The following is a 230,686-nucleotide window of genomic DNA, read 5'->3' as shown; positions in this document are numbered from 1 at the left end:
AAATGCCTGCAAATGCCATACGTGTACCTTTTATATAGGCTTTTGGATTTTTTAAAAAAGTAAATAATTCTTCATATCCCCATTTTCCACCTTTTTCAAGCAGTGCTTTTGAGTAATTGAACGAACTGCCAAGATGGGCCTTTTTATTCCCAACTACGTTCCACAAATTTGGTCCTACTTTATTCATTCCACCTTTCTCAAAACTGTGGCAAGCTATACATTTTTTTGCTGCTGACTTCCCCTTTTCAAAGCTAGCATTTTGCATGAGCTCCCCAATATCAAGTGCCACTTGTTCAATCTTTTGCTGAGGCTCATTGCTGGCTGCTACTATTGTTTGGTGTTCAATTTTATAATCCTCTGGGTTATAGAACGTATCAACTACATTACTAACTATCATAATTATTAATCCAGAAAGTAAAATCGATGCTGCAATCTTATTAAGCTCCATAGTTAATTCTTATCAAGTAGTGTTACTTAAATTATGCAAATATTTTTGCAAACAGCAAACAATTACCTTAATGTCGCCAAAGATGGAAATTTCTACTACTTATACCAATTCCCGTTACACGGGAAACAGATAGACAATAATGGAAGAAAAGCCATAATGAAATAAGTGAAATAGTTTAGGTATAAATGGCACTCAGATCAAAATTATTGGATGAAGAAGTAGTAAAATCAGCAAAAGAGATGCTGAAGAAAGTAAGGAATAATGCATATGTTTCAAAAAAACTAAACGCTGTAATTGCAGCAAAAAAGTACAGTATAACGTCTGTAGCAAAAATATATTGCATTTCAAGAAAGGCACTAACTTCGTGGATAAAACTCTTGAAATTTGGCAGAGAAGAAAAACTGTTTGCTCCTCGATCACGCCGAAGAAAAACTAAATTAAATCAGGCTCAACTACAGCAAATTGAAGCATGGATAGAAGAAAACCCTAATATTACCATTAAAGAAATGAGAATAAGAATACAGGAAAAGTTCGACTTAAATATTAGCAAATCTACAGTACACCGCCATATGCAAAAGATGAAATTTTCATATATTACACCAAGACCAGTACACAACGTACAAGATAAAAGTAAACAAGAGGAATTCAAAAAAAAATCTCAATGAAGTTATTGGAAAGTATCCTGAAAAAGAGCTATTTTTCTTTGATGAATCAAGGTTTGGCACACATTCGAAAGTTGGGCATGGATGGTTTAAAAAAGGTACTAGAACTCGGGTTAAAATAAAGTTAGGTAGGCATAATTTTTATCTCTACAGTGCAGTTAATCCTAAAAATGGAGAGAGTTTTAGCTTATTTGCACCAAATGTTAACACTGATTGCATGAATATATTTCTTGAGCAAATGTTGCAATATCTAGGGACAAGAGAAGCTGTTCTTGTTATGGACTGTGCTAGTTGGCATAAGTCAAAAAATTTAAAGGTACCTAAAAACATTGAGATTATATACCTACCTCCATATTCACCTGAACTTAATCCTGTTGAGAGGCTTTGGTTATATATAAAACAGAACATTTTGCGCAATAAAATATACAGTACTATTGCTTTGCTTGAGAGCACTTTATGCAAATTTCTTACCTCTCTTGCTACTTCTACAATTAAACAACTCTGCTCTGTTTCCTATTTGACTCCACAACAATGAGAATTGGTATTAGCTAAGTTAGGAGACTGCAATTCTACTTCTATCGGAGTAACTTGTGGTTCAATTACATAATGATCTGGAATAACATATTCAAATAGATTTCCTGCAAACTTGTCTGCAATGATTGAAACTGAAACCACTGCTATAATGTTCGTTTGCTTGACCTAAGATTCAGGAGCATTTAAACTGAACTTTATACAGTACTAAAAATGATAGGAAATCTAAGCGGAATAGTTGATGAAGTGTGCAGCGATCACATAATCCTGAATGTGAATGATGTTGGCTATATAGTGTATCTTTCAGCCAAAATTTTAAGTGCTTGTTCAATCGGAAGTAGAGTAAAATTACTTATCGACACTTATGCAAATAGCAGAGAAAACGTTGCTCAGCTATATGGCTTTATAAGTAAAGAAGAACAGCAGTGTCTGCGTTTATTAGTTAAAGTGAGCGGTGTCAGCTATAGAACCGCAATGTCAATTTTGAGCAAATTAACTCCAGAGCAACTATTTTTGGCAATTATAAATGAGGATAAACTAGCACTTAAGGTGAGTGGACTTGGCCTAAAACTCATAAATCGAATTATTACTGAGCTGAATGGCAAAGTAAGTAAATTAGAGATAAATAACAATCATTTTCACTCAATTAGTGAAGATGCTCTTTCAGCCTTGATCAATCTTGGATATGAAAGAACAAAAGCTTATGATACAATAAAAAAAATAGAAGATGAATCACCAAACTTGGACACTAAAGATATTATTCGTATGGCGCTTAAAACAATATGAAGTCAATATCATGTAGTAAGGAATACTCTGAAGATGTACGTAATTTAAATATCAGGCCTGAGCAACTTGATGATTTTGTCGGGCAAAAAGATTTAATACAAAATTTAAAAGTGTTTATAAATGCTGCACAGACGAGAGCTGAAGCTTTGGATCACGTATTACTCTATGGTCCTCCAGGGCTTGGTAAAACAACTTTAGCACAAATTGTCTCTAAGGAGTTAAGGGTTAGCTTTCGTGCAACTTCTGGTCCATTGCTTAGTAAAGCTGGGGACTTAGCTGCAGTGCTCACTACTTTAAATGCAAAAGATGTTCTATTTATCGATGAGATCCATAGATTAAATCGTAGCATTGAGGAAGTTTTATATACTGCTATGGAAGATTTTTGCCTAGATATACTAGTAGGTGAGGGCCCATCTACCAGAACTTTAAGAATAGATTTACCACCATTTACACTGATTGGGGCAACAACACGGCTTGGACTGCTTTCTGCACCGCTGAGGGATCGTTTTGGTATTCCCCTGCATCTTGAGTTTTATTCTTTTGAGGAACTGATTGATATTATCAAAAGAGGTGCAAGAGTTCTTTGTGCTGAAATCGAAAAGGATGCTGTGCAGGAAATTGCCTGCCGAGCCCGTGGTACTCCAAGAATTGCTTTGAGATTACTCAGAAGAATAAGAGATTTTGTTGAAGTAAAAGATGATAAAAAAATTACCTGTAAAATTGCCAGTTCTGCACTATCAAAATTGGGTATAGATAAAATGGGACTAAATAAATTAGATATGGATTATCTGAGATTTTTGTTTAACACCTCAGGACCTATTGGAATTGACACCATATCTATTGCACTATCTGAAGATGTTGGCAATATTGAAGAAACAGTAGAACCTTATTTAATCAAGGTCAGTTTCGTAAAACGCACACCAAGAGGACGTGTTTTAACTGATCAAGCAAAGGAATATCTCAGCATCAATTCAGTGGTATGCTAGCATTATAACATATTTTAGTACATTGTATAATATTACACTAACACTATAATATTCTCTTAGTTATATGCTTTGCGAGTGTTTTAGAGGCAAATAAGAAAGTCTTCTATTATAGTGAATATGTTCTTGAAAGATTATGTAATATATGATAGGCTGTATGTAGTATAAATGTAAAAATATCAATAAATTATTGATATTTTTTAAGATTAATACTTATTAAATACTTCATATTGTAAGATTGAGTTATTGTGTTTTATAGACTTAAGATAAAATGGTAAAAAGCTTTCTAAACAATTATAGAAACAGTAATTCAATTAATGGAGAAAAACCAATGGAAAATTTTTTAATCAATAACAACGAAGAGGACGGTAGCTCAATCTTCATTAGTCGAATTAGGGAGCAAGATCTCTCTGCAGAGCAGAAGCTTAATGAATTAAAAGGATTCATGGAGGAGCTTGCTAGGAAAGCTGAGCTCAAGAGAATAGAGCTTGAGCGTCAGGCTGCGAGTTGCATTGATGAAACATTATCTCAAGTAGAGCTACAGATAAAAGACGATGAGGATTATTTTGCTGGTGATAATCAAGGGGTATTCGCAAATTTCTTTGAATCCCTCTTTAATCTTTTTGAAGTAAATGTAGATCCGAAAGTCTACAAAATGCTCAAGGAGAAGAAAGAGAAAAATCTGCTTCTTTCGATAATTAAGTTTTTGCGTGATAAGCTTAAGGAATTAGTTAAAAAGATCTTCAAAAAAGATTTAAGTTGGGATAAAAGGCTAGACAAAGAGATAAAAGAATTGCAGGAGAAATTACTCAGTGGTGGGTTATCTCCGGAAGAGGAAATAGCAATACTCGAACGTTTGCAAGCGTTGCAAAATTTAAAATTGAAGCTGCAAACTTTTCTAGTGGGTTCAGTCATTGCAATGTTTGCAGAAATTTTTGCAGTTGATTTAGCAGCAGTAGTAGAGCAAGATGTCACTGAAGAAAAAAGAGATAAAAAAGCAGAAAAAACAGAATTAAAAGAAGTTCGTCAAGAAATAGAAACAAAAGTGAATGAAGTTGCGCCAGTTCACCTCTTTAATTTTTCATCTCAAGTTCCAATGCCAATCACTCTGAATAAGCAAGAACGTGCTATTTTACCAAAGCCTATAGAAAAATTAGTAGACACTCTACCTAAACCTGTTATAAGTGACAAAGATAGTGAAGTACAAAAACTGGAGAAAATGAATAAAGAAAAGAAAGAAGCAAAAGAAGAGAAAACTGAAAAACCAAAATTAGCTGTCTGTCCACCTGCTCCACAGCAAAAGCAATACAGGAGAGTTAGAAGATACACATCGAATGATGCTCATGGGATGAGATTTAAAAGAAAAGGATCTTCTAATGGTAGTAAGCAAAAGTCTAATGCTTCTGTGGAATTGCCAGAAGGATTAACTGATGATGTGAGAGTTGAAAACCATGCTTCTTCAGTCAAAGAGAGAGGTGTGTAAAGGTTCTCTCTCTTTTTGTCATTCCAGACTGGTTTTTATCTGGATTCCAGCATCAAGTGCTGGAATGACATCGTCTTGGATGATTAAGCACTGATCGTTTATTATGTGCCATATTGCAATGTTCGTAAAGTTGTGTACTCAGACACTGTCATCCAGATACAATTTCATCATATAAATCTTTCCATTCTTGATTTGTTTTTTCAATTAAGTTTATTTTCCATTTTCTCTGCCAACTTTTCAGGAGTTTTTCTCTACTAATTGCTAAATTTATGTCTTGAAATTCTTCAAAATAGACTAGTTTACAAACATTGTACTTTGACGTGAAACCAGAGATGGCTTTGCTTTTGTGTTCCCAAATTCGTTTAGTCAAATTTGATGTTATACCTGTATATAGGGTTCCATTGCGTTCACTTGCAAGTATATAAATATAATAATTTTTCATATATAGTAAATAAGTTTACTGGATCCCAGTGTCAGCTACTTTCATGACACCATTTGCTACGGAAATTGTCACAATGTTCGTATAGTTGTATACTTGACACTGGGATCCAGGAGTATAAAAATGGTGAACAAAATTTATGTTAAAAAACTGCTTGTGCTGATAATTGATTCTTAATATACTGATTACATAATAATTTAATTTAGAGGTTGATATGCATGGTAATAATGATCCAAATAAAAAAGTACCTGATTCAGGGAGAGTAAAGGTTGATCTGAGTAAAATAGATCCAAAGAAAATAGATGATTTTAGAGACATGATTAGACGTGAAGAGGAAAGAAAGAAAAATCAATCTAGTGGTCAGGGCAGCAGTAGGAGTGGTAAGTAATTATGTTGATTAATTAGAGAGGTGGCGTTATGCCTAATAAAAGTAAAATAAATCAAGAATTAGTAAAAGCATTTAATAGTGTTCTTCTTTCTGATAATACTGCTATTACTAATCTCACTATAGAAAAAGATCATGTTGTTCTTTCATTTGATGAAAATATGAATATTGATCAGCGCAGAAAGTACTTGCGCGAGATGAGAGAGAGTATAGTAGAAAAGTTTTGTGGAGATGAACAAGGTGCCAATGATCTTTTTTACACAGGCTCTTTTCCTTTTAACTTTAATCAAGGAAAATGGATTACAGATAGTAGCAGAAATAGGTTTTCAGTGCCAATGAAAGAAAAGGTAGTTTGTAATCTAAAATATTTGCTAGCTAATGAACTTATACGATTCACAATAGAGACTATTGTAGACAGTCATCCTGATAAAGATGTGGAAGGCAATGTATCCGATAAGAACTTTGACAGAGAATCTTATTTATACTGTATATGCTTTAATGATCAAGAATTAAAAGACTCTTTTGTTAGTTTATTCTCATCAACGATGGAAAGTTATGAAAATGCTCCTAAAAATTTTAAGGATTTTTTAGAACAGCAGTATTTTCCAAAAGAGGAGAAGACTTATGTATATTTAAAGAAAGGCGTTTTTGATGATCTTAAGTTCGTCAAAGACATAGTAAAACATAGAGCATCCTTGATGTGTCGTTGTTTTGATGCTCCAAAAGGCGAGGTTGGAGTTACTGACATGCTGAAATTTGCAGCGGTTAATTTGCTTCGTAAAGCAGACATACCAGTTGATCGTATTGTGCGTGACTCTTACTTGAACAGTGACGAAGATTCAATTTTAATTCCTATTGTAAGTTATAATAATGAGGAGGGATATTTAACAAGAGAAGAAGTGAAGCGCGTTAATAATATGTTTGATATGAATATATTAAATAGCTTTGAAGGTCATACTTCACAGAAATCGCTATTGGGCAGTAAAGGAGTGTATGGAATAGATTTTGCTAACCCAGACATTGCTTATTGTGTGATGGATAAGATCATAGAGAGCTCTGTAATCAATGAGGATTATAAACTGTCCATTGATCCTGCGCGTGTGCCAGCTATGAAACCACAAACTCTTGAAGAAAAAGTAGGGACGGATGGGCCAACTTTAGATAGTGGTTTTGGTGGTTCAGCTAAGAATTCAGTTATACGTGCTGGAAACTCAAGAAAGTTTCTTAGACCCGACTACTATGGTGAAGATAAAGGTGGGGATGATGCTTCGAATAAAGATAGTGGCCTTGGCGCTTCTTCAGCACGATCTTCTTTTAATGATAAGCCCAAACCAATACTTGACCAACCGTCTGTATTACAATCTGAACAGTGTTCTACAAAAAAGCGTACATCAGTTGGTAAAAACACAAGTTGCTGTATTTCATAGCTAAAGAAAATTAGACTATTTGAGAACTAATTGTGAATGAAAGTTTATGTATCCGTTTAGATGTATGTGAGACCAGTGCTTTCTTTCTTGTCATTAAAGTAGCTTCGTCATTCCAGTGCGTGACACTGGGATGACAACATCATAAAGTAAACCAGTACTTGGATGAACTGGCAAAAATTGCTCTTAAATCACAAGTTCGTACAGTCATGGTGCTTCTTTAAGAAGCACCATTTGCTAATGTTTTGAAGCTTTAATGCTTATTATACGCATGTATTTTTTGTTGCATCCCATCTTTTACCATCAGGGCAAGCAGTTGCACCATCTTTACAAATCACACCACCTGGTACTATTTTTGAAACAACTACAGGTGCACCAAAAAACACAGCAGTAAATGCACCAAGTGCAAAAAGCGCTGGCCATGGCATTCTGCCAAATATTGCAAGCAAAGCTGCACCTATTATCACTATTGTAATCATAGGCCCGCCTATACCGTGAGTATAGCCTACTATTCTGCATATTGTATTGGTTGTTGCATCATCAGTAACAGCAGCAGCAAAAGCATTATCAAATGCAAAGGAAAGAATTAAAGCTACAAGTAGAAGAAAATTTTTCATTATGCCTCCGTATTTAATGCTGGATTATCTATCATTTTGATTAAATTTAAGTAAACGGTGAGGATTTTTTGCTTAAAAGTATGCTTTATTTCATTTAGAATACTTTTCTTAGTTTATTTATATTACAAGTGCTACAGAAATTTTATAGTATCGTTTATTGCCTTTATCGTGCTTTAATTGACACAATTTATAATGATGGAGTGGAGCACGCAGGATATCTATCATTTTTAATTCTGTTATCAATATTTCCTTTTCTTATTGTTTTAATGGCTGTGGCGTCAACATTCGCAAATTTCTTAGATCAATACAATGTCGGCTGGACATTTATTATTGATAACATGCCACAGGATATTTTATCATCTTTGATGCCACGTATTAGGGAGATAATATCAGGACCGCCGCAAAGCTTATTAACCTTGGCAATTGTAGGTGCTGTTTGGACTGCCTCATCGACAATTGAAGGATTTAGAACAATACTCAATAAGGCCTATAAAGTTCCGGTTTCATCGCCTTATATATGGAGAAGGGTGCTCAGTATATTACAATTTTTAGCAATTACGCTTGTTACAACTCTGACTATAGTATTTTTTACATTAGTGCCAATGTTAATTGATTTTTCTTACCAAGGGCTAAGTTATACTAGATATTTACTTATTGAGTTTGTGCTTTTTACTATAGTATCTTGGCTATATTTTACATTGCCAAACATAAAACAAAACTTATCAGACGTATTTCCCGGATCTTGTGTAGCTGTTATTCTTTGGACGATCTCTGCTTCAGCTTTCAAGCAATACTTAAAAGCTTCCTTTGACCAACTGAATTTGATATATGGAAGTTTAGGTGGTGTGATAGTATCGTTACTATTTTTTTATGTGCTAAGTTTGATTTTTATATATGGAGCAAAATTTAATTTTCAGCTAAAATATTTCAATGGATCTTGCTAAGGAGAAAGAAATGGGTGACTTAGAAGGTAAAATAGCTTTAATTACCGGAGCTTCAGGTGGAATAGGCTCTTCTGTTGCAAAAAGATTTGTAAAAGAAGGTGCATGTGTAATTCTGATTTCCAGATCTCTTGATAATCTCAAGCCATTGTATAACGAAATTGAAGAGCTGAAAGAAGGCTCTGTGAAACTAATTCAGCTTGATCTTTTGGATTTTGAGAGCGTAAAAGTACTGCCAAACATGATAGAAAGCCTGAAATTATCAGAATCTGGAACACTTGATATACTGATTGCATGCACTGAAATTTTAGGTAAGTTGAGCTCTGTTCATGATTGTGAGCTTGAAGATCTACAGAACGTAATGAATACAAATTTTACTGCCAGTTGGTACTTGCTAAAAAATTTGGGTCCAATACTAAAAAAGTCTAATGCTGGAAGAGCGATATTCATGACCTCAGAGATAACACTTTCTCCTTCCTCTTATCCATATTGGGTACCATATGCTGCAAGTAAGGCTGCACTAGAAGCAATGGTGAAGATATATGCATCTGAGACAAAACATACGAACTTATGCATAAATGCCGTGTATTCGGAAGGGCCTATCGATAGTGAAATGTATAAGCAAGCATTTTCGGGAAAAGATATATCTGAATTGGTGCCACCTGATAAACTGACAGACAAATTTGTAGAACTTGCTTCTGAAGATTGTAGCATATCAGGACAAATCTTACCACTTAGCAAATCTCCCGAGTAAATTACCATAGTATCTGCAAAGATACCGTTAAGCCTAAAGGTAGTTAGGTTTAATAAAAATTCACATATACAGGAAAGATTGGTAACATTATTTGAGTCGAGACTATTATTGTAATTATGCCAAAACGCACAGATATAGAATCTATATTAGTAATAGGAGCAGGCCCAATAGTTATAGGTCAGGCATGCGAGTTTGATTATTCTGGAACGCAAAGCTGTAAAGTATTAAAAAGTGAAGGTTATAAAGTCATTTTAGTTAACTCCAACCCCGCAACTATAATGACAGATTCTGAATTCTCTGATGCAACTTATATTGAGCCGGTGCTACCTGAAATCATAGAGAAAATTATAATTAAGGAGAGGCCAGACGCAATATTACCAACAATGGGAGGGCAAACAGCACTTAATTGTGCAATAAAACTTGCAGATGATGGAGTGTTAGACAAATACAACGTAGAATTAATAGGAGTAAATAGAGAAGCAATAAAAAAAGCGGAAGATAGAGAATTATTTCGCCAATCCATGGATAAAATAGGTCTAAAATACCCCAAAAGTATCATTATAAAAAATCAAGAACAAATAAAAAAGGCTTTGGATTACATTGGATTACCAGCAATCATCCGTTCATCATTCACTCTTGGTGGCGCAGGTAGCGGCATAGCATACAATAAAGAGGAGTTTTTCAATATTGCAGAAAGTGCTCTCAAAATTTCACCAATAAATGAAGTTCAGATAGATGAATCAATTATGGGCTGGAAGGAATATGAAATGGAAGTTATCCGTGACTGCAAGGATAACTGTATAATAGTGTGTTCAATAGAAAATGTTGATCCAATGGGAGTGCACACCGGAGATAGTATCACAGTTGCTCCTGCTTTGACTCTGCGTGATGCTGAATATCAACAAATGAGAAATGCATCTATAGCAGTGCTGAGGGAAATTGATGTTAGCGCCGGTGGTGCAAATGTGCAGTTTGCAGTGAATCCTAAAGAAGATGGAAGCCTCGTTGTGATTGAAATGAATCCAAGGGTTTCTCGCTCTTCTGCACTTGCTTCAAAAGCAACAGGTTATCCTATTGCAAAAGTTGTAACTAAACTTGCTATCGGCTATTCACTCGATGAGATACGTAATGATTGCGCTCCAGTTATACCTGCTGCATTTGAACCAGCGATTGATTACATCGTCACTAAAATTCCTCGATTTGAGTTTGAGAAATTTAAGGGGACGAATTGTGAACTATCAACTTCCATGAAATCAGTGGGGGAAGTAATGTCGATCGGCCGCACTTTTAATGAGTCACTGCAGAAAGCTTTTCGTTCACTTGAAACTGATCTTACAGGACTTGATGAAGTATTTCCTGAAAATACTGATATTGATCACATCAGATCTCAATTAGCAAAATTGCTGCCAAACAGATTACTGATTGCTGCTGACGCAATGCGCCACGGAATTAGCATAGAAGAAATAAATTCGATTACAGGATATGACTTATGGTTTTTGCAGAATATACAGCAAATTATATTAGCTGAACAAAAAATCAAGGAAAATGGCCTTCCTGGAACTGCATATGAAATGTTAGAGCTGAAAAAAATGGGATTTTCAGATGCAAGGTTGGCAAAGTTAAGCAATAAGAAAGTAGAGCAAATTGAAGCAATAAGGAAAAGGTTTGGTACTAAACAAGTTTATAAACGTGTAGACACCTGTGCAGCTGAATTTGAATCGAGCACTGCTTATATGTATGGCTGCTATGAGGGTGATGTTGAAAATAAAACGGAATGTGAGGCGAATATTTCGGATCGAAAAAAAGTTGTCATTTTAGGAAGTGGTCCAAACCGCATTGGTCAGGGTATTGAGTTTGATTATGCATGCGTACATGCAGCTTCTGCCGCCAAAGAAATGGGATATGAAACAATAATGATTAACTGTAATCCAGAAACCGTCTCAACTGACTACGATACCGCTGATCGTTTATATTTCGCCCCACTGATTGCAGAGGATGTGCTTGAAATACTAAGCAAAGAGCAAGAAAATGGCACACTGGTTGGTGTAATAGTTCAAATCGGCGGGCAAACGCCTTTAAAGTTAGCCAAAGTGCTTAACGAGAGAGGTTTCAAAATTCTGGGAACTTCGTTTGATTCTATTGACCTTGCAGAAGATCGCATGAGATTTAAAAATCTTGCTTTGCAACTTAATTTAAAACAACCTGAAAATTCTATCTGCCATTCAGTAGAAGAAGCGTTAACCAACGCAGAAAAGGTGGGGTTTCCACTAGTAGTCAGGCCATCATATGTCCTCGGCGGTCAGTCTATGTCGATTAGACACGATACTCAGAGCTTTAAAGAGTATGTCTTGAATCAAACCAAAATTTTTGAACACGGATCGCTGCTTCTTGATAAATTTTTAGTCAATGCAGTTGAGGTTGACGTTGATGCTGTATGTGATGGGAAAAAAGTTTTCATTGCAGCGGTCATGGAGCACATTGAAGAAGCTGGTATCCACTCTGGCGATTCAACATGCTCAATACCGACAAATACATTGAGTGACGAAGTAATAAAAGAGATCGAGCTCCAAACTGAAAGAATAGCATTAGCATTAAAAGTGAAAGGTCTGATAAACATTCAGTTTGCTGTTCAAGAGAGTGATGTATACATACTTGAAGTGAATTTAAGGGCTAGCCGTACAGTTCCTTTCATTTCCAAGGTAATCAACATTCCTGTTGCAAAGCTTGCCACTCAGGTTATTTTGGGTAAAAATTTGAATCAGGAAAACAAGCCTTTCAATCATTTTGCAGTTAAAGCTGCTGTTTTTCCATTTACCCGCTTTGCAGGAGTTGATACTTTACTTGGTCCTGAAATGAAATCAACAGGAGAAGTGATGGGAATTGACTTATCTTTCGAAGCTGCACTTGCAAAAGTGCACATGGCTGCAGGATACAAGTTACCAACAGAAGGAGCAGCTCTGGTTTCAGTAAAAGATGATGATAAAGAGTGTATATTGCCTGTTGTACGAATGTTGAAAGAACTGAGTTTTGAAATATATGCCACCAAAGGCACAGCTTCGTATCTGAACAATAACGGCATTGCTGCAAAAGCTGTAAATAAAGTGAGAGAAGGCAGACCCCACATAGTTGATATGCTCAAAGATGGAAAAATAAATCTAGTGATCAATACCTCAAAAGGTGTAAAGTCAGTCTCAGACAGCAAAGATATTCGCAGAACTGCTATTTTGCAAAATATAGCTTATAGCACCACAGCTTCTGGAAGTAAAGCGTTAGCGCTTGCAATTCAATATGTAAAGAATAGCAAATTGGAAGTGAAATCATTACAGCAGATACAAAACGTTTAAATATCAAGACTATAATAAATTATTACTTATTTCAAAATGAGGATCTTGTAAGCTAAGGGATAATGTTCAAAAAACTGCGTCAAAGCGAATTTTTAGTTCAACTCAATTTTCAATCTGTGGAGAAAGAAAATGTTGAGCTGAGATATAGTTAATATGTACAGCACTTTTCCTCCACCTTCCTTATAGCACAATATACCAACTTGTACAAGCTGGTAAATGAACCTTTGGTTATAATGCACCCATTTGTCTAGACCATTTTTTTCAAAGTGATCCGATTTTTAAAATGAATATATTGATAAATACTTTAAATGTGTGTCGACGTATTTATCAATATATTCATTTTAAAAATCGGATCACTTTGAAAAAAATGGTCTAGACAAATGGGTGCATTATAGTTTGATCCTTTATTTTATTATAAACCTCATCGATACTATGGAATTTTTCTATAAAAGCTTTTATATATTCTTGACCACCAACAAGTAAAGGTAAAAGACTTAAGTTTCCTTCAGCAAAAAGTATGTCTTGATATTTTTCTGCCAATTTATCGTTAGCTGCAATTGCAAGTAACACCAATTCTTTTACTAAATAATCGTACTTAAGCTCTACTTGATTAAATTTATACTGTGATAGTATATTTGAATATATATGTTGATTATTTCGTAAATCTAAGTTAAGTTGTTGCTCACAAAAATTCTTTAAATTTGTACTCTCTAGCGTAATAGACCTGCCTTCATAATCCTCAATATTTTGTATAACTTCGTCTAATTTTTCATAATTATCTTCTTTTACAGCTTGATTTAAGATACTTATTACTTCAGCAAAAGTTAAATTTTTAGGAATAATGTCATACGAGTCTTCATCTTTTGATTCTACAATAAATGATCTATCACAACCATCAGGAAAGTTTGCAAGTATTACATTCTCTAAGCTTAGATCCTTAGCATATGAAACATCTTGATTTTCATTATTTAAAACTTCAAATTCTTCTTCAGCACCTGAATCTCTGGAATGGCGACGCTCCCTTTCTTCTGCAGTATCTACTGCTGGCGGCATGAGCCCACCAAGTAAATTCCACCCCATGTTTTACCCCCTAATTATTAGCTAAACTAAGTATAGCATTAAATAGAAATTTTGCCAAGCAAGTTATTGAGCCTTTTAGCAAATAGACTTACGTCTTCCATCTCTTCACCTTCCACTATACAAGCTTGATAGAACAATAAGTAAATCATATCTCCAAGTGTTGGATTTTCACCATTTTCAGCGTAAGATTCCATTATGTTTCTTATCAAAGGATGCTTAATGTTAATTTCAAGTACTTTTGGCGTGCGGTAATTTAGCTGCTTCTGTTCACGTAAAAAACGCTCCATACGGAGATCCATAGTTCCTTCATCAACTGCTAGACACACAGGACTATCGGTTAATTTCTTAGAGATCTTTACACTTTTTACTAAGCTTCCAAGAACCTTGGTGAAGTATTCGAGTATAGAATCCGCGTTTTCTTCGCTTTTGTTTTCATCTGATTTATTTTCTTCATCTTTCTTACCTTCTTCTGAAGAGAATTTTTCTAAATCAACATCAGCGCGGGTCACAGACTTAAATTTTTGATCTTTATATTCATGAATTACGCTAGTCCAGAAATCATCAACTGGATCAACAAATAGAAGCACCTCCAATCCCTTACTGACAAATCCTTCAAGTTGTGGACTGTTTTTCACTGAATCGAGACTATTACCTGTGAGATAGTAGATATGTTCCTGTTCAGGCTTCATTCTGCTTATATAATCATCAATGCTAACTAGCTTACCATCACTGGTGCTATGAAATCTGCAAATGGAAAGCAATGCTTCTCTTTCATCAGTTGGCATAGCTTCGCAAAGACCTTCTTTTAACACCGCACCAAAATTGCCCCAGAATTTTGTGTATTCCTCTAAATTCTCTTTTGCTTTTTTGCCGAGCTCTGATATTATGCGCTTAGTTAAAGATTTCCTAATCTGCTCAACTACACGATTATTTTGCAGTGTTTCTCTGCTGATATTGAGAGGCAAATCCGGTGAATCAACCACACCTTTCAAAAAACGCAAGTACTGCGGTATAATCTGCACATTATCTTCAGTGATAAACACTTTATTTACATACAATTTTACAGAGCAGCGTCTATCTGGATGAAATAAATCAAAAGGCCTGATAGAAGGAACATAAAGCAAGTTCGTATACTCTATTGCACCTTCATTTTTATTATGAAATATCATCCAAGGCTCACCGCCCACATGTGCAACACCACGGAAGAAGTCGTTGTGCTCTTCTGGAGTAACGTCATTTTTTGGCTTAGTCCAAATTGCAGCTTTGCTATTTAATTTTTCACTTTTTCCTTCTTCATTTACAAACTCAACGGGAAAATTTATGTGGTCAGAGTAAGTAGTAACGATGTTTTCAATACGGAATTTGTCTAAAAATTCGCTTTCTTCAGGACGCATGATGAGCGTAATTTTTGTGCCACGAGAGATTTGACCATCTAACTTGCTGATTGAATATTCTCCATCTCCTTTAGATTTCCATACCCAAGACTCTTCTTCTCCTGCTTTTCTTGATTCTACTATAACTTCTGAGGCAACCATGAAGCTTGAATAAAAACCAACACCAAATTTTCCAATCAGTTCTACAGCTTGGTTTGAATCTTTATTATTCTTAATTGCATCCAAGAATTTTTGCGTACCAGAACTTGCAATCGTACCAAGATTATCTATTAAATCCTGTCTGTTCATTCCAATTCCATTATCGGTTATATACAGCTCATTCTTATCTTTATTGGAGCTAATAGTAATCTTTAATTCATCACTTGAATCTAATAAATTAGGATTTAATTGTGATTCATAGCGCAATTTATCACATGCATCTGATGCGTTTGATATTAACTCACGCAAGAAAATATCCTTATTAGTATAGAGTGAGTGGATTACTATATTCAGTACTTTCCCTACTTCAGCATCAAATTTTAAATTTTCAGTTTCTTGTACATTGTGCATTTTGAGCTCCATTATTAGCCTACTATTCTAATAATTTAAGTATTGCACCGCGATCTTTCAAGGTCATGTATGCTAAAATTTATGTGAGCCAGCTTATGGTTCCAATGCTAAACTGGAATAAGTACAATCATTGTGTCATGCAAATTAAAAAGAAAGTGCTAGAATATAATATCTCTTATTTGCTTCAAAGATTTATGATTCTTTGATTCTTTTTCTTTAAAAGTAGTTTCAAGAGAAGTTTTAAGCTTTTCCCATTCTTTCGAACTGTTTAGAATCAAAGCGCTCTTAATCTTCTCCAGTGCTTTCTGAGGTAATGAATATAATTCCTCATACAAATCAGTGTTTACTGACTGTAGTATTACTAAAAATGTAAATAAATTTGGATCAACTTTCACATAACATAGCTTTATTTTCTTTACGCAGTACTGTATTGCTTTTAATGATAATGAGAAGCTTTCTGCGTAAAATATAAAGCTATCTATTATTAAACTCTTTGATTTTTTCGGTAATTCAACACTTTCAAATAGCTTTCTTATAAACCTCTCTGTTGGCTCTTTTGGTAAATGCAAAGAGAGATCAGTAAAAGATTTTAGGCTGAAATTTGGTCCAAGTATTGTGCTGATTGCTCTTTGCACGTTACTTTTATCTTGACTAACAGAGATAATGAAAACCAGTCCTTCCACATCGAGCATATACTTTATGGATTCTAAAAAATCAACAATGAATTTAGGGCGGCATATATCAAGATCATCCACCATTATATAAATGTTTTTGTCTTTCCTGATTTTATTAACCACATCTGCTAGTTGTATTTTAAAATCTCTAATGTTCTCTTTTCTCCTTTGGAGAAGATTTAACTCACCCAAGACAAAACCAATGTCTTTCTTATCAGCCTCTTTTGCAGCATCGAGAAATACTGAAAGCATAGCAAGTGGAGATTTACTGATTAGCTTTCCTAATGTATTGAGAGAAAATAGTTCTTGGTTTATGTTTTTGAACTGCTGTATAACACTCCTTTTTACTTTGTATGATGCGAATAGATCCTCAAACAGGAAATGCAAAAAAGAAGGCAATGGTTGATCTAGCGCACTAATATCCCATGCGCTGTAATAAGCTGCAATTTCATTTTGCTGCCCTAGATCCTTTACCCATTCTTTCAAAAAAAATGTTTTACCCCACTTATCATATCCTTCTAAGGAGACAATTGAAAAAAACTGATCGATTGTCTTAATTACAGTACTAAATCTACTTGCAGCTTGTTTATAGTTTAAGCAATCATTCTCCCAAGTTATTACCTTAGGTAATTGCTCGTCTTCTTTTTTTCTGAACCTTACTAATGATATAAATTTTTTAAAGCACATAAGACTCTTACACTATATTTTACTATAGTATTTTATAAGTTAAGAGTCTATTTACTTAAATAACCCATAATTTTCTATTACTGCAGAAATGGAAAGGTTCTTCAAGCTGCTTTCAGGACTATGTACAAAATATCTATGCCAGTTAATTCTTTTACCCTTCTTTCCATATCCTCTGTTAACCTTTTTTCTAAACCATGTATATTGCCAGAACTTACCATTCCCATAACAGAAAATTTCTCATTTGAAATATACTGCTCTATAAGTGGGGATATTTTAATTATCCAATCTAGGCTCTTACGACTGGTTATTGATAATTTACCTTCTTCTTGAAGTGAATATAATTTTTCTATCATCTCAGCTCTATTACCGGAGTGGTTCTTTACAAGATCCTCTAATAGTTTTTCATGTTCACCTATAGGTACATGAACATACATGAGCCACAAAAGAAGAACTAAGTCCGTATTACCTTTTGTTATTCCATTTATTTCACGTGCCTGACCGAATGCACAATAAATTTGATCATCAAGTCTTACTCGAATCACATTTTCCAGATTTTTAATAGATCTAAGCTCTTGTTCTTGTTTTTGTTGAAATACTTCAAACATTTTTAGAAAATCTACTTTAGGCTCAATCTTCAGCTCTTTTTCCAATTGTTCCATCTGCTCAGTTTTAAGCTCAATCCCCAGATGATCTTCTATTATATATCCAATTCGTTTACTATCTGCGTATTTTTTGTTAAATAACGCGATGAAATCAAGAGTAGTTGATCTTGACTTTTTGATTAACCAATTATAAGTATAACGTACTCCATCTAGTACAAAAGTTAACATAACCCCTCATTTTAAAACACTATATTTAAATGTATAATATTTTCAATTAGTAAGCAAGTTTCTAGGCTGAAGCATGTCACAGTATTTTTAAAGTATGTTGCTCAGAAGAAATGGAATATTATTTAATATCCTGTCTTGAAGTAAGTGCTATTCTTAGCGTTCCTTCATCTAAGTAGTCAATTTCTCCACCTATCGGTATGCCACAAGCAAGGCGCGATATTTTCACATTTAAGTTTTTTAGCAATTCAATTATATATTGTGCAGTAACTTGGCCCTCCAATGTCGAATTGATTGCAATAATGACCTCTTCAACTTTAGATTCTATAACTCTTTTAGGAATATTATCAAGATTGAGTTCTTTTGGACCGATGCCATTTATTGCTGATAATCTGCCACCTAAAACATGATACATACCTGAATATATATTTCCTTTTTCAAATGCCCATAAATCGCCCAATTCTTCTACTACACACATTAACTTGGTGTCACGCTTTGGGTTAATACAAATGGAACATGGCGATTTAGTATCTAGGTTTCCACAAATCTTACACTCTATTATAAGATCCGCTAATTCTCTAATCAAAGATGCAAGTGGTAGCATGACCCTCTCTTTGTTCTGGAGCAAATGTATAACTAGCCTTCTTGATGATGATGGACCTAAACTTGGCAATTTAGAAAAAGCATGAACTAAACTCTTTATATTAATGTTCATTCAGTAAATTCAAGATAGTTCAAAAATGATAACATCAAACCTTTCGTAAAGAAAGTAGTAAGTCTTTATCTTGATTAGCTATAGAAAAATTTTTCCACTTTTCTCAGAAATTGTCTTGAAAAAAGTAATGTAATCACAATCTACTGTAACTTAAGTCTGACTCAGGTATAACTGAAATTATCTCATACATTTGCGTAGTTACTCCAGCACCTCTTTTTTGAAAGTGACGCAATTTATTTTTCAACATGTTTCTTTCTTCTACATAATTGTCTGATTCTTTATTCAAACTAGAATTTTTTTCTTCATACTTGGAAAGTATTGTATCGATCAAATAATTAAAAAATAATATTAGACCTGTAGTGTTGGCAAGCAATGCAAGAGAATAATATAACATATCTTCACTCACTTCTTCATTTATTATGTCATGGGAATTTCTATACATTCTAAAACAAGAGCCAAAGGCTGCTAAGCATACACAAGTAAGTTTTGTTTTGCTTAGGACGCACTTAATTCGCGCTAATTTTTTATTATTATCTTCTAATTTTATACGTAACTCACTAATTTTACTGCTATAGTACTTAATAAACAATTCTATTGCCTCTTTGTTATTAGCATAATTATATGCTTTGTAAGATTCCTTATCTATGAGTTCAGTATCTATATCTCTTGATTTCAGAAGCTCTTTGATTGCTTCATTTTTGTTAAGAAGCACAGCTTCGTGTAGAGGTGTGTACTCATTTTCAGCATCTTTTCTTCTGTTAATATTTTCACGAATTAAGTAGTTAAAAAGAGCTGAAATGCATTCTGAATTATTACCTTCAATAGCCAGAGTAATTACGTCTTTTCCGCTTTCGTTCTTAGTATTAATAACTTTGAAAAGCGGCTTTTCATTCTCTTGCTTATGTTCAAAATATTTGTGCTTGTAAAACTCATTCGCACGGTATAGCTCCTTAAGGATACACAAAAGCTTTTTTACAAAATCAGCACGATTTTTTTTAATAGCCGCATGTAAAGGTGTGTCCTGATTTTTCTCATCTTGCAACAATAAGGCATCATACAAACAACATACTGTAATTGCGATTGAATGATGGAGAGACATACTCCATTATTTTAGCACGAAGTAACAAGTTCAATGAATCTGTTCTTCAAAAATAATTTAAACCTTTACAGTAGGAGTAGTCTTATGAAATATTATAGCGGATTAGATGTCTCACTCAAAGAAACTTTTGTAAGTATCATTGATGAGAAAGGAAAAATTGTAAAAGAAGAAGTTGTTGTGAGCGAAAGCAAGGCAATAGCTGAGTATTTGCTCAGTCAAAGTAAAGAGTATGAAGCAATAGGAATAGAAAGTGGGCAATTGTCAATATCGATGTGCAAAGAGTTAAGGAGCTTTGGATTACCAGTAATTTGTGTAGATGCGAGGCATATGGCAGCAGCATTGTCTGCGAGAATCAATAAAAACGATAAAAATGATGCAAGGGGTATAGCACAAATGATGAGAGCTGGGCTGTATAAAGAGGTATTAGTAAAATCAGATGAGTCTTGTCAAGTTAAGGTAGCGCTCGGAAGTAGAAGGCAGTTAATGTATTGCAGAGAGCAAATTATGGGAACAATAAGAGGGCTATTGAAGATATACGGAATAAAGCTTGGCAAGAAGTCAAAGATTGTAATCTTTTCTTTAAAAGTGCAAGAAGCAATAAAAGATCTAGATAAAGTCAGTAAGGATTCAATTGAAGCATTAGTTTGTAGTTTGGAAATAATAGAAGAATCAATAAAAAAGCTTGATAAAATATTATCAGAGAAAGGCAAGAAAGACGAAGATTGCAAATTATTAACTACTGTACCAGGAGTTGGTATTATAGTAGCAATGACGTATAAGGCTACAATTGATAATCCACATAGGTTTGAAACATCTGATACAGTCGGAGCCTATATGGGATTGACGCCAAGACAGTACGCTTCTGGAGAAGTTAATCGTCATGGTAGCATATCAAAGATGGGACCGGTAGAATGTAGAAATATGTTGTATGAAGCTGCGCATACAATACTGACAGTTAGCAAGAAAAAATTCAAATTAAAAAGCTGGGGAATAAAGCTTGCAAAAAAGAAGGGTGTAAAGAAAGCAGTAGTTGCATTAGCAAGAAAACTAGCTGTAATTATGCATAGAATGTTGGTTGATAAAACAGAATTTTATTATCAATAAACACTAAAGGAGTATAGGACAATAATTTTATTGAAAGTAAAGATAGTAATGCCGATGGAAGGGATAAGCAAGAGCTATGGTTGAAGCGTAGACTTCGTAAACAACATGTTGCCATCCACTTCCGCCCTAACAAGTATAGTGCGGCTTGGCTAAAATTAAACTAGCCATATCAGACCGCGGAGAGAACCATGGAAGCATGCTATTTTTAATTTATATCAAGGATTATGGAGGAAATATGCTATTTTGATCTATGTGAAAATTATTGTTGACTTGTACGCAATTAGAGAACCATCTTTATATAGGGAGTTAATCTCTTGATCAAAAGAGATATCTATAATGCACCCATTTGTCTAGACCATTTTTTTCAAAGTGATCCGATTTTTAAAATGAATATGTTGATAAATACGTCGACACACATTTAAAGTATTTATCAATATATTCATTTACTGTTTATGATAATAAAGATCAGCAGGAACTTTATAATGTAGAGTCTGATGTCGCCTTCTATAGTTATACCAAGCAACAAAATCATTTATTATAAGATTTAAATCTCTGATACTATTTGGTCTATAATAATATATAGCTTCTTGCTTTAAAGTTCTCCATAAGCGCTCAACAAATATATTGTCGAAGCAACGTCCTTTATGGTCCATACTGATTTTAATATTAGCACGCTCTAATTCCATAATAAAGTTGTAGCTAGTAAACTGCACCCCCTGATCACTATTAAAAATCTCAGGTTTACCTTGTTTTAGAGCTTCTTTGAGAGTATAAAGGCAAAATCCAGCATCGAGATATGGTGATAATGAATGAGCAATAATATAGCGACTATACAAGTCCATTATTGCCACAAAATAGATAAACTTACCTTCTACCATAATATATGTTATATCAGTAGCCCATACCTGATTAACTCTACAAATAATCAAATCTTTGAGTAAATAAGGATATATTTTATGCTTTTTTTCTTTAATACTTGTATTACATCTTTTTCTACAATACAGCCCACTAATCTTCATTTTTTTCATAATTCTTAAGATTTTTTTGTGATTGACTACTACTCCACTCGCTATGATTTCAGCAGTAATTTTACGATATCCATAACGGCAATCAGAAGCCAAATATACTTCTTGAATCAAATTTGCTACTTCACTTTCGTTATTAATTATAGGCCTATAATATAGGCTAGATCTGCAAATCCCCAATAAATCAGCCTGTTTCCTAATTGACAGATCAGAATCTTTTTCTATAAACCTTACTCTATCTTTTTTGCTTATTTCAGTAATTTTTTTTTCAAATAGCTATTTTCCACTGTCAATTCTCCTATTACTTTATGTAAACTTTCTATTTCTTGCGCTAAGATTCTTTGTTTTCTCGCACTTTCACTTTCTTCAACAAATAGGTCTTTTAACCTTGCCAATACTCTATCACGCCAATCATATAGATTTGTTGATGGTATTTTATATTCACTACATATCTCAGCTGTGCTTTTTTGATTTTTTATTGCTTCCAAAGCTATCTTTGCTTTTAACTCTGGTTCATATTTTTTTGTTGCCATACTTTTACCCCTTTACCTTCCTACTCGGATCAACCATTTTTTTTTGGTCTAGTTTATGGGGTGCATTATACTATTCTCTAGCTTTTCATTCGAAGCACTTATAGGGTTAGCTAAACAATCAAAATCCTTATTTTTAGATACAAAGTCTTCTGATTGAAAATTTGCTGCAGCTTTTATTTCACCTTTCATATTTCTTTTTTTACAGAAGTTGCATTTCAGGTAGGGTATCTCATCTTTAAAATTTTTCAACTCTATTTAAATTTTTTTAAAATAGTTTTTGATAAAAATACTTATGAAACTAACTTCTGTGTTAATTTTTTAGAAGATTTTATAGCTAAAAAATTACTTCCGCATATTTTAAATCTGATTACAATTACAGTTAGAGATATTTATTGAGCTCAAAAATCTATCTCCGTCTGCAGACTTTTTTATTAAACTCATTAAAAAATGTAGCGTATCCTCTTCAGAGCATATCTGTCGTATGTTCACTGCATTTTTTCTAATCTTTTTTATACAGGGGGATCTTATGTTCAGAATTCCAGATACTTGACCTTTAATTTAGCTAATAAAAACCAACTGGTACCTGCGGTTTTTATAGCTACGTTTTCTCAAATAAGTTTTAAATGAATAGATTTCTTGCATAATAAGATGTCATCCCAGTGCTTGACACTGGAATCCAATAAGAAAAATGCGCTGGAACTTTCGAATTCCAGTTATGCAAGAAATCTAATGTTAAAAAACTCACAGTTATCCTAGTACTGCTTTATTATCTGCAGTCTTTTCATGCTCGACAGAAGAGAGTTGAGGATTAACAGCTTCTTCTATTGATTTAGCCTGTTTATAGTCTTGACTTAGGAAATATATAGCCACTCCAACTGCTATTCCAGCAACAAGAGCAGATACTGCGAGTGCGCATAATATAATAGTCATTGAAGGGACTAAAGCACCACCAACACCGAGTCCAATGCCAAGAAAAACGCCAGGTATAATGCCAATCAAACTATTACATCTAGCACTTTCTTTTTTCGATTGAGCTTGGTCTTTCATACATTCGATGAGTACTTTTTTTGTATCTCCATGAGCTAAATCTAATGGAATTTTGTCTTCTTCATTCTTTATCAAAGGATTTGCACCATATTTTAAAAGGGCTTTTATTGCGTCAGTGTTATTACTTATAACAGCTTGATGTAGTAACGTATTTCGACTACTTTGATCTTGAAGATTTATCAATTTATAGAGACCCTCAAGAGTAATATAGTCATGCACTGCTTCATCTAAAATCTTCATCACGTTTTGAAACTGTAATATAGTTCCTTCTTGAGACCTTGCGCTATCGTATTTAATACAGTGATGCAAAATAAGGTATATTTGCACTGCTTTTTCATTGATAAACTCTTCTTTTTCAGAGATTACATCTACAATAGCTGCTGAGAATAACTCCTTGTTAATCACAATTTCGTTATTATCATTAAGATATTCTTGTAACTCTTTAATTTTTTTTTCAAGACTCTCGTGTCGATTACAAATAATCGTCATTAAATCATTCATACCATCTCCTTATTCTAATTATATCAATAATACAATAAATTCTAATAAAAGTCAAATTTTTAATTAAAAATTTAATAGAACTTATTAGCAATTCCTACAAATGTCAAATAAATTCAAAAGAAACTCACAGGGTCAACATCTATTGTTATTGCAATGTTTGAACTCAAGTTACAGCAATGTTTCAGCTTTTTCTTTATAGACAGACTGTATTTATTGTGTATTTTGAGTAACACTCTATACCGATATTTATTATTTAAGAAATTTATTGCTGCTGGTGATGGGCCAAAAATTTCAAATTCTTTCAATGTCAAGTGCTGAGAGGTAGTTGAAAATTGATTATGCAAAAAGTTTGTTATCTCATTTGCTGCTTTCTGCGTTGCAAATTGATCCTTACCACAAACTATAAGCGCTATTAGTCTACTAAATGGGGGCATTTTAGCTTTGCTTCTTGACTCAAGTTCAATTTCATAAAACAAATCCCTTTTTTGCTGCTGCAATGCTTTTATTATCAAACTTTCAGGATTATTAGTTTGCACTATTACCGTTCCTTTTTCGTTGAACCTCCCAGATCTACCCGCAACTTGATGCAATAATTGATACGTCTTTTCTGCTGCCCTGAGGTCAGAATTTTCAAGTCCTAAATCTGCATTTATCACTCCAACCAAAGTTAATTTAGGGAAATTATGCCCTTTAGCAATCACTTGTGTACCGATTATAATATTCACTTCTTCCTTGAACACTGAGTCAATTACGCTACCAAGCGACTTCTGGTCGCTGCTAATAATCGCAGTTTTTGCATTTGGTAATAGTTTTACTATCTCTTCAAGTAACCTCTCAATTCCTATACCACAAAGGGATAATGACTGCTCACTTTGACAATTCGAGCATTTTTCTGGAAGTTTTGATTGGTAAGAACAATGGTGACACAAAAGGACGTTCTTTTTCTTGTGGTACGTAAGCCATACAGTGCAATTTGAGCAGGAAATTTTATATCCACATTTTTTACAAACTGCAAGTTGCGCATACCCCCTGCGGTTTAGAAAGAGCATAACTTGCTGTTTTTTCTCTATGGTTTGTTTTATCCCTTCGAAAAGCTCATTTGAAATCCATTGTTTATTATTCACTACTTTTATGTGCGGCAACTCTGCACCACCGAATCGTTCGGTTAGCTTTACATGGTTGTAATTCCCTTTTTTAACATGATAAATTGTTTCAAGCAGCGGAGTAGCGGATGATAAAATAATCGGAATATTTTCGAATTTGGCTAAGATAATTGCCATATCTCGAGCATTATATATAATTCCCTGTTCTTGTTTAAAGGATGAGTCATGCTCTTCATCGACGATGATTAATTTTAGGTTTTTATAAGGTAAAAAAAGTGATGACCTTGCCCCAATAATTATCTGCGCACTTCCATTTGCGATACTGAGCCAATTATTTCGGCGAGCTTTGGGAGTAAGTCCTGAATGCCACTCAGCTATATTTCCAGATATCTGACTGTGAACACGATTTACTAATTGTGAAGTTAGGACAATTTCTGGCAGAAGGATCAGGACTTGTGCATCGTTTACGATTTCAATTAACCTTGCAATCACAGAGAGATAAACTTCCGTTTTTCCAGACCCGGTTTCACCGTCAAGCAAAGTCACTGAATACTCATTCAAATTACTTATTATCTTATCGCGAGCTGCTTGCTGCTCAGGGCTTAATTGGTAATCTATTTCACTTATTTCTTGCTTTTGCTTAGTGCAAACTAACTTATCTATTTGATTTACCTTTAATACTCCTCCCATTATCACTTTGGCAAGCATACCGATAGGTATTACATTATACTGTGCAACCCACTCTGCAAATTCGATCAGTTTTGGTCTGATGCTCGGCAAATCGATCTTTTGCTCAATAAATTTTAATTCTCGATCGCTTTTGCTACTTTCTCTCCAAACTATTCCAATCAAACGCTTTCTGCCAAACGGCACCACTACGTAATCTCCAATTGAAACTTCAGTATCTTCCTCAACTGCATATGAAAATAGCTGATCAATTGGAAGTGGCAGTAATACGTCAACTGTTTTTGTCATAAGTTAGCGCTGTTTTTAGATACATAGAGAAGCCTTAATGCTTTTTTCATAGTACACAATTTATAATCATAAATATTAGAAATGTGAGGAAATTCTGTATGTTTAGCGATAAAATAGTCCTAGACTTTGAAATAGAAAAAGGTGACCGAATAGATCGGTGTTACTTCTCTACACGCATCAAACTTACAGATAAGAGCAAGAGTTTTCTATGTGAAAAGCTCGGTAAACCTAACAATTTAGATGATTACTTTAATCTTAATCCTGAGAATTTTTATATTTATTACAACAAATATAGTGGGCACTATGGTATAAATGAGCTGTATGTCAGAGATAATAATGGTAGATATTTAGCTACTAAACTTCCACTTGATCAGAGCGGATTTTCGATAGAGTTATCATTCGACGAGGTGAATTATGGCTTTTATCCTATGTATGCAATCTATAACCCCACTCAATATGACAAAAAGCAGGAAAAGAGCTTTGAAGATAATGGTGAATTGCAGCCGTTTGTGTCAATTGTATTGGATTACTTTCTAAATGGCTTAACCATTCAAGATATGTTTTTGCAAATACAAAATGAGCTTGTTGAAAAAGAAATAAAATTAGAAGAAGACAGAAGAAAAGCAGAGAAAGAATTAAATCAAAAGGATGAAAAGTTAAGAGAACTCATAGAAAATGATGAGATTAAAGTACTTAAAGTAATAAAAGGCCATAGTATTGGGAATGGACGTTCAGCGGCAATTTTGCAGCTTGATGGTGATCTTGATGCAAGTAATACCAATTCTCATTGTTGTGGAGTCAAATAGGAAACAGAGCAGAGTTGTTTAATTGTAGAAGTAGCAAGAGAGGTAAGAAATTTGCATAAAGTGCTCTCAAGCAAAGCAATAGTACTGTATATTTTATTGCGCAAAATGTTCTGTTTTATATATAACCAAAGCCTCTCAACAGGATTAAGTTCAGGTGAATATGGAGGTAGGTATATAATCTCAATGTTTTTAGGTACCTTTAAATTTTTTGACTTATGCCAACTAGCACAGTCCATAACAAGAACAGCTTCTCTTGTCCCTAGATATTGCAACATTTGCTCAAGAAATATATTCATGCAATCAGTGTTAACATTTGGTGCAAATAAGCTAAAACTCTCTCCATTTTTAGGATTAACTGCACTGTAGAGATAAAAATTATGCCTACCTAACTTTATTTTAACCCGAGTTCTAGTACCTTTTTTAAACCATCCATGCCCAACTTTCGAATGTGTGCCAAACCTTGATTCATCAAAGAAAAATAGCTCTTTTTCAGGATACTTTCCAATAACTTCATTGAGATTTTTTTTTGAATTCCTCTTGTTTACTTTTATCTTGTACGTTGTGTACTGGTCTTGGTGTAATATATGAAAATTTCATCTTTTGCATATGGCGGTGTACTGTAGATTTGCTAATATTTAAGTCGAACTTTTCCTGTATTCTTATTCTCATTTCTTTAATGGTAATATTAGGGTTTTCTTCTATCCATGCTTCAATTTGCTGTAGTTGAGCCTGATTTAATTTAGTTTTTCTTCGGCGTGATCGAGGAGCAAACAGTTTTTCTTCTCTGCCAAATTTCAAGAGTTTTATCCACGAAGTTAGTGCCTTTCTTGAAATGCAATATATTTTTGCTACAGACGTTATACTGTACTTTTTTGCTGCAATTACAGCGTTTAGTTTTTTTGAAACATATGCATTATTCCTTACTTTCTTCAGCATCTCTTTTGCTGATTTTACTACTTCTTCATCCAATAATTTTGATCTGAGTGCCATTTATACCTAAACTATTTCACTTATTTCATTATGGCTTTTCTTCCATTATTGTCTATCTGTTTCCCGTGTAACGGGAATTGGTATAACCAAGAACAAATCAAACGTGTCTTAAATGATGTGGAGATAGGATGCTACTTAGAATTTAATTATTTTTGTTATGCTCATAATAGAGGAGGTTTCATCGAGGATGAGGGGCATTCTATGTTGGTGTATAAAGCAGAGAATGATAAATACATATTTTTTGACCCTAATAAAGGAGCGGTTGGCTTTTGTCCTGATACAGGAATTGCCAATTTTACATTAGAGGAAGTTTGTAGGGCAATGGAACTTGCTGTAAACTATTATTCATATGATATGTATATTGAAAATTGTGCAGATTATTGCAAAGTTGATATTATACTTAGAAATGCAACACTGATTTCAAAGAGAGCTGAAAAGCTTTACGAAACAACAGAAAGAACAAATTCAAAAATAATTGATATATCGATTGATAAAGGCATGAATCAATTGTTGTTCACACCTGCAAATCTGTAAGTGGACATAACTTGATCTTAAGGACTAGATTCCAGTATCAAGTACTGACCATCTACTATGTAATTTACTTTCAAAAATAAATGTTCCAGTGGTTTCATCTGCTGTCATGCCAGTGTTTCCTTCTCCTGTCATGCCAGCGTTTTCCTCTCCTGTCATCCCAGTGCCCTGACACTGGGATCCAGTGTTCATATAATCTCATCAAAAACGTGTATTTTAATTTAAGACCAATACCCAATTTAGAATCAAAATTCCTGGATTCCAGTGTCAAGCACTGGAATGACATCGTTTACTATGCAAATTGCCACAATGTTCGTACAGCTATGACTGGTTTGGGTTTTGTACAGCTATCCTGCAAACGCTATGTAAATAACAACTATACATTTATCTTCAAGATTATTTACCAAGTATAGACATCAGCTCATCCCATTCTCTTTTACCAATGCCACTTTCTTCTCTAGTAATATTTTCTCCTTTAATTAGCTTGCGAATTATTTCAAGACCAGTTTTTGAAATGCAGGCTGATTTTAGCGAGTATTCAACAAAAGCATTATAGGCCAGCGGAACCCATTTCTTCACTATGTCCAACATAACTTCTGCATAGACTCTAATTTCATATTGGGCGTGCTTATCAGCTCTAAGCCTTAAAAAATGAAGAAGGTTGTGTAAATCTATTTTCCAATAAAACTGAGTATAGTAATTAAGTGTTAGATTAGTTCGGGCAATTTCCCTTGCAAGGCCCTGTTTAATAAATTTCTCATAATGAGAATATACTAAATTAGAATCATTTATTAGAGAATCTATTATTTCTTTTGAAGTACTTGAGTCAAAAGCTTCACCGCTGCCTTGTTTATTATTATCAGATTGTTTTGCAACCTGTTCTGGTATATAAAATTCATTATCAAGTATCGAATACCTTCCAGAATATTCATTCACATTTGCAGTTCTATGTCTTATCCATTGTCTTGCAACAAAAATTGGAAGTTTCACGTGAAACTTAATTTCACACATTTCAAATGGAGTTGTATGATGATTTCTCATCAAATACTTTATAAGCGCTTCATCTTGATTTATCTGTTTCGTTCCTTTTCCATAAGAAACGCGAGCAGCTTGAACTATGGCGCTATCAGAGCCCATATAATCAATTACTCGAACAAATCCATGATCTAACACCTTATGTTCTTCGTATAGAATTTCATCTATTTCTTTTACTGTAGTTCGCTTAGTTGTCTCATTCATAATATATTCTCAAGATGAAACAGAGATATCAGCCCCACATGAATTGAGTTTTTCATCCATGGCCTCATATCCTCTCCATAAATGATGTGAGTTATTTATTGTAGTTTCTCCTTTAGCCAACAAAGAAGCAAGCACCAAAGCTGCCGTTGATCTTAAGTCATTAGCATATAGATTAGCTCCAGATAAGCTCTTTATTCCACTTATAGTAGCTTTATTTTTTTCGATGCTGATATTAGCACCTAATTTTCTTAGCTCATTTGCATGTGCAAATCTACTTTCAAAAACGTTCTCTTCAATGATTGATATTCCACCTGCAATTGACATAGCAGACATTAGTTGTGGTTGCATATCACTGGGAAAGTTGGGATATGGATTTGTTGCAACGTGAGCAGATTTAATAGAGCCATTTTTTCTAGAAATAATAATACCATCATCATGTAACTCAACTCTGGCTCCTATAGTCTTCAATTCATTTGCAATACATTCTATATCAGACAAACTTACTCCTTCTAACTTTAGCTCGCCGTCGGTAATGACAGCAGCCAAAGCATAAGTACCGGCCTCTATCCGATCTGGTATGATTGTGTGGACACATCCGTTTAATTCATCAACGCCTTCTATTGTGATTTTTGTGTTGTTAACTTCAATATTGGCACCCATTTTTTTTAGAAACTCTATTAAATCAAGAACTTCCGGCTCCGTTGCGGCATTGTTTATTGTTGTTACTCCTTCTGCAAGTGTTGCTGCCATGATTATGTTTTCTGTTGCGCCAACACTTACTTTTTCAAATGTTATTTCTTTGCCTTGCAATTTTCCCTTTGTTGTTGCAGTTATATTACAGCTATCAATTTCAATTTTAGCTCCCATTGCTTCAAGTGCCTTGATATGAATGTCAACAGGACGTTTTCCAATATTACATCCACCAGGAAATACTGTTGAAACTCTACCAAATCTGCTGAGCATTGGACCTAGCATTAAAAAAGATGCTCGCAGTCTGCTTGCAATTTCATGTGATATTAAATGGTTATTGATATTGCTACAGTCAATTTCCAAAGTATGATTTGCTTTATAGTCTTTATTGCATATAAAATTTACTTCTGCACCAAGACTCTTAAGCAGCTCAGACATCAAATGCACGTCAATTAAATCAGGTACGTTATGCAAAGTTATTGAAGAATTACTAAACAAGCTTGCCGCCATTATTGGCAAGACGGCATTCTTTGAACCATTAATCTTGATTTTTCCAATCAAGGGCTTATGGTTACTTCTTACTAATATTTTATGCATTTAATCAAGCGATAGAACTTATCAAGTAAGTATAATAGGTTAGCGGTAAAAGGCAAAATTTTGCTTTTTCTTCTTCTGTCATTCAAGTAGCTGACACTGGGATCCATTTCTTCATCATCAAAATGTTATATTTCAACATTACTTTTATGCTGACCAATTTAACTGGATTCCAGTTTCAGCTACTCGAATAACATTTTCGTAGTCGATTCAAAATAGCATAATTAACTACACCTTTCCAAAGATGAGAGACGCGTTGGTACCACCAAAACCAAATGAATTAGAAAGCGCATATTGAATTTTATGCTCTTGAGCTTTAAGTGGTACAAAATTTAAATCACACCCTTCTGAAGGTTTGTGTAGGTTTAAAGTTGGTGGAACAATTCCATTGTTTAATGCAAGGATACTAAATATTGCTTCAACACTTCCTGCGGCACCAAGTAAATGTCCTATAGAAGATTTAGTCGAGGAAACAGGTATTTTATAGGCATAGTCACCGAATAACTGCTTCATTGCTATTACTTCAACTTTATCCCCAAGTGTTGTTGAAGTCCCATGTGCATTGATATACCCAATTTGACTTGGGCTTACTTGTGCACTCCTTAAAGCAAGTTCCATTGCCTTCAGTGCGCCTCTTCCTTCTGGATGTGGTGCTGTGATGTGGTGCGCATCTCCTGTGAGTCCATATCCAGTGAGTTCTGCATATATTTTTGCTTCCCTTTTTTTTGCATGTTCATATTCTTCCAGAACTAATATACCTGCCCCTTCGCCCATGACAAATCCATCGCGTTCTTCGTCCCATGGCCTTGAGGCCTCTTCAGGCTTATCATTGAATTTAGTTGATAGCGCCTTCATCGATGCAAAACCTGCAATTCCAACTCTGCATAACGCACTTTCTGCTCCGCCTGCAATCATAATGTCAGCTTCACCGAGTTTTATAGCTCTTGCTGAGTTTATAATCGCATGCGCACCTGTTGCACATGCAGTAACCGCTGAGTCATTTGGACCTATAAATTCGTATTTAATAGAAATATGACCAGATATCAAATTTATTAGACTTGCAGGAACAAAAAATGGGCTAACACGTCTAGGCCCCTTCTCCTGCATGGTAATTACATTTTCCTGAATTGATGGAAGACCACCTATACCAGAACCAATAGCTACACCTATTCGCTCTTTATTAATATTTTTATTTTCCAAAATTAGTGAATCTTCTACTGCCTGAACAGCTGCTGCAATTCCGTAGTGAATAAAACGATCTGTTCTTTTTAGGTCTTTTTCAGAAATATAATCTAGCGGATTAAAACAGCTTTCAGCGTTGTAGGATACCTGTCCTGCAACCCTGCAAGCAAGATCAGAAGAGTTGAACCTATCTGTACTGATTGCTTTTATGCCAGATTTACCTTCTTTCAGCTTTAACCAGGTGTTATTAACATCTGCTGCTAGTGGAGTAATTAAGCCAACACCGGTAACTACTACTCTTTTGCTCATTCAACATCAATTGTTTGCTTTGTTTACTACATATTCAACTATCTGTTCCATAGTTTCCATTTTTTGCGCATCTTCATCAGGAATCTCTATACCAAATTCTTCTTCAGCTGCCATGATTATTTCAACTGCATCTAAACTATCTGTGCCATGGTCTGAAAGCTTTGAAGAACTACTAAATCCCTCTACATCCTTACTGATGTGCTCTAGTATAATCTTCTTTACTTTTTCTTCTATATCTTCTCTAGTGCTTTTTGCCAATTCGTTCATTTCTTACTAAAAAATAACCTATTCTCTGATGTTATAAGAAATTTTGATGTTTGCAATAGCTTTTATGATTATATAAACTATTAAAAACTTCCTATCTCTTAGCACTCGATAGTTAATAAATTTAAAAATGCTAGACGAAACAACAAAAAATTTGCTTGTTGTAGAAGTGAATAAGCTCTTACCTGAAAATAGCGAGAATAAACTTATATCAGCTATGCGTTATGTGCTTCTTGCTCCTGCAAAACATATACGTTCTTTTTTAGTTATAGCATCTTCGTCGATATTCAACATAAAGGTTGAAAAAGCAATAACAGCAGCAGCAGCAATTGAATTTATTCATGCTTACTCCCTCATTCACGATGATCTGCCATGTATGGATAACAGTGACACCCGCAGAGGCCAGCCAAGCTGCCACAAAAAATTTGGTGAAGCAACAGCAGTACTGGCCGGAGATGCATTACTTACCCTGGCTTTTGAGGTATTATCTTTGTTAAATTGTGAGATCATAAAAGTGCTCTCTCAAGCAATAGGAATGAAGGGAATGGTGGGAGGGCAGATTTTAGATATAGGTGCAGATTTTGACAAAATAAAAGAAATTCATTTGATGAAAACTGCAAAACTATTTGCAGCTTCATGTGAAATAGGGGCTATAATAGGAGGCGCTACAGACAAGGAGCGGGAAGCATTATATAACTATGGAATAAATCTAGGGCTTATTTTTCAAGCCAAGGATGATATCGAAGATTATGAGCAAGATAAAACAAACAATTTAATGTCCGTGCTTGGAAAAAATGAAATGGAAAACTATATAGATAGTCTCTTTAAACAGGCCTCAGATAATTTAAGTACGCTTTCAGGGAATACTAGTGACTTATATGATTTATTGAATCAAGTAAAAAAAGATGGTTAGAAAAATTATATTACAAATGTTTATCTCTGTAGTAATGATTCTCACTTTAGCTTCTGCTTTTATAATTACGATTGTTTATATAAACAAAGATAAACCAGAGAAAAGGGAAAAGCTTTACGAAATAAATGCTACACATGGTGGTTTGACACAGATGATAGCAAGTTATTTGGTCAGGCCGATACTTGAATCAGCTGTTGATCGTTATATTGAAAAGCATGGGTTAGCAGAATATTTAGAAGAAATAACACAGCAAAAAGAAGAAGAGATGATAAACTTTTATGAAATTACTGAAGGTAGTGGCAGTAAAGTTTTCTGTGGCCAAGAAGTTCTGCTACAAATGTACAAAGTCTCCAACAACCTAGCAACGCTACTTCCGACTGATGTCAATTTGAAAATAGGTCAGGATTACTTAAAAGAAGTGAGTTTAGGGGTAATAGGTATGAAAGAAGGCGGAGAGCGTGTAGTTACTATTGCTGCTGATGACAACAAAATGAGTTTTAACTCTTATTACATCAAACTGATTGAAGTAAAAGATAAATATCCCGATTCAGTAAATAACCTGATGATTTTTAATGACTTAATTAACAAAACTGGAAAGCGAGTAAAATGTGGCGATGAGATATCAGTTCAATATAGCATAAAGAGACATAATGGTGAGTATATAATCAAAGATCAAATAGTGCAGTTTAAGGTTGGTGACAAAAAAATACCACTTGCTATAGAACTTGGAGTTGTGGGAATGAGAGCTGGTAATAAAAGAACAGTTCTTTCTCCACCTGATCTTTTAACTGGTATATTAATAAAAGAAATAGATTTTGATGAAGAAAATATCTCAATAATTGATTTAAGCTTGAATTCTACTATTGAAAAATAGCTTAAAGAATTACGAAGTAAGAAAAAATAAAACCTCTTGAATGCTCTATATTACTTAAAGTAGGCTTCCTCTAAAGTATAAATTTAGATAAATCAAGCTGCTTTGAAATTGACTCTAGTTTATCTCTTACATATTTGCTATCTATAACAAATTTTTCACTATTTTTTTCAGAAGCGATAAAACTTATTTCATCCAAAAGCTTCTCCATGACAGTATGAAGTCTTCTTGCACCTATATTTTCCACTTCTCTATTAACTGTAAATGCTATTTCAGCTATAGTCTCTATACCATCATCAGTAAACTCAAGTGTTACATTTTCCGTTTTCATTAACGCTATATACTGTTTTAACAAACTAGATTCTGGTTCCTTTAATATTTTTATTAGATCCTCTTGAGTAAGCGCCTTAAGTTCCACTCTAATTGGCAATCTACCCTGTAATTCTGGTAAAAGATCAGATGGCTTAGATAAATGAAAGGCACCAGATGCAATAAATAATATATAGTCTGTTTTTACGGGGCCATACTTAGTTGAAACAGTTGTTCCCTCAAGTAATGGTAACAGATCGCGCTGCACTCCTTCTCTGTTGACTTCACCTTTTATTTCTGTACGTGCTGCAATTTTATCTATTTCATCTAAAAACACTATGCCTTCATTGCTAACAAGATCAATCGCTTCTTTGATTATCTTGTCTTCATCCATTAACCTTTCGCTTTCTTCATTAATCAATATTTCACGTGCTTCTTTCACTTTAACTGTAATAGTTTTTGTTTTTTTGCTCCCATTAAACATCTTGCCCACGATTTCCGTTACGTTCATCACACCAATTTGCCCACCTGGCATGCCAGGTATATCAAAAGTGGGTAGCATACCCTTGCTCTCCCTGACGTTAATAGAAACTTCTCCATCTTCAAATTCCTTATTTCTCAGTCTTTCTCTGAAAACTTTTTTGCTTTCCTCGGTTGCATCTTCACCAACCATGGAGTTGACTATTATCTTTTCAGCCAAACCTAAAGCTTTTTTAGTTAAGGCTTTACGTGCTTTTTCCTTAACTAAAACTATTGCTGCATCAACTAAATCACGTATTATCGAGTCAACATCACGTCCAACATATCCTATTTCAGTAAATTTCGTTGCTTCAACTTTTATAAAAGGTGCACCAGCAAGCTTTGCTAAACGGCGAGCTATTTCAGTTTTACCAACTCCCGTATGGCCTATCATGAGTATATTCTTAGGTATAATCTCTTCACGTAGTGGAAGTGGGACTTTATTTCGACGCCAACGATTTCTGAGTGCAATAGCAACAGCGCGCTTTGCGTCATTCTGTCCGATTATAAATCTATCCAACTCTTTAACTATCTTCTGTGGTGGTAGATCATCTAATAAAGCTTGTGAGCTTTGGATGCTGCTACTTTCTGTACCTTCATTTTCATAGAGGCCGTTTTTTTTATTGCAGTCATCATTATTATCAGATTGACCTACTACAGGTTGACCAGAAGAATTGGTACACAAAGTTCTTGACATATTACTCCTTTATTTTTTCAATAATTAGATTATGGTTTGTATAAACACATATATCGGCAGCTATCTTCATAGCCTTTTTTGCAATCTCCTCTATTGATATTCCTTCAACGTCAATCAAAGCTTTTGCTGCAGATAAAGCAAAATTTCCTCCAGAGCCAATGGCTGCAATGCCATCTTCAGGTTCAAGAACATCACCCGTTCCTGTAATGACCAATGAAATGGACTTGTCTGCCACGATCATCATAGCTTCTAATTTTCTTAGATATTTATCCATTCTCCAGTCTTTTGCAAGTTCAACACATGCCCTCATTAACTGTCCTGGGTGCTTATCAAGTTTAGATTCTAGCCTTTCGAAGAGAGTAAATGCATCAGCTGTTGCTCCAGCAAAACCGGCAATTACGGAATCACCAGAAAGACGCCTAACTTTTTTTGCTCCAGATTTTATAACGGTATGGCCTAGCGAGACTTGCCCATCACCTATTACTACTACATTTTTGTCTCTTCTAATTGATAGTATAGTAGTACCATACATTTTACTGCTGTCATGATGAATCATTTTTTTGTTATTTTAATTCGTTATATTATATTAAGATTATAACTTATAATATAGTACTTTTCTTATAACATTTAAAGTGTAGATGCAAAACATAATTCGCCCAGATTTGGAAAAAAGTATAAATAATTGGTTTGAGGCAAAATTTAACGGCCTTACATTGCCATTTTATAGCTCTATAGATCTTAGAAACTCTAGCTACAAAATTGCCCCAGTGGACGCTAATTTATTTCCTGCAGGGTTCAACAATCTAAGTGAGACATCAAGAGCAACAGCAGCAAAACTAATAAAAAGTTATTTTGAAACAAAACAATATAAAAAGACTCTTATAATACCGGAGAATTACACACGAAATAAAATGTATATAGAAAACGTATTTGTTATAGAGAAAGTACTGCAACTCGCAGGTTTTGAAACTAGAATTGGCCTCTTTCATAATGAAACGTACAATTTAATAGAACAGTATGAAACTGTTGTGAAAGAAAACTCTTTGCTGAAGACAACTTCAGGATTTGTGCCTGATGTTATTATACTGAACCGTGATATGACTAGCCACATTCCAGACACACTAGAAAACGTAAAACAAGAGATAGTGCCAAGTCCATTATATGGCTGGCACAGTAGGCAGAAATTTCAATATTTTGAAATCTATCAAAAATTAGTGTCCGAATTTTGTGGCGAATTTAAAATGGATCCATGGCTTATTTCTGTGCTTACAGAAAGCTGTAATGGAGTTGACTTTAATGATGATTCATCACTAGGAGCAGTAGCGACTAAAGTTGACCAAATATTATCTCTAGTGCAAAAAAAATATGAGGAATATGAAATAAAAACACAACCTTACGTTTTTATCAAAGCAAGCAATGGCACATATGGAATGGGCATTATAACAGCAACAAGTGGAAAGGAAATATTAAATCTCAATAAAAAAAAGCGTCATAAAATGAAAAAGATAAAAGAAGGAATAGCAATCAATAGTGTTATTATACAAGAAGGTGTACCAACTATTGACATATTTAAAAGTAGTTCTGCAGAACCGCTAATATACTATATAGGAGATACTCCAACATGTTACTTATACCGATGTAATAGCAGGAAAGATGTATATTCTAGCTTGAATTCCACTGACTGTGAATTTTATGACATCAGCCAAGAAAATAAAACTTTGCCACTTTGGAATATTGTTAGCAAATTAGCAGTGCTAGCATTGGCAGTAGAAATTAAGTCTTTTCATCTCTAATAATTAATTTCTACAATGCTGCCATTATGCTGAATATGGTGAGCGTCATCAAGTCCAGTAGAAGGATCAGTACCATTATTAGGTTGATTGACAAACTTATCGATGTTTGATACTAGATATGCTATGCTTAGTATCAAACTGACCGTAACAGTTAAGTTGAAATTATAGATTATGCCACCACCCAAGTCTATTGGTATGGTTGGAAGTTCCATTCTTTTTAATATGAAGCTTAACAAGCCCAATGACAAAGTGAATGTGCTAAACATAACATTCTTCTTGCATTTAGCAAGCTCAGCTTCACATTTCGTAAGTTCGTCATCACCCTTTTTGTATTTTTTACATGCTTCTTGATATTTTTTATGCACTTCCTTATATTCTTCGCACTTATAATAACAGCTTACGAATTCTGAAAATAGAAATAGAACTGCTGATGTTAAGCTAATATAACTTATTACATCCTTGTTGTTTCTAGCTAAGAAATGAATGATTTTTGCCTGCATCAATATTCCTATGATACAGCTTGCCAAGTACGCTGAGTTACCTACAACCTGTATTGGTTTTTCAGGTTCATTTCCCCCTTTACCATTCTGAAGTTTTTTAGATTTATATCCAGCTAAATTGAGACCAAAGTGAAGAGCAAATATTATTGATGTTGGTAGTTTTATGAACTTAGAAATATCTAATATAGTACAAATATTGGATCTGTTGTTATCAATAAACTCGCAACAGAATTGCAATGAAATTTTACACAATATGCCTGTTAAACCTACTGCAATACAATACATCTTTCTAATATCATGATTGTGAACATCATGTATACTTTCTATAAATGTATTTGGCTTACCTTTTGGCATAAGTAGATAATAAAATAATAACTTTTTAATATTATACTATAAAAATCTAAAAAGAAAAGTGCTATAAATCAGTACTTTGAGAGTGATCTAAACATAAATCGGCCAAGCACTTGATAAATAAGAGATCAGTACTGAGAGTTGGTACGCGAAAGTAATATCCGTCTTTGATAATTGCTTTATACTCTATATCAAGTTCAACCAGTGTTTCAGAATGCTCAGAAACAAAAGATATAGGTGATAAAACTACAGGTATATTATCGTCTTTCGCGCGTGATAGCTCACTTTCAGTGCTAGGCTCCAACCATTTTACAGGGCCAACCTTACTCTGATAACATATTCCCCAATCAAGATCTTCAATATTCAATTTTTTTACTATTAATTTTACTGTTTTTTCTATCTGTGAAGCGTAAGGGTCGCCTTTTTTAATGATACTAAGAGGTAAGCTATGAGCCGAGAATAGGACTCTTGGCTTACCGATTTTGCTAGCTAATTTATAATATTTAGACGTCAGATTAACATGAGCTTCAATAAAGTCTTCATTGTCATAATAATGGTGAATTGTTTTTGTGTTACATTCCAGTTTGGCATTTTTTTGCCAATTCTCTATGGATGATAGAGTTGTGGTGGTTGAATATTGCGGATATAGTGGTAACAGAATGATTTCGTCAGGGTTGAATTGCTTTACGCTTTTAACAACTTCATCAGCAAATGGATGCCAATAACGCATGCAGATGAATATCTTATACACATGGTTTCCATCTTCATTTAATTTTAGTTCTAAAGCATCAGCTTGTGCTTTTGTATTCTCCAAGATTGGCGATTTACCTCCAATGTGCTCGTATATTTCTTGTGCAGTACTTTCTCGCCTTTTGGAGATAAACTTTGCTAAAAGGAAGCGAAAAGGATTTGGTAGATTTATTATTCTTTTATCGTAAAAAAGATTAAATAAGAAAGGACGGACCGCACTTAGTGAATCAGGTCCGCCTAGGTTAAATAAGATTACTGCCTTCTTCACTGACAGCACCTTTCTTCAGGTTTGCCTATAAAATCAGCTACACACTCATCAAGTTTAGTTACAGGCACTAAATTTCTTACACTGGCATACAATAGATGAGCAGATCTCTTCATGTTACTCTGTGTAGATGCAAAGCCTCTATCGAAAACCACATCAACACAAAAACTTGGCACTGCTTCAAGAAGTTCAACAGCAGCCAAAGATATCATTATGCAGCTTTGTAGAGCCTTCAGAAAAATCGTAAGGGGGAAAAGTAAAACCTTAACAAAAAGAGAGGGAGGACTTTCATTCATTAGTTGTCCTGGATTAGGAGAATTATATTCAATATGCTGTCTGTTTTTATCAAAGATAGGAAATTTTATAGTGTCTTTCTTAAATTCCTGCTCTATTTGTTCCTCGGTATAATTTTCATTATTAGTCATTTTTTTCAATAACTTTTCACGCAAGTAAAAGGTTCTCACAACAAAACATGTTGCAACCATCAGTGCAGCACATATAAGCGCACAATGCATGAGGTTCATCCCACCTATCATAGATGGTAATGCAAGACAAACAAATGGCACTATGATAGCCATTTCGAAAAATGGAATAGTATTCCTTTTTATTGCAAAAACAGCGCCTTCTTTTAATTTTGTATTATTGTGTAAGCTATACTCTAAATAACTCAAAAATGCCAAATTAAAAGTTAAAAATCCTTTTGTCCCACAAAAAATTGATGACTTGAATTGATTAACCCATTCTTTAGCAGTAAGTGTAGTTTCAATTGATTGTTTAACATTAGGATCGACTGGTTTGTTGTTTTTTTTATTACAACACCCCATAAAACACCTCCTTGATGGTTTATTCTTAACTATAAGTGAAAAATTGCTTTTATCAAATCAAAGTTTATAATAAAATAAATCTATAAATATACGATCTTAATATAAGGGAATGATATGGCAATTGAGAGAACACTTTCGATATTAAAACCTGATGCAGTAAAAAATAATATTACAGGCAGTATAAATTCTTACATTGAAAAATCTGGACTAAAAATTATAGCACAAAGAATGATGCTGCTGACAAAAAAACAAGCAGAGCTGTTTTATGAAATTCATAAGGATAGGCCTTTTTTTGAAGAGTTGGTGGAATTTATGACTTCTGGGTCTGTGATAGTTCAAGTTTTAATTGGTGAAAATGCAGTCAGTAAATACAGACAAATCATGGGTGCTACAGATCCAAAACAGGCAGATAAAGGTACAATTAGGGGTGATTTTGCTAATGATATTAGTGAAAATAGAGTGCATGGTTCTGATAGTCTAGAGAATGCTCGTAGGGAAATAGCTTTCTTTTTTGCTGAGTGTGAATTGGTGTAGTTTTACTTTTCTATACATAATTAAACTTTCTGAATTTTATGTTGAGCTGTGAAATATTAGCTCGATTTTTAGTTATGAAGGAAAAGCTTTCTAATACATAGTATAGATAATATTTAAATGGGTCATGTTGTTAATGCTTATAATAGATCTGAAGCTTCTATAGTTAGAGGAGAAGGAGTATATCTCTTCGATAAGGATGGTAAAAAATATTTAGATTTTGCTGCAGGAATTTCTACAACCTCTCTAGGGCATTGTCATCCATACATTACAGATAAACTGAAGGAACAACTGGATTCATTGTGGCACTGCTCTAATATTTTTACTATTCCCCAGCAGGAAAGGCTTGCTCAGCGTTTAACAGAACTTACCTTTGCCGATAAAGTTTTTTTCTGCTCAAGTGGACTTGAAGCAACAGAAGCTGCAATTAAATTTATTCGCCGTTATTTTTACTTAAATGGACAAGAAAAGCGCAATCGAATTATTACAATTGAAGGAGGTTTTCATGGCCGCAGTATTGCTGCAATTTCTGCTGGAGGAAATGAAAAATCACGCGAAGGCTTTGCTCCGCTCCTTTCTGGTTTTGATAAAGTTCCAAGAAATAACATTGAAGCATTAGAAAAGAAAATCAATAGCGAAACAGCTGCCATATTTTTAGAGCCCATACAAAGTGAAGGCGGAGTACATCCATTGGACGTAGAGTATCTTCAAAAAGTAAGAGAGATAACAAAAGCTCAAGGAATAATTTTATGCTTTGATGAAGTGCAATGCGGATATGGACGGATTGGCTCTCTATTTTACTATCAAAATATAGGAGTTGAACCTGATATGCTCACTTGTGCGAAGGCTATGGGTAATGGATTTCCTCTGGCTGCATGTTTAGTAAAAGATTATATAGCAGAAGCAATCACTCCAGGAACTCATGGGTCAACTTATGGAGGTAATCCACTTGCTATGACTGTTAGTAATGCAGTACTCGATGTAATGCTAAAGGAAGGCTTTTTTGACCATGTTAAGAAGGTCAGTAAATATCTAAAAGAAAAGTTGTTGCCTTTGACTGAAGAATTTCCGAAGATCGTTTCAGAAGTTCGTGGGGAGGGTTTATTGATAGGGATAGAGCTTAGAGTACCTTTGGCTGATAAAATTGTTAAACAATCTCTTGACAAAGGCTTAATAATGACTAAAATTTTAAATAATAGGGTAATAAGAATAACTCCTCCACTTGTTGTTGAGAATATGCATGTGAATGCAGTGTGTGATATATTTCATGATTTATTTTTTTATATTAAAGATATATAGACTTGCAAATGCTTCTTACAACATATAAAATCAACTCTGTTTCTATATCGCAATAACATCATACTTTAATGGATTGGTTATTGATTTCAGTATTGTCAGCAATTTTCTTCTTGTTGATTTTATCGTTTTTGTTTTCAGGAGCAGAAATAGGGTTAACTTCAATTAGCCGCTCCCGAGTTAATAAACTAAAGCTAGATGGAAATAAAAGAGCTAAGATAATAGACCGCTTATTGAATACAAAAGAATTAACAATAGGAACAATACTACTGTGCAATACAATTATTAACATTACTTGTTCCGCTTTATTTACAGCAATATTTATAAATTTCTTTGAAAGTGAGGGCATCTTTTTCTCAACAGCTATGATGACGTTTTGTATTTTGCTGTTTTGCGAGGTGTTACCAAAAACTTACGCCATGCAAAATCCTGAAAAATTTACATTACTTTCTACTTATTTTATGCTGTTTTTTGTCAAGATTCTTTCTCCATTGACATTAGGCATTCAGTTTATTGTCAATCTCATTCTGAAGTTATGTGGGCTTCATAAGAATAGGGAGGTAATATCTGCAGCAGATGCAATGCGTAATATGATTACTCTTCATCGCAGTGAAGGAACTATGTTACAACAGGATTTAGATATGCTAAGTAGTATACTTGATTTGGCTGAGACGGAGATATCGCAAATTATTACCCACAGGAGAAACTTATTTTCTCTTGATATAGATCGAAACAAAGAAGAGTTAATAAAAGAGATTTTGACTAGTAGTCATAGTAGGGTACCTTTATGGCAAAAAGAACCAGATAACGTTGTCGGAGTGGTTCACGTAAAAAATCTAATAAATGCCTTACGTGAAAAGGGTGATAAAATAGATATTACCCAAGTTATGTCAAAGCCTTGGTTTATACCAGAAAGTACACCGCTTAGTGTGCAACTTCACAACTTTCGTAAAAATAGGAAACACCTTGCATTTGTTATTGATGAGTACGGAGCCCTTCAGGGAATTGTTACTCTTGAGGACATACTGGAAGAAATAGTTGGAGAAATTTCAGATGAACATGATTTGATCACAGAGAATTTTATAAAAAAGATATCCGATAATATGTATCACATAGAAGGAAAATCTACTATTAGGGATATTAATAGACAGTTACATTGGGATCTTCCTGATGAAGAAGCTACAACTCTAGCAGGTATGATTGTAAACGAGATAGAGCGCATTCCTGAAGAAAATGAAGAGTTTTCCATGTACGGTTTTTACTTTAAGATTTTAAAAAAAGATAAAAATATTATTACTATGATTGAAGTACAAGTAAAAACTGATAATACTGTAGTAGCAATTAATTAGTTGGGTTCTATGGAAGATACAGTAAAAATAACGGCTGAAGATTTGAAGAGCTATATAGAGAGAATCGAAAAACTTGAACAAGAAAAGAGGGATGTGCAAGATCACATTCGTGATGTATATGCAAAAGCTGCAGATGAAGGTTGGGATATAAAAGTGATGAAACAGATTATTAGGCTAAGAAAGATGGATGATGATGACAGGGAGGAACAGGAAATATTACTTGATACCTACAAACGTGCATTGGGAATGAATTACGAAGGTGAATAGTAGGATTGTAATTGGAATAAGTGGAGCATCTGGTTCTATTTACGGTGTACGGATTCTAGAGGCACTAAAAAATACCAATCATGAAACTCATTTAGTGATCAGCAGTGCTGGAAAAATAACTATAGCTCATGAGATTAAAGAAAAACTTGAAGATATTATATCGCTTGCAGATTTTTACTATTCTGAAGAAAAAATAGGAGAAAAAATAGCAAGCGGCTCATTTAAAACCTCAGGTATGGTTATTGCTCCATGTTCTATGAAAACAATGTCTGAAATAGCATCGGGGGTGACTTCCAATCTATTAACAAGGGCTGCAGATGTAACTCTAAAAGAAAGAAGAAAATTAGTTCTTATGGTGAGAGAATCTCCACTACATCTTGGACATCTCCGAAATATGTTAAAACTAACGGAGATGGGAGCAATTGTTGCTCCGCCGATGCCTGCTTTTTATATTAAACCAAAATCTTTGGATGATATTGTAAATCATGCTGTTGGTAAAGTATTGAATTTATTTGATATTGCATTACCTGACTTCAAGGAGTGGCAAGGAAATGTCAATTATTATTAACGGTAAAAAAATAGCAAATGATCTCTGTGAGGAGCTATCAAAAAAAATTGATATTTTAAAGAAAGAGTATAATGTTTTTCCTTGTCTTAAAGTAATTCTTGTGGGTAGCAATCCAGCAAGTCAGGTCTACGTTCGTAATAAACAAAGAAAAGCAGAATTAATAGGCATAAGTTCTGAAACTATTGTTTTGCCTGATAGTATCTCAGAAGACGAATTGATTGAAAAAGTTAATACATTAAATGAAGATTCATCTGTGCATGGAATTTTAGTGCAGTTACCTTTACCAAAGCACATCAGTGCAAGCAGAATAATTAATACAGTAAGTGTTGAAAAAGATGTAGATGGCTTTCATGATGAAAATGTTGGCAGGTTAGTTAAAGGTGAAAAAAATTGTCTGATACCTTGTACTCCCAAAGGTTCTTTGCATTTAATTAAGTCAGTTGAAAATAATCTGTCCGGTAAAAATGCGGTAATCATTGGCAGATCAAATATTGTGGGTAAGCCAATGTTTCACCTATTGTTGCAAGAAAATTGCACTGTTACCATCTTGCATTCACAAAGTAGGGATTTAGCTGATTATTGCTCTAAGGCGGATATAGTAGTTGCAGCAGTTGGAAAGCCAAATTTTGTTCAATCAGATTGGATAAAAAAAGGTGCAATAGTGATTGATGTTGGCATAAATAGCATTAACATAGGAAGTCAAAGTAAGCTTGTGGGTGATGTTGACTTTGAGGGAGTAAAAGAAAAAGTCAAAGCTATTACTCCAGTGCCTGGTGGAGTTGGCCCGATGACAATAGCATTTCTTATGATAAACACTGTAGTTGCTGCTTGCTTACAGCGGGAAGTTGATCCTTCTGATTTTATTGCTTAAGGTTTAGCTTAATGTTAGCATAAACAGAATACCTTTACAAATAGCACATATATAGCACCGAGCATATAACTGTGTATAAGGATTCAAAGTGTTCATAGCTTAAAAATTATAACGTATACCTACTTCTATGATTGCATCTGGTTTTTTCATCGGTGGTTTAAAGCCACTTAATTGACCGCTTGCAGCAATAGCAACTGTGCCAATTATCTGCGGAATAATTTCACAATCAACACCTAACTTTACTTTATAGGCAATAGTACCCAGTATTTTATCTAGTGTTTCATTTTGACCTGCGGCTGCGGCTACAGTTGCAGCTGAATTTGGAGTGTTAACTGCATTTGTATCCTCACCAAGACCAAAAGATGGCAATATTCGAATATATCCACCCAGTCCTATACTAGCATATAATTTAATGGGATCAATTTCAAGATCAGGATAGTAAAGGTAATTTGCCAATAAACTAGCTCCTACTTTTCTTTTTGCTTTATCAGTTATATCACTTATGTCAGCAAGAACCTCAAGTTCAAACTTAGAATTTTGGTTATGATGATAACCAAAAACAACGCTAGGTTTCAATTGAAAGCTTTCACCCCATCGAGTTCCAAAGTTTAAACCTACATAACCTACATAGTACTGATCTTCGTACTGATCTTCATATCGATCTTCGTATTGATCTTCACAATGATCTTTGTGTTGATCTTCATACTGATCTTTGTACTGGTCTTCATACCGATCTTTGTACTGATCTTCTAACTCACTTGTACCATTACTAGCTGTACTTGCTAAAGCAATCAACACAGCGAACACTTTCATCGTTCTCATATAATTCATACACATTACTTCCTTAAAACAGACTGGAATAAGTGTTCAAACATGCTAGCAGCAAGTTTTGAGCATTGCTTATGGTTACACCTAAACATGTACACAATGCCATCCAGCATTAAAAACTATAACGTACTCCTACTTCCAGCATAATATCCGGTACTGTCATTGCTTTTAAACCACTCAGTTGCCCGCCTACGGTTAAAGCAGCTGTACCAACTATCTGTGGAGCAACTTCATAATCAACACCAACCTTCAGTTTGTAGGAAATAGCACCCAGTATTTTATCTAGTGTTTCACTTTTAGTACCAGCTGAACTTATAACTTCAGTTTTAGGGTTAGATTCTGCACTTTCAGCTTTAGGTGGTTTATTTTCAGCTGTACCAGAGCCAAAAGGTATTACTTGGAGATACCCACCTAAACCTCCACTGACATATAGTTTCACAGGATCAATGTCAACGTCAGGATAATAACGGTAATTAGCTAATAAACTAGCTCCCATTTTCTTATCTTCTGCACCAAACATATCACTTACGTCAGTGAGAATCTCAAGTTCAAACTTAGAGCTTTTATCATAATTATAACCAAAAACTAAGCCAGGTTTTATTTTTAAGCCAGCACCCCATCCACCACCAAAGTTTAAACCTGCGTAGTACTGCTCTTTTGCACTATTACTAGCTGCTTTATTACTAGCTGCACCTGCTAGAGATGAAGTGAGCAACACAGCTAAAACACACAATCCTTTTATTTTCATATAACTACCCATACAAAAAAATATATAATGCACAAGTATATATCCTTTATATTAAAAAAGATATAACCTCATATCAAAAAAAGTATACCTACGAAATTAGCGACATGCTACTCAAAATTTTTATATAACTATGTTTACTATCTTATTTGGTACAGCATATATAGTGCGAATTTTGCTTTGATCGATTTTGTTAGATACAGAATCTGTTGCTATTTTCTTCAATTTTTCTTGAGGTAAATCAGTTGCCACTTCAATGGTCGCACGTAACTTTCCATTGATCTGCACTGCTACAGTCACCATATTATCAATTAGTAGTGATTCATCAGCTTGTGGCCAAGGCTTTAGATATAGCATGCCTTCACCTCCTATTTCTTGCCATAAATTTTCAGCCAGGTGTGGCATGAATGGCTCAATTACTCTGATTAGTATGCATATACCTTCATCAATAAGAGATTTTCCAGTTTTTACGTCTATTTCAGCTATTAAATTTGTCATTTCACGAAACTTTGCTACCACACAGTTTAATCTGCAGTTTTCCAAGTCATCTGTAAGTCCTTGCAATAGTTTATGGATTTTTTTTCTGTACTCTAGGAGTTTACCTACAATGTTTTCATTATCATAGTGTATGTTTACGGGCCTAAGTTGCACTACCATACGCCACAATTTATTTATGTAGCGAAAACAACCTTCCACTCCATCATCAGACCATTCCATATCTTTTTCCGGAGGAGTGTCAGATAATACAAACAAACGAGCAGTATCAGCACCGTATTTTTCTATGATAAAGTTTGGGTCAACTGTGTTCTTTTTCGACTTGCTCATCTTTTCGACTTTTCCAACTTGGATCTTAGTACCCTTCGCAATCAACTCTTTTGCTTCTTCGGGAAAGAGCCATTTGCCATTCTCATCTTTATAAGTTACATGACAGACCATTCCTTGAGTGATTAAAGTAGAGAAAGGCTCTTTAATGTCAAAATAGCCACATTTAGTTAAAGCACGGCAGAAAAACCTTGAGTAAAGCAAATGTAGAATTGCATGTTCTATTCCACCTATGTAATAATCAACAGGCATAAAACGATTACAAGTATCTTTATTAATCGATTTATTTTCACTGCAAAATGCAGCAAAATACCAAGAAGATTCAAAAAAAGTGTCAAATGTATCAGTTTCACGTTCTGCTTGCTTTCCGCACTTTGGACAATCAACAAATTTCCAGGTTGGGTGCTTGTCCAGGGGATTACCACCACTTGTAAATTCTACATCCGTTGGTAGAACAACAGGGAGGTCTTTTTCTGGAACTGGAACAATTCCACAATCTTTACAATATATAACAGGTATAGGACATCCCCAATAACGTTGCCTTGAAATTCCCCAATCATGCAAACGGTAGTTTACTGTTTTTTTGCTTATTCCTTTTTCTTCAAGCTTTTTAATGATTACTTCCTTTGCCTCATTAATCATTAGTCCGTTTAAGAATTCAGAATTGAACATCACTCCATCACCGAAGTACGGTTCTTTTAAGATCTCTTTGGTCTCTTCACAAACTACAGGAATAATCGGTAAACCATACTTCTGTGCAAATTCAAAATCACGCTGATCATGTGCAGGGCAACCAAAAATCGCACCTTCTCCATACTCCATCAACACAAAATTCGCTATATAAATTGGTAATTCCTTGTCGAGAAATGGGTGCCTGACGTTCAGTCCAGTGTAAATTCCAATTTTTTCATCATTCTCCCCCTTTGCCTTCACACTGTCGATAAAGCCTTGTATGTCTTCGTCCTTAAGGTCTTGTACAATAGGGTGCTCTGCTGCTACTGCAAGAAAAGAAGCTCCAAATAAAGTATGAGGAGAAGTTGTAAAAATCTTTAATTTCTTATTCAGGCCAACTATTTCAAAATCTATAGTTGCCCCTTCAGATTTTCCTATCCAGCGCTCTTGCATAGTTTTGACTTTTTCTGGCCAATTTTTTAAACTTTGCAAACAATGAAGCAAATCTTCAGCAAAATCAGTAATCTTTAAAAACCACTGAGATAACTTACGTTTTTCAACAACTGCACCTGATCGCCATCCTTTTCCATCAACCACTTGCTCATTTGCAAGCACTGTTTGGTCCACTGGATCCCAATTAACCCACGACTCTTTTCGATAGGTAAGACCATGCTTTAAAAAATCCAGAAAAAATTTCTGTTCGTGTTTGTAATAATCAGGCTCACATGTGGAGAGCTCACGATCCCAATTGTATGAAAGACCTATAGATTTTAGCTGCGCGCGCATATTATCTATATTATCTTGTGTCCATGCTGCAGGGTTAATGTTATTGTCCCTTGCTGCATTTTCAGCTGGTAATCCAAACGCATCCCAGCCAATTGGGTGCAAAACCTCAAATCCACGAGCTCTCTTGTAACGTGCTATAACATCTCCTATTGCATAGTTACGCAGGTGCCCCATATGAATCTTACCAGATGGATATGGAAACATTTCCAACACGTAACATTTCTTCTTTTTACTATCTTTGCTTACAGAAAAATCCCACTTATTTTGGTAGAATTTTTCAACGTTTTTAAAATCATATTTCATAAATTCAATCACAGTTTATATGTACTAAAGGATCGACTGCTTGACCATTATGCCTTATTGTGAAACACATCTGCGGATCTTTATCTTGTGTGCTTGATTTACCTGCAGATCCAATTACTTGACCTTGTTTTACTTTATCACCAATTTCAACTTGTATGTTTTTTAAGTAGGAGTACATAGTCATGTAATTATCTTTATGTTCCACTATAATTAAATTTCCGTACCACCTCAGGCCTTTGCCTACGTATATTACTTTGCCAGGTGCAGAAGCAATAACCTTTGTTCCACTTTGAGCAGTAATTTTTATGCCATCTTGACATATTTTATCAGAAGAGATAACTGCACCTTTAACCGGTATTACAAATTTACACATGCTTTGTGCATTATTGTTATATACCTTATCTACGAAGGCTTTTCTACTTTCTTTTTGCAGCGAAGAATCAACATTTTCTTTAATCAAATGATACTCCCTTGTGTACTCTAGGTCTCTTTTTCCATAAAATTCTTCGCCTTTAAGTAGTACAGGTGCAGGTTTTTGCAGGCCACAGCTTATCAGTATTGCTGATAATATAAAGAACAAGGCTATACGACACATAAACTTATCTCTAGATAGATCAACTTTCACAAAACTTTATAGTATTTTTCGTCTATTTATTACTTTCTTCATTTATTTTATCAGTCAAATAGTCTCTTAAATCGGTAAGTTCTTGCAACAAATTTCTTGAATAATGATCAATTCTTACATCGTTACCAAATTCCTTTTGTACTCCTTTTATTGTATATCCTTTGTCATATAGCATATATTTTATTTTCTTTATTGCCTCTATACACTTATGATCATATAGTCTTCTTCCCTTCCGTTTTATGGGTTTAATTTGATGGAATTTACTTTCCCAGAATCTTAAAACATGCTGCTCCAAATGTAGTTCTTCAGCTACTTCTCCAATTGTGTAAAATAATTTTTCCTTATTCATCGGTTGTTTATTAATTTCTTCATCATTTTTGAAGGTCTAAAAGAAATTGATTTTCTCGCTTTAATTACTACCCTTTCCAATGTCTTTGGTATATTTCCTGGTCTTTCTTTCTTGTTTTTAACCAAAAATGTTCCAAATGAAGATATTTTTACTATCCCATCCTTTGCTAAGCTCGTTTTTATCTCATCCAATATATCATCTATTATTGCAATAGAGTCTTCTTTCGATAATCCAATTTTCTGGTTTATACATTCAGCTATTGTTGCCTTAGTTACTGTTGTGTCTTTTGTTGTCATAATTTATTATAGTATGTTAATATAATATAACAGTCGACTCAAGATTCAGCTACTTTATTTTTATAGTATGTTTCTTTTGTAGCATAATTAAAAATACTAGCAAATGTTAACATTGCAAATATTGTGAAAAGCGCCATTTGATGATCTGAAAAAAGTGCTAAAATTGACACTAAAATTCCACTCATAACAAACATAAATCCATTGATAATGGATGATGATGTGCTAATATACTTCTGCTCAACAATCTCACTGCCAACAGTAAAATTAAGCATATATCCGCCTGCAAAAAAACCAAACATTAACATACAAAAGTATATAATATGAACTGTTAAATTGCCGTATAGTAAAATAATAACTGAAATACCTTGCAATATGGCAAAAGCAGAGATTACGTGCCTTCTATTTTTAAATAGATTTGAGATTAAATCTGCAATTGGAGCACCAACTGCAAGACCAAGCCACAATATTGCAGTTGCCACACCTAACTCCATTGTATTTAGTTCTAAGTTGCTTAGTAACCTTGGTGCCCACAGCATATTAAGCGCTAAAAATGTTCCAAAAGTAATAGCACCTACTACTGAAGTTATCCAGATATCTCTTAATTTTAGCACCGTTAGTATAGAACATATTACTGTTTTTATAGAGCTTTTTATTGTGCATTTTTCCAAACTTTTTTTTGAAAGTCCTTTCGGATAAAAAAACATAAGTACAAATATCGATACGCCAAATAATATTACGTATACAATCAAATTCTTCCAATCCATACCTTCAGCAAGGAAGCTAGAGAACAACATTTGAATCATCAAAGCGGAAAGACTTGAAATTGTCTGCACTAGTGAGAACATCAGTCCAAATTGGGTAATGGGAAAATATGTGCTACTTATATGAGCAGCTCCAACAAAACCAAATGATGCTCCAATTGCAATCAAGAATTGAGATAAAATTAGATGGACAAAACTGTCACTACTAATAAGGATAAAAAACCCAAAGATCATAATCGATAATGAGAGAAAATAAATTTTTTTGCTGGAAAAAACATTAAACATTGCCCCACTAAAAAATTGTGAGATAGCAAAAGTCCAAGTATATGCTGAATTAGCCAGTGCAACTTGCGCAATCGTGATCCCAAGTTCTTTTTCAAGATCCACACTTATAAAGGTGTAGATTATTTGCATATTGCTGAATATAACAATTAAGTTGCTAATCAGCCAAATGAACCAAGCTCTACTTTCCATAAGATTTTATAAGTAATCCATTAATAACAAGCCTCTTTTAGGTTCTGATTAATGTTAAAACAGTTGCAATTATAGATTATATAAAAGCTATGAAACAACAAATTTGTTGTGAGATTTTAATTGTTAGAATCTGTATATGATCTCAAAAAAAGAATAGATTTTTGCTTTTTATCCCCTGTTATAAAGGAGTATACAGCGTACGGTGAAAGGCCTGGGTAAAGATGATATAATTCCAACAAGAGAGATACCCTTCAGATCATCTTCCATTGAATGTAATGGTTGATGTCATAGTTGAACAGCACAAGCAAAGACAATTAGAGTTATAAAATCTTGTTTAATACACATTAAAGTGGACCTATGTTTTGCCACTCAGAACCTGTCTTGAAAGGGAAAAAAAAGAATAAAGCAAGAAATAGGAGGGTAACAAGTGATATAAGTGACAAGGCCAAATGTTGCACAAGGAGCAATAGAATAGGGAGAGCAAAAACATAACAATTATTAATGCGATAAAATATGTAATGAGGAGTAGTTGCTGGTGCTAACCTTTAATATAGTTATGCAAGAGGCCTAATTTAAAATATTAAATAGCTAACGTAAAAAATTGCTTCCATATATTTTAAATCTGATTATAATCACAGTTAGAGATATTTTAAGAGCTCAAAATCTATCTTTGTCTGCAGACTGTTCAGTCAAATTTTTAATCAAAAAGCGTAGCGTATCTTCTTTAGTGCGTATCTGTTGTATGTGCGCTGCACTTTTTTCTAATCTTTTTTACATAGGGGGATTTTATGTCCAGAATTCCAGATACTTGATCTTTACTTTAGCTAAAAAACAATAGGCGCCTATGGCTAATTAAAATAAAAATTTTTCTAATATATAGAAGAATTACAAAATCACTGTTTACTGAAAACGGGCCAAGAAAGCTGCTAATGTCACAGAATTTTAGGTAAACGTTGTTTGCTTGACGTATGAGTGTGCTCTCCTTACTTCAAGAACTCTTTAATATTTAACCACTTAAGTCCTTTCAAGATATGTTCTTAGATAATAGTTTTTCAAATCTTTGGTAAATCAAAGTCAGCTTAACTATTAATTATTTATCTTTTTTCTAGTTATGTAACGGGTCTGTTATTAAATTTTTCAATAATACCTTTTATTTTTGCCGCCTCTTCAAACTCTAAATTTTCAGCATGCTTCAACATTTGCTTTTTCAAACTATTTAGATCATTCTTACTAAAATTCTCAACTACCACTTTTTCCTGTAAAGTATTTGATATAGGCTTTATTATAGTTTTTGGTACAATATTATTCAGTGTATTATGCTCTGTCTGTTTCTTTCTTCTCCTTTCAGTTTCTTTCAGTGCACGATCCATAGAATTAGTAATTTTGTCTGCATATAAAATTACTCTGCCTTCAACATTGCGTGCAGCACGACCTATCGTTTGAATGAGCGAAGTCTCTGATCGTAAAAACCCTTTTTTGTCAGCATCTAAAATTGCAACCAGCCCACACTCGGGAATATCAAGACCTTCCCGCAACAAGTTAACGCCAACAAGAACATCTATTTCTTTAGATCTTAATTTGCATATAATTTCAATTCTTTCCAGTGCACCAATATCTGAATGTAGGTAAGTTACTTTCATACTGAGCTCACTCATATGCTCAGCTAGCTTTTCAGCCATTTTTTTTGTCAATGTGGTAATTAGAATACAAAATCCTTTTTTTATTGTTACTTGCGCCTCGTGAATCACATCATCAACCTGACTCTCTGTTGGTTTTATGGTGCAGATGGGATCTGTCAGTCCTGTTGGGCGGATAACTTGCTCTATGAATGCGTGGTTAGTCTTTTCTAACTCATATTTTCCTGGAGTAGCCGAAACGTAAATAGTCTGGGGCCGTATTGCCTCCCACTCTTCCAATTTTAATGGACGGTTATCAAAAGCAGAAGGTAGCCTAAAACCATAATCTATCAATTTCTTTTTACGTGCTTCATTACCGCTATACATTGCACCTATCTGGGGAACGGTTACATGGCTTTCATCAACAAATAAAATTACATCTTTAGGTAAATACTCAAACAATGTAGGCGGTGGATCTCCGGCTTTCATTCCATAAAGATAACGCGAATAATTTTCAATACCTTTACACACTCCCGTTGCCATCATCATTTCAATATCAAAATTAGTACGCTGCTCAAGGCGTTTTGCTTCAACAATTTTGTTCTGTGAATAGTAATAATCCAGGCGTTCATGTAGTTCTTTTTTAATCAGTTGAACTGCTTGCAAAAGAGTCTCACGTGATGTAGTGTAATAGCTATTTGGAAAAATGGTGACTTTATCTATGCGTCTGATAATATTGCCGTTCATGGCATCAATCTCAGAAATTTCTTCTATTTCATCACCAAACAATGATAAACGCCAAGCTTTATTTTCATAATAAGCAGGAAATATATCAATAATATCGCCGCGCACTCTGAAATATCCTCGCTCAAATCTGACATCAGAACGTTTATATTGGAGATTAGCTAAATTATTCAGAAAGTCATTAACATGAATCTTATCTCCAGCACTTAAAGTCAAGGTCATGCTGAGATAGCTCTCAGGCGAACCAAGACCATATATACAAGAAACACTCGCAACTACAATCGTGTCCCTACGCTCCAAAAGAGAGCATATAGCAGAATAGCGTAGCATATCAATTCTTTCATTTATTAAAGAGTCTTTTTCAATATAAGTGTCTGTTTGTGGCGAATAAGCCTCAGGCTGATAATAATCATAATAAGAAATGAAGTATCCAACAGCATTGTGGGGGAAAAATCCTCTCATCTCCTCGTAAAGCTGTGCCGCTAAAGTTTTATTATGCGCCATAATTAACGCAGGCCTGTTTGTTCTTGCAATAACATTTGCCATAGTAAAAGTTTTTCCAGAGCCAGTTACTCCAAGTAAAACCTGATCTCTTTTTTTGTTATTTAGTCCTTCAACTAAACTATCTATTGCTTGTGGTTGATCCCCAGCTGGCTGAAAATTTGTAACTATTTGAAATGCCATAATCCCTATACTTTCATAATATATTTATCATTACATAATACACATGATATTATGAGTAAGGTATAAAAACGAGCGTAAATGAAGTTCTATTTTCCTTTTTTATAGAGTTGGCTCCAAACTCTATTGTTAGTAAGAACAAAAAACACCGTCAAAATTATAAAATATGTCACTATTTTTAGCCCAAGTTTATGTCGGCGCTCCAGTTCTGGCTCTGCTGCCCATTGTAAGAAATTTACCACATCATATGCCATATTTTCAACTGTGGCTTGCCTTGTACCATCATATTCTACCATTCCTTCAGAGAGTGGTGGTGCCATAGCTAACCTGCCTGTTGAAAAATATGGATTAAAATATAAACCGTTCTCATCATGTTCACCGTTTTGATAACCAATTAGTAGTGAATAGATATAATTTGCACCATCATGTCTTGCTTTGACAATTAATGATAAGTCCGGTGGAATTGCTCCATTGTTGCTTGCTGCAGCTGCTTCTTTTGTATCAAAAGGTGCAATAAAATAATCCGAAGACACTCCCGGCCTATCAAACATTTCACCCAAATCATTCGGACCATCTTTAACTTGGTAAGAGGCTGCAATTTGTTTTACATCCTCTTCAGAAAAACCAACATCTTGCAAATTACGAAACGCTATTCTATTCATTGAATGGCAAGCAGCACAGACTTCCTTGTATACTTTATAGCCACGCTGAATTGACTCTCTATCGAAAGATCCAGTAATTCCATCAAAACTCCAGTCGATTTTCTTATTTGGTAAAGGTTTAAACTCCTCTGCAGAAAGAGAATTAGTGAGAAATAATACACAAAACAGAGCAACTTTAACCAACAGCATCACTTCATCTCCGGAACGGAATCGCTTATTGTTCTTGGTAATTTTTTTGGTTTCTCATACTTACTAAGTAAAGGTAAAACTATCACAAAATATGAAAAATAATAAAGAGTTGAGAGTCTACTTAAAGTAATGTAAGGCTCTTTAACTTCCTGCCCCCCAAGCCAAGCAAGAAATGCAAAATTTATTGCAAAAACCCAAAAAAATTTCTTAAATAATGGGCGATAAGCACCACTTTTAACTTTTGATTTATCAAGCCAAGGCAAAAGAAACCAAACTAAAATAGATCCAAACATGGTAAGTACACCAATAAGCTTATTTGGAATTGAGCGCAACATCGCATAAAAAGGTAGGAAATACCACTCTGGTACTATGTGTACTGGAGTTACCATAGGATCAGCTTCTATATAATTATCAGGATGACCAAGATAATTAGGGGCATAAAAAACAAATCCAAACAAAATTATAAAAAATAAACCAAAAGTTATGCAGTCCTTTGCTATATAATAAGGATAAAAAGGAATAGTGTCCTTACCTGACCTTACTTCTATTCCACTTGGGTTATTAGAGCCAAATCTATGCAGAGCAACAACATGCAACATAGCTAAAGCAATAATAATGAAAGGAAGAAGATAATGAAGTGCAAAAAAACGATTGAGCGTTGGGTTATCAACGGAAAAACCACCCCACAACCATATAACTATTTTATTGCCAATTAAAGGTATGGCTGAAAATAAGTTAGTTATAACTGTTGCACCCCAAAAGCTCATTTGTCCCCATGGAAGAACATATCCCATAAAGGCAGTTGCCATCATTGCAAAAAATATAAATATGCCAATAAACCACACCATTTCTCGCGGTCTTTTATAGGATCCATAATATAATCCACGCATGATATGAACATAGACCACCATAAAGAAGAGTGACGCCCCAACAGCATGAGTATAACGTATCAGCCATCCATAACTTACGTCACGCATTATACGCTCCACACTATTAAATGCATGATCAACATGCGGAGTGTAGTGCATGGCAAGAAATATACCTGTTATTATCTGCAAAATTAGTGCTATACCAGCCAAAGAACCAAAATTCCAAGCATAATTTAAATTTTTTGGTACTTGATAAGAAGCAGTATGTTTTAGAAAAGAAAATATAGGCAGTCTATACTCTATCCAACCTAATATACCTTTTTCTTCTGTTATTTCTTTCTTGCTGTCATCTTCCATAACTTAAAGTTTTTTCATCTTAACTCATTTTATTGTAACAACTTACCTACAACGCACAATAAAAAGTTTAATTTAAATAATAGATTTCACGAAAACAAGCACTCAGACTTGAGTGCTTGTTTTAACTGATTTAGAGGTGCTTTTGATGACGTACACCCTTGGATATTGTTAAGTTGCTTAATGAACTTTCAGGACATTGATAAAGTTTTTCATACTTACTGAGTGCCATCTCAACATTTTTTGCCATAGCGTTAAGCTCTCTTTCTGTAATTCCTTCTTTTATAAAAAGCGGATTATTCAATGGTTCTAAACATTCTTCCCCTGTAAACTTCTTGAACATTAAATAACCTAACATGGCTGTTCCATTAAAATCAACTTGTGAAGAGTAGATGGGACTTCCAGCCGAATGAGCAACAGATTGCTGTGCAGAAGGTAAAGCAGGAGTATTTCGACCCAATGTAGAAGCAGTTGTCCAACTAAATATACTATTAATAAAAGAGGAAGGTTTTACTGCACTGCTTGCTGCGTTACTTGCCACGCTGCTAGCTTCCAATTCTTCTTTAAGACTTACTCTAGTAGAAGTTAATATCGCTTTGCAATCAATTGAAACGGCACCACTTAATATAGATACTATTCTTTGCATTGCACTACTGTTATTACACATATCTCTTCTGTAACCTCCAACAACGTCCGATGCTGTTCTGCCATTTACATCTTTAATACTAATATCAGCATTGTTGCAAAACAAGAGTTTTACCATATCTGATTGACAATGAAACGACGCTAAGTATAAGGGTGTAAAACCTTTATAATTTGTAGCATTGATATTAGCACCACTATCAATTAGAAATTGTGCTATTTCCAGTTTACCATTAATAGCAGCAATGTGCAGAGAAGTATTAAAATATTCAGTATTAGTAGCATTAATATCAGCACCTTCATTAAGCAAAAGCTGCAATATTTTTAAATCGCACTTGTCAGTAGTAAAATGTATAGGTTTTATACCATGCCTTTCACTACTCAAGATTTCGCTTTTTATACCTATACTCTCCGCCTCTTTAATGCACTTTTCAACTTTCTGAAAATTACCTATGTTTATAGCAGCAAATAATTCATCTATGAATAGTTCAGCTTTTTTGCTTGTTACATCTGTGGTACTATAATTATTACCCATTTCTAACACTGTCTGTATAGTTCCTATAGAGCTAACTTTAGCAGTATGTTCTAGCATAGATGCTATTTTTCGTCTTGCATCGCTATCACACATATTTCTTCTATAACCTCCAACAACATCCGATGCTGTTTTGCCATTTACATCTTTAATACTAGTATCGGCACTATTAAAAAGCAAAAGTTTTACCATATCTAGGTGACAATAGAAAGATGCTAAGTACAAAGGTGTAAAACCTTTATAATTTGTAGCATTGATATTAGCACCATTATCAAGTAGAAATTGTACTACTTCTGCTTCGTTGGCAGCAGCAGCAATATGTAAGGGAGTACTCAAATATACAGTACTAATAGTAACATTAATATCGCCACCTTTGGCAATTAAAAAGCGTAATATCCTTAAGTTACGTTTTTGAGTAGCAAGACGCAGAGGATTTGTAACGTGCTCTCTACTATTCAAAATCTCATTCTTTACATGCTCACTCTCTGCCTCTTCAACACATTTTTCAACTTTCTGAAAATTACCTATGCTTATAGCAGCAAGTAATTTTTTTCTTAATTTCTCAACACTTATTGGCATAAAAACACCTTTAAAAAAATAACATTCCCGGCTTTATATCATGTAATTGAGTATGCACAAGTGAAATTTATAGAGAAAAAATTTCAATAGTGAAGAATTAGGTCTTTCAACAACCTATCACGCAACTTTTTTGCAAAATATTTTAAGCCCCTAATTCAAAATTTTTATTACTTGATAATAAGCAATCTGCTTTAGAAGAGGAGATAAGGGATAGAAAAACAAGCACTCAGACTTGAGTGCTTGTTTTAACTGATTTAGAGGTGCTTTTGATGACTTACGCCTTTAGATATTGTTGAATTGCTTAATAAACTTCGAGGACATTGATCAAGTTTTTCAAACTCACTAATTACCATCTTGATATCCCTTTCTATAGCACTAACCTTTCTTTCTCTAATTTGCTCCAATGTCAAAAGTGAATCATCCAATGGTCTTGAATATTTTCTCCCGATAAACTTTCTGATTACCACGTCAGCTAGCAGAGCTGTTCCATTAAAATCGACTTGCGAAAAATCAATTGGGCTTCCAGTCAAATGTGCAACAGATTGCTTTGCAGGAGGTAAAGCAGGGGCACTCTGAAATAGGCTACTGAGTGCAGCAGTTGTTGAAGTTCCCATCCAACTAAATACACTATTAATAAAAGAAGAAGGTCTTACTGCACTACTTGGTGCAGGAGTAATATCTTCTGAGTTTACATTGGCACTCTCTGCTTCTGCAGCAATTTCTTTTATCGTTTTGCCGGAATAAAATAACTTAACATAATCTGATGGTGTCTCGTTCCTTATATTCTTAACATTATCAATGTCGGCACCATTATCATATAACAGCTTAATTATTTTTGGACGTTTTGAACTAATAGCCAAATATATAGGTGTTTCCCCCCGTTCGTTTTGAACATTGACATCAGCTTTATATTTAACGAGAAGTTCAACTATTTTTTTGTAATCTCTTCGGATAGCAGCATGTAGACACGAATCTTGTGAATCATCGTAAAAGTCAAATTTGCTATTTGGACTAGCACCATGCTTAAGCAGGACCTCAACTTTTTCCGGACTATTTTCATCTATAGCCCAGCCTACAAGAGTGCGTTTTTCACCAGCATATGAAAAATAACCACTAATGCTAGCCTTTTTATCGATTAGAAGCTCTATCATTTCTGTGGTGCCCTTTGTAACAGCATAGTATATAGGAGGCACACGAAAAAAGTCCTCAATATTAACATCTGCGCCATTCTCAATTAAAAAACCCATCATTTCTAAATCTTGTTTACTAACAGCAATCGATAAGGGTGAGTTACCATTTCTATCTTTAGAGTTAATAACGTTAGTAGTATGTGTCTTTCCTTCTCTAATATACTCCTCAGCTTTTTGAAAATCACGTTCCTTTACTGCAGAACGTAGCCCATCTCTCCATTTTTCAACTTCTGTTTTTGTAACCATAACCCCCCCTAAAGGATAAAATTTTTACCTTTATACCACATAATTTGGGCATATGCTAGTAAAATTTATATGTAAAATTAAAAAAAATTTACAACGTAAGAGATTGTTATTTCATCACGTGCTACATTTAGTTTTTGTACAAAATACCATAAGCCTCCTTAATTTACTTAAATTTCGTAGCAGCTTATTCCCAACATATAAGAGCTTTAACTTAAAGAGGATTATACGAAAATAAGCACTCAAGCTTGAGTGCTTATTTTAACTGATTGAAAGGGATTTTTGGTGGCACGCCTTTAGATATTGTGAAGTTGCTCAGTGAGCTTTCAGGATACTGATAAAGTTTGTCACACTTGCTAAGTGCCATCTTGACATCTCTTTCTAGAGAATTAAGTTTTCTTTCTTTAACCTGTCTTATCGTTAAAAGTGAATCATCCAGTGGCATTGAATATCTTTCCCCTGTGAATTTACTTATTGCTATAGCAGTTAGGAGAACTGTTCCATTACAGTCAATTTGTGAAGAACCAATAGGGCTAACAGCCAAGTGATCAACAGATTGCTGTGCAGGAGGTAAGGCAGGAGCACTGCTGAACAAGCTACTGATGGTAGTAGTTATCCCACTAAATATACTATTAATAAAAGAGGAAGGTTTTACAGCATTGCTTGCAGTGCTGCTAACTTCTTCAAAATTTTCTCTGATAAGAGTGGAGGAAGAGTTCACTGTGCTACTTGCCAAGTTTTTGGTATTACTAACTTCCAATTCTATCTTAATTGCTTTGGTAGGGGATAATGAAAGACTCGCTGCACTACTTACAAAATCTGTGCTGTCGTTAGCGTCTTTAATACCTGCTTTTATAGAAGTTAATTTTGCTTCACAGTCAGCTTCAGTAGCACTGCTCAATACAGATTCTATTTTTTGAATTTCACTACTACTACATTCATCTTTTCTAGCATTTCCAACAACATCTAATGATGTTTTGCCGTAACGACTTTGAATACTAGCATCAGCACCTCTACAGAGTAGGAGTTTTACCATATCTAAATGACAATCGTTAGATGCTAAGTACAAAGGTGTAAAACCTTTATAATTTGTAGCATTGATGTTAGCATCACGATCAAGTAAAAACTTTGCTATTTCTAGTTTGTCATGTCTAGCAGCAATGTGCAAGGGAGTACTCAAATATCGATTACTAATAGTAGTATTAACATCAGCACCGCTGTTACATAAAAACTCTAATATCTTTAAATTACCCAAGAGAGTAGCATGATGTATAGGTTTCATATAGTATCTTTCATAATTCAAAACTTCATTTTTTATTTGTTTATACTCTATCTCTTTAATACATTCTTTAACTTTCTGAAAATCACCTCTGCTTATAGCAGAAACTAATTTTCTTCCTAAAATCTCAATTATTTTTTGTTTTTCCATCAAATACCTCCTAAAAGAGAATGCTCCCGGCTTTATATCATGCAACTTAATATGTGCAAGCAAAATTTACAGAGAAAAATTTCAATAGTTAAAAATTAGGTCTTCAGCAATCTATCACTTTAACTTTCGTACAAGACATGCTGAGCTTCCTTATTCACATTTTTTTGCTCTTAATAAGAAGCAATCTGCTTTAGAAAAGGAAATAAGGGATAATAAGCACTCTAATTAGAGTGCTTATTTTAACTGATTTAGAGGGACTTTTGATGCATACCTTTAGATATCGTTAAATTACTTAATGAACTTTCAGGACATTGATAAAGTTTTTCACACTTACTCAGTGCTGTCTCGAAGTTTTTTTCTATAGTGTTAAGCTTTCTTTCTCTAATTTCTTCTATTGTGAGAAGTGAATCTTCTAGTGGGCTTGAGTATTTTTTCCCTGTGAACTTTCTGATCATTACATCAGTTAGTAGAGCTGTTCCATTAAAATCAACTTGTGAAGAACCAATTGGGCTACCATCTAAGTGGTCAACAGATTGCTGTGCAGAAGGTAAAGCAGGAGCACTGCTGAATAAGCCACTGATGGTGGTAGTTATCCCACTAAATATACTGTTAATAAAAGAGGAAGGTTTTACTGCATTGCTTGCAGTGCTGATAACTTCTTCAAAGTTTTCTCTGATAAGAGTGAAGGAAGAGTTCACTGTGCTACTTGCCAAGTCTTTGGTATTACTAACTTCCAATTCCGTCTTAATTGCTTTGGTAGGGGATAATGAAAGACTCGCTGTACTACTTGCTGCATCTGTGGTATCACCAGCTTCTAATTCTAACTTAGTATTTATTCTAGCAGAAAGTAATAGTTCTGTACAATTATTTTTATGAAATCTTAATACAGCTAAGAATATTTTTTTTATGTCACAGCCATCACTGCAAAGACTTTCATAACCTGGAATAACCTCAAATGCTATTTTGCCATTTGCACTGCTAATATTAAGATCAATAGCTTTATTATTGAGCAGAAAATTAGCGATATCTAATCGACAATAAAAAAAGGCTAAGTGTAAAGCCGTAAAACCTTGCATTACTTGGGAATTGGTACTACTAGTACAATGATATATCATTTCTTTTATTTTTTTTTTGCTATTCATGGCAGTAACGTGCGAGTAAGGAACAAGACATCCATCACTAACAATATTAATATTAGCATTATTTTTAAGCAAAAACTTCACTATCTCTAAGCTACCTCTATAAACAGCAAGATGTATAGGTGCCATACCATCTTTTTTACCATTAATAATCTCTTTTTCTTTATTTATATATCTTGCCTTTTTAACATATCTTTTAACTTTCTTAATATTAAGCTCATCTATAGCCGCAAATAAATTCTTTCTCAATCTCTCAAGTTTTTTCATCAAATACCTCCTAAAGAATAATGTTTCCGGCTTTATATCATGCAACTTAATATGTGCAAGCAAAATTTACAGAGAAAAATTTCAATAGTTAAAAATTAGGTCTTCAGCAATCTATCACGTGCTGCGTTTAACTTTTGTGCAAAATATTCCGATCCTCCCTTGTCTGGATGGACCAGTTTCATTAAATTTTGGTATGCCTTATTGATTTCATTTTGGCTTGCCTCGGAATTCAGCCCCAGTATTTTTAATGCTTCATCTTTGGACATATTATCACCAGTGTAATTTTTGGTGTAACTTTTACTACTGTTAAATTCGTTCAAAAACTTACTTAATATAGAGTTCATCATAAAACTTATGTTATTTCTCTTTGCCAAAAAGAGAAAAAATACAACAACGCTAGGTAAAACAAACGTGATTATTGTGAATATCAAAAAAAGGAAGAAGATGAATGACATGTATATTTTTTTATCATTTTATGATTAAATAGTAACAATTATAATTGTCATGGTAAATAACATGTTTATCCAGATTGAAGAAACACCAAACCCAAACACGCTGAAATTTCTTCCTGGTTTTGAAATTCTGAGCGAAGGAGAAACAGCTGATTTTTCAAATGCAGATGAAATAAAGAACTCTAAACTAGCAGTAAATCTTTTTCAAATAGAACATGTTGTAAGAGTATTTTTTGGTCATGATTTTATTTCAGTAACAAAATCAGATAGAATGAATTGGGATATAGTAAAGGTGGAAATTTTAACTACAATTATGGATCACTTTACTTCTGGTGGAAAAGCATTTGATAAAGAAGGAGTAAGTGATAATAAAATGCTAGAGGAAGAATTCTTTAATGAAAATGATATAGAAATTGTAAATAGAATAAAAGAATTGATGGAAAGTTATATTAAACCTGCAGTTGCTCAAGATGGTGGTGATATCAAGTTCCGTGGCTATAAAGACGGAATAGTTTACGTTGAACTGCAAGGAGCTTGCTCTGGGTGCCCAAGTGCTGCAATTACCTTAAAACAAGGAGTGCAGAATATGCTAAGCTATCACATACCAGAAGTTTCAGGTATAGAGACTATGCTATGACTAATCAAACAGTTAAAGGAACGAAAGATCTTCTGTTTGATGAATGGTATAAATTTAAATACATAGAGCAAACAGCAAATAGAATCTCAAGTTTATACGGCTTTTTACCTGTTCAAACTCCGATATTTGAATACACAGAAGTCTTTACAAAGACTTTAGGTGATAGTTCAGATATCATAAATAAAGAGATGTATACTTTTATTGATAAAGGAGGAAAGAGCATAACTCTGCGTCCTGAATTCACTGCAGCTATTGTTAGGTTACTCATTGAAAAAAAACTGCAAACACCGATAAAATTATTCTCAACAGGACCTGCATTCCGCTATGAAAGACCACAAAAGGGACGACAAAGGCAATTTCATCAGATAAATTTTGAGATTTTTGGCATAGAAGATCCGAAAGCTGATATTGAATTGATATCACTTGCTCAGCATTTACTCACTGAATTTGGCATCAATGAGAATGTAAGACTGGAAATCAACTCTTTGGGTGAGAGTGAAACAACAAGTAAGTATAGAGAGGCTTTGATATCGTATTTAAAAAAGTTTCAAAATGACCTATCAGAAGATAGTCAAAATAGATTGATTAAAAACCCACTCAGAATATTAGACTCTAAGGATAAGATAGATAAAGAAATAATCTCTGACGCACCAAAAATCAGTGATTATTATACAAAAGAATCTTCATATTTCTTTGACCAGGTGTTAAATGGACTGCAAGCTCTTGGCATACCTTACACTGTAAATAGCAAATTAGTTCGAGGTCTAGACTATTATTGTCACACAGTATTTGAATTTGTCACAGAAGATTTAGGTGCACAAGGAGCAGTTTTTGCCGGTGGAAGATACGATAATCTAGTATCTTCAGTAGGTGGAAAACACACTCCAGCAATAGGATTTGCAGGGGGGATTGAGCGTATAATGGAATTAATCAACTATGCTGAAAAAAAAGAGAGGCCTATTTATATAATTCCAATCGGTGGAGAAGCTGAAGAACATGCTCTAACACTTGCAAGTGAATTACGCAGAAATGGTTTATATGTGATTTACGAATATAGTGGAACTCTAAAAACCCGAATGAAAAAAGCAAATCAAGCAAATGCAAAAGTTGTATTAATCTTTGGTGATGAAGAGCTAAGCAGTAAAACTTTAAAAATTAAAAACATGGACACGGGTGAAGAAAAAATGATTACTCGCGATAAAATCGTAGAAAATATCTAATCAGAAGCAATAGGAGTGTTAGCTATAGAAGAAAATTCCTCTGCACAAGAATTTTTCATAGCATTTAATATATCATAATCTGTAAAATCTAATTTTATCGGTGTAATAGTAATAAAACCTCCTTTTATTTTATTTATACTACCACTGCCTGAGTGCTCTCGAGACCAATTTAAGCTCAAAGAACCATTCGAATTTTCAGTAAAAGTTAAATCCCCATCAATGTTGTATTCACCTTGCTCAGCAAATTCTACTCCTTTCACTTTTTCTGTAGCAGGAAAATTTACACTCATCACTATATTTTTAGGCCAACCAACTTTCATTAGCTTGCTGATAACCTTTGGTGCAAAAACTTTTGTATTGTTCCAGTCTATTTTATCATGATAAACTTGGCTTAGTGCAATAGAGGGTATAGACCTTGCAGCACCCTCCATTGCAGCACCGATTGTGCCTGAATAACAAATGTCATCTCCGACATTTGATCCAATATTTACTCCAGATAATATTAAGTCTGGTTTTTTATTCATAATCTTATTTAGTGCAATAATGACACAATCTGCGGGAGTACCAGACACACTAAACTCCCTTTCACTATGTTGACTTATTTTAATAAATTGCTTTACTGGATAGTCAAGAGATCTTGCAGATCCACTCCTGTCAGTATCTGGTGCCACTATCCATATTTCTGATGCAAAATTATGTGCAATCTTTTTAAGTAATTTTATTCCTTCACTTTCAAAACCATCATCGTTTGTTATCAATATTATCATATATAATACTAACCTATCAAAGTATACTAATGAGGTTTGAAGTTTCTTTTCATAACCATAACAAAGAACCTGCTACAAATCAATAAGGAAAAATTAGAAGTGTTTCTAGGTTGCAATTGTTTAGTTTGCTGTGAGTTAATTGTAAATACCAATTTTAGCTTCACGCCTAACTCACAATCAAAGCTTAGGCAAGTCTCAGAGCTCTAAGCAGCAGAGAATCTTGTATGCCCTGCAAAAAATGCTTTCATCTTTTCAAGATAAGTAGATGGTTTTTCAGGGATTTCTATATTATCTATTACAGCACTTACTGCTTCCTTGATATCCTCATCTGTAATTAGTTCTTTCAATTTCTGCTTTATAGGGCCCCTTCCAACTTCTTGACCATATCTATTATAGTAATCAATATACAATTTATTAAAGACAAATTGCTTTGCCTCTTCCATCAACTTACCCATACTATCTTTTACTTCAAGATCCATATCATTCTCAGAGTAGAAATTATCAAAATTATCCTTTAAAATCTTCATCTTTTTACTTTTACAATGCTTAAGAAACTCTTCCGTAATGCTCGGCATTCTTTCGTATACTTGAGCATTTACCTCGACTGTAAAGTTGTTTTTTGCTTCAAGACAACTAAGTGAATAAATAATACGATTAAACATTCCAAGATGACATGCACCACTTCCTTCTTGTAAACGCATGAGTAACATGCATTTTAGTAAGTCTACATCTAACTTCTGATTCTTAGCTGCAGCTAAAACTAAGTTTGCAGCTTGCGTTAGCGTTAATCCAGTTCTTGATTCTCTATAAGTTGCTCTATTGGAGCAATTAAAGTTAAGATAAAGGTTTAATTGCTCTTTTTGTGGAGGTGTAAGCTCATCTGAATTATTTATGTAGTCTGCAAACTCTTTATTGAGCATATTTGGTTGATTTCCGAATTTCTGCTTTAAGTCTTGAGCGCATTGGAGAATGCTGTATTCAAAACTACTCGTATGAACACTCTGACTGCCGGTGCCTACATCACTTACATTAAACAAAAAGCTCATTTGCTTTACACTTAAACCCAGAGGCGAGAAGAGCTTTATTAATGGATACTTTATTAACTCAAGAAGTGCTACTGGGATCAATAATATAGTATTAATAAGCACTAAACATATTCTAAGACCCAACGCTCTACTATTTGATAATGTTCTGCTAAGCTCTGATATCTTCGATGAACAATACAAAAATGGTAATTGGATACAATATATTGAGTATATAGAAAAAAATAAAATCTTATCTTTCAACCCTATTGTCGGGTCATTATATACTTCAGAAAAAATGTTATCATCACTATTTTCATTTTTGAAAGATTGATAGCTACTTGTAATCTTTTCTGTAAAAATAGAACAGAGCTTATGCAGTCCGTAGCACAAAACACAAGTGGCAAGTAAAACTGCAAGTGTTCCAAAAACAGCTAACACCTCACTTGAAGTTTTTGCAAGAAGGAATGCATAAAGCGCATCAATAAAGATCTCAAGTAAGTAGTCAAATAAAAAAATTGCTCCAATAGCAGCACCAACTAATAGAACATACCCACAAACAACCAAAAATGTTTTTAACCTCGGATTCATAAACCACTTCTTAATAACCTATTAATATACTTCTCATTATATGCTTAAATTAAAAAAATGCAAATTAAAAAGATCAATTGAAATTTTCGAGCTTCAGCTATATTGTTAATATATTCAGATAAAAATTAAACATTGTCGTGTCAAATAAAATAGGCTTTTTGGCTATTTTCGCCTTGGTGATCAGTAGCCAAATCGGCTCTGGAATTTTTATGCTCCCAATTAGCCTTGCACCATACGGCGCTTATAGCCTCATAAGCTGGGTTATATCAGGATTTGGTGCTATATCTCTTGCTTTAGTTTTTGCTTCACTCTGCGCAAAATTTCCAGAAACGGGTGGTCCTCATATTTATGTGAAACATGCCTTTGGCTCTACAGCAGCTTTTTTTGTTGGCTGGACATATTGGGTAAGCTCGTGGGTAAGCTCAACAGCTGTGACAATTGCAAGTATCGGTTATTTAGCCCCGCTTTTTCATAATGATATACAAGATATACGTTTGCTTTTAGAAATAACATTAATTTTAGCTATCATGCTAATAAACTTAAGAGGGGTAACTACTGCTGGGCATGTTGAGCTTCTTCTGACCATTGTTAAAATTATCGCACTTCTTGCAATACCCATAGCAGGATTATTTTTCTTTGATAGAAATAATTTTGTTGTAAGTGAGGAAGTATCAAACTTTACGATGTCTCAAGTCCTTGCGCGCTCTACACTCCTTACTCTATGGTGTTTTATTGGACTTGAATCAGCAACGGCACCTGCAGGATCTGTCAATAATCCCTCTAAAACAATACCAAGGGCTATAGTGCTTGGAACAGTCTGTGTTGCTGTGATATATTTCATCAATAGTCTTTCAATTATGGGATTGATAAGTGGTAATGAACTAGCTAGTTCAAAAGCACCATATGTTGATGCGATAAAAATTATGCTTCCAGGTAATTGGCATTTAATTGTTTCTGTTGTTGCCTTTATCGTTTCTGTAAGTAATTTAAATGCTTGGTTTTTAGCTGATGGACAGGTCACCTTAGGCCTTGCAAAAGACAAGTTAATGCCGCAATTTTTTGGCAAAAAAAATAAGCATGATGCTCCATTATGGGGAATAATACTCAGTACTTTGGGGGTGTTAGTTTTACTTATCCTAACGTCAAACAAAAGTTTTGCTGAGCAAGTAACTTCAATAATTGATATCTCTGTGGTGTCATTTTTGTTTATCTACTTAGCATGTAGTCTTGCTTTTCTCAAAGTTAATATAGAAGAGAAAAGCTACTGCAAATTTTTAATTGGAGGTTTGGCTATATCTTTTTGCTGTTGGATAATATACGAGACTTCTATAAAAACATTGTTAATATCAAGTCTATTCCCTTTGAGCGGAACACTTATTTATCTACTTTGGTATCATAAACTAAAAACTTAACTTAAATTTTTTATTTGCTAAAATTCTTAGCTGGCTTACATTAATAGAATTAAGAGGTATTGTGTCAAATAAAATAGGTTTTTTGGCTGTTTTTGCTTTAGTCATTAGTAGCCAAATCGGCTCTGGGGTTTTTATGCTTCCAATTAGCCTTGCGCCATATGGCGCTTATAGCCTTATAAGCTGGATGATATCAGGAGCTGGTGCTGTGTCTCTTGCGCTAGTTTTTGCTACACTATGTGCAAAATTTCCAGAAACAGGAGGTCCTCACGTTTATGTAAAACATGCTTTTGGTTCTACAGCAGCTTTCTTTGTTGGTTGGACATATTGGGTAATCTCATGGGTTAGTACAACAGCTTTAATAGTTGTGGGTGTTGGCTATCTTACACCATTTTTCCATGAAGATATCAAAAGTATGCGTTTATTTTTAGAGCTGTTGTTATTTACAATCATTACATTAATAAATTTAAGGGGAATAGCTACTGCAGGGCGCGTTGAGTTTCTGCTCACGATTGTGAAGGTTGCTGTATTGCTTGCAATACCTGTAGCAGCACTGTTTTTTTTCGATAGAAACAACTTTATTATAAGTGAAGAAATACTAAGTCTTACAAAATCGCAAATTCTTGCCCGCTCTACACTCCTTACTTTATGGTGTTTTATTGGACTTGAATTGGCAACAGCACCTGCAGGTTCAGTTGATAATCCAGCTAAAACTATACCAAAAGCTGTGGTGCTTGGCACAGTTTGTGTTGCTGTTATATATTTTATCAACAATTTTGCAATTATGGGATTGATCAATGGCAACAATTTAGCAAGTTCAAGAGCACCATATGTTGATGCGATAAAAATTATGTTTTCTGGTAATTGGCATTTAATTGTTTCTATAGTTGCATTCATTTTTTGTGTTGGCAGTCTAAACGCTTGGGTTTTATCTAGTGGACAAGTTGCTTTTGGTCTTGCAGAAGATAGACTAATGCCAAAATTCTTTGCTAAAAGGAACAAGCATGGCTCTCCTTTTTGGGGAATAACAGTTAGTTCAATTGGAACTGCAGTTTTACTAATTCTCACTTCAAACAACAATTTTGCCCAGCAGATTACGTCGATTATTGACTTTTCTGTAATTTCATTTTTGTTCGTTTATCTTACATGCTGTTTTGCCTTTCTAAAGGTTATTATAAAGGAGAGGAGTTGTTATAAGTTTTTAATTGGTAGCATAGCAACAACCTTTTGTTGTTGGGTGATATTAGAAACCCCTGTAAGTACTCTGCTGATTTCGAGCCTGTTTACTGCAAGTGGCATACCCATTTATTTATTGTGGTACTGCAAGACTTCTGTGCAACAAATTCAGTAGTGAGAGATGCACTTTAAATGGTTAATATTTATGGGCCAAGGTTTTTTTTCTCTTTATCTACTTGTTCAATATTACCATTCTCAAGTTTGCTACCTACTTCTTCTGTTCGTTTATTATCTATGTAGATCTCATTTTTTGCTTTATTAGAAAGACCTATTTGCGATTGAAGTTTTTTATACTCTTCTTTTTCAGGCGTGAAAATTTTCACTAAAAATCTTCCTATTATTGGTATTGAACTTAAAAAATCCTTTAGTCTGAAAGGTTCTTGCTTTTTATTTGATAGATACTGATCTGTCTTAGGAATTTTTACACCATACTTTTTATCATCAAAATTTATCGCTGGCTTGCTTTTTTTCGAAAGAACATCTTGAATCTCTAATCTATTGACTTTTTCAGGCTTTTGAAATGCAGGTACTGCAGATTTGACCTTAGTGTCATCATGTTTTTTACTCATTTCATTCTACCATGCAATATTACTAGTATCTTATAATTATAACTAAATTATGGTTAATTGCAAGGTAAAAATATTAAAGTAATTGTAAATTTTATCAGTAAAAATATAATATAGCTTTAAAATCAAAGGTTTATTTATATGGGATGTAAGATTGCAGTTATTGGAGCAACAGGAAGAGTAGGGCGTGAGGTATTAAGCGCGCTTGCCGAGTTTCAAGACGAAGGAAAAATTTCAATAGATTCTGTTGTTGCTTTTGCATCAAAAAAATCAGAGGGAAAAAAGGTAAGTTTCGGCGATGAAGAATTAACTGTCTTAGACCTTGAGAACTACGATTTTGCTGGAATTAATATAGCAATTTTCTGTGCTGGGTCTCATGTTTCCGAGAGATACGTACCGATTGCAACTGAAGCTGGATGTATTGTCGTAGATAATACCTCTCATTTTAGGATGAAAGAAGGCGTGCCACTAGTTATTCCAGAGATCAACAAAGATAAAATTACGGAGTATAAAAACCATAACATAATATCTAATCCAAATTGTACTACAATACAAATGTTGCTGGCATTACATTTATTACACCAAAAAGCAAAAATAAAGAGAATCGTTGCTTCAACTTATCAATCAACTTCTGGTGTAGGTAAAGCAGCAATGGATGAGCTTTACAATCAGACAAAAAAAATCTTTATGAATGAAGCTAAAAAACCTGAAATATTTCCTAAGCAAATAGCATTTAATTGCATTCCTCATATAGGAGAGTTCATGGAAGATGGTTCTACAAAAGAGGAGTGGAAAATGCAAGAGGAGGCAAAAAAAATTTTAGAAGAGGATATAAAAGTAACTGCAACTTGTGTCCGAGTACCTGTTCTTGTTGGTCATGCTATAGCAGTAAATGTAGAATTTGATCAGCATATAACTGAAGAAGAAGCTCGTGAAATGCTCAGTGAAGACGATGGAGTTTTAGTGCAAGATAAGCGCGAAGATGGTGGATATATGACTCAGGTTGATGTTGTGCAAGAGGATGCCGTATACATATCGCGTATTAGACAAGACGATACCGTTAAACACGGATTAAATATGTGGATAGTAGCTGATAATCTACGCAAAGGTGCAGCACTAAATATAGTGCAGATCTTGGAGATCTTGATCAAAGAGCATTTATAGCTCAATAACTTAAATCTATATTGACATGTCCCATTTTACGCTTGTCCCTAACCTCTTTTTTCCCATATATGGTTAAACTAGCTTTTTCGTTGCTCAAATATTTGTGAGAATTATATATATCATTACCTATTATATTTTTTGTCATGCAAGGAAAGCGTAATACTACTTCCTGCATAGATAGACCGCATATTATCCTAACTAGCTGCTCGAATTGACTAACGTTGCATGCATCCAAGCTCCAGTGGCAAGAATTGTGGGGTCTTGGGGCCAGTTCATTAACTAGTAATTCATGATTTTGAGTGATGAAAAATTCAATAGCTAGAATTCCTACTACATCAAGTGCAGTTGCTATTTTCTCTGCAGTTTTTTGTACCTCTTGGGCTAATTTATTATCTATTTTAGCTGGTGCTATTGAAGTATTAAGTATTCCGTCAACGTGGTGATTCTCTGCTATAGGAAAAAAAGCTACTTTACCGTTTTTATCTCTTGCAACGACTATTGAAACCTCTTTCAGTAAATCAACACTTGCTTCAAGAATGTACTCTTTATTCCAATCGAAGGAAGCAAATTGCTTCAGTTCAGAATCATTTTCAATCACATATTGTCCTTTTCCATCATAACCCATTTCTGTTGTTTTTAGCCTCACTGGATAGCTAAAAGTTTCACTACTTTCTAGTAGCTGATTATAATTTTGTATACTTTTGTAATCAGCAGTTTTTATGCTTAAATCTCTAATAAAATCTTTCTCTCTCAGCCTATTTTGCGAAATGTGTAACGCCTTTTTACCTGGATAAAAATCTGTATGCTGCGACACAATATCAATTGCACTACATGGAATATTTTCAGACTCAATAGTGACTAAATCCACACTCTGTGCAAAAGATTCAAGTGCCCTCTTATCACAGAAGTCTGCTATTGTTAAATCATCAGCAACAGAACAAGCTGGATCGTTTTTAGTACTGGCAAAAATATGCGTTTTGTGCCCAAGTTTTATTGCAGCGATAGCAGTCATTTTACCTAATTGCCCACTTCCTATTATTCCTATCACTTTTTTATCCAGTGGATCTGTTTTGTTCATCATGTAGATTAATATTTCCTAGTTAGAGTACGATAATATGCTTGGAAAATCTATGAAAAAAGTGTATAATTGAAGTGTGTTAAACTTTTATCATGAACACTTTACGATGACCATGAAATACACACTTATTACTAATTCTGTTGAAGTTACAGTTTTGCCAATTTACATTGAAGAGCAATCCATTCCTTATGAAAATTGTTACGTATGGATGTATAATGTTAAGATAAAAAACAAAAGCTCATCAACCATTCAATTATTAAGTCGCTATTGGCAAATAATAGATCATAAGGGCAAAATAAATGAAATTGCCGGAGTTGGTGTTATTGGAGAACAACCTGTAATAAAATCTGGAGAGGTATTCAAATATACAAGTGGAACATACTTAAATACACCATCAGGAATAATGCAGGGTAAATATGAATTTCTGAACGAAGAGAGCATAAAAACCTTTGATGTTATGATACCACCCTTTTCCTTAGACAGTCCATACGTTAACACTAGACCTCATTGATTATCAAGATAGTGTATTTGTTCAAGTGCATCTGAAACCAATGCTTCTTGTTTTGTCATTTGAGCTTCCATAATGTCATCCGAGTAGCTGATACTGAGATCCAACTAAGTTGATAAACACGAAAGCACTGACCATTTGCTTCTATAGTTGTCTTTTTTCGTCTATCTTATTTTGTTACTCTGCTGAACAGATGCAAAATAGTTTATTTTTGATTCTTATCATCAAGTGTGAATAAGATTATTGTAGAGGTTAAACCTATAATAACTATCATTAACGAAAATGGGGCAGCTTCTCTGTAACGCTCATCGCTGACAAGTTCATATACTCTAGTTGATATAGTTTCAAAATTAAATGGTCTGATAATTAGTGTTGCCGTGAGTTCTTTTACCGTATCCATAAACACGAGCAGAAATCCCGATAGTATGCTTTTCTTGATAAGGGGAATATGAATATTCAGGCACGTGGAAATAGGCCCATGACCCATAGTATATGCAGTCCATTCAATTTCATTTGGTGTTTTTTTGAGTCCCGACTCTATCGCCTTGAAAGATATAGCAAAAAAACGAAATAAATATGAGTAAACTAATGCGCCAATAGTTCCTACCAAGCTAATTTCTACAATATATTGAGTAATGAAAGAAGATATTCTGCTTAAAAACATTATTATGCTAATTGCAATAATTGCATTTGGAATTGCATATCCAAGAGAAATGAGACGTGCTATATTGCTTATTACCTTATTTTTACGTGCTGTATATCCAATAATTATTGCAATGCTGATCGAGATTAGCGCGGTAATAAATGATAAACTAATACTGTTTGTTATTATATTATAAAATCTTGCTTCGTATATGAAAAAGCCTTTCTCTATGCTCCAATATATAAGTGGAATCATTGGTAAAATAAAGCCTATTAATATCGGCAATAAACACATAAGATAAGAAAAGATCAACGATATAGAACCGTTTATACTACGTTTATTGTGATAATCTGCATTAGTATTGATTGAAGAGTAAGATATTTCTCTTTTTTGTAGTTTTTTCTCGATAACTATTAGTGTTGCAACGAAAATCAGTTCTGCAACTGCCAAAACAGTAGTTGAATATTTGTCATGCAATAAAAACCAAGTACGGTATATTCCTGTCGTGAAAGTATCGATAGCAAGAAACTGTGGTGTGCCGAAATCTGTAATTACTTCCATTAGTACCAAGGATAACCCAGCTATAATTGATGGACGTATGGAGGGTATGATGACAGAAAACAGACTCTGTAATGAGGAGAACCCAAGTGTTGATGCAATAGTGACTGAGTTACTAACGCTCTTTAGACTTGAGCGGACCAACATATAAACGTATGGATATAGACTAAATCCCATTACTAGTATTCCACCACCTAGGGATTTGATCTCGGGAAACCAATAGTTACCTTTGCTCAATTGAAAAGTATCTCTTAACAAGCTCTGAATTGGACCTGAAAACTCTAACGTGTTTACATAAACAAACGATACTATATATCCAGGAATTGATATCGGAAAGAATAAGGCAATCTCAAAAATTCTACTTCCGGGAAACGAAAAAAATGTAGTAAGCCAAGCTGGAATTACTCCAAATATAAAGGATATTAACCCCACTCCTACCATCAAAATCAACGTATTGAGTATATATTCAGGAAAAAGTCTACTAATTACCCATCCAGAGTTTGCTGATTCTGTAAATAGAATCGATATTAACGATAGTATAGGGCAGACAAATAATACACTTACTAAAAACAAGAATATATTTTTAAATACTCTCAGAAACATTAACTTGAATCTATATTTGATATTGAAATGTTATATGCAAAAACTAAAGATATCCAGTAATTAACAGCCGTCCTATTGAATATCTTCATAATTTTATATATTATGTTTTAAATCGATAAACTAATTAATTATGAGTTTTGTCATTGCAACTTTCTATCATTTTGTAAAACTCTCTAATTATTATGACATGAAAGACGAAATAAAAGTTGCATGCGACAACGTTGAATTAAAAGGCACTATACTCCTTGCAGAAGAGGGTATTAATGCAACTGTATCTGGAGAAAGAAACGCAATTGATAAAATACTTGATTTTCTACTTTCTGATGACAGGCTAAAAGGTCTTACTTGGAAAGAGAGCTCGGCAGAATATCAACCATTTAGTAAGATGAAAGTGAGATTAAAAAGAGAAATTGTGAATCTTGGTGTAAGTAATCTCGGTACTTCCGTTAGAGGCCAGTACGTTGATCCAGAACATTGGGATGATTTTATCTCTCAACCTGATGTTTTAGTAATAGACACACGAAACGAGTACGAAGTAAAACTAGGCAAGTTTAAAAATGCAATTAACCCACATACTCAACGTTTTCGCGATTTTCCTCAGTGGGCAGAGTCATTTTCTGAGAGTAAAGACCTGAAAGTAGCTATGTACTGTACTGGTGGAATCAGATGTGAGAAATCTACAGCATATATGAAAAGCCTTGGATTTAAAGATGTTTACCATCTTAAAGGCGGTATTCTTTCCTATCTTGAAAAAACTGGTAATAAAAGTGGTAATTGGGAAGGCGAGTGTTTTGTTTTTGATGATAGAATTGCTGTTGATCACTCACTCGCCCCAAGTGATAAAATAAAATGCATATTCTGCTCAAGTAAAGTTTCAACTGATGAGCTGAAATCAGTTCCACGTGGCCAGGTAGTTTGCTCTGATTGTAAATCTTTAAGTATTGAAAGAAATTCAGAATACAACACGAACCTTTAACAATTTATTTCTCTTTGCATATTTGTAACCTTAATTTTATCAAGGCATTTACCTACAACATAACCCGCTCCAGCTCCAAGTAACGCACCAACTATAGCAAATGCAATCAACACTACACCAGAAACACCGATAAGAGTTAAAGTTTCTTGCCCTAAATAACATGCTGCAACTAGACCAGCAACTAAACCAATTGCTGCACCTATACACCTAAGTTTCATATTATTACTAATATTTCTACCTTTCCTATATTGTATACTATGATCAGTATCATCATCTTGAAAAGCAAATTCTTTGATATCGTCTCTTGTTTTTAAACAATCGATAAGCTCACCTATTGTTTTGCTACGCAAATTATGTAAATTTATAACGCCATTTTTTATAGATTGTTCAAATGTCATTTTATTTTTCCATACTATTAGAATATGTTTTTATACCAATTCTCATTGTTGTGGAGTCAAATAGGAAACAGAGCAGAGTTGTTTAATTGTAGAAGTAGCAAGAGAGGTAAGAAATTTGCATAAAGTGCTCTCAAGCAAAGCAATAGTACTGTATATTTTATTGCGCAAAATGTTCTGTTTTATATATAACCAAAGCCTCTCAACAGGATTAAGTTCAGGTGAATATGGAGGTAGGTATATAATCTCAATGTTTTTAGGTACCTTTAAATTTTTTGACTTATGCCAACTAGCACAGTCCATAACAAGAACAGCTTCTCTTGTCCCTAGATATTGCAACATTTGCTCAAGAAATATATTCATGCAATCAGTGTTAACATTTGGTGCAAATAAGCTAAAACTCTCTCCATTTTTAGGATTAACTGCACTGTAGAGATAAAAATTATGCCTACCTAACTTTATTTTAACCCGAGTTCTAGTACCTTTTTTAAACCATCCATGCCCAACTTTCGAATGTGTGCCAAACCTTGATTCATCAAAGAAAAATAGCTCTTTTTCAGGATACTTTCCAATAACTTCATTGAGATTTTTTTTTGAATTCCTCTTGTTTACTTTTATCTTGTACGTTGTGTACTGGTCTTGGTGTAATATATGAAAATTTCATCTTTTGCATATGGCGGTGTACTGTAGATTTGCTAATATTTAAGTCGAACTTTTCCTGTATTCTTATTCTCATTTCTTTAATGGTAATATTAGGGTTTTCTTCTATCCATGCTTCAATTTGCTGTAGTTGAGCCTGATTTAATTTAGTTTTTCTTCGGCGTGATCGAGGAGCAAACAGTTTTTCTTCTCTGCCAAATTTCAAGAGTTTTATCCACGAAGTTAGTGCCTTTCTTGAAATGCAATATATTTTTGCTACAGACGTTATACTGTACTTTTTTGCTGCAATTACAGCGTTTAGTTTTTTTGAAACATATGCATTATTCCTTACTTTCTTCAGCATCTCTTTTGCTGATTTTACTACTTCTTCATCCAATAATTTTGATCTGAGTGCCATTTATACCTAAACTATTTCACTTATTTCATTATGGCTTTTCTTCCATTATTGTCTATCTGTTTCCCGTGTAACGGGAATTGGTATTACTACACTGATTATCTTAATAATTGGTAAATTCCCATACAATAATAAGTAGATAATCTTACTACTATAGGTGGGACTAAAGCGCTATAAGAACCTGTTTAAAATCTTCGTAATTAGGAGAGAAACGAAGGAGAGAACAATCATCTGTAGGCTAGTATTAAGTTTACGCTCACAATTTTTCCACAATCGTCTACATTTTTCTAACCAAGCGAAAGAGCGTTCGACAACCCATCTCTTTGGAAGCACAACAAAAGAATATAACTCATTGCGCTTTATAACCTCAACAGTTGCACCGATAATATCTTTTATTTGAGTTGCAAATTTTTCTCCGGTGTAACCTGCATCAACAAGTACATTTTTGACCTCAGAGAGATTTTCTTGCGCACTTTCAACCATTTTCATAGCACTGCTGCGATCAGTTGTGTCTGCTGTTGTTACATAAATTGCATGTGGTAAACCCTGCGTATCAACTGCAATATGGCGTTTTATGCCTGAAATCTTTTTACCAGCATCATAGCCTTTACTTTCAGCGGTATCTGTATTTTTAACACTTTGGGCATCAATTATACAGAAACTGGTTTTCTCTTTTCGACCATTGTTGCTCTCCAACTAATTTTTTTTAACTAGTAAACTTGATTCCTCTCCTTTCTTTTTATTCCAAGCTTGAAAATAGTAATATATACCTTGGAAAGTTCTTTGGTCTACTGGCAGCCACTTTTTAGGACGTATAGCACTCCATAAAACACATGATATAAGTCAAGTTTTCTTGGTTTTGTTCTTTTTCTACTATTTTCTAAAATTGCTCTGATTTTTTCAAATTGCTTTCGACTTATATCACTTGTTTTGCATAGATATACCTCTTTCTTAAATCTATGCCTATTTTACCTCATCTCTCCAAGATTCTTAACAGGTTCTTAGGCAAAGCTACTATCCAATAACTTGACGCTTTTAAATTGCTGCAAGATTCTACAATCAATTTGCAGGGTATTTTAAAATAAAGCCATTGTACATTCTTTTCATAAATTCTACTGCTTCTTTAGTAAACCTGAAATCTAAACCCTGTTTCGTTATTATCACAGATTCTTCATTTAATAATCGACACATTGTATCTATGCTGCAGTTTGTAACCCCTATATTACCCAAAATTATAGCTTTTATGAATCATCAATTACTCAATTTTCTCTTCCTTTTCTGTTTCAATTATTTGCCATTTCATTGAAAAATTTGTTGAGGTAATTTGATAAGCAAGTTATTTTATTCATCATTAGTTCTCTCACTGAAATATATCCGAGAGAATTTTATATCTTCTTATCCTATCTTCTTCATACCTTTATTTCCTTAACTTGATGCCTATCCTTTTTTAAACGTTCCCGAATAGATCCCTACTTTTCCATTTTCAATCTAACACACATCTCAGTAATTATAATATCCAATTTTTGATCGTGTTTTTCCACAGGTAAATTTTTACAATATTGCTTCTCATAGGCTACACCTATAAATATTTTTCCAAGTGGCCGTAATTTTTTTATCATTTCATCATACCAACCACCGCCAAAACCTAACCTATTAAAATGATCATCAAAAGCAATAACAGGAGTAATGATTGTATCGGGTATTATATCTTCATCTGCTTTATTCCATTCCTCAAATTTTAATAACTTATTTTTATTAGGAATTGCTATTTTATAATCTAAATCAAGCAAACGATGCATCAAAGGCACAACATTAATTTCTCCGTCTGTTGGAATGTACGCTGCTATTGTTTTACCTTTAACGCAACTTAAGTTTTGACTAAAAAGATTAATAAGAGAATTTGCTGCATAATTAGAATAACTTTCATCAATATCTTTTCTTATGGTTCTATATTGCTTCCTTAGTTCCTCTTTGTGCTGTTTAGTGTCTTTGAACATGTTCTATCCATTTTGCAGTGAGCTTTTCTTGTAAACTATTTTGCTTCAAGCGCTCACTTAAAAAATCAAAGTCAACAAGCTCCATATCCTGGTCTTGATTACTGCAACTATAAACAAAACTTATTTCTCCTGTTTCCTTATTTATGTGTTGCTGAATACATTGAGCGCAGATTTCTTTCATCATGCACTGCATAGGAGAGTTAACAGATGATATTGCTACGTGATTTGGTTTTAGGTATGGTTTTAAAATTGTTTTTCTAGCTTCATTTATAGCTTTCATCATTTTATCAGAACCAATAGTGATGATTTTATCTATAGTGTTTAAACTAATAGTAATTTTACCTAACTTTCCTTGCTGATATGAGATTATTGCATCAACTATATTACCATGAAAGGATTTATCCTGTTCTCTGCTTGTTTCTATCAATCTTTCTTCACATGCCCAAACTGTCACGTTTGATGCACGTTCTATCAGTGCTCGTTTAAATACATCACTTAATTTCTTATAGCCAGCGAAATATAAAACCTTATGATTGTTTTCAAGACAAGCTTTGCCTATCGAAAATAACACTGCATTTCCAACTCCACCGCCAATGAGCATTATATTCTTCATAAACTTTTTATGGAGTAGAAAACCTCTCTAACTTCAATTAAACTGATAACTAACAGCTGCATTTTTACGCATATTATCCAATAACAGGTTGCTTTGTATCATAATCTTTTGTTGATACATTTCCTGTTTGATTGCTTCTATATCCATTGCATTATTTTTGATATCACATAACATCATCAACTTTGCAGTGCTATTTTCTCTTAATTCTACTATTTCATTCATATTTGTTTTACTAAATAAAATCTGTAAATCAGGATTTAAATTTCGCATTTTTATTTCAAACTCTTTTACGCTTGGCAACTTGAAATCATCTGCTAACTTTTCAAAATTTAAACAACTGACCTTTTGCTCCTTAAAATTAGAGAGTAAACTTTCTGAACCTTCAACTACAACCTGTTTCAGTTTTAAAGTACTTTTCAGCAGTGTATGATCGAGCTGTACCTTATCTATGACTTTTATAACAGAGTAACCTTCGCTTAAACTAACCGGACCTGCTACATCACTGATTTCTAATCTTTCCAAAACGTCCTTGAGAGTACCTTTTAGCTGACTTAAATTAACTGTTGCTTTGCGCATCTTTATTGAAGATTCTGGATTATTACTGGTACGTAATTTTTTTACTAAGTCTTCAGCTATCTTCTGATCGGGAATTATGAACTCCTGAAACGTAATAAGGTAATCAGACTTCTCTTTTTGCTTTCTTGCATCATCCACTTCTTGATCGCTGATATTAATAAGCGGTACAACTCCTACTTCAATAATCTTGTTCCACAGTAGCTGACACTTTACTTGTTTTTTTAGGGTATTGAGATCTATATTATGCTTTTTTACGTATTGATCAACTTCATCAGCCTTAAGTTTTAAACTTTGAGTTAAGAATAACGTGACAGCATTATTTAACTCCTCGTTACTCAATTCTATATTCATCTTCTGTGCTTCGCTGACAATGATAATTTCGTCTATTAACTGTCTTAGAATTTGAGATTTTACCTCTTTTTGATTAATCTTCTGAGTGCCAAGCAATGAATTTATGAAGTTTATACGTCTTTCGATATCTAAATTTGAAATTGGCTCACCATTTACATCTGCAACAATTTCAATCTCAGTTGCAAGTAACCTAAGCGGCAGCATTATTAATATCAAAATTAGTATTTTATGCATATAAAATTATTTAGCTAATAACTAATTCTATAATAAATACTGAATAAACGCTAGCTAACTTTTTAATAATTAAAAAAGAGGGTAAAATTACTGTAATGAATACCTAAACAATAATATACGGAAGGAGAGGGATTCGAACCCTCGATACGACTTTTCAATCGTATAACGGTTTAGCAAACCGCCGCCTTCAGCCGCTCGGCCACCCTTCCAAATTATTACTATAATATCAAGACCTTTACTGCCTGTCTAATGCTTTTAATTGCAATATTTGTATCTGTTCAGATGCATGCAAATATTGAAACCTGTACTCCCTTTCTTGTCATCAGAGTAGCTGACACTGGGATCCAACTAAGTTACTTTACAACGTTTTTTGTGCGAAAGGACTGGATCCCAGTGTCAAGCACTGGGATGACACCATTTGTTGTAAACTCACTTTTACTCTATGGTTATACTACCTTACCGCTATCCTGAACGGATACCAATATTTACCCATTAAAAACAACAACATTTTTCCGAATAACTGTAATTTAAGGCTAAATCAACGCAAACTAATTTCTACTTTTTTCAATGATTTCTTTTGCTTTTTCCACATTAGCCCATTCTCCAACTGTCACCGTTTTTCCCTTTTCTAAATCTTTATAATGAGAAAAGAAATGAGCTATTTTATCTAGTAAGTTTTTAGATAAATCAGAATAGTTTTTTATATTGTCATAATAGCTATCAACACTGGAGATAGGTACAGCTAATATTTTTTCATCCTCTCCTTTCTCGTCTTTGGTAAGTAATGCACCTACTGGACGCACCGATATCAAAACTCCAGGCGCTAAAGGAAATTGAGTTAGCACCAAAACATCCGCAGGGTCACCATCACCTGCGCAGGTATTTGGTATAAACCCATAATTGCAAGGATAAGTCATTGAGGTAGACAAAAATCTGTCAACTTGTAACAACCCAAGCTCTTTATTAAATTCATACTTTACAGGCTCAGCATTTGCACTTATTTCAATTACTACACTTATTGCATCTGGTTTTGTTGTTATTTTACTTAAATCCATGGATTACCTCTTAACTTAAGAATAAGCATTATACAATATGTGCTTTTAAGTTGCCACATTTATGTAGTTCTGAGCTTATTTGCATGGAGCGGTTCTAATTTTTTCTTCCGCACATCATCGACTGTTGAAAGTGGTGGTTCCTGTGGTGGTTTCAATAATTGAGATAAGGCATATACTATTACGATAGTAAGCATTGCAGCAATTACTAGATTAGCAAAATTATCCTGTGGTAGGACACCTTTTATTGGATTAAATAATTTTTGCTCCATAAGGAAATAATCAGCAACATATAACCCAACAGACAATACAAACATACCTAAAATAAGTTTACAGAATGTATTTTTGTGATTTTGCTTGCTGAGGATGAAATTTGGCCTACATTCATTCTCTTCTTGCGGTGCTGAATAATGTGTGTTGTTTATTATCCTCTCTTCAAACTTATTGCTATTTTGCTCCTTTAACAGCTGTTTCAAAATTGGTCCAACTCTTTTCAAGAATAAAAAACCTTGATTATTATAACCTGCAGACGCCGATATATTGAATGTTCTGTTTAGAGTACCTATCTTTTCACAATCCAGGGTATATTTAATGGCTCTATTTTGATCTTTCAAATTAATACTTTGCAGTAATCCAGCTAAATTCGCTATATATGTGAGAACAACCATGTTATCTATTATTGGTAAATTTTCCTTTTTTATAGACTCTTTGTGATATTCAGAAAGTTTATGATAGTTACCAAGTATAGAAAATAACAATACTACACCACTGTCTACTTTTATGTCTTGATGAATAGAATAATAGAAGTCAATAATGCATTGATTTAAGGTAAATTCTCTATCATATTCGTTTAATGCATTTTCTTCACTTAACAACCTTCTAACATCAATAAGCACCTTATTTTCAAAATCTTCTACTGCTTTAAATATTGATTCTCTTTTTGGATTTGCCAAAACGTTAAGTAAATCTAATTTTCTTCCATCTACTACTTCGTGTATGTCTTTACCTAACTCAGACTCCTTAATAACTTTATATATTTCATCTATGATATCTTGAGTGCTCAGATTATTACTTCCGCTTAAAATTTTATAAGCTTGAGTATAAATTAAGAACAACCCTTGTAGACTAAATTGTAAGTTAAAATATTTATCTAATGATTCCTCTTTTTTTCTAACGAATGAAGACAAACCAATATGGTTTCTATGGTCTATTTTACCAGTTAAGTTAGCATGTTGAAAACCGCCTAAAAAAATAAACAAGGCCTCTAATAAATTACCCTTACCAACAATTTTTATTAGTTCTTCAACTTCCTTAACCATTGCTAAAACCTATAATGTTCTACTTTATAGTATAAGGGATACATGGCAAAATAGCAATAAATATTATTGTACGTTTACACTCTGTATCAAAGAATTAAGCCCTTTAGTTAGGAGCATATCCAACCTCCACCTATAACTTGTTCGCCCTTATATGCTACACAGGCTTGACCTGGACTGATGCCAAAGTAATCGTCGTTTAAAATTACACAGGCTTTGTTCTTTTCGTCAGTTGAATATATTGTCGCTAAGCTTCCTGCATGTGATGACCTAAGCTTCACAGTTACTTCCATGCCTTCTTTTGGTTGTTCTAACCAATTTAACTCTTTGACCAATATCTTTTTTTGCATTAGAGCATTGATCGGGCCTACTACAACTTCATTATTTTCTGTATTAATTTTTATCACGTAAAGAGGCTCATTGTGTGCGATGCAGAGGCCTCTTCTCTGTCCCACTGTAAAATTTACTATGCCGCTGTGCTCACCTAGCACTTTTCCATGAATATCTACTATTTTACCTTTCTGTACAGATTGTGGAGCTAATTTAGCTATTGTTTTACTATAGCTTTCGGAAACAAAGCATATATCTTGACTATCCGGCTTTTCAGAAATTTGTAAGCCAAAATACTTTGCTAATTTTCTTATATCACTTTTATAGAATCCACCTAATGGAAATCGCAAAAGCTTTAACTGCTCCTCAGTAGTTGCAAACAAAAAATAACTTTGATCTTTACTTTTATCGATGCTTCTACACAATTTTACCTCACCATTTTCTTCTAATCTTCTTACGTAATGTCCTGTTACGAGCACATCCGCACCAAGATTTTTTGTAACTTGCAATAGATCGCGAAATTTTACTGTTTGGTTACACCTTACGCACGGTATGGGAGTTTCTCCACGCATATAGGTATTTGCAAAATCCTCTATTACTTCCTTTTTGAATATTTCCTCGTAGTTTAAAATATAGTGGGGAAAGCCAACACTTTCAGCCACGTATTTGGCATCATAAATATCCTGTCCAGCGCAGCATGCACCCTTTCTCGCATTAGCATTACCATCACTGCCATAGAGCTGAAGAGTCACACCTATCACTTCGTACCCAAGGTTATACAGCAGTGCTGCAGCAACGGAGCTATCAACTCCCCCGGACATTGCAACAATAGCCTTAGTTTGATGCGGAGCTTTATCTTTTAATAAAGGTTCAATTTCAAATTCTTTTAGCATATAATTTATAAACACAAACCTGTGTCAAGCACTGGAATCCAGTTTCTATTACACAATTTCATCGAAACAGCATACTTATTTGTAGTCAAGTTCCAGTGTCAAGCGCTGGGATGACACCCCTTCCTGCTGGAAGTTGCCTTTAAATTACTTGGTTCGTGACACTGAGATCTCATTTATATTACATAATTCCATCAAAACAATTCGATCTTCAAAAACAATTTAATCTTGCTTGAATAAAACATGGCCAAAATGATCCATATTTTCAAGCACTTTTCCACTACCCAAGGCAACACAACAAAGTGGATCATCTGCAACACGAACTGGTAGTTTTGTTGTTTCACTAATAACTTTGCCCAAGTTACGCAATAATCCACCACCACCGGATAAAATTATTCCTCTATCTACTATATCAGAAGAAAGTTCAGGTGGAGTGCTCTCTAGTGCGGTTCTAATAGCAGAAATTATCTGATGTACAGGCTCTATTAAACTCTCTGCAACTTGGTATTCTGATAAGAGCATTTCTTTTGGCATACCACTCACTAAATCCCTGCCTTTAATTATCATTCCCTCTTTGTTGTTTTCAACTGGCAGACTGGCTGAACCTATGCTTTTTTTTATTTTCTCAGCAGTGGTATCACCGATTAATAATTTATGATTTTCACGAACATATGACGTTATTGCCCCATCCATAACATCACCACCCACTCTGGCAGAACGTGAATAAACAATTCCACCTAAAGAAATAATTGCAACTTCAGTTGTACCACCTCCTATGTCAACAATCATAGAACCTTCAGGTTCGGTAACTGGAAGTCCAGCCCCAATTGCTGCAGCCATTGGTTCTTCAATTAAGAATACTTCATTTGCGCCAGCACTTTCTGCTGCATCTTGTATAGCACGCCTTTCAACTGGGGTAGATCCAGATGGAACACATATGATAATACTAGGCTTATTAACAGTGAATCTTGTGTTTGCGCTGCGTATGAAATGTTTTAACATTTCTCCCGCGCTTTTAAAATCAGCAATAACTCCGTCTTTCAAGGGCCTTATCGCTTCTATTTCTCCAGGTGTTTTTCCGAGCATCATCTTAGCTTTTTTGCCAAAAGCATAAGGAACGTAACTTCCTTTTTCTTTTACTCTTGCTACAACAGAAGGCTCATCAAGCACTATCCCCTGATTTTTCTGATAAACTAAAGTATTTGCAGTACCAAGATCTATAGCAATATCGCTAGCAAATAAACCTTTGAAAGTAAAAAAATTTCTGATTAAATTCTGAACAAAACTCATATACAACTCAAGAAAACCATTTATTGAGACAAATTATACTTTTCAGATAAGTAACTAGTGTAGCACTCAATATCTAAATCCCTACCTGTTACCTTTTTTAGCTGTTCCAAAAAGCCATACTTTGCACTATATACATTTTTAGAGAACCAATCGATAAGTAAACTGAAATCTCCTTTTACTATAGAATCTAAAAATTCGTAATGATTTTTCTTAATGAAAGAAAAAAACTGCACAGCAGCGATTAACGCTATGACTTTTATAGGAAAGTAGCCTATAACACCACTTATCCAATACTCATCTTGAAAATAAGTGTCTAGCTCATTTTTAGCTTTTACTGAAATCTTGTAATGCTTCATACCTTCCAACCATTTATCGTGTAGATCTTTAACTTCTAACGTACCATTTATTAAATCTTGTTCTAATTTAGTTCTTAGCATAATGTGAGCCAATAAACTAAATTCATCTGCATTCTTCAAAAAAGATGAAAGATTTACTTTATTGAAAATCAAATACAAATTTTCAACGCTACTATTAATTTTGCCTTTTGTAGAAAGTTTCTCCTTTATGTGTGGTTGAATGAACTCAATAAATTCTCTGGATGTTCCAATGATCCTTTCCATGAATAATCCTTGAGTTTCATACATAATATGTTTAGTAATTGAGCTCTTTATAGAATTTTGCGCTAAACATTTTTGATGAATTGCATGACCAGTATGCCGTAAAAGTAAAAATAAACCATAACAAAGGTCAGATTCATCATAATCGATAGGATCGTAATAAGAAATGGAAATCTCATTTGGTGTAACACTCATTTGCTGTAAGAATAAGGAACTAAGTTCAATCTGTCTCTGAACCGTAACTTTTTGTATATTAGTAACCTTATCCTTCTTCTGCTTTTGAATTACTTTCTCTACATTTTCACTAAAAAATTTGCCTAATTTAGGAAATATTTCCTTTATATTCTTTTCTGTGATGTTAGAGTCATAATCAGCAAGCAGTGAGTCATATTTTGAGCACTTTAATTGCTGCGATTTTATAGAAGCTACTTCACGAGCGAGTTTGATTAGATCAGCAAAGCGTTCTTTCAGCTTTTCTAAATTACTGATTTCAGAATTAGCTAGCTTCCGTAAGTTTTGGCATTCAATCTTAGCTTTGAGCAAAGATTTTACTAAATCAACAGGAATAGCACTATTGCTTTTATGTATTTTCTCTATTAACTTTAGCTGCTGAGTGTTCGCACTCTTCTTGTTGCTAAGAGCATTTGCTAATGATTCTTTTATTGCATTATGAGAGATAATTTCATGTTTGATTTCCCCTAGAAGACACATTTGTTCAACTTTGTCCTCTACATTCAATTGGCTTTTACTTACTAGTTCTAGTATGTTTTCGATATTCCTTACCTTATCTAATACTTCCTCTAAAAACTTATAAGATTCCATTTTTATCATTGCTTTGAAACATCTGCTTAATATCGTAATAGATTAATAATAAAGTTAAAAGTATATTTGCTTAAAGTACAATAAAAAATTGTATTTTATTCTTTTATTGTACCTCATTGCTAAGAACTGAGCATCTTATCAGAAAGTTAATTGTAAGATTGTAAAAAAACATTTAGTATTTTATTTTCCTTGACTCTATTCTAGTTATAGAGGAATTATTAGTACTAGAATTAAAATTACACACTGTATTTTAAATTTATGGAGGTTTAGTAATGTGGAGTAGACTGATTATAATGTGTTGTTTTTGTTTGCTTCTTACTGGTGTAAGTTCTTGCCCTAAAAAAGGAGTAAATACGACAAATAAAATGAATGCTGTTGTTAAGCAGATAGGTGATAAAAGAGTTTTCTTTGGTTATGATGAATCTAGTATCAGTGAAGTGAGTGCAGATGTATTACTTGACGTGATGGAAGTGTTACAAAATAATCCTGACGCAAAGGTCACTTTAACTGGTCATACTGACAATCGTGGTTCTCACGAATATAATCTTGCACTAGGAGCTAGAAGAGCAGATGCAGTTAAAAAATTTATGGTCAGCTGTACACCTTATCTAGAAAATAGAATAAAAACTGCTTCTAAAGGTGAAACTGAGCCTTTGGTTAATGTAAAAGATGATTCTAGAAATTCTAAATATGAAAAAGAGCATGCTAAAAATCGTAGAGTGGAATTTTCATTTTTTGGGATAAAGAAGTAGTTTCTTGCATTAAAACCTGGGTCCCAGTGTCAAGCACTGGGATGACAAAAGAGAGCAATTCTGGCTTGTTAGCGGCGATATACCACAAATAAGTCGCTGTATGACGTAGAGACTATCTGGCGATCAAGAAACATAATGAAATTAGAGTTATTATTTCAAAATATAGCTAATAGCTTTGCTTTCCATAATCAAATCGCAGTTGCAGTATCAGGTGGTGTAGATAGTATAGTCTTACTGCACTTAATGACTAACTGGGCAAAAAAAAACAAGCTTTCACTTCCTATAGCATTAACAGTAAATCATGGGTTACGTTCAGAGTCTCAAAAAGAAGCTGATTTTGCTGTAAGCTATGCAAAAGAACTTGGGGCAAAGGAATCGTTCATGTTAAATTGGGAGAAGAAAAATATTAAAGGCAATATTCAGTTGCAGGCACGAAAAGCACGGTATAACTTATTAACAAAATGGTGTAAAAATAATAATGTTAAATATTTATTTGTTGCTCACCACAAAAATGATCAAGCAGAAACGTTCTTGTTGAGATTAGAGCGGGGTAGTGGAGTAGATGGATTATCATCAATGGATTACAAATCTTTCTTAAATGGTGTTTATATATTTAGGCCGTTGTTAAATTTTAGTCGTAGTGAAATAGAAAGGTATGCTAAGCTTCATCAGTTAAGATGGATCGAAGATAGAAGCAATTATGACTTAAAATACAGGCGAACTCTATACCGTAACTTGCTTAAAGCAAGTGATAATCAAGATGTTCTAACAGAGCGAATATGCCTTACAGCACTTCATATGAAAAGAGCCGCAAAAGCGTTGATTCATTACACACGCCTTGCATTTGATGATTGTGTTAATGTTCATGATTTTGGTTATATTGAAATTAAACTAAGTGAATTTTATCAATTGCCAGAGGAAATAGCCTTGAGGCTTCTTCTTTACTCTATAATGGCAATTGCCAGCAAACATTATAAACCAAGGTACAACAGCCTTATCGTAATATTTAATAAAATATTGCAAAAGGGTAGTAATGTTAACTGTACACTTTCTGGGTGCAAAATAAGAAAATATGGAGAAAATATCTTAATAATTAGAGAATCGTCAAAGATACAAGAAATTACTGTAAATTTGCCTATGTGCGAACCCATTACATGGGACAATAGATTTGGCTGTACAATACTTAGCAATCAGAAGTGTTCAGTAACTATTGCTCCGCTAAAGAAAACACAAAAAATTCCTGAATTTCTAAAAGATTACAACTGCTGCCCTGAAGTTTTTTACTCTTTACCTGTAGTCCTAAAAGATGGAAAGATGTTTGCTTATCCATGTATGAAACATAATAGTAAGAGCACTAGTGATGGCGAGATTAAATATTTTATCGCTAGTATAATAAAGGAAAATTTGCTAAAGTTAACTAATATTTAATTAAGGGTTAGAATGAGTGGGACAAGATTTTTTAAATTTGTTTTATTATGTCTAACAATCGCTGCTTTTATTTATCTTATGTATGTTCTTTTTTTAAAAATTAAAGCTGCTGCGGCCACTATATCCTTCATGCCTATTATTATAACATCTGCTGTAGTGACATGTTCAGTAATATGCACTGCGGTTGTATTAGGTCTTGCTATTTGTTTTGCTATTTATTTAATGAAACCATCTAAAGTAATAGAAGGTGAGCAAGGTGAGCAAAAAGTAACACTTAATAATGTCATCTTATCAGATGAAATAAAAGAAGAGCTACGTATGATTTGTAATGATATATCACAAGAGAAGAAGGTAATGTTTGAAAAAGTTGGTTTTAAACCACCACAGGGTTACCTTTTATATGGTCCACCAGGAAATGGTAAAACACTTCTTGCTCGCGCTGTTGCAGGTGAAGCTAATATCTCATTTGAAAGTATTTCGGCCTCTGAGCTTGTTGGAGAGTATGTTGGTCAAGGTGTATATCATGTACGCAACTTTTTTAAAAGAGCAAAAAAGAATGCTCCTTGTATAATTTTTATAGATGAAATAGATTCCATAGGTGCAAAGCGCAATTCTATTGGTCATCACGTAAGTGAAAATTGCGCTAAAACTTTAAACCAACTATTGACCGAAATGGATGGTTTTAATTTTAACAAAGGTGTAATAGTAATTGCTGCAACTAATCGTCGTGAAGTTTTAGATGAAGCGCTTCTTAGGCCTGGCCGTTTTTCTAAGCATATCTATATTTCCCTACCAGAATTGGGCTCACGAGAAAAGATATTAGATCTTTATATGAAGAATGTGCAAGTTGGATCAGATCTAAACCTTAAAGAAATTGCAGAAAAAACTGAAGGCTATTCAGGCGCTGAGTTATCTAATTTAGTAAATGAGGCCAAGCATAATGCCGTAAGGCGTACTCAAGAGCAAAAAATAGAAGAACCTGTTGTTAGCATGGGTGATTTTACAAAAGCACTTGAAGAGTTTAATAGTACACATAAAAAATTCAAGAATGAAAAAGCAAGCAATACAGGTAATAATGTAATAAATGCATTACTACAACCTGTTGTAGAAAATTATATGCAGCAGTTTTTACCAGTACATAACACAGATAGTTATTGTAGTGAAAAACAATTTTTTAAATTTGTAATTATTTCTCTAAAGTTTACTACTCTTTGCCAACAGTGAAAAAAATGGAAAGGTGATTGCTTATCCTGATGTAAATTATAACGGAAAAATACTGTGATGATAAGGTTCGATGATTATTAATAGCACGATAAAACAAAATTTGGTAAGCTTGATTAGTGTTTAGTTAGAAATGTAAATGAAAAAATTTTTAGAAGGCTTATTGATCTGGTTAGTGATTATTGTTCTTATTTCAGTTGCTTATATTCAATTTAGCGGAAGTATAGGTAAGAGTAAAACAACCATACCTTTTTCAGAATTTTTAACTAGACTAGAAGATAATGATATAGAAAATGTTACAATAAGAAACCAAAGCATCGAAGGAAAGTTTAGGGATGGGTCAGCCTTTAACTCAAGTGGTGTTATATATAGTGACTTAATAAAAAGTTTGCATGATAGGAAAGTGAAGTTCTCCTTTTCAATTGGAGACTCTGCAATAGGTATAATTGGTGGATTACTTATTCAATGGGTTCCGACGCTTATCTTTATCGGTTTATTGCTTTTCCTTTTTAAACAAACGCAAGCAGGAGGTAATAGAACTATAAGCTTTGGCAAATCAAAAGCTAGGCTTATGACTACTGGAAAAAAAGTGACATTTGATGATGTTGCTGGGATTGATGAAGCAAAAGAAGAGTTGGTTGAAATTGTTGATTTTCTTAAACAAAGGCAAAAATTTCAAGTGTTAGGTGGGAAGATACCAAAAGGATGTCTTTTAATTGGTTCCCCTGGAACTGGTAAAACTCTACTTGCTCGTGCAATTGCAGGTGAAGCTAATGTACCGTTTTTTAGTATTTCTGGATCTGATTTCGTTGAAATGTTTGTCGGTGTTGGTGCAAGCCGTGTCCGGGATATGTTTGATCAAGGCAAGAAAAATGCTCCTTGTATAATTTTCATAGACGAAATAGATGCGGTGGGTAGGCATCGCGGCATCGGTCTTGGTGGCGGTAACGACGAAAGGGAACAAACATTAAACCAGTTACTGGTTGAGATGGATGGTTTCGAGTCTAATGAAGGTGTGATAATAGTTGCTGCAACTAACCGTCCAGACGTCCTAGATCCAGCACTACTTAGACCTGGTCGTTTTGACCGACAGATTACTATTTCTTTACCTGATATAAATGGGCGTGAGAGAATATTAAATACGCATATAAAGAAAATATCGATAGCACCAGATGTAAACGTAAAAACAGTTGCGAGGGGAACGCCAGGTTTTTCAGGGGCTGATCTAGCAAATTTAGTGAATGAGTCTGCGCTTATTGCTGCAAGAAGAAATAAGAAAATTGTTACCATGGATGATTTTGAGTATGCACGTGATAAAGTGATGATGGGCATGGAAAGAAGGTCCTTAGTCATTACAGAAGAAGAAAAAAAGCTTACTGCTTACCATGAAGCTGGTCATGCAGTAGTTGCAGTTAATATGCCTCCTTCTGATCCTATACACAAAGCAACAATTATTCCACGTGGTAGAGCACTTGGTTTAGTTATGAGACTACCAGAAACAGATAGAGTGTCCCTCACAAGAGAAAAGATGCTAGCAGATATAACTGTTGCAATGGGTGGACGTGTGGCAGAAGAGCTAATTTTTGGCTATGATAAAGTCACAAGCGGCGCATCTTCAGATATAAAACTAGCATCAGATTTATCACGTGCTATGGTGACAAAATGGGGAATGAGCGACAAAATAGGGCCAATATATCACAATCGTGAACAAATCACACATGATTCTGAGACAATTTCTGAAGATACGTTAAGACTTATAGATGAGGAAATAAAGAAAGTTGTATTTTCTTGCTATGAAAAAGCAAAAGACATTTTAACCAAGCGTAGGAAAGACTTGGAGCTCATTGCTGAAAATCTACTGGAGTTTGAAACTTTAACAGGAGATGAAATAAAAGACATATTAAGTGGAAAAAAAATTGTTAGAAATGAAAATGAAGGTAAAGAAGAGATAAGAAGATCCTCTCTCTAATTAGATCTGACTTTGATTTAACTGCTAAAATAAAAATCTTCAACCAGAATCTAAACTACAAAGCTATAATTAAACCTCTGCATTTTACCAATGAACTTCCTTGAACATTTCTCCAATTTTTTTCTAAATAACTCTTTGCCTATTTAAATAAGTATGTTCAGTATTAGAGCTTTCCAGACCGCTACTAGGAGAAAGCTTGACCTTTAAACATCTCTATTAGCTTTAATAAAGGAGCAGTTCTTGCTACAATGGCTCCTATAACAGCAGTAGCACCCATGATGAGAAGAAGCGGTTCTGAAGTGGTGATTATACAAAGCTCAATACATAAACCAGCAATGACCATACCAACCATTATACCAATGAAAGCACCTACAATTATGGACGAAACTACAACAATTAATTGTCCTATTTTTGAACTAAGTGGTACTTCTCTTTTACCTCCAACACAACCTTTGAATTTCGCTTTGATCTTCCTCCAACATCCTTAATTGTCTTTTCAAATTTTAATAGCGACTTGTTGTTTAGTCTATAGCTAACCGAAGTAAGATTTTCTCAAAGGGTGGGGTAAAAAGGTATAATACTGCTTTAATGAAGGTAGAATGATGCCAAAGCCATATAGTGAGGACCTGAGGGAACGAGTTTTAAAAGTGGTAGACGAGAAAAAATGACAATAGAAGAATTCGAAAAGGTTGTAGAAAAAATGTATAATGCACCCATTTGTCTAGACCATTTTTTTCAAAGTGATCCGATTTTTAAAATGAATATGTTGATAAATACGTCGACACACATTTAAAGTATTTATCAATATATTCATTTACTGTTTATGATAATAAAGATCAGCAGGAACTTTATAATGTAGAGTCTGATGTCGCCTTCTATAGTTATACCAAGCAACAAAATCATTTATTATAAGATTTAAATCTCTGATACTATTTGGTCTATAATAATATATAGCTTCTTGCTTTAAAGTTCTCCATAAGCGCTCAACAAATATATTGTCGAAGCAACGTCCTTTATGGTCCATACTGATTTTAATATTAGCACGCTCTAATTCCATAATAAAGTTGTAGCTAGTAAACTGCACCCCCTGATCACTATTAAAAATCTCAGGTTTACCTTGTTTTAGAGCTTCTTTGAGAGTATAAAGGCAAAATCCAGCATCGAGATATGGTGATAATGAATGAGCAATAATATAGCGACTATACAAGTCCATTATTGCCACAAAATAGATAAACTTACCTTCTACCATAATATATGTTATATCAGTAGCCCATACCTGATTAACTCTACAAATAATCAAATCTTTGAGTAAATAAGGATATATTTTATGCTTTTTTTCTTTAATACTTGTATTACATCTTTTTCTACAATACAGCCCACTAATCTTCATTTTTTTCATAATTCTTAAGATTTTTTTGTGATTGACTACTACTCCACTCGCTATGATTTCAGCAGTAATTTTACGATATCCATAACGGCAATCAGAAGCCAAATATACTTCTTGAATCAAATTTGCTACTTCACTTTCGTTATTAATTATAGGCCTATAATATAGGCTAGATCTGCAAATCCCCAATAAATCAGCCTGTTTCCTAATTGACAGATCAGAATCTTTTTCTATAAACCTTACTCTATCTTTTTTGCTTATTTCAGTAATTTTTTTTTCAAATAGCTATTTTCCACTGTCAATTCTCCTATTACTTTATGTAAACTTTCTATTTCTTGCGCTAAGATTCTTTGTTTTCTCGCACTTTCACTTTCTTCAACAAATAGGTCTTTTAACCTTGCCAATACTCTATCACGCCAATCATATAGATTTGTTGATGGTATTTTATATTCACTACATATCTCAGCTGTGCTTTTTTGATTTTTTATTGCTTCCAAAGCTATCTTTGCTTTTAACTCTGGTTCATATTTTTTTGTTGCCATACTTTTACCCCTTTACCTTCCTACTCGGATCAACCATTTTTTTTTGGTCTAGTTTATGGGGTGCATTATACTCGCTTCAGCGTTTATTAATCTTTCAGCTTCTTCTATATTATTACTAAGAACAGCACTGAAAAGCTGCTCATTATTCCATTCATAATTTACCTCACAACCTATTTTAACATATATGAAAATAATGTTTAAAGAATTTTTTCCTGCAGTAATGAATTATTATGAAGCTTGCATTTTCTATCGCTTACTACTGGGATAGCTTAACAGTTGCAGTACATGTCTATCAATGATAAAATAAAGATCAGTTTATTTTGATACTATGGTTAGGTTACTGTTTGTTGCGCTATTATTTTTTTGTGGTGGTGATGCACTTGCAAAACAGGAACCACGACCAATAGCTGGTGATAACCACATAAAGGTAATGAATTATAATCCACAGGCTATACATAAGTACACGGGCTTTTATGGTTATCAATCCAGCATATTGTTTGAGCCAGGGGAGGTAATAGAGAGTCTTTCAATGGGTGATGCAACCGGTTGGCAACTCCTTCCTCAAGGTAATAGATTATTTATTAAGCCTATAGATGATATTGCCGATACTAATGCAACTATAATTACCAATAAAAGAGTTTATTATTTCGAGTTTCATGCTGAAGAAGCAAACGGGCTAGATGATCCAAGGTTAGCATATGAAGTAAGGTTTCTTTATCCACTGTTCAACAGTGATGAAATTTATTCAACGAGTAACGGTGATATTCTAGAGCAAGCTAGTCACACCACTATCCCTGATATAAGTGATATTGAGGTTATAAAGAAAGGCTTGAATTTTAACTATTCCATCTCGCACGTTAAAGGCAGTCAATCAATAATACCAATTAAGGTTTTTGATGACGGAAAATTTACATATCTACAATTTAATAAAATAAACTCTGATTTCCCGGCAGTTTTTATGGTTGATTCTGCAGGATATGAGTCCTTGATAAATTTTCGTACAGTTGATGACTACCTGATAATTGAAAGAGTAAGCTCGGTATTTACCTTAAGAAACGGATCAAGTACAGTCTGCCTGTTTAATGAAAACATACCTTTCAAAAAAGGTAAGTGATTAAAGGCTATAGTATTCTTATAGGTGCAAAATTCTTTCTATGGTGCTTCGTAATTCCATGAAGGCCAATAGCGCTGAGGTGTTCTTTTGTTCCATATCCTTTATTTTTATACCAATTATATTGAGGATGTTTATTATGCAATTCTTCCATAAGCCGATCTCTTGTAACTTTTGCAACGATTGAAGCGGCTGCGATTGATATACTTAAGCTATCACCATTCACTATAGATTTTACTTGCCATTTTACTTCAGGTGGTTGATTACCATCAACTAACACATAATCTAGTTCTAAATCTAAATTTACCAGCGCACGTTTCATTGAAAGCTTTGTTGCTTGCAAGATATTGTATGAGTCTATCTCCTCTACACTTGCCATTCCTATACCAAATTTTGCAACAGACGTTATTTTTTCGTATAGAACTTGCCTACACTTAGGGGTTAGCTTTTTTGAGTCGTTTATTCCATCAATAACCGTATCTCTATCAGTAAATATTACAGCTGCAGATATCACTGGACCGGCAAGCGGACCTCTTCCAACTTCATCTACTCCTGCTATAATTCCTGATAATGTATTTTCTAATGTGAAATCTGGATATTTCATAGTTCCTATAATAAGAAAGTTAAAGCAAAAATCGAACAAACGATAGAAATTATCCAAAATTTTATAACTATTGTATTTTCTGACCACCCTTTCTTTTCAAAGTGATGATGTATTGGTGTCATAAGGAAAATTCTTCTTCCTACTCCATATCTAAATTTTGTATATTTAAAATATGATACCTGAATAATCACAGATAAAGTCTCTATTACAAAGATTATTCCAATAACGGCAAAAAGCATTTCTTTTTTAATTAGAACACTAGTGAGTCCTAAAGCTGCACCGATTGATAGGCTTCCAATATCACCCATAAATATTTTTGCTGGATGTGTGTTAAACCACAAGAAACTTAAAATAGCTCCTATAAATGCAATGCAGAAGAAAGTAATGTTTACATCTGTCCGAGTGATGTATGCAACTAGTCCCAAAAAAGCAAAGGAAGTAATGGCTTGAGTTGCAGCAAGGCCATCCAAACCATCTGTGAGATTCACAGCATTGGCAGAGCCAACAATAACAAATGCAGCAAACGGAAGATATAGATAGCCAAGGTCGATTGCTACTTCTCTAAATAGAGAAATTTTTGTAAAACCTTCAGCAGATTGTAGCTTAAGTATAAACATACAGACCAGAGTAACGGCAAACTGAATGAGTATTTTGGTTTTTGCACTTAAACCTTGGTGATGATTTGCCTTTAATTTTAAACAGTCATCAATAAATCCAAGCAGAGCAAAAAATAAAGTTATAAATATCAGCAATGAAATTTCTGGTGTTAATTGACTCCAAAACAGAATTGGTAGTAGAGCAGAAGTGAGTATTATTATTCCACCCATAGGTGGTATATTCTTTTTTGTTATTAAATGACTTTCTGGTCCATACGATCTGATTGGTTGTCCATCTTTGCTTATCCTTTTTAGAAGCTTTATAAAATAGGGAAAAAGAATGAGCCCAAAAATAAATGAGATAAAAAACGTCTTTGTAACTAAGATCACCTGCCTATTCAAAATTAACTAGATATTATACCAAAAGCTTTACCTAATCTCAATTTATACCTTTTTATCAGCTCATTTTAATTTAGGGTAAATTAGTTATTGATTAATTATGACAAAGTTTGCATACTGATATTTAGTTAATGGTAAGAGGTGGTGTATGTTAGGTTTAGGTTATGTTAAAAAGCTTTTTGGAACCATTTCAGCATTCTATAGTACTCATAATAAGTCTAAATCAGCATTAGACAAAAACAAGCGTGGATATATAAAATTAGACAGTGATGAAGAATGGGATAAATTCTTTGAGTTACAGAATGATTCTGACACTAATACTACGAACAAAGAGCCTTTTTCTCCGAAGAAAGGAGAATCTCACTATCATGGTAAAGAGATTGTAGGCAAGGTTGCTGACCAAATTAAGGCAGAGATATCGAAGGTATATACCATAGAGTCCATAATGATAAAAGAAGGCAAAAGGGAAGGTAATATTGTTTACCCCACCGTGAGAGTTGTGCTACATTCCAGTAAAGAAGGAGTAGATATAGCTAAACTTCTAGGCGGTAGTGTATGTAAAGAGTATGGTGTAAGAACAATTACATTTTGTCATCCTAATCACGAAAAAAAAGAGAGGGGCATGTTGCTATATTAATAATGATAGTGATGATGAGGAAAGAGTTTATGAAATAATTAGTGGGTTATATGAAATGACTTTAAAGTGGTATGTTGATGGAAGAGAATGCAAAATTAAAGTTAACATTGATGGTAAGAAAGGTGTAACTCTCCTTGAAGGCAACGGTGTTACTGCAGAGCAGTTGCGTGCAAATAAAGAAGTCAAAATAGGTAAGAGACGTGAGCCAAAATCTTTATATGAAGCGTTAGCACCGCAATTGCAACAGAAAAGCTCTGAATCAGTCAAGGTCTTACAGCAGCCTTCAACAGATGTAACAAATGTAACAACAACACCAACTTCTACTTCTCAGAGATGCTCTTGACTAAATAAATAAGAAAAAGCAAAAATAGTATAACTTGCTTACAAATGTAAGTAACTTGTACTTCTATGATGAATAACACAATATTACCAAGAAATTTCTATGAACGGCCAACTTTAACCGTAGCTGGGGAGCTGCTAGGGAAGATTCTGAAATTTTCTAATTTTAGTGGAATAATAACTGAAGTTGAAGCGTATATAGGAATGGATGACCCAGCTTGTCATGCAGCAAGAGGCTATACTAATCGAACCTCAGTAATGTTTGGTACGCCAGGGTTTTCGTACGTATATTTTATATATGGAATGTACTATTGTCTAAATATTGTAACAGAAGCAGAAGGATTCCCAGCAGCAGTGTTAATACGAGGATTAAAGCTCACTGAACCGCTTGAAGCAAATTTAGGCGGGCCAGGCATACTGTGCAAAAAATTAAACATTACAAAAGAACATAATAAACAAGACCTTACTATAAGTCATGAATTTTGTCTCTATGAATATCACCTCAAACCAGATTATGTGTGCACTCCAAGAATCGGAATTAGTAAAGGCAAGGAGAAATTTTGGCGATTTAAAAGTTGCGTTTTAGCAGAAATGCCTAAAATCACACTCAACAATAAATATAGACCTCCTGCATAAACTAGATAAAAAGGCAAATAGCCTTTTATGTTTACCAACAATAGACTTCTTGGATAACCTAAGGATATTTTTTGATCTTCTATGGGGGAGTTGAACATTCCCTTTTTATAAAACTTTTGCATACTCCTATTTAACTTTAATAGCTCTTTATCTTCCTGAAATCTGGATGTTTTATCAATGCATCTTCTATTCAGCTGTTAGCAAGAACTTTCACTTATTCCATAGCTTTGCGCTATATGGAAATATGTACGGTATTTACACAAATATTCGAGTGCTATTAATAAATATGCATTGTTTATTTGGTTTTCCTCCTCTTGCCTTTTTCTTGGCCTCTTCCTCTATTAAAATTTCTATTATTTTTCCAATGTTTTTCTTTTGACTCCTCTTAGTCTTCGAAGCTTCTCTTCATCAAGTTTACTTACCTGCTCAAAATTTATACCTTCCCTAATATTGCTTCTACTACTTGTTTCTTAAGTTATCCAAGAAGTCTATTGTCTGTTCAGATACGAGGTAGCTGCTGCCATTTGAAATATTTTATTCACCTAAAATTACATTCTACCTATTTTAAAAGTAGTTAAACAAACTTTATAGACTGCATACAAAAGACCTAACATCTTTAGCAATGCCTTCATAAATCCTTACTAAATCCTCACTTAGCATTGAAGGGTCTCCACAATCAGAAGCACTACATATTTGCGGATCTAGAGGAACTCTGCCCAAGAGTTTGACTCCCAGCTCTTCAGACATTTTTTTTGCACCACCTTTTCCAAATATGTGTATTTTTAAATTATCTTGAACAAAATAGCTCATATTTTCCACAATGCCGATAATTGGCACGCTGAGCTTTGTGAACATATCATAAATTTTTTGTGCATCGACTAAAGCAAGCTCCTGTGGAGTTGAAACTATTATTGCTCCAGTTAAACTAAAATTCTCCATCAGACTTAAATGTACATCGCCAGTGCCAGGAGGTGTATCAATGATTAAATATTCTATATCAGACCACCTTGTTCCCATTAGCAAATTGTAAAGTGCTTTTGTGATCATAGGTCCACGCCATATTGCTGCGCGATCCTTATCAATAAAATAGCCAATTGAAATAGTATAGAGACTATGTTTCTTTATAGGCATTGCTTTACCACTCTGTATTTCTGGTTTTAATTTCTCAGTGCCCAACATTTTAGGAATCGAAGGACCATATATATCTGCATCAACTAGCGCAACTTTATGTTTTAATTCTGCTAACGAAAGAGCTAGATTTAGTGCAACTGTCGACTTACCCACACCTCCTTTACCAGAAGCAACTACAATTATATTTTTCACTCCTTCGATATGAAGTTTAGCTTTTTGTTGCCTAGTTTGTTTTTGACCAGTAGCAACTACAGTAACCTTTCCTACTCCCGGTATCGCCTTAACAGCTTGCTCACAATTTTTTCTTAATTCTTCATTTGGCTCAGTAACTTCAAGAGCAAAAGCAACATCTTTACCCTTAATAACAATTGAGGATACTACACCAACATTCTTACCACTTTTCTTCTCTATAACCTTTTTTAGGCTCTCTCTTACGATTTCCTCATTAACCTGTGTAAATTTTTTCCAGAACATATGATGAAATTTTTTCTATTGGTGTATACTAACATAGAATAATTAAACTGCACTGACTTTAAAGCGAGGTTACAAGAATATGCTAAATGATAACAACTTAACACCAGCACAACGAAATTTGCATTTTAAGTTGAAAAAGTTAATATCAAATGGTGGGGGAATTAGTAATATCTTGAAAGTAGCCTCAGAGAATGATTTACTAAAAGTTCTTACAATAGGATATAATACACGATTTCCAAGAGGTGGGGAACGCACTTTAACACTACTTAGCCTCGCCATATTCAAATGTAATGACGAATGCGTTAATTCTATTTTAATACATTCTCAAAATAACGGTACACTGCAAGAGATTATTAATACTAAAAATATTATAAACTATCAAAATTGTCTGATGTACAACTTAACATCGCTTGGCTTTGCTATACATCACAATAAGCCAAGATATATTAATGATATTTTAACAAAAGCCCAGGACAGTGGAATACTACAAGATATTCTTGCTGCTAGAAATATTGTACAGTATTTCAATACTAAGGAGTATGCTTTAACACCACTCAGTTTCTCTATATATAAAGGTAATAAAGAATGTATCAGTTCTATTTTAGAAAAAGCTCAAAATAATGATATGCTGCAAGGCGTTTTTATTGCTGAAGATATTGTAACACGGTCTTTAAGTTGTCTTACATACATTTTTACACCGCTTAGCTTTGCTGTAGATCAGAATAATGAAGAATGTTTTAATGCAATTTTAACAATCGCTAAAAATAATGGTATATTGCAAGATATTCTCAACAATCAGACATACATTTTAACATTGCTTGGTCTTGCTATATATAGAAACAGCAGTGAAAATGAATATGTTAATTCTATTTTAATGCAAGCTCAAAATAGTGGTACACTGCAAGAAGTTCTGGTTGCTAAAAATATTGTATATTCTCCGGGTGGTTGGGCGTATAGCTTAACATCACTTGGCTTTGCTATACATGAGGGTAATCATTCACATATTAATTCGATTTTAACTCATGCTAAAAATAGTGGTATATTGCAAGAAGTTCTTACTGCTAAAAATACTTTGTATTCTTCAGATGGTTGGAAGTACAACTTAACACCACTTGGCTTTGCTATATATGAAGGTAATCATTCACATATTAATTCGATTTTAACTCATGCTAAAAATAGTGGTATATTGCAAGATATTCTTGCTAATCACAATGCTGTAATATCTCCAACTCGTCAGACGTACAACTTAACACCACTTGGCTTTGCTATACATAAAGGTAATATTGAATGTATTAATTCTATTATAGTACAAATTAATGATATACCGCAATACATCTATGCTACTTTTCAACCAACTGCAGCGATTAATAAAAGAAATGCTAGGAGTGCATTAGATGATGTATCTATTTCTCCCAAGCGTGTAAGACTGCAAGAAAATAGCAGAACTTTTTGATTATTCCTTATTCTTTGCCCTTCCTTCACGCTTACGTTCATTCGCGCAGACGTATAGTTTTGTGAAATTACCTATATATATAACTCTACAAAAATTCTTTAGCATCACTCTAGTGTATATTGACACATTAGTTTTAATAATTAAACTACACTGACTTTAAAGCGAGGTTACAAAAATATGCTAAATCATCAAAATTTAACACGAAAACAAAAAGATTTATATTTTCAGCTAAAAAGATCCATATGGAATGGAAGGAGCATCAGTAATATCTTGAAAGCAGCTTCAAGAAATGATTTACTAAAAGTTCTATATCACTGGATATACTACACGATTTCCAACAGATGGAGGACGCACTTTAACACTGCTTAGCCTAGCTATACATAGAGACAATAATGAATGTGTTAATTCTATTTTAGAACAAGCTCAAAACAATGGTATACTACAAGATATTCTTACTACTGCAAATATTATAAACTATCAAAATGGTTTGATGTACACCTTAACATCGCTTGGCTTTGCCATACATCATAATAAGGGAAGGTATATTAATGTTATTTTAACAAAAGCCCAGGAAAATGGTATATTACAAGATATTCTTGCTTCTAGAAATATTGTACAGTATTTAAGTATTATAGCGTATACTTTAACGCCACTTAACTTTGCTATATATAAAGGCAATAACGAATGTATCAATTCTATTTTAATACGAGTTCAAAATAGTACCATGCTACAAGATGCATTTACTGAACTGTACTGTTTCCATATGGTAGATATACTTTGAATGCTTGTGAGCTAGCTATAGTTGTTAATGAGAACAATGCTAGTATTAGGACTGCATTAGATAATGTATCTATTTCTTCTAGGTATGTTAGAGAAAATAGCAAAGTTAATTAATTTCTTAAGTAACTCTTTCTTGCAAGTACTACTTTTTTATGTATCTGTTCAGGCAATGGCGTTAACTTAAGAGAATAAATTAGCAAGCTCTCCTAAAGGCATGATGGCGTTTAGGCTTATCTACTTTATTGCGGCTATACAATCTTCACGTTAACTTTAGTGCGTATTTTAAAAAGGGCTTGAAAGTTTTTTGGTTCTAATAAGCACCTGATAAAGTTTCTGTCTCATTACACCAAATAAAACTGAAAAATTTAAACGATACTCAGCAATTTGATCTGGGTTCCAAGGCTCTTGTGCATCACACATATGAAGTATTGCACATGACCAAGTTTGCACAAAATTCTTGTTTCTAAATTTATCCCAGAAAAATTCTCTAATTCTGCTTCTACTTTGAGTCGTTTATAGCACTCCTCTATGTGACACCTTAATAGATAAGCTTTACTGATATCTTCTTTATTGAAATAAAATAGAAACCAAAGGTCCTATTTTTTACAGTATTTTACTCCTTAACATCTTTTCTTAAGTTGACGCTATTGGGCTTTGTTGCATCGCTATCTACGATGGATAAAAGATAAAAATGTAGAATATCAATAGCTTATTATTCTAGCATTTATAGTAAGGACAGTCAGTAAATATCTAAATTTAAGTAAAAGAAGTTTTACTATCATTCACTAATCTAGCTAGAATTCAAGAATTTCAATGCTTTAGCTATTTTAAGTAGAATTAAATTTACTAGTACAAACAATAAATTACTATTCTTAAATTTAATCAGATTGATTGCAAAAAATAAGATTTTCAATAAGCTGCTTGTATAGTTAGCCTTTCATAGATAGTGATGCAACAAAGCCCGCTGGAATCTAGTTCATATTATATATTTATCTGATAAGTTCCATGTATGTGTAATTTATTTAAATTGACTTCTTATCATATAATTAAATACATTATTGAAAATTAAAGGTAAGGTTATGGCAATGGAAATTTCAAATTGGCACGAATTATTGAGTTTAGTTAATGTTGACAAAGATTTAAGCAAAGATAACGTAATTGAAAAAATACAAAATGAGCTGAAAAGATATTCAAAGGAATATGAAGAGTGGGAAAAGTCTGGCTTTGATATAAATTATGTGTTTAAAGATGGTGAAAAAGCGACTCTTTTGCACTTGGTGGCTTCCTTTAACCTAGAAAATATAGCGAAGGCTCTCATGGAAAAAAGGGCAAATGTTAATGAAAAAGATGTAAAAGGAGATACTCCTTTACATAATACTACTTATCTTGATAGTATAAACATAGCAAACGCTCTCATAGAAAAAGGTGCAGATGTTAATGCAATAAATATATGGAGAAGGACTCCTTTACACTATGCTGCTTTATTTCGCAGTATGGCCATAATAGATGCTCTTGTGGAAAGAGGTGTCAATGTTAATGCAGTAGATATGTGGGGAGAGACTCCTTTATACTATCTTAATTGTCAAGCAATTAAGATAGGGTGGATTGCCGGTGGAGTAACTGCATTATTAGGTACTGCTATATCTATAGCACTTTTTACAGCCGGAGCAATTACAGCTGAGTTAATACCTATAGTTATAGCAGTAGTTGCAATTACAGCAACAGCACTAATAGTTGGCAATGCTATATATAAATTGTCAAAGCCTGATACTCAAGTTGATAAACCAATCTTAGCAAATCGACAGCAAGAAACTGCTAGCGATAGTAGGGTTGCCTAGCGATTCTGCCACAGTGTCAGCTGCTTCAATGATATCCATTTGTTCCTATAATTATCTTTTCTTGGCTACCTTATTTTGCTATTCTGCTGAACAGAGACAAATTTACTTTCTTACTTCACTCACTAAAATTTTAATATGGCGTTTCTTTCCTGCAGATAATTTGATAAATGGCTGACCTTCAAAGCTTTCAGAGTTTATTGTATAGTTAACATCGTTTATAGTATTATCATTAACTTTACATCCATTTCCCTGTATTAAACGCTTTGCCGCACCTTTTGAAGGTTCAAAACCGGTGTCATGAAGCAAGTCTATCAGGAGTATGCCATTTGCAACTTGTTCTCTTGTGATAGTGTAACCAGAAAGCAATGAACTGTCTTCATTTTCAAAAGCAGAGATTGCAGCAGATCGTGCAAGTTTCGCTTCTTTACAACCGTGACATATTTTTGTCACTTCTGTTGCCAAGACCTTTTTTGCTTCATTTATTTCTTGATCCTTCAAGGACTCTAGTTTTTTAATTTCATCAGTTGGTAAATCAGTGAAAAGTCTCAAGAAACGACCAACATCTTGATCATCAACATTGCGAAAATATTGCCAGTAGTCATAAGGCTTTAGCATGCTGCCATCGAGCCATATAGCTCCACTTTCAGTTTTGCCCATCTTTTTTCCTTGCGCGTTTAATAAAAGAGGTGTGGTAAGACCAAACAGCTCAGGTAAATTTAACTTTTTGCCAAGTTCAATTCCGTTTACTATATTTCCCCATTGGTCTGACCCTCCAATCTGGAAACGACAGCCATACTTTTTATTCAACTCGACAAAATCATAGGCTTGTAACAACATGTAATTAAACTCGAGAAAGCTTAGATTTTGCTCCCTATCTAGCCTAATTTTCACACTATCAAAGCCTAACATGCGATTTACAGAAAAATGTGTCCCTATATCACGCAAAAAGTCTATATATTTTATGTTATCTAACCAATCTGCGTTGTTTACTATGATTGCACCAGTTTTTCCATAATCGAAAGATATCATCTTCTCGAGGGTTTTCTTTATACCAAGTATATTTTGATTGATATCTTCTATCGGCAAGACGCTTCTTGCTTTGTCTTTACCAGATGGGTCACCAATTTTTGTTGTGCCACCTCCAAGTAGAATTATTGGCTTATAACCGAATTTTTGTAGGTGACGGAGCATCATGATTTGAATGAGACTGCCAATATGCAAACTTGGTGCCGTACAATCAAACCCAATGTATGCAATTATATAATTATCTTGTGATAATAGCTGGTCTAACCTATCAATGTTTGTACATTGATATAGGTATCCTCTTTCTTGAATGAAGTTTAAAAACTCGGATTTATGTTTCATAATATGTTATTTTGTGTGTAAACGGTGTTGTTAACGATGGCGTCATTCCAGTGCTTGACGCTGGAATCCAGTTTATTATGAAATTTCATCAAAAATGTTGTATAGTGTGCTCATTTATGATTAAGTTTTCTAGATTCCAGTGTCAAGCACTGGAATGACACCACCAACTTCATAAGGGTTGCCTTCAAAATTACAACATTTGAGCAAGTGTATACCAGCTACCTGGATAATCAATTCCATAACTCTTCTATCTTATAATATTCTCTTACTTCTGGCCTGAATAGGTGAACCATTATACCTTGAAAATTCACAATCACCCAGTTACCTTCATCCATACCTTCTACATCTATTTTATCATATTGCTTGAGATTTTTCATCACTTGCTCAGCTAATGCTTTTACATGGCGGCTCGAATCACCGGATGCAATGATCATATATTTTGCAATGACAGTTTTATTCTGTACATCAAAAGTAACTATATCTTGACCTTTGTTTTGATCTATTACATCTACAATTGTATTTTTTATTGATTCTGTATCACCATTCATTATTCTAAATTATATAATTTATCTGTAATGATACACTCAAAATTTCTGAATATGAACTATTTTTGATATGTTTCTAGTGTAACGTTTATAATACATATATTTGTAATATATGATAGTTTTCTGATGGTATGGTCATTTACTTAATCGGATTTCCGGGTAGTGGCAAACTTACGATTGCAAAAGAGCTGTGTAATATTATTGATGGGGTGATAGTAGACAATAACCTGTTTAATAATATCATATTTGATATGATTGATTTCAGAAACGCTGAGGTTACAAGTGAAATATGGGAAGAAATTTTTGTGATTAGAGAGAATATGTTAGCAATATTGGAAAAATACCATATAGAATCAAAGCATTATATATTTACAAACGAATTGATAAAAGGTGATTCCTATGATCAAAAAGTATATAACTCAGTGGTGAATTTAAGTAAAAAAATGAACGTGGAGATTCTCCCTGTGGTGTTATATTGTAATAGTGGAGAACTATAGTGTTTTCTAAAATAAATGATAGTGCACTAACATACAAACTCGCAGCTTTTAGGGGGTAATCTCGTAATGAAAATTTATCATTCATTTTCGAAACTACTATAGTAAAGCGCGTTCAATTAAAGGAAAGAGAGCAGGAGAGAAAAATTACTGATTCAGATTTTGCTATGAGAAGAATTAAAGGAAAGAAACTATTTGTGCCTCAAGGTTCACTTGAAATTGATAACTCAAACTTAAGCGCAAAAGAAGTTGCAAAAAAAATTGTTGAAAAAATGAATAGTAAAAAAGTAGTTGGAACTTCTATGATAGATAATTTAGCAACAGAGAGTATTTGTGATTAGTGAGGAGAAAGAGTATCGCCCTTGTGTTGGCATAATGTTATTTAACAAACAGGGAAATATTTTTATTGGAAAACGTTTTGATAGTGACTCTTATTGGCAGATGCCACAAGGAGGAGTTGATGAAGGTGAAGAGCTAGAGCAGGCAGCGCTACGTGAGCTATTGGAGGAAGTTGGTACTGATGAAGCAGAAGTTGTGGCTCAAAATAAAGAGTGGATATATTACAACTTACCCGAGGAAGTTATACCGATATGCTGGAATGGGAGATATTCTGGCCAAAAGCAAAGGTGGTTCTTAATGAAATTTTGTGGGAAGGATAAGGATATTAATATTAACTATACTGATCATCCAGAGTTCAAAGAGTGGCGTTGGCAAAATGTGGATGATTTGGTAGCCAGTGCCATACCGTTCAAAAAAGAAGTTTATAAAAAAGTGATAGAAGAGTTTTCTTCTATCATAAAAGGATCTATTTATGATAGTTGATTCTCATTGTCATCTAATTTATTTTTCTGATGATGAAATACCAAAGGTAATTTCAAGAGCAGAGCAAAATGGTGTGAGAATTTTGCATAACATATGTATAAGCATTAATGATATCCCTAAATTATTAAAAATCTCTTCATCCCATGATCAAGTCTACTGCTCCGTTGGTATACATCCGCTTGATACTAATGTGGAAAAAGGTGAGTGTATAAATGCTGATGAATTGATTGAATTTACTAAGGGCAAAAAGGTAATTAGTATCGGTGAAACCGGATTAGATTTTTATAAATCTGATAACAAAAGCAATCAAAAAAAAAGTTTTGCATCACATATAGAAGCGGCAAAAGTAACAGGATTACCTTTAGTTATTCACACTAGAAATGCTGATAGTGAGATGATTGATATGTTAAATTCAGAAATGAAGAAGGACGCTTTTAGTGGAGTAATGCATTGCTTTGCTTCTTCTAAAGAGCTTGCTTATAAGGCTATGGACTTGGGATTATACATTTCATTTTCTGGAATTATTACTTTTAAAAATGCGAACTTACTAAGAGAAATTGCACAAAATGTGCCACGTGAGCGTGTTTTAGTTGAAACTGATGCACCTTATCTATCTCCTGAGCCTTACAGAGGAAGAAAAAATGAACCGGCAATGGTGAAATATGTTGTGAATTGTTTAGCAGAATTATGGAATGAATCGCCGGAACAAGTAGCAAAAATAACTACAAATAATTTTTTTAGACTGTTTTCGAAGCTTGAGCTCAAAGAAATTCTATAGGGCAATTAATTTAGCTTACAGAGCTCTTTTACTGCACTTACAGATTTATAAAACATCTCTTGTTCACTATCGTTCATTTTAACTTCTAGAACTTTCTCAACTCCATTTTTGCCAATAATAGTAGGAACACCAATGAATAAGTCTTTCACACCATATTCACCATTAAGATAAGCAGCGCATGGTAATATACGCCTTTTATCTTTTAAGTATGATTCTAGCATGCTTATGGCTGAAGATGCAGGAGCATAGTATGCAGATCCAGATTTAAGTAGACCAACTATTTCTTTTCCACCATTACGAGTGCGCTCAACTATTTCATCAACTTTTCCTCGCGTAATCAAACCCATCTCAATGATTTGGGTAAGTGGAATGCCAGCAATTGAAGCATAATTGATTAGTGGTACCATAGTGTCACCATGTCCTCCAAGCACAAAAGCAGATACATCTTCGACAGAAATATTTAACTCACTTGCAAGAAAATAACGAAAACGAGCAGAGTCAAGCACTCCTGCCATACCAACAATCATATTAGTTGGCAGGCTTGAAGATTTGTATACTACTGAAACCATAGCATCTAAAGGATTGGTAACCACTATTACAAATGCGTTTGGAGAATGTTTTTTAATATTTTCCCCAACCTCTTTCATTACTGCAGCATTAGTTTGCAGAAGGTCATCTCTGCTCATTCCAGGTTTTCTGGCAATGCCAGCAGTTATTATAATTGCGTCAGAGTTTTTTATATCTTCATACCTATTTGTACCAGTAATATTGACATTAGATCGATCAATAGGAGATGATTCTGTAATGTCAAGCGCTTTACCTTGTGGTATTCCATCGCTGACATCAAGCAAAATAACATCTCCTAGCTCTCTTAGTGCAATCATATGGGCAAGTGTTCCACCGATATTTCCTGCGCCAATCAAAGATATTTTTTTTCTTTGTACTGTCATTTTCTACTCCTTTCTATTTATTTTTGTGGCTTTACTACCTTCCCAAGGGGATAAGCTATCAAACATACGAAAATCTTGCGGTAAGTCTATATGATTATATACAACCTTTTTTGCCTCTATATCGTATCTTACTTCCTCGTAGCCAGTGAGAGGAAAATCTTTTAACATTGGATGGCCTTTAAATCCATAATCCGTTAAAATCCTACGTAAATCTGGGTGATCAGAAAACTCTATTCCATACATATCAAATACTTCACGCTCAAACCACGAAGCTGCGTTAAATATTTTTGCTACACTTAGAGGTATATCACCTTCACATAACTGAAGCTTTATGTGCACTCTGATATTGTGTACAACGCTGAGCAAATTGTATATTAGCTCGAAACGTTTTTCTCTATCTGGGTAATCAACTCCAAAAATATCAACTAATAATTCAAGCCTACATTTTTCATCATCACGCAGAAAGAGCAAGTGATTTTCAATGCCATTCAAAGTTGAATATATTACAATAGTACCATCATTTTTTTGAATACATTCACATTTAGTATTGTTTTGTATGTATTTTGCAGTTTTATCCATGCTATATATTCTTAGTTCGTTTTATTTTATTTTGTAGACATAGCATTCCATATAGAAGAGCTTCAGCAGTTGGCGGACATCCAGGAACATAAACATCAACTGGTACAATTCTATCACAACCACGGACTACTGAGTAAGAATAATGATAATAGCCACCACCATTTGCACAACTTCCCATAGAAACTACGTATTTGGGGTCCGCCATTTGATCATAAACTTTACGCAATGCCGCTGCCATTTTATTAGTTAGTGTGCCAGCAACAATCATAACATCTGCTTGCCTTGGACTTGCACGAAAGATCATGCCATATCTATCAAGATCATAACGACTGGATGCAGTATGCATCATCTCCACTGCACAACATGCAAGACCAAATGTCATTGGCCACAACGAGCCAGACCTTGCCCAGTTCATTATATAATCTATTAAATCGCCAAATTTAGTGATAAGAAAACCTTCTTTTTTGTAACGATTCCAGTCGCCATCAGATAGAATTTGATTTACCATAAACTACTCCCACTCTAACGCACCTTTACACCACTCATAGATAAAGCCTATAGTAAGTATTGCAAGGAATATTATCATAGACCAAAATCCACAATAACTTATTTTAGATAAAGAAACAGCCCAAGGGAAAAGAAAAGCAATTTCTAAATCGAATATTATGAACAATATTGCAACTAAGTAAAATTTTATGTCGAAACTTTTTCTGGCTCTTGATAAAGGATTAAAGCCACACTCATATGTAGAAAGCTTTTCGCCATCTGGGTTACTAACTGCAAGAAACATAGGTAATACACCTAAAGTAAAAGATACTACAATTGATACACAGATAAAAATTAATATGGTTAAATATTCACTCATTTAAAAAACATATAACACTATGTATTTACATGCTTTCCTAATCTTTTACCACCTAAAATATGTACGTGAAAGTGTGGTATAACTTGTTCTCCGTCTTTACCGTGATTAGTAACTAATCTATATCCTGTTTTTTCTAAGTTATATTTATGTGCTATTTCTCTAACAGTTTTAAAAAAACTTACTATTTCCTCTTCGGAAGCTTTCAGAACAAAATCATCGTATGAAACGTATTGAGCTTTTGGTATAACTAGAATATGAACTGGTGCATCAGGATACTTATCACGAAAAGCTAGCACATTTTCATTTTTATGTACCTTCTCACAAGGTAACTCACCTCTTAATATTTGAGCAAAGATGTTATTGCTATCATAAACTTCATTGCTCATATTTTAAGAGCGACCTTTTCCTCTTCCTTTATTTCTTTCTACATCAGGCGTAGATAGTGGTTTTATTACTTCACCAGAGGCATCTTCAAAATTCAAAAAAGTACTTCCCAATCCTTCTACTTGCTTTTTGATATCTTGTTCTGATAACAGCATATTTTTTATAGGAGAAATAGCTTCTTTACTTTTACCAAAAGGAAATTCGTTAGGATTAGTAATGTTAAAAGATTTTACTAATTCATCTGTACTTGTAACAGTTTCTGAAGACTGCCCTGGTGACTCTCCAATTTGTGCTGACCTTAGAGCTTCTGATGATTTGTTCTGGTTATCATATTCTCGATACAATTTTTCTGCAATACCATACAGCAATTTTAAGTCTGTGTGAACTTTAAATTCTCCACCAGTGATTTCTGCAAACTTCTTGAGGTCGCCTTCAACTTTATTAGCAATTCCTTTAAGAACAAGCTCTTTTATTTCTTTCTCGCTCTTGCCTTTATTATCAGGATTAGTTTTAATAGTGTTAGCTATTTCCTCAACGTTAATTTCAATTACAATTTTGTTTTCTTCTTTGAAAATAGTTACATTTGGTAGGTTTTTCTTTACTTGACCTAATTGTTCATCATTCAAATAAGGTATATCTCCCGTCAGAGTCCTTGACACTAAAAAAGCTACCTTTCCTGTCCCTTTCTTCTGCTCTGTTATTTCTACACCAAGATCCTTACTAGCTTCTGTGGTTTTTATAGGTGGGTCATATTTCTCTTCTTCTTTAGGTACATCACTAACAACCTTTTTTAATGAAACTTTAGCATCATGCTTCATTTCATCAATTGAAGCAAACGGTTTCTTTATAGGATAAATAAGTGCTTTAGGCACAAGAAAAAACACGCCTTTTATCTTAGCCAAAACAGACTTTTTATTTGACTCATCTTTTGTCATACATACCTCCAAGTCACTTTCTACAATCAAATAGTAAAGTACACCTAATTATAGACGAAAACATTTAAGCTTGTATATCTATTATAAGATGAAATTATAGAGATTGCAATCATTATTTGTACATTACCAAAGCATGTAGTATTTTTGCTGCTTTTCTTGTTCAAATTACCTTTAAAGATAAATTATGTTAAAATGGAACGCAAATAATATTATTGATGCTACTGGCGGAAGAGGGGAGGGTATTTGTAATTCGGTATATAGCTCAAATATTTCAACGGATACAAGAAGCATAAAAAAAGGTGATTTATTTATTGCTCTCAAGGGAAAGGAATTTGATGGGCATGATTTTCTACATGAAGCATTTTTAAAAGGAGCTGTTGCTGCCGTAGTAAGCGAAGATAAATATAGAAATTTTCCTCTAATTATTGTGCAAGATACTCTAAAAGCTTTGTATAATATGGCATCATATTACATTAGAAATATTCTTGTTAATGCTAAAGTTATCACAATTACAGGTAGTGTTGGGAAAACCACTACAAAAGATATGCTTAACACTGTTTTGTTGCATTATGGAGTATCTCATGTAAATGAAGGCAACTTAAATAATAATATAGGATTGCCTTTGACAATTCTAAAAGCTCCAAAAAACTGCCAGTACTTAATTCTTGAAATGGGAATGAATAAAGCTGGTGAAATAAAAGAGTTATCGAAGATTAGCAATCCGGATATTGCAGTTATTACCAACATTGAACCTGCGCATGTTGAAAATTTTTCATCTCTAATTGATATTGCGCAAGCGAAATTAGAAGTTCTGCATGGCATGAAAAATAATGGTACTTTGGTTTTGAATAAGGATAATGAACATTATGATTATCTATTATCAAATGCTAACAGAAATGTAGTAAGCTTTGGTAAGAATGAAAGTGCTACTGTTTGTTTGTTAGACCTAATAAGAGACGATAACGGTCTAAATTTAAAAATAAAACTGAACAATGGTCAAATTATGAACTGTAATTTACTTGTACAAGGCGAACATTTTGCATACTCTGCATTAGTTGTTACAGCAGTTTTGCAAAGTCTCGAACTTGATTTATCTAAATTACCACTAGCACTTGAAAATTTTACTGTAACAGAAGGTAGAGGTAATGTTCATCAAGCTAAATACAATGGAAAATTAGTACATTTGATTAACGACTCCTATAATGCTAACCCTACTTCAATGAAGGCTGCAATAAGAACTTTAGGTACATATTCTAATTTAAGAAAAGTGGCACTGCTTGGCGATATGTTAGAACTTGGTAATGAAAGCATAGTATTTCATACAGAATTGCTTGACTCTATAGTAGAACAAAATGTGAATAAAGTTCATACAGTTGGTAAATTTATGTTAGAATTGAATAAACTTTTACCGGAGAATATAAAAGGCATGCATTTCGATGATTCTAACCAATTGAAAAGTAATTTAGCTAATATTGTTCAAGGTAATGATGTAATTTTAGTTAAAGGTTCTCATGGAATGAGAATGGACCTTATAGTGCAGGAATTCACAATAGAATATTAAATAAAACTATTGTATTAATTTAAAGTTAAGTTATTGGAAGTTTTAACTGTGATAAAACGTATAGTTATTTTTGGTGGAACAGGATTTATAGGAAAACACATCGTAAGATGCTTGGCAGCGGCGGGGTATTTAATAAGAATATTTACTCGTGATCAGGAAAAAGCTGCTTGTCTGAAGTTATGTGGAAATTTAGGACAAATATCAATGATTGAAGGAGATTTTTTTAATGAAAAATCAATTTTAGAAAGTATGGAGGGGTGTGATGTTGTTATAAATTTAATAGGAATACTATATGAGACAAGAAAGCACGATTTCTATGCCGTTCATGTTGAAATAGCTGAAAGAATAGCAAGAGCTGCACAAATAAAAAATGTATCCATGATGATACATTTTTCTGCTATGGGAATAGAAAATGGTAAGTTATCAAAATATGCCCAAAGTAAATTGAAAGGTGAAAAAGCTGTAACTTCGGCGTTTCAAGGAGCAATAATAATTAAGCCAAGTCTTGTATTTGGTAAAGAAGATAATTTCTTTAATAAATTTGCAAGATTAGCAACAATTCTTCCTTTTTTGCCGTTGATCGGTAGTGGAATAACGAAGTTTCAGCCTATATGTGTAACAAACTTAGCTGAAGTGGTATACCGTATTATCAGCTTTAATAAGCAAGATAAAAAAATTTATAATATAGGTGGACCAAAAGTTTACTCTTTTAAAAGCTTATTGAAGTTTATTCTGAATGTGACTAACAGAAAGTGTCTACTGATCAATGTACCTTTTCCAATGGCAAGATTGATAGCCTTTTTCTTAGAAAGCAAAGTTGTTTCTGTGCTGTTAAAACCTATAACCGGAGATGCAAGCCCTATACTTACTCGAGATCAGGTGCAAGTTATGATGAGTAGTTCAATTGAAAAGTCAGATGATCTCGAAACAATGAAAATTCGACCATTAGCAATTGAAAATGTGGTACCAGAGTACTTGAGAATTTATAGAAAGCATTGATAGAAGAGAATGTGCCCGGTAGGATTCGAACCTACGACCCACAGCTTAGAAGGCTGTTGCTCTATCCAACTGAGCTACGGGCACACAGCATATATAAAATGCTTCTTAGTACACGTGAAGTCAAGTATTTCTTGTGAATATGATGTTTGTAATAATATCTCAAAACTTTGTCAGTACATCATATAACACTGAAGCTCGGAAAAAAAAAGAGGCTTGGGTAATGGAAAGTGATGTAAGAAGTTTAATAATGTAGCAATATGGAACCCCATGTGAGACCTGCACCTATTGCAATCAGCAGTACCAGATTTCCTGATTTTATTTTTGATTCTTGTATTGCATAGTCTAAAGCCAGTGGAATTGACGCTGCTGAGGTGTTTGCATGCTTATCAACAGTATTAATCACTTTCTCTATAGGAAAATCTAATTTCTTTACTACTGCTTCAATAATACGAATGTTTGCTTGATGGGGAATTAACCAGTCAATATCAGTAATCTTCAAACTATTGCATTTTAGAGTTTCCTCTACTGAAGCTGTTAATTTCTCTACTGCATGTTTAAACACTTCTCTTCCATTCATAAGTATCTTTCCAGAATCACGAGTAGAGGATATTCCTCCGTTCGTACATAATATGTCCACATTGCCATCAGAGTGTAAGTTTGTTGATATGATGCCGCTGCTACCCATTTCCGATTTTATTATCACTGCACCAGCACCATCACCAAAGAGTACACAAGTTGACCTATCTTCCCAGTCAACAATCCTAGACATGATTTCAGCACCAATAACGAGCGCATATTTAATTCTATTGTTAGATTTTATGAGCGAATCAGCAACTGTAACTGCATATATAAAACCAGAGCATGCTGCTTGTACATCAAAAGAAAATGCGTTTTTACATTTTAACTTACTTTGTATAATCGTTGCACAGCTAGGCAAAGTTTTATCAGGCGTTGTTGTTGCAACTATAATCAAGTCAATTTCATCTACTGAAATTTTAGCTTTTTCTATAGCACTTTTTGCTGCATTAACAGCTAAATCTGACGTTAGTTCTCCTTCATCTGCTATATGCCTTTGAACTATTCCTGTTCTCTGCTTTATCCATTCATCGTTTGTTTCAATTATCGATGCAATTTCGTTATTACTCAAAATTTTTTTTGGTAGGTAAGAACCAGTGCTCAATATGAAACTTTTATTCAATATGACTTACCCCGTTAATTATCTTCTGGTTTAAATTTTCACTGATTGCATTTACTGCAAATTTTATAGCGTGAGCAAAAGAAATAGCATCAGAATTTCCGTGACTCTTTATAACGATACCATTTAACCCTAAAAACATAGCTCCACTTCTAATTTTAGGATTAAAACGCACTAACGCCTTACTTAACTTAGATTTTAATAACGTACCAATAAGCATTTTTATTATCCATGAGTTAAATACTTCCTGCTTTATTAGATCGATAAGAGTACTCGCAGTTGCCTCAGCTGTTTTTAACATTACATTACCAACAAAACCATCAGCAACAATTACATCTATATTACCATCTAAAAATTCACTTGCCTCTATATATCCTTTGAAGTTAATACTTGGAGCATTTTTGAGTAACTCAAAAGCTCCTCTTACTGAGTCAGTACCTTTCACTTCTTCTGTACCAATGTTTAGCAAAGCGACTTCAGGATTTTCAACTTTTAATGCTATTTTTGCAAATATACTCCCCATTAATGCAAATTGAAATAATGAGTCAGTATTACAGTCAACATTTGCACCAAGATCAAGCAATGCAAAGCTTTTTGTCTTAGTTGGACAGACAGATGCAATAGCAGGACGATAGATATTGGGTAATGTTCCTAAAATAAATCTGGAGATAGCCATCAATGCTCCAGTGTTGCCTGAAGACACCATCCCAAAAGCTTTACCTTTTTTCACTGCTTCAACAGCTGCCTTCATACTTGAATCTTTGCGATGTCTAAGTGCAAAAGAGGGTTTATCATTTGGGAGAACATTATCAGAGCAATGGGTAAATTCGGAGTTATCGCTTACTTTTTTGTATTTTGAAAGCAAAGGAGATATTTCTTTCTGATCTCCATAAATATGAAAAAAAACTTCAACACCTGGGTCAACAAGATTATCCAAGAAAAAACTAGCACCCTGAATTACGGAGAGAGGTGCAAAATCCCCTCCCATAGCATCAAGTGCGATAACTATGTTGTTGTTGACCGTGGGTAACATATCATGAGTTACTCCGCCTTTTGTTTAATGAAAACACGTTTTCCTTTGTAACTATTGTCAACTGCTATGTTGTGAGGCAACATGAATTCTCCAGTTGTTGCACATACCACAATATTCTTAGGCTTAATAGCATGATGAGAACGATGCATATTACGCCTTGACTTTGACTTTTTTCTCTTCGGAACTGCCAAAACTTACTCCAATTCAATTATATAACACAATTTATTAGTAGCATGTTTTTTACAAGAAGTAAATAGCGAAATAAGTAAGGTTTTCTTATACAATTCAGTCTTATAAACTTAAACTCAAGCATTTTGATCAAAGTATATTGAACTTAAGACATATCTTGACTATACTCTGGCGAAGTTAATAAAAATTTTAATAAAATCAGTAAAACTAATTTTAGCTAAGATAAATGTAAAGTGAGTTCCTTTAATATAGACAGCGTTAGAATAATCGGTAGATGCTTTATGAACTTTCTCTTGAGAATTGGTAACGCATTTGTATTTTTTATTCAATCTCTATATCACTGCTTTACTCCTCCATATTATTTTAGCAATGTGGCAAGACAAATTATAGAGATAGGCTTTTTCTCTTTGCCAATTGTTGGGCTAACTGGAGTTTTTATAGGAGCAGTGATAGTTTTACAGAGTAGCTTAAGTGGTATATTGATTAATCAAGAACAAGTAGTACCTAAACTTGTTACGATCACTATCATTAAAGAGTTAGGGCCAGTTTTGATCAGCTTAATAATGGTAGGAAAGGTTGGGTCCTCAATTGCAGCAGAAATTGGCACAATGCGCATTACTGAACAAATAGACGCACTTACAACTTTGGACATCAATCCTTTCAAATATTTAATTGTACCAAGAATTCTAGCGTCAGTTATAGTATTTCCAATACTTACAGTATGTGCAGATCTAATAGGAATATTTGGAGGGTATGTCACTGCAGTCTTTGAATTTAACCACAATTTAAATATATACATAAAATATACAGCTCAATTCTTTAATATGTACGATTTTATTGTTGGACTAATGAAAGCGACTGCTTTTGGCGCCATAATTTCTGTCTCAAGCTGCTATTACGGTTACCATTGCAAAGAAGGTGCACGAGGAGTGGGTGTTGCTACAACATCAACTGTTGTTTTATCGTCCATACTGATCATTTTAGCAAACTACATGATTACTTTGATACATGCGTAACCCCATAATATCAATATCGAACTTAAATTTATCTTTTGATGAAAGGACAGTACTAAAAGATCTAAGTTTCGATATATTAAAAGGGGAATCATTAGTCATACTTGGCGGATCAGGAAGTGGCAAATCTGTATTAATAAAAACAATCATTGGCTTGGTGACACCAGACTCAGGGTCTATTAAAATAAATAGTAAAAGCAAAAATAAATTTGGGGTGTTATTTCAAAATTCCGCTTTATTTGACTACGTTACAGTGTGGGAAAATATATCTTTTAATTATAAAAAGCGCTTTAATATCAGCAAAAAGGAGGCAAAACAGCTAGCAATTGAGAAGTTAAATGATGTTGGACTGGAGGAAAACATAGCAGATATGTTTCCAATAGAGCTATCAGGTGGAATGAAAAAAAGAGTGGCACTTGCAAGAGCAATTGCACACAACCCAGAAATTATTGTATTGGATGAGCCAACTTCAGGATTAGACCCAATCATGTCAGATGTAGTAAACGAGATAATAATAAAATTATCTCAAGATCTTCGCCCTACAATTATCACGATTACACATGATATTCATAGCACATTTAAAATAGCTGATAGAATAGCAGTATTATATGAAGGGGAGATCATTTCTCACGGAACTGTTCAGGAAATACAAAATACTAACAACGAATATATAAAAAAATTCATTTATTGTATATAGCTACAGGTTTACAAATGATATTGTGGATGCTATAACTAGAGTAACTTGAGCTATCGGCAACCTTCGGTCTGTTACTAGTGTAGTGATATAGTGTGTTAGCTATAAAACAACGCATTAAATATAGGTAAAGTAACTTATATCAATTTTTATTATCATGCCAATTCTAACTGCAGAAATTTATTGAATTTATTACTTCACGCTAAAATAATATATTTTACTATTCAACAGCAATTACAACTGATGATTTTATTTCATTCCGCTACTTGCTGACTTACTTTCTGCTTAGCATATTCATCAAATCAGATTCTTTGAGTTTACTATGATCGACTTTACTGAACTTATTTACCATAGAGCTCATTTGATTATACTGCTTAATTAAAAGATTAACATCAGTTACACTTGTACCGGACCCTTTAGAAATTCTAAGTCTTCTTTTGCCATTTAAAATATCCGGATTTTGTCTTTCTTTTTCAGTCATTGAATTTATAATGGCTATATATTTTTTCACTTTATTATCGTCTGGTATACCACTGCTTAACTTTTTTGTGAATGAGCTAGGAATGAATTTCATTATGTTGCTAATACCATCCATTTTATTGAGGGTTTTTAACATGCCCACTAAGTCGTTCAGATCGAACTTACCCTTTTTTACTTTCTTTTGCAGTTTATCAATTTCTTCCTGACCAACAATCTCAGCAGCTTTCTCAACCAATGAGACAACATCACCCATACTCAGTATCCTTTTTGCAATTCTATCAGGATAAAAATCATCAAGGTCACTTAATTTTTCACCACAAGCAATAAATTTAATTGGACAATTGGTGATCATTTTCATAGAAAGAGCAGCACCACCACGTGCATCACCATCAACACGGGTGAGAATAATCCCAGTTACACCTATTATTTCATTGAATGATTTGGCAATGTTTACTGCATCTTGACCTATCATTGCATCGGTTACTAAAATAACCTCTGTAGGTGAGGATATTTCCTTCACATCTTTCAGTTCATTCATCATATTATCGTCAATATGAAGCCTGCCTGCGGTGTCTAGTATTAATACATCATAATTATCGTTCTTTGCTGCTGCCAGTGCCCTTTTTGTAATTGTAGTGGGCTTCTCGTCTATTACTACAGGTAAAGTTTGCACATCTATTTGTTTACCTAGCACTTCAAGTTGTTTTTGAGCAGCTGGTCTATAAATGTCCAAAGAAGCAAGCAACACTTTTTTCTTTTGTTTTTTTAACTTCAGAGCAAGTTTCCCTGAAGTAGTTGTTTTTCCCGCACCTTGCAAACCCACCATCATAATCACAGCAGGAGGTTTAACCGATAAATTTAAGTCACTTTTTTCTGATCCAAGAACTGCAACTAAATTATCCTGCACAATTTTGATTATCATTTGTGCCGGAGAAACACTTTTTATGACTTTTTCCCCAATCACTTTATCTTTAATGTCGTTGATGAATTTTTTTGCAACTTCAAGTGAAACATCAGCTTCAATTAAGGCCATGCGTATTTCTCGCATGGCAAGGTTAAAATCATCTTCAGAAATAATTGACTTTCCTCTCAGTTTATTAAATACAGAATTTAAACTTTCAGTTAACGATTTAAACATAATATAATTAGTAGAATACTCATTAAAAAGAGAGAAGAAGCTGAAACAAAACTCACTGAGTTATAACTCAGCACTTCTTTAAGTTTATTAATATTATTAAAGTATAAACTAGCAGGTGAATTAGTCAAGTTTTGCAGTAGGTTGGCAGATATTTCTCTCACTTTAAAGATCAGTTGATTGAACAGCAAAGCAATATATGGTATAAGAGCTCTGAAAATCCAATCAACATCCATTTTAAAATTTATTCTTGGATAAAACAACTTGCGTAAAGGAATAAACAATAAAGTGGTACATAATAACAAATTAAATTGCGACAAAATATTTTTTGTGTTGTACACAAAATCTAAAATCGAAGATTTATTGTAAATAGGTAAGTAAGGATTGCCAGCGATTACACATATAAATGCTAAAATAAGCATAGATATTTTACCTTCCCTCTTTGCTAAAGGTTTTGACTTACTTTTTGCAATAAATATGTAGTAAAGAAATTTGAGTCCCACGCTTAAATAAAGCAGTAAATTCAGAATCTTGTATAAATTTTTATATCCTTTTAGGGCAGCACCATTTATTTCAATTTCAGCTGCAATGTATGATTTACTAACGAATCCAGCAGTTCCAGGAAATGTAGCCATTGTGAGTACTGCGATCATAGCGCACATACCTTCCACTGACATTAGTTTACCCATTCCATTAAAACTAATTGTTTTTGTTTGTGAAATAATCGAATTGCTGACTACAAATAATAGTGATTGATAAAGAAGAGAGAAAATTATGTGTAACATCAAAATTGGTATTGCATTTTCTGAAGGGATGAGTAAACCTCCTGCAATAATCAGCAAGCCCATTTGTCCTACAGCATTGTAGCATAAAAATCTACGAATATTTTGTTCAAGGGAAGCAAATATAATGCTGTAAATTACAGTAATGGCGCCTACAAGTGCTAATATTTCAGTACAATCTTGCCATAGGGTATAAGTGTGTAAAAGCATCACTAAAAAAGAGACTTTAGTGGTAAATAAAGAGAGATATGTAGTGCCATGCAGTGACGCATCAGGATACGCATCAACAACCCAAAATGAAAAAGGGAAACAAGCACAGTTTATCAATAAACCCAAAATTATCAGGTTAGTGCTTTGAGATGCCAATCCTGCTATCAATATAACTCCAACGAAAAAGTGTATACAAGCGTACCTTATTGCAGATCCACTATCTTTACAGCTAGCCGCGATAACAAAAAATGCACTGATGGTCATTAACTCAAAGAATATTATAACCAATATCATATGTTCAGATAAAACTGCATAAAGTGAACTAATAGTGTAAGCAGCAAAAGATAGCATCTCTGAAAAAGTCAAATTTTGTGCTGGTAGAACAGCTAAAAATGCAACTGATAAAAAAGATATTAGTACGATACGAAAAGATAAATCAAAATTTAGAACTGGATGAGAGCAATTCAGCGTAGTACCTAAATTTTCAGGTAATATTAGGACTATCACTATTAATGTAGTCAATAGAAATAGCAATAAAAATTTATAAAGTTGCACAATGATGTAAAACAGTATGGTTTATGCTACCTCAACATACAAATAAAATCAATTTGCGTATTAACCACTAGTTAAGCTAATTACCATATAATTATATCAGGGTTTAGAAGGTCATAGAGAAACCGGTCAGATTAGGTTTTTAATCTAATCTGACCGATAGCTTTAATAGTGAGGTAAGCTTTAATATAGCACTCCTAATTCACAGTGCTACACTCGTGCATAATTTATTTTTAATTTGTGCACGAGCGTTAGTAAATTATTTACTTTTTGAAATAAAGTTTGGCATCACTTTAATGTCTAGAACTTCATTAAGTCTGTCAGTTGAGAGTTATTTACTCGCTTTTTCTTCAGTATTTGCATAAATATAATGGAGCTGCCAGTTTTTAATGCACTCATTCGACTTTTATGCTCTTCGCAATATCTGATTCTATTAAAGAATTCTTCGTTAATTTAGTTTTTTATGTTTTTTGGATAATGATATAGATAGGTTCCGCTAACACGTAATGGAATATTAAATTGTTTATCTATAGATCCCTGTATCAAGCATTGTAATGACGGCATTCAAGTAGAGATAATGGAACCAAGAGAGCTCTGAGTAGCTGTGTAATGAAAATTAGATTATATAAAAACCTCTGACAACACATTCTGTGTTGTATCATTGTCCATAACTGTGTAATCAATATTATATTTATCGAATTCATTGTGCATCCTAGTTAAATGTCCTTTATCATGATCCAAAAGAACACTTACGTAGCTCAAGCTATCATTAAAAAGATCATTATAAATTACTGGAAATTGAACTGTGTAGGATGTTGTACACTCTATAATGCACCCATTTGTCTAGACCATTTTTTTCAAAGTGATCCGATTTTTAAAATGAATATGTTGATAAATACGTCGACACACATTTAAAGTATTTATCAATATATTCATTTACTGTTTATGATAATAAAGATCAGCAGGAACTTTATAATGTAGAGTCTGATGTCGCCTTCTATAGTTATACCAAGCAACAAAATCATTTATTATAAGATTTAAATCTCTGATACTATTTGGTCTATAATAATATATAGCTTCTTGCTTTAAAGTTCTCCATAAGCGCTCAACAAATATATTGTCGAAGCAACGTCCTTTATGGTCCATACTGATTTTAATATTAGCACGCTCTAATTCCATAATAAAGTTGTAGCTAGTAAACTGCACCCCCTGATCACTATTAAAAATCTCAGGTTTACCTTGTTTTAGAGCTTCTTTGAGAGTATAAAGGCAAAATCCAGCATCGAGATATGGTGATAATGAATGAGCAATAATATAGCGACTATACAAGTCCATTATTGCCACAAAATAGATAAACTTACCTTCTACCATAATATATGTTATATCAGTAGCCCATACCTGATTAACTCTACAAATAATCAAATCTTTGAGTAAATAAGGATATATTTTATGCTTTTTTTCTTTAATACTTGTATTACATCTTTTTCTACAATACAGCCCACTAATCTTCATTTTTTTCATAATTCTTAAGATTTTTTTGTGATTGACTACTACTCCACTCGCTATGATTTCAGCAGTAATTTTACGATATCCATAACGGCAATCAGAAGCCAAATATACTTCTTGAATCAAATTTGCTACTTCACTTTCGTTATTAATTATAGGCCTATAATATAGGCTAGATCTGCAAATCCCCAATAAATCAGCCTGTTTCCTAATTGACAGATCAGAATCTTTTTCTATAAACCTTACTCTATCTTTTTTGCTTATTTCAGTAATTTTTTTTTCAAATAGCTATTTTCCACTGTCAATTCTCCTATTACTTTATGTAAACTTTCTATTTCTTGCGCTAAGATTCTTTGTTTTCTCGCACTTTCACTTTCTTCAACAAATAGGTCTTTTAACCTTGCCAATACTCTATCACGCCAATCATATAGATTTGTTGATGGTATTTTATATTCACTACATATCTCAGCTGTGCTTTTTTGATTTTTTATTGCTTCCAAAGCTATCTTTGCTTTTAACTCTGGTTCATATTTTTTTGTTGCCATACTTTTACCCCTTTACCTTCCTACTCGGATCAACCATTTTTTTTTGGTCTAGTTTATGGGGTGCATTATACTCATCTTGACCGTTATTATCTTTACAAAGGGACATTTTTCCTGTTTTGCCAGTATCATCTTTAGTAGAAATAAGAAATTTCATACCTACGTCTTCGTTTTTTGCTATAAACTCCTTACACTTTCTACTTTTTGCAGAACATGGTCCTATAGCTATAGAGTAGCTTTCTTTTGGAAGTGTGAATATTAACTGATGTGTCATAATACTACCTTAATAAAAATCATTATTGTAGTATAGATTTATTAATAAATAATATACATTATGGTATAATTAGTACAAAATAGGTTTAACCAATCTCAGTAGGACTGCCAGTTGGACCCATAAGAATTATTTGTTCACCTTTTTTAAAACATTTACATAAATTAGTGGAACCGCCAGTTTCAAGCACAATAGTGGAAATAAATCCTTTTTTTTTGTCTACTTCAGTGCCGGTTACTGCTATACCTTCCATAGCAAGGTTTGTATTATTGGCTTTTCTGCTATTGGTTTCAAAATTTTGCAACCTAAAGAATTGTCCAGGTTTAAAATTCTTTGCCGCAAGTGGTGCTTTGATCACTATTTCCACAACTTTGTTTGTTAAATATTGAACTTTTATAACCTTTGCAGTGAATTGCTCTTTGATTTTTTTGAAAAATTCTTTGTTAGTTAGGTGTTCTGATATTATTCCAGCGCGTGACGCTTTAGCGTGCAAATGCTGCAATTTGTAGGTAATTCGCATAGCAGGTGGTGTCGTGCAAATAGCTGACACTGGAATCCAGTTCTGACTATATAACCATCTGGTGTACTCATTCAAAATTAAGTTTTCTGGATTCCAGTGTTTGGGCACTGGAATGACATCTTTTTTGGTGAAAGTTACTCTTATATTACAACATTCATACAATTGTGCATATGACTCCGAGATTCTAGCCGGAATGATATAAATGAAGCTATTAACTCTATTCAAAAGCTGAGAAATGATAGGGTAACCATTCTTAGCGCTTGCCATAGCTTTGACTACACTGCCGCTATACGAGGGATGAAGATCACCAAAAAAGCTAATTGTTTTATTGCCTTCCTTATATACTAATATTCTATCTTTATCTCGCATCTTAGGAGAAAAGATAGGATCTATTTCTTTTCCCGATGAATTCAAATGAGTAAAATATCCGTTACTTAATTTAAAATGCTTTTTATCTTCTGTTGCAATAACTGTATTTGGCTTAGTACCTGCTGCTATAAAAATAGAACGTGCTTTTATATGCTTGATTTCATCAGATTTTGTGTCTATTAGTTTTATTGATTCAGCGTGGTTATATTTATCTGTTACAACTTCAATCGGCTCTAAGTTTTCAATAAAGTAAATCCCTTCTGATAGTGCATTTTGCACCTCTTCGCTATTTAATCGATAACTTGGTGAATCTTTTAGCTCTTTTCTATATACAATTTTCACTCCCCCTAGACTTTGCATTAGTTCCAATATTTTTGCTTCTCTATTCTCTTTTTTTGCTGATTCTTGCTCTTTTCGGATCAATTGTGCATGCGATATCAGCTCATTTGCAAGTTCATATTCCTCTTCTTTCCAATCTTTTTCGACATATTTCTTTCCATACTTATCAACCAATATTTCATAACGAAGAAGAAATTTTTCTACTTGAATCGGATAGTAAGCTAAAACTTCAGTAGCAGTATCAATTGCAGTGAGTCCTGCACCTATGACAACTATCGGCATACGAACTTGCAGATTTGCTATAGAATCAAATTTAAGAGCGCCAGTCAGTTGTAACGACATAAGAAAGTCAGATGCCATGCGCACTCCACGGGCTAGTATGTTTTTTATTTTGATCATTCGTGGCTTACCAGAGCCAAGTGCCAAGGCAATGTGATCAAAACCCAAGTTAAATGCGTCATCAACAGTTATCGTACTGCCAAAACGAATGCCTCCATAAAGTGCAAAATTCTCACGTCTTTCCAGCAGTAATCTAATAATCTTTAAGTAATTTTTATCCCACCTAGAAGTAATGCCGTATTCTGACACTCCACCAAACCCATCTGCCGTGCGTTCACTCAATTTTTCGTGTTCAAAATCTTTAATTAGCTGTAAATTATCGATCAAAGGTTCAATCTTTAGTCCATCAATGGCGATAACGTTATGCCCATCGTTTAATAAATGATGAGCTAAATTAAAACCCGCAGGACCAAGGCCTACAACTAGGACGTTTTTTCCAGTGTTTCCTTTTGGCAATGGACGCTGAAAATTTAAAGGATTCCAGCGGCTAAGCAGAGAATATATTTCAAATCCATACGGTAAACTAAGCACATCATCTAGAATCCTTGTTTCAATTGCTGGCACATTTACGGGTTCTTGTTTTTGATATATGCACGAATTCATGCAGTCATTGCATATTCTGTGTCCAGTAGCCGCACATAATGGGTTATCTATCATCACAATTGCAAGACTTGCTATGCTGTATCCTTCGCTTTTTACCAGATTCATTTCTGATATTTTCTGCTCTAGTGGGCAGCCGTGCAGCTCAACTCTAAGTGGAGACTTTTTGAAAGTGTTGTCATCATTGATTAGCCCCTTTGAGCAGTTGTCCTTACTTTGCTTATGACAAAATATGCAGTAGTGAGCATTATCTAGTGCTTTATTCAAACTCACCTTTTTGCTTGTTAGATCAAAACCATATCTTCTTTTCACCTCATTTGAATACAGAACCTCAACCTCGTCTACTTCTTTTTTCAAGAATGATACGAGATTTTCGTAATCAATTTTCTTATGTATGCTAAATAGTATACTCTGTTTATTTTTCACTCTCCAAACTGCATATTGAGCCGCAAGTTCTATTTCTTCTTTGTGATCCTCTTTATTTTCAAGCCAACTCATTACCTGCTCAGAAAAGTTTTTTTCTGTTGTCGGTAAAGTAATGAAACTATTTAATTTGTTAGTGACATAATCAATATTTGCTACATCAGTGTATTTCTTCAATGCATAACGCTGAACAAATAATCTTTTGCATCTGTATATTACAGCAAAGTCATTGTGTTTTTCCTTTAACTCTTCTACTTCTTTTTCAATATTGAAAAATTTTGCAATAAATTCATCAAGTAAATGTGAGAGATCCATTATTAACTGGCTATTACAACCATCTTTCATCCAAGCTGGAATCCATCCTTCTTGTTTTCTGGATCCCAGTGTCAAGCACTGGGATGACATCGAAGAAGAAGCTGCTTTTTCTCTTGCTTCAACTAATGAATAAAACAAGCTTTCATCGCACGATTTTATGTAATCCAAAAACGCCTTATCTAACTTTATTAATTCACTACGAGTGTATAAGTTTGAAAATGAGATTTTGAAATTCAGTTGCATCTTTATACTATACAGTGTACATACTGTTTCTTATAGATGAAGATTTTATTTATCTTGCAGTTTTGCTAAGATTGTTGCTCCTGCAACCTCTTCTTTTCCAACAGATGCAACACACTTAAATTTGTATACACCTAAACGCAAACCTTCAAAGTTAGATTGAAGAATTAAGGTATCTCCTGGAGTGACTGGCTTTCTGAATTTTGCGTTTTCAATGGACATAAAGTATACAACTTTATTTTCTACTGTTTTTTTACCGAGAACACATATAGCAGATGCCTGAGCTAAAGACTCAATTATCAAAACTCCTGGCATTATCGGATGGCCAGGAAAATGACCAATAAAAAATTGCTCGTTGAAAGTCACGTTTTTAATTGCTTTTATACTCATACCAGGATCGCATTCTATAACCCTATCTACTAAGAGAAAAGGATAAGAATGTGGTAGTATTTTTATAATATCATTGATATTACATTGCATAAGTCTATTCAATGTTTTGCAAAGCAAATTCGGGTATTTCCTTGTTTACATTTTTTAATACTACATCCGATAAATCTACTTCATCCATAGAGTATAAAACTTGATTCTTTTTTGAAATAAATAGTACCAAATCTATGTTGTTTTTTTCTGCTGTTTTTTTAGCAACTTCTTTTATCTTGTTAAAGACACTTTCTACTGCTTCTCTATAATTTTCTTCTAAATGTGACATTTTCTTAGCGTAATTATCCCTAACACTTACAGTATGCTTACTAAATTGTTCTGTCTTTTCTTTTTTTGCTTCTTCTGACAAAAGGTCAAATTCTTCTTTCGATGGCTTAAATTTTTCTAACTCATTTTCAAATTCCTTCTGTAATCTAGAATTCTGCTCCTTTATTTGTTGTTGTATATTTTGCAGAGCCAGAGATTCATTGATAACCTTATCACTATCAATAATGGCAGCCTTTGTATTAAGCGTGCTCTGAGGTTGATACCCTACAAACTTATACCCCACAAATAAGGAAATAATTAAGGCAATAACTGATGTAAATAACTGTATATATTTCATTTAAATCCCCGCTTCAATAGAAATTTTAACGTTTGTCGATGGTATTATGTCATAAGCTTCCTTTACTAAAGGAAACCCAAAATCTAATCTAATTCTACCAAAAGGAGAAGGCATTGAAAAGCCAAAACCTGGTGATACTCTTATAAGCTTACTATCGTAATATTTCCCACTATATCCCTTCTTTTCATCTAAACCAAAAAGTGTTGCATAGTCAACAAATAGTGAGCCTTTGATACCAGCATAGTCGTATAATTTAGATAGTGGAAAATCTACTTGCTGTGTTAAATTAAAATAAGTTTTGCCTCCCAATGAGCTTTGATTTTTGTCTTCTGCTCTTGGTCCAATGCCGGAAAGGTCAAATCCTCTAATCTCATTGCCACCTTTAAAGAAGTGCTGGCCAATGTTGAGCTCTTTATTAGTATAGGAAAAAATATGACCTGCTGCTACTTTAAAGCGCAATGTTATATCATCATCAATTTTGCTTAATATAGGGTGTGTATAAAAAGATAAGAATTCAGATTTTAGGAAATTTACATTTCCCCATAATCCTGAAATATCCTGACTTAAACGCAATAAATATCCCTCTTTAGGAGTATAGAGGTTATCCAGTTTATTGTACGCTAACGTGTATCCCACTGATGAAACCTGATACTCACCTTCTTGATCTCTTATTATCTCAGAGATATCCTCATCTTTTCCACCCTTATTGTCCATGTGTATGTGATTATACTTATAAGAATATTGAAAGGAATTGGTTAGATTTTCTGAGATTTTATATGATACTTTTGCTATTCCTCCCCAGTTGCAGGTATCGAAAGTAGTGTTTGGTTTGTCTTGTTTTTCATAAAAAATACTCATGCCTAGTGAAGTATCAGAATCGTTAAAATTATTTTCAACAGCGTCTATACTAGTAGAAAGAACATATTGACTTTTTTCAAGAGCAAAAGATACCTCTTTACCACTACCAAATAAATTACGATCTGTGAAATCGGTTTTAACAAATACTCCACCAGGAAGAGACATGCCACCTGTTAAAGATAACGAGGCAGTTCTTTTTTCTTTGACATTTAAATCAAGATTTACTGTATTTTCATCCACTATATAACTATTTATTTTTACTGTTTCAAAAAAATCGCTATATATAAGTTTTCTACGTGATTTTTGAATCTCAGATGTGTTATATGCGTCGCCTTCTGCCATGCTAAGTTTTCTTCTAATTACTTTATCTAAAGTGCGGTCATTGCCATCAATGGTAATTTGGTTTATATAAATCTTTTTACCTGGTAGCACTTTGTAAGTTACATCCACAATATTGTTATGTTGTGTATATTCTGGATTAACTTTTGCAAATATATATCCTTTTTCGTTTAAATGTTTACTTATTTTTTCTGCTGTATTGTTAATTTTAACTCTATTAAATATTTGATTATTTTCCTCTTTGATAAATTCTAATATTTCTTCCCTTAAACTTAAATCCTGAATCTCAGTTTCAATATCAACTTCATTATTTCCAAATAAGTATTGCTGCTTTTCATCAATCAAAAAAGTTAACTCTATTTGGTTGTTATTATCAACCTCAACAATTGGTTGGATATTATTTTGAATATATCCCTTAGATGAATAGAAGCGATCAAGCAGTTCTGTGTTAATCAGTAGATATTGAGGTGAATAATGAGTTCCGCTTTTAAAAATGGCTCTAAATAACTTACTAAATATATCATTGCTATGCCTTTTGATAACTTGCTCTAGCTCATTTGCTGAAAAGTTTTTATTACCTATGAATCGTAAACCCTTAATTTTAGACGTTCTTCCTTCTTTTATCTTAAAAATTAGGTTTATCCTATTGCTACCAAGCTTATCTAGCTCATATGCAATTTTAACACCAATTTTACCACTGTTCCTATAAAGAGTAGCTAGATTTATTAAATCGTTTTGTAATTTTGTTTCAGTGAAAATAGTTAGTGATTTTGACTGGATAACGTTATTTAGCAACTCTTTACTGTTAAATAACTTATTGCCTTTCAATATTACTTTGTTAATCAATGGATTCTCATGAATTTTTACTACTAAGTTTTTTTCATCATCGATATAGGCGTTAATACTAGCAAATAACTTTGTTTTGTATAAATCTTTTATAACTGAATCTACATCATCATCATTTATATGACTACCTGGTTCTAATTTTGTATAAAACCTTATTGTTTGATCACTTACTCGCTCATTGCCAATATACTTAATATTTTTTATCTGTACTTTTTCTTTATTTTCTAGAGCAACAAGTAGAGTGGGAAAAGAAATAAATATTATTAGTATGTGAAATAACTTTTTCATATGTATCTTAAAAAAGATGCCTAATATCATTTGTGATTGCAACTGCCATCAACAAAAACAGTATGGTAGCACCAAAAGTGACTGCATATTTTTGATATTTCAAACTCAAATCTCTACGTATAACTGCTTCTATAATATAATGAAATAAATGCCCACCATCTAGTAGTGGTATTGGCAGCAAGTTAATTGCAGCTAAATTAGCTGAAATAATTGCCATAAAATATAGAACCATAATAAGTCCCTTTTTAGCTGATTGCCCTGAATATTTTGCAATTTTTATTGGCCCACCTATTTCATTTATACTCCTTTTACCAACAACAATTTGAAAGAGTGCTTTGATTGTTAAACACATAGTGTGGTAGGTTTCATTCACTGATAGGCTAGCAGCTCCAAGAAAAGATGACTGTTTTAACCCTATCATATTAATTGAGGTAATTCCTATAGTTTTTCTTTCTATTATGTTACCAAAGACATCTCTATCCTCAACTATAAACGGAGTTAGAATAGTTCTGTACTCTTCGTTATTTCTGCTATACTTAATTTCTATTCTTGTTTCAGGGTTGGACATTATCACGCGTGAAATATCTTCAAAGTATTTTATTTTGTACTCATTGATCTGTGTAATAGTGTCACCTGGTAATAGGCCAGCTTGCTTTGCTGCACTTTCTTCAATTACATTACCAATTACTGGTGGAGTACGATAATAACCTGCCACGCTGAAAAATATTGTGAAAGCTATAACGGTAAATATCATGTTTGCAAAAGGCCCTGCAAAAACTATTGCTGCTTTTTGATATCGAGGTTTTGTATGGAATGAGTATAATTTTTCTTCTTCAGTTAATTTTTGTTGATCAACAGGAACGCTTGCTGCATTAGTATCCCCTAACATTTTAACGTAGCCACCCAATGGAAAGGCACTTAATTTCCACCTAGTTCCAGACTTGTCGTTAAAACCAAAAATTTCAGGACCAAAGCCTATAGAAAAAGATTCAACTTTAACCTTGCATGCTTTAGCGACAATATAATGCCCACATTCATGCACGAATACTATGATAGAAATTATTAAAGAAAACGATAAAAAATAATATATTCCAGCGCTAAGTTGATGAGAAATTAATTCCACCTATGTTTTAAATCTTAATCAAACGTTGAGTATATTAAAATGCGCCTTGCTTGACAAGTATTTAGTTTAGTCTTTAAATTAAAAAAAAGTTTAATGACAATGATAGATATCTCCTTATTAAGAAGAAAACTGATGTATAGGAGTTGGCATAGGGGTTGTAAAGAAACTGATATACTTTTAGGGCATTTTGCATTGAAATATCTTGATAAATTTTCCTTAAGTGAACTAATTGAATACGAAAAAATAGTTGATCTTGATGATTGCGAATTATATTGTTACATAACTCGTAAGAAACTTCTCCCCCCTGATTTGAGTAGTGAGGTAGTCGATTTGATTGCTTGCTTTAATCACTTATGCACCCAATAATCTTGTTTACCCTATCTAATACTTCAGCATATTCTACTCTTTTTTCCTCCCTATACTTTTTGCATTCTTGATTTATTTCGTCTAATCGCTTTGTTAATTCTAAAATTTTGTCTTCGAGAGTCAATGCTGCAAGTAAGAAATTTAATGCATCTGAGCCCTTACCTCCAGTTCTTTGAGATATGGAGCTAACTAGCTTGTTGAAGCTATTAGCAAGTTGTAATAAATGGTCCTTCTTTTTACTTTCGCAAGATATTTTATATGTGTTATTATGTATAACTATTTCTACTACTTGCATATGATGCTATATTGTACAACTTTCAAATCTACAATATAGATTTTCATTCATTTATCAAGAGGGATAACTTTTTACTGCTACGAAAATAAGTTTTAAAGTATTGATGTTTTGCAACCTTCTGTGACGTCAAATTACTTGCTTCTTTCAAGTTATAGCTTCTAATTGAAAAAGAACCAAACCCCCTGATTTCAACTCTATTATGATATTTCAACGTGTTTGAAAACACTTGAAAAAAAATATCAACTATGGCTGCTATAATGACCTTATCTAACAAAAGGTGTTTTTTTGCCACTCTTGCTGTTATATCAGATTTCGTTGCCATTTATATGAAGCACAAGAAGTTATTTGGCAGATAATATTATATTATATTTTTCAACACCTACTACTTCAACTTGTATTTTTTCTGATATAGAAAACTTTTTATTTTCTGGTAAATGCTCTTGATCTACTAAAAGGGTTACATTGTTCTCAACCTCAACGATTAGACCATTTTCCTCTCTCTTACTTACAGTAACCTGAATTTTATCCCCTACTTTAACTTTCTCTATCAGTTCTTCAAGAGGATCATACTCTATTTGCTTTACTCCAAGATAAATTCTTGTCCGATCTACGTTAGCCCTTATCACTTTTGCTTCTATTTCATCACCTACATTATACTTTTTTATCTCATCTGAATTGTTTTTCGACCAACTTAGATTTTGCATATAAATTGTTCCTTCTACGTCCTCAGATATCTCAGAATTATCAAAAGTCACAGATATTTGTGAACCATTGTTGCTTTTAACTTTACCAGAAACAATAGAACCAAGAGGATATTTATCAATAAATACTTGCCAAGGATTCTCTACGCACCTTTTTGTGCTTAAACTCATCTTATTTTTAATAATGTCAATACCGAGAATTTTTACATCCACTTCTTGTCCTATTGTTACAAAACTACTGATTGGTAAATTATTCTTGCTCCAAGTTATTTCTGATGAGTGTACCAAACCCGCAATCCCAGGTTTAATCTCAACAATGAATCCACAATCTTTTATACCCGTTACACATCCTTTGTGTACGCTGTTAATTGGACATTTTGACTCTAGATCTTGCCAAGGATTGTCTCCTAATTGTTTTACACCCAGGGAGATTTTTCCATTTTCTCTATCTATTTTTATAATTTTAGTTTTTATATGCTGACCATAAGAAAAAATTGCAGATGGATGACTTACATTACTCCAAGAGATATCTGTAATATGTAGCAGCCCATCTATAACTCCCACTGTATCTGATTCATGAATGCCAACAAATGCACCGTAGTGAGTGATGCTTTTTATTTTGCCTTCTACTACATCACCTTCATTTAAAGATTCTAAAAACTTAATTTTTTCACCAGCATGCAATTTCTCTAATACCAGCTTTCTTGATACTACAATATTCCCCTGCTTCTTATCCATTTTAAGCACGATGAATTTTTGTTCAGTTTCAATAAGGTGATTAGCATCTTTTATTTGCTTCAAATCCACATGACTCAGCGGTAAAAACGCACTTATTCCATCACCAAGATCAACAATAAAACCGCATTTAATTGAGCGTTTAATGATTCCTGTTACTTCATCTTTTGTAACTGCGCTTTCTTCCAATTTATTCCATTTTTCGTCTCTGATTGCTTTCTCACGACTAAGAACAACATTACCATGGTAATCTTCAATTCTTTCAACATAAACTCTAATTTTCGAGCCAACAGTGATATCATCATTACAACTGAGCTCCTTAATCAGAATTCTTCCATCTGACTTTAAACCAACATCAACCACAATGTCATTAGAATTTCTTCTTGTGATTATACCTTCTACCACATCTCCTTCTTTGATTTTGTTAGCAAAAGAATCTTCACAAAAGTCATTATTTTGATTATCAAATTGATCTTGAAATATCTCTTCTATGAACCTATTTGATAATAGTCTCTTGATAGCAACTGTACTTTCCATACCTTTTAATTTTAACTTCATTAGAACTCATATATTATATAATATTAATAATTAGTGACAAGTAAATTCTCATTAATTCATTTCGAGAATTGTTTAAGCTATAAAAGATTAAGTTATGTAAGATATGCTATCTAGGAATAATAATTGGATTAGGTCATTTTCCAGAAGATCTAGGTTGAAGTTGAATGTTTTGGAGAAGTATTCTATTAAAAACAGCAAGGAATCTATAAAAAAGATCGTAGACTTACAAAAAAGAATACGGGTAGAAATAGGTTTCGGTAATGGTGAAAATATGCTCCATCAGGCATTCAATGAATCTGATCTATTATTTATAGGATGTGAGCCTTATTTAAAGGGGGTCTCTTCCTTGCTAAAAAGCATAGAAGCACACAGCATAAAAAATATTTTAATATGGACAGAAGATGCAAGAGAATTAATTGTCAATTTTCCTGACCACAGTGTTGAAAAATTCTTTATTCTCTTTCCAGATCCATGGCCAAAAAGAAGTCACAACAAAAGACGGTTAATTAATACGGAATTTTTAAATTTATTAGCAAAAAAAATACTTGTCACAGGTGAAATATTTATTGCAACTGATCATCAGGATTATGCAGAGTGGATAGAGTTACATATAAAGCAGTGTAATTTTTTAACCTATAAGGAAGATAGTTTTGCAAATTATACCCCAACAAAATACCACAGAAAAGCGCTAGAATATCAGCGTAAAATAAAGTTTTTTAAAGTAAATGTTATATCTAAACTGACTTAGATTTACCTCTGCTTGTTAGTACAGATGTGTACATGACACTCTATAGTGCAAGTAGCCTACCATATACTGGGAATAACAGTTTACTGAATTCTTTAATCTCACAAATAGAAAGATCAATAAACTTGATAAACATCAACATTATCAGCCAGCATTGCTTTTGTAGCTTCAATTTACCTTTTTTATGACCGATTTGGATAATTTTATAATTTATAGCATTTTGTCTAGCAACCAATCTGGTGCTTCTCTACCTTTTTCCCACTTAGCAAATCTCATCTTTTCTTTTAGGTAATATTCTCTATAGGCTTCTATTGGGTTACTACATTTATATCGATCAGGTAACGCTTGTGTAAAAGCTTGTATATCAGCTGATCGAAATATTAGCAAATCCTTGTTATTATCGCACCAATCTATAACTTCTTCGGATTTATGCGTTCTTTTGTATCGCAAGCTATATTCTATACACAATTCTTTTCCATGTTTTATTAACCAATCAAAGTTTCCTTTTGATTGTCTAGCCCATAAAGAACAAGGATGGTTTTTGTGAGTAAGTTTATATGGAACTTCTATATTCTGGTTTGTAATGCTGACTAAAGGATTTGGCTCTTTTAATGCTATTGAAAAAACACTGCTAAGCAATTGAGCAGTTTCTAGCGGCATTTTTACTATGTGCTTATCGCATAACATTTGTGCTGCAGTTACAGGATTTTCGTCTAATATAAAGATATTCATCTAAGCACCCAGAGATAGAATTTTTGCGTAGTATTTATTTCAATAAACCCTAAAATATCATTTAGAAAATGGATAAGTTAAATAAGCTCAGTTAAAAAAATTATACACAATTCCGAGGAACCTTTTCAAGCTACAATGAACGTATAGCTACCACTCTAGCAATATTGTTTCTCACCCACTGAAGATATTGCACGGTACTATAATGCACCCATTTGTCTAGACCATTTTTTTCAAAGTGATCCGATTTTTAAAATGAATATGTTGATAAATACGTCGACACACATTTAAAGTATTTATCAATATATTCATTTACTGTTTATGATAATAAAGATCAGCAGGAACTTTATAATGTAGAGTCTGATGTCGCCTTCTATAGTTATACCAAGCAACAAAATCATTTATTATAAGATTTAAATCTCTGATACTATTTGGTCTATAATAATATATAGCTTCTTGCTTTAAAGTTCTCCATAAGCGCTCAACAAATATATTGTCGAAGCAACGTCCTTTATGGTCCATACTGATTTTAATATTAGCACGCTCTAATTCCATAATAAAGTTGTAGCTAGTAAACTGCACCCCCTGATCACTATTAAAAATCTCAGGTTTACCTTGTTTTAGAGCTTCTTTGAGAGTATAAAGGCAAAATCCAGCATCGAGATATGGTGATAATGAATGAGCAATAATATAGCGACTATACAAGTCCATTATTGCCACAAAATAGATAAACTTACCTTCTACCATAATATATGTTATATCAGTAGCCCATACCTGATTAACTCTACAAATAATCAAATCTTTGAGTAAATAAGGATATATTTTATGCTTTTTTTCTTTAATACTTGTATTACATCTTTTTCTACAATACAGCCCACTAATCTTCATTTTTTTCATAATTCTTAAGATTTTTTTGTGATTGACTACTACTCCACTCGCTATGATTTCAGCAGTAATTTTACGATATCCATAACGGCAATCAGAAGCCAAATATACTTCTTGAATCAAATTTGCTACTTCACTTTCGTTATTAATTATAGGCCTATAATATAGGCTAGATCTGCAAATCCCCAATAAATCAGCCTGTTTCCTAATTGACAGATCAGAATCTTTTTCTATAAACCTTACTCTATCTTTTTTGCTTATTTCAGTAATTTTTTTTTCAAATAGCTATTTTCCACTGTCAATTCTCCTATTACTTTATGTAAACTTTCTATTTCTTGCGCTAAGATTCTTTGTTTTCTCGCACTTTCACTTTCTTCAACAAATAGGTCTTTTAACCTTGCCAATACTCTATCACGCCAATCATATAGATTTGTTGATGGTATTTTATATTCACTACATATCTCAGCTGTGCTTTTTTGATTTTTTATTGCTTCCAAAGCTATCTTTGCTTTTAACTCTGGTTCATATTTTTTTGTTGCCATACTTTTACCCCTTTACCTTCCTACTCGGATCAACCATTTTTTTTTGGTCTAGTTTATGGGGTGCATTATACCTTTTTGTCCCCTTTCACCTGGCTCACCTTTAGGACCTTGTACACCAGTAAGTTCTAATCTGTCTATTCTGAGTTTTAAAAGTTCAATTTCTGTTTCTAAATTTATATGTTCTTGAATATTCACATCAACCTCCAAAAAGTTATCAAAATTTTCTAAGTTATAATAATAAGGATATGGACCTGGTCTATTGTCGTTCTCATACCCAAAAGAATTAGGGTTAAAATTATAAAAATTTTTGCATGTGCTATTTTCATACGATATGCAACCAACATAACTATTGCCTAACTTTTTTACTGCGAAATAGGTATCTTGTGCTTTCAAGCTCTCCATTTCATGAAAAGGGAATAACTGGAATGTATTGCTTATACGAGTAAATGCTGAAAGGATATCATTCAATATGCCAACTTTTCCACCAGTTAAATTATATACCTGAGCGCTCCTATATAATTTGTATATATTTCTTGATTCTTTAAACAAATAGTCTCCTATTTTTATTTTGAGTCTTTTATCAGGTGAACTTTTAAGATCTTCCAAAATAAGACTGACATTTTCGCTACTAATTATGTCTTTTGGATCTATTAAAACCTTCCTGTTTTCTAGCAGTTCATAATAAATACTACAGCTTTCACGATTATATGCGTTAACATAGAAACCATCTGTGTAACCATGAGGTATACGATCAATAGTATCTATCATAGTATTTTTGCCATCATAGTAATAATAATAAGGTTGATCAGAGGTAGTAACTAAAGCGAATTTGTAATCATTTCCTACCCTTTCTAGCTTTAGTTGTAGCCCTTGAGATAAGTCGTTTAATATACTTCCCACGTCATGCTTCAAATCCCAAATTTGAAAACGCAGATCAATATTGTTGTCGATGATAATGTAAGATACACTAGGCAGGCTAAATGTTGTTTTGTTATTTAATCTTATTTGTGCAGGTATCCTACGACCAGTTCTATTATTACAATCGTTTTTTGTGGAATATCTTCCTTTTCTAGTTTAAAACGCATCTCCACCTCCCTTTGCGATTAGATATAATTAATTTATGGGTATTAATTATTGATTAATACTGATGATCAGTAAATATAATTATATTTTACACTAATTTAATTATAAATTAACTTATGAAAGAAAGTTGTTTTTTTACAACTGAGCATAAAAATGCTTTGTATTATCGAACTTCTTACCACTCCAGCTCTTTCATCTTATGGATGATATCGTTCCAGTGCTTGATACTGAAATCTAGTTCTTCCATAACCTCGTTGGAAAGGTTTTCAGTATAGGGACAAATTTTATTAATCTACAGAAACACCCTTACCCTCAGGATAAAGAAGCTAGTTAAATTTGTCAAGCAATTTTTTCATGACCAGCTAGATAAATAGCTACTTCTTCAATTTGATTGAGGTAAAAAATTGATTGCCGTTGCGGTAAATAAGCAACATTACTGAATCTTTGCCGTCTTTCTTTACTGCTGAATCAATTTGTTTTTGAAAATCATTAGTATTTTCAATATCGATTCCATCTAGTTGAATAATTATATCACCTTTCTTAATAACACGTAGTGTAGAATTACTACTACTATCTACACTAGTAACTACTACACCCTTTGTGGGTGCATTATTTTTTAGTTCTTTTGGCAAATTTGAAACGGTTAAACCACTTATATAACTAGATGTTGATTTATTTTCTTCTTGATTATTACCTGAATCATCATTTGTAGATTCCTCGATTGCAACCTTGATATTGACTTCTTTACCTTTTCTAAGTAACTTAACCTGTACTTTCTTTCCGGGCTCAGTTCGTGAAACCATATGAGGTAATTGCGTCATTCTATCAATTTTTTTGCCGTCAAACTCTAATAGTATATCACCTACTTTGATTCCTCCTTTCTCTGCAGGACTGCCCTTTACTATGCTTGCAACTAATGCACCTTTGATATCTTTTAAACCCAAGGATTCAGCAAATTCTTTTGTTATAGGCTGAACTTGCACGCCAAGCCAACCATGTTTTATTTTTTTACCACTTTTTAATGTGTCAATAATTGAAATAGCTAGATTAGATGGTATAGCAAAGCCTATACCCACGTTACCGCCAGACTCAGATGGGGAATAAATAGCAGTATTAATGCCTATAACTTTTCCATTTAGATGAAATAGTGGTCCCCCTGAGTTACCTCTATTAATTGCAGCATCAGTTTGAATAAATTCATTCATAGTACCAATACTAATGTCTCTAGATCTTGCAGACACAATTCCTGTACTTACAGAGCCACCCAAACCAAAAGGGTTGCCTATTGCAATAACTGTATCACCAACTCTTGCTTTATCAGAATTACCAAATTCAACAAAAGGAAGATCTTTATCAGAATTAATCTTAAGCACAGCAAGATCAGTTTTTGCATCATAGCCTAAAACTTCTGCTTTGAAATAAGTATTATCGTTCATAGTAACTGTAATATCTTGGGCATTTTTAATAACGTGATAGTTGGTTACTATGGTTCCACTTTTATCTATAATAAATCCAGACCCAAGTAACGTCACTTCTCTATTAATGCTAGGAGCTCTATCAAAAAATTGATCAAAATGCTCGAAAAATTCTCTAAAGTCATCAAAGAAATTATTTCTTGGCGTAAAGGGAATTTTAGTTCTACTGTTATTTTCTTGCTTAACTATTTGCTCACTTGAAATATTTACAACTGCGGGAATAAGTTCTTCCACTATATCAGCAAGCCCTTTATTACAACTACATACAGGATCTGCAACTGTTTTTGCAAACAGATTAGCATATGAAGAAAATGAAATTAAAAAATATGCAAATATAGATAAAATAAATGCTTTACTTTTCATAAACTATTTCCATCCCTTGTTCAAAATATCTAAGAAATTATTATTTGGTGAAAGCACAAATTTAGTATTACCCTCAGCAAATGATTTATTGTAAGCTTTCATAGAGCGATAAAAGTTAAAGAACTCTTCATCAGCCTTAAATGCCTCATTATAGATTCTAGTTGCTTCAGCATAACCACGGCCTCTTATTTCATGTGATTCTTTTACTGCACTAGAGACAATTCCCCTTTTTAATTTATCAGCTTTTGATCTAATTTCTTGTCCAGCTTGTTCTCCTTCTGCTCTAATTTCTTTTGCTTCCTTTTCCCTTTCAGTTTGCATGCGGCGAAATATTGCAGAACTATTTTCTTCTGGTAGATCTGCTCTCTTAATTCTTACATCTATTATTTCTATGCCAAATTTTCCAGCTTCAGAATAAACTCCACGTTGAATTAATTGCATAACTTCTGATCTCTTTTCATTCAATAAACTAATTAATGAAAATCTTCCTATATTCTCCCTTATGTGAGCTTCTATGACAGGATATAATCTTCTAACTAGCCCTGATTCATTTTTCACAGTTTGATAAAAAGTGATAGGATCTATTATTTTATATTTTGCATAAGCATCTACTATAATACGCTTTTGATCTGCAGTTATCACTTCCCTTGGAGTTTTATCAGGACTTAGATCTAAAATTCTCTTATCAAGAAATTCTACGTTATTTATAAATGGTAGCTTAAAATATAAACCACTGTCCCTAACATCTTTTACGACTTTACCAAGTTGTATAACTATCGCTTGTTTTGTTTCTTGAACAACGAAGATTGAATTAGATAAGGCAATCAATAATACAACAAATATAAAAGCAAAAACAATTTTAATATTACTACTCATGACTATTTCCCTAAATTTGTAAGAGGTAAATAAGAGAACATACCTTTCAGATCGTCTGTTATAACAAACTTATCTACCTTGCTGAAAATATTTTCCATAGTTTCAAGATAAATACGATTCTTAACAAGAGAAGGATTTTGTCTATATTCTTCATAAAGAGATAAAAAGCGATTTGCATTACCTTTCGCTTCATTTATTATTTCGTTCTCATATGCTTCTGCATCTAACTTTATCTTTATTGCCTCACCTTTTGCACGAGGTATAATATCATTACTGTAAGCATATGCTTCGTTTATAGTACGCTCCTTATCTGCACGAGCACTTTGTACATCCCTAAATGAGCTAATCACTTTTTCTGGTGGGTCAATTTTTTTCATTTGAACAGATAAAATTTCTATACCCATTTGATATCCATCAAGAATCTGTTGCAATAAAATTCTAGTATCTCTGGAGATTTCAGCCCTACCTTGACCTTCGAGTGCAAAAGAGATCGTATTTTTACCTATTATTTCTCTCATAGCACTTTCAGCAGCATTTTTAACGCTGAAACCAGGTTTATAATCCCGCACTTTGAATAAATAATCTTTGGCATCTCTAACTCGCCACTGGACCTCAAAGTTAACGTTGACTATATTCTCATCTCCGGTAAGCATCACTCCTTCACCACGATCTGTATCTCGCCCATAAGAGCTGCTTATCCCAATTTCTTCACGATTTACTTCTTTAACATTCACTTTAAAAACCTTACCAATAGGGTAGGGAAAGTGATAACGCAAACCAGATGTTTCTGTATTGGAATATTTGCCAAAAGTAAGTTCTATACCTTCCTCACTCGGATGGACAATATAGAAACCAGTACAAAAATAAAACAACAAAATAATGAAAATGATGAAATAAGGTTTTTTCCCTCTATTTCTGGTTAAGCCATTAAAAAAGCATCTTATATCAGACACAGCTTTACTTAAAATATCTTCATTACTTGGACCTGACGGTTTCTTTCCAAGATTCCAAGGATTACGCTCATCCATAAAAATTATTAATTGTATAACTAATACGCTGATATTACTTAATCTTATCGAAAAATGCAAAACTATTTTGTTTGCAAATTGAAACGAAGAATATTATCATACACTTTCTTTTCTCTATATAGTACGGTTGATTCTATAGAATTTTCTGGCTTTTTTTAAACTCTTTATTGTCGTTTTTGATAAGTATTTTTAGTTGTATATTAATTATTAACATAAAAGACAATGCCTGGGATTTAGGAAACTTAATTTTAATCAAGTAGCTGCGTAATAAATCATTGTCAAGTGATGGAATGACATTATCTACTATGCAAATTACCTGCAAATTGCAATGTTCAAACAATTGTGTATCTGAGTTTTGAGATGACGAAACTAGGGTTGTATAATCTATACATATTTGTGATAACTTCTCACCTTCGCTCAAATAACTTTTCAATATCGCTTAATTTCATTTCTATATAGGTTGGCCTTCCGTGATTACATTGTCCAGAATAAGGTGTCTTTTCCATTTGCCTCAATAATTCATTCATCTCCTCCAATTTCATCTTTCTGCCTGCTCTTATTGATCCATAACAAGCAATTGTGGCTAGTATTTTATTCACCTTATCCTCTATAGGTAATATATCTTCTATTTCTGTTAGTCTATCCACTATATCAATGAGCATTCTCTTTGTGTCTACTGTTCCTAAGATTGCAGGCACTTCTTTTACTATGATCTTATTTTCTGATTTAATTTCAATCTCAAAACCCATCTCAAAAAGTTTATCTTTATAAGTTTTAATCATCTCCATTCCAGCTTGATTTTTGATTTCAACCATTTCAGGCAAAAGAAGTTTTTGTCTTTTTATACTTGATTTCTCCTTTAAGCACTCGTATACTAGTCTTTCATGGGCTGCATGCTGATCTACTATAATTAGTTTGTCTCTTACCTCGGCAATAATATAAGTATTGTAGATTTGACAGTGTGCAAACCCAAGTGGATAGTCCCTTATTAGATCGGTTTGTTTCTTTTCCAAAATTGTAGTTTCCGCTCGCGGAGGAGATTTTTGCATACCAGTATAATCAAACGATTTTGAATGTTCTGATAAGCTTTTTGTCTCTATATTTGGAGAAGTAAATTCTCTCATTAACTGGTTTTCAAAAGGATCAGACCTTCTTCCATAAAATTCATTTTTAAGACTAGACCTACTAAAAGGATCTGATGATAGATGATTCCTTGTTATCTCAGTCTGGCTCACCACAGTTTCTGCAAGATCTATTCTCTTTGATAATACTTTTATTAGCCCTCTTCTCACTATTTCATATATTAGCCTCTTGTTCTGAAACCTTACCTCTGATTTATTTGGATGCACATTTACATCTACTTGATCATACGGTATCTCTAAGTGCAACGCTGCAAAGGGATATCTATTGCTTGGAATAAGATCATGATACGCATAACGGATTGCGCCAATAAGTAGATTGTCTTTAATTGGTCTACCATTAACAAATGTATAGATCTGAGTTGAATTGCTACGATTGAGAGTAGGTTTACAGATGTATCCTGTAAGTCTAATGCCATCTTCTTCTTCACTAATTTGCAAAGAGTTTTCATGAAATTCTTTTTCTACTTCGCATAGCCTGCTAAATAATGAGGTCTGCTTAGCATACTTAAGAAGTTTCTTATTATCGGAGATAAGAGTAAACTCAATTCCATAATTGATCATTGCTAAGTTGTTTACAATATCAACAATGCTTTGTGTTTCTGCCCTTTCGGTTTTGAGAAATTTTAGTCTATTTGGTGTGGCAAAAAATAAATCTCGTACTTCAATATATGTTCCTATCGATAAAGGATAAGGAACAAGCTCTCCTATTTTTTCTCCTCCCTCATACCTTATAGACCATGCTTGATCTGCTTTGCTTGCCTTAGATGATAATTTTATTCTGCTTACTGCTGCAATTGAAGGCAAAGCTTCTCCTCTAAAGCCAAGATGCTTGATCTCTATCAACTCACTGTCACTCAATTTTGAAGTAGCATGGCGCATAAACGCAAGTTCTAAATCATCCTTTTTTACTCCGCTACCATCATCGATTACAGTAATGAGGTTACGCCCACCACTTTCTATCTTAATTTCTATCTCTGAGCTTCTGGCATCTATTGCATTTTCCACTAATTCCTTTACCACACTTGCAGGCCTTTCTATTACCTCTCCTGCTGCTATACGATTTATGGTTTTTGTATCTAAAAGAACTATTGCCATTATAATGTTGGTTTTTCTTTTACTGCTTGAGTTTGCTCCTCTCTCCATTTTTTTAATCTATCTGCAATTTCACTATTAGAAATCGACAATATAGATGCAGCAGTAATAGCGGCATTGCATGCTCCACCCTCTCCTATAGACATTGTTGAAACTGGAACACCTTTTGGCATCTGCACTATAGATAATAGACTATCTAGCCCATTTAATTGTTTGCTATGCACAGGAATACCGATAACAGGTAAATAAGTGAGCGATGCAACCATACCAGGTAAATGAGCCGCTCCTCCTGCACCAGCTATAATAACCTTAAAGCCTTTTTCTTGAGCAGACTTAGTAAAATTAAAGAGTCTCTCTGGCGTTCTATGTGCGGATATTATAAATACATCATGTGAAATTTCCAATTCTTTTAATAGGTTAATAGCATGCACCATAGTGCCATAATCCGACTCGCTTCCCATAATTACAGCAACATCCTTTTTCATTTTTTCTGTATTAGACATGATTTTATTTACTAACCAAATAGTATTTCAGAAGCAACAGATATTTAAATTAAATTACGAATATGATATAGCATTCTCATTAAATAGAAACTTTAAAAATTGAAATGAATCCCTATATTAAAATATAGAGGTATAAATTTCGGATATTAAGGGTCTATTCATAATCTTTTTAGAAGCAAAGCGGTGGAAGCAAGAAGACGATTTGTAAGCTAGTATTGAATTTTGCTTATCACAATTGTCTACACTTTTCTATAAGAGTATTAGAGACTTACCTTTTGACAATACGGCAAAGATCTCTACAGTTACATCCTTTTATTTGTTTCTTTGCAACTACTTTTTTATATATGTTTCAAAACACTTTCTTTACTTCCGCTATGTTTTTTACTTCATTTATTAAAATAATCTTGCCATTTTGAAAACATTGTTGATTCACTGAAGCCACTTTTTAGGACCTGTAACACTATGTAAAATACATCCTAAATCTTCTTGATTTTGTTTCTTTCTACAGAACTCTACTCAGTTTTTTTCCTACTCATCTTGCTCTGTTTTCATAATTTACATACTCTATCTCCTGCTTTATTCCTTTCTTGAGATCATGTACAGTCTCTAAAACGAGTTTGTAAAATGATTATTTCTGTATTTTAAACTTTGCAATTTCAACTTATTCTCTTTAATAGTAAGTTTTTTACAAAATAATAGTTTGAAATTACTAGTATTTTGATAAAAATTATAGTCAATTTAAAATTTTGAGTATCAGTATATCATTATAGTTATTGACAAATTATATAGTATTAATATATTGGTATATTAAGTATTATGTTTAATATTTAATATAGCTAGTTAGTATGTGAGAGTAAAAATTATGGAAATAATATCATTAAATAATCTGGATAGTGAAGCAATAAAAAAAAAATTGCTTGGCATAATAAGTAAAATTATAGGAAAAAATACTTGGACTCAAGCTTGTGCGGCTGAGAAACTTGGTATTGATCAACCAAAGGTGTCACAAATTAAAAGTGGTAAGACAAGTGGTTTTTCTTTAGAGAGACTGTTAGGTTTTTTGAAAAAGCTTGATCATGAAATAATAATTACAATAACAGAAAATCAATCAGTAAAAGCTAAAGAAGAAAAAGTAGAATGTAGAATTGGATCTCAATAGATGCGAAGTTGACATCTTATTTTTTGTGATATAGTATAAAGCTTATCAAGGTAGTATTTTATGGTTGAGTCTATTGTAGAAAAGTGTGTAGAGCAGGTACACAATCGTTTTAAATTGGTTCTGCTAGCGAGTCAAAGAACACATGATTTGAGTACAGGGGCAAGCGATCCCGTTGAAATGGTTAAGTTTAAAGGTCATAAGGATACCATAGTTTCTTTATATGAAATAGCAGAAAAGAAGGTGAATACTCATGAGTTGTTTAACCTTTTGGTGAAAAGGTGCAAGGAGTACATGAAAGGAAACACAAATAATGCTTATAGTAGTAGTTCAAGTAAGCTAGCAAGTTTGTTAAATTTTTCTGATCATCAATTTAACACAAATCTGGATATAAGTCAAAAAAGCCAAGATGATGAAATAGATGATCAAGATAATGATGAAGAAGTACCGATTTAGAAATCTGCAGAGGTTATAATAGCTTATAAATGATTAGTATTGCTATCTATGCCCTTTTATTCTGTATGAGTGTAATGTTATGTTGTATAGTATTTAGGTCAAGTGATGTGTACAATAAGGTTTTAGCATTCAATAATTTATCAACACAAGTAGTTTTACTCATAACAGCAATATCGGTTATTCTGAATGATTTTTTTTTAATTGATATAGCATTACTATATGCTAGCATCAGCTTTATATCAACTATAGCACTAATGAGATTAATGTTGTTTTGATAATTTATGGTAGCATCCATTCTCATATTTTTAGGTATTTGTTTAATAGTCATTTCAAGCGTAGGAGTAATAGTATTTCCTAATTTCTATACTAGGCTACATGCTGCAGGTATTGCAGATTCTAGTGGCGCAATGTTGTTGTTGATGGGTTTTGCTTGGCAAAATGAACTTTCAATCAATACTATTAAAATTATATTATTGATTTTTATAATATGGATAGCCAATTCAACTAACAGTTATATTTTAGCGCGTACTCATTATAAAAGTAAAGACTATTAAAGAAGGTTAAGATGCTGGAAATACTGAATCTAATATTACTTTTACTGTTACTCACGGTTACAGTTTTTATAGTTCTTTCGAAACATTTGGTTGTAAGTGCTGTTCTAATGTGTGTATTTAGTGCACTTATTGCACTTATGTACTTGATTATGAATGCGCCAGATGTTGCAATTACTGAAGCTTCTGTTGGTGCAGGATTGAGCACAGTCTTTACGTTTGCAGCACTCTCTTTGGTAAAGAATCACAAAGCAAATTTATCTCATAGCCCCGCCACACTTTTTTTTATGTTATCTTTGACTGCATGTTTATCATATTTTATGATTCAATTGCCAGATTTTGGCAGTCATGATGCTCCAATCCACTTGCACATTGCTCCTTATTATGTAGAAAATACTGAAAAGGCTATTGGTATTCCTAATATAGTGACAGCTATTTTAGCAAGCTTTCGTGGATATGACACATTTGGAGAAACTATAGTAGTTTTTACTGCCGCACTTTGTATAATGTTAATATTAAAAGAAGAGAAAGAAAGTGATTAAAGATCCGGTGTTAAGTGTAGTAACATTTTTGATGATACCTTTTATCATTTTATTTGGTTTATACATACAGTTTCACGGTGACTACACTCCAGGTGGAGGTTTTCAGGCAGGAATAATTGTTGCTTCTGGGATAATATTATATTCAATGTTATTTGGTATATCTACAACTTTACAAGCAATACCTTACTCTACGATCAAATTTACTAACGTGCTAGGTATTTTAATCTATGGAGGAACGGGTATTGTAACAGTTTTGTTTGACCAAAATTTTTTATCCTATAGTATATTGTCAACTGACAGTAGGACAGGTCAAAAATTGGGTATTTTCTTAGTGGAGCTGGGTGTATTACTTACCGTCTCTTCTTCCATGTTAATCATATATATAAATTTTGCTCGTAAGAAAAAATAATGACTCTATATAATTATGTAAGCATTACTATATTAATGGTGCTAGGTTTGTATATCATTGTAAATGATAAAAACTTAATCAAAAAAATGATGGGATTAAGTGTCTTACAAGCATCTGTTTTGTTATTTTACATATCTTTGGGATATATAAAAAGTTCTTTACCTCCTATATTGACTTCAAATTTTCACTTATATACCAATCCTATACCTCACGTCTTAATGCTTACTGCTATAGTGGTTGGAATTGCAACATTTTCAGTTGGATTGTCCATAGCAGTAAGAATGGAGAGAGTAGTTGATTAAGAAGAGTATGAATAAATTGACAGTATCTTAAACTATATGAAGTAGGAAGTAACTATAAATTAAGAATAAAACTATAAGCTTGCTAATTGTAAGTTTATTTGATAATTAAGAAATAAAATTATAAACTGTAAAGGTAATGATGTCAGCTATTAATGATACGGAAGATAGGAAAAAAATCATCAAAGATCTTGTAGCTAAAAGTATGAGAAAGGGTGGTGTTATCACTTTTGATGATATAAATGATAAGTTGTCAGATGAAAATTTTTCACCTGATTTTATAGATGATACTATAGCTTTATTGCAAGACTCTGGAATTAACATACTGGAAAGTAGTGAAGATGAGGAAGAAGCTCCTTCTAATGATGATGGTAATAAGCTTGATGATGATGAGACATCGTTGAATACTACTACAATTTTAGTGCAAAATGATGATCCGGTAAGGATTTATTTACAAGATATGAGCTCTGTAAAGCTTTTGTCACGAGCAGATGAAATTAAGATAGCAAAAAAAATTGAATCTGAAAAGCATAACATGTTACGTGCAATAATTGAAACATCAGTGGCATTTAACATGATCAAAACATGGCGTGATGATTTAAGTGGTGGAGCTTTTTTGCTGAGAGAAATTATAAATCTGGATGCAATTTATAACTCTGATTTCAATATGGTAGACAAAGAAGAAAGTGAAGCTGAAGATGCTGGAGATTGTATTAATGATGATGAAAAGGGAAATGAGAGTGAAGACATAAGTTCAGCTAACTTAAATATTTCTGTTCTTGAAATGGAAAGTGATTTATTGCCAAAGGTTATCACGGCATTGGATGAGATCATTGCTTTAACAAATGAAGCATTGGTATTGAAAAAAAGTTCTAAAGATTTCTCTAATGAGCTAGAAAATTTATATAATCAAATATGGTCTGTAGCATTACAAATTCAGTTTAGTGATGCTGCTATTACCAAAATTACACAAAAACTTTACGAAATAAATAGGCTAATCACGTTTGAAGAAGCTAATCTTATTACTGAGGCTAGAAAGTACGATATTGATAGAGAAAGTTTCTATAATATTTATTGTGCTGTGTTTTTAGAGCACGAATTGAGCGAAATCAATCTTCTAAAGAAGAATAAAAATCAATCCCTTTTTACAGGTGAATTAAAAAATAAATTCTTAAGGTTTGTAAACGACAACTATGAATATATAGCTAGTGCCTTAAGAAATATTAAGAGTTATGTACAAGGAGATAAGGTACAAGAGTTTAAGGAGCTAATCAAGAGAATACAAAAACACGAACGAGAAGTCTCTGAAGCAAAGCAAGAGATGATAAAGGCTAATTTAAGGCTAGTGGTTTCAATTGCTAAAAAGTATTCAAAAAGAGGCCTTGATCTGCTTGATTTGATACAAGAAGGTAATATTGGTCTTATGAAAGCTGTGGATAAGTTTGATTACAAACGTGGGTATAAATTTTCGACTTATGGTACTTGGTGGGTAAAACAATCAATCACTAGGGCAATACCTGAACAGTCTAAAGTAGTTAGAATACCAGTACATATGGTGGAAATTATCAGTAAAATCAACAAAGCATTAAGAAAGATGACTCATGGAATGGGTAGAGAGCCTACATTAGAGGAATTGGGTATAGAATTGGAGATGCCGATAGAAAGAATACGCAAAGTTATGAAGATAGCAAGAGATCCGGTAAGTCTTGAAGCTCCAACAGGAAAGGATGATAGTAGTACCTTCGGTGATTGTATAGAAGATAAGCGAGTTTCTAAACCAGAGGATGCTGCAATACTTGCCGACTTGCGTGGCATTACGACCAATGTTCTTGCAACTTTAACACCAAAAGAAGAAAGAATTCTAAGGATGCGCTTTGGCCTTGGTAAAGATGGAAAGGAGCATACCTTAGAAGAAGTAGGAAAAATTTTTAATGTTACACGTGAGAGAATTAGGCAAATAGAGGCAAAAGCACTACGTAAGTTGAAACATCCAAGCCGTGCTAAAAAACTTAGGGGTTTCTTTTAAGGCAGAAGGGCTACTCAAAAAATAGGTAAAATTCAGCCAAAGTTCTATAATTTTACCCTATTTTTCTTTTTTTATAGGTTTCATAGAGCAGTATGATTAGATATTGAATGTTATGGCAAATAAAAATAATAACTCTAATTCAGAGTGTAAAAATTTTTGTGTTCTGGGTGATAGTTTGTCTGATGATGGTGCAATTATTGAAATTTTAAATAACTTATCCTTTGTAAGAAACGTAAAACTTAATGCCCTTTTTTATTAAGGAGGATCTTTTAGCAATGGCCTTGCTGTTGTTGAATATGTAGCAAAGTATTTAGGTTTAGAAGAATTTAAGCCATCATGGAGATGCTCATTTTTTGATCGATACTATGAACAACAAGGTCATAACTATGAGATTTTATATGCAACAGCATCTGAAATTCTTAACCCTATTTTTTCTTATTTCCTCAATAAATTTCGTTTAGTTAATCAGCTAAACGCAGTAATTAAACATCATCCAGACGTAGGTAAAGGAGATTCATTTTTCATTATAATCGACAGAAATAATATTATGGGTGCCACTGCTTATACCAATGTTAAAACCCCAGTTATGGATTAACTAAAGCAATAAAGCTTAGAAATAGAAGGCTTTTTTGACTGAATGGAATATGAAATTAATGTTGAAAAATATGTACCATAAAATTTATTGGCGATCTGTGGCGTAAGCTCAAATTTGTTTTTCAAACAACCAAAAACCGTCTCAATAATCGACCTTTTTCTCAATAAAATCTTCTCTTTTAGTAAAATCAATGCGTTTTTCATGCCTTTTTTCACTTTAGTGATAAGTTTTAGGCCTCTGTCGAAGAGTTTCTCAAAGAGCTCTTTCTTTATATAGCCCTTATCTCCGAACAAAAGTCCTGTCAAATTTTTAGTCAAATTTGGTACAGGTTTTCTGTCATCAACGTTGCCTTTAGTTAGTGTAATAGCTTGAACTTCGCCTATTTCATTAATTACCAGATGTAATTTAAAACCTAAAAACCATCCATAGATAGTCTTTCCTATATTTGCTAACTCTTTGAAAGCTTTATTTTTGAAATCCTTTTTGTGTGGCAAACAGCGATTGCAGTTGTATCAATATAGGAAATTTCAGTAATTTTCGCTTGCTTGCAGAACCACTGCAAAAGCAAAGCTAAATACCATAAAACTCTCGATTTTAAAGCAACAAACCTATGATATGACGGGAGTTTTGAAAACTCAGAATTGTACAATAATTTAAGATAATTCAAGTAAAAAAAACTTGAAATTTTTGCACGGCGATTGGTGATAAAGTAAGATTATAGTAAGTATTTCTGATACAGTAATTTCAGGTATTCTTGTTGGTTTTTTGCTACTTGATATGAGCTTTTCTGAAAATTTTTCATCAGCAATGCGACAAAAATCTTCTATAAAACAGTAAAATATCTTTTTTCATGGGTAACCTCTTAATTATTGCTAAAATATTCGAGTTTACCCTATTTCCCTCTTTATTAATTCTACTTTTATCTGTTTTCTAATCCATAACTAGGGTTTAAAGCAGAAAAAGTATTGAAATAAAGCGGTTAGTGAAATATGTAATGCATTTGGTTCTAAATGAATATGGTGTAAAGCATGTGATTGTTGCAAATGTGACTGAGGTTGTTTGGTTAGCTATAAAATGAAAAGTATGCTTGGTAAATATAAGAGCAAAGGGTTAAATGATCGAGATGTATACCTATCAAACATCACAGACCAGTTTGGGGGAGGGTGATTTGGAAAAAGTATAAACATACTTTTGTTGATATTTAAAGTAGGGCTTGATACTTACTATAATTCTGGACGCAGCAAAGAAATACTAAAGGATTATTTCTTTTTTGATTATTTTTATCCAACTGCAGAACCTTGTTGTGAAGTTGGTAATGAAATGTATGAGTTGATAAAAATTAGATTTCTTTTAAACATCTTTGCGGTTTGTAGTAACTATCTGCATAGCTGAATGGTAAAGGGGGGAACAAAGTAATCTAAAACATAGAGAAAATACGACGGTGCTTGATACGTAGCTATTGCGATTTTATTCTCTTTTTGTCATTCTAATACTAGAATGATATTCTACTAGTGAAGTTTATTCTTTGATATATTAACTATAAATATAGAGAAGTCTTATTAAATAAAAAAGGTAAAAGAACCTCTGAGTAGTAAAGTTTTGACTCTATATTACTGTAAGTGGTGCTGTAATAATGTTCTAACAAGCGTGACTTGGCTGAGTATAGAAAAAATTTAAAAAAACCGCTATAATTTTACGTAATCTACCAATAAACACCTAAGTTTTTACTGGATTTTGTGATTGATTCTGCAGGTCAAAAACAAATTTTGAGTCATAACTACTTTTAGTGCTATAATAAAATAGAGAGGCTTGTCAAGTAAAGCTCTTTATTTCATCGGATGCGCTGCCAAATTGTTATGCAAGCAAGTTTTTAGTTTTCGTATACTAGAAGTAATTCTTGTGCATTGGCCTTGATTAGAGTAGGACATTCTCTATCATTTAATAATGAATGCAATATTTCAATTGCACCTTTAATGTCGTTATTATGTATCTTTACTACAGCGATAGCTTCTTGGCTTGAATAAGGGTACACTGCACTTGATTCTAAATTATCAATTTTATCTTTATTTATTTTTTCATCGTTGGAGTGAAGTAAGCTCATTACCTCTAAGTATTGTGCTAACTCACGCAAAACATTAGGAGCATCTTTATCATCTGCCAAATCATTATAAATAATAGATGCTATGTCTGTTGGCATTGAATCTGAGATATGATTGAATGCGTGTTCAAAATTTGCTAAATATCCCCAGTTTGAATCTATTTCTTCTAGCAGCGGCTTACTATCTTTTTTTAAGAATAATACTTCGTAAAATTTGTCACCTGCAGTTATAGATTGTTTTTTGTTATCAATGTTGCGCAATAAGTATAATGTGATGCCAACTAACATTGGTGCGAGTGCAAGCAGAAAGATGTATTTTTTCATGGTAATATTCCAAATAGTTATATATTTATACATTAATGCTTTTGATTTGCAAAAACATATTGACATAGTGATTATATCACATAATAATATTCTCAAAGTTGTTTGAATAGTTGGAGATTAAAATATTTCTAAAGTAGAAATAAAGACAGCAGTATTAAGCTAAATTATTTTTTGTCGGATTTATCCGATGTACCCTCAACCTTTTATAGGTTGAAGTCTAAATTTGAGAGTTTGATCCTGGCTCAGAATGAACGCTGGCGGCAGGCCTAACACATGCAAGTCGAACGGAGTTATATTATAGCTTGCTATGGTATAACTTAGTGGCAGACGGGTGAGTAATGTATAGGAATCTACCTAGTAGTACGGAATAATTGTTGGAAACGGCAACTAATACCGTATACGCCCTACGGGGGAAAAATTTATTGCTATTAGATGAGCCTATATTAGATTAGCTAGTTGGTGGAGTAATAGCCTACCAAGGCAATGATCTATAGCTGATCTGAGAGGATGATCAGCCACACTGGAACTGAGATACGGTCCAGACTTCTACGGGAGGCAGCAGTGGGGAATATTGGACAATGGGCGAAAGCCTGATCCAGCCATGTCGCATGAGTGAAGAAGGCCTTTGGGTTGTAAAGCTCTTTTAGTGAGGAAGATAATGACGGTACTCACAGAAGAAGTCCTGGCTAACTCCGTGCCAGCAGCCGCGGTAATACGGAGAGGGCTAGCGTTATTCGGAATTATTGGGCGTAAAGGGCGCGTAGGCTGATTAATAAGTTAAAAGTGAAATCCCGAGGCTTAACCTTGGAATTGCTTTTAAAACTATTAATCTAGAGATTGAAAGAGGATAGAGGAATTCCTGATGTAGAGGTAAAATTCGTAAATATTAGGAGGAACACCAGTGGCGAAGGCGTCTATCTGGTTCAAATCTGACGCTGAGGCGCGAAGGCGTGGGGAGCAAACAGGATTAGATACCCTGGTAGTCCACGCTGTAAACGATGAATGTTAAATATGGGAAGTTTACTTTCTGTATTACAGCTAACGCGTTAAACATTCCGCCTGGGGACTACGGTCGCAAGATTAAAACTCAAAGGAATTGACGGGGACCCGCACAAGCGGTGGAGCATGTGGTTTAATTCGATGCAACGCGAAAAACCTTACCACTTCTTGACATGGAAATCATACCTATTCGAAGGGATAGGGTCGGTTCGGCCGGATTTTACACAGGTGTTGCATGGCTGTCGTCAGCTCGTGTCGTGAGATGTTGGGTTAAGTCCCGCAACGAGCGCAACCCTCATCCTTAGTTGCCATCAGGTAATGCTGAGCACTTTAAGGAAACTCCCAGTGATAAGCTGGAGGAAGATGGGGATGATGTCAAGTCATCATGGCCTTTATGAAGTGGGCTACACACGTGCTACAATGGTGTCTACAATGGGCTGCAAGGTGCGCAAGCCTAAGCTAATCCCTAAAAGACATCTCAGTTCGGATTGTACTCTGCAACTCGAGTGCATGAAGTTGGAATCGCTAGTAATCGTGGATCAGCATGCCACGGTGAATACGTTCTCGGGTCTTGTACACACTGCCCGTCACGCCATGGGAATTGGTTTCACTCGAAGCTAATGGCCTAACCGCAAGGAAGGAGTTATTTAAAGTGGTATCAGTGACTGGGGTGAAGTCGTAACAAGGTAGCAGTAGGGGAATCTGCAGCTGGATTACCTCCTTAGGCTTTGTACGTAATTCACCATTTCAAATAATAGTGTCATTATGTACTATACTGCTGTCTTTACTTCTACTTTATTTTTTAATTTCTCGATAACGAAACTTTATGAGTAATAGGCCTCTTTCTCCATGTTTGCAAATATATAAAGTACAAGTTACTAGTTTTTTTTCTATTATGCATAGATTGACTGGTATCTTGCTATTTCTTTTATTAATCATACTTTCTTGGTACTTTATATTATATGTTTACTCCCCTAAGTTAGTTGTAGTAAGGTGCTTAAATGTATTATTGTTCACTCCCCTTGCTAAATTAGCTTATATCTTATGCTTTATAAGCTTTATGTATCATTTTCTTAATGGTATTCGTCATTTACTGTGGGATGCTGGGCTTAATTTAGAAATTGCTAGTGTTTCAAAAAGTGCTATGTTAGTAACAATAATGCTATTTCTTTCTACTATGGCTTTTTTATTTATGTGTATATGAGTCAATCTGTAAATTCAGTACATCATTGGTGGATCCAGCGTGTTTCTGCGGTAATTTTACTGTTCCTGTTTCCTTGGTTTATCTATTCGTTTTCTTGCACATTTTATACTGATAGTTCTTTGTCTTTTAGTGAGAAATTTATTAATTATCCACTAGAGCTTTTGTTTTTTGTTATACTGGTGTTTTGCATTTTTTGGCATGCAGTTCTTGGAATGCAGGTGGTGTGTGAAGATTATATAGACAGCGTACCTCTAAGAATTTTTACAATTACATGCATAAAATACTTATCAAGCATTACTTATATAGTCCTTGCTTTTACGACTTTTTTCTTTTATAGGCATATTTTCTTGTAAAATTGTTAGTTCTGTGTTAATATATTATTAGTTTACTAATTTTATTATTGAACTATAGCAATTTTGGTTTGACAACATGTTCAGAGTGTTAAAAAAAGGAGTAGCAGATTTTACGCTTAAAGCAAAAGGTTTATTTGCTTCATCTGAATCTCAAGTTTATGTCAAAGACCTTAGAAAGGTAATGATATATGAGGATGGACGAAAGTGTCAATATCCAAAAAATTATGATCAGATTGTAGATTCTGGGAGAGTTGTAAAAAAAAATGACAAGCTTGTAAAAGATAAAGACGGAAATCCAGAGTACCAGCTTATATATAATGAATACAAATTTGATCTAGCCTTGGTTAAGGAAATTGATAAAAAATCTTACTTTACTATTGACTTTTTAGTTAGTAAAGGTAGGCGTGAGGTTAATGATTATAGTAAATTTTATAAGCCATTTAAGTTTTCAAAAATAGATCTTGAAAAACACTTGCCGGTCTTTGAGGTTGATACTAAGTTACTTAGATTAACTAATTCTTCTTTTCTTGCTAAAAAAGGTTGCTTCATCAATGATGACACGGGAGAAGTTGATGAGAAAGATAGAGATGAAAAAGGAAGAAATGGAAAATTACTATACGCTAGTGATTACAAGAAGCTAAGCACCCATTTTTCAGAAATTAGAGATCAGGATGGTAATCTAGAGCTAGATAAAAGTCTTATATCTGTTCCTATTGTTTTTGCTGCGGGTTTAGCTAAAATTTGTGCTAGAATGCTGACTTTTATTCCTATTAAATTAGGAGAGAATTTGATAGCTAGAAAAAATCGAGTTGCAAAATCTTTTGGCTATCTTTTGTTCACCCCTGCAATGGCAGTAAAAAATTTAGTGAATATGGGAGCTACCATACTTAAGGCTCCAATTTTATTGTTTGTAGCAAATGAGAAAAAGTATGGTGATGCTTATCTTACTATGTGGAAACACCAATTGAAAGAATGTTGGAAAGAAGTAAAAAGCGACTTTAATGTTGTTACAAATGGGGAAAGGCCAAAGCCGAAGCAGAAGGATCATAAGCCACTTAGCATAGCGGGTACATGGAAAGAGCTTAACGCTAGAAAATCAGATATTGAAAAAAACTTAGAGAAGGGGTTGAGCAAAAATAGTGAAAGTATAGATAAATCTAGAGAACTAGGTTTTGGAGAAAGCTTAAAGGAAAAGTTGCAAAACAAAACTGATGAAAAAGTAGCTGCAGCCGTTAATCAAAAAAGCAACACTCCTTATATTGATAGAGAGATAGAAAGAAGACAAGACTCATCACGAAATGTAGGGACTCCATCACGCTCGTAGTCAACCATCACTTTAAATTACTTTTTACTTTAATCATCTCACAATAAAAACTTGCATGCATTTTGCCGTTAGTATAAGATATTAATCAAATAATTAATATCTTAATTAAATGCGCCCTGTAATACTGTGTGGTGGTAGTGGCAGCAGACTTTGGCCTCTATCTAAGCCAAAGCAATTTCAGAAAATATTTAGTCAGAATACTATGTTTCACAACACTTTGTTGAGGCTAAAAGGCGATTATATGCCACCCATCATTACCACAAATATACAATATGAGTCATTATTGATGCAGGAATTACATTCATTACAGGAATGTAAAGTAGTTTTTGAACCAGTTAAAATTGGGACAGCGGCAGCAACACTAATTGCTGTGCTTCTCTGCGATAGGAACGAGACAATCTTAGTTCTGCCTTCAGACCATTTTATAGGTGATTTGAATAGTTTTTATGTTTCTATTGAGAAAGCGTCTAAGCTAGCCTCTGAAACTGACTCTATAGTCACTTTTGGGGTAAAGCCTCATGAATTCAATTCTGAATACGGCTATATAAATGCAGTATATGGTCAGAAAGAAAAATGTCATATAGTAAAAGATTTTACAGAAAAACCCGAGCGTAAGGTAAGTAACGATCATTATTGGAACTCTGGAATATTTGTGTTTAGAGCAAAACGCTATATAGATGAGATAAAAAAAATTGCTCCGACTCTCTATAATTTATGTTGTGAAAGTATGAAGCATTTTGTATCACGAGAGAGATTTCTGTATTTAGAACAGCAAAATTGTGCAGGAATGGGTGATACATCTATTGATCACCTAGTGATAGAAAAAGCAGAAAATATTGTAATGATAGAAGCCAATTTCGATTGGATGGATGTTGGCACTTGGGGTTCAGTTTTAGAGTTAAGTAAGAGATTTAATAAGAATTTTGAGTCGTTTCAAGCTGTAACCAAAGGAAGAGAGCCAGTTTTGATGACAGAAAATGATGCAAAAAATTTACTAGGTAGAGTTTATAAACGGCCAAGTAAGAGCCTAATGTTGTTCATTAATAAAGTTAAGGAAGTAAAGCCAATAAGGAAAGAGATTAAGCCATGGGGATTTTATAGTGTAGTTTTAATGGGCAAGGATTTTCTTATAAAATACCTTTTTATAAATCCACTGAGCTGCACTTCTAAGCAATTTCACCACTATAGAGATGAGTACCATATAATACTATCAGGGGTTGGATGCGTGAGTTTAGATGACAAAACATATGCTATAACAAAAAATCATGTAGTAGAGATTCCAAGGAAGGTGTTTCATAAAATTGAGAATAAAAGTACAAGATTTCCTCTTGAGATAGTTGAGTTTCAGGTAGGAAAGTTTTTATCTGATAATGATATAGTAAGATTGGACGATATATATGGAAGGTCTTAATATAGAATATTGAATATATTCTATAAGCTTGCTAAATTTAGACAACCTAATTTGAGGTAAAGGAAAAATTACAGTTATATGAAGCATAAAAAGTATGATATTTAAATCTTAGTATAATGTCTATTGCCTTTGAATTTACTATGGCTATTCGCTATTTGCGAGCAAAGAATTCTAGATTTTGCTCTATAATGGCCTTGTTTTCTATTATTGGTATTGCTCTTGGAGTTGCAACGCTAATAGTAGTAATGTCTGTAATGAATGGGTTCAGAGCAAAGCTGCTCGACTCTGTACTTGGCATTAATGGTCATATTAATGTTTACTTTGATAGAAGCATAAATTCAGATTACCACGCAGTGTTAAAATCTATTGAGAAAATCCCAGGTGTATTAAAAGCTACTTCTATGACCAATGATCAAGTGATCGTTGCAGCAAATAGTGGAATTGTGGGTAGCGTAGTCCGTGGTGTGTCAACTAAAGACTTACTTAATAATACTACCGTTAAGAATAATGTAATTATGGGTAACGTGGAAAAATTCGATGAAGGTATCATAATAGGGGCAAGATTAGCAGAAGCTTTGAATATTGATTATGGTGATAACATTATGCTTATATCACCTGAAGGATTTGACGCATTGTCTGGTGAAATACCAAAAATTAAAGAATATAAAGTTGTAGCAATATTTGATATGGGTATGTTTGAGTATGATAATACTTTGGTGTATATGCCCATAAAGTCAGCTCAAGCTTTTTTTAATTATAAAGATAATGTGAGAAGTATAGAAGTGTTTGTAGATGATATTGCTATGGCTAATAAGCTAGCAAACGCTATAGCAAAAGAAACAGGAATGAGAGCTGAAAGTTGGCAATCTCAGCAAAGCCATTATGTTAATGCTTTAAAGACTGAAAGAAATGTGATGTTTTTAATTCTTACTTTAATTATAGTTGTAGCAGCATTCAATATTGTTTCAAGTTTGATGATGATAGTGCAAGAAAAGAAATCTGCAATTGCAATTATGCGTACGTTTGGTGCAACAAGCGGAAGTATTATGCGCATATTTTGTGCTTGTGGATTGCTCATTGGTTTCACAGGGACTTGTCTTGGCTCTATTATAGGGGTTGTTTTTTCTCTCAATATTGAAAATATTAGAGTGTTTTTAGAAAACATTACCAACATCAAGCTGTTTGATCCCATGATATACTTTTTTTCAAGTTTGCCAGTGATATTAGTCTCTCAAGATGTAGTGAACATTTCTGCGCTTGCATTGTTCTTATCATTTTTAGCGACAATTCCTCCTGCATTGCAGGCAGCTGCGCAAGATCCTGTGGAGATATTACGTTATGAATGATACTTGGAAAAAATGCATAGGTTGGTCCTTAATTATATTGTTGTTTGTTAGCTATATTGCAATAAATAACATAATATTTTTTAAAATAAACCAACAAGAAAGTGAAGGCAGTATGAATGTTTTAACGGAAAAGATAGATGAACTTAGAACGTTGCTTGAAGTGAATCAATCTAGGGTAGAAAAAAGGATATTTGACTTAAAGAGAAATCTGCACACTCAATGTGAGCAAGGTGATGGTAGTTTAAGGCACAAGAACCTTGCAAAGTTGCTGCTACTTGTGATTAAGATGAAGAATTCGTTATTGCGAGAAGTGAAGTTTGATAATCATATAAATTCAATAAAGCCTTTGATATCAGAGCTTGACGATCCAGAAATAGAAAATGCAGTAAATGAATTGGAAAATTTGAAAGAGGTAGATACTTTACGCGGGTTGAAATTGTCTTTTGAGAAGAACATGACTGTTATTAACTACAATAAAAGTAACTTGTTTAAAAAAATCATTTCAAATTGGATAAAGATAGATGATCGTAGTGATCCACTCAGGTTAAAGCTTGCGGAAATTGAAGAATTAATAAGCGATAATGATTGGCAGAGCATAGCCACCGCAATAAGTGACTTAACATACCCAGAATTCAAACCATGGCTTAATAAATTGAATGATTTTATTGTAGCTTTCAAGAATACTTCAATAATATATCGTCACTTATTACAATACATCTCATGATTTATTTTATAATTTTTGCTTTTTCGTTTTTATTTGGCATATGGATCAAGGTAAGTGGTGAAGTAATAAAATTGGAATTAGGCAATTACACTATAAGTATTGATCTATATTTCGTTATTCTTGCTTGCGTAGTCTTATTATTTTTATTGATTGCAGTTGCACGTTTTTGTTCTTCTATTTCATCAACATTTGCTAACATAAAAAATAGAAGAAGAAGTAGGGAAGAATTGCTTCTCTTTGAAGCTTTCTTTAGCTTAGACTTAGGTAATATAGAGAACACCAATAAGCTAATTAAAAATCTAAATGAAGAAAGTGGTAAATTATCTTTAGTAAAGCTCTTTAATTCAGGTAAAACGGGAAATTACAGCTTTTTCAGCCATAATTTAACGAGTATTGCAAGTAAAAATCGCAACTTAGCTCTACTTCTGATCAATAAACTGATTATTCACCTAAAGCAAGAAAGGTTAGTCTTTCAAAAATTTATAGAATATTGCTCTAGTTCAATTAATGATAAAATTTTGTCTATTCCCTTTCAAATAGAGCATTGTATATTGCAAGAAGATTGGATAAATGCAATTTCAAAGTTAAAGGAAGCTATCAAATTCAATATTTTTCTTCCCTTTGATCGTAAAAAGATGTTAGCGGTTTTTTATTGCGCTTTAGCAAAGCAATACGAAAGTAAAGGAAGTTTTTACAAAGCTATAGATTATTTAGCTAAAGCACAAAGTTATTATGCAACTTTTCAGCCCATCAATTATTTAAAGGCAGAATTATATATCAAGCTTGAAAAAATCAAAAAAGCTTCCACAGTATTAGAGGAAGAGTATAGAGTAAATCCTACTCCTCAATCAGCTAGAATGTATATCAAGTTAAATAATAAAGGCGCTGAAAGACTATATAACTTACGCCCTGATTATTATTTTAGTTATTGCTTGCTTGCTTTGTCTTCAATTAGCTTGGGGAAATATGATCTTGCAAGTCAGCATTTAGATATTGCTATGAAAAAAGCTAATTACATATCAATCTACCTTGTTATGGTACAGCTCAAGATTATGTTGCAAGAGTATGATCAAGCAATTTATTGGTTAAACAGGATGGACTCAGAAGCTGTGCCTGATCCAGGTTGGAAATGTGCTGATTGTAATAAAGAGCTAAAGCAATGGGATTATAAGTGCTCAAGTTGTAATAGTCTTAATTGTATTTACCTTATATTATAAGACTCCATAAGGTGTGATACTTTTACATCGAGATTGCTTTAATATATCTCAAAACAGTAAATCTGTGAGTTTCTTAGTTAGGTTTGACTCCAATGTCAAAAAAACTTGTTTTTAGACATTACCAGTTATATATTTTAATAAATTAGAATTATATACAAAATGAAGAGCTTAAAGGAATTATCCTTAAGAATTAAAAATATTAAGTCTGTGCAGAAAACCACGAAAATAATGCAAATGGTTTCTGCAGCAAAATTATTACAAAGCCAAAAGAAATTATCAAATTCAAAATTGCATATATCTAAGCTGCATAGCATTATTTCTTCACTAGCGCTATCAGCGGATCAAGAGTTACTAGCAAGAATTCTAAATATCAATAATGAAGATTCTTTCCTAGTATTTATTATTGCATCTGATCGTGGTTTATGTGGCAGCTTTAACTCCTCTGTTGTTAAATTCAGTCAGGAGCATATAAACAAATTAATTGCAAATGATAAGAAAGTAGACATTGTTTTTTTTGGCAAGAAAGCTTTTGAGGTAGGTAAAAATAGATTTAATTCTAAAAATATCTTGAAGGTTGAAAATAGTAAGGGAATCACACTAAAGCATGTGGAAGCTTTGGTTAGTGATATAGATCTAAGTAAATACAATAAAGTTAAAGTTTTTTATAGTAAATTCTATAATACCTTCATGCAAAAGCCAATATTAGAAACAATAAAACCATGGAGTAAAGACTCATTATTAATTGATAATTCTGTAGTTAGTTCTCTAACAGATTACAGCTATGAGTATGAACCACAAAATATTGAGTTTATTTTAAAATCTTTGACTCAAGATTATGTTATAGCTGCTCTTTATTCTGCTTTACTTGAAAGTGCAGCAAGTGAAAATAGTGCTAGGATGGTTGCTATGGAATCAGCAAATAGAAATACAAAAGAAATGCTAAATAAATTAGCGTTACTTTATAATCGCTCTCGTCAAGCAGCAATTACAACTGATTTGATTGAAGTTATAAGTGGTGCAGAATCTTTCTGAGGAATAAAAAATGAGTATATTAAATATTGCAGCGGATATCACTAAACTAATAAAAAAGCAGAATCAAGACGCAGAAGTTACAATATATGAAACTAATAAGACCTCGATTTCTCAGCTTCTATCAAAAATTGAACAAATATCACAATCTAGAAACTGTACTGTCGGAATTAGAGCTATAGCAGGTAAGAACAAAGCTGCGTATATTTCCACAAATGATTTGAATAATCTTAGTAGTGCAGTGAGCCAAGTGGTGGAAATGGCAAAGAATGCCCAGGAAGATCCTTATATTAGTTTTGCTGTAGATGGCAGTAATTATATCTCTTCTGCAGATTTAAATATCTCAGATAATAATGTTGTAACAATTGATAAATTAAAAGAAATTACTGAAGCTACAGAAAATTCAGCTCTTGCACATAAAAATATTATTAATTCCGAAGGAGCTTCATCTTCACATACTTCAGTAAATACAGTATTATCAACCGTTTCTGGTTTTGTTGGTTCATTTAGTAAGTCAACTTTTGTTAATCAGGTTTCTGTTGTTGCTGGAGAAAAGAGTGAAATGAAAATAGGCTACGATTACGATGTAGCATGCAACTTCAGTGATTTAAAAACACCGGAGTTAGTAGGGAAAGAAGCAGCAAAAAGAGCAATAGATCAATTGGGTTCATGTACAATCAGGACAGGCAAATTTCCGGTTGTTTTTGAAAAAAGAGCAGCAAAAGAGCTAGTAAAGAGCTTTGCTTCTGCCATAAATGGTAGCAATATTGTAAATAATAGCTCTTTTTTGAGAAATAGTTTAAATAATCAAATTTTTAATACTGAGATTAGCATTATTGATGACCCATTGTTACCAAGGGGTATAACATCAAGACCGTTTGACGGAGAAGGAATAATGAGCAGAAGAAATGAATTTGTAAAAAATGGAGTACTGCAAAACTGGATTTTAGATCTATATTCGGCTAGGAAATTAAACTTGGAAACGACCGCAAATGCAACTCGTGCAAGTAATGCTGCAATTATTCCTTCAGCTAGTAATTTCTATTTCAAAAATGGTAATAGATCGTTTAAGGAATTAATTGAGGAAGTAAAAGAAGGAATATATGTAACTGATTTATTTGGTTTTGGTGTTAATTTAATCAATGGCGATTATAGTCAAGGTGCATGCGGATTTTTTATAGAAAATGGTAAAATAACGTATCCAATACACGAGATTACTGTTGCCGACAATTTGAAAAATATGTTTAGCAATTTAGTTGTTGCAAATGACCTAACTTTCTGTGGGCAGTTTAATTCACCAACGATTAAAGTTAGCGAAATGACAGTAGCAGGTTCACTTAGTGATTAAAAATTTTAGTTGCATTAAGTACAATAATTGTGTACTATTACTATGTAATGTTAAGAATAGACTATGGAGTATAGAAGTTTAGTTGCAGTAACTAAGCTTAAAGCATTCTAAATCGTAATTTCAAAGTTTTTCATCACATTAATAATATTAGTTAGTAGTTTAGGAGTTATCCATATGGAATTTGGTAATATAAAATGGTTTAATGTTGAAAAAGGCTATGGTTTCATCAAGCCAGAAGGTAAAGGTGAGGACGTTTTTTTACATGTTAGTACATTAGAACGTTCAGGAATAAGACCTGATGCACTTCGAGGAGAGGATAAAAAGAGAGGAATGAAAGGGGAAAGAGTAAGTTATGAGCTTAAAGAAGAGCGTGGTAGGAACGGAGAAGATAAAAAGTCTGCAATAAATTTAAGATTGGAAGATTAGTCTATCGTGAAGCTTTTTAATAGGGTAATGTATTGTGAGTAATTTTCATGAAATGGGGCTTCCAACTTTGCTTAGGCAAGCTCTAAGTAAAAATAATCTTTGTGTTCCAACCCCGATTCAAGTGCAAGCGATTCCTCTAGCTCTTCAGGGCAAAGATATTCTTGGGTCTGCTCAAACGGGAACTGGAAAAACCTTAGCGTTTGCTATTCCACTGGTTGCTAAATTGATGAATGAGCCAAGCATTGGTTCAGCTTTAGTCATCGTGCCAACCAGAGAGCTTGCTCATCAAGTAACAAGTGAGATAAGAAAACTCTTATCTCAAAGTTCTTTACTAAGAGTTGCTTTGTTGATCGGAGGCGAGCCTATTTTTAAGCAGCTAAATCAGCTTCAGAAAAAACCACAAATTATAATAGGTACTCCTGGTCGTATTATAGACCATATTGAGCGTAAAACTTTAGTTACTCGGAATGTTGATATTCTTGTGCTTGATGAGACGGATCGTATGTTTGATATGGGCTTTGGAATTCAGATTGAAGAAATTATGAAGCATTTGCCTAAAATAAGGCAAACTCTTATGTTTTCTGCAACTCTTCCTGGAGAAATAGTAAAACTTACTGAAAAATATCTTAATCAACCAGAGCGTGTTTCTGTTGATTGCCAGGCTACAACTTCTGTAAAAATTAAACAAGAAGTTGTTTATGCATCAGAATCAGAAAAATATGGCAAGCTTGTTACACAATTATGTCAACGCAAAGGATCGATCATTATTTTTGTCAAAACAAAGCGAGGAGCGGATCAGCTAGCTGACAAATTGCACAAAGATGACTATAGCGCTTTGGCAATTCATGGTGATTTAAGGCAGCACAAGCGTGAAAGAGTCATTGATTCTTTTCGTCGTGGCCGCAATCAAATCATGGTTGCAACAGATGTTGCTTCTCGCGGCCTTGATATTCCGCACATTCAACATGTTATCAATTATGATGTACCACAATCGCAAGCTGATTATGTTCATCGTATAGGTAGAACTGCACGTGCGGGAGCTGAAGGATTTGCATTATCTTTTGTTACACCTCAAGATAAGAGAAGACTGCCTGCACTAGCAGATAAAGAAGGAGAGCCAAATTTTGATTGTAGTATGCAATCTCAAAAACGTAACAGCAAAAAGATCTTTAAAAGGCCAAGTACGTTAAAGGCTAAATACGGTAGAAAAAAGATCAATGTATTTAAGAAGAAAAGCAGAGTACTAGAAAAAGCGTATTAATGTACTTAACTATTCTTCTATTCTTTAAAAGCTCCAGTAAACTTGCTGCAAAGTGAAGTGATTGGAGGATGGTAGAAAGAATATATAGCTAGCCCAAATTAGATTTACCTACAATTTGATAATCTTAATTCTTCTGCTTATAACGTTTTGAGATTATCACAACGGTATAATGTTAGGCTGTGTGGACTATAATCTGTAGCTTAATTCAATTTGGCTACAACGAGCTGCTAGATTTCAGTTTTTTTAATAATTGTGTGCTACTAATTATATATAAATTTACACTTTTAAAGAGAATAGATGATTTCTAAAAATTTAGAGGCAAGTTTAAATAGAGCGTTACAGATTGCTTCTGATTGTAAGCTTAAATATGCAAAAGTGGAACATTTGTTGCTAGCATTAACCAAAGATGTGGATGTAAATTATGTTTTATCAAGATGTAACATCAGAGCTGGTGAAATCATAAATATAGATAATATTATATTAAGGAATGATCGTGGTAATAATACAAAAGGTTTTTTACAAGACAACTCCGAATTAACTGTCAATAAAGTTGAGCCTGATGTGCTATTTCAACGCATAATACATAAAGCCATGATACGAGCTCATCGTCTGGGAAGAAAAGAAATAAATGGAGCAAGTATTCTATTAGAGATTCTGTCTGAGCAAGATTTATACATTGAAGAGCTATTACGCAAACAGAATGCAAAGGATTCTAATTTGATTGATAATATATCTAATATAAGATATTCAGATGATGTAGAAGAATACATAGCTAATCGCAAGATAAAACTTGATAAAAATAACGATATCTCTACTGTAGCAAATAAAGGTGAATTATTAAAAGATGAAGAAGTTCTACAAAATTATTGTAGAAATTTAAATGATTATGCAAGAAGCAAAAAAATAGATTATGTCATTGGTCGTGATTATGAATTAAATCGCACTATAGAAATCTTGCTAAGACGCAGAAAAAATAACCCTTTATATGTCGGAGAACCAGGTGTTGGTAAAACAACAATAGTTGAAGGCTTGGTATTGAAAATTATTGAAGGTAGTGTTCCGAGTGCACTGAGATCCAGCATAATTTATGCTTTGGATTTAGGATCACTTCTTGCAGGAACACGCTATAGAGGTGACTTCGAAGAGAGAATAAAATCTATAATAAAAGTAATTGAGGCAAAACCTGGCGCTATTCTTTTCATTGATGAAATACACACTATTATTGGAGCAGGTTCAACAAGTGGCAGCTTTCTTGATGCTGGCAATCTGCTCAAACCTGCACTTGCAAGAGGTACATTGCGTTGTATAGGTGCAACTACATACAGAGAATACAGCAATAGTTTTGAAAAGGATAAAGCATTAGCAAGGAGGTTTCAAAAAATTAATGTAAAAGAGTCTTCTATTAATGATACAGTAAAGATACTAGATGGTATAAAGCATTACTATGAAAGGTATCATGGAGTATATTACACGAAACATGCCATTAAATCTGCAGCTGAACTTTCACACAAGTATATTACTGGGCGAATATTACCTGATAAAGCAGTTGATGTTATAGATGAAGCAGGGGCGTATTGTAAGTTACAAAAAAACAGGCGAAAAATTATAAACAGTAGAGATATTAAGAATACTATCACTAGGATTACAAACGTACCTTGCGAGCTTGATGATGTGCAAAGAGTAAAATCTTTGAAAGAAAATCTCAAGAAAGCCATTTTTGGTCAAGAGCAAGCGATAGAGTCTCTTGTTAATTCTATTAAAATTGCTAAATCTGGTCTGAGAAGTTACAGTAAACCCTTGGCAAATTATCTTTTTGCAGGACCAACTGGCGTAGGTAAGACTGAGCTTGCAAAGAAATTAGCACAGAATATGGGTATGAACCTTATACGATTTGATATGTCCGAGTATATGGAACCTCACACAATATCTAGAATGATTGGTTCCCCTCCTGGATATGTGGGTTACGACCAAGGTGGATTGCTTACAGAATCTGTATCTAACAATCAATATAGTGTGGTACTTCTTGATGAAATTGAGAAAGCTCATAGTGATATTTACAATATATTACTACAAGTCATGGATTATGGTTATGTTACAGATACTTACGGGCGTAAAGTTAATTTTTCCAATACAATTTTAATTATGACAACCAATGCAGGTGCATTTGAGCGTAGCAAAAGTTCTATTGGCTTTGGGTATAAGGACTTTAATATTGGTGATAGCGAAAAAGCAGTAGAACGGATTTTTAGCCCTGAATTTCGTAATCGCTTGGATGCAGTCATTTCTTTTTCTGACCTCAATTTAGATGTCATTTTGCACATTGTGGATAAATTTATTCAGGAATTAAAAAAACAACTTGTGCAAAAGGGTATAAGCTGCTCAGTGGAAGAAGAAGTAAAGTCTTATCTTGCGCAAACAGGTTATAGCAAAGAAATGGGAGCACGCCCAATAGAGAGGCTGATTGAAAAAGAGATAAAAAGTCATTTGGCTGAAGAAATACTAAATCGTCGATTAATTAAAGGAAAGAAATTAAGGATTTATATTGGTAAACACGGAATTGCTTTTGATATAGTTTAAATTCTTGCTTGAGTATTAAATTTGTAGTATAGTCACTATTTTTTAATGAGGCTATAGTGGCAAGTTTAACCAGAAATCAATATTACAGTAATCAAGATTTACAGAACTTATTTTCAAGGCTGGGAATAAAAGCAGAAGAAGTAATAAGCCAGGAGTTTGATGATGTACTTAAGTTAGTTGAGCGGCACTTTAGAAGAGCTTCATTAAAATGTCACCCTGATAAAGTAGTAGGAGAGAAAGAGAAAAAAATAGCTGAAGAAAAGTTTAAAAAACTTAGTGCAGATAAAGATAAGCTAGAGAAATATCTTAACGACTTAAAAGCAGCTGGCATATCTATAACATTACAGCGAGAAGTGCAGGAAAAACAAAGGAGAATCAATGAGATTCTATTGCGTAGAGAGAAAGCTGTGAATAGAGCATGTTTATTTTTTATATTAGCAAATGTGGTACTTGGTCCGTCGCCTCAAGTCAAATATTGCTTATCACAACTTGCTAACAGTGGCAAAGTGCAAAATATTGCTTATAAATTTTATGCATTCAGCATCGGAGTTTGGCCATGGTTATTTATTATATCCTTTTGTAGTATTATCTATGCAGCAAGTAAACAAAGAGGCTCACAAGAAGGAAATATGGATAGATTCAACCGAAGGTTTAATTTACTTATTGCTGCTGGTAATTATGTGATATGTATTGCAGTAGCGTTTGCTGTGTGCAGTTTAGCATCGGAAATTGCACAAAATGGCTGGCCTGTTCAATATGGAACAATGCTGATAGTTAATTTGGCATTGGATTTATTATTGATTGCTTTACTTAGAACTTTTACGAAAGCTTCTGAATTATATAGTGAGCACTGCATCCAGCGTTTATACGAAGAAGATGCAGAATTTAGCTACAAGGAAAAGTTTGCATGGTATGACTATAAATTAGTGCTTATGCCGCTCATTCTTCCTATTGTTAAAATGTATTTTGAAGATTTAATTCAAGAAAAACCACAACAGCACACCACCGATCCTAAAGTTACACCTTTAAATATAGGTGTAGGAGCAAGAGTATAAAAAGGTCTTTGCTTCAACTATAGTTTTTGCTACACTTTAAGTAAATTTGAAGATATTAATGAGTGAAGAAGTAAAAAAAATCCTAAGTTATTACGAAAGTGAAAATCCTGGAGTAAAAGCAAATCTTGCTCGTATTCTTATGCATGGAAAACTTAGTGGAATTGGCAAGTTAGTAATTCTTCCTGTAGATCAAGGATTTGAGCATGGGCCAATAAAAAGTTTTGAAGTTAATCCTGATGCTTACGATCCGCATTATCATTTTCAGCTTGCAGTTGATTCGGGAGTAAGCGCATATGCTGCTCCGCTTGGTATGATCGAAGCTGGTGCTTCAACTTATGCTGGAATGCTACCACTTATTTTGAAGCTTAATAGTGCTAACTCCTTGCACTCGAAAAACTTAACTTCTGATCAAGCAATAACTGCTTCTGTAAAAGATGCGCTGCGTTTGGGTTGCGTAGCTGTTGGGTTTACTATATATCCTGGTTCTGCTAAGTGCTTCGATATGATGGAAGAAGCTCGCGAAATTATAGCTGAGGCTAAGTCTTGCGGCCTTGCCGTAGTGCTATGGTCTTATCCACGCGGTGAAGGAATTTCCAAAGAAGGCGAAACAGCGGTTGATGTTATTGCCTATGCTGCGCACATAGCAGCTTTACTTGGCGCTAATATAATCAAAGTAAAACTTCCAATTAACTATTTGGAAAGGGAGAAAATAGAAACAGAAAATATTGAGTCATTATCTAAAAGAATTGAATATGTTAAAAGATCTTGTTTTGCAGGGAAAAGAATAGTAGTTTTTTCTGGTGGCGAGTCGAAATCAGTGAATGACATATGCAATGAAGCGAAAGAAATTAAGCAAGGCGGTGGTAATGGTTCAATTATCGGGCGTAACACTTTTCAAAGAAAAAGAGAGGATGCTTTATCTATGCTAAAAGATATAATGGATATCTATGCATAAAAAACGGCTGGGTGGCAGAATGGCTTATGCGGAGGACTGCAAATCCTTTTATACCGGTTCAATTCCGGTCCCGGCCTCTTACTCCAATTAGATCGTTTTTTCTTCTGAAATTTTAACAAGAAGTGTGGCTTTTAATGAAATATTTAAAAAAATAAGATACTATATTCAAAATATAAGCAGTAAAATGCCAAAGAGATTAACAGAAGTTTTATTATTGATTGGTTTGCCCTTCTTGCTTACCAGTTGCACTTTTCACTATTTATTAAAGAGCTCGTATACTCATCTTGCACCAGAAAAGTACCCTTCATCCAACAAACAGCCGGTTTACGTCGGTACAGCTTACAGTGCACAGACTATATATAATGCGTTATTTAATGACTTTCTGTTAATAGGTAAGTCATCATTCACAGCCAAACATGGGCGTGCTAGTCAATATGTTAACTATGGAAGAGAAGTTGGAGCAGATGTGATAATCGTATCATTTCAAAATATGCAAAAGGATAAAGAGCATTTTAGCATCACAGAAAAACTATTATGGGACACAAGCTTAACAACATTTCATACAAGGACCATTATAAACTTTGATCAGGACGTACTCTTTCTAAAAAAGGTAGGTGATGCAAAAGCTCCATGGGAATATGTCAAAGGAGTATAATGCACCCCATAAACTAGACCAAAAAAAAATGGTTGATCCGAGTAGGAAGGTAAAGGGGTAAAAGTATGGCAACAAAAAAATATGAACCAGAGTTAAAAGCAAAGATAGCTTTGGAAGCAATAAAAAATCAAAAAAGCACAGCTGAGATATGTAGTGAATATAAAATACCATCAACAAATCTATATGATTGGCGTGATAGAGTATTGGCAAGGTTAAAAGACCTATTTGTTGAAGAAAGTGAAAGTGCGAGAAAACAAAGAATCTTAGCGCAAGAAATAGAAAGTTTACATAAAGTAATAGGAGAATTGACAGTGGAAAATAGCTATTTGAAAAAAAAATTACTGAAATAAGCAAAAAAGATAGAGTAAGGTTTATAGAAAAAGATTCTGATCTGTCAATTAGGAAACAGGCTGATTTATTGGGGATTTGCAGATCTAGCCTATATTATAGGCCTATAATTAATAACGAAAGTGAAGTAGCAAATTTGATTCAAGAAGTATATTTGGCTTCTGATTGCCGTTATGGATATCGTAAAATTACTGCTGAAATCATAGCGAGTGGAGTAGTAGTCAATCACAAAAAAATCTTAAGAATTATGAAAAAAATGAAGATTAGTGGGCTGTATTGTAGAAAAAGATGTAATACAAGTATTAAAGAAAAAAAGCATAAAATATATCCTTATTTACTCAAAGATTTGATTATTTGTAGAGTTAATCAGGTATGGGCTACTGATATAACATATATTATGGTAGAAGGTAAGTTTATCTATTTTGTGGCAATAATGGACTTGTATAGTCGCTATATTATTGCTCATTCATTATCACCATATCTCGATGCTGGATTTTGCCTTTATACTCTCAAAGAAGCTCTAAAACAAGGTAAACCTGAGATTTTTAATAGTGATCAGGGGGTGCAGTTTACTAGCTACAACTTTATTATGGAATTAGAGCGTGCTAATATTAAAATCAGTATGGACCATAAAGGACGTTGCTTCGACAATATATTTGTTGAGCGCTTATGGAGAACTTTAAAGCAAGAAGCTATATATTATTATAGACCAAATAGTATCAGAGATTTAAATCTTATAATAAATGATTTTGTTGCTTGGTATAACTATAGAAGGCGACATCAGACTCTACATTATAAAGTTCCTGCTGATCTTTATTATCATAAACAGTAAATGAATATATTGATAAATACTTTAAATGTGTGTCGACGTATTTATCAACATATTCATTTTAAAAATCGGATCACTTTGAAAAAAATGGTCTAGACAAATGGGTGCATTATAGCCGTCCACTTCCGCCTAACAAGTATAGTGCGGCTTGGCTACAATATAAATTAGCCATATTAGACCGCGGAGAGAACAATGGAAGCATGCTACTTTTAACTTATGTAAAATCATTAAGACTATAGAGGAAAAGAATGATACCTTAGTTTTTATAAGCTTAATGAATATGTGGATAAATACTTTAAGTTTGTGTGGACGTATTTATCCACATATTCATTGGCTACATAGTTTAAAAGAGATTAATTGGAAATTAGTGTTGATGTTTTTATTGCCAATAAAACCTCTTTTGATTGAATAAGATAATACAATAATAAATAAAAGGTTGTATTAGAGCTGAATTTTACATCAAAAAATATTTTTCATGATACAAAAAATTATTGTTGACTTTTATGCAATTAGAGAACTTATTCACAATATTCATTGACCCATTTCAGTTACTGCTGTGTAAATTTTAAATATGCAAATTAATTGCTTCTTTAAGCCTGGCATTGGCAATAACTATAATTTTACGCATTAGAGCTGTTATAGCTACCATCTTCTTCTTGCCACTTTCAACAAGCTTAGAATAAAAGGCACCAAGTGCAGATTTGGACTTTGCAGCAGCCATTGCAGCCGTAAAAAGCTTTCTACGGACATTACTTCTACCACCCGTTATTCTTCTGTAGCCAATAGTTTTTCCACTTTCTTTTGGATGCGGTGCAACTCCAGCGAGACTTGCAACCTCTTTTTTGTTTAAATGGCCAAGCTCTGGCATCAGACACACAAAGTCTTGAGATAATTTTATACCTATTCCTGGTACTGTTCTTATGATTTTTTGGCGCTTTTGTAACTCTGGATTTCCATCAATAATTTTTTGTATAGAATCGTTGAGTTCATTTATCTGATTGTTAAAAAAGTCAACAGCCTTTTGGCAACTTTCTTTTATATAGTCGTTTTCAGGTGCTGCTAATCTACATTTCTCTTGAACTCTCATTTGCGTAATGTCATCACGACGTTGGCAAAGTGCGACTAAGGTTCTCTAATTGCGTACAAGTCAACAATAATTTTCACATAGATCAAAATAGCATATTTCCTCCATAATCCTTGATATAAATTAAAAATAGCATGCTTCCATGGTTCTCTCCGCGGTCTGATATGGCTAGTTTAATTTTAGCCAAGCCGCACTATACTTGTTAGGGCGGAAGTGGATGGCAACATGTTGTTTACGAAGTCTACGCTTCAACCATAGCTCTTGCTTATCCCTTCCATCGGCATTACTATCTTTACTTTCAATAAAATTATTGTCCTATACTCCTTTAGTGTTTATTGATAATAAAATTCTGTTTTATCAACCAACATTCTATGCATAATTACAGCTAGTTTTCTTGCTAATGCAACTACTGCTTTCTTTACACCCTTCTTTTTTGCAAGCTTTATTCCCCAGCTTTTTAATTTGAATTTTTTCTTGCTAACTGTCAGTATTGTATGCGCAGCTTCATACAACATATTTCTACATTCTACCGGTCCCATCTTTGATATGCTACCATGACGATTAACTTCTCCAGAAGCGTACTGTCTTGGCGTCAATCCCATATAGGCTCCGACTGTATCAGATGTTTCAAACCTATGTGGATTATCAATTGTAGCCTTATACGTCATTGCTACTATAATACCAACTCCTGGTACAGTAGTTAATAATTTGCAATCTTCGTCTTTCTTGCCTTTCTCTGATAATATTTTATCAAGCTTTTTTATTGATTCTTCTATTATTTCCAAACTACAAACTAATGCTTCAATTGAATCCTTACTGACTTTATCTAGATCTTTTATTGCTTCTTGCACTTTTAAAGAAAAGATTACAATCTTTGACTTCTTGCCAAGCTTTATTCCGTATATCTTCAATAGCCTATAATGCACCCATTTGTCTAGACCATTTTTTTCAAAGTGATCCGATTTTTAAAATGAATATGTTGATAAATACGTCGACACACATTTAAAGTATTTATCAATATATTCATTTACTGTTTATGATAATAAAGATCAGCAGGAACTTTATAATGTAGAGTCTGATGTCGCCTTCTATAGTTATACCAAGCAACAAAATCATTTATTATAAGATTTAAATCTCTGATACTATTTGGTCTATAATAATATATAGCTTCTTGCTTTAAAGTTCTCCATAAGCGCTCAACAAATATATTGTCGAAGCAACGTCCTTTATGGTCCATACTGATTTTAATATTAGCACGCTCTAATTCCATAATAAAGTTGTAGCTAGTAAACTGCACCCCCTGATCACTATTAAAAATCTCAGGTTTACCTTGTTTTAGAGCTTCTTTGAGAGTATAAAGGCAAAATCCAGCATCGAGATATGGTGATAATGAATGAGCAATAATATAGCGACTATACAAGTCCATTATTGCCACAAAATAGATAAACTTACCTTCTACCATAATATATGTTATATCAGTAGCCCATACCTGATTAACTCTACAAATAATCAAATCTTTGAGTAAATAAGGATATATTTTATGCTTTTTTTCTTTAATACTTGTATTACATCTTTTTCTACAATACAGCCCACTAATCTTCATTTTTTTCATAATTCTTAAGATTTTTTTGTGATTGACTACTACTCCACTCGCTATGATTTCAGCAGTAATTTTACGATATCCATAACGGCAATCAGAAGCCAAATATACTTCTTGAATCAAATTTGCTACTTCACTTTCGTTATTAATTATAGGCCTATAATATAGGCTAGATCTGCAAATCCCCAATAAATCAGCCTGTTTCCTAATTGACAGATCAGAATCTTTTTCTATAAACCTTACTCTATCTTTTTTGCTTATTTCAGTAATTTTTTTTTCAAATAGCTATTTTCCACTGTCAATTCTCCTATTACTTTATGTAAACTTTCTATTTCTTGCGCTAAGATTCTTTGTTTTCTCGCACTTTCACTTTCTTCAACAAATAGGTCTTTTAACCTTGCCAATACTCTATCACGCCAATCATATAGATTTGTTGATGGTATTTTATATTCACTACATATCTCAGCTGTGCTTTTTTGATTTTTTATTGCTTCCAAAGCTATCTTTGCTTTTAACTCTGGTTCATATTTTTTTGTTGCCATACTTTTACCCCTTTACCTTCCTACTCGGATCAACCATTTTTTTTTGGTCTAGTTTATGGGGTGCATTATACTCTGCAATACATTAACTGCCTTCTACTTCCGAGCGCTACCTTAACTTGACAAGACACTCATCTGATTTTACTAATACCTCTTTATACAGCCCAGCTCTCATCATTTGTGCTATACCCCTTGCATCATTTTTATCGTTTTTATTGATTCTCGCAGACAATGCTGCTGCCATATGCCTCGCATCTACACAAATTACTGGTAATCCAAAGCTCCTTAACTCTTTGCACATCGATATTGACAATTGCCCACTTTCTATTCCTATTGCTTCATACTCTTTACTTTGACTGAGCAAATACTCAGCTATTGCCTTGCTTTCGCTCACAACAACTTCTTCTTTTACAATTTTTCCTTTCTCATCAATGATACTTACAAAAGTTTCTTTGAGTGAGACATCTAATCCGCTATAATATTTCATAAGACTACTCCTACTATAAAGGTTTAAATTATTTTTGAAGAACAGATTCATTGAACTTGTTACTTCGTGCTAAAATAATGGAGTATGTCTCTCCATCATTCAATCGCAATTACAGTATGTTGTTTGTTCCTTTGACATAGGCACAAATAGAGATAGAGTACTATAGCGTTCAAATCCATATTGGGCAAGGGTTCTTGCATCTGATTGATCAGACTTTGCTAAAGTTCCATGAGATAAGGTAAAACTTTTTACTTTGCGAGTATTAGCTCGATGTATAGCAACATTCTTACCAACAAGAAAATGTGCTAAGCCAAGCTCATATTTTCCTGTATTTTCCAAAGTTACAAAAGCATTAGGTAGAATATTTGAAAATTCTTGAAACAATTGTTGCCAACCAGCAGAATTATTATCAAACTTGATAGTGTTCTTTTGGTTGTGCACTGCAGCAACATTTTTAAATTTTCCGATGTCAATGCCAATAAAATTTTGATAAGATGTAATCATAATAATCTCCGATAGTTCAATTAATTTAAGGTTGTAAACGGGTGCATAAATATGTCCCATGCAACTATTCAAACGTATCGAGAGATAGGGCTGGTGTACCTTGATAAAAACGGTTGTAGAACACCAACACGGAGACGGTAGCACATGCCCATAATAGCCCTATTCCTATAGTGAGTAGGGTTATCTTTCTCTCTTATTTATTTATATCATATGTTTAACTTACAACACAGGGGGATTTTATGTCCAGAATTCCAGATATTTGACCTTTACTTTAGCTAAAAACCAATAGGCGCCTATTGTTTAACGCTAATTAAAATAAAAATTTTTCTAATATATAGAAAAATCACTGTTTACTGAAAACGGGGCAAGAAAGCTGCTAATGTCACAGAATTTTAGGTAAACGTTGTTTGCTTAACGTGCTCTCCTTACTTCAAGAACTCTTTAATATGACTACTATTATACTTACGAAATTAACCACTCAAGGCATCCGTTCAGGGGTGTGGCAAAATAAGGTAAAAGTGAATTTACAACAATAAGGTGTCATCCCAGTGCTTGACACTGGAATCCAGCCTTTTGTAGTCTCATTGAAAGCGTTGCTTTTAATATCTATGATTAGGTTGCTTGTGAGCAATTTGGATCCCAGTGTCAAGCACTGGGATGACATTACTTTTGCTTCAATATTTACACATTAGCCATGCATCTGAACAGATACTACTTAAGTCCTTTCAAGACAGGTTCTTAGGGTCTACGGTATAATTAAGAAAAGCCCCAGTTGTCGCTAATTTTTATTTCTACTTCAAGTGATATAGAAATTTCTACTGCATTTTCCATTATATCTTTCATAAGTTTTGCTGTTTCTTGCACTCTGCTCTCTTCCACTTCTACAAGTAATTCATCATGAACCTGGAGGATTATTTTACCTGACTTTAACTGATCAAAAAGCCGAATCATCGCGCGTTTTATTATATCAGCGGCAGTTCCCTGCAGTGGTGCATTTATTGCTGCCCTTTCTGCAAATTGTCTTAGATAAGGAATTTTATTGTTGATGTCTCTTACAAAACATCTTCTACCAAACAAAGTCTCTACATAACCATGATTTCTCGCGATAGATACTGCTTTTTCCATATAGACCTTTATTTCTGGGTAACAAGAAAAATAGTAATTAATGTATTCAGCAGCCTCTTGAAAGGTAATGCCAAGTCGCTTTGCAAGGCCAAATGGACTAATGCCATATATAATGCCAAAATTAATGGTTTTTGCTTTGCGTCTTAATTGCTCATCTATTTCTTGCACTCCAAAAACTTGTCTTGCAGTGATATCATGAATATCTTGCCTGTTTGCAAAAGCTTCTTTAAATGCGGTAACATTTGCAACGTGTGCCAGGATTTTTAATTCTATTTGTGAATAGTCAGCAGAAATTATCTTGCAACCTTTTGGCACAATAAAGGCTTGCCTGATAAGACTACCTTCTTCGCTTCTGATAGGAATATTTTGTAAATTAGGATTGCTAGAGCTCAGCCTTCCAGTTGCAGTCACAGTGATTGAAAAGCTTGTATGTATCCTACCATCAAGCGGATCAACCTGTTTTATTAACGCGTCAGTATAGGTACCCTTTAATTTACTTGAATGTCGCCAACTTAAAATTTTACCTGCGATTTCTGTCCCCTCCTCTTCAAGTGCCTCTAGAACTTCAGAGTTTGTGCTATAAGACCCAGATTTTGACTTTTTCTTTTTACTTAGCTCCATTTTATTAAACAAAACATCACTTAATTGTTTTGGCGATGCAATGTTGAATTTTTCTCCTGCTAAATTATGTATATCGTTTTCAAGTACAGCAATTAGCTGCTCAAACTTATCAGACAATTCCTGTAGTTTTTGAATATTGAGCAGTATTCCATTTTGCTCCATATCAAATATTACTTTCATGAGAGGTCTATCAAAGCGCTCGTAAATCGTAAAAAGTTTTTCCTGAAATAATCTTTGTGTCAGTTTCTCATGGATCGCTATTAAAATTTTTGCCGAGAAAGTTTCTACATTTTTACTTAAATTGTGTGCAATTATGTTTGGAATGCTGTGATCATGCTTACCTGTGTCAAGGCTGTATGACATGATCATCAGGTCATCAATTGAGTCTAGCACTCTCTCTATTGTAGGAAATATTTCTCTGATCTTTCTAATATCATGTACTATTTTAAGCACCCCATTTGAAAATAAAGTTGAATTTATTATAGTAAGTGCATCTTGTAGGCAGCTTTGATCTATGTAGAAAATATTATCCTCACTACAAGATAAGGAGATTTTGTTCAATCTATTGTTTTCAAAGTGGCAATGAATTGCAATTTTACCTTCATATCTGCAATGCTCCAAAAATTTTTCTAATTCTTCACTACTATATTCTATTTTCTCTTTTGTGCTAGATCCACTATAAGAAAAGAGCTTTTCTACTTTTCCTATCAATGAATTAAATTCATATTTCTTCAAAAAGGATAACAATTTTTCCATATTTGGAGGATGGACTTCATATTTTACAATATCATGTTGAAGATCTACTTTTTTGCATAGTGACAAAAGTTCTCTTGAAATTAGTGCTTTTTCCTTATGCTCAGTAAGAATATTACGAACTCTTGTTTGCTCAATGTTATTGATGTTTTCTATAATGTTATCCAACGAATCAAATTTTTCCAGCAATTTAGCTGCAGTTTTTGGGCCTATTCCTGGAACGCCTGGAATGTTATCAGATGCATCTCCAGTTAGAGAAAATAAATCAAGAAGCTTATTTGAATTTACACCAAATTTTTCTATCACTTGTTTTTCATCTACGTATATATTTTTGATAGGATCAAATATTAGAATGTTGTAATTCAAAAGTTGAAATAAGTCTTTATCTGATGAGACTACTACTACTTTAAAGTCTTCGTGGTTGGCATATTTTGCAGCTAGTGTTGCAATTATGTCATCTGCTTCATAGCCTTCAATCTCTTCATAGCTGAAGTTAAAAGCTTCTACCGCTTCTCTCAGTATTGTAAATTGTGGAATTAGATCCTCAGGAGGCGTTACTCTGTTTGCTTTATACTCAGAATATAAACTGTGCCTGAAATTTTTTTTGCCAGAATCAAGTGCTATAGTTAAGTAGTCCGAATGGGAAATATACTTCAGAACCATATTAAGAAAACCGTACACAGCACCTACTGGAATACCAGCTGTGGTAGTCAAATGATGCAAAACGTAATAAGCTCTGAAAAGAAAACCATAACCATCAATGATTGTGAAAGTTTTTTCTTTCATTGTAGATATTTATGTGTGCCTTTGATGGTCTTTTATTTAGCTATAAAAATCAAGCTCTTGTTTCCTATAGCCAAAATAATCATAATGCTATAGTTACTATAAGAAAACATATTACGTAAGGGAATTAACTATTCTGCCACAATTTTGCTCTATCACACTTGCCATATTTAATATTCCAGCTTCATCGTAATAATTTCCAATTACTTGCAAAGCAAGTGGTAAGCCTTCATTGGAAAGTCCAACAGGAACAGAAATAGCAGGTAACCCCGCTAAGCTTGCCGGCACGGTAAACACATCATTGATGCACATAATTAGCGGGTCTGGCTTTTCATTTAAGCCAAAAGCTTCTGTTGGAGCAGATGGCACAAGTATGTAATCTATTTTTTCAAACGCTTTTATAAAATCATTTCTAATTAATGCCCTAATGCACTGTGCTTTTTCATAATACTCATTGTAATGACCTGAAGAAAGCGCATAAGCACCAATTAAAATTCTCCTTTTCACTTCTTTACCAAAACCTTCTGCTCTTGTTAGCGAATACATTTCTTCAAGGGTATCAGCATCAACCCTGAATCCGTAACGTACACCATCATAGCGAGCAAGGTTAGATGAAGTTTCAGCAGAACAAATTAGATAGTAAACCGGTATCGCATATTTAGTATGAGGCAGAGTAATGTCAACAACTTCAGCACCATTTTCTTTTAAATTGGAAGAAACTTTTTCCCAATGATGAACGATTTCTTCTGAAATTCCATCCATTCTATATTCTTTTGGTATACCAATGCGCTTACCCTTGATATCACCATTTATAAGATTAGAGAATTTAGGCACTGGCCTTTTGCTCGATGTTGAATCTTTTTCATCATAGCCACAAATTGTTTCCAGTATTAACGCTGAATCAGAAACGGAACGAGTAATTACTCCTGCTTGATCAAGAGAGCTCGCAAATGCAATCATACCAAAACGCGAACACCTTCCATAAGTTGGCTTTATTCCCACTACTCCGCAATAAGCTGCTGGTTGACGTACAGACCCACCAGTATCGCTTCCTAATGCTCCAGCGCATAAAAACCCAGCAACTGATGCTGCAGATCCACCAGATGATCCACCAGGAACAACTTTTTCTCCGTCACTTTTTCTAATCCATACATTTTTAACAGGACCAAAATAGCTATTTGTGTTCGCAGAACCCATAGCAAACTCATCCATGTTAAGTTTACCAAGCATGGCTGCTCCATTTTTTAAAAGCAAGTTAGATACCGTAGATTCATAAGTCGGGATGAAATTTTCCAGCATTTTTGAGCATGCCGTTGTTTTTATTCCTTTTGTACAAAATAAATCTTTAACACCAACTGGTATGCCCATAAGTGATGAAATATTATCTTTTTGTTTCAAAAAGTATTCATCTGCTATTTTAGCAGCTTTTATCGCGATTTCTGGGGTTTTTGTTACAAATGCATTCAGTTGCTCATTTTCAACTGCATTAACATGCGTCTCTACAAGCTCAACAGCAGAAAAATCTCTCCGCCTAAGTCCATCATGCATCTCTGTAATAGTGAGCCTTCTCAATTCATTCATTAATATTCAATTTTAGCGAGGGATTAATTATAACAATAATAGGACAGAAAATCTATATATTTATGATCGAAAACGGGAATACAACCGAGATCAATTCAGATTTCTGAAATGGATTGGTTAGTAGTACGTTTTAAATAGCCGGTTTGGCACACAATGCTAAGCCATAAGGGTTTAGCGTTTCTAAAATCAAATATCAACATCATGCACGTTAAGTGCATTGTTATTTATAAAGTCACGACGTGGTTCAACTATATCACCCATTAGCACCGAGAATATGCTATCTGCTTCTTCACAATCTTTTATTTCAACTTTTAGCAGAGTTCTAGTTTCTGGATTGAGTGTAGTTTCCCAAAGCTGATCAGCATTCATTTCACCAAGGCCTTTAAATCTCTGCAGAGTTAAACCTTTTTTACCATAATCCATCACTATTTTTGCGAGTGCACTTGGAGACTTTATTTTTATTTCAGTTTCTTGCGACTGTAAAAATGAATCACCATTAAATAAGTCAATTATGTTATCAAGAGAACTCAATATATTCCGTATTTCTTTACTTTCAAGCATACTAAGCGAGAATACATATTTGTCTGCTAACCCTTGAAACAATTTAGCAATGTGAATTTCCTCATCTTTTACTTCTACTTCCCAATTATATTCACTATACATCAATTTTAAATATTTTAATATCTCATCAGCAGACAATAGAGCATTCTTTTTGCTTAAAATTAGCAATGATTCTAAGAGATCTTTTGGTATTTCCCTATCATAATTTTTGCTAATGTTTGAAATACTGAGGCACTTATTCAAAACGAAACGCAAATCTTTGCCTACACCATTTAATGTTAATCTTTTAATCGCTGAATTTACTATATACTCTTCAAAAGTTTCATCATCTTTGATATAAGTATATTTAGCATTTTTTGTAACTTTATAGAGCGGTGGCTGCGCTATGTATAAATATCCTTTTTCAATTACTTCGCGCATATGTCTAAAAAAGAAAGTTAGAATCAAAGTCCTTATATGTGAACCATCAACGTCTGCGTCTGTCATAATGATAATTTTATGATACCTAATTTTTTCAACATCGAAGTGCTCACTCCCTATTCCAGCCCCAATTGCTGTGATCAGAGAGCCAATTTCTGCAGATGAAAAAATACGATCCAGACCTGCACGTTCTACGTTTAGAATTTTCCCTCTTAGAGCAAGTACCGCCTGTGTTTTACGATTACGTCCCTGCTTTGCAGTACCACCTGCGGAGTTACCTTCTACTATAAACAATTCCGATAACTCAGGAATTTTTTCCTGACAATCAGCAAGCTTTCCAGGTAGAGTTGCGATATCAATATTATTTTTATTTTTAACTAACTCCCGTGCTTTTCTTGCGGCTTCTCTTCCTTTTGCTGATCTAATCGCCCTTTCTACTATACTTGTTGCTAACTTGGGGTCAGTTTCAAGCATTGCACTCAATTTGTCAAAAACTATGCTCTCTACAATTGTCCGCGCTTCAGAACTAACTAGTTTATCTTTTGTTTGTGAAGAAAACTTAGGATCAGGCATCTTAAGAGATAAAACACAGGTTAAGCCTTCTCTAACATCCTCTCCAGTCAAATTTACCTTTGCCTTCTTCAAAAACCCTTCGTTGGTTGCATAGCTATTGATACACCTGGTTAGTGCAGATCTAAACCCTGCCAAATGCGTACCACCATCCCGTTGTCTTATATTATTTGTGAAGCATAGCATATTTTCATAGTAAGAATCATTCCACTCCATCGATATTTCCAAACTGATGCCTAGACTTTTTACATCATCTCTAATGCTGGCGATTTTAGTAACGTTTGTCTTATTCTTGTCTAAGTACCGTACAAAATTTGCTGTACCAAAATTATCTTTAGACTCTTTATTATCGTTAAAATGAGACTTTACATGCGGCTCATTACGTAGATCATGCAAAATGATCTCAATATTTGAGTTTAAAAATGCCAATTCTCTGATGCGACTCTCAAGAGTGGAGTAACTAAAATCAATACTACTAAAAGTCCCCGTTGATGGCATAAACGTTACTCTAGTTCCTCTTTTACTTGTGTTTTCATTGACTACCTTTAAAGATTCAACAGACTCACCATCTTCAAAGCGCATAAAATGTTCTTTTTTATTGCGCCAGATGGTTAATTCCAGCCAACTCGATAACGCATTAACAACTGAAATTCCAACACCATGTAATCCTCCGGAAACCTTATAGGTATTGCTGTCAAATTTACCTCCTGCATGTAGTTGGGTCATTATTACTTCTGCTGCTGATATTCCTTCCTCTGGATGAATGTCTGTTGGAATGCCACGACCGTTGTCGGTTACAGAAACTGAACCATCTTCATTTATGCTAACTTCAATCTTACTACAATAACCAGCCAAAGATTCATCTATCGCATTGTCAACAACCTCATACACCATATGGTGCAAGCCTGATCCATCATCAGTGTCACCAATATACATACCCGGACGCTTTCTTACAGCATCAAGACCTCTTAGGATTTTTATTGCGCCAGCGTTGTAGTTACTTTCCATGGAATTGCTTTATTTATAAATATTAATTAATATTACATTTGTATGTGCTGATTAGCAACATCTTTAAGTTGAAAGAAGGATCCTTGACATGTAGATAAAACATAACATATCACCTACACGAAGTGGTTTTACATGTTATTTCAATACATAAACTTAAGTTCAAATAATCCAAAACTCTGCTTCATATTTCAAGATAAATGGCTAGAATCAAATACAATTTACCTTCTTCTTTCAATTGGACTTTCTAGCTCAACAAAGGATAAGTTGCTCATACACTCTTCTAATATTTCATTCTTTTTATCATTGTTTAATCTATTGCTGAACTCTTGACACCTTCTCTCAAGAGCTGAATGCGTAGTCATAATATACCTTACTGTTTCAGATGATAACTCTGGTAACTCGCTACGGATCCTTTCTTGTTCTTTTCCAGAGAAATTGGTGAAATTGGCTCTGGCCATTTCAGAGAATTTTTGTGTGATCGTTTCTTTTATCATTGCTCTAGCCTCTTCTCCATCGAGTGTAATAACCACTGATGGATGTAAGCCAGATAAAGACTCAAATAATTTATTGTATGTTCCACCTGCACAACTTTGACCTTGATTACCGTAAGTTGTTGCAGCGTCTACAAGACCTTTTAAAAACATATCTTTTCTGTTTTTTATGTCTTCATCATTCAAAGGAGTTCTTTGATTCTCTGTCCCTGTATTTCTATCATTGCAGGCTTTCCAACATAAAATAGCTGCTTGCTTTAGTGTTAACTTACTATGATTGTCTTTAAAATTATCTCCTGTTCTATTGATAAATCTTAAGCATTCAAGTGCATTAGATTTATCGCCTTCTGTAAATTCATTTGACTGTTTGATGTACTCTTCAATGTCGGTTGTGTTGCCTCTATTTAGCTGTACATAGAATTCATCTTTGCTTAAATTCTCTTTATACTTTTCTATGAGTCTATCAACACTCAAGTTTATACTAGCAACTGCACTTGGGTCATGAGTAGTTTGTGCCATAAAAGGAATGGCTGCTAAATCTTGAAAGAAAATAGGCCTTTCTTCCTCTGGAATTTGTTGTATTAAATCGTTAAACTGCTGTATTTCTTCAATGAGTGATTTGTTTAGCAACCATAAGCACAATATAGGCAGTACCAAAAGCACACAGGAATTAATAATGTGTATAATTAAAAAAATGCTTAATGTTATTCTAATAACATTTTTTGGCCACGCTGATAATCTTTTTTCATTTTCCCTTGGTTTGAAAAAATAATTTACTAATGATAAATACAAAGAGAGCTGTACAAGAAGAAAAAATGAAGGAATCATACTTACTAATAAAACTATATTAATGAATCTTTTAATTTTATTAGTGTTGTTGTAAGCATTTTGCACTCTTTCTATTAAAGCCTGTGCTCTATTTCTATTTTGCTGTTGATTATTATTTTGACCTGCAAACATACCCTATTCTAACATTAATATATCATGCTATAGAAAGAATTTAAATAAAGCAAGAAACTTATCAACTACCTGTAAAAAGCTTTATTTTTGCTTGATAGGAGGTTCTATCTTTGTACTTTCTACATTATTGAGAGTACTGCCTGTTTTTTGTGCAGCAATTTCTTGAATACCTTTCACAACAAAATACACTACTAGTGCTAAACCAAGAGTTATAATAGTTAGCGTAACTAATGCCGCTAACTGAACTTTTATCTCTAAACTTGTTTTTGCTTTATTCTCTCTTAGGAATCGAGCCATGTCTTGATCGTTTTCCCGCATCGCAATATCTAAAGGAGTAAGCCCCTTTCCATTTTTTATATTAACGTTTGCTCCTTGCTCTAAAAGAAGCCTCGTTTTTTCTATATTACCTTCTTTTACTGTACGAAATAGACGACTTTCACCCTCTATCTTCTCAATGTCTGCTCCATATGATCTAATACCAATTCTCATTGTTGTGGAGTCAAATAGGAAACAGAGCAGAGTTGTTTAATTGTAGAAGTAGCAAGAGAGGTAAGAAATTTGCATAAAGTGCTCTCAAGCAAAGCAATAGTACTGTATATTTTATTGCGCAAAATGTTCTGTTTTATATATAACCAAAGCCTCTCAACAGGATTAAGTTCAGGTGAATATGGAGGTAGGTATATAATCTCAATGTTTTTAGGTACCTTTAAATTTTTTGACTTATGCCAACTAGCACAGTCCATAACAAGAACAGCTTCTCTTGTCCCTAGATATTGCAACATTTGCTCAAGAAATATATTCATGCAATCAGTGTTAACATTTGGTGCAAATAAGCTAAAACTCTCTCCATTTTTAGGATTAACTGCACTGTAGAGATAAAAATTATGCCTACCTAACTTTATTTTAACCCGAGTTCTAGTACCTTTTTTAAACCATCCATGCCCAACTTTCGAATGTGTGCCAAACCTTGATTCATCAAAGAAAAATAGCTCTTTTTCAGGATACTTTCCAATAACTTCATTGAGATTTTTTTTTGAATTCCTCTTGTTTACTTTTATCTTGTACGTTGTGTACTGGTCTTGGTGTAATATATGAAAATTTCATCTTTTGCATATGGCGGTGTACTGTAGATTTGCTAATATTTAAGTCGAACTTTTCCTGTATTCTTATTCTCATTTCTTTAATGGTAATATTAGGGTTTTCTTCTATCCATGCTTCAATTTGCTGTAGTTGAGCCTGATTTAATTTAGTTTTTCTTCGGCGTGATCGAGGAGCAAACAGTTTTTCTTCTCTGCCAAATTTCAAGAGTTTTATCCACGAAGTTAGTGCCTTTCTTGAAATGCAATATATTTTTGCTACAGACGTTATACTGTACTTTTTTGCTGCAATTACAGCGTTTAGTTTTTTTGAAACATATGCATTATTCCTTACTTTCTTCAGCATCTCTTTTGCTGATTTTACTACTTCTTCATCCAATAATTTTGATCTGAGTGCCATTTATACCTAAACTATTTCACTTATTTCATTATGGCTTTTCTTCCATTATTGTCTATCTGTTTCCCGTGTAACGGGAATTGGTATAAGTACTTCAATGGCCTCTTCATTTCCACTATTGAGTGCAATATCCAAGGCATCCATTCCAGCTTTATTTTTGTGGTTGATAAAATTCTTCAACCGATCTCTACCAAAGCTTTCTATATATTGTTTAATGATGAGTTCCACTACTTTTCCAGGACAATTATTAGCAGCAGGAAAAAGTATTGTGTTGTTATTATTATCTTTTTTCGTTATGTCTGCTTTGAGTTTATTTATCAAATACTCGATAACTTCTACTCTGCTATCATCCTTTGCTTCAGTGCATTGTCTAATAGCTAAAAATAAAGCTGTCCGCCCATTATTATCAATATCTTCAATATCCTGTCCCTTATCAACTAAGGCTTGTATTACACTTTTATTCCCATATAAAGCAGCAAGGTGAAAAGGTGTATGTCCTTCAGTGCTTTCCCTTTCATTAATTAACGCACCATTGCTAGCTAGCAATTCTATAAACTCTGGCGTGTTTGCAAAAATTGCAAGGTGCATTGGTGTTAAGTCATCTTTGCCATGATTTCCAGTTTTTGCGTTAACGTTTGCTCCGTTATTTATCAGCAATTTCGCTATTTCAAACTGCTTATACCCGATAGCAACATGCAGTGGCGTACGATTACGTTCATAATTATCATTGACATTTGCACCAAACTTTATTAGCAGCTCTGTAGCTTCAATATCACCCATCCGAATTGCAGAGTATAAGGAAGGAGATTCATCTTTTTCTATTTCCCCTGTCATACGAAATTGCGAACATAATAATTCATATATTATTAAGAATTATTATTAATTTTTTATTAAAATAATATTAACAACAGTAAAAATCTTTAATTTTTATTAAAAATTTAATACCCATCAATGATTATATAAGCAAATGCTTATATAATCATTCCAAAAGTGAAGCAGTGAAAAAAAGCTTTTCATGAGAAATTATAAATGATAAATTATTAATAATGAATTATCGAGAATAAATTATGTGCTTTGGTTTGCCTAATATAAACAGAGAAGGTTATTTATTTATAGTTGTTTCCTTTATCGTAACATGTATAGCATTCTCTATATCTTGGGGAGCTGGAATTACTTGCTTATTTCCAACGTTATTATGTACCTATTTTTTTCGTGATCCAGCAAGAGCTGTACCAAACAATAAGGACTTTATATTAAGCCCTGCTGATGGTGTAATTTCAAAGATAGAAGAAGTTAGTTACTCTTTATCAGAAGAGAATGAAGAAGAAAAGAAGTTTACGCTTGTTAGCATATTTCTAAGTGTTTTGAATGTCCACGTTAATCGTATACCAATATCTGGTACGATAAAGGAAATGAGCTACAAGAAAGGCAAGTTTGTTTCTGCAATGAGTAATAGGTCCAGTAATGAAAATGAAAAGCAGATTATTGTGATTGAATATGAAAAGGGAAAAGAAATCATTGTGGAACAAATAGCTGGATTTATTGCACGCCGCATTGTTTGTAATTTGAGGACATCTCAGAGCGTAAAAGCAGGTGAAAGATTTGGAATTATAAGATTTGGTAGCAGAGTAAATATTTATATTCCTATTGGTATAGAAGTAAGAGTTTCAGAAGGACAAACTGTTATTGGCGGTGAGACAATTATAGCAGATTTTAATAAACAAGAGAAGCTTACTTTTGATGTTATATGAATAATGATGAAAGTAACAGTAAATCCTTACCTATTACCAAGTTATTTCCAAATTTTATAACTTTACTGGGTTTATGTGCTGGCCTTACTTCACTTAAATTCACATTTAATGAACAATGGGAATTTTCAGCAATTTTTATTATCATTGCAGCAATAATAGATGGAATGGACGGCAGGATAGCCAGAATTTTAAAATCAACTAGCGATTTTGGAGCACAGCTTGATTCTTTTGCAGATTTTCTAAATTTTGGTTCAGCACCTGCTTTTCTTTTATATTTTTGGAAATTAAAGGAAATTAAAGTTGTAGGATGGATTTTAGTAATGATATATGTAATCTGCATATCAATAAGACTTGCAAGATTCAATGTTTCGCTACATTTAGAGCAAGTATACTGGAAAAAATTTTTCTTTTCTGGTGTTCCAGCTCCTGTATGCGCTTTACTTGTTCTGTTTCCAATAATTATTACCTTTCAATCTCATGAAAGTGAATATTTACTTCTTATAGAGCAATTTTTTAACGTAAAGAATACAGCTTGTTACTTTTTGGCCATTTCATTTTTTTCGATAAGTCATATTCCAACTTTCTCTGCAAAATACATTTATGTCCCTAAAAGTTTATCTTATATATTTGTGTCATTTTTTGGAATATTGATCATATTTTTTATAAGTAAGCCCTGGATAACACTACCAATTTTAGGTGCAGTTTATATCTTGACTATTCCAATAAGTACCGGACTTTATATACATTACGCATATAAAACTAGTCAGCTATATAAAAAATAGTGAGCAGCATGATTATAAAAGTAACTGATCTATTAAACTCTTTTTTATATATAAAGATATTCAACATACCATTTATAATTATTTGGGTAATTGCAACTGGGGTTTTTTGTACGATTCGATTCAAATTCATTAACTTTAGGTTGTTCAAACATGGGATACAAACACTATTCAACCTAGAGAGCCATAATAATAACGGCATAATCACCCACATTCAGGCATTTGCAACGGTAATTTCAGGAACAGTTGGTCTTGGAACAATATCAGGAGTTGCAATAGCTATTACAATAGGGGGGCCAAGTGCAGTTTTTTGGATGATAATTACCGGGGTACTTGGCATGTCAATAAAATTTGCTGAAGTAGTGCTTGCATTTACTCATCGCTCTGAAAACACAACTGGTGGGGCTTTTTATTATATGGAACATGGACTTGCAAAGATTGGATTTATGAAGACTGGCAAATTCCTTGCATTTATCTACGCAGTTATGCTGCTTGTTGCAATGATTCTAGGCGGCATACCATTTCAGGCAAATCAAATTGCAGCGTTGTCAAGTAACTTATTTGAATACAACACATCTGTTATTATCTCGCTATTTGTATTAATTGTAATACTGGGAGGAATAAAGCGAATTGCTTTAGTTGCAACAGGTTTAGGGCCGATCATGATAATGTTATATATAGGCATGTGTATATATTTAATCTGTGTAAACGGAAATAATCTACTGAATGCTCTATCTATAATATTTCAAGATATCTTTAACAAATCAGCTATAGGAGGTGGAGTATTGAGTGGATTAATAGCAGGGGTAAGAAGGTCAGTGTTTGCTAATGAAGCAGGTACTGGAACAGCAGCTATAGCACATTCGATTGTAAAAGAGAAAGACCCAGTTAAAGTTGGAAGTGTTGCAATGATTGCACCATTTGTAGACACAATATTAGTCTCATTTTTGACTGGTATTGTGATAATTATCACCGATATGCATAGCACTAATACCGTAGGTGATATTACGTTAGTTAGCTCAGCATTTTCAACAGGCTTGCCTTTATTTAGCAAGCTAGCTCTCCCGCTGATAATGTTTTCCTTTGCATTTTCCACAATAATAGCTTACTATTACTACTGTGAAGTTGCCCTAGTGTACTTATTTGGTAACAAAAAAGTACTGATATTGTTTCAGTTTTTTATAGTAGGTTCAGTGTATATCAGCTGTATATCAAAAAATATAGAATTTATATCTTATTTAGGTGATAGCCTGTTTATGTGCCTTATGATTCCAAATGCTGTTGTGATATATCTACTGAGAAGGAAAGTCTTAAATACAATAGACTCTTATTACAAAAGGTATTAAACATGATTTATAGAATGCTTTATATGGTGTTATTTTGCCTACCATTTAATGATGTATACGCTGCTTCAGTTTTTCACAAAAGTTATGACACTGCATTAAATGGAATAAGCAACTTCATGAATGAAGTGTTGTTTTTCAAGATCTTTCACGTACCATTTATAATTCTTTTATTGGCCTTTGGTTATATATTTCTAACACTACGTTTTAGATTTCTCAACATAAGGATGTTTAAGCATGCGTTCGCTATTTTATGTGGAAAATATGACACAGATCATCATGATGGTCACATTACGCATTTTCAGGCATTTGTAACCGCGCTGTCAAGCACAGTAGGCCTTGGAACTGTTGCTGGTGTTGCAATCGCAATTTCAATGGGAGGGCCAGGAGCGGTACCTTGGATGATGATTACAGGTTTTTTTGGTATGTCTGCAAAGTTTGCTGAAGTAACTTTAGCATTCAGACACAGAACAGAAGGCCAGGAGCAGTTATTCAGTGGTCCCTTTCAATATATAAGAAATGGGCTAGAGAAATTTGGATTTAAGAAACTTGGTATTGTCCTAGCTGCAATATATGCAGTGTTTTTTATATTATCAGGTCTTGGTGGAAGTGTGGCATTTCAGACTAACCAAATGGTTTCAATATTATCTGGCTATTCAAATTGGATAGATGGTCATCCTTGGTTTCTCTCTTCCATAATTTCTACGTTACTTGCTCTGGTAATTATCGGTGGAATAAGGAGAATAGCTCAAGTCTCTTCTGCGCTGGTGCCTATTATGTCACTCATATATATTTTGAGTTGTTTCACGATTATTGCATTCAATATTCACAATTTTAGCAATACATTAAAAATATTGTTTTCCAGTATGATAGACTTCAATGCTGTTGGTGGTGGAGTAGTAGGAGCATTTGTCGCTGGGATTCAAAGGGCAATTTTTGCCAGTGAAGCAGGTGTTGGTTCTGCTGCAATTACTCACGCTGTAGCTAAAGATGAGGAGCCGGTTAGGACTGGTCTAGTTGCTATGATAGAACCATGCTTTGATACAATGTTAATTTGTTGTTTGACAGGAATAACAATAGTAATAACAGGCGCATACCAGACTGGCATTGGCGAGGGAATATTGATCACCCAAAAAGCATTTGAAACAGTTTCTTCTTGGTTTCCTATACTTTTAACCATCGCTGCGCCTTTGTTTGCGTTTTCCTCAGTAATTTCATTTGTATATTGTTGTGAAATGGGATGGCTGTATTTGTTTGGTGTAAAAAGTGTAGTAATATATCGTATAGCGGTGGTGGTAGTTGCATTTTTGTCAGGTTTGTCTAAAGATATAATGGCTATTGCTAATATTGGTGGGGCTTTATTCTCTTGTTTAGCACTCATCAATATGACAGCACTTATACTGTTTAGCAATCAGATTAACAATGAAGTCCAATGTTATCTAAAAAGGCTAAGGAATAACAAAATTAGCTAGATTTCTGCTATGATAGAGATATTTGTAGTCTTTGTATTATCTTACATATTAGGTTCAATACCGTTTAGCTTAATTATTGCAAAAATAAATGGTATAAATTTAAGAGAAGTAGGTTCAGGAAACATTGGCGCTACAAATGTTGCAAGGACAGGAAATAAATTTCTTGCTGCTATTGCGTTATTTCTGGATACCTCTAAAGGGTTTATCGCAGTTTATACAGCACAACAATTTTGTGATAATAACGATTTTTATATATATGTATCTGCAATTTTAGCAGTTCTAGGGCATATGTTTCCTATTTGGCTAAGGTTCAATGGAGGAAAGGGGGTTGCAACAACTTTGGGAGTTTTAGTAGCACTTAACATTTCTATAGCATTAGCATTTGTATTTGTCTGGCTAATAGTATTTTTTATCTTTCGGTACTCCTCTCTTGCTTCCTTGGCTGCTAATGCAGCAGCTGTTATAGCATCTTTCTTTTTTCAAAAGGAGTTATTCCTTATACTACTCACTGTAGCGATATTAATTTTCTTGAAGCATTACAAAAATATTGCAAATCTTCTGCAAGGCAGAGAGCATAAGTTTCTATAAGCAATGAGATGTTAAATCACTGACACTTAAACTACGAGATAAACTGCTTGATGGTATTATTTTATCTTCTTTATTTAAGATTGTAATTTTTACTCTTGTTATACTCTCTACTTCTTGAGGTATTAAAAATTCATCTTCAATGAATCTTTGCTTCACTTCTTGTATTTTTTCATAAAGTGTGGTTACATTGCGCTTATTTTGATTATAAATATCTTCAATCTCTATCTCTAGCCTGTGTGAAGCTTCTTTTTTTAACATGTTATTTATCGCTGCTTCTGTTATTGCTAGTTTTTCTTGCAGAATTTTCTTTATTTCTTCTTTATCGTCTCTGCTATTTTTACTCAGTTCCGTGTATACCCTATAACACCTTTTCTCTAGTGGTAACATTCTTAAACTATCTAACATTCTGTCTACTTGACCCTTAATAGTCTTCTTGGCTTTCAATTTTAATTCTTTTACTTCTTCTTTTATTATTTTGCTAGCTATTCTCTTAGCTTCAGTTAAAGATGAGTCCTTGAGAAAAAAATCTGTTCTAAGTAAATTTTGGTTTAAAAGCTCCAAAAAGACTTTTCCTTTGATGTTTTCGAGTTGATCGTCTAAACAATCCCCCTGTAGTTTATTTGTTATGTGCTGAGACAGCGCAAAGTGCTCTAATTTATTTAACTTTACAGAGTTAATATTTTTCATTAACGTCAGCACAATTTGTTCACTATATTGAGAAGTAAAACTCAGTAATCTTCTCATTAAAGTAATGCTTACTTCTGCAATAAAATCATCAACTATTTTTTGACTTTTATCATCTTCATAATTATTTTGGGCGTTATGCCAAGCACTAAGAATTTCTTTACTGTTTTTCTTATTTTTTAGCCTGTCTAACATAAACTTACGTGCTTCATTTTCTGCTTCTGTAAGGAGCATTTGTCTAGGTGGTGTAAATTTAATCTCTGGATCGGAATGAATACCCTCTAATGTACTTAACATTCTGTAGATAACACCAGTAAAACATGTGTTAGGAATTCGTTCTTTTCTAGAGAAAGTTTGGCTATCTAGTAAATTTGCAATCAACGCGTCTTTTTTATTTTTTACATCTTCTCTATCTCCATCATTGCAAGCTCTCAGAACTAACAGAAGAATTTGTCCACCAGTGAAGCCAGAGCTATGTTTCTCATTACCTTTGCAAAAATCTTGCAAAAACATTACTAATTTTCCCTTATTCTCATTACTAAATGGTTGGCCATCAAGCATATGTAAGTGATTTATATATTCAATAAATTCTTTAAATCCCTCATTATTAATAGTGTCTTCAGATACTTGTTCAGTATATTTATCTTTTAATTTGTCAATATTTTTAATGATATCATTATTTAATTGATGGGGCAGTAAATGCTCATAAGTACCATCAAACTTATTTGTCATACTGCGAGTATTTTCTTTTATGCCTTCTAAAAAGAAACTTATAGCAGCTTTGAGTAACGTAAATGGATTAAAATCCTTTGGCCTTAATTCACTTTGTAATAGAATTAAAACCATTGCAAGTGGTATTGTTGCAAGTAACGAAACGAGCAGAAAAGTAGTTGTAAAGGTTAGATATGTTACAGAAGCAAAAAATAAAAGGAAAGATGCTATCTTAATTTTATTTTTCTCAAAAAATATTTCCCAATATTCCTTTTTACTTATTTTTTCCTGCTTTGCAGCTTTTATGTCTTTATAAACGTAAAAAGTTTTTATTTCAGATCTAAAAAACAATGTGGCAAAAGATAAAAAGACATTGGCAGGATTAACTAAAATGCTTAAAGAAACAAAAGCTGCGAAGTAACTTGCTGTCTTTAATCTGTAAGAATCCTTTCCAGGAAATTGTATTTGGGAAATACCTATCATAGCCTACTCTCTATAATATTATGATATTGTAGTAATAACAAATAGCCTATAGATGTCAATGCTTAAGTATTTTACTGTCTACGCACTCATCGTATTCAATTTCAACTGTAGAGTGTGCAATTTCAAATCTATTTAATAGTATTTTTTTTATCTCATACAGAATATTAGTATGTTGCCCATTTTGCTTTATCTTGGCATGCATAGTAAGTATAAAATAATTATCAGATAGTGACCATGCATGTATATGATGCACATCTATCACTTCAGGTAACTTAGATACAATCTCACTTTTTATCTCCTCAGCAGATACACTCTCAGGTGTACCTTCAAGGAGTATATGGCAAGAATTCTTGAGAATTTTATATCCACTGTTTAAGATTATTACACTGACAAATACTGACAAAATAGGGTCCACTATTTGCCATCCGGTAAACATGATAATTATGGATGCAAGTATAGCAGCTACAGAACCTAAAATATCTCCGATAACATGCAATACAGCACTTTTTATGTTTATATTACTTTCGCATTTACTATGTAATATAAAAAAGACTATAATGTTAGAGATCAGGCCAAGTGTGGCAATTATTAGCATTACTTTCCATTCCACATTGACTGGACAAATGAATCTCTTTATTGATTCAATTATAATGACCGCTGCAATGAAAAATAGAGTTAAACCATTAACAAATGCTGCAATTATCTGCAATCTGTGATACCCATATGACCTCTGTAAATCAGATTTCTTAGCTGAAAATTTGTGCGCTACCCAGCTTAAAATCAAGGCAAAAAGATCAGTGAGCATATGCCCTGCATCTGATAACAGAGCAAGCGAGTGTGAAATTACTCCACCTACTATCTCCATAAGCATTGTTATTGCAACTATTATTATGGAATAAATTAAGCGCTTGGACTCTGCTATTGAGTGTTTGCCATTGTGCACTGCTGTCATATAAAATCTTTTTATGAGCAAAAAAACGTGGGTAACACTGGGCTCGAACCAGCGACCCCTTGCACGTCAAGCAAGTGCTCTACCAACTGAGCTAATTACCCATCGTAGCTTTAGTATAGTGCTTCAGTGGAATGGAAGTCAATTTGCTTTTAGACTCCTTGCTGAATGAAATTCTTTGACAAATTTCCATAAGTGTTGAAAGTATCAAAAATGGCGTGATATAAGGTGATCAACGACATGTAAGTTACCTCCTGATAGTAAGAACGTAAAAAAAGAGTCATTAAGATCTAATGTAAACTGTAATAGTGCTATCTTAAATCCGTCTAAGTTATTCCTGATTTTGTAAATAAGAAGCTGTTTATATAAATATACACTTTCATTTATGTCCAAGTTGATGTAATTTATTTGAAAATGGTAGGAAAATTTAGTATATCGTGAAAATAGCTATATTAGACTACTTTTGCCACATTTATATACGAACTAATTTACCTGACTTTGTTGCAGCAATTTGAAGCTTCTATTTTTACAACCATGTATTTATGCGGCTTGCTCTTATAAAGGTGGGTATTTCTTGCAATTTTAAGAAGGTAAATAAACAAATTTCTTGTAACGCTACAGGGTTTAGTATTTTTTATAAATCTTTACTTAATTTATTAAAATCTTGACAGTTATTATAATATTTGCTACACATTTATATTGTATTACCGTGCTTTCATAAAGATATAGTATTGGTGATGTAATGAAAAATGTTTCAAAATAGTAGAGGAATAAATGATTGATCATTATAAAGTATTAGAAGTAGAAAGAAATGCTACTCAAGACGAGATAAAAAAAGCATATCGAAAATTAGCATTTAAGTTTCATCCAGATAAATTTCCTGAAATAGGAGATCTCAATATGTTAAAAGCAAAGACACACCTTTCAGAAGCAGAAAGAGATCAACTAATTCAACTGAAAAAAAATTTTAAAGAGCGCGAGGAAAAGTTCAAAAAGATATCAGTAGCATTCGAAGTATTATCTGATCCAGCAAAAAAAAGCCGGTACGATAATGAAAAGGATCCTAGTCAACAAACTTATGATGGACACTCATCATGGGAACAACAAGAGTCAGAGAAAAGACATCAAGAAAATAAAAATCCAATAATTCCTATGTCTTTAGTAATATTTTCAATATCTACGACAATAACCTTAAGCACTAGTCTTGGAAAATCAAAAGTAGGTGAAGTTGTTGCAGCAACACTTGGAGGACTGCTATCTATGCCAGTCGTAAATAATTTAGAAAATATACTGAAGTCAAAGTCAGATGATCCTGAAGAAAGACAGAAGGCAAAGTTAACTGCAGATAATTTAAAAAAAATATTAAAGCCAATTAGTACAAAAGATATTGTATTATCAGGAGTTATTGCAGGATTATATACATCTATTCTTAACGTCATCGTTAATAAAGAATCATTCAAATCTGGCCTTATAACTGTAACTGCAGCTGCAATTGGGGGTGGAGTTGGTGCTGCATTGTCAAGAACTATTTCTACAAAATTGGAAAATGTTGACACTGAACAACCAAATATCCCAGGACAGAGCATATAGCTACTCTCTCCTTTATCGTTACCCCGGTGTTATGATACTGGGTATAATGCACCCCATAAACTAGACCAAAAAAAAATGGTTGATCCGAGTAGGAAGGTAAAGGGGTAAAAGTATGGCAACAAAAAAATATGAACCAGAGTTAAAAGCAAAGATAGCTTTGGAAGCAATAAAAAATCAAAAAAGCACAGCTGAGATATGTAGTGAATATAAAATACCATCAACAAATCTATATGATTGGCGTGATAGAGTATTGGCAAGGTTAAAAGACCTATTTGTTGAAGAAAGTGAAAGTGCGAGAAAACAAAGAATCTTAGCGCAAGAAATAGAAAGTTTACATAAAGTAATAGGAGAATTGACAGTGGAAAATAGCTATTTGAAAAAAAAATTACTGAAATAAGCAAAAAAGATAGAGTAAGGTTTATAGAAAAAGATTCTGATCTGTCAATTAGGAAACAGGCTGATTTATTGGGGATTTGCAGATCTAGCCTATATTATAGGCCTATAATTAATAACGAAAGTGAAGTAGCAAATTTGATTCAAGAAGTATATTTGGCTTCTGATTGCCGTTATGGATATCGTAAAATTACTGCTGAAATCATAGCGAGTGGAGTAGTAGTCAATCACAAAAAAATCTTAAGAATTATGAAAAAAATGAAGATTAGTGGGCTGTATTGTAGAAAAAGATGTAATACAAGTATTAAAGAAAAAAAGCATAAAATATATCCTTATTTACTCAAAGATTTGATTATTTGTAGAGTTAATCAGGTATGGGCTACTGATATAACATATATTATGGTAGAAGGTAAGTTTATCTATTTTGTGGCAATAATGGACTTGTATAGTCGCTATATTATTGCTCATTCATTATCACCATATCTCGATGCTGGATTTTGCCTTTATACTCTCAAAGAAGCTCTAAAACAAGGTAAACCTGAGATTTTTAATAGTGATCAGGGGGTGCAGTTTACTAGCTACAACTTTATTATGGAATTAGAGCGTGCTAATATTAAAATCAGTATGGACCATAAAGGACGTTGCTTCGACAATATATTTGTTGAGCGCTTATGGAGAACTTTAAAGCAAGAAGCTATATATTATTATAGACCAAATAGTATCAGAGATTTAAATCTTATAATAAATGATTTTGTTGCTTGGTATAACTATAGAAGGCGACATCAGACTCTACATTATAAAGTTCCTGCTGATCTTTATTATCATAAACAGTAAATGAATATATTGATAAATACTTTAAATGTGTGTCGACGTATTTATCAACATATTCATTTTAAAAATCGGATCACTTTGAAAAAAATGGTCTAGACAAATGGGTGCATTATAGGGGTAACACCTTTCGCTATGTAAATTAACTAAAATGTTCATACAGTTTTTACTGAAATGACATTATTCACTGCTTCCTATATAGTTTGAAGACATGCTCTTAGCAGCTGCTTGAGGTCAGCTATAGAATTTTAGCCACATTCTAAATGTTACATATTAAGTTAACTATCTATACTTTTTTATTAAGATATAAATTATACCAATATGAGAATTTACGTTTTTTTCAGATGAGTCACTTTATGCTTGATATTGTAAAGACTAATAAATTAGAGGTTATACCAATTCCCGTTACACGGGAAACAGATAGACAATAATGGAAGAAAAGCCATAATGAAATAAGTGAAATAGTTTAGGTATAAATGGCACTCAGATCAAAATTATTGGATGAAGAAGTAGTAAAATCAGCAAAAGAGATGCTGAAGAAAGTAAGGAATAATGCATATGTTTCAAAAAAACTAAACGCTGTAATTGCAGCAAAAAAGTACAGTATAACGTCTGTAGCAAAAATATATTGCATTTCAAGATATAATGCACCCATTTGTCTAGACCATTTTTTTCAAAGTGATCCGATTTTTAAAATGAATATGTTGATAAATACGTCGACACACATTTAAAGTATTTATCAATATATTCATTTACTGTTTATGATAATAAAGATCAGCAGGAACTTTATAATGTAGAGTCTGATGTCGCCTTCTATAGTTATACCAAGCAACAAAATCATTTATTATAAGATTTAAATCTCTGATACTATTTGGTCTATAATAATATATAGCTTCTTGCTTTAAAGTTCTCCATAAGCGCTCAACAAATATATTGTCGAAGCAACGTCCTTTATGGTCCATACTGATTTTAATATTAGCACGCTCTAATTCCATAATAAAGTTGTAGCTAGTAAACTGCACCCCCTGATCACTATTAAAAATCTCAGGTTTACCTTGTTTTAGAGCTTCTTTGAGAGTATAAAGGCAAAATCCAGCATCGAGATATGGTGATAATGAATGAGCAATAATATAGCGACTATACAAGTCCATTATTGCCACAAAATAGATAAACTTACCTTCTACCATAATATATGTTATATCAGTAGCCCATACCTGATTAACTCTACAAATAATCAAATCTTTGAGTAAATAAGGATATATTTTATGCTTTTTTTCTTTAATACTTGTATTACATCTTTTTCTACAATACAGCCCACTAATCTTCATTTTTTTCATAATTCTTAAGATTTTTTTGTGATTGACTACTACTCCACTCGCTATGATTTCAGCAGTAATTTTACGATATCCATAACGGCAATCAGAAGCCAAATATACTTCTTGAATCAAATTTGCTACTTCACTTTCGTTATTAATTATAGGCCTATAATATAGGCTAGATCTGCAAATCCCCAATAAATCAGCCTGTTTCCTAATTGACAGATCAGAATCTTTTTCTATAAACCTTACTCTATCTTTTTTGCTTATTTCAGTAATTTTTTTTTCAAATAGCTATTTTCCACTGTCAATTCTCCTATTACTTTATGTAAACTTTCTATTTCTTGCGCTAAGATTCTTTGTTTTCTCGCACTTTCACTTTCTTCAACAAATAGGTCTTTTAACCTTGCCAATACTCTATCACGCCAATCATATAGATTTGTTGATGGTATTTTATATTCACTACATATCTCAGCTGTGCTTTTTTGATTTTTTATTGCTTCCAAAGCTATCTTTGCTTTTAACTCTGGTTCATATTTTTTTGTTGCCATACTTTTACCCCTTTACCTTCCTACTCGGATCAACCATTTTTTTTTGGTCTAGTTTATGGGGTGCATTATAAGAAAGGCACTAACTTCGTGGATAAAACTCTTGAAATTTGGCAGAGAAGAAAAACTGTTTGCTCCTCGATCACGCCGAAGAAAAACTAAATTAAATCAGGCTCAACTACAGCAAATTGAAGCATGGATAGAAGAAAACCCTAATATTACCATTAAAGAAATGAGAATAAGAATACAGGAAAAGTTCGACTTAAATATTAGCAAATCTACAGTACACCGCCATATGCAAAAGATGAAATTTTCATATATTACACCAAGACCAGTACACAACGTACAAGATAAAAGTAAACAAGAGGAATTCAAAAAAAAATCTCAATGAAGTTATTGGAAAGTATCCTGAAAAAGAGCTATTTTTCTTTGATGAATCAAGGTTTGGCACACATTCGAAAGTTGGGCATGGATGGTTTAAAAAAGGTACTAGAACTCGGGTTAAAATAAAGTTAGGTAGGCATAATTTTTATCTCTACAGTGCAGTTAATCCTAAAAATGGAGAGAGTTTTAGCTTATTTGCACCAAATGTTAACACTGATTGCATGAATATATTTCTTGAGCAAATGTTGCAATATCTAGGGACAAGAGAAGCTGTTCTTGTTATGGACTGTGCTAGTTGGCATAAGTCAAAAAATTTAAAGGTACCTAAAAACATTGAGATTATATACCTACCTCCATATTCACCTGAACTTAATCCTGTTGAGAGGCTTTGGTTATATATAAAACAGAACATTTTGCGCAATAAAATATACAGTACTATTGCTTTGCTTGAGAGCACTTTATGCAAATTTCTTACCTCTCTTGCTACTTCTACAATTAAACAACTCTGCTCTGTTTCCTATTTGACTCCACAACAATGAGAATTGGTATTAGAATTATGACAATTAATCAACAAGTAAATAAAAATATAACTAAAGAAGAATATTTTAACGATAAGCATGTTATAGAAGTTAAAGATTTAAATATTAAAGTAGAGGTTTATTCTCACGATTTAAGAGCAAGTAAAGTTGCTAAAATTGAAAGTGAAATAAGAGAAACAGCTACTAATTTTAAAGATGCATTTAAGTTGGAGCCTGGTAGCTCAGAACAAACGTTCAAAATTTATGTGTTTGATGATAAGGCTGATTACACTCATCTTGGCGGAAGCGAACGTTTTGGTTCTTATACAAATTCTCATTGTTGTGGAGTCAAATAGGAAACAGAGCAGAGTTGTTTAATTGTAGAAGTAGCAAGAGAGGTAAGAAATTTGCATAAAGTGCTCTCAAGCAAAGCAATAGTACTGTATATTTTATTGCGCAAAATGTTCTGTTTTATATATAACCAAAGCCTCTCAACAGGATTAAGTTCAGGTGAATATGGAGGTAGGTATATAATCTCAATGTTTTTAGGTACCTTTAAATTTTTTGACTTATGCCAACTAGCACAGTCCATAACAAGAACAGCTTCTCTTGTCCCTAGATATTGCAACATTTGCTCAAGAAATATATTCATGCAATCAGTGTTAACATTTGGTGCAAATAAGCTAAAACTCTCTCCATTTTTAGGATTAACTGCACTGTAGAGATAAAAATTATGCCTACCTAACTTTATTTTAACCCGAGTTCTAGTACCTTTTTTAAACCATCCATGCCCAACTTTCGAATGTGTGCCAAACCTTGATTCATCAAAGAAAAATAGCTCTTTTTCAGGATACTTTCCAATAACTTCATTGAGATTTTTTTTTGAATTCCTCTTGTTTACTTTTATCTTGTACGTTGTGTACTGGTCTTGGTGTAATATATGAAAATTTCATCTTTTGCATATGGCGGTGTACTGTAGATTTGCTAATATTTAAGTCGAACTTTTCCTGTATTCTTATTCTCATTTCTTTAATGGTAATATTAGGGTTTTCTTCTATCCATGCTTCAATTTGCTGTAGTTGAGCCTGATTTAATTTAGTTTTTCTTCGGCGTGATCGAGGAGCAAACAGTTTTTCTTCTCTGCCAAATTTCAAGAGTTTTATCCACGAAGTTAGTGCCTTTCTTGAAATGCAATATATTTTTGCTACAGACGTTATACTGTACTTTTTTGCTGCAATTACAGCGTTTAGTTTTTTTGAAACATATGCATTATTCCTTACTTTCTTCAGCATCTCTTTTGCTGATTTTACTACTTCTTCATCCAATAATTTTGATCTGAGTGCCATTTATACCTAAACTATTTCACTTATTTCATTATGGCTTTTCTTCCATTATTGTCTATCTGTTTCCCGTGTAACGGGAATTGGTATAACTCATCATCTGACATAAATTCATTAATTGAACTGCATAATTTTACAACAATATATAAACACAGTAAAATATTGCTTATTCTATAAAAAACTGATTTTCAATAATGAGATGAAATCATCAAAAGCTAATGAAAACTGTTGGATATATGGAAAGCACACTTGTATTTCAGCATTAAGAAACAAAAATAGGCGGTGTATAGAACTGTTAGTAACAGAAAATTTCTACAGAGAATTTGAGAAAGAAATTAAACAATGTGCAGATAGTAAGGGCATTAAACCTCGACTGGTAGAGAACAAAATGTTCAATGATGTTTTACCCAAAGGTGTAAATCACCAAGGAATTGCTTTAAAAGTTACTCCTATTTTTCATAGCTTAAATATTGAAGAAATAGCTGAAAACAGCTCTACTATAGTCATTTTAGATCAAATTACTGATACACACAATATAGGATCGATTTTAAGAACCTCAGCTTGTTTCAACATTGATGCACTGGTTTTACCACATCACCATTCACCGAGCGAAAATGCATCTATCGCAAAAGCAGCAAGTGGAGCACTGGATATTGTTCCTCTAATATACGTTACAAACATAGTAAAAACGATGGAGTCTTTAAAAAAGATAGGCTACTGGTGTTATGGGTTTGATTGCAATGCAAAGGAAAATATAGATGAAATAAAGAATTTTGGGCAAAAAAGAGTAATTATTTTTGGTTCTGAAGAGAAAGGAATGCGGAGATTAGTGAAAGAAAGTTGTGATTATCTTTTAAAAATTCCAATGTCAAACGTAATTGATAGTCTAAATGTTTCAAACGCAGCAGCAATAGGACTATATTCCATTTACATTAAAACAAAAATCACTGCAAATTAGTTGCAATAAAACAAGGATGTCATTCCAGCATGTGATACTGGAATGACAACAGTGAATGACATCTTGCGATGTCATTCACTAGCACTTACATTACCAATCCCAAGAAAGAGGTGAACTTGAATCTGTTGGAATCTCGAAGGATGGCTGTGACACTATCTCTTTTATCTCATTTTTAAGCCATTCGCTACCATCTTCTCCAGCTTCTTTAATAGCTTTCTTGAAACTGCTCTCTAGTACAGCTTTAGCAGCTTCAGTGACGTTACCATTACTATTTATAGCATTTCCTATTGTAGTTAACTTAATTAACTCAGCGTTTAAGTCAGCAGGCATCTTATCAGTCTTAGCCTTTATAGCAGTGACATCAGCTCCTAATACCAATTCTCATTGTTGTGGAGTCAAATAGGAAACAGAGCAGAGTTGTTTAATTGTAGAAGTAGCAAGAGAGGTAAGAAATTTGCATAAAGTGCTCTCAAGCAAAGCAATAGTACTGTATATTTTATTGCGCAAAATGTTCTGTTTTATATATAACCAAAGCCTCTCAACAGGATTAAGTTCAGGTGAATATGGAGGTAGGTATATAATCTCAATGTTTTTAGGTACCTTTAAATTTTTTGACTTATGCCAACTAGCACAGTCCATAACAAGAACAGCTTCTCTTGTCCCTAGATATTGCAACATTTGCTCAAGAAATATATTCATGCAATCAGTGTTAACATTTGGTGCAAATAAGCTAAAACTCTCTCCATTTTTAGGATTAACTGCACTGTAGAGATAAAAATTATGCCTACCTAACTTTATTTTAACCCGAGTTCTAGTACCTTTTTTAAACCATCCATGCCCAACTTTCGAATGTGTGCCAAACCTTGATTCATCAAAGAAAAATAGCTCTTTTTCAGGATACTTTCCAATAACTTCATTGAGATTTTTTTTTGAATTCCTCTTGTTTACTTTTATCTTGTACGTTGTGTACTGGTCTTGGTGTAATATATGAAAATTTCATCTTTTGCATATGGCGGTGTACTGTAGATTTGCTAATATTTAAGTCGAACTTTTCCTGTATTCTTATTCTCATTTCTTTAATGGTAATATTAGGGTTTTCTTCTATCCATGCTTCAATTTGCTGTAGTTGAGCCTGATTTAATTTAGTTTTTCTTCGGCGTGATCGAGGAGCAAACAGTTTTTCTTCTCTGCCAAATTTCAAGAGTTTTATCCACGAAGTTAGTGCCTTTCTTGAAATGCAATATATTTTTGCTACAGACGTTATACTGTACTTTTTTGCTGCAATTACAGCGTTTAGTTTTTTTGAAACATATGCATTATTCCTTACTTTCTTCAGCATCTCTTTTGCTGATTTTACTACTTCTTCATCCAATAATTTTGATCTGAGTGCCATTTATACCTAAACTATTTCACTTATTTCATTATGGCTTTTCTTCCATTATTGTCTATCTGTTTCCCGTGTAACGGGAATTGGTATACAACTTTATTATGGAATTAGAGCGTGCTAATATTAAAATCAGTATGGACCATAAAGGACGTTGCTTCGACAATATATTTGTTGAGCGCTTATGGAGAACTTTAAAGCAAGAAGCTATATATTATTATAGACCAAATAGTATCAGAGATTTAAATCTTATAATAAATGATTTTGTTGCTTGGTATAACTATAGAAGGCGACATCAGACTCTACATTATAAAGTTCCTGCTGATCTTTATTATCATAAACAGTAAATGAATATATTGATAAATACTTTAAATGTGTGTCGACGTATTTATCAACATATTCATTTTAAAAATCGGATCACTTTGAAAAAAATGGTCTAGACAAATGGGTGCATTATAGTATTTCACTATTGTCGTTTGATACAGTTCTCTCTTCAGCAACAACATTAGTAGTACTATGAACTTCTGTCTTATACCAATTCTCATTGTTGTGGAGTCAAATAGGAAACAGAGCAGAGTTGTTTAATTGTAGAAGTAGCAAGAGAGGTAAGAAATTTGCATAAAGTGCTCTCAAGCAAAGCAATAGTACTGTATATTTTATTGCGCAAAATGTTCTGTTTTATATATAACCAAAGCCTCTCAACAGGATTAAGTTCAGGTGAATATGGAGGTAGGTATATAATCTCAATGTTTTTAGGTACCTTTAAATTTTTTGACTTATGCCAACTAGCACAGTCCATAACAAGAACAGCTTCTCTTGTCCCTAGATATTGCAACATTTGCTCAAGAAATATATTCATGCAATCAGTGTTAACATTTGGTGCAAATAAGCTAAAACTCTCTCCATTTTTAGGATTAACTGCACTGTAGAGATAAAAATTATGCCTACCTAACTTTATTTTAACCCGAGTTCTAGTACCTTTTTTAAACCATCCATGCCCAACTTTCGAATGTGTGCCAAACCTTGATTCATCAAAGAAAAATAGCTCTTTTTCAGGATACTTTCCAATAACTTCATTGAGATTTTTTTTTGAATTCCTCTTGTTTACTTTTATCTTGTACGTTGTGTACTGGTCTTGGTGTAATATATGAAAATTTCATCTTTTGCATATGGCGGTGTACTGTAGATTTGCTAATATTTAAGTCGAACTTTTCCTGTATTCTTATTCTCATTTCTTTAATGGTAATATTAGGGTTTTCTTCTATCCATGCTTCAATTTGCTGTAGTTGAGCCTGATTTAATTTAGTTTTTCTTCGGCGTGATCGAGGAGCAAACAGTTTTTCTTCTCTGCCAAATTTCAAGAGTTTTATCCACGAAGTTAGTGCCTTTCTTGAAATGCAATATATTTTTGCTACAGACGTTATACTGTACTTTTTTGCTGCAATTACAGCGTTTAGTTTTTTTGAAACATATGCATTATTCCTTACTTTCTTCAGCATCTCTTTTGCTGATTTTACTACTTCTTCATCCAATAATTTTGATCTGAGTGCCATTTATACCTAAACTATTTCACTTATTTCATTATGGCTTTTCTTCCATTATTGTCTATCTGTTTCCCGTGTAACGGGAATTGGTATTAGTTTCACTTACTTGCCCTTTTGGACTTTCGGTTTGTTTCTCTTTTGTGAATATTCTCTGATAGTCAGTGTAGCCTCTATTAGTGTCACCGATATCGCCATCACCTTGATCAAAAGTTATTTTTTTACTTCCATTTCCCATATCCTCAATTTCAACTTGAGGAGAAACAGATGATAGGAAATCGTTATAACTGTAGTTATAATCAGCAGAAAAGAATATTTTTCCTTTGAAGTTATGGAAATTATTAGATAACATTCCAATTTCTTCATCAGTATCACCATCAAATAGTTTTACTTTAGTGAAATATCTTTGATTGTTGATTCTCACTATTTCACCACTCGAGTTTCTTTGTATCTGATAATCATTTGGATCATGTTTAATGGTAAAAAGTTTACCAGAGGCATATTTTTCTAAGTTTATAAGGCCCACATTTATATGTTTATGAGAATAATCTCTCTTTTCATATTCATGTGCAAATACTGGGTCAATATATTTGTATTCGTCTGGTATGCTACTATATTCTCTTCCTTCAGAATCAGATGGTGCTAATTTATATTGTCCATCTTTTTCCACCAATTTTAGGTGAGTAACATTGCCTGGCAATTGAAACCTTATGTTTTTTCCATGATCATGAATGAACAAGTTACTTTCATTTATAACTTCACCTCTTTCATTTTTTATCTCTTCAGTAATATAGAAACCCATATTTTTGAATGCATGTAGATTTTCGCCTCCTTGCTTTACAACCGCTTCGTATACATCGTCGTCTGTTCTATCAGTCCCTTTATCATCCAATAATGTTCCTTTTTCTACGATTACGCCGCTTTCTCTTTGCTCATCAGAATATTGAGCATGCTTTGAATCCTGATGATTTAGAATTTTGGTCCCTCTAAGAAGCAGAGAATCTAAATCTTTTTGAATGTGTCCAGTGCTAGGATGCAACAATTCATTTTCATGTAAATGTGCTTCATCAAAGTATTCATCACGTTCAACTGTTCTACCGTCTATTAAAGAAGCTTTATAATGACCATTTTCTTTTGTAATAGCCATATAAGCACCACCGTCATATTGAGTATTCAAGTTGTGCAATATGTCCTCAAAAACAAAAGTTTCTTTAGTTTGACCTTCAACTTGCTTAAAAAAGCCCGATTCGCTCGACAACTCTCCAAGCTTTGTATTCCCATCATATATAGATAGTGCACCCATATCTCCGTGACCAAGAGCTTGCATAGAAAAAAACTTGCCTTCTTGTAGATCAATATGATTTGTACCTCTTATCAAGTTTGGATCGATATTAACCATCTCTTCTAACATCTTTTCTACGTCAATGTTCTGAGTTTCTTTTACTTGTTTCAAGCCAGCGTTTATGGTTTTATCAAGCAAATCATCTTTCAGTTGTGTATATTTGTCCTGTGTAGCATTATATAATCTCTTATCTTCATTATGATAATTAGTGCTGGCTGAATTGCATTTTTCTACAAATTTCTCATAAGAGATCTCTCCTCTTTTGTATTGTTCGTATGCATCATGACGCTGTGTTTCTTCCTGTTCACACAGGCTTTTCAACACATCATTATATTTTATATCCTTCTGCTTATCTAAGTCTTCTTTCCCATCATAGTAAGATTTTCTAAGATCTTCACCATGTTTTGATAATATCCTCAAAGCTTGCATTTTATACTCTTGACTATTTTGATATTCATTACCTTGTTGATCAGAGTAAGTCAGCTTAACCTGCCCATCAGTAGTTTTTACTACCTTTAAAAAATGATATTCCTTTGATATATCGAGGTTATCATTTGTTGCCCTATTAATAGCACGAGCAACATCATAAAATGCAACATGTTCTACAGGAGAAAAACTTCCAACGTTTTCTCCATCTATCTTTTCTATATTTGCTTTATAGTAGGATATGTTTTTAATTTCTCCACCCACTATTTCTTGACCAGTTGCTATAAAATCTCCTTTTGTAACTTGCAAAGCGTTGAGATGTTCCATTGCAGTTTCTGTATCATTCTCAGCAAGCCAACTTTTGAAGTCAGCATCATGTCCTTTTATGTCTTTCAAGAAACTTTTTGATTCATCTGAGTTACCTTGACGTAAAGCATCTAGGTAGTCTCTTAATAAACTAGGATCTTTTTCCTGTAAGTACATTATCAACGCATGACCAGTTTTATACACTAAACTGTTTTCTTCACCATTGGCTGAGTATTGTAAATTTAAAATTCCACCTAGATCCAAATTTGCGGCTTCAGTTTTATCAATGCTTGACCCTTGAGCATTGAACTTGTGATCTGAATGATGTTCAAAGTAATCTGCAATTCCCTCCATTAATACTGTAGGTAGAGATTTTCCTCCTGTAGCCAAGTAAGTTAAACCATGTGCAAATTCATGCTGAAGGTTATGAACGCCACCTTGCTGATAGACATACATCTCAGCAAAAACATCAGCTTCTCCTTTGTAGTAACATTTACCACCCTCATCTCCAAGGTAATACCAATTCCCGTTACACGGGAAACAGATAGACAATAATGGAAGAAAAGCCATAATGAAATAAGTGAAATAGTTTAGGTATAAATGGCACTCAGATCAAAATTATTGGATGAAGAAGTAGTAAAATCAGCAAAAGAGATGCTGAAGAAAGTAAGGAATAATGCATATGTTTCAAAAAAACTAAACGCTGTAATTGCAGCAAAAAAGTACAGTATAACGTCTGTAGCAAAAATATATTGCATTTCAAGAAAGGCACTAACTTCGTGGATAAAACTCTTGAAATTTGGCAGAGAAGAAAAACTGTTTGCTCCTCGATCACGCCGAAGAAAAACTAAATTAAATCAGGCTCAACTACAGCAAATTGAAGCATGGATAGAAGAAAACCCTAATATTACCATTAAAGAAATGAGAATAAGAATACAGGAAAAGTTCGACTTAAATATTAGCAAATCTACAGTACACCGCCATATGCAAAAGATGAAATTTTCATATATTACACCAAGACCAGTACACAACGTACAAGATAAAAGTAAACAAGAGGAATTCAAAAAAAAATCTCAATGAAGTTATTGGAAAGTATCCTGAAAAAGAGCTATTTTTCTTTGATGAATCAAGGTTTGGCACACATTCGAAAGTTGGGCATGGATGGTTTAAAAAAGGTACTAGAACTCGGGTTAAAATAAAGTTAGGTAGGCATAATTTTTATCTCTACAGTGCAGTTAATCCTAAAAATGGAGAGAGTTTTAGCTTATTTGCACCAAATGTTAACACTGATTGCATGAATATATTTCTTGAGCAAATGTTGCAATATCTAGGGACAAGAGAAGCTGTTCTTGTTATGGACTGTGCTAGTTGGCATAAGTCAAAAAATTTAAAGGTACCTAAAAACATTGAGATTATATACCTACCTCCATATTCACCTGAACTTAATCCTGTTGAGAGGCTTTGGTTATATATAAAACAGAACATTTTGCGCAATAAAATATACAGTACTATTGCTTTGCTTGAGAGCACTTTATGCAAATTTCTTACCTCTCTTGCTACTTCTACAATTAAACAACTCTGCTCTGTTTCCTATTTGACTCCACAACAATGAGAATTGGTATTAGATTGGCAAAAAAATGTTAAGCCAATAGAATGTGGAAAAGTTACTTTGAAAGTTGATCACAAAGTAAATATAAAATCTATGATTGATAAAGGTGCCTCTAGTTTACAAGAAAATTTTCTTAATACTGATAATGGTGATTCATCATTTTGTCTTGACTACAATACAAAATTAAAGATCGATAGGGGTAAATATTTTATAAGCGATAAACTCGATTTGCACGGCTATAGTATAGATAATGCTTATTGTAAATTGATAGATTTTATTATCAAAAATTATCAAGCAAGGAATAGGTGCTTATTGGTAATTACGGGGCATGGTAATAGTACAGATAAAATAGACACTATAAAGAATAGCTTAAATAAGTGGTTGAATGACACAAAAGTTCGAAATATGATCTTATACTATCAGCAAGCCATAAAAAAACATGGTGGCAAAGGAGCTTTTTATGTCTTATTAAGAAGAAATAAAGGTTAATTTTAGAGTACCTATTTAGGAGTACCTTTCTTAGAATTCACGTGTTGAAGAATGATTTCTGCTAAACCTTTACTAATTCCAGGTACGTTTTGAATTTCAGCTAGAGAAGCTTTGCTTATATTTTCTACAGAACCAAAATGAGACATGAGTGCCTTCTTTCTTTTACTGCCAACACCGGATATTTCACTTAATTGTGAAGCAAAAAACTGTTTATCGCGTTTTTTTCTATGCGAAGTTATCGCAAAACGGTGAGCTTCATTACGCAGCAATTGTAAATAAAGCATGACCTTACTGTCACTTGCTAGAGTAAATTCTTCTCTGTCCGGCACATAAAATCTTTCATTTCCTGCATTACGATCATGACCCTTTGCCATACAAGCAAAAGGAACTTTTATATTCAATATTTCCAACACATTCTGCACTATGGAAACATGTCCTGGACCGCCATCAATCAGTAAAAAATCAGGGATTATATCTTTTATATTGCCAGAGAAACGTCTAGTCAGCACTTCTCTCATCATTTTATAGTCATCACCTGAAATTTCTTCTTTTATAGTAAATTTTTTGTATTCACTTTTTAAAAAACCTTCCTGCCCTGCAACAATCATCACACCAACTTGTTGATTTCCAGATATATGGCTATTATCATAAACCTCGATACGCTTTGGAATATTTGGTAACGAGAAAATCTTCCTAAGCTCTTCGAGCTTTTCTAGGTTATTTCTATAATCAGTAAGCTTCTGTTCTAGACTATGCTGAGAATTATTGTAAATAAAATTCAACAAATCACGTTCTTTACTATTTTTCGCATGCAAAACTTTTATTGATTTTTGAGTAAGAGCATACAGTGCTTGTTCTATAATTTCCTTATCCACAATAGAATATGGAACGTAAATTTGCGCTGGTGGTGTGTTAACTGGATTATACAAATTGACCAAAAAGGTGGATAAAATTTCATCATTTGAATGATCACTACAATTCTCAATGAAGTAAGGAATGCTTCCATAGTTACCTTTATCTCTGAAAGATAGTACACCAATGCATGCTAAGTCTGCCTCACGTACAACGCTAAAGAAATCTGCATCTTCTTCAAAAGAAAAATCCATTGGCTGCATTTGAATCTGCTGAAGAAATTTCAATCGATCTCTATAGACAGCAGCAAGCTCGTAGTTCATCTCCCTACTGCACTTTTCCATTGTAGAAAATAGCTGTCTTTGCACTTCTTTATTCCTTCCTAGCAGAGTATCTTGTGCTTGTTTTACTGATTTGCAGTAATCATCTTTTGTAATTTTATCTACGCATGGTGCTGAACAGCGCTTAACTTGATACTCAAGACATGGTCTTTTTGTTGAAGAGAAATATTGATCTGAACATACTCTTAAGAGAAAAGCTTTTTGCAATGATAATATAGTGTTCTTAACAGCAGCAGCAGATGGAAAAGGGCCGTAGTAATGAAACTCATTCTTCTTAAACTTACCTCTATATTTCGCTATTCTTGGATAATCATGCTTAGAAATTGTTATATAAGGATAAGATTTTCCATCCCTAAGCAAAATATTATAAGATGGTTTTAACGATTTTATTAACTGTGCTTCAAGAAGCAATGCTTCGATTTCATTCTCAGTGATGAATATTTCAACCTTAATAACCTGTGAGATCATTACTCTGATTCGTTCAGAAAGGTTTTCGAATTGAAGGTAGTCAGATAATCTCGACTTCAAGTTTTTTGCTTTACCAATGTATAAAACCTTACTCTTATCTCCAATCATCTTATAAACGCCACAGGATTGTGGAGATGATTTGATTTGTTCCTTATATTGCCTGAGCATTTATCAATTGTTTAACCTGTATAAGGTTAAACTCTGCTACTAAATGAAAGGTAGAAACAACATTTGCAAGCAAAGATAACCTGTTTATTCTAAGCTCATTAGAATCACAGTTAATCTTTACACTGTCCATAAATTGATTGATAAATGGAGCAAAACGAGCAAGTTCATCAAGCGCTGTATTAAAGTCGTTATTTTCTATCGCTTGTTTTATGTTTTTACAAGCAGCTATAGCACAATTTGATAGCGCAATCTCCTCATTTTCAATCAAAAACTTCTTACTGTAAGATGCATTATAAGTAGTGCCATCACTTTTTCTCACTTTGCCCATCATATTACTGGCTCTTTTATAAGTGCTTAGAACCTGTTCACCTTCTTTTGTACTAAGATAACGATCCAATATCACAGTTTGCTTTTCCGCTTTCAGCAGATCATTAATATCGACTTTATATAGTATTGAATCTACAACATCTTGCCTTATATTTCTATTTTTTAAAATAATCTTGAACCTTTCTAAGCAGAATTTAAATACTAGTTCTGAAATTTGTTTTTCACTTGGCTTATCAACTGGAGTTATATTTTTATTCAATAGAAGTCTTGAACATAAAGATACTGACTTATCTATCAGCAATCTAATTGGAATATGCAAATTATTTTCAAGTATTGTTCTAATTATACCAATTGTCATTCTCCGCAAACCAAACTGATCATACGAACCAGAGATTTTCTCACCTGCTGCAATTAAACCAACCAAACTATCCATCTTGTCTGCAATAGCTACAGCAATCGCAGTAGGAGATTTAGGACATTCTTGCTCCGATCCAATTGGCTTATAGTGCTCAGTTATAGCTTCTACTACTTCTTTATCTTCTTGAAAATAAGAAGCGTAGTATCCACTCATTACTCCTTGCAATCCCGGAAATTCTTTCACTATCAACGTTGCAAGATCTGCCTTTGCTAAATATGCAGCACGTTCAACTTTAATTAATGAAGCATGTGGAATAAATATCGCTATATACTTTGAAAGAGCGATAATACGCTTCACTTTTTCTTCTACGCTACCGAGCGAAGCATGAAATGAAATAGAGCTCAATTTTTTGACATAGTAATCTAGGTTTTCCTTCTTGTCTTGAGATATCAAAAACTGGGCATCAGCAAGACGTGCTTCTAATATTCTTTCATGACCTTTGACAACTTCATTATTGTTAACATTTACAACAGTAACAAAATGTGATATTTTCTGTCCATCACTTAAAGCAAGATACTTTTGCTGCGTATTAATTATACTAAGTATTACTTCCTTCGGTAATTCTGATGATTTTACTTTACCAAATAATACTATTGGCCACTCTATAAGCCCTGCCAATTCATTAAGTAAATAATCATTTTTTTCAAGTTGTAAGTTCTCCTCTTTTGTAAACTTATTAATCTGATCTAGTATAAATTGCTTTCTTTTGTCCAACTGGAGAATGACATTATTTTTTTCTAACAATTCAAAATAGTCTTTGGGTGTTTTAACAGTAAGTACTGCATCACCTGAAAGAAACCTATGACCATACGTCACGTTGCATGCTGTAACCCCTGCAAAAGATATAGGTATTATTTCGTCATTTAAAATACATAGAATATTTTTAATTGGCCTAACCCATCTCTCTTTTCTTTCACTCCATCTCATACTCTTTGGCCAAGAAAAGTTTTTTAGCATTTCCTCCAGTTGATTTTTGAGAAACCCGTTGATGTTAAATAAGCAGCTTTCTCTCTTAATGAAGTAAAAATCTTCATCATTTACTTTGCGAATGAGTAAATCTTCTTCACCTTTCCGATTTTTTCTCAAAAAACCTTCGATAGCACTTTTCGGTGCATTAACTCTTGGTCCTTTAATTTCATTGTTAGAATCTTTTAGCTCTAAAGCACTTATGCCATCAATAAAAAGAGCAATGCGACGTGCAGTCACATAAACTTCTATAGATGCAAATTTCACATTATTTTTACTAAAAGCATTAGTGATATAGCTCTTAACCTGAGCTGCAGATGAATTCTGCATTCTTGATGGAATTTCTTCTGAAAGACATTCAAACAATAATTGTGACAACATATTCTACTTTGCTCTATATAATTCACAGCATTTTTTTGTTAACTCTCTCACTCTACCAATATAGGCTGTACGTTCATTCACACCAAGCACACCTCTTGCATCAAGTAGATTAAGTAGATGGCTCGTTTTAATACATTGGTCATAAGCTGCTATCGGCAATTCTTTTTCAACAAGGAATTTACACAGTTTTTCTGTATCCTCAAACTGCTGTTGTACTACTTTAGTATCATAATAATCAAGTGCCAGGTAAGAAAACTCTCGCTCTCTTTGTTTAAAAATATCTCCATAAGTTACACCATTATCGTTCCACATTATGTCGTAAACATTATCTACACCCTGTATGCACATTGCTAAACGCTCTAACCCATATGCTACTTCACCAGGAATTATTCTGCAGTCAATACCTCCCACTTGCTGTATATAAGTAAGTTGTGTTACTTCCATTCCGTTGCATGTAACCTCCCAACCAAGACCGGATGCACCAACACTTGGGTTTTCCCAATCATCTTCAATAAACTTAATATCATATTCTTTTGTCGATACACCAAGAGCTTTTAAGCTATTTAAGTAAACATCTTGCAAATTGCTGCCAGATGGTTTTATTATAACTTGGTATTGATGATGCTGATATAAGCGATTAGGGTTGTCGCCATAACGCCCATCTGTAGGTCTTATTACTGGTTGTAGATACGCAATTTTTGTTGATTTTTCGTCAATTGCTGACATGATTGTTGCGGGATGTAGTGTTCCAGCTCCAACTTCAGACGTATATGAATGAAGTATAGTACACCCTTCATCTGCCCAAAAATCTTGTAATCCCTTTATTATATCCTGTAGATTCACGCAAACTGTATATCTTTTAAACTGAATACATAAGCAAATAAGTACTATTCTATACTTATTTTTTTAATAGTGCCATGAAAATAGTCACTCAAGGCTATTGAACTTTCTTTTACATACTCAAATATGCTTTTGTTTAGAACAATCGCATCATGCATAGTCAGATCGCAGAATATAAATGCAGTCAAGTACAATAAAATCACTGCATAAAACACATGAAAAATCCCTTCAAATGTGATTGATATTGCATTGTTATAACTAAGCTGTATCGTACTTATCGGCCATGGTTTTATTACTTCTACAATATTAAAAAATAAATAAGGTATTATAAAGAAAAAGAACAAATGCATAAGATCATTAAACCAAAATGGACATTTAAGTATTGCCTTGCATATACTTAAATAGAATTTACTTACAATATAATAAATTGACATTATTGCCGGCATCGAAAGCGCAACAGTCATCACCTGTCCTGATGCTATTTGTACTACTATATTCTCATCACTGCTGGCTGAAGGATCTTGAATGTGAAAAATGGATATTGCAACTAATTGCAGCACTAACATAACTATTGCTAGCTTGGTAAAAATAGCAGCTACAACTATGCCTGAATTCGGCATTTTATATAGTATAAAATCACCTCCGTATGTAAGCATTAATATAATGTCGGTAATAAATAATATTAGAAAAGAAGACCAATAATGCTGCCAACCCGGTAAATATCCTACTCCTAAAAAAGAGCTTACTATTTTGGCAGGAAAAACCTTGCCTAGCATCTTACCCAAAAATTGAAAAAAAATCCCCATGTCCTAACTAACACTTGACTTATATTTTTCACAATACTGAATTGTAATGGACTTATCAATACACTTCTTGCATAGAAAAAAGGCAAATAGTTAAAAACGATCTAAACCGTTGCCCCTTTATACTAGTAGCCTCCTTTTTTGTCATCCCAGTGCTATCCCCTTCTTGTCATCCGAGTAGCTGACACTGGGATCCAGCCTTTCTTACCAATAAAAACTTAGAATAAGATCTCCTTTGTGCTCAAAAAATTCCTGGATTCCAGTGTCAGCTACTTGAATGACATCTTTAATCTCCGTATAGCTATGCGTCACGCGCTGGCCTGAAGCTTTAACTATAAATATTAAAAAATTTACCAAGCGAGAAAAAGGCAAAAGAATTCCCTAGTAGTGAGTTTTGACCCTATAATAATGTAAATTGGCATTGTAATAATGTGCTAACGCTTATTTTAAGCGCATTTTGGCTGAATGTAGAAAAAATAAAAAAGACATGCAGCCGCTATAATTTTATGTAATCTGCCAATATATACCTGAGTTTTTTACTGAATTTTGTTGTTAAATCTGCAGAGATTAAAAACAAGGATAAATACTCTTATTGATATGATAAGGAAAGTGGGAAGGTTTGTCAAGTCACTTCAGCCAGCTACCTACTTAGATGTTCCAGACTGCTAAGTAGATACCAAATTTTTTGCAACATCAAGTGCAGCATAGGTAAATATTGCACTTGCACCTGCACGTTTAAAACCAATTAAGGACTCATAAATCACTCTGTTATAATCCAACCATCCATTATTTGCTGCAGCTTTTATCATTGCGTATTCGCCGCTTACTTGGTAAGCAAAAATCGGAAAATTGAACTTTTCATTTGCTATTTTTATTACATCTAAGTATGGCATACCTGGCTTTATCATAATAAAATCTGCACCTTCATCTATATCCATTTCGATTTCGCAGATTGCTTCACGTGCATTTCTATAATCCATTTGATAACCACTTTTGTCGATGAAATTTGATGATGCGCACGAACCGACAACTTGCCTGAATGGCGCATAGAAGCTAGAACAGTACTTTACTGCATAGGACAATATTGACACATTCTGAAAGTTATTATCATCCAATGTTTTTCTTATTTTTCCTATCCTGCCATCCATCATATCAGAAGGAGCAACTATATCGCATCCTGCTTTTGCTAAAACAAGTGCTTGCTTACATAATGCTGACACAGTCTCGTCATTTTCTACATCTATCCTACTGCTTTTTAAAATGCCATCATGACCGTGAGTAGTGTATGGGTCTAGTGCAATGTCTGCAATAATGCCAATATCCGGTACATTTGATTTTACAGCACAAATTGCTTTACAGATTAAATTGTCAGGATTGTACGCTTCCTCGGCGTTTTCAGATTTTAGTTTACTATCAACTACAGGAAAAATTGCAACAGCATTAATCCCCGAGTCCTTAGCTTTCTGAATTATAGAAATTAATCCATCTATTGAATAACATTTGATATCAGGTAAGCCAGAAATTGGCTCAATTGTTTCTTCTCCGTCATGAACAAATAAGGGAAAAATCAAATCATTTACTGATAAAGTGCTTTCACTTGTTAAATTGCGAATCCACTTGCCTGAGCGCCTACGCCTTAACCTTGTATTTGGGAAATTAAACATTGGATCCAGGCAAATTCCCAGTAAAAAGCAACACTCCTGAAATGAGTATAACCCAAAGTACCGATATTGGCAAAAATACTTTCCAACCAAGACGCATTAATTGATCATAACGATAACGAGGTATTGTAGCTCTAATCCAAACAAATATAAACAAAAGTACAACTATCTTCAAAACAAACCAGATTAAACTAGGAATTTTATACAGCAAACTAAGCTCTAATGGAGGATACCACCCTCCTAGAAAGAATATTGTCATCATAGCGCTTGCTAAAATCATATTTGCATATTCTCCCAAGAAAAAGAGAGCAAAAGGCATTGATGAATACTCGACGTTATACCCAGAGACGAGCTCTGCTTCAGCTTCTGGTAAGTCAAATGGGTGACGATTAGTTTCGGCAAGCAAAGAAATAAAAAATATCATTCCTATAGGCATTAGTAATAAATCAATCCAAAATGGCATATTATGTTTCGCTACCACCATCTCTCCAAGATTTAATGTGCCAGTTGTAATAACAACTGTAGCAACTATTAGACCTATTGAAACTTCATATGAAATCATTTGAGCAGCTGACCTTATAGCGCCAAGAAATGCGTAATTAGAATTACTAGACCAGCCTGCAATAATAATGCCATATATTCCCAAAGAGGATATAGCTAGCACATAAAGCACTCCAACATTAATATTTGCTATTACCTTAGGGATTATTACCTGCTGTCCATTTTCTGTAGTTATTTCAGCTCCAAATGGTATAACTGCCCAGGAAATTAATGCTAAAATAAAGGTGATCATTGGAGCCATAATAAACAGTATTGTGTTTGCTCTAAATGGTATTATCGGCTCTTTAATTATCAATTTGATAGCATCTGCAAACGGCTGCAATAAACCAAATGGCCCTACTACACTTGGACCATGTCTCAGTTGAATTGCACCAATAACTTTGCGCTCAAAATATACTAAATATGCAACTGAAAGCAGTAGCGGTACTAAAACAAATAAGATGTTAACTAGCGTATTCATAAAAAGTCTTAGTACAATCCGCCATTATTTTTGAAGCGCGACTTATTGAGTCTGTCATATAAAAATTACACTTTTTTAGAGTGAAAGGGATATTACTTAATTTGATCTCATCATAGGCAATCGACACCCATTTATTTTTTACTACTTGGTCAGCATCTTTAAACTGTAGGCCAACAGTGTCTAATTTTTTTCTCACGTCAAATAAACTATCATATAGCAAGGAAAGACCCAAATATTGGGATAAATTTTTTATAATCAACCAATCTTCCTTTGCTTCACCAGGAGGAAAAACAGCTAAATTTGTTCTCTGTACTCGCCCTTCAGTATTTACATAAGTTGCATATTTTTCTGTGTATGCAGCTCCAGGTAGAATGACATCTGCTATATGCGCTCCCCTATCACCATGGTGGCCTTGATAAATTACAAATGTATTTTCTAATTTTGATGTATCAATTTCATCTGCACCAAGAAGATAAACAACTTCCACCTCGCCACTTTCTGCTTGCTTTAGTATTTGACTAATATCTTTTCCATCTTTTTTAGGAACAAATCCAATATCGAGTCCACCAACTCTTGCTGCAGCCTTATGCAGTACGTTAAAGCCATTCCAGTTATCTCTGATCATGTTAAATTTTTCTGCAATTTTGCCAGTTAGCGCTAAAATTGATTCAGAATCATCTCTTACTAATGCATCTTGACCGATGATGAGCATAGGATTTGAGGCAACACTCAGCAGCTTGCAAAATTTATGATTTCCTTTTGCTATTTCGTCTAAGATATTTGGGTTATTGCCTAACCTCTCAACATGGTATAAATACTCAACGTTAGGGCCAATGCTTGCAATAGGAAAATTGCCTTGTAAATATCTCTTTCTCAATCTTGCATTAATGATTGGTGCTTCTATCCTTGGATTCGTATTGATTAGCAAGCATAAATCTGCACTTTCTATACCCTGAATAGTGGTATTGAACACATAAGATCCACGATTACTTGATATAAGATTTGCACCATCTTGCCTGCAGTCTATATTCCCCGAACCAAGCTTCTGCATCACTTCTTTGAGTAGAAGCATAGACTCACAATCTGCTAAATCACCTGCAATTGCAGCTATTTTGTTTGATTTCGTACTCTTTAGTTTCTTTGCAGCAAAAGCCAATGCTTCATTCCAATCAACTGGAATTAATTTGCCCTCTTTTTTTATATAAGGTCGATCGAGGCGTTGTACTTTGAGTCCATCGTAAGCAAAACGAGTTTTGTCTGATATCCATTCTTCGTTCACTTCTTCATTGAGTCTTGGCAATATTCGCATAACTTCAGGACCACGACAATCAACTCTAATATTACTTCCCACAGCATCTAGCACATCTATAGTTTCACAATGTAATAGCTCCCATGGACGTGCTGTAAAAGAATAGGGCTTTGAAGTTAAAGCTCCCACCGGGCAAAGATCTATAATATTCCCAGATAATTCAGAGCTAATATGCCTTTTTATGTAAGTACTAATCTCTATATTTTCTCCCCTTCCAATTCCTCCAAGTTCATTTGTACCTGCAACATCAGACAAAAATCTAACACACCGAGTGCAATGAATACACCTGTTCATTGCAGTTTCAATCAGCGGACCAAAATGTTTTTTTGGCACAGCCCTCTTATATTCATCAAGTCTGCTGATTCCTTTACCATAAGCCATCGTGATATCTTGCAAATCGCATTCACCACCTTGATCACAAATTGGGCAATCAAGCGGGTGGTTTATTAGCAAAAACTCAAGCACACCTTCACGCGCCTTTTTTACCTTGGGAGTATCCGTGTGAATAACCATACCCTCTGCAACTGGCATTGCACAAGAAGCTACTGGTTTTGGAGGGCCACCCTCAACTTCAACCAAACACATTCTGCAGTTACCAGCAATTGCTAAACGCTCATGATAACAAAACCGCGGAACTTCAACGCCCACAACTTCACAAGCTTGAATTATAGTGAGCCCATGCTCTACTTCACATTCCTTAGAATTAATAGTAACTTTAACCACAACTACTATACAGCTTCCCACTTTATAGGATTGCCGCTTACCTCATCTTCAACTAGATTGCCGTTATCGTATTGAGCAGACATATAGTTCATACGTGAATCACGGTCTATATATCTAACCGGCTTTACCGGTTTATCCTTATACATTTTTTGTTCTGCTTTCTTACGCTGAGTAGGGTTATTTTTACTAGCTGTTTTCGCTTTTCCGCCTGCTGCCATATAAACTCCTAAAAACTTCCTATTTTATTCTAACACTTAAGTATATACCGTCAATACCAAATAGCTTTAAAGTTTTAATAGTCCATCATTACAATCATCATTTGAACAAAATACTTTCTCTTGATGCTGCTCAAGTGTGTAACTTTAGAATCCCCAAAAAAGAAAATGTAAGTTACTTTGATGATATCATTTTCTACGTCTTATAAATAGACATTCATGTAGCCGTAAATTAAGCTATAAACTCAATACAAAGATCCTTAATTATTAATCTCATAGTACTTCTCAACCAACTTATTTAGCAACCTTACACCGAAACCTACTGCCCCTCTTGGAGAAATATCAGTGCCTTTTTCGTGCCAAGCAGTGCCTGCAATGTCTAAATGTGCCCAACAAGTGTCGTTTACAAAACGCTGTAGAAACTGTGCAGCCATTATACTATCTCCACCAGAACCTGCAGGAGCTATATTTTGCACATCAGCAATCGGCGAATCAATAATTTTGTTATAAGTTTCATTCATAGGAAAGCGCCATAATTTCTCATTTACTTCATTTCCTGCATCAATCAGATGATTCGCTAATTCATCGTTATTTGAAAAAAGACCAGCATATTCATTATTTCCCAGTGCAACCACTATAGCACCAGTTAAAGTTGCAAGGTCGATCATAAATTTCGGTGCAAATCTATCTTGTGTATACCATAAAGCATCCGCAAGTATTAGTCTTCCCTCTGCATCGGTATTTAATATTTCTATTGTTTGTCCAGACATTGAAGTGACTACATCGCTCGGTCTTTGAGCATTACCATCCACTGCATTTTCTGCAAGTGCAACCACACCAATTGCATTTACTTTTGCTTTTCGCCCAGCTAGAGTACGCATCACTCCAACTACAGTAGCAGAACCTGCCATGTCATATTTCATTGACTCCATACCGCGTGAGGGTTTAAGTGACACTCCACCAGTGTCAAACGTTATACCCTTGCCTATAAAAGCTATTGGTTTTTGTTCTTGAGAAGCCCCATTCCATTTTATCACCACTAACTTTGGCTCTTTACTACTTCCTTGCGCTACTCCAAGCAGGGCTCCCATTTTTTTCTCTTCCATTTGCTTTTTATCAAGCACTTCAACCTCAAGACCAAGTTTAGTAAGTTCAGCTTTTATACGATTAGCGTAAGACTCTGGATATAAAATATTAGGTGGCTCAGTAGTAAAAGCACGTGCAAGAAAGATACCTTCACCTTCGTGTTTTAAACGCTCAAATGATTTTTCAATGCTACTTAACTGTTCATCTTTTACTAATAATGTAATTTCCTCTACTTCTGTAATTTTTTCATCCTTTTTAGTTTTATACTTATTAAACTTGAAACTGCGCAGAAATGCTCCATATGCAACATTTGCTGTACTGCCCTCGATTGAAATAGCTGCTCGCTTTATTCTTAATCTGCTTAGCTCACAATATATTTTACCACCAATATTTAATCCTTTGCTTTCATCCCATTCATCTCTCATTCCAAGACCAGCAACTATAATATTTTTTCCCTCTGATGAAGTAACGGAGAAAAATTCACCAAAACCTCCATTAAAACCACTAAATTTCTTGATGTTATCTATAGCTTGCTTATCTTGTAGAACATTAGTTATGAGCTTATCACCCTCAAACAAACCTACCACTAGCGTCTCAAAATCGGGTAAAGCTTTAGAAATTGTTATCTTCATCGTTGACATCTCCGTTGCAAATAATTGTAAGCTGCACATAAAACATAGTAAAAACATTAGTAAGATATTTTTCATATACATTTTAAGTACAATAGCGCTTAAGACTACTATGAACTCCCCTGATATGCAAGGGCTTTATCTTTTATCAGAAAATTTGTTATGCCCACCTAGGGTTATATTAAATGTGTAGGTCTTCATGGCCTGATTGTTATAAGTAAATGGTGCTATCAGAAGGCTTGCAAGTCCACTCTCAATAAGATTACCAAGAAGAAGATCATCACAGTTATCGCAATTATGATCAGCAAAAAACATTTGTGTTGTGAATTCTGGAAAATCTGGATGTTGGACCAAAAAGTTGATGTGTGGAGCCCTATCACCAATTTTATCTGGTACTATTGTAATAAAATTATAATAGCCAAGGTTATTTACTACAAATCTTCCTGATCCAGCAAAATTTGGATCAAGCTCCACATTTTCATCATAATAGCTCATGCCAAGTGAGTCTGCGTGCCATATAGAAACCACAGCATTTTGTATCGGTAAGCAATTTACATCAGTAACTCTACCCACTACATTTATTAATTCTCCTGCTGCATTATTTGGAGAGCCAGGTTTTCTTCTTAAATTATTTGAAGAGTTAAAGCTTTTTGGCCTTGTTTCAAGATCATAAATCCCTGGAGTTTCAATACAATTAAGCAAAATAGGATCAGCCGCAAATAATGACAAATCGAATATAAATTGTACTAAAAACGCTAATAAGATATTTTTTACATTCATTTTGTTTATAGTGCTTTTATCAGAATTATAGCAACCTTTTTCTTTTATTAAAGACAAGACTTTCTTTGAATCCTCCTTAGAATCACAACTATCCTTTCAGTGTATGAGTTTTAGGTTTTAGTACTGCATACACAACTGCACGGACTTCCAATTTAGAAATTGCAAATCAATCCAAACACGCAAGTGTAATGTTACCGCCACATGCTGTAGTGTTGACACTTACAACCTTTTCTATAGAAAAACGTTGCAGATAATTAGGACCACCAGCTTTTGGTCCGGTACCTGACAGTCCTCTACCGCCAAATGGTTGCATTCCAACTGCTGCACCTATTTGATTGCGATTGATGTATACATTTCCAACTGATATTTTCTTGCTTATTAAATCGATCTGACTTTGTACACGGCTTTGCAAAGAAAACGTAAGTCCATATCCTGTATTGTTTATATCACTTATAACTTCATTTAACTGCGACTTATTAAAACGTATGATATGTAAAATAGGTCCAAACACTTCTTGCTTTAATTGCGAAATTTTTTGTATCTCATAAATGTACGGAGGAAAGAAATAACCATTATAAGAATTTGTATCCATGGGTACCTTAAACAAAAGGTTTGAATCTTCATCCCTTGATATCTTTTCCGTATGTTTAGTGAGCATATCAATAGATGCTTTGTCAATTATTGGACCAATATCTGTGCTCAGTTGTATTGGGTCACCTATCTTTAGTTCTTGAGCTGCATTGCATATCATTTTTATTTGTTTTTCTGCTATATCTTCTTGAATAAATAGCACTCTGAGAGCAGAACAACGTTGACCGCCACTGCGAAATGCAGAAATTAAAACATCCTTAGTTACCTGCTCTAAAAGAGCAGAACTATCAACAATCATAGCATTTAATCCACCAGTCTCAGCGATAAGTGGCACAATAGGACCATCTCTACTAGCAAGCATTCGATTAATTATTTGAGCAGTTTGTGTTGAACCAGTAAAAGCTACACCGGAAATTCTATTATCTGGCACTAATGTTTTACCTAAATACCAACCATCCCCTGGAATAAGGTGTAGCACATTTTTTGGTATTCCAGCTTCGTGTAGTATCTTAACGGCTTCATAGGCAATAATCGGCGTTTGCTCTGCCGGTTTTGCCAGCACTGCATTACCTGCTGCAAGTGCAGCTGAAACCTGCCCAAGAAAAATAGCAAGTGGAAAATTCCATGGTGATATGCATAAGAAAACTCCCCTGCCTTCAAAAAAGATGAAGTTATCTTCACCTGTTGGACCTGGCAATTTTTTCCAGTCGCTCAGTTCATTCTTTGCTATCATTGCATAATAACGCAGAAAGTCAACTGCTTCCCTTACTTCTGCTATTGCATCGGATAAAATTTTTCCTGCTTCCACAATCAGAATGTAAATTAACTCCTTCATCCTTTCCTCAAGCAAATCTGCAGCTTTTTCGAGGTATTTAGCGCGCTCTACTGCTGAAACATTCTGCCACTTAGTAAAAGCACTATGTGCTATTTCAAGAGCGTTTAAAGTTTGATCGCTTGTTGCACTTGACACTTCTCCAATTATATTTTCCAAATGTGCAGGATTCACTACTTCGGTAAATTTCGCACTGTCAAGAAACGACTCTCCATCAATTATTGGGCCAACTTGCCATTTCTTTTCACTAAATTCCCTTACATCATTTGCAAATTGTGAAACTGCAATTGAATCGCTAATATCCATTCCCAAGGAGTTTTTTCTTTCCTCTCCAAAAATATCTCGTGGCAACGGAATGCTTGGATGAGGCTCATATTCTAAGCTTTTTACTTTTTCTAATGGATCTGAGACTAATTCTTCAATTTTAACGTCAGAATCATTTACTTGATTGACAAACGAGCTATTAGCTCCATTTTCAAGAAGGCGCCTAATAAGGTATGGCAATAAATCACTATGTTTACCAACTGGTGCATATATACGACAATTGATGCTTGTTGCAAGTTCTGAAATTGCATAATCATACAAACTTTTACCCATTCCATGTAAGCGCTGAAACTCAAACCCAGGATGATTTTTATCGGCAAGCTCTATTATAGTAGCAAAAGTATAAGCATTATGAGTTCCAAAACATGGATAAAAGTGATTCTCTTTGCTTAAAAGTTTCTGCGCACAGGCAAGATAGCATACATCTGTGTGGCTTTTTCTAGTAAACACCGGATAACCAATTAACCCTAATTCTTGTGTGCGCTTGATTTCTGAGTCCCAATATGCTCCTTTTACAAGCCTCACCATAATTTTATGCTTTGATCGAATGGCAACATCTTCAACAAAATCAAGAACAGATAAAGCACGTTTTTGATACGCTTGCACAGCCAAGCCAAGCCCCTCCCACTTAGAAAGTGAATCATCAAGACGCAATTGCTCAAATAAAACTAATGACATCTCAAGTCTTTCTGATTCTTCTGCATCTATACAAAGTGAAATGTTATATTTCTTCGCTTCATGACACAGTTCCAGCAACTTAGCTCTCAGCTCTTCAGCTATATTACCAAATTGGCTAAATTCATAACGTGAGTGCAGTGAAGACAATTTGATTGAAACCCCTTGAGATTTAAAGCAATCATTTATGTCAGCAGATTCACCTATGGCTTTTATTGCATGCATGTATAAATTAAAATACTCTTCCGCATCCTCAACTGTGCAAGCAGATTCACCAAGCATATCAAAAGAGCATAAATACTTACTGTAGTCATCTGATTTCACACTTTCCAATGCTTTTTCTATAGTTTCTCCAACAATAAAATGCTTGCCAAGAATGGATATTGCTTGTTTCACCGCTTTGCGGATTATTGGCTCTCCTAAATTTTTCAATAACCTGGAAATTATGTGATAGAATTTTGAATCCTCTTCATTGTTTCTCAATATACTGCTTCCTATAATTAAACTCCATGTAGAAGCATTAACAAACAATGAAGAGGAACGCCCCAGGTGTTTATTCCATTCTTGGTTGGCAATTTTATCTTTGATCAATTCATCTATTGTGTAATCGTCTGGTATTCTAAGTAATGATTCAGCAAGACACATTAGCGCTACTCCTTCTTCGTTAGAAAGTGAGTACTGTTGTATAAAAGAATCTATAATGCCTAATTTACTACCTCTAATCTTTTCGACAATTTGTTTTGCAATATTGTAAATTATGTTTTTTGAATCAGCCGAAAGTTCTGATTTTTCTACAAGATAGCGTACGTGACTTTTTTCATCAGCACGATAAAATGCCTGCAATCGTTTTCGTAATGCGTTAGGTTCTTGTATAGAACTGATCATAATTATCTACAAAACACCCTTTACCATATATAAGATAAGATTATATCATAACTTTACATCGAATAAATTATTATTTAAATAAAGAGCCAGAATCGATTCAAAAAACCTAGTTGATGACTGTGATAGCTCAAAAGGACTATAATGCACCCCATAAACTAGACCAAAAAAAAATGGTTGATCCGAGTAGGAAGGTAAAGGGGTAAAAGTATGGCAACAAAAAAATATGAACCAGAGTTAAAAGCAAAGATAGCTTTGGAAGCAATAAAAAATCAAAAAAGCACAGCTGAGATATGTAGTGAATATAAAATACCATCAACAAATCTATATGATTGGCGTGATAGAGTATTGGCAAGGTTAAAAGACCTATTTGTTGAAGAAAGTGAAAGTGCGAGAAAACAAAGAATCTTAGCGCAAGAAATAGAAAGTTTACATAAAGTAATAGGAGAATTGACAGTGGAAAATAGCTATTTGAAAAAAAAATTACTGAAATAAGCAAAAAAGATAGAGTAAGGTTTATAGAAAAAGATTCTGATCTGTCAATTAGGAAACAGGCTGATTTATTGGGGATTTGCAGATCTAGCCTATATTATAGGCCTATAATTAATAACGAAAGTGAAGTAGCAAATTTGATTCAAGAAGTATATTTGGCTTCTGATTGCCGTTATGGATATCGTAAAATTACTGCTGAAATCATAGCGAGTGGAGTAGTAGTCAATCACAAAAAAATCTTAAGAATTATGAAAAAAATGAAGATTAGTGGGCTGTATTGTAGAAAAAGATGTAATACAAGTATTAAAGAAAAAAAGCATAAAATATATCCTTATTTACTCAAAGATTTGATTATTTGTAGAGTTAATCAGGTATGGGCTACTGATATAACATATATTATGGTAGAAGGTAAGTTTATCTATTTTGTGGCAATAATGGACTTGTATAGTCGCTATATTATTGCTCATTCATTATCACCATATCTCGATGCTGGATTTTGCCTTTATACTCTCAAAGAAGCTCTAAAACAAGGTAAACCTGAGATTTTTAATAGTGATCAGGGGGTGCAGTTTACTAGCTACAACTTTATTATGGAATTAGAGCGTGCTAATATTAAAATCAGTATGGACCATAAAGGACGTTGCTTCGACAATATATTTGTTGAGCGCTTATGGAGAACTTTAAAGCAAGAAGCTATATATTATTATAGACCAAATAGTATCAGAGATTTAAATCTTATAATAAATGATTTTGTTGCTTGGTATAACTATAGAAGGCGACATCAGACTCTACATTATAAAGTTCCTGCTGATCTTTATTATCATAAACAGTAAATGAATATATTGATAAATACTTTAAATGTGTGTCGACGTATTTATCAACATATTCATTTTAAAAATCGGATCACTTTGAAAAAAATGGTCTAGACAAATGGGTGCATTATAGACTGCGCAAGTATATAGCTCAACACTCCACCACTAATCAAGTACTTAACCTCAGTTGCAGTTTGTACACAGCACTTGAGTTGAATGGATTGCTCTGAATCATCCTTTCTTTTAATGATACATTCTAGATTTCCATTTGGTACTACTTCACCTTTTATGCTTATTATCTCACTACCATCAAATATCTTTCTCGTTACTCCATCCTGAAATGCAAGTGGAAGAACACCCATACCGACCAAATTGGACCTATGTATGCGTTCAAAACTTTCTGCAATCACAGCTTTAATTCCCAGCAATGAAGTACCCTTTGCTGCCCAATCCCTACTTGAACCTGTACCATATTCTTTTCCTGCAATGACAACTAATGGAACAGCTTCTCTTTTATATTGCATTGCTGCATCAAAAATTGACATAGTTTCTTGAGAAGGAATATGTTTTGTATAGCCACCCTCAGCGCTCACCATTTTATTTCTTATTCTGATATTAGCAAAGGTTCCACGCATCATTACGTTGTGGTTACCGCGGCGAGATCCATATGAATTGAAATCTTGCGGTTCAACTCCAAGACCTTTTAAATATATGCCTGCAGGACTATTTGAGGCAATATTTCCAGCAGGGGAAATGTGGTCGGTAGTGACGCTATCGCCAAACATCGCTAGTATTTGCGCATTCTTTATATCAACTATGTTGCTTCCATTGTTCTTAGTCGATAAATTATCAAAATAGGGAGGGTTTTGTATATAAGTGCTTTTCGCGTCCCAATCATAGATTTCACCTTTCTCACACTTTATCTTTTGCCAATGCTCATCACCAGAAAAAACATCCTTATACTTTTGTATGAACATTTCACGCGTCACAACACTTTTAACACAGCTCTCAACTTCATTATTTGTTGGCCATATATCTTTGAGATAGACATCATTTCCATTCTTATCTTTGCATATTGAATCTTTTGTCAAATCAATTTGCACAGTGCCTGCAAGTGCATATGCAACAATAAGTGGCGGAGATGCCAAGTAATTAGCTTTGACTAACGG

General features: G+C 33.7%; 208 protein-coding genes, 4 tRNA genes, 1 rRNA gene and 15 pseudogenes (2 of these 228 only partly in view). 94 read left to right on the top strand and 134 right to left on the bottom strand.

The annotated features are described in order from the left end of the window. Window positions 1–448, bottom strand: partial view of a c-type cytochrome gene (locus tag OOK99_RS06235; protein ID WP_264719738.1) — the 5' portion only. The gene continues 77 nt to the left of window position 1, outside the view; 448 of the gene's 525 nt are visible here — the first part of the coding sequence; the start codon lies at window positions 446–448; its stop codon lies beyond the left edge, outside the window. A 185-nt stretch (window positions 449–633) separates the two neighbouring features. On the opposite strand from OOK99_RS06235, the gene OOK99_RS06230 reads away from it, so the two are divergent. The 4 genes from OOK99_RS06230 to OOK99_RS06215 all read left to right on the top strand — a co-directional run bounded on the left by OOK99_RS06230 (window position 634) and on the right by OOK99_RS06215 (window position 4,893). After that, window positions 634–1,645 (top strand): IS630 family transposase gene (locus tag OOK99_RS06230; RefSeq protein ID WP_264719384.1). Its coding sequence is split into 2 segments (ribosomal slippage): window positions 634–1,095 and window positions 1,097–1,645, totalling 1,011 coding nucleotides; the frame shifts between segments, so codons are not numbered across the junction. A gap of 209 nt (window positions 1,646–1,854) precedes the next feature. Beyond that, a complete protein-coding gene (gene ruvA / locus OOK99_RS06225) occupies window positions 1,855–2,427 on the top strand; it encodes a Holliday junction branch migration protein RuvA (RefSeq protein WP_264336486.1) in 573 nt (190 codons plus the stop codon). Next, a complete protein-coding gene (ruvB, locus tag OOK99_RS06220) occupies window positions 2,424–3,413 on the top strand; it encodes a Holliday junction branch migration DNA helicase RuvB (RefSeq protein ID WP_143689279.1) in 990 nt (329 codons plus the stop codon). Before ruvA ends, ruvB begins: the two co-directional genes overlap by 4 nt. Window positions 3,414–3,681: 268 nt before the next feature. Further along, on the top strand, window positions 3,682–4,893 hold the full coding sequence (locus tag OOK99_RS06215) for a hypothetical protein (RefSeq protein ID WP_264719737.1): 1,212 nt from the start codon (window positions 3,682–3,684) through the stop codon (window positions 4,891–4,893). Between the two features lie 148 nt (window positions 4,894–5,041). Here OOK99_RS06215 and OOK99_RS06210 read toward each other — a convergent pair whose 3' ends face one another. Further along, window positions 5,042–5,335: a GIY-YIG nuclease family protein gene (locus OOK99_RS06210; RefSeq protein ID WP_264719736.1), complete on the bottom strand. Its 294-nt coding sequence runs from the start codon at window positions 5,333–5,335 to the stop codon at window positions 5,042–5,044. A gap of 211 nt (window positions 5,336–5,546) precedes the next feature. On the opposite strand from OOK99_RS06210, the gene OOK99_RS06205 reads away from it, so the two are divergent. Beyond that, on the top strand, window positions 5,547–5,720 hold the full coding sequence (locus OOK99_RS06205; RefSeq protein WP_264719735.1) for a hypothetical protein: 174 nt from the start codon (window positions 5,547–5,549) through the stop codon (window positions 5,718–5,720). A gap of 29 nt (window positions 5,721–5,749) precedes the next feature. Next, window positions 5,750–7,144, top strand: a complete 1,395-nt coding sequence (locus tag OOK99_RS06200; protein ID WP_264719734.1) for a hypothetical protein — start codon at window positions 5,750–5,752, stop codon at window positions 7,142–7,144. Between the two features lie 260 nt (window positions 7,145–7,404). Here the strand turns inward: OOK99_RS06200 and OOK99_RS06195 are convergent, their stop codons facing one another. Beyond that, window positions 7,405–7,758 carry a TrbC/VirB2 family protein gene (locus OOK99_RS06195; protein WP_264719733.1) on the bottom strand — a complete coding sequence of 118 codons (354 nt, stop codon included), beginning with the start codon at window positions 7,756–7,758 and terminating at the stop codon, window positions 7,405–7,407. A 128-nt stretch (window positions 7,759–7,886) separates the two neighbouring features. Between OOK99_RS06195 and OOK99_RS06190 the strand changes: the two genes are divergently transcribed. The 3 genes from OOK99_RS06190 to carB all read left to right on the top strand — a co-directional run bounded on the left by OOK99_RS06190 (window position 7,887) and on the right by carB (window position 12,797). Continuing rightward, entirely contained in the window at window positions 7,887–8,702 is an 816-nt protein-coding gene (locus OOK99_RS06190; RefSeq protein WP_264719732.1) for a YihY/virulence factor BrkB family protein, read from the top strand. Then, on the top strand, window positions 8,689–9,453 hold the full coding sequence (locus OOK99_RS06185) for an SDR family NAD(P)-dependent oxidoreductase (RefSeq protein ID WP_264719731.1): 765 nt from the start codon (window positions 8,689–8,691) through the stop codon (window positions 9,451–9,453). The genes OOK99_RS06190 and OOK99_RS06185 overlap by 14 nt, the downstream gene beginning before the upstream one ends. Window positions 9,454–9,569: 116 nt before the next feature. Then, a complete protein-coding gene (carB, locus tag OOK99_RS06180) occupies window positions 9,570–12,797 on the top strand; it encodes a carbamoyl-phosphate synthase large subunit (RefSeq protein ID WP_264719730.1) in 3,228 nt (1,075 codons plus the stop codon). 92 nt (window positions 12,798–12,889) lie between these two features. Here carB and OOK99_RS06175 read toward each other — a convergent pair. The 7 genes and pseudogenes from OOK99_RS06175 to OOK99_RS06145 all read right to left on the bottom strand — a co-directional run. Next, window positions 12,890–13,026 (bottom strand): annotated as a pseudogene (locus tag OOK99_RS06175) (IS256 family transposase); the annotation flags it as partial. A gap of 143 nt (window positions 13,027–13,169) precedes the next feature. Further along, the gene (locus OOK99_RS06170; protein ID WP_264719729.1) at window positions 13,170–13,877 is read right to left on the bottom strand and encodes a host RNA manipulator TomO; all 708 of its coding nucleotides are present in this window, start codon (window positions 13,875–13,877) and stop codon (window positions 13,170–13,172) included. 38 nt (window positions 13,878–13,915) lie between these two features. Beyond that, window positions 13,916–15,820, bottom strand: coding sequence for a molecular chaperone HtpG (gene htpG / locus OOK99_RS06165; RefSeq protein ID WP_264720253.1), 1,905 nt, complete (start codon window positions 15,818–15,820; stop codon window positions 13,916–13,918). 158 nt (window positions 15,821–15,978) lie between these two features. Beyond that, window positions 15,979–17,181 (bottom strand): KAP family NTPase, encoded by a 1,203-nt coding sequence (locus OOK99_RS06160; protein ID WP_264719728.1) that lies wholly within the window; start codon window positions 17,179–17,181, stop codon window positions 15,979–15,981. Window positions 17,182–17,282: 101 nt separating this feature from the next. Further along, entirely contained in the window at window positions 17,283–18,011 is a 729-nt protein-coding gene (locus OOK99_RS06155) for a hypothetical protein (protein ID WP_264719727.1), read from the bottom strand. A 118-nt stretch (window positions 18,012–18,129) separates the two neighbouring features. After that, window positions 18,130–18,717 (bottom strand): recombination mediator RecR, encoded by a 588-nt coding sequence (recR, locus tag OOK99_RS06150; protein ID WP_264720250.1) that lies wholly within the window; start codon window positions 18,715–18,717, stop codon window positions 18,130–18,132. 139 nt (window positions 18,718–18,856) lie between these two features. Continuing rightward, a complete protein-coding gene (locus tag OOK99_RS06145; RefSeq protein ID WP_264719726.1) occupies window positions 18,857–19,822 on the bottom strand; it encodes an ankyrin repeat domain-containing protein in 966 nt (321 codons plus the stop codon). Between the two features lie 84 nt (window positions 19,823–19,906). Between OOK99_RS06145 and OOK99_RS06140 the strand changes: the two genes are divergently transcribed. Continuing rightward, a complete protein-coding gene (locus tag OOK99_RS06140; RefSeq protein ID WP_264719725.1) occupies window positions 19,907–20,926 on the top strand; it encodes an IS110 family RNA-guided transposase in 1,020 nt (339 codons plus the stop codon). A gap of 443 nt (window positions 20,927–21,369) precedes the next feature. Here the strand turns inward: OOK99_RS06140 and OOK99_RS06135 are convergent. From OOK99_RS06135 to priA, 4 genes are all read right to left on the bottom strand, one after another. Next, window positions 21,370–22,484, bottom strand: a protein-coding gene (locus OOK99_RS06135; protein WP_214303219.1) for an IS3-like element ISWpi17 family transposase whose coding sequence is annotated in 2 segments (ribosomal slippage) — window positions 21,370–22,211 and window positions 22,211–22,484 — 1,116 coding nt in all. Because the reading frame shifts where the segments join, the coding sequence is not laid out codon by codon here. A 48-nt stretch (window positions 22,485–22,532) separates the two neighbouring features. Continuing rightward, window positions 22,533–22,673 carry a hypothetical protein gene (locus OOK99_RS06130; protein WP_264719724.1) on the bottom strand — a complete coding sequence of 47 codons (141 nt, stop codon included), beginning with the start codon at window positions 22,671–22,673 and terminating at the stop codon, window positions 22,533–22,535. Between the two features lie 558 nt (window positions 22,674–23,231). Continuing rightward, window positions 23,232–24,032, bottom strand: coding sequence for an ankyrin repeat domain-containing protein (locus OOK99_RS06125; protein WP_264719723.1), 801 nt, complete (start codon window positions 24,030–24,032; stop codon window positions 23,232–23,234). A 113-nt stretch (window positions 24,033–24,145) separates the two neighbouring features. After that, window positions 24,146–26,110 (bottom strand): replication restart helicase PriA, encoded by a 1,965-nt coding sequence (gene priA / locus OOK99_RS06120; RefSeq protein WP_264719722.1) that lies wholly within the window; start codon window positions 26,108–26,110, stop codon window positions 24,146–24,148. Between the two features lie 98 nt (window positions 26,111–26,208). On the opposite strand from priA, the gene OOK99_RS06115 reads away from it, so the two are divergent. After that, window positions 26,209–26,916, top strand: a complete 708-nt coding sequence (locus OOK99_RS06115; protein WP_264719721.1) for a hypothetical protein — start codon at window positions 26,209–26,211, stop codon at window positions 26,914–26,916. Here the strand turns inward: OOK99_RS06115 and OOK99_RS06110 are convergent. After that, a protein-coding gene (locus OOK99_RS06110; protein ID WP_264719384.1) for an IS630 family transposase occupies window positions 26,895–27,906 on the bottom strand; the annotation gives its coding sequence in 2 pieces (ribosomal slippage) (window positions 26,895–27,443 and window positions 27,445–27,906; 1,011 coding nt in all). The genes OOK99_RS06115 and OOK99_RS06110 overlap by 22 nt on opposite strands. Before the next feature lie 30 nt (window positions 27,907–27,936). On the opposite strand from OOK99_RS06110, the gene OOK99_RS06105 reads away from it, so the two are divergent. Then, window positions 27,937–28,440: a hypothetical protein gene (locus tag OOK99_RS06105; RefSeq protein ID WP_264719720.1), complete on the top strand. Its 504-nt coding sequence runs from the start codon at window positions 27,937–27,939 to the stop codon at window positions 28,438–28,440. 24 nt (window positions 28,441–28,464) lie between these two features. On the opposite strand, the gene OOK99_RS06100 is transcribed toward OOK99_RS06105, so the two are convergent. From OOK99_RS06100 to acpP, 5 genes are all read right to left on the bottom strand, one after another. Next, a complete protein-coding gene (locus OOK99_RS06100) occupies window positions 28,465–28,629 on the bottom strand; it encodes a hypothetical protein (protein ID WP_264336342.1) in 165 nt (54 codons plus the stop codon). A 204-nt stretch (window positions 28,630–28,833) separates the two neighbouring features. Next, entirely contained in the window at window positions 28,834–29,676 is an 843-nt protein-coding gene (gene thyX, locus OOK99_RS06095; RefSeq protein WP_264719719.1) for an FAD-dependent thymidylate synthase, read from the bottom strand. Window positions 29,677–29,685: 9 nt separating this feature from the next. Further along, the gene (murA, locus tag OOK99_RS06090; protein ID WP_127463847.1) at window positions 29,686–30,963 is read right to left on the bottom strand and encodes a UDP-N-acetylglucosamine 1-carboxyvinyltransferase; all 1,278 of its coding nucleotides are present in this window, start codon (window positions 30,961–30,963) and stop codon (window positions 29,686–29,688) included. A 225-nt stretch (window positions 30,964–31,188) separates the two neighbouring features. Next, on the bottom strand, window positions 31,189–32,451 hold the full coding sequence (gene fabF, locus OOK99_RS06085; protein WP_264336345.1) for a beta-ketoacyl-ACP synthase II: 1,263 nt from the start codon (window positions 32,449–32,451) through the stop codon (window positions 31,189–31,191). Window positions 32,452–32,457: 6 nt separating this feature from the next. Further along, window positions 32,458–32,718: an acyl carrier protein gene (gene acpP / locus OOK99_RS06080; protein WP_007302173.1), complete on the bottom strand. Its 261-nt coding sequence runs from the start codon at window positions 32,716–32,718 to the stop codon at window positions 32,458–32,460. A gap of 127 nt (window positions 32,719–32,845) precedes the next feature. On the opposite strand from acpP, the gene OOK99_RS06075 reads away from it, so the two are divergent. Further along, window positions 32,846–33,628, top strand: coding sequence for a polyprenyl synthetase family protein (locus OOK99_RS06075; RefSeq protein WP_006014603.1), 783 nt, complete (start codon window positions 32,846–32,848; stop codon window positions 33,626–33,628). After that, window positions 33,621–34,502, top strand: a complete 882-nt coding sequence (locus tag OOK99_RS06070) for an FKBP-type peptidyl-prolyl cis-trans isomerase (protein WP_264719718.1) — start codon at window positions 33,621–33,623, stop codon at window positions 34,500–34,502. The genes OOK99_RS06075 and OOK99_RS06070 overlap by 8 nt, the downstream gene beginning before the upstream one ends. A 70-nt stretch (window positions 34,503–34,572) precedes the next feature. Here OOK99_RS06070 and hslU read toward each other — a convergent pair whose 3' ends face one another. Together hslU and hslV are read right to left on the bottom strand one after the other, a co-directional pair. Continuing rightward, entirely contained in the window at window positions 34,573–36,024 is a 1,452-nt protein-coding gene (hslU, locus tag OOK99_RS06065; RefSeq protein ID WP_264330724.1) for an ATP-dependent protease ATPase subunit HslU, read from the bottom strand. A 1-nt stretch (window position 36,025) separates the two neighbouring features. Continuing rightward, on the bottom strand, window positions 36,026–36,580 hold the full coding sequence (hslV, locus tag OOK99_RS06060) for an ATP-dependent protease subunit HslV (protein WP_026092657.1): 555 nt from the start codon (window positions 36,578–36,580) through the stop codon (window positions 36,026–36,028). A gap of 82 nt (window positions 36,581–36,662) precedes the next feature. Between hslV and gshA the strand changes: the two genes are divergently transcribed. After that, complete coding sequence (gshA, locus tag OOK99_RS06055; RefSeq protein WP_264336348.1) at window positions 36,663–37,817, top strand: glutamate--cysteine ligase; 1,155 nt, start codon at window positions 36,663–36,665, stop codon at window positions 37,815–37,817. On the opposite strand, the gene OOK99_RS06050 is transcribed toward gshA, so the two are convergent. From OOK99_RS06050 to OOK99_RS06040, 3 genes are all read right to left on the bottom strand, one after another. Then, window positions 37,814–38,671: a hypothetical protein gene (locus OOK99_RS06050; protein ID WP_264719717.1), complete on the bottom strand. Its 858-nt coding sequence runs from the start codon at window positions 38,669–38,671 to the stop codon at window positions 37,814–37,816. The genes gshA and OOK99_RS06050 overlap by 4 nt on opposite strands. 61 nt (window positions 38,672–38,732) lie before the next feature. Further along, window positions 38,733–39,686: a ferrochelatase gene (gene hemH / locus OOK99_RS06045; protein WP_264336350.1), complete on the bottom strand. Its 954-nt coding sequence runs from the start codon at window positions 39,684–39,686 to the stop codon at window positions 38,733–38,735. Then, window positions 39,683–40,507, bottom strand: a complete 825-nt coding sequence (locus tag OOK99_RS06040) for a hypothetical protein (RefSeq protein WP_264336351.1) — start codon at window positions 40,505–40,507, stop codon at window positions 39,683–39,685. The genes hemH and OOK99_RS06040 overlap by 4 nt, the downstream gene beginning before the upstream one ends. Before the next feature lie 114 nt (window positions 40,508–40,621). Here OOK99_RS06040 and ndk point away from each other — a divergent pair, with 114 nt between their 5' ends. The 6 genes from ndk (at window position 40,622) to folD (ending at window position 45,389) form a co-directional block, all read left to right on the top strand. Continuing rightward, the gene (gene ndk, locus OOK99_RS06035; protein ID WP_264336352.1) at window positions 40,622–41,041 is read left to right on the top strand and encodes a nucleoside-diphosphate kinase; all 420 of its coding nucleotides are present in this window, start codon (window positions 40,622–40,624) and stop codon (window positions 41,039–41,041) included. 117 nt (window positions 41,042–41,158) lie between these two features. Continuing rightward, complete coding sequence (locus tag OOK99_RS06030) at window positions 41,159–42,337, top strand: aspartate aminotransferase family protein (protein WP_264719716.1); 1,179 nt, start codon at window positions 41,159–41,161, stop codon at window positions 42,335–42,337. A gap of 68 nt (window positions 42,338–42,405) precedes the next feature. After that, on the top strand, window positions 42,406–43,683 hold the full coding sequence (locus OOK99_RS06025) for an HlyC/CorC family transporter (protein WP_026092656.1): 1,278 nt from the start codon (window positions 42,406–42,408) through the stop codon (window positions 43,681–43,683). 9 nt (window positions 43,684–43,692) lie between these two features. Next, complete coding sequence (locus OOK99_RS06020) at window positions 43,693–43,950, top strand: DUF2312 domain-containing protein (protein WP_006014634.1); 258 nt, start codon at window positions 43,693–43,695, stop codon at window positions 43,948–43,950. Continuing rightward, window positions 43,943–44,518 carry a UbiX family flavin prenyltransferase gene (locus tag OOK99_RS06015; RefSeq protein WP_264336354.1) on the top strand — a complete coding sequence of 192 codons (576 nt, stop codon included), beginning with the start codon at window positions 43,943–43,945 and terminating at the stop codon, window positions 44,516–44,518. Before OOK99_RS06020 ends, OOK99_RS06015 begins: the two co-directional genes overlap by 8 nt. After that, window positions 44,502–45,389 (top strand): bifunctional methylenetetrahydrofolate dehydrogenase/methenyltetrahydrofolate cyclohydrolase FolD, encoded by an 888-nt coding sequence (gene folD / locus OOK99_RS06010; protein ID WP_264719715.1) that lies wholly within the window; start codon window positions 44,502–44,504, stop codon window positions 45,387–45,389. The genes OOK99_RS06015 and folD overlap by 17 nt, the downstream gene beginning before the upstream one ends. A gap of 99 nt (window positions 45,390–45,488) precedes the next feature. Here the strand turns inward: folD and OOK99_RS06005 are convergent, their stop codons facing one another. The 15 genes and pseudogenes from OOK99_RS06005 to OOK99_RS05935 all read right to left on the bottom strand — a co-directional run bounded on the left by OOK99_RS06005 (window position 45,489) and on the right by OOK99_RS05935 (window position 63,533). Further along, entirely contained in the window at window positions 45,489–46,226 is a 738-nt protein-coding gene (locus tag OOK99_RS06005; protein ID WP_052264711.1) for a hypothetical protein, read from the bottom strand. 103 nt (window positions 46,227–46,329) lie between these two features. Then, the gene (locus OOK99_RS06000) at window positions 46,330–46,965 is read right to left on the bottom strand and encodes a hypothetical protein (RefSeq protein ID WP_264719714.1); all 636 of its coding nucleotides are present in this window, start codon (window positions 46,963–46,965) and stop codon (window positions 46,330–46,332) included. Window positions 46,966–47,085: 120 nt separating this feature from the next. Further along, window positions 47,086–49,545 carry a leucine--tRNA ligase gene (leuS, locus tag OOK99_RS05995; protein WP_264719713.1) on the bottom strand — a complete coding sequence of 820 codons (2,460 nt, stop codon included), beginning with the start codon at window positions 49,543–49,545 and terminating at the stop codon, window positions 47,086–47,088. Window positions 49,546–49,549: 4 nt separating this feature from the next. Next, complete coding sequence (locus OOK99_RS05990) at window positions 49,550–50,140, bottom strand: murein hydrolase activator EnvC family protein (RefSeq protein WP_264336359.1); 591 nt, start codon at window positions 50,138–50,140, stop codon at window positions 49,550–49,552. A gap of 52 nt (window positions 50,141–50,192) precedes the next feature. After that, window positions 50,193–50,519, bottom strand: a complete 327-nt coding sequence (locus OOK99_RS05985) for a MerR family transcriptional regulator (protein WP_264719712.1) — start codon at window positions 50,517–50,519, stop codon at window positions 50,193–50,195. After that, window positions 50,516–50,815 carry an integration host factor subunit alpha gene (locus OOK99_RS05980; RefSeq protein ID WP_264719711.1) on the bottom strand — a complete coding sequence of 100 codons (300 nt, stop codon included), beginning with the start codon at window positions 50,813–50,815 and terminating at the stop codon, window positions 50,516–50,518. The genes OOK99_RS05985 and OOK99_RS05980 overlap by 4 nt, the downstream gene beginning before the upstream one ends. Before the next feature lie 38 nt (window positions 50,816–50,853). Further along, entirely contained in the window at window positions 50,854–52,050 is a 1,197-nt protein-coding gene (locus OOK99_RS05975) for an MFS transporter (protein ID WP_264719710.1), read from the bottom strand. A gap of 1,109 nt (window positions 52,051–53,159) precedes the next feature. Continuing rightward, the gene (gene uvrB, locus OOK99_RS05970; protein ID WP_264719709.1) at window positions 53,160–55,094 is read right to left on the bottom strand and encodes an excinuclease ABC subunit UvrB; all 1,935 of its coding nucleotides are present in this window, start codon (window positions 55,092–55,094) and stop codon (window positions 53,160–53,162) included. An 86-nt stretch (window positions 55,095–55,180) separates the two neighbouring features. Beyond that, window positions 55,181–55,942, bottom strand: a complete 762-nt coding sequence (locus OOK99_RS05965; RefSeq protein WP_264336362.1) for a cytochrome c1 — start codon at window positions 55,940–55,942, stop codon at window positions 55,181–55,183. Then, a complete protein-coding gene (locus tag OOK99_RS05960; RefSeq protein ID WP_264719708.1) occupies window positions 55,942–57,168 on the bottom strand; it encodes a cytochrome b in 1,227 nt (408 codons plus the stop codon). Before OOK99_RS05960 ends, OOK99_RS05965 begins: the two co-directional genes overlap by 1 nt. A 130-nt stretch (window positions 57,169–57,298) precedes the next feature. Next, window positions 57,299–58,918: an ankyrin repeat domain-containing protein gene (locus tag OOK99_RS05955; RefSeq protein ID WP_264719707.1), complete on the bottom strand. Its 1,620-nt coding sequence runs from the start codon at window positions 58,916–58,918 to the stop codon at window positions 57,299–57,301. 254 nt (window positions 58,919–59,172) lie between these two features. After that, window positions 59,173–60,354: an ankyrin repeat domain-containing protein gene (locus OOK99_RS05950; RefSeq protein ID WP_264719706.1), complete on the bottom strand. Its 1,182-nt coding sequence runs from the start codon at window positions 60,352–60,354 to the stop codon at window positions 59,173–59,175. A gap of 258 nt (window positions 60,355–60,612) precedes the next feature. After that, window positions 60,613–61,780: pseudogene (locus tag OOK99_RS05945) on the bottom strand (ankyrin repeat domain-containing protein). Window positions 61,781–62,028: 248 nt separating this feature from the next. Then, window positions 62,029–63,186 (bottom strand): ankyrin repeat domain-containing protein, encoded by a 1,158-nt coding sequence (locus tag OOK99_RS05940; protein WP_264719704.1) that lies wholly within the window; start codon window positions 63,184–63,186, stop codon window positions 62,029–62,031. A gap of 95 nt (window positions 63,187–63,281) precedes the next feature. Beyond that, window positions 63,282–63,533 carry a DnaJ domain-containing protein gene (locus OOK99_RS05935; protein WP_236607909.1) on the bottom strand — a complete coding sequence of 84 codons (252 nt, stop codon included), beginning with the start codon at window positions 63,531–63,533 and terminating at the stop codon, window positions 63,282–63,284. A 169-nt stretch (window positions 63,534–63,702) separates the two neighbouring features. Between OOK99_RS05935 and OOK99_RS05930 the strand changes: the two genes are divergently transcribed. Both OOK99_RS05930 and hisS read left to right on the top strand, forming a co-directional pair. Beyond that, window positions 63,703–64,275 (top strand): NifU family protein, encoded by a 573-nt coding sequence (locus OOK99_RS05930; RefSeq protein WP_006015115.1) that lies wholly within the window; start codon window positions 63,703–63,705, stop codon window positions 64,273–64,275. Beyond that, window positions 64,272–65,495: a histidine--tRNA ligase gene (gene hisS / locus OOK99_RS05925; RefSeq protein WP_264336367.1), complete on the top strand. Its 1,224-nt coding sequence runs from the start codon at window positions 64,272–64,274 to the stop codon at window positions 65,493–65,495. The genes OOK99_RS05930 and hisS overlap by 4 nt, the downstream gene beginning before the upstream one ends. On the opposite strand, the gene surE is transcribed toward hisS, so the two are convergent. Together surE and OOK99_RS05915 are read right to left on the bottom strand one after the other, a co-directional pair. Continuing rightward, window positions 65,492–66,262 carry a 5'/3'-nucleotidase SurE gene (surE, locus tag OOK99_RS05920; RefSeq protein WP_264719703.1) on the bottom strand — a complete coding sequence of 257 codons (771 nt, stop codon included), beginning with the start codon at window positions 66,260–66,262 and terminating at the stop codon, window positions 65,492–65,494. The genes hisS and surE overlap by 4 nt on opposite strands. Before the next feature lie 203 nt (window positions 66,263–66,465). Further along, window positions 66,466–67,875, bottom strand: a complete 1,410-nt coding sequence (locus OOK99_RS05915; protein ID WP_264719702.1) for a hypothetical protein — start codon at window positions 67,873–67,875, stop codon at window positions 66,466–66,468. Window positions 67,876–68,012: 137 nt separating this feature from the next. Between OOK99_RS05915 and OOK99_RS05910 the strand changes: the two genes are divergently transcribed. Beyond that, the gene (locus OOK99_RS05910) at window positions 68,013–69,287 is read left to right on the top strand and encodes an APC family permease (RefSeq protein WP_264719701.1); all 1,275 of its coding nucleotides are present in this window, start codon (window positions 68,013–68,015) and stop codon (window positions 69,285–69,287) included. Between the two features lie 61 nt (window positions 69,288–69,348). Continuing rightward, window positions 69,349–70,635, top strand: coding sequence for an APC family permease (locus OOK99_RS05905; protein ID WP_264336371.1), 1,287 nt, complete (start codon window positions 69,349–69,351; stop codon window positions 70,633–70,635). Window positions 70,636–70,663: 28 nt separating this feature from the next. Here the strand turns inward: OOK99_RS05905 and OOK99_RS05900 are convergent, their stop codons facing one another. After that, window positions 70,664–71,089, bottom strand: a complete 426-nt coding sequence (locus tag OOK99_RS05900; RefSeq protein ID WP_264719700.1) for a hypothetical protein — start codon at window positions 71,087–71,089, stop codon at window positions 70,664–70,666. 138 nt (window positions 71,090–71,227) lie between these two features. Here OOK99_RS05900 and OOK99_RS05895 point away from each other — a divergent pair, with 138 nt between their 5' ends. Beyond that, complete coding sequence (locus OOK99_RS05895) at window positions 71,228–72,250, top strand: aspartate-semialdehyde dehydrogenase (protein WP_254229388.1); 1,023 nt, start codon at window positions 71,228–71,230, stop codon at window positions 72,248–72,250. Between the two features lies 1 nt (window position 72,251). Here the strand turns inward: OOK99_RS05895 and OOK99_RS05890 are convergent, their stop codons facing one another. After that, a complete protein-coding gene (locus OOK99_RS05890; protein ID WP_017532205.1) occupies window positions 72,252–73,328 on the bottom strand; it encodes a 5-(carboxyamino)imidazole ribonucleotide synthase in 1,077 nt (358 codons plus the stop codon). A 106-nt stretch (window positions 73,329–73,434) separates the two neighbouring features. On the opposite strand from OOK99_RS05890, the gene apaG reads away from it, so the two are divergent. Beyond that, complete coding sequence (gene apaG / locus OOK99_RS05885) at window positions 73,435–73,839, top strand: Co2+/Mg2+ efflux protein ApaG (protein WP_039950787.1); 405 nt, start codon at window positions 73,435–73,437, stop codon at window positions 73,837–73,839. A 202-nt stretch (window positions 73,840–74,041) separates the two neighbouring features. Here the strand turns inward: apaG and OOK99_RS05880 are convergent, their stop codons facing one another. Next, the gene (locus OOK99_RS05880; protein WP_264330844.1) at window positions 74,042–75,640 is read right to left on the bottom strand and encodes an ABC transporter permease; all 1,599 of its coding nucleotides are present in this window, start codon (window positions 75,638–75,640) and stop codon (window positions 74,042–74,044) included. Window positions 75,641–75,770: 130 nt separating this feature from the next. Here OOK99_RS05880 and trhO point away from each other — a divergent pair, with 130 nt between their 5' ends. Next, window positions 75,771–76,616, top strand: coding sequence for an oxygen-dependent tRNA uridine(34) hydroxylase TrhO (gene trhO / locus OOK99_RS05875; protein WP_264719699.1), 846 nt, complete (start codon window positions 75,771–75,773; stop codon window positions 76,614–76,616). Here the strand turns inward: trhO and OOK99_RS05870 are convergent. The 13 genes and pseudogenes from OOK99_RS05870 to OOK99_RS05810 all read right to left on the bottom strand — a co-directional run bounded on the left by OOK99_RS05870 (window position 76,613) and on the right by OOK99_RS05810 (window position 88,153). Beyond that, the gene (locus tag OOK99_RS05870; protein WP_264719698.1) at window positions 76,613–77,014 is read right to left on the bottom strand and encodes a hypothetical protein; all 402 of its coding nucleotides are present in this window, start codon (window positions 77,012–77,014) and stop codon (window positions 76,613–76,615) included. The two genes, trhO and OOK99_RS05870, sit on opposite strands and share 4 nt — an antisense overlap. Window positions 77,015–77,056: 42 nt before the next feature. After that, a protein-coding gene (locus OOK99_RS05865; RefSeq protein WP_264719384.1) for an IS630 family transposase occupies window positions 77,057–78,068 on the bottom strand; the annotation gives its coding sequence in 2 pieces (ribosomal slippage) (window positions 77,057–77,605 and window positions 77,607–78,068; 1,011 coding nt in all). Between the two features lie 168 nt (window positions 78,069–78,236). Continuing rightward, window positions 78,237–78,985: pseudogene (locus OOK99_RS05860) on the bottom strand (IS5 family transposase). 87 nt (window positions 78,986–79,072) lie between these two features. Then, window positions 79,073–79,414 (bottom strand): annotated as a pseudogene (locus OOK99_RS05855) (IS4 family transposase); the annotation flags it as partial. A gap of 120 nt (window positions 79,415–79,534) precedes the next feature. Next, window positions 79,535–80,062, bottom strand: coding sequence for a 5-formyltetrahydrofolate cyclo-ligase (locus tag OOK99_RS05850; protein WP_264336377.1), 528 nt, complete (start codon window positions 80,060–80,062; stop codon window positions 79,535–79,537). Continuing rightward, entirely contained in the window at window positions 80,046–80,675 is a 630-nt protein-coding gene (locus OOK99_RS05845) for a ferredoxin reductase domain-containing protein (protein ID WP_017532354.1), read from the bottom strand. The genes OOK99_RS05850 and OOK99_RS05845 overlap by 17 nt, the downstream gene beginning before the upstream one ends. A 33-nt stretch (window positions 80,676–80,708) precedes the next feature. Continuing rightward, window positions 80,709–81,836 carry a SurA N-terminal domain-containing protein gene (locus OOK99_RS05840; RefSeq protein ID WP_143689898.1) on the bottom strand — a complete coding sequence of 376 codons (1,128 nt, stop codon included), beginning with the start codon at window positions 81,834–81,836 and terminating at the stop codon, window positions 80,709–80,711. A gap of 118 nt (window positions 81,837–81,954) precedes the next feature. Next, window positions 81,955–82,045: transfer RNA gene (locus OOK99_RS05835), tRNA-Ser, on the bottom strand. 339 nt (window positions 82,046–82,384) lie between these two features. Beyond that, window positions 82,385–82,891 (bottom strand): inorganic diphosphatase, encoded by a 507-nt coding sequence (ppa, locus tag OOK99_RS05830; protein ID WP_264719697.1) that lies wholly within the window; start codon window positions 82,889–82,891, stop codon window positions 82,385–82,387. A gap of 59 nt (window positions 82,892–82,950) precedes the next feature. Then, complete coding sequence (locus tag OOK99_RS05825) at window positions 82,951–84,207, bottom strand: WD1261 family protein (protein WP_264719696.1); 1,257 nt, start codon at window positions 84,205–84,207, stop codon at window positions 82,951–82,953. 107 nt (window positions 84,208–84,314) lie between these two features. Then, entirely contained in the window at window positions 84,315–85,427 is a 1,113-nt protein-coding gene (gene mnmA, locus OOK99_RS05820) for a tRNA 2-thiouridine(34) synthase MnmA (protein WP_264330630.1), read from the bottom strand. A 219-nt stretch (window positions 85,428–85,646) separates the two neighbouring features. Beyond that, a complete protein-coding gene (locus OOK99_RS05815; protein ID WP_264719695.1) occupies window positions 85,647–86,714 on the bottom strand; it encodes a rod shape-determining protein in 1,068 nt (355 codons plus the stop codon). Between the two features lie 20 nt (window positions 86,715–86,734). Then, window positions 86,735–88,153, bottom strand: coding sequence for a gluzincin family metallopeptidase (locus OOK99_RS05810; protein WP_264720248.1), 1,419 nt, complete (start codon window positions 88,151–88,153; stop codon window positions 86,735–86,737). A gap of 272 nt (window positions 88,154–88,425) precedes the next feature. Here OOK99_RS05810 and OOK99_RS05805 point away from each other — a divergent pair, with 272 nt between their 5' ends. The 5 genes and pseudogenes from OOK99_RS05805 (at window position 88,426) to ftsH (ending at window position 93,523) form a co-directional block, all read left to right on the top strand. Further along, entirely contained in the window at window positions 88,426–88,905 is a 480-nt protein-coding gene (locus tag OOK99_RS05805) for an OmpA family protein (protein ID WP_319803429.1), read from the top strand. Between the two features lie 135 nt (window positions 88,906–89,040). Then, the gene (gene tilS, locus OOK99_RS05800) at window positions 89,041–90,333 is read left to right on the top strand and encodes a tRNA lysidine(34) synthetase TilS (RefSeq protein WP_264719693.1); all 1,293 of its coding nucleotides are present in this window, start codon (window positions 89,041–89,043) and stop codon (window positions 90,331–90,333) included. 12 nt (window positions 90,334–90,345) lie between these two features. After that, a pseudogene (locus tag OOK99_RS07020) lies at window positions 90,346–91,254 on the top strand (ATP-binding protein); the annotation flags it as partial. Window positions 91,255–91,517: 263 nt separating this feature from the next. Next, a pseudogene (locus OOK99_RS07115) lies at window positions 91,518–91,681 on the top strand (tRNA lysidine(34) synthetase TilS); the annotation flags it as partial. A 12-nt stretch (window positions 91,682–91,693) separates the two neighbouring features. Next, complete coding sequence (gene ftsH / locus OOK99_RS05790; protein ID WP_264719692.1) at window positions 91,694–93,523, top strand: ATP-dependent zinc metalloprotease FtsH; 1,830 nt, start codon at window positions 91,694–91,696, stop codon at window positions 93,521–93,523. A 184-nt stretch (window positions 93,524–93,707) separates the two neighbouring features. On the opposite strand, the gene OOK99_RS05785 is transcribed toward ftsH, so the two are convergent. Next, window positions 93,708–93,875, bottom strand: coding sequence for a hypothetical protein (locus OOK99_RS05785; protein ID WP_264719691.1), 168 nt, complete (start codon window positions 93,873–93,875; stop codon window positions 93,708–93,710). 312 nt (window positions 93,876–94,187) lie between these two features. On the opposite strand from OOK99_RS05785, the gene OOK99_RS05780 reads away from it, so the two are divergent. Then, window positions 94,188–94,316 carry a hypothetical protein gene (locus tag OOK99_RS05780; RefSeq protein ID WP_264719690.1) on the top strand — a complete coding sequence of 43 codons (129 nt, stop codon included), beginning with the start codon at window positions 94,188–94,190 and terminating at the stop codon, window positions 94,314–94,316. A 21-nt stretch (window positions 94,317–94,337) separates the two neighbouring features. Here the strand turns inward: OOK99_RS05780 and OOK99_RS05775 are convergent. Further along, a protein-coding gene (locus OOK99_RS05775) for an IS3-like element ISWpi17 family transposase (protein WP_214303219.1) occupies window positions 94,338–95,452 on the bottom strand; the annotation gives its coding sequence in 2 pieces (ribosomal slippage) (window positions 94,338–95,179 and window positions 95,179–95,452; 1,116 coding nt in all). A gap of 328 nt (window positions 95,453–95,780) precedes the next feature. Between OOK99_RS05775 and virB9 the strand changes: the two genes are divergently transcribed. Beyond that, entirely contained in the window at window positions 95,781–96,566 is a 786-nt protein-coding gene (gene virB9 / locus OOK99_RS05770; RefSeq protein ID WP_264336517.1) for a P-type conjugative transfer protein VirB9, read from the top strand. Between the two features lie 7 nt (window positions 96,567–96,573). Here the strand turns inward: virB9 and OOK99_RS05765 are convergent, their stop codons facing one another. Together OOK99_RS05765 and mraY are read right to left on the bottom strand one after the other, a co-directional pair. Further along, entirely contained in the window at window positions 96,574–97,167 is a 594-nt protein-coding gene (locus OOK99_RS05765) for a ribonuclease HII (protein ID WP_006014056.1), read from the bottom strand. 5 nt (window positions 97,168–97,172) lie between these two features. After that, window positions 97,173–98,153, bottom strand: a complete 981-nt coding sequence (gene mraY, locus OOK99_RS05760; RefSeq protein WP_264719689.1) for a phospho-N-acetylmuramoyl-pentapeptide-transferase — start codon at window positions 98,151–98,153, stop codon at window positions 97,173–97,175. A gap of 157 nt (window positions 98,154–98,310) precedes the next feature. On the opposite strand from mraY, the gene OOK99_RS05755 reads away from it, so the two are divergent. From OOK99_RS05755 to OOK99_RS05745, 3 genes are all read left to right on the top strand, one after another. Continuing rightward, window positions 98,311–98,799, top strand: coding sequence for a hypothetical protein (locus tag OOK99_RS05755; protein ID WP_264719688.1), 489 nt, complete (start codon window positions 98,311–98,313; stop codon window positions 98,797–98,799). A gap of 55 nt (window positions 98,800–98,854) precedes the next feature. Next, window positions 98,855–99,142 (top strand): hypothetical protein, encoded by a 288-nt coding sequence (locus tag OOK99_RS05750; RefSeq protein ID WP_264719687.1) that lies wholly within the window; start codon window positions 98,855–98,857, stop codon window positions 99,140–99,142. A 68-nt stretch (window positions 99,143–99,210) separates the two neighbouring features. Then, window positions 99,211–99,774 carry a DNA-3-methyladenine glycosylase gene (locus OOK99_RS05745; protein WP_010403621.1) on the top strand — a complete coding sequence of 188 codons (564 nt, stop codon included), beginning with the start codon at window positions 99,211–99,213 and terminating at the stop codon, window positions 99,772–99,774. Window positions 99,775–99,977: 203 nt separating this feature from the next. On the opposite strand, the pseudogene OOK99_RS05740 reads toward OOK99_RS05745, so the two are convergent. After that, window positions 99,978–100,211, bottom strand: a pseudogene (locus OOK99_RS05740) (helix-turn-helix domain-containing protein); the annotation flags it as partial. Window positions 100,212–100,359: 148 nt separating this feature from the next. Beyond that, window positions 100,360–101,379 carry an Mrp/NBP35 family ATP-binding protein gene (locus OOK99_RS05735; RefSeq protein WP_264719686.1) on the bottom strand — a complete coding sequence of 340 codons (1,020 nt, stop codon included), beginning with the start codon at window positions 101,377–101,379 and terminating at the stop codon, window positions 100,360–100,362. 79 nt (window positions 101,380–101,458) lie between these two features. On the opposite strand from OOK99_RS05735, the gene OOK99_RS05730 reads away from it, so the two are divergent. After that, window positions 101,459–102,832: a WD_0033/WD_0034 family tandem repeat-containing protein gene (locus tag OOK99_RS05730; protein ID WP_264719685.1), complete on the top strand. Its 1,374-nt coding sequence runs from the start codon at window positions 101,459–101,461 to the stop codon at window positions 102,830–102,832. Here the strand turns inward: OOK99_RS05730 and OOK99_RS05725 are convergent, their stop codons facing one another. Continuing rightward, window positions 102,833–102,958 (bottom strand): hypothetical protein, encoded by a 126-nt coding sequence (locus OOK99_RS05725; RefSeq protein WP_264719684.1) that lies wholly within the window; start codon window positions 102,956–102,958, stop codon window positions 102,833–102,835. It abuts the gene before it with no gap. A gap of 184 nt (window positions 102,959–103,142) precedes the next feature. On the opposite strand from OOK99_RS05725, the gene OOK99_RS07185 reads away from it, so the two are divergent. Beyond that, complete coding sequence (locus OOK99_RS07185) at window positions 103,143–103,613, top strand: WD_0033/WD_0034 family tandem repeat-containing protein (RefSeq protein WP_458694691.1); 471 nt, start codon at window positions 103,143–103,145, stop codon at window positions 103,611–103,613. A gap of 192 nt (window positions 103,614–103,805) precedes the next feature. Here OOK99_RS07185 and OOK99_RS05720 read toward each other — a convergent pair. Then, window positions 103,806–104,187: pseudogene (locus OOK99_RS05720) on the bottom strand (IS4-like element ISWosp8 family transposase); the annotation flags it as partial. A gap of 510 nt (window positions 104,188–104,697) precedes the next feature. On the opposite strand from OOK99_RS05720, the gene OOK99_RS05715 reads away from it, so the two are divergent. After that, on the top strand, window positions 104,698–105,450 hold the full coding sequence (locus tag OOK99_RS05715) for an ankyrin repeat domain-containing protein (RefSeq protein WP_319803442.1): 753 nt from the start codon (window positions 104,698–104,700) through the stop codon (window positions 105,448–105,450). A 102-nt stretch (window positions 105,451–105,552) separates the two neighbouring features. On the opposite strand, the gene tyrS is transcribed toward OOK99_RS05715, so the two are convergent. Both tyrS and rsfS read right to left on the bottom strand, forming a co-directional pair. After that, a complete protein-coding gene (gene tyrS, locus OOK99_RS05710; protein WP_264719682.1) occupies window positions 105,553–106,815 on the bottom strand; it encodes a tyrosine--tRNA ligase in 1,263 nt (420 codons plus the stop codon). Window positions 106,816–107,045: 230 nt separating this feature from the next. Next, window positions 107,046–107,363 (bottom strand): ribosome silencing factor, encoded by a 318-nt coding sequence (gene rsfS / locus OOK99_RS05705; protein ID WP_064085463.1) that lies wholly within the window; start codon window positions 107,361–107,363, stop codon window positions 107,046–107,048. Between the two features lie 128 nt (window positions 107,364–107,491). On the opposite strand from rsfS, the gene OOK99_RS05700 reads away from it, so the two are divergent. The 4 genes and pseudogenes from OOK99_RS05700 to OOK99_RS05685 all read left to right on the top strand — a co-directional run bounded on the left by OOK99_RS05700 (window position 107,492) and on the right by OOK99_RS05685 (window position 109,454). Then, the gene (locus tag OOK99_RS05700) at window positions 107,492–107,857 is read left to right on the top strand and encodes a hypothetical protein (RefSeq protein ID WP_264719681.1); all 366 of its coding nucleotides are present in this window, start codon (window positions 107,492–107,494) and stop codon (window positions 107,855–107,857) included. 101 nt (window positions 107,858–107,958) lie between these two features. After that, window positions 107,959–108,195 (top strand): annotated as a pseudogene (locus OOK99_RS07015) (AAA family ATPase); the annotation flags it as partial. Then, complete coding sequence (locus tag OOK99_RS05690) at window positions 108,188–108,676, top strand: RNA pyrophosphohydrolase (RefSeq protein WP_007302261.1); 489 nt, start codon at window positions 108,188–108,190, stop codon at window positions 108,674–108,676. The pseudogene OOK99_RS07015 and the gene OOK99_RS05690, both read left to right, overlap by 8 nt. Then, the gene (locus OOK99_RS05685; protein WP_264719679.1) at window positions 108,666–109,454 is read left to right on the top strand and encodes a TatD family hydrolase; all 789 of its coding nucleotides are present in this window, start codon (window positions 108,666–108,668) and stop codon (window positions 109,452–109,454) included. The genes OOK99_RS05690 and OOK99_RS05685 overlap by 11 nt, the downstream gene beginning before the upstream one ends. Window positions 109,455–109,459: 5 nt before the next feature. Here the strand turns inward: OOK99_RS05685 and mdh are convergent, their stop codons facing one another. The 6 genes from mdh to OOK99_RS05655 are packed head-to-tail and all read right to left on the bottom strand — an operon-like array spanning window position 109,460 to window position 113,167. Further along, window positions 109,460–110,404, bottom strand: coding sequence for a malate dehydrogenase (mdh, locus tag OOK99_RS05680; RefSeq protein WP_264719678.1), 945 nt, complete (start codon window positions 110,402–110,404; stop codon window positions 109,460–109,462). Between the two features lie 3 nt (window positions 110,405–110,407). Then, a complete protein-coding gene (locus OOK99_RS05675; protein WP_264719677.1) occupies window positions 110,408–110,983 on the bottom strand; it encodes an NADH-quinone oxidoreductase subunit C in 576 nt (191 codons plus the stop codon). 1 nt (window position 110,984) lies between these two features. After that, on the bottom strand, window positions 110,985–111,491 hold the full coding sequence (locus OOK99_RS05670; RefSeq protein WP_264719676.1) for a NuoB/complex I 20 kDa subunit family protein: 507 nt from the start codon (window positions 111,489–111,491) through the stop codon (window positions 110,985–110,987). Between the two features lie 3 nt (window positions 111,492–111,494). Next, entirely contained in the window at window positions 111,495–111,848 is a 354-nt protein-coding gene (gene ndhC, locus OOK99_RS05665) for an NADH-quinone oxidoreductase subunit A (RefSeq protein ID WP_264719675.1), read from the bottom strand. A 17-nt stretch (window positions 111,849–111,865) separates the two neighbouring features. Continuing rightward, window positions 111,866–112,234, bottom strand: a complete 369-nt coding sequence (locus OOK99_RS05660; RefSeq protein ID WP_264719674.1) for an HIT domain-containing protein — start codon at window positions 112,232–112,234, stop codon at window positions 111,866–111,868. A gap of 3 nt (window positions 112,235–112,237) precedes the next feature. Next, window positions 112,238–113,167, bottom strand: coding sequence for a hypothetical protein (locus OOK99_RS05655; protein WP_264719673.1), 930 nt, complete (start codon window positions 113,165–113,167; stop codon window positions 112,238–112,240). 184 nt (window positions 113,168–113,351) lie between these two features. Here OOK99_RS05655 and OOK99_RS05650 point away from each other — a divergent pair, with 184 nt between their 5' ends. Next, on the top strand, window positions 113,352–114,728 hold the full coding sequence (locus tag OOK99_RS05650; protein WP_264719672.1) for a UDP-N-acetylmuramoyl-tripeptide--D-alanyl-D-alanine ligase: 1,377 nt from the start codon (window positions 113,352–113,354) through the stop codon (window positions 114,726–114,728). A gap of 48 nt (window positions 114,729–114,776) precedes the next feature. Beyond that, window positions 114,777–115,727 carry a complex I NDUFA9 subunit family protein gene (locus OOK99_RS05645; protein WP_264719671.1) on the top strand — a complete coding sequence of 317 codons (951 nt, stop codon included), beginning with the start codon at window positions 114,777–114,779 and terminating at the stop codon, window positions 115,725–115,727. A 10-nt stretch (window positions 115,728–115,737) separates the two neighbouring features. Here the strand turns inward: OOK99_RS05645 and OOK99_RS05640 are convergent. The 4 genes from OOK99_RS05640 to rpmF all read right to left on the bottom strand — a co-directional run bounded on the left by OOK99_RS05640 (window position 115,738) and on the right by rpmF (window position 118,146). Next, window positions 115,738–115,811: transfer RNA gene (locus OOK99_RS05640), tRNA-Arg, on the bottom strand. Window positions 115,812–115,968: 157 nt separating this feature from the next. Further along, complete coding sequence (locus OOK99_RS05635) at window positions 115,969–116,925, bottom strand: beta-ketoacyl-ACP synthase III (protein ID WP_264719670.1); 957 nt, start codon at window positions 116,923–116,925, stop codon at window positions 115,969–115,971. Beyond that, entirely contained in the window at window positions 116,918–117,955 is a 1,038-nt protein-coding gene (gene plsX / locus OOK99_RS05630) for a phosphate acyltransferase PlsX (RefSeq protein ID WP_264719669.1), read from the bottom strand. Before plsX ends, OOK99_RS05635 begins: the two co-directional genes overlap by 8 nt. Window positions 117,956–117,963: 8 nt before the next feature. Then, window positions 117,964–118,146 carry a 50S ribosomal protein L32 gene (gene rpmF, locus OOK99_RS05625; protein ID WP_006014434.1) on the bottom strand — a complete coding sequence of 61 codons (183 nt, stop codon included), beginning with the start codon at window positions 118,144–118,146 and terminating at the stop codon, window positions 117,964–117,966. A gap of 231 nt (window positions 118,147–118,377) precedes the next feature. Here rpmF and OOK99_RS05620 point away from each other — a divergent pair, with 231 nt between their 5' ends. Both OOK99_RS05620 and OOK99_RS05615 read left to right on the top strand, forming a co-directional pair. Further along, window positions 118,378–119,160 carry an MlaE family ABC transporter permease gene (locus tag OOK99_RS05620; protein WP_264336533.1) on the top strand — a complete coding sequence of 261 codons (783 nt, stop codon included), beginning with the start codon at window positions 118,378–118,380 and terminating at the stop codon, window positions 119,158–119,160. Then, a complete protein-coding gene (locus OOK99_RS05615) occupies window positions 119,153–119,854 on the top strand; it encodes an ABC transporter ATP-binding protein (RefSeq protein ID WP_264336534.1) in 702 nt (233 codons plus the stop codon). Before OOK99_RS05620 ends, OOK99_RS05615 begins: the two co-directional genes overlap by 8 nt. A gap of 271 nt (window positions 119,855–120,125) precedes the next feature. Here OOK99_RS05615 and ffh read toward each other — a convergent pair whose 3' ends face one another. The 9 genes from ffh to rseP form a co-directional block, all read right to left on the bottom strand. Then, complete coding sequence (ffh, locus tag OOK99_RS05610) at window positions 120,126–121,469, bottom strand: signal recognition particle protein (RefSeq protein ID WP_264719668.1); 1,344 nt, start codon at window positions 121,467–121,469, stop codon at window positions 120,126–120,128. Further along, window positions 121,454–123,013 (bottom strand): proton-conducting transporter transmembrane domain-containing protein, encoded by a 1,560-nt coding sequence (locus tag OOK99_RS05605; protein ID WP_264719667.1) that lies wholly within the window; start codon window positions 123,011–123,013, stop codon window positions 121,454–121,456. Before OOK99_RS05605 ends, ffh begins: the two co-directional genes overlap by 16 nt. A 933-nt stretch (window positions 123,014–123,946) precedes the next feature. Next, window positions 123,947–125,061 (bottom strand): IS3-like element ISWpi17 family transposase gene (locus OOK99_RS05600; RefSeq protein ID WP_214303219.1). Its coding sequence is split into 2 segments (ribosomal slippage): window positions 123,947–124,788 and window positions 124,788–125,061, totalling 1,116 coding nucleotides; the frame shifts between segments, so codons are not numbered across the junction. 4 nt (window positions 125,062–125,065) lie between these two features. Then, window positions 125,066–125,332 (bottom strand): hypothetical protein, encoded by a 267-nt coding sequence (locus OOK99_RS05595; RefSeq protein ID WP_264719666.1) that lies wholly within the window; start codon window positions 125,330–125,332, stop codon window positions 125,066–125,068. An 85-nt stretch (window positions 125,333–125,417) separates the two neighbouring features. Then, window positions 125,418–128,477 (bottom strand): WPE palindromic element domain-containing protein, encoded by a 3,060-nt coding sequence (locus OOK99_RS05590; protein WP_264719665.1) that lies wholly within the window; start codon window positions 128,475–128,477, stop codon window positions 125,418–125,420. A gap of 45 nt (window positions 128,478–128,522) precedes the next feature. Continuing rightward, window positions 128,523–128,954 (bottom strand): 3-hydroxyacyl-ACP dehydratase FabZ, encoded by a 432-nt coding sequence (fabZ, locus tag OOK99_RS05585; RefSeq protein WP_006014455.1) that lies wholly within the window; start codon window positions 128,952–128,954, stop codon window positions 128,523–128,525. Between the two features lie 4 nt (window positions 128,955–128,958). Beyond that, window positions 128,959–129,519: an OmpH family outer membrane protein gene (locus OOK99_RS05580; protein ID WP_052264996.1), complete on the bottom strand. Its 561-nt coding sequence runs from the start codon at window positions 129,517–129,519 to the stop codon at window positions 128,959–128,961. Then, window positions 129,520–131,850, bottom strand: a complete 2,331-nt coding sequence (gene bamA, locus OOK99_RS05575) for an outer membrane protein assembly factor BamA (protein ID WP_264719664.1) — start codon at window positions 131,848–131,850, stop codon at window positions 129,520–129,522. A gap of 7 nt (window positions 131,851–131,857) precedes the next feature. Continuing rightward, the gene (gene rseP / locus OOK99_RS05570) at window positions 131,858–132,973 is read right to left on the bottom strand and encodes an RIP metalloprotease RseP (RefSeq protein ID WP_006014462.1); all 1,116 of its coding nucleotides are present in this window, start codon (window positions 132,971–132,973) and stop codon (window positions 131,858–131,860) included. A 99-nt stretch (window positions 132,974–133,072) separates the two neighbouring features. Here rseP and OOK99_RS05565 point away from each other — a divergent pair, with 99 nt between their 5' ends. After that, window positions 133,073–133,339: a succinate dehydrogenase assembly factor 2 gene (locus tag OOK99_RS05565; protein ID WP_010404229.1), complete on the top strand. Its 267-nt coding sequence runs from the start codon at window positions 133,073–133,075 to the stop codon at window positions 133,337–133,339. Here the strand turns inward: OOK99_RS05565 and OOK99_RS05560 are convergent. From OOK99_RS05560 to OOK99_RS05550, 3 genes are read right to left on the bottom strand one after another with little or no spacing between them, the layout of a single operon-like run. Beyond that, a complete protein-coding gene (locus OOK99_RS05560; protein WP_010404232.1) occupies window positions 133,317–133,634 on the bottom strand; it encodes a cell division protein ZapA in 318 nt (105 codons plus the stop codon). The genes OOK99_RS05565 and OOK99_RS05560 overlap by 23 nt on opposite strands. 43 nt (window positions 133,635–133,677) lie before the next feature. Continuing rightward, window positions 133,678–133,956, bottom strand: a complete 279-nt coding sequence (locus OOK99_RS05555) for an HU family DNA-binding protein (RefSeq protein WP_006014469.1) — start codon at window positions 133,954–133,956, stop codon at window positions 133,678–133,680. A gap of 19 nt (window positions 133,957–133,975) precedes the next feature. Continuing rightward, window positions 133,976–135,628 carry a 30S ribosomal protein S1 gene (locus OOK99_RS05550; RefSeq protein ID WP_264719663.1) on the bottom strand — a complete coding sequence of 551 codons (1,653 nt, stop codon included), beginning with the start codon at window positions 135,626–135,628 and terminating at the stop codon, window positions 133,976–133,978. Window positions 135,629–135,731: 103 nt separating this feature from the next. Here OOK99_RS05550 and trmB point away from each other — a divergent pair, with 103 nt between their 5' ends. Next, window positions 135,732–136,376, top strand: a complete 645-nt coding sequence (gene trmB / locus OOK99_RS05545) for a tRNA (guanosine(46)-N7)-methyltransferase TrmB (RefSeq protein ID WP_063631013.1) — start codon at window positions 135,732–135,734, stop codon at window positions 136,374–136,376. 207 nt (window positions 136,377–136,583) lie between these two features. Here trmB and OOK99_RS05540 read toward each other — a convergent pair whose 3' ends face one another. From OOK99_RS05540 to purE, 8 genes are all read right to left on the bottom strand, one after another. Further along, window positions 136,584–137,105: a pyrimidine dimer DNA glycosylase/endonuclease V gene (locus OOK99_RS05540; protein WP_006013204.1), complete on the bottom strand. Its 522-nt coding sequence runs from the start codon at window positions 137,103–137,105 to the stop codon at window positions 136,584–136,586. Between the two features lie 309 nt (window positions 137,106–137,414). Then, window positions 137,415–138,529, bottom strand: a protein-coding gene (locus tag OOK99_RS05535; protein ID WP_214303219.1) for an IS3-like element ISWpi17 family transposase whose coding sequence is annotated in 2 segments (ribosomal slippage) — window positions 137,415–138,256 and window positions 138,256–138,529 — 1,116 coding nt in all. Because the reading frame shifts where the segments join, the coding sequence is not laid out codon by codon here. A gap of 48 nt (window positions 138,530–138,577) precedes the next feature. Continuing rightward, window positions 138,578–139,429 carry a hypothetical protein gene (locus OOK99_RS05530; protein WP_264719662.1) on the bottom strand — a complete coding sequence of 284 codons (852 nt, stop codon included), beginning with the start codon at window positions 139,427–139,429 and terminating at the stop codon, window positions 138,578–138,580. Between the two features lie 557 nt (window positions 139,430–139,986). Continuing rightward, window positions 139,987–141,450, bottom strand: a complete 1,464-nt coding sequence (locus OOK99_RS05525) for a DegQ family serine endoprotease (protein ID WP_264336546.1) — start codon at window positions 141,448–141,450, stop codon at window positions 139,987–139,989. A 3-nt stretch (window positions 141,451–141,453) separates the two neighbouring features. After that, a complete protein-coding gene (gene hflC / locus OOK99_RS05520; RefSeq protein WP_264330795.1) occupies window positions 141,454–142,326 on the bottom strand; it encodes a protease modulator HflC in 873 nt (290 codons plus the stop codon). Between the two features lie 2 nt (window positions 142,327–142,328). Continuing rightward, complete coding sequence (gene hflK / locus OOK99_RS05515) at window positions 142,329–143,354, bottom strand: FtsH protease activity modulator HflK (protein ID WP_264719661.1); 1,026 nt, start codon at window positions 143,352–143,354, stop codon at window positions 142,329–142,331. Between the two features lie 407 nt (window positions 143,355–143,761). Further along, the gene (gene mutL, locus OOK99_RS05510; protein WP_264336790.1) at window positions 143,762–145,591 is read right to left on the bottom strand and encodes a DNA mismatch repair endonuclease MutL; all 1,830 of its coding nucleotides are present in this window, start codon (window positions 145,589–145,591) and stop codon (window positions 143,762–143,764) included. Further along, a complete protein-coding gene (purE, locus tag OOK99_RS05505; RefSeq protein ID WP_264719660.1) occupies window positions 145,591–146,091 on the bottom strand; it encodes a 5-(carboxyamino)imidazole ribonucleotide mutase in 501 nt (166 codons plus the stop codon). Before purE ends, mutL begins: the two co-directional genes overlap by 1 nt. A gap of 862 nt (window positions 146,092–146,953) precedes the next feature. Between purE and OOK99_RS05500 the strand changes: the two genes are divergently transcribed. The 9 genes from OOK99_RS05500 (at window position 146,954) to OOK99_RS05460 (ending at window position 151,789) form a co-directional block, all read left to right on the top strand. After that, window positions 146,954–147,250 (top strand): helix-turn-helix domain-containing protein, encoded by a 297-nt coding sequence (locus OOK99_RS05500; RefSeq protein ID WP_264336548.1) that lies wholly within the window; start codon window positions 146,954–146,956, stop codon window positions 147,248–147,250. A 60-nt stretch (window positions 147,251–147,310) separates the two neighbouring features. Then, on the top strand, window positions 147,311–147,703 hold the full coding sequence (gene rpoZ, locus OOK99_RS05495; RefSeq protein WP_264719659.1) for a DNA-directed RNA polymerase subunit omega: 393 nt from the start codon (window positions 147,311–147,313) through the stop codon (window positions 147,701–147,703). 29 nt (window positions 147,704–147,732) lie between these two features. Next, the gene (locus tag OOK99_RS05490; protein WP_319803428.1) at window positions 147,733–147,978 is read left to right on the top strand and encodes a monovalent cation/H+ antiporter complex subunit F; all 246 of its coding nucleotides are present in this window, start codon (window positions 147,733–147,735) and stop codon (window positions 147,976–147,978) included. A gap of 6 nt (window positions 147,979–147,984) precedes the next feature. Then, window positions 147,985–148,257 (top strand): monovalent cation/H(+) antiporter subunit G, encoded by a 273-nt coding sequence (locus OOK99_RS05485; protein ID WP_006015677.1) that lies wholly within the window; start codon window positions 147,985–147,987, stop codon window positions 148,255–148,257. Between the two features lie 11 nt (window positions 148,258–148,268). Continuing rightward, on the top strand, window positions 148,269–148,796 hold the full coding sequence (locus OOK99_RS05480) for a DUF4040 domain-containing protein (RefSeq protein WP_264719657.1): 528 nt from the start codon (window positions 148,269–148,271) through the stop codon (window positions 148,794–148,796). Continuing rightward, window positions 148,789–149,205 carry a Na(+)/H(+) antiporter subunit B gene (locus tag OOK99_RS05475; protein WP_264336551.1) on the top strand — a complete coding sequence of 139 codons (417 nt, stop codon included), beginning with the start codon at window positions 148,789–148,791 and terminating at the stop codon, window positions 149,203–149,205. The genes OOK99_RS05480 and OOK99_RS05475 overlap by 8 nt, the downstream gene beginning before the upstream one ends. Further along, window positions 149,205–149,507 (top strand): cation:proton antiporter subunit C, encoded by a 303-nt coding sequence (locus OOK99_RS05470; protein ID WP_039950889.1) that lies wholly within the window; start codon window positions 149,205–149,207, stop codon window positions 149,505–149,507. Before OOK99_RS05475 ends, OOK99_RS05470 begins: the two co-directional genes overlap by 1 nt. Window positions 149,508–149,646: 139 nt before the next feature. Further along, complete coding sequence (gene rpoD, locus OOK99_RS05465; protein ID WP_264336791.1) at window positions 149,647–151,530, top strand: RNA polymerase sigma factor RpoD; 1,884 nt, start codon at window positions 149,647–149,649, stop codon at window positions 151,528–151,530. Window positions 151,531–151,642: 112 nt separating this feature from the next. Continuing rightward, window positions 151,643–151,789 carry a hypothetical protein gene (locus tag OOK99_RS05460; protein ID WP_006015692.1) on the top strand — a complete coding sequence of 49 codons (147 nt, stop codon included), beginning with the start codon at window positions 151,643–151,645 and terminating at the stop codon, window positions 151,787–151,789. 332 nt (window positions 151,790–152,121) lie between these two features. Here the strand turns inward: OOK99_RS05460 and OOK99_RS07110 are convergent, their stop codons facing one another. Together OOK99_RS07110 and OOK99_RS05450 are read right to left on the bottom strand one after the other, a co-directional pair. Beyond that, the gene (locus tag OOK99_RS07110) at window positions 152,122–152,619 is read right to left on the bottom strand and encodes an IS982 family transposase (protein ID WP_405197028.1); all 498 of its coding nucleotides are present in this window, start codon (window positions 152,617–152,619) and stop codon (window positions 152,122–152,124) included. 1,376 nt (window positions 152,620–153,995) lie between these two features. Next, window positions 153,996–154,613, bottom strand: coding sequence for a hypothetical protein (locus OOK99_RS05450; RefSeq protein ID WP_264336813.1), 618 nt, complete (start codon window positions 154,611–154,613; stop codon window positions 153,996–153,998). A gap of 153 nt (window positions 154,614–154,766) precedes the next feature. Here OOK99_RS05450 and OOK99_RS05445 point away from each other — a divergent pair. The 18 genes from OOK99_RS05445 (at window position 154,767) to OOK99_RS05360 (ending at window position 173,611) form a co-directional block, all read left to right on the top strand. Beyond that, a 16S ribosomal RNA gene (locus tag OOK99_RS05445) occupies window positions 154,767–156,270 on the top strand. 102 nt (window positions 156,271–156,372) lie between these two features. After that, on the top strand, window positions 156,373–156,750 hold the full coding sequence (gene sdhC / locus OOK99_RS05440) for a succinate dehydrogenase, cytochrome b556 subunit (protein ID WP_264719656.1): 378 nt from the start codon (window positions 156,373–156,375) through the stop codon (window positions 156,748–156,750). Then, window positions 156,747–157,103 (top strand): succinate dehydrogenase, hydrophobic membrane anchor protein, encoded by a 357-nt coding sequence (gene sdhD / locus OOK99_RS05435; protein WP_264336815.1) that lies wholly within the window; start codon window positions 156,747–156,749, stop codon window positions 157,101–157,103. Before sdhC ends, sdhD begins: the two co-directional genes overlap by 4 nt. Window positions 157,104–157,179: 76 nt before the next feature. Continuing rightward, complete coding sequence (locus tag OOK99_RS05430; RefSeq protein WP_264719655.1) at window positions 157,180–158,427, top strand: hypothetical protein; 1,248 nt, start codon at window positions 157,180–157,182, stop codon at window positions 158,425–158,427. A gap of 109 nt (window positions 158,428–158,536) precedes the next feature. Beyond that, entirely contained in the window at window positions 158,537–159,838 is a 1,302-nt protein-coding gene (locus OOK99_RS05425; protein WP_264719654.1) for a sugar phosphate nucleotidyltransferase, read from the top strand. Between the two features lie 116 nt (window positions 159,839–159,954). Further along, complete coding sequence (locus OOK99_RS05420; RefSeq protein WP_264719652.1) at window positions 159,955–161,184, top strand: lipoprotein-releasing ABC transporter permease subunit; 1,230 nt, start codon at window positions 159,955–159,957, stop codon at window positions 161,182–161,184. After that, a complete protein-coding gene (locus OOK99_RS05415) occupies window positions 161,177–161,908 on the top strand; it encodes a hypothetical protein (RefSeq protein ID WP_264719651.1) in 732 nt (243 codons plus the stop codon). Before OOK99_RS05420 ends, OOK99_RS05415 begins: the two co-directional genes overlap by 8 nt. Next, entirely contained in the window at window positions 161,905–163,125 is a 1,221-nt protein-coding gene (locus OOK99_RS05410; protein WP_264719650.1) for a tetratricopeptide repeat protein, read from the top strand. The genes OOK99_RS05415 and OOK99_RS05410 overlap by 4 nt, the downstream gene beginning before the upstream one ends. Window positions 163,126–163,284: 159 nt before the next feature. Then, complete coding sequence (gene atpG, locus OOK99_RS05405) at window positions 163,285–164,157, top strand: ATP synthase F1 subunit gamma (RefSeq protein ID WP_264719649.1); 873 nt, start codon at window positions 163,285–163,287, stop codon at window positions 164,155–164,157. Between the two features lie 10 nt (window positions 164,158–164,167). After that, window positions 164,168–165,502, top strand: coding sequence for a TldD/PmbA family protein (locus OOK99_RS05400; RefSeq protein ID WP_264719648.1), 1,335 nt, complete (start codon window positions 164,168–164,170; stop codon window positions 165,500–165,502). A 174-nt stretch (window positions 165,503–165,676) separates the two neighbouring features. Then, complete coding sequence (locus OOK99_RS05395) at window positions 165,677–165,928, top strand: cold-shock protein (RefSeq protein WP_264336822.1); 252 nt, start codon at window positions 165,677–165,679, stop codon at window positions 165,926–165,928. 34 nt (window positions 165,929–165,962) lie between these two features. Next, window positions 165,963–167,189, top strand: coding sequence for a DEAD/DEAH box helicase (locus OOK99_RS05390; protein ID WP_264719646.1), 1,227 nt, complete (start codon window positions 165,963–165,965; stop codon window positions 167,187–167,189). Window positions 167,190–167,486: 297 nt separating this feature from the next. Next, the gene (locus OOK99_RS05385) at window positions 167,487–169,766 is read left to right on the top strand and encodes an AAA family ATPase (RefSeq protein WP_264719645.1); all 2,280 of its coding nucleotides are present in this window, start codon (window positions 167,487–167,489) and stop codon (window positions 169,764–169,766) included. 56 nt (window positions 169,767–169,822) lie between these two features. Further along, window positions 169,823–170,821: a molecular chaperone DnaJ gene (locus OOK99_RS05380; protein WP_264719644.1), complete on the top strand. Its 999-nt coding sequence runs from the start codon at window positions 169,823–169,825 to the stop codon at window positions 170,819–170,821. A 58-nt stretch (window positions 170,822–170,879) separates the two neighbouring features. Further along, entirely contained in the window at window positions 170,880–171,776 is an 897-nt protein-coding gene (locus OOK99_RS05375) for a class I fructose-bisphosphate aldolase (RefSeq protein WP_264719642.1), read from the top strand. Between the two features lie 5 nt (window positions 171,777–171,781). Further along, window positions 171,782–171,853, top strand: a tRNA-Cys gene (locus tag OOK99_RS05370). Between the two features lie 107 nt (window positions 171,854–171,960). Continuing rightward, window positions 171,961–172,431, top strand: coding sequence for a hypothetical protein (locus OOK99_RS05365; protein ID WP_264719641.1), 471 nt, complete (start codon window positions 171,961–171,963; stop codon window positions 172,429–172,431). A 65-nt stretch (window positions 172,432–172,496) separates the two neighbouring features. Then, window positions 172,497–173,611, top strand: a protein-coding gene (locus tag OOK99_RS05360) for an IS3-like element ISWpi17 family transposase (RefSeq protein WP_214303219.1) whose coding sequence is annotated in 2 segments (ribosomal slippage) — window positions 172,497–172,770 and window positions 172,770–173,611 — 1,116 coding nt in all. Because the reading frame shifts where the segments join, the coding sequence is not laid out codon by codon here. 562 nt (window positions 173,612–174,173) lie between these two features. Here the strand turns inward: OOK99_RS05360 and OOK99_RS05355 are convergent. The 12 genes and pseudogenes from OOK99_RS05355 to OOK99_RS05300 form a co-directional block, all read right to left on the bottom strand. Then, window positions 174,174–174,737: pseudogene (locus OOK99_RS05355) on the bottom strand (transposase); the annotation flags it as partial. A 287-nt stretch (window positions 174,738–175,024) separates the two neighbouring features. Continuing rightward, complete coding sequence (locus tag OOK99_RS05350; protein WP_264719640.1) at window positions 175,025–175,618, bottom strand: transposase; 594 nt, start codon at window positions 175,616–175,618, stop codon at window positions 175,025–175,027. Between the two features lie 101 nt (window positions 175,619–175,719). Beyond that, window positions 175,720–176,834 (bottom strand): IS3-like element ISWpi17 family transposase gene (locus OOK99_RS05345; protein ID WP_214303219.1). Its coding sequence is split into 2 segments (ribosomal slippage): window positions 175,720–176,561 and window positions 176,561–176,834, totalling 1,116 coding nucleotides; the frame shifts between segments, so codons are not numbered across the junction. Window positions 176,835–176,940: 106 nt separating this feature from the next. Then, a complete protein-coding gene (locus OOK99_RS05340; RefSeq protein ID WP_264719639.1) occupies window positions 176,941–177,318 on the bottom strand; it encodes an IS110 family transposase in 378 nt (125 codons plus the stop codon). A 117-nt stretch (window positions 177,319–177,435) separates the two neighbouring features. After that, window positions 177,436–177,822 (bottom strand): annotated as a pseudogene (locus OOK99_RS05335) (IS110 family transposase); the annotation flags it as partial. Window positions 177,823–178,578: 756 nt separating this feature from the next. After that, a complete protein-coding gene (gene polA / locus OOK99_RS05330) occupies window positions 178,579–181,107 on the bottom strand; it encodes a DNA polymerase I (RefSeq protein WP_264719638.1) in 2,529 nt (842 codons plus the stop codon). 111 nt (window positions 181,108–181,218) lie between these two features. After that, window positions 181,219–182,685 (bottom strand): Asp-tRNA(Asn)/Glu-tRNA(Gln) amidotransferase subunit GatA, encoded by a 1,467-nt coding sequence (gene gatA, locus OOK99_RS05325; protein ID WP_010404433.1) that lies wholly within the window; start codon window positions 182,683–182,685, stop codon window positions 181,219–181,221. 186 nt (window positions 182,686–182,871) lie between these two features. Then, the gene (gene gyrB / locus OOK99_RS05320) at window positions 182,872–185,244 is read right to left on the bottom strand and encodes a DNA topoisomerase (ATP-hydrolyzing) subunit B (protein WP_264719637.1); all 2,373 of its coding nucleotides are present in this window, start codon (window positions 185,242–185,244) and stop codon (window positions 182,872–182,874) included. Between the two features lie 218 nt (window positions 185,245–185,462). Then, window positions 185,463–186,365: a hypothetical protein gene (locus tag OOK99_RS05315; protein WP_264719635.1), complete on the bottom strand. Its 903-nt coding sequence runs from the start codon at window positions 186,363–186,365 to the stop codon at window positions 185,463–185,465. A 411-nt stretch (window positions 186,366–186,776) separates the two neighbouring features. Beyond that, window positions 186,777–187,184, bottom strand: coding sequence for an ankyrin repeat domain-containing protein (locus tag OOK99_RS05310; RefSeq protein WP_264719634.1), 408 nt, complete (start codon window positions 187,182–187,184; stop codon window positions 186,777–186,779). Then, window positions 187,181–188,192 (bottom strand): IS630 family transposase gene (locus OOK99_RS05305; protein WP_264719384.1). Its coding sequence is split into 2 segments (ribosomal slippage): window positions 187,181–187,729 and window positions 187,731–188,192, totalling 1,011 coding nucleotides; the frame shifts between segments, so codons are not numbered across the junction. The genes OOK99_RS05310 and OOK99_RS05305 overlap by 4 nt, the downstream gene beginning before the upstream one ends. 45 nt (window positions 188,193–188,237) lie before the next feature. After that, complete coding sequence (locus OOK99_RS05300) at window positions 188,238–189,023, bottom strand: ankyrin repeat domain-containing protein (protein WP_264719632.1); 786 nt, start codon at window positions 189,021–189,023, stop codon at window positions 188,238–188,240. A 233-nt stretch (window positions 189,024–189,256) separates the two neighbouring features. On the opposite strand from OOK99_RS05300, the gene OOK99_RS05295 reads away from it, so the two are divergent. The 5 genes from OOK99_RS05295 to plsY are packed head-to-tail and all read left to right on the top strand — an operon-like array spanning window position 189,257 to window position 194,122. After that, on the top strand, window positions 189,257–189,940 hold the full coding sequence (locus tag OOK99_RS05295; RefSeq protein ID WP_264376729.1) for a phosphatidylserine decarboxylase: 684 nt from the start codon (window positions 189,257–189,259) through the stop codon (window positions 189,938–189,940). Then, window positions 189,937–190,722 carry a CDP-alcohol phosphatidyltransferase family protein gene (locus OOK99_RS05290; protein WP_264719631.1) on the top strand — a complete coding sequence of 262 codons (786 nt, stop codon included), beginning with the start codon at window positions 189,937–189,939 and terminating at the stop codon, window positions 190,720–190,722. The genes OOK99_RS05295 and OOK99_RS05290 overlap by 4 nt, the downstream gene beginning before the upstream one ends. Before the next feature lie 8 nt (window positions 190,723–190,730). Further along, window positions 190,731–192,065, top strand: coding sequence for an alanine/glycine:cation symporter family protein (locus OOK99_RS05285; RefSeq protein ID WP_264719630.1), 1,335 nt, complete (start codon window positions 190,731–190,733; stop codon window positions 192,063–192,065). A gap of 2 nt (window positions 192,066–192,067) precedes the next feature. Next, a complete protein-coding gene (locus OOK99_RS05280; RefSeq protein ID WP_264719629.1) occupies window positions 192,068–193,534 on the top strand; it encodes an alanine/glycine:cation symporter family protein in 1,467 nt (488 codons plus the stop codon). Between the two features lie 9 nt (window positions 193,535–193,543). Further along, on the top strand, window positions 193,544–194,122 hold the full coding sequence (gene plsY, locus OOK99_RS05275) for a glycerol-3-phosphate 1-O-acyltransferase PlsY (RefSeq protein ID WP_406719284.1): 579 nt from the start codon (window positions 193,544–193,546) through the stop codon (window positions 194,120–194,122). Here plsY and OOK99_RS05270 read toward each other — a convergent pair. From OOK99_RS05270 to OOK99_RS05255, 3 genes are all read right to left on the bottom strand, one after another. Continuing rightward, a complete protein-coding gene (locus OOK99_RS05270; protein WP_458694687.1) occupies window positions 194,117–196,000 on the bottom strand; it encodes a hypothetical protein in 1,884 nt (627 codons plus the stop codon). The genes plsY and OOK99_RS05270 overlap by 6 nt on opposite strands. Window positions 196,001–196,055: 55 nt before the next feature. Further along, window positions 196,056–196,952, bottom strand: coding sequence for a cation diffusion facilitator family transporter (locus tag OOK99_RS05260; RefSeq protein WP_250120286.1), 897 nt, complete (start codon window positions 196,950–196,952; stop codon window positions 196,056–196,058). A 28-nt stretch (window positions 196,953–196,980) separates the two neighbouring features. Continuing rightward, window positions 196,981–197,053, bottom strand: a tRNA-Val gene (locus OOK99_RS05255). Between the two features lie 670 nt (window positions 197,054–197,723). Between OOK99_RS05255 and OOK99_RS05250 the strand changes: the two are divergent. The 3 genes and pseudogenes from OOK99_RS05250 to OOK99_RS05240 all read left to right on the top strand — a co-directional run. After that, window positions 197,724–197,999, top strand: a pseudogene (locus OOK99_RS05250) (DnaJ domain-containing protein); the annotation flags it as partial. A gap of 652 nt (window positions 198,000–198,651) precedes the next feature. Then, window positions 198,652–199,766, top strand: a protein-coding gene (locus OOK99_RS05245) for an IS3-like element ISWpi17 family transposase (protein WP_214303219.1) whose coding sequence is annotated in 2 segments (ribosomal slippage) — window positions 198,652–198,925 and window positions 198,925–199,766 — 1,116 coding nt in all. Because the reading frame shifts where the segments join, the coding sequence is not laid out codon by codon here. Window positions 199,767–200,236: 470 nt separating this feature from the next. Continuing rightward, window positions 200,237–200,401 (top strand): annotated as a pseudogene (locus OOK99_RS05240) (IS630-like element ISWpi10 family transposase); the annotation flags it as partial. A gap of 111 nt (window positions 200,402–200,512) precedes the next feature. On the opposite strand, the gene OOK99_RS05235 reads toward OOK99_RS05240, so the two are convergent. Continuing rightward, window positions 200,513–201,627 (bottom strand): IS3-like element ISWpi17 family transposase gene (locus OOK99_RS05235; protein ID WP_214303219.1). Its coding sequence is split into 2 segments (ribosomal slippage): window positions 200,513–201,354 and window positions 201,354–201,627, totalling 1,116 coding nucleotides; the frame shifts between segments, so codons are not numbered across the junction. Window positions 201,628–201,691: 64 nt separating this feature from the next. Here OOK99_RS05235 and OOK99_RS05230 point away from each other — a divergent pair. Both OOK99_RS05230 and OOK99_RS05225 read left to right on the top strand, forming a co-directional pair. Then, window positions 201,692–202,547, top strand: a pseudogene (locus OOK99_RS05230) (IS630 family transposase); the annotation flags it as partial. Next, on the top strand, window positions 202,544–202,882 hold the full coding sequence (locus tag OOK99_RS05225) for a hypothetical protein (RefSeq protein ID WP_264719626.1): 339 nt from the start codon (window positions 202,544–202,546) through the stop codon (window positions 202,880–202,882). The pseudogene OOK99_RS05230 and the gene OOK99_RS05225, both read left to right, overlap by 4 nt. On the opposite strand, the gene OOK99_RS05220 is transcribed toward OOK99_RS05225, so the two are convergent. After that, window positions 202,861–203,872 (bottom strand): IS630 family transposase gene (locus tag OOK99_RS05220; RefSeq protein ID WP_264719384.1). Its coding sequence is split into 2 segments (ribosomal slippage): window positions 202,861–203,409 and window positions 203,411–203,872, totalling 1,011 coding nucleotides; the frame shifts between segments, so codons are not numbered across the junction. The two genes, OOK99_RS05225 and OOK99_RS05220, sit on opposite strands and share 22 nt — an antisense overlap. 30 nt (window positions 203,873–203,902) lie before the next feature. Between OOK99_RS05220 and OOK99_RS05215 the strand changes: the two genes are divergently transcribed. Together OOK99_RS05215 and rlmB are read left to right on the top strand one after the other, a co-directional pair. Next, the gene (locus OOK99_RS05215) at window positions 203,903–204,043 is read left to right on the top strand and encodes a hypothetical protein (protein ID WP_264719624.1); all 141 of its coding nucleotides are present in this window, start codon (window positions 203,903–203,905) and stop codon (window positions 204,041–204,043) included. A gap of 22 nt (window positions 204,044–204,065) precedes the next feature. Next, window positions 204,066–204,824 carry a 23S rRNA (guanosine(2251)-2'-O)-methyltransferase RlmB gene (gene rlmB, locus OOK99_RS05210; RefSeq protein ID WP_264719623.1) on the top strand — a complete coding sequence of 253 codons (759 nt, stop codon included), beginning with the start codon at window positions 204,066–204,068 and terminating at the stop codon, window positions 204,822–204,824. Between the two features lie 90 nt (window positions 204,825–204,914). Here the strand turns inward: rlmB and OOK99_RS05205 are convergent, their stop codons facing one another. Both OOK99_RS05205 and OOK99_RS05200 read right to left on the bottom strand, forming a co-directional pair. After that, window positions 204,915–205,202, bottom strand: coding sequence for a hypothetical protein (locus OOK99_RS05205; protein ID WP_264719620.1), 288 nt, complete (start codon window positions 205,200–205,202; stop codon window positions 204,915–204,917). 3 nt (window positions 205,203–205,205) lie between these two features. Further along, a protein-coding gene (locus OOK99_RS05200; RefSeq protein WP_264719384.1) for an IS630 family transposase occupies window positions 205,206–206,217 on the bottom strand; the annotation gives its coding sequence in 2 pieces (ribosomal slippage) (window positions 205,206–205,754 and window positions 205,756–206,217; 1,011 coding nt in all). Window positions 206,218–206,300: 83 nt separating this feature from the next. Here OOK99_RS05200 and OOK99_RS05195 point away from each other — a divergent pair. Then, window positions 206,301–206,555 (top strand): annotated as a pseudogene (locus OOK99_RS05195) (integrase core domain-containing protein); the annotation flags it as partial. A 21-nt stretch (window positions 206,556–206,576) separates the two neighbouring features. Here the strand turns inward: OOK99_RS05195 and OOK99_RS05190 are convergent. The 3 genes from OOK99_RS05190 to OOK99_RS05180 all read right to left on the bottom strand — a co-directional run bounded on the left by OOK99_RS05190 (window position 206,577) and on the right by OOK99_RS05180 (window position 210,393). Further along, window positions 206,577–206,753, bottom strand: coding sequence for a hypothetical protein (locus OOK99_RS05190; RefSeq protein ID WP_264719619.1), 177 nt, complete (start codon window positions 206,751–206,753; stop codon window positions 206,577–206,579). Next, window positions 206,750–207,761, bottom strand: a protein-coding gene (locus tag OOK99_RS05185; RefSeq protein WP_264719384.1) for an IS630 family transposase whose coding sequence is annotated in 2 segments (ribosomal slippage) — window positions 206,750–207,298 and window positions 207,300–207,761 — 1,011 coding nt in all. Because the reading frame shifts where the segments join, the coding sequence is not laid out codon by codon here. The genes OOK99_RS05190 and OOK99_RS05185 overlap by 4 nt, the downstream gene beginning before the upstream one ends. A gap of 52 nt (window positions 207,762–207,813) precedes the next feature. Further along, a complete protein-coding gene (locus tag OOK99_RS05180; RefSeq protein WP_264719618.1) occupies window positions 207,814–210,393 on the bottom strand; it encodes a peptidase M2 in 2,580 nt (859 codons plus the stop codon). A 30-nt stretch (window positions 210,394–210,423) separates the two neighbouring features. On the opposite strand from OOK99_RS05180, the gene OOK99_RS05175 reads away from it, so the two are divergent. Further along, window positions 210,424–211,435, top strand: a protein-coding gene (locus OOK99_RS05175) for an IS630 family transposase (protein WP_264719384.1) whose coding sequence is annotated in 2 segments (ribosomal slippage) — window positions 210,424–210,885 and window positions 210,887–211,435 — 1,011 coding nt in all. Because the reading frame shifts where the segments join, the coding sequence is not laid out codon by codon here. Window positions 211,436–211,438: 3 nt separating this feature from the next. Continuing rightward, window positions 211,439–211,921, top strand: coding sequence for a Smr/MutS family protein (locus OOK99_RS05170; RefSeq protein ID WP_264719617.1), 483 nt, complete (start codon window positions 211,439–211,441; stop codon window positions 211,919–211,921). Between the two features lie 11 nt (window positions 211,922–211,932). On the opposite strand, the gene uvrC is transcribed toward OOK99_RS05170, so the two are convergent. The 11 genes from uvrC to putA all read right to left on the bottom strand — a co-directional run bounded on the left by uvrC (window position 211,933) and on the right by putA (window position 228,216). Beyond that, the gene (uvrC, locus tag OOK99_RS05165) at window positions 211,933–213,750 is read right to left on the bottom strand and encodes an excinuclease ABC subunit UvrC (protein WP_264719616.1); all 1,818 of its coding nucleotides are present in this window, start codon (window positions 213,748–213,750) and stop codon (window positions 211,933–211,935) included. Continuing rightward, window positions 213,734–215,842: a glycine--tRNA ligase subunit beta gene (gene glyS, locus OOK99_RS05160; RefSeq protein WP_264719615.1), complete on the bottom strand. Its 2,109-nt coding sequence runs from the start codon at window positions 215,840–215,842 to the stop codon at window positions 213,734–213,736. The genes uvrC and glyS overlap by 17 nt, the downstream gene beginning before the upstream one ends. 3 nt (window positions 215,843–215,845) lie before the next feature. Next, entirely contained in the window at window positions 215,846–216,685 is an 840-nt protein-coding gene (locus OOK99_RS05155) for a glycine--tRNA ligase subunit alpha (RefSeq protein ID WP_264336887.1), read from the bottom strand. Between the two features lie 44 nt (window positions 216,686–216,729). Then, window positions 216,730–217,488 carry a phosphatidylglycerophosphatase gene (locus OOK99_RS05150; RefSeq protein WP_264719614.1) on the bottom strand — a complete coding sequence of 253 codons (759 nt, stop codon included), beginning with the start codon at window positions 217,486–217,488 and terminating at the stop codon, window positions 216,730–216,732. A 662-nt stretch (window positions 217,489–218,150) separates the two neighbouring features. Continuing rightward, window positions 218,151–219,149, bottom strand: coding sequence for a porphobilinogen synthase (gene hemB / locus OOK99_RS05145; protein ID WP_264719612.1), 999 nt, complete (start codon window positions 219,147–219,149; stop codon window positions 218,151–218,153). After that, entirely contained in the window at window positions 219,142–220,167 is a 1,026-nt protein-coding gene (nuoH, locus tag OOK99_RS05140) for an NADH-quinone oxidoreductase subunit NuoH (RefSeq protein ID WP_264719610.1), read from the bottom strand. The genes hemB and nuoH overlap by 8 nt, the downstream gene beginning before the upstream one ends. Continuing rightward, on the bottom strand, window positions 220,151–222,199 hold the full coding sequence (gene nuoG, locus OOK99_RS05135; protein WP_264719608.1) for an NADH-quinone oxidoreductase subunit NuoG: 2,049 nt from the start codon (window positions 222,197–222,199) through the stop codon (window positions 220,151–220,153). The genes nuoH and nuoG overlap by 17 nt, the downstream gene beginning before the upstream one ends. 5 nt (window positions 222,200–222,204) lie before the next feature. Continuing rightward, on the bottom strand, window positions 222,205–222,417 hold the full coding sequence (locus OOK99_RS05130; protein WP_006279675.1) for a hypothetical protein: 213 nt from the start codon (window positions 222,415–222,417) through the stop codon (window positions 222,205–222,207). 257 nt (window positions 222,418–222,674) lie between these two features. Further along, on the bottom strand, window positions 222,675–224,132 hold the full coding sequence (locus OOK99_RS05125) for a leucyl aminopeptidase (RefSeq protein WP_010404380.1): 1,458 nt from the start codon (window positions 224,130–224,132) through the stop codon (window positions 222,675–222,677). 135 nt (window positions 224,133–224,267) lie between these two features. Continuing rightward, window positions 224,268–224,909, bottom strand: coding sequence for a protocatechuate 3,4-dioxygenase (locus OOK99_RS05120; protein WP_319803441.1), 642 nt, complete (start codon window positions 224,907–224,909; stop codon window positions 224,268–224,270). A 166-nt stretch (window positions 224,910–225,075) separates the two neighbouring features. Continuing rightward, window positions 225,076–228,216, bottom strand: coding sequence for a bifunctional proline dehydrogenase/L-glutamate gamma-semialdehyde dehydrogenase PutA (gene putA, locus OOK99_RS05115; protein ID WP_264719606.1), 3,141 nt, complete (start codon window positions 228,214–228,216; stop codon window positions 225,076–225,078). Between the two features lie 207 nt (window positions 228,217–228,423). Here putA and OOK99_RS05110 point away from each other — a divergent pair. Beyond that, window positions 228,424–229,538 (top strand): IS3-like element ISWpi17 family transposase gene (locus OOK99_RS05110; RefSeq protein ID WP_214303219.1). Its coding sequence is split into 2 segments (ribosomal slippage): window positions 228,424–228,697 and window positions 228,697–229,538, totalling 1,116 coding nucleotides; the frame shifts between segments, so codons are not numbered across the junction. Between the two features lie 89 nt (window positions 229,539–229,627). Here OOK99_RS05110 and acnA read toward each other — a convergent pair. Beyond that, window positions 229,628–230,686: the 3' portion of an aconitate hydratase AcnA gene (acnA, locus tag OOK99_RS05105; RefSeq protein ID WP_264719605.1), read on the bottom strand. It continues 1,581 nt past the right edge of the window; the window shows 1,059 of its 2,640 coding nt (coding positions 1,582–2,640); its start codon lies off the right edge, out of view; the stop codon is at window positions 229,628–229,630.

The sequence above is a fragment of the Wolbachia endosymbiont (group B) of Eucosma cana genome (genome assembly GCF_947250645.1).
Lineage (GTDB): Bacteria > Pseudomonadota > Alphaproteobacteria > Rickettsiales > Anaplasmataceae > Wolbachia.
Note: the sequence above shows the minus strand (reverse complement) of the source record. Positions and strands in the feature narration are given on the sequence as shown.

Coding starts and splice junctions, on each gene's coding strand:
- ruvA (WP_264336486.1), top strand. CDS start 1,855: ATGATAGGAAATCTAAGCGGAATAGTTGATGAAGTGTGCAGCGATCAC.
- ruvB (WP_143689279.1), top strand. CDS start 2,424: ATGAAGTCAATATCATGTAGTAAGGAATACTCTGAAGATGTACGTAAT.
- OOK99_RS06215 (WP_264719737.1), top strand. CDS start 3,682: ATGGTAAAAAGCTTTCTAAACAATTATAGAAACAGTAATTCAATTAAT.
- OOK99_RS06210 (WP_264719736.1), bottom strand. CDS start 5,335: ATGAAAAATTATTATATTTATATACTTGCAAGTGAACGCAATGGAACC.
- OOK99_RS06205 (WP_264719735.1), top strand. CDS start 5,547: ATGCATGGTAATAATGATCCAAATAAAAAAGTACCTGATTCAGGGAGA.
- OOK99_RS06200 (WP_264719734.1), top strand. CDS start 5,750: ATGCCTAATAAAAGTAAAATAAATCAAGAATTAGTAAAAGCATTTAAT.
- OOK99_RS06195 (WP_264719733.1), bottom strand. CDS start 7,758: ATGAAAAATTTTCTTCTACTTGTAGCTTTAATTCTTTCCTTTGCATTT.
- OOK99_RS06185 (WP_264719731.1), top strand. CDS start 8,689: ATGGATCTTGCTAAGGAGAAAGAAATGGGTGACTTAGAAGGTAAAATA.
- carB (WP_264719730.1), top strand. CDS start 9,570: ATGCCAAAACGCACAGATATAGAATCTATATTAGTAATAGGAGCAGGC.
- OOK99_RS06170 (WP_264719729.1), bottom strand. CDS start 13,877: ATGGGGTGGAATTTACTTGGTGGGCTCATGCCGCCAGCAGTAGATACT.
- htpG (WP_264720253.1), bottom strand. CDS start 15,820: ATGCACAATGTACAAGAAACTGAAAATTTAAAATTTGATGCTGAAGTA.
- OOK99_RS06160 (WP_264719728.1), bottom strand. CDS start 17,181: ATGTGCTTTAAAAAATTTATATCATTAGTAAGGTTCAGAAAAAAAGAA.
- OOK99_RS06155 (WP_264719727.1), bottom strand. CDS start 18,011: ATGTTAACTTTTGTACTAGATGGAGTACGTTATACTTATAATTGGTTA.
- OOK99_RS06145 (WP_264719726.1), bottom strand. CDS start 19,822: ATGTCTCTCCATCATTCAATCGCAATTACAGTATGTTGTTTGTATGAT.
- OOK99_RS06140 (WP_264719725.1), top strand. CDS start 19,907: ATGAAATATTATAGCGGATTAGATGTCTCACTCAAAGAAACTTTTGTA.
- OOK99_RS06130 (WP_264719724.1), bottom strand. CDS start 22,673: ATGAAAGGTGAAATAAAAGCTGCAGCAAATTTTCAATCAGAAGACTTT.
- OOK99_RS06125 (WP_264719723.1), bottom strand. CDS start 24,032: ATGAATGATTTAATGACGATTATTTGTAATCGACACGAGAGTCTTGAA.
- priA (WP_264719722.1), bottom strand. CDS start 26,110: ATGACAAAAACAGTTGACGTATTACTGCCACTTCCAATTGATCAGCTA.
- OOK99_RS06115 (WP_264719721.1), top strand. CDS start 26,209: ATGTTTAGCGATAAAATAGTCCTAGACTTTGAAATAGAAAAAGGTGAC.
- OOK99_RS06105 (WP_264719720.1), top strand. CDS start 27,937: ATGGCTTTTCTTCCATTATTGTCTATCTGTTTCCCGTGTAACGGGAAT.
- OOK99_RS06100 (WP_264336342.1), bottom strand. CDS start 28,629: ATGAACACTGGATCCCAGTGTCAGGGCACTGGGATGACAGGAGAGGAA.
- thyX (WP_264719719.1), bottom strand. CDS start 29,676: ATGAATGAGACAACTAAGCGAACTACAGTAAAAGAAATAGATGAAATT.
- murA (WP_127463847.1), bottom strand. CDS start 30,963: ATGCATAAAATATTAGTAAGAAGTAACCATAAGCCCTTGATTGGAAAA.
- fabF (WP_264336345.1), bottom strand. CDS start 32,451: ATGAGCAAAAGAGTAGTAGTTACCGGTGTTGGCTTAATTACTCCACTA.
- acpP (WP_007302173.1), bottom strand. CDS start 32,718: ATGAACGAATTGGCAAAAAGCACTAGAGAAGATATAGAAGAAAAAGTA.
- OOK99_RS06075 (WP_006014603.1), top strand. CDS start 32,846: ATGCTAGACGAAACAACAAAAAATTTGCTTGTTGTAGAAGTGAATAAG.
- OOK99_RS06070 (WP_264719718.1), top strand. CDS start 33,621: ATGGTTAGAAAAATTATATTACAAATGTTTATCTCTGTAGTAATGATT.
- hslU (WP_264330724.1), bottom strand. CDS start 36,024: ATGTCAAGAACTTTGTGTACCAATTCTTCTGGTCAACCTGTAGTAGGT.
- hslV (WP_026092657.1), bottom strand. CDS start 36,580: ATGATTCATCATGACAGCAGTAAAATGTATGGTACTACTATACTATCA.
- gshA (WP_264336348.1), top strand. CDS start 36,663: ATGCAAAACATAATTCGCCCAGATTTGGAAAAAAGTATAAATAATTGG.
- OOK99_RS06050 (WP_264719717.1), bottom strand. CDS start 38,671: ATGCCAAAAGGTAAGCCAAATACATTTATAGAAAGTATACATGATGTT.
- OOK99_RS06040 (WP_264336351.1), bottom strand. CDS start 40,507: ATGGGGTGTTGTAATAAAAAAAACAACAAACCAGTCGATCCTAATGTT.
- ndk (WP_264336352.1), top strand. CDS start 40,622: ATGGCAATTGAGAGAACACTTTCGATATTAAAACCTGATGCAGTAAAA.
- OOK99_RS06030 (WP_264719716.1), top strand. CDS start 41,159: ATGGGTCATGTTGTTAATGCTTATAATAGATCTGAAGCTTCTATAGTT.
- OOK99_RS06025 (WP_026092656.1), top strand. CDS start 42,406: ATGGATTGGTTATTGATTTCAGTATTGTCAGCAATTTTCTTCTTGTTG.
- OOK99_RS06020 (WP_006014634.1), top strand. CDS start 43,693: ATGGAAGATACAGTAAAAATAACGGCTGAAGATTTGAAGAGCTATATA.
- folD (WP_264719715.1), top strand. CDS start 44,502: ATGTCAATTATTATTAACGGTAAAAAAATAGCAAATGATCTCTGTGAG.
- OOK99_RS06005 (WP_052264711.1), bottom strand. CDS start 46,226: ATGTGTATGAATTATATGAGAACGATGAAAGTGTTCGCTGTGTTGATT.
- OOK99_RS06000 (WP_264719714.1), bottom strand. CDS start 46,965: ATGAAAATAAAAGGATTGTGTGTTTTAGCTGTGTTGCTCACTTCATCT.
- leuS (WP_264719713.1), bottom strand. CDS start 49,545: ATGAAATATGATTTTAAAAACGTTGAAAAATTCTACCAAAATAAGTGG.
- OOK99_RS05990 (WP_264336359.1), bottom strand. CDS start 50,140: ATGTGTCGTATAGCCTTGTTCTTTATATTATCAGCAATACTGATAAGC.
- OOK99_RS05985 (WP_264719712.1), bottom strand. CDS start 50,519: ATGAATAAGGAAAAATTATTTTACACAATTGGAGAAGTAGCTGAAGAA.
- OOK99_RS05980 (WP_264719711.1), bottom strand. CDS start 50,815: ATGACAACAAAAGACACAACAGTAACTAAGGCAACAATAGCTGAATGT.
- OOK99_RS05975 (WP_264719710.1), bottom strand. CDS start 52,050: ATGGAAAGTAGAGCTTGGTTCATTTGGCTGATTAGCAACTTAATTGTT.
- uvrB (WP_264719709.1), bottom strand. CDS start 55,094: ATGGCATTTCAAATAGTTACAAATTTTCAGCCAGCTGGGGATCAACCA.
- OOK99_RS05965 (WP_264336362.1), bottom strand. CDS start 55,942: ATGCTGTTGGTTAAAGTTGCTCTGTTTTGTGTATTATTTCTCACTAAT.
- OOK99_RS05960 (WP_264719708.1), bottom strand. CDS start 57,168: ATGGAAGATGACAGCAAGAAAGAAATAACAGAAGAAAAAGGTATATTA.
- OOK99_RS05955 (WP_264719707.1), bottom strand. CDS start 58,918: ATGCCAATAAGTGTTGAGAAATTAAGAAAAAAATTACTTGCTGCTATA.
- OOK99_RS05950 (WP_264719706.1), bottom strand. CDS start 60,354: ATGGTTACAAAAACAGAAGTTGAAAAATGGAGAGATGGGCTACGTTCT.
- OOK99_RS05940 (WP_264719704.1), bottom strand. CDS start 63,186: ATGAAAAAACTTGAGAGATTGAGAAAGAATTTATTTGCGGCTATAGAT.
- OOK99_RS05935 (WP_236607909.1), bottom strand. CDS start 63,533: ATGATGAACTCTATATTAAGTAAGTTTTTGAACGAATTTAACAGTAGT.
- OOK99_RS05930 (WP_006015115.1), top strand. CDS start 63,703: ATGTTTATCCAGATTGAAGAAACACCAAACCCAAACACGCTGAAATTT.
- hisS (WP_264336367.1), top strand. CDS start 64,272: ATGACTAATCAAACAGTTAAAGGAACGAAAGATCTTCTGTTTGATGAA.
- surE (WP_264719703.1), bottom strand. CDS start 66,262: ATGATAATATTGATAACAAACGATGATGGTTTTGAAAGTGAAGGAATA.
- OOK99_RS05915 (WP_264719702.1), bottom strand. CDS start 67,875: ATGAATCCGAGGTTAAAAACATTTTTGGTTGTTTGTGGGTATGTTCTA.
- OOK99_RS05900 (WP_264719700.1), bottom strand. CDS start 71,089: ATGAGTAAAAAACATGATGACACTAAGGTCAAATCTGCAGTACCTGCA.
- OOK99_RS05895 (WP_254229388.1), top strand. CDS start 71,228: ATGGGATGTAAGATTGCAGTTATTGGAGCAACAGGAAGAGTAGGGCGT.
- OOK99_RS05890 (WP_017532205.1), bottom strand. CDS start 73,328: ATGAACAAAACAGATCCACTGGATAAAAAAGTGATAGGAATAATAGGA.
- apaG (WP_039950787.1), top strand. CDS start 73,435: ATGACCATGAAATACACACTTATTACTAATTCTGTTGAAGTTACAGTT.
- OOK99_RS05880 (WP_264330844.1), bottom strand. CDS start 75,640: ATGTTTCTGAGAGTATTTAAAAATATATTCTTGTTTTTAGTAAGTGTA.
- trhO (WP_264719699.1), top strand. CDS start 75,771: ATGAGTTTTGTCATTGCAACTTTCTATCATTTTGTAAAACTCTCTAAT.
- OOK99_RS05870 (WP_264719698.1), bottom strand. CDS start 77,014: ATGACATTTGAACAATCTATAAAAAATGGCGTTATAAATTTACATAAT.
- OOK99_RS05850 (WP_264336377.1), bottom strand. CDS start 80,062: ATGTTCAAAGACACTAAACAGCACAAAGAGGAACTAAGGAAGCAATAT.
- OOK99_RS05845 (WP_017532354.1), bottom strand. CDS start 80,675: ATGAAGAATATAATGCTCATTGGCGGTGGAGTTGGAAATGCAGTGTTA.
- OOK99_RS05840 (WP_143689898.1), bottom strand. CDS start 81,836: ATGCATAAAATACTAATTTTGATATTAATAATGCTGCCGCTTAGGTTA.
- ppa (WP_264719697.1), bottom strand. CDS start 82,891: ATGGATTTAAGTAAAATAACAACAAAACCAGATGCAATAAGTGTAGTA.
- OOK99_RS05825 (WP_264719696.1), bottom strand. CDS start 84,207: ATGGTTAAGGAAGTTGAAGAACTAATAAAAATTGTTGGTAAGGGTAAT.
- mnmA (WP_264330630.1), bottom strand. CDS start 85,427: ATGCTAAAAGAATTTGAAATTGAACCTTTATTAAAAGATAAAGCTCCG.
- OOK99_RS05815 (WP_264719695.1), bottom strand. CDS start 86,714: ATGAGTTTTGTTCAGAATTTAATCAGAAATTTTTTTACTTTCAAAGGT.
- OOK99_RS05810 (WP_264720248.1), bottom strand. CDS start 88,153: ATGGAATCTTATAAGTTTTTAGAGGAAGTATTAGATAAGGTAAGGAAT.
- OOK99_RS05805 (WP_319803429.1), top strand. CDS start 88,426: ATGTGGAGTAGACTGATTATAATGTGTTGTTTTTGTTTGCTTCTTACT.
- tilS (WP_264719693.1), top strand. CDS start 89,041: ATGAAATTAGAGTTATTATTTCAAAATATAGCTAATAGCTTTGCTTTC.
- ftsH (WP_264719692.1), top strand. CDS start 91,694: ATGAAAAAATTTTTAGAAGGCTTATTGATCTGGTTAGTGATTATTGTT.
- OOK99_RS05785 (WP_264719691.1), bottom strand. CDS start 93,875: ATGGTTGGTATGGTCATTGCTGGTTTATGTATTGAGCTTTGTATAATC.
- OOK99_RS05780 (WP_264719690.1), top strand. CDS start 94,188: ATGACAATAGAAGAATTCGAAAAGGTTGTAGAAAAAATGTATAATGCA.
- virB9 (WP_264336517.1), top strand. CDS start 95,781: ATGGTTAGGTTACTGTTTGTTGCGCTATTATTTTTTTGTGGTGGTGAT.
- OOK99_RS05765 (WP_006014056.1), bottom strand. CDS start 97,167: ATGAAATATCCAGATTTCACATTAGAAAATACATTATCAGGAATTATA.
- OOK99_RS05755 (WP_264719688.1), top strand. CDS start 98,311: ATGTTAGGTTTAGGTTATGTTAAAAAGCTTTTTGGAACCATTTCAGCA.
- OOK99_RS05750 (WP_264719687.1), top strand. CDS start 98,855: ATGACTTTAAAGTGGTATGTTGATGGAAGAGAATGCAAAATTAAAGTT.
- OOK99_RS05745 (WP_010403621.1), top strand. CDS start 99,211: ATGAATAACACAATATTACCAAGAAATTTCTATGAACGGCCAACTTTA.
- OOK99_RS05735 (WP_264719686.1), bottom strand. CDS start 101,379: ATGTTCTGGAAAAAATTTACACAGGTTAATGAGGAAATCGTAAGAGAG.
- OOK99_RS05730 (WP_264719685.1), top strand. CDS start 101,459: ATGCTAAATGATAACAACTTAACACCAGCACAACGAAATTTGCATTTT.
- OOK99_RS05715 (WP_319803442.1), top strand. CDS start 104,698: ATGGAAATTTCAAATTGGCACGAATTATTGAGTTTAGTTAATGTTGAC.
- tyrS (WP_264719682.1), bottom strand. CDS start 106,815: ATGAAACATAAATCCGAGTTTTTAAACTTCATTCAAGAAAGAGGATAC.
- rsfS (WP_064085463.1), bottom strand. CDS start 107,363: ATGAATGGTGATACAGAATCAATAAAAAATACAATTGTAGATGTAATA.
- OOK99_RS05700 (WP_264719681.1), top strand. CDS start 107,492: ATGGTCATTTACTTAATCGGATTTCCGGGTAGTGGCAAACTTACGATT.
- OOK99_RS05685 (WP_264719679.1), top strand. CDS start 108,666: ATGATAGTTGATTCTCATTGTCATCTAATTTATTTTTCTGATGATGAA.
- mdh (WP_264719678.1), bottom strand. CDS start 110,404: ATGACAGTACAAAGAAAAAAAATATCTTTGATTGGCGCAGGAAATATC.
- OOK99_RS05675 (WP_264719677.1), bottom strand. CDS start 110,983: ATGGATAAAACTGCAAAATACATACAAAACAATACTAAATGTGAATGT.
- OOK99_RS05670 (WP_264719676.1), bottom strand. CDS start 111,491: ATGGTAAATCAAATTCTATCTGATGGCGACTGGAATCGTTACAAAAAA.
- ndhC (WP_264719675.1), bottom strand. CDS start 111,848: ATGAGTGAATATTTAACCATATTAATTTTTATCTGTGTATCAATTGTA.
- OOK99_RS05660 (WP_264719674.1), bottom strand. CDS start 112,234: ATGAGCAATGAAGTTTATGATAGCAATAACATCTTTGCTCAAATATTA.
- OOK99_RS05655 (WP_264719673.1), bottom strand. CDS start 113,167: ATGACAAAAGATGAGTCAAATAAAAAGTCTGTTTTGGCTAAGATAAAA.
- OOK99_RS05650 (WP_264719672.1), top strand. CDS start 113,352: ATGTTAAAATGGAACGCAAATAATATTATTGATGCTACTGGCGGAAGA.
- plsX (WP_264719669.1), bottom strand. CDS start 117,955: ATGTTACCCACGGTCAACAACAACATAGTTATCGCACTTGATGCTATG.
- OOK99_RS05615 (WP_264336534.1), top strand. CDS start 119,153: ATGCGTAACCCCATAATATCAATATCGAACTTAAATTTATCTTTTGAT.
- ffh (WP_264719668.1), bottom strand. CDS start 121,469: ATGTTTAAATCGTTAACTGAAAGTTTAAATTCTGTATTTAATAAACTG.
- OOK99_RS05595 (WP_264719666.1), bottom strand. CDS start 125,332: ATGACACATCAGTTAATATTCACACTTCCAAAAGAAAGCTACTCTATA.
- OOK99_RS05590 (WP_264719665.1), bottom strand. CDS start 128,477: ATGCAACTGAATTTCAAAATCTCATTTTCAAACTTATACACTCGTAGT.
- fabZ (WP_006014455.1), bottom strand. CDS start 128,954: ATGCAATGTAATATCAATGATATTATAAAAATACTACCACATTCTTAT.
- OOK99_RS05580 (WP_052264996.1), bottom strand. CDS start 129,519: ATGAAATATATACAGTTATTTACATCAGTTATTGCCTTAATTATTTCC.
- bamA (WP_264719664.1), bottom strand. CDS start 131,850: ATGAAAAAGTTATTTCACATACTAATAATATTTATTTCTTTTCCCACT.
- OOK99_RS05565 (WP_010404229.1), top strand. CDS start 133,073: ATGATAGATATCTCCTTATTAAGAAGAAAACTGATGTATAGGAGTTGG.
- OOK99_RS05560 (WP_010404232.1), bottom strand. CDS start 133,634: ATGCAAGTAGTAGAAATAGTTATACATAATAACACATATAAAATATCT.
- OOK99_RS05555 (WP_006014469.1), bottom strand. CDS start 133,956: ATGGCAACGAAATCTGATATAACAGCAAGAGTGGCAAAAAAACACCTT.
- OOK99_RS05550 (WP_264719663.1), bottom strand. CDS start 135,628: ATGAAGTTAAAATTAAAAGGTATGGAAAGTACAGTTGCTATCAAGAGA.
- trmB (WP_063631013.1), top strand. CDS start 135,732: ATGCTATCTAGGAATAATAATTGGATTAGGTCATTTTCCAGAAGATCT.
- OOK99_RS05540 (WP_006013204.1), bottom strand. CDS start 137,105: ATGAATATCTTTATATTAGACGAAAATCCTGTAACTGCAGCACAAATG.
- OOK99_RS05525 (WP_264336546.1), bottom strand. CDS start 141,450: ATGAAAAGTAAAGCATTTATTTTATCTATATTTGCATATTTTTTAATT.
- hflC (WP_264330795.1), bottom strand. CDS start 142,326: ATGAGTAGTAATATTAAAATTGTTTTTGCTTTTATATTTGTTGTATTA.
- hflK (WP_264719661.1), bottom strand. CDS start 143,354: ATGGATGAGCGTAATCCTTGGAATCTTGGAAAGAAACCGTCAGGTCCA.
- mutL (WP_264336790.1), bottom strand. CDS start 145,591: ATGGCAATAGTTCTTTTAGATACAAAAACCATAAATCGTATAGCAGCA.
- purE (WP_264719660.1), bottom strand. CDS start 146,091: ATGTCTAATACAGAAAAAATGAAAAAGGATGTTGCTGTAATTATGGGA.
- OOK99_RS05500 (WP_264336548.1), top strand. CDS start 146,954: ATGGAAATAATATCATTAAATAATCTGGATAGTGAAGCAATAAAAAAA.
- rpoZ (WP_264719659.1), top strand. CDS start 147,311: ATGGTTGAGTCTATTGTAGAAAAGTGTGTAGAGCAGGTACACAATCGT.
- OOK99_RS05490 (WP_319803428.1), top strand. CDS start 147,733: ATGATTAGTATTGCTATCTATGCCCTTTTATTCTGTATGAGTGTAATG.
- OOK99_RS05485 (WP_006015677.1), top strand. CDS start 147,985: ATGGTAGCATCCATTCTCATATTTTTAGGTATTTGTTTAATAGTCATT.
- OOK99_RS05480 (WP_264719657.1), top strand. CDS start 148,269: ATGCTGGAAATACTGAATCTAATATTACTTTTACTGTTACTCACGGTT.
- OOK99_RS05470 (WP_039950889.1), top strand. CDS start 149,205: ATGACTCTATATAATTATGTAAGCATTACTATATTAATGGTGCTAGGT.
- rpoD (WP_264336791.1), top strand. CDS start 149,647: ATGTCAGCTATTAATGATACGGAAGATAGGAAAAAAATCATCAAAGAT.
- OOK99_RS05460 (WP_006015692.1), top strand. CDS start 151,643: ATGGCAAATAAAAATAATAACTCTAATTCAGAGTGTAAAAATTTTTGT.
- OOK99_RS05450 (WP_264336813.1), bottom strand. CDS start 154,613: ATGTCAATATGTTTTTGCAAATCAAAAGCATTAATGTATAAATATATA.
- sdhC (WP_264719656.1), top strand. CDS start 156,373: ATGAGTAATAGGCCTCTTTCTCCATGTTTGCAAATATATAAAGTACAA.
- sdhD (WP_264336815.1), top strand. CDS start 156,747: ATGAGTCAATCTGTAAATTCAGTACATCATTGGTGGATCCAGCGTGTT.
- OOK99_RS05430 (WP_264719655.1), top strand. CDS start 157,180: ATGTTCAGAGTGTTAAAAAAAGGAGTAGCAGATTTTACGCTTAAAGCA.
- OOK99_RS05425 (WP_264719654.1), top strand. CDS start 158,537: ATGCGCCCTGTAATACTGTGTGGTGGTAGTGGCAGCAGACTTTGGCCT.
- OOK99_RS05420 (WP_264719652.1), top strand. CDS start 159,955: ATGTCTATTGCCTTTGAATTTACTATGGCTATTCGCTATTTGCGAGCA.
- OOK99_RS05415 (WP_264719651.1), top strand. CDS start 161,177: ATGAATGATACTTGGAAAAAATGCATAGGTTGGTCCTTAATTATATTG.
- OOK99_RS05410 (WP_264719650.1), top strand. CDS start 161,905: ATGATTTATTTTATAATTTTTGCTTTTTCGTTTTTATTTGGCATATGG.
- atpG (WP_264719649.1), top strand. CDS start 163,285: ATGAAGAGCTTAAAGGAATTATCCTTAAGAATTAAAAATATTAAGTCT.
- OOK99_RS05400 (WP_264719648.1), top strand. CDS start 164,168: ATGAGTATATTAAATATTGCAGCGGATATCACTAAACTAATAAAAAAG.
- OOK99_RS05395 (WP_264336822.1), top strand. CDS start 165,677: ATGGAATTTGGTAATATAAAATGGTTTAATGTTGAAAAAGGCTATGGT.
- OOK99_RS05385 (WP_264719645.1), top strand. CDS start 167,487: ATGATTTCTAAAAATTTAGAGGCAAGTTTAAATAGAGCGTTACAGATT.
- OOK99_RS05375 (WP_264719642.1), top strand. CDS start 170,880: ATGAGTGAAGAAGTAAAAAAAATCCTAAGTTATTACGAAAGTGAAAAT.
- OOK99_RS05365 (WP_264719641.1), top strand. CDS start 171,961: ATGCCAAAGAGATTAACAGAAGTTTTATTATTGATTGGTTTGCCCTTC.
- OOK99_RS05340 (WP_264719639.1), bottom strand. CDS start 177,318: ATGAAATATTATAGCGGATTAGATGTCTCACTCAAAGAAACTTTTGTA.
- polA (WP_264719638.1), bottom strand. CDS start 181,107: ATGAAAGAAAAAACTTTCACAATCATTGATGGTTATGGTTTTCTTTTC.
- gatA (WP_010404433.1), bottom strand. CDS start 182,685: ATGAATGAATTGAGAAGGCTCACTATTACAGAGATGCATGATGGACTT.
- gyrB (WP_264719637.1), bottom strand. CDS start 185,244: ATGGAAAGTAACTACAACGCTGGCGCAATAAAAATCCTAAGAGGTCTT.
- OOK99_RS05310 (WP_264719634.1), bottom strand. CDS start 187,184: ATGAGAATTGGTATTAGATCATATGGAGCAGACATTGAGAAGATAGAG.
- OOK99_RS05300 (WP_264719632.1), bottom strand. CDS start 189,023: ATGACAGGGGAAATAGAAAAAGATGAATCTCCTTCCTTATACTCTGCA.
- OOK99_RS05295 (WP_264376729.1), top strand. CDS start 189,257: ATGTGCTTTGGTTTGCCTAATATAAACAGAGAAGGTTATTTATTTATA.
- OOK99_RS05290 (WP_264719631.1), top strand. CDS start 189,937: ATGAATAATGATGAAAGTAACAGTAAATCCTTACCTATTACCAAGTTA.
- OOK99_RS05285 (WP_264719630.1), top strand. CDS start 190,731: ATGATTATAAAAGTAACTGATCTATTAAACTCTTTTTTATATATAAAG.
- OOK99_RS05280 (WP_264719629.1), top strand. CDS start 192,068: ATGATTTATAGAATGCTTTATATGGTGTTATTTTGCCTACCATTTAAT.
- plsY (WP_406719284.1), top strand. CDS start 193,544: ATGATAGAGATATTTGTAGTCTTTGTATTATCTTACATATTAGGTTCA.
- OOK99_RS05270 (WP_458694687.1), bottom strand. CDS start 196,000: ATGATAGGTATTTCCCAAATACAATTTCCTGGAAAGGATTCTTACAGA.
- OOK99_RS05260 (WP_250120286.1), bottom strand. CDS start 196,952: ATGACAGCAGTGCACAATGGCAAACACTCAATAGCAGAGTCCAAGCGC.
- OOK99_RS05225 (WP_264719626.1), top strand. CDS start 202,544: ATGAGAATTGGTATTAGAATTATGACAATTAATCAACAAGTAAATAAA.
- OOK99_RS05215 (WP_264719624.1), top strand. CDS start 203,903: ATGGCTTTTCTTCCATTATTGTCTATCTGTTTCCCGTGTAACGGGAAT.
- rlmB (WP_264719623.1), top strand. CDS start 204,066: ATGAAATCATCAAAAGCTAATGAAAACTGTTGGATATATGGAAAGCAC.
- OOK99_RS05190 (WP_264719619.1), bottom strand. CDS start 206,753: ATGAGAATTGGTATAAGACAGAAGTTCATAGTACTACTAATGTTGTTG.
- OOK99_RS05180 (WP_264719618.1), bottom strand. CDS start 210,393: ATGGCTTTTCTTCCATTATTGTCTATCTGTTTCCCGTGTAACGGGAAT.
- uvrC (WP_264719616.1), bottom strand. CDS start 213,750: ATGCTCAGGCAATATAAGGAACAAATCAAATCATCTCCACAATCCTGT.
- glyS (WP_264719615.1), bottom strand. CDS start 215,842: ATGTTGTCACAATTATTGTTTGAATGTCTTTCAGAAGAAATTCCATCA.
- OOK99_RS05150 (WP_264719614.1), bottom strand. CDS start 217,488: ATGGGGATTTTTTTTCAATTTTTGGGTAAGATGCTAGGCAAGGTTTTT.
- hemB (WP_264719612.1), bottom strand. CDS start 219,149: ATGTTTAATTTCCCAAATACAAGGTTAAGGCGTAGGCGCTCAGGCAAG.
- nuoH (WP_264719610.1), bottom strand. CDS start 220,167: ATGAATACGCTAGTTAACATCTTATTTGTTTTAGTACCGCTACTGCTT.
- OOK99_RS05130 (WP_006279675.1), bottom strand. CDS start 222,417: ATGGCAGCAGGCGGAAAAGCGAAAACAGCTAGTAAAAATAACCCTACT.
- OOK99_RS05125 (WP_010404380.1), bottom strand. CDS start 224,132: ATGAAGATAACAATTTCTAAAGCTTTACCCGATTTTGAGACGCTAGTG.
- OOK99_RS05120 (WP_319803441.1), bottom strand. CDS start 224,909: ATGAATGTAAAAAATATCTTATTAGCGTTTTTAGTACAATTTATATTC.
- putA (WP_264719606.1), bottom strand. CDS start 228,216: ATGATCAGTTCTATACAAGAACCTAACGCATTACGAAAACGATTGCAG.